General features: G+C 69.3%; 232 protein-coding genes, 1 tRNA gene and 7 pseudogenes (1 of these 240 cut by a window edge). 111 read left to right on the forward strand and 129 right to left on the reverse strand.

Translation table 11 applies throughout. From position 1 onward, the window contains the following. The first annotated feature begins 437 nt into the window (after positions 1-437). The 3 genes from ACFYMC_RS01435 (at position 438) to ACFYMC_RS01445 (ending at position 2,953) form a co-directional block, all read left to right on the forward strand. Positions 438-1,817 carry an MmgE/PrpD family protein gene (locus tag ACFYMC_RS01435; protein WP_388517082.1) on the forward strand — a complete coding sequence of 460 codons (1,380 nt, stop codon included), beginning with the start codon at positions 438-440 and terminating at the stop codon, positions 1,815-1,817. Beyond that, on the forward strand, positions 1,810-2,226 hold the full coding sequence (locus ACFYMC_RS01440; protein ID WP_388517085.1) for a nuclear transport factor 2 family protein: 417 nt from the start codon (positions 1,810-1,812) through the stop codon (positions 2,224-2,226). Before ACFYMC_RS01435 ends, ACFYMC_RS01440 begins: the two co-directional genes overlap by 8 nt. Before the next feature lie 475 nt (positions 2,227-2,701). Beyond that, positions 2,702-2,953, forward strand: a complete 252-nt coding sequence (locus ACFYMC_RS01445) for a hypothetical protein (RefSeq protein WP_388517088.1) — start codon at positions 2,702-2,704, stop codon at positions 2,951-2,953. A 9-nt stretch (positions 2,954-2,962) separates the two neighbouring features. On the opposite strand, the gene ACFYMC_RS01450 is transcribed toward ACFYMC_RS01445, so the two are convergent. After that, on the reverse strand, positions 2,963-3,610 hold the full coding sequence (locus ACFYMC_RS01450; protein ID WP_388517928.1) for an HAD family hydrolase: 648 nt from the start codon (positions 3,608-3,610) through the stop codon (positions 2,963-2,965). 85 nt (positions 3,611-3,695) lie between these two features. After that, complete coding sequence (locus ACFYMC_RS01455) at positions 3,696-4,802, reverse strand: HAAS signaling domain-containing protein (RefSeq protein WP_388517090.1); 1,107 nt, start codon at positions 4,800-4,802, stop codon at positions 3,696-3,698. Between the two features lie 186 nt (positions 4,803-4,988). Here ACFYMC_RS01455 and ACFYMC_RS01460 point away from each other — a divergent pair, with 186 nt between their 5' ends. Then, a complete protein-coding gene (locus ACFYMC_RS01460) occupies positions 4,989-7,580 on the forward strand; it encodes a helicase-associated domain-containing protein (protein ID WP_388517092.1) in 2,592 nt (863 codons plus the stop codon). An 11-nt stretch (positions 7,581-7,591) separates the two neighbouring features. On the opposite strand, the gene ACFYMC_RS01465 is transcribed toward ACFYMC_RS01460, so the two are convergent. Then, complete coding sequence (locus ACFYMC_RS01465; protein ID WP_388517095.1) at positions 7,592-8,392, reverse strand: VOC family protein; 801 nt, start codon at positions 8,390-8,392, stop codon at positions 7,592-7,594. Between the two features lie 449 nt (positions 8,393-8,841). Here ACFYMC_RS01465 and ACFYMC_RS01470 point away from each other — a divergent pair, with 449 nt between their 5' ends. Further along, positions 8,842-10,533 carry a DNA repair helicase XPB gene (locus ACFYMC_RS01470; RefSeq protein WP_388517098.1) on the forward strand — a complete coding sequence of 564 codons (1,692 nt, stop codon included), beginning with the start codon at positions 8,842-8,844 and terminating at the stop codon, positions 10,531-10,533. A 55-nt stretch (positions 10,534-10,588) separates the two neighbouring features. Here the strand turns inward: ACFYMC_RS01470 and ACFYMC_RS01475 are convergent, their stop codons facing one another. Beyond that, positions 10,589-10,774, reverse strand: a complete 186-nt coding sequence (locus ACFYMC_RS01475; protein ID WP_388517101.1) for a hypothetical protein — start codon at positions 10,772-10,774, stop codon at positions 10,589-10,591. A 608-nt stretch (positions 10,775-11,382) separates the two neighbouring features. Between ACFYMC_RS01475 and ACFYMC_RS01480 the strand changes: the two genes are divergently transcribed. After that, the gene (locus ACFYMC_RS01480; protein ID WP_388517931.1) at positions 11,383-13,362 is read left to right on the forward strand and encodes a HelD family protein; all 1,980 of its coding nucleotides are present in this window, start codon (positions 11,383-11,385) and stop codon (positions 13,360-13,362) included. 86 nt (positions 13,363-13,448) lie between these two features. On the opposite strand, the gene ACFYMC_RS01485 is transcribed toward ACFYMC_RS01480, so the two are convergent. Beyond that, positions 13,449-14,144 carry a copper homeostasis protein CutC gene (locus tag ACFYMC_RS01485; RefSeq protein WP_388517103.1) on the reverse strand — a complete coding sequence of 232 codons (696 nt, stop codon included), beginning with the start codon at positions 14,142-14,144 and terminating at the stop codon, positions 13,449-13,451. Between the two features lie 123 nt (positions 14,145-14,267). On the opposite strand from ACFYMC_RS01485, the gene ACFYMC_RS01490 reads away from it, so the two are divergent. Continuing rightward, positions 14,268-14,918 carry a hypothetical protein gene (locus tag ACFYMC_RS01490; RefSeq protein ID WP_388517106.1) on the forward strand — a complete coding sequence of 217 codons (651 nt, stop codon included), beginning with the start codon at positions 14,268-14,270 and terminating at the stop codon, positions 14,916-14,918. A 67-nt stretch (positions 14,919-14,985) separates the two neighbouring features. Here the strand turns inward: ACFYMC_RS01490 and ACFYMC_RS01495 are convergent, their stop codons facing one another. Together ACFYMC_RS01495 and ACFYMC_RS01500 are read right to left on the reverse strand one after the other, a co-directional pair. Next, on the reverse strand, positions 14,986-15,276 hold the full coding sequence (locus tag ACFYMC_RS01495) for a DUF4031 domain-containing protein (protein WP_388517109.1): 291 nt from the start codon (positions 15,274-15,276) through the stop codon (positions 14,986-14,988). Next, positions 15,273-15,667 (reverse strand): annotated as a pseudogene (locus ACFYMC_RS01500) (hypothetical protein). The gene ACFYMC_RS01495 and the pseudogene ACFYMC_RS01500 overlap by 4 nt, the downstream one beginning before the upstream one ends. Before the next feature lie 214 nt (positions 15,668-15,881). Here ACFYMC_RS01500 and murQ point away from each other — a divergent pair. Continuing rightward, a complete protein-coding gene (murQ, locus tag ACFYMC_RS01505) occupies positions 15,882-16,805 on the forward strand; it encodes an N-acetylmuramic acid 6-phosphate etherase (RefSeq protein WP_388517934.1) in 924 nt (307 codons plus the stop codon). Between the two features lie 77 nt (positions 16,806-16,882). Continuing rightward, on the forward strand, positions 16,883-18,358 hold the full coding sequence (locus ACFYMC_RS01510) for a PTS transporter subunit EIIC (RefSeq protein ID WP_388517112.1): 1,476 nt from the start codon (positions 16,883-16,885) through the stop codon (positions 18,356-18,358). Here ACFYMC_RS01510 and ACFYMC_RS01515 read toward each other — a convergent pair. Next, the gene (locus ACFYMC_RS01515; protein WP_388517115.1) at positions 18,342-18,773 is read right to left on the reverse strand and encodes a GNAT family N-acetyltransferase; all 432 of its coding nucleotides are present in this window, start codon (positions 18,771-18,773) and stop codon (positions 18,342-18,344) included. The genes ACFYMC_RS01510 and ACFYMC_RS01515 overlap by 17 nt on opposite strands. Positions 18,774-18,845: 72 nt before the next feature. Between ACFYMC_RS01515 and ACFYMC_RS01520 the strand changes: the two genes are divergently transcribed. After that, on the forward strand, positions 18,846-19,370 hold the full coding sequence (locus ACFYMC_RS01520) for a flavoprotein (protein ID WP_388517118.1): 525 nt from the start codon (positions 18,846-18,848) through the stop codon (positions 19,368-19,370). Positions 19,371-19,410: 40 nt separating this feature from the next. On the opposite strand, the gene ACFYMC_RS01525 is transcribed toward ACFYMC_RS01520, so the two are convergent. The 12 genes from ACFYMC_RS01525 to ACFYMC_RS01580 form a co-directional block, all read right to left on the reverse strand. Continuing rightward, the gene (locus ACFYMC_RS01525) at positions 19,411-19,719 is read right to left on the reverse strand and encodes an antibiotic biosynthesis monooxygenase family protein (RefSeq protein ID WP_388517937.1); all 309 of its coding nucleotides are present in this window, start codon (positions 19,717-19,719) and stop codon (positions 19,411-19,413) included. After that, positions 19,613-21,430, reverse strand: a complete 1,818-nt coding sequence (locus ACFYMC_RS01530; protein WP_388517121.1) for an FAD-dependent oxidoreductase — start codon at positions 21,428-21,430, stop codon at positions 19,613-19,615. The genes ACFYMC_RS01525 and ACFYMC_RS01530 overlap by 107 nt, the downstream gene beginning before the upstream one ends. A gap of 13 nt (positions 21,431-21,443) precedes the next feature. Beyond that, the gene (locus ACFYMC_RS01535; RefSeq protein WP_388517124.1) at positions 21,444-22,325 is read right to left on the reverse strand and encodes an NAD(P)-dependent oxidoreductase; all 882 of its coding nucleotides are present in this window, start codon (positions 22,323-22,325) and stop codon (positions 21,444-21,446) included. A gap of 90 nt (positions 22,326-22,415) precedes the next feature. Continuing rightward, positions 22,416-22,727, reverse strand: coding sequence for an antibiotic biosynthesis monooxygenase family protein (locus tag ACFYMC_RS01540; RefSeq protein ID WP_388517127.1), 312 nt, complete (start codon positions 22,725-22,727; stop codon positions 22,416-22,418). Next, complete coding sequence (locus ACFYMC_RS01545; RefSeq protein WP_388517129.1) at positions 22,717-23,049, reverse strand: antibiotic biosynthesis monooxygenase family protein; 333 nt, start codon at positions 23,047-23,049, stop codon at positions 22,717-22,719. Before ACFYMC_RS01545 ends, ACFYMC_RS01540 begins: the two co-directional genes overlap by 11 nt. Further along, on the reverse strand, positions 23,049-23,801 hold the full coding sequence (locus ACFYMC_RS01550; protein WP_388517132.1) for an SDR family NAD(P)-dependent oxidoreductase: 753 nt from the start codon (positions 23,799-23,801) through the stop codon (positions 23,049-23,051). The genes ACFYMC_RS01545 and ACFYMC_RS01550 overlap by 1 nt, the downstream gene beginning before the upstream one ends. A gap of 32 nt (positions 23,802-23,833) precedes the next feature. Further along, positions 23,834-24,295, reverse strand: coding sequence for an anthrone oxygenase family protein (locus ACFYMC_RS01555; RefSeq protein ID WP_388517135.1), 462 nt, complete (start codon positions 24,293-24,295; stop codon positions 23,834-23,836). 11 nt (positions 24,296-24,306) lie between these two features. Beyond that, the gene (locus ACFYMC_RS01560) at positions 24,307-24,771 is read right to left on the reverse strand and encodes an SRPBCC family protein (protein WP_388517137.1); all 465 of its coding nucleotides are present in this window, start codon (positions 24,769-24,771) and stop codon (positions 24,307-24,309) included. A 72-nt stretch (positions 24,772-24,843) separates the two neighbouring features. Next, positions 24,844-26,067, reverse strand: coding sequence for a ketosynthase chain-length factor (locus tag ACFYMC_RS01565; RefSeq protein ID WP_388517140.1), 1,224 nt, complete (start codon positions 26,065-26,067; stop codon positions 24,844-24,846). Continuing rightward, positions 26,067-27,353: a beta-ketoacyl-[acyl-carrier-protein] synthase family protein gene (locus tag ACFYMC_RS01570; protein ID WP_388517143.1), complete on the reverse strand. Its 1,287-nt coding sequence runs from the start codon at positions 27,351-27,353 to the stop codon at positions 26,067-26,069. Before ACFYMC_RS01570 ends, ACFYMC_RS01565 begins: the two co-directional genes overlap by 1 nt. After that, positions 27,350-27,784, reverse strand: a complete 435-nt coding sequence (locus tag ACFYMC_RS01575; RefSeq protein ID WP_388517146.1) for a cupin domain-containing protein — start codon at positions 27,782-27,784, stop codon at positions 27,350-27,352. Before ACFYMC_RS01575 ends, ACFYMC_RS01570 begins: the two co-directional genes overlap by 4 nt. Then, complete coding sequence (locus tag ACFYMC_RS01580) at positions 27,781-28,116, reverse strand: TcmI family type II polyketide cyclase (RefSeq protein ID WP_388517148.1); 336 nt, start codon at positions 28,114-28,116, stop codon at positions 27,781-27,783. The genes ACFYMC_RS01575 and ACFYMC_RS01580 overlap by 4 nt, the downstream gene beginning before the upstream one ends. 180 nt (positions 28,117-28,296) lie before the next feature. Between ACFYMC_RS01580 and ACFYMC_RS01585 the strand changes: the two genes are divergently transcribed. Next, the gene (locus tag ACFYMC_RS01585; RefSeq protein WP_388517151.1) at positions 28,297-28,671 is read left to right on the forward strand and encodes a SchA/CurD-like domain-containing protein; all 375 of its coding nucleotides are present in this window, start codon (positions 28,297-28,299) and stop codon (positions 28,669-28,671) included. 86 nt (positions 28,672-28,757) lie between these two features. Here ACFYMC_RS01585 and ACFYMC_RS01590 read toward each other — a convergent pair whose 3' ends face one another. The 9 genes from ACFYMC_RS01590 to ACFYMC_RS01630 form a co-directional block, all read right to left on the reverse strand. Then, positions 28,758-29,210, reverse strand: coding sequence for a DUF1772 domain-containing protein (locus ACFYMC_RS01590; RefSeq protein WP_388517154.1), 453 nt, complete (start codon positions 29,208-29,210; stop codon positions 28,758-28,760). After that, on the reverse strand, positions 29,210-29,596 hold the full coding sequence (locus tag ACFYMC_RS01595; RefSeq protein WP_388517157.1) for a SchA/CurD-like domain-containing protein: 387 nt from the start codon (positions 29,594-29,596) through the stop codon (positions 29,210-29,212). The genes ACFYMC_RS01590 and ACFYMC_RS01595 overlap by 1 nt, the downstream gene beginning before the upstream one ends. Then, the gene (locus ACFYMC_RS01600; RefSeq protein WP_388517160.1) at positions 29,596-30,327 is read right to left on the reverse strand and encodes an SDR family NAD(P)-dependent oxidoreductase; all 732 of its coding nucleotides are present in this window, start codon (positions 30,325-30,327) and stop codon (positions 29,596-29,598) included. Before ACFYMC_RS01600 ends, ACFYMC_RS01595 begins: the two co-directional genes overlap by 1 nt. Then, a complete protein-coding gene (locus tag ACFYMC_RS01605) occupies positions 30,324-30,593 on the reverse strand; it encodes an acyl carrier protein (protein WP_388517163.1) in 270 nt (89 codons plus the stop codon). Before ACFYMC_RS01605 ends, ACFYMC_RS01600 begins: the two co-directional genes overlap by 4 nt. A gap of 29 nt (positions 30,594-30,622) precedes the next feature. Further along, on the reverse strand, positions 30,623-31,477 hold the full coding sequence (locus ACFYMC_RS01610) for a BTAD domain-containing putative transcriptional regulator (protein ID WP_388517166.1): 855 nt from the start codon (positions 31,475-31,477) through the stop codon (positions 30,623-30,625). Positions 31,478-31,514: 37 nt separating this feature from the next. Then, positions 31,515-32,333 carry a thioesterase II family protein gene (locus ACFYMC_RS01615; protein ID WP_388517169.1) on the reverse strand — a complete coding sequence of 273 codons (819 nt, stop codon included), beginning with the start codon at positions 32,331-32,333 and terminating at the stop codon, positions 31,515-31,517. A gap of 89 nt (positions 32,334-32,422) precedes the next feature. After that, entirely contained in the window at positions 32,423-33,271 is an 849-nt protein-coding gene (locus ACFYMC_RS01620) for a 4'-phosphopantetheinyl transferase family protein (protein WP_388517171.1), read from the reverse strand. A 164-nt stretch (positions 33,272-33,435) separates the two neighbouring features. Beyond that, complete coding sequence (locus ACFYMC_RS01625; protein ID WP_388517941.1) at positions 33,436-35,181, reverse strand: acyl-CoA dehydrogenase; 1,746 nt, start codon at positions 35,179-35,181, stop codon at positions 33,436-33,438. 116 nt (positions 35,182-35,297) lie between these two features. Beyond that, complete coding sequence (locus ACFYMC_RS01630) at positions 35,298-35,546, reverse strand: hypothetical protein (protein WP_388517173.1); 249 nt, start codon at positions 35,544-35,546, stop codon at positions 35,298-35,300. A 204-nt stretch (positions 35,547-35,750) separates the two neighbouring features. Between ACFYMC_RS01630 and ACFYMC_RS01635 the strand changes: the two genes are divergently transcribed. The 4 genes from ACFYMC_RS01635 to ACFYMC_RS01650 all read left to right on the forward strand — a co-directional run bounded on the left by ACFYMC_RS01635 (position 35,751) and on the right by ACFYMC_RS01650 (position 39,861). After that, positions 35,751-36,317: a hypothetical protein gene (locus tag ACFYMC_RS01635; RefSeq protein WP_388517175.1), complete on the forward strand. Its 567-nt coding sequence runs from the start codon at positions 35,751-35,753 to the stop codon at positions 36,315-36,317. Positions 36,318-36,409: 92 nt separating this feature from the next. Beyond that, on the forward strand, positions 36,410-36,601 hold the full coding sequence (locus ACFYMC_RS01640; protein WP_388517942.1) for an acyl-CoA carboxylase subunit epsilon: 192 nt from the start codon (positions 36,410-36,412) through the stop codon (positions 36,599-36,601). Positions 36,602-36,774: 173 nt separating this feature from the next. Next, a complete protein-coding gene (locus ACFYMC_RS01645; RefSeq protein WP_388517177.1) occupies positions 36,775-38,574 on the forward strand; it encodes a fatty acyl-AMP ligase in 1,800 nt (599 codons plus the stop codon). 51 nt (positions 38,575-38,625) lie between these two features. Further along, positions 38,626-39,861, forward strand: a complete 1,236-nt coding sequence (locus ACFYMC_RS01650; protein WP_388517179.1) for an acyltransferase domain-containing protein — start codon at positions 38,626-38,628, stop codon at positions 39,859-39,861. 76 nt (positions 39,862-39,937) lie between these two features. Here the strand turns inward: ACFYMC_RS01650 and ACFYMC_RS01655 are convergent, their stop codons facing one another. The 4 genes from ACFYMC_RS01655 to ACFYMC_RS01670 form a co-directional block, all read right to left on the reverse strand. After that, positions 39,938-40,552: a DNA-binding response regulator gene (locus ACFYMC_RS01655; protein WP_388517181.1), complete on the reverse strand. Its 615-nt coding sequence runs from the start codon at positions 40,550-40,552 to the stop codon at positions 39,938-39,940. A gap of 26 nt (positions 40,553-40,578) precedes the next feature. Beyond that, on the reverse strand, positions 40,579-41,943 hold the full coding sequence (locus ACFYMC_RS01660) for a sensor histidine kinase (RefSeq protein ID WP_388517183.1): 1,365 nt from the start codon (positions 41,941-41,943) through the stop codon (positions 40,579-40,581). 665 nt (positions 41,944-42,608) lie between these two features. Then, entirely contained in the window at positions 42,609-44,852 is a 2,244-nt protein-coding gene (locus ACFYMC_RS01665; protein ID WP_388517185.1) for a TOMM precursor leader peptide-binding protein, read from the reverse strand. Then, positions 44,849-45,100 carry a hypothetical protein gene (locus tag ACFYMC_RS01670; RefSeq protein WP_388517187.1) on the reverse strand — a complete coding sequence of 84 codons (252 nt, stop codon included), beginning with the start codon at positions 45,098-45,100 and terminating at the stop codon, positions 44,849-44,851. Before ACFYMC_RS01670 ends, ACFYMC_RS01665 begins: the two co-directional genes overlap by 4 nt. Positions 45,101-45,352: 252 nt before the next feature. Here ACFYMC_RS01670 and ACFYMC_RS01675 point away from each other — a divergent pair, with 252 nt between their 5' ends. The 3 genes from ACFYMC_RS01675 (at position 45,353) to ACFYMC_RS01685 (ending at position 49,626) form a co-directional block, all read left to right on the forward strand. Next, complete coding sequence (locus ACFYMC_RS01675) at positions 45,353-46,159, forward strand: BTAD domain-containing putative transcriptional regulator (RefSeq protein ID WP_388517189.1); 807 nt, start codon at positions 45,353-45,355, stop codon at positions 46,157-46,159. A gap of 95 nt (positions 46,160-46,254) precedes the next feature. Further along, positions 46,255-47,847, forward strand: coding sequence for an acyl-CoA carboxylase subunit beta (locus ACFYMC_RS01680; protein ID WP_388517191.1), 1,593 nt, complete (start codon positions 46,255-46,257; stop codon positions 47,845-47,847). Between the two features lie 228 nt (positions 47,848-48,075). Next, a complete protein-coding gene (locus tag ACFYMC_RS01685) occupies positions 48,076-49,626 on the forward strand; it encodes a M28 family metallopeptidase (RefSeq protein ID WP_388517193.1) in 1,551 nt (516 codons plus the stop codon). Positions 49,627-49,761: 135 nt separating this feature from the next. Here ACFYMC_RS01685 and ACFYMC_RS01690 read toward each other — a convergent pair whose 3' ends face one another. Continuing rightward, positions 49,762-50,712 (reverse strand): SAM-dependent methyltransferase, encoded by a 951-nt coding sequence (locus ACFYMC_RS01690; protein ID WP_388517945.1) that lies wholly within the window; start codon positions 50,710-50,712, stop codon positions 49,762-49,764. 175 nt (positions 50,713-50,887) lie between these two features. Here ACFYMC_RS01690 and ACFYMC_RS01695 point away from each other — a divergent pair, with 175 nt between their 5' ends. Continuing rightward, positions 50,888-52,105, forward strand: a complete 1,218-nt coding sequence (locus ACFYMC_RS01695; RefSeq protein WP_388517195.1) for a sensor histidine kinase — start codon at positions 50,888-50,890, stop codon at positions 52,103-52,105. Positions 52,106-52,330: 225 nt separating this feature from the next. On the opposite strand, the gene ACFYMC_RS01700 is transcribed toward ACFYMC_RS01695, so the two are convergent. From ACFYMC_RS01700 to ACFYMC_RS01710, 3 genes are all read right to left on the reverse strand, one after another. Further along, entirely contained in the window at positions 52,331-53,365 is a 1,035-nt protein-coding gene (locus tag ACFYMC_RS01700; protein WP_388517198.1) for a 3-oxoacyl-ACP synthase III family protein, read from the reverse strand. After that, positions 53,362-55,230, reverse strand: a complete 1,869-nt coding sequence (locus ACFYMC_RS01705; RefSeq protein WP_388517201.1) for a ThiF family adenylyltransferase — start codon at positions 55,228-55,230, stop codon at positions 53,362-53,364. The genes ACFYMC_RS01700 and ACFYMC_RS01705 overlap by 4 nt, the downstream gene beginning before the upstream one ends. Positions 55,231-55,745: 515 nt before the next feature. Next, on the reverse strand, positions 55,746-56,717 hold the full coding sequence (locus tag ACFYMC_RS01710; protein ID WP_388517204.1) for a helix-turn-helix domain-containing protein: 972 nt from the start codon (positions 56,715-56,717) through the stop codon (positions 55,746-55,748). 96 nt (positions 56,718-56,813) lie between these two features. Here ACFYMC_RS01710 and ACFYMC_RS01715 point away from each other — a divergent pair, with 96 nt between their 5' ends. The 4 genes from ACFYMC_RS01715 to ACFYMC_RS01730 all read left to right on the forward strand — a co-directional run bounded on the left by ACFYMC_RS01715 (position 56,814) and on the right by ACFYMC_RS01730 (position 60,291). Beyond that, entirely contained in the window at positions 56,814-57,011 is a 198-nt protein-coding gene (locus ACFYMC_RS01715) for a hypothetical protein (RefSeq protein WP_388517207.1), read from the forward strand. Continuing rightward, complete coding sequence (locus ACFYMC_RS01720) at positions 57,011-57,208, forward strand: hypothetical protein (protein ID WP_388517209.1); 198 nt, start codon at positions 57,011-57,013, stop codon at positions 57,206-57,208. Before ACFYMC_RS01715 ends, ACFYMC_RS01720 begins: the two co-directional genes overlap by 1 nt. A 74-nt stretch (positions 57,209-57,282) precedes the next feature. Next, complete coding sequence (locus ACFYMC_RS01725) at positions 57,283-57,993, forward strand: response regulator (RefSeq protein ID WP_388517211.1); 711 nt, start codon at positions 57,283-57,285, stop codon at positions 57,991-57,993. A gap of 531 nt (positions 57,994-58,524) precedes the next feature. Further along, positions 58,525-60,291, forward strand: coding sequence for an ABC transporter substrate-binding protein (locus ACFYMC_RS01730; RefSeq protein ID WP_388517213.1), 1,767 nt, complete (start codon positions 58,525-58,527; stop codon positions 60,289-60,291). A 75-nt stretch (positions 60,292-60,366) separates the two neighbouring features. On the opposite strand, the gene ACFYMC_RS01735 is transcribed toward ACFYMC_RS01730, so the two are convergent. Next, positions 60,367-61,704: a PH domain-containing protein gene (locus ACFYMC_RS01735; protein WP_388517215.1), complete on the reverse strand. Its 1,338-nt coding sequence runs from the start codon at positions 61,702-61,704 to the stop codon at positions 60,367-60,369. Beyond that, positions 61,701-62,258: a PH domain-containing protein gene (locus ACFYMC_RS01740; protein WP_388517218.1), complete on the reverse strand. Its 558-nt coding sequence runs from the start codon at positions 62,256-62,258 to the stop codon at positions 61,701-61,703. The genes ACFYMC_RS01735 and ACFYMC_RS01740 overlap by 4 nt, the downstream gene beginning before the upstream one ends. Before the next feature lie 30 nt (positions 62,259-62,288). Here ACFYMC_RS01740 and ACFYMC_RS01745 point away from each other — a divergent pair, with 30 nt between their 5' ends. Beyond that, entirely contained in the window at positions 62,289-63,431 is a 1,143-nt protein-coding gene (locus tag ACFYMC_RS01745; RefSeq protein ID WP_388517220.1) for an NADH-quinone oxidoreductase subunit D, read from the forward strand. Positions 63,432-63,483: 52 nt separating this feature from the next. Here the strand turns inward: ACFYMC_RS01745 and ACFYMC_RS01750 are convergent, their stop codons facing one another. The 4 genes from ACFYMC_RS01750 to ACFYMC_RS01765 form a co-directional block, all read right to left on the reverse strand. Next, positions 63,484-64,440, reverse strand: coding sequence for a coiled-coil domain-containing protein (locus tag ACFYMC_RS01750; protein WP_388517222.1), 957 nt, complete (start codon positions 64,438-64,440; stop codon positions 63,484-63,486). A gap of 342 nt (positions 64,441-64,782) precedes the next feature. Further along, entirely contained in the window at positions 64,783-65,763 is a 981-nt protein-coding gene (locus tag ACFYMC_RS01755; RefSeq protein WP_388517224.1) for an ABC transporter substrate-binding protein, read from the reverse strand. Between the two features lie 114 nt (positions 65,764-65,877). Beyond that, a complete protein-coding gene (locus ACFYMC_RS01760; protein WP_388517226.1) occupies positions 65,878-66,561 on the reverse strand; it encodes an ABC transporter permease in 684 nt (227 codons plus the stop codon). Positions 66,562-66,565: 4 nt separating this feature from the next. Continuing rightward, on the reverse strand, positions 66,566-67,267 hold the full coding sequence (locus ACFYMC_RS01765) for an ABC transporter permease (RefSeq protein ID WP_388517228.1): 702 nt from the start codon (positions 67,265-67,267) through the stop codon (positions 66,566-66,568). A gap of 130 nt (positions 67,268-67,397) precedes the next feature. On the opposite strand from ACFYMC_RS01765, the gene ACFYMC_RS01770 reads away from it, so the two are divergent. Further along, complete coding sequence (locus ACFYMC_RS01770; RefSeq protein ID WP_388517230.1) at positions 67,398-68,435, forward strand: ABC transporter ATP-binding protein; 1,038 nt, start codon at positions 67,398-67,400, stop codon at positions 68,433-68,435. 71 nt (positions 68,436-68,506) lie between these two features. On the opposite strand, the gene ACFYMC_RS01775 is transcribed toward ACFYMC_RS01770, so the two are convergent. Further along, positions 68,507-69,616 (reverse strand): alpha/beta hydrolase, encoded by a 1,110-nt coding sequence (locus ACFYMC_RS01775; RefSeq protein ID WP_388517232.1) that lies wholly within the window; start codon positions 69,614-69,616, stop codon positions 68,507-68,509. Positions 69,617-69,772: 156 nt separating this feature from the next. Between ACFYMC_RS01775 and ACFYMC_RS01780 the strand changes: the two genes are divergently transcribed. Continuing rightward, positions 69,773-71,647: a phosphatidylglycerol lysyltransferase domain-containing protein gene (locus ACFYMC_RS01780; protein WP_388517234.1), complete on the forward strand. Its 1,875-nt coding sequence runs from the start codon at positions 69,773-69,775 to the stop codon at positions 71,645-71,647. Between the two features lie 53 nt (positions 71,648-71,700). Next, positions 71,701-72,564 carry a dihydropteroate synthase gene (folP, locus tag ACFYMC_RS01785; protein ID WP_388517236.1) on the forward strand — a complete coding sequence of 288 codons (864 nt, stop codon included), beginning with the start codon at positions 71,701-71,703 and terminating at the stop codon, positions 72,562-72,564. Positions 72,565-72,641: 77 nt separating this feature from the next. Here the strand turns inward: folP and ACFYMC_RS01790 are convergent. Further along, positions 72,642-72,944 (reverse strand): annotated as a pseudogene (locus ACFYMC_RS01790) (RNA-guided endonuclease TnpB family protein); the annotation flags it as partial. A 257-nt stretch (positions 72,945-73,201) separates the two neighbouring features. On the opposite strand from ACFYMC_RS01790, the gene ACFYMC_RS01795 reads away from it, so the two are divergent. The 5 genes from ACFYMC_RS01795 to ACFYMC_RS01815 all read left to right on the forward strand — a co-directional run bounded on the left by ACFYMC_RS01795 (position 73,202) and on the right by ACFYMC_RS01815 (position 75,581). Continuing rightward, positions 73,202-73,360 (forward strand): Arc family DNA-binding protein, encoded by a 159-nt coding sequence (locus ACFYMC_RS01795; protein WP_388517238.1) that lies wholly within the window; start codon positions 73,202-73,204, stop codon positions 73,358-73,360. Between the two features lie 84 nt (positions 73,361-73,444). Then, entirely contained in the window at positions 73,445-73,900 is a 456-nt protein-coding gene (locus ACFYMC_RS01800) for a nuclear transport factor 2 family protein (RefSeq protein ID WP_388517240.1), read from the forward strand. Between the two features lie 184 nt (positions 73,901-74,084). Beyond that, positions 74,085-74,444, forward strand: coding sequence for a dihydroneopterin aldolase (folB, locus tag ACFYMC_RS01805; protein ID WP_388517242.1), 360 nt, complete (start codon positions 74,085-74,087; stop codon positions 74,442-74,444). Further along, positions 74,441-75,061 (forward strand): 2-amino-4-hydroxy-6-hydroxymethyldihydropteridine diphosphokinase, encoded by a 621-nt coding sequence (folK, locus tag ACFYMC_RS01810; protein WP_388517244.1) that lies wholly within the window; start codon positions 74,441-74,443, stop codon positions 75,059-75,061. The genes folB and folK overlap by 4 nt, the downstream gene beginning before the upstream one ends. 40 nt (positions 75,062-75,101) lie before the next feature. Beyond that, positions 75,102-75,581: a DUF3180 domain-containing protein gene (locus ACFYMC_RS01815; protein WP_388517246.1), complete on the forward strand. Its 480-nt coding sequence runs from the start codon at positions 75,102-75,104 to the stop codon at positions 75,579-75,581. Between the two features lie 99 nt (positions 75,582-75,680). On the opposite strand, the gene folE is transcribed toward ACFYMC_RS01815, so the two are convergent. The 6 genes from folE to dacB all read right to left on the reverse strand — a co-directional run bounded on the left by folE (position 75,681) and on the right by dacB (position 83,240). Then, positions 75,681-76,289, reverse strand: coding sequence for a GTP cyclohydrolase I FolE (gene folE / locus ACFYMC_RS01820; protein WP_388517248.1), 609 nt, complete (start codon positions 76,287-76,289; stop codon positions 75,681-75,683). A gap of 112 nt (positions 76,290-76,401) precedes the next feature. Then, positions 76,402-78,432: an ATP-dependent zinc metalloprotease FtsH gene (ftsH, locus tag ACFYMC_RS01825; RefSeq protein ID WP_388517250.1), complete on the reverse strand. Its 2,031-nt coding sequence runs from the start codon at positions 78,430-78,432 to the stop codon at positions 76,402-76,404. Positions 78,433-78,648: 216 nt separating this feature from the next. Beyond that, positions 78,649-79,209 (reverse strand): hypoxanthine phosphoribosyltransferase, encoded by a 561-nt coding sequence (gene hpt / locus ACFYMC_RS01830; RefSeq protein WP_388517253.1) that lies wholly within the window; start codon positions 79,207-79,209, stop codon positions 78,649-78,651. Between the two features lie 63 nt (positions 79,210-79,272). Then, positions 79,273-80,328 carry a tRNA lysidine(34) synthetase TilS gene (tilS, locus tag ACFYMC_RS01835; RefSeq protein WP_388517254.1) on the reverse strand — a complete coding sequence of 352 codons (1,056 nt, stop codon included), beginning with the start codon at positions 80,326-80,328 and terminating at the stop codon, positions 79,273-79,275. A 234-nt stretch (positions 80,329-80,562) separates the two neighbouring features. Next, entirely contained in the window at positions 80,563-81,690 is a 1,128-nt protein-coding gene (locus ACFYMC_RS01840; RefSeq protein WP_388517256.1) for a zinc-dependent metalloprotease, read from the reverse strand. A gap of 113 nt (positions 81,691-81,803) precedes the next feature. Then, positions 81,804-83,240 carry a D-alanyl-D-alanine carboxypeptidase/D-alanyl-D-alanine-endopeptidase gene (gene dacB, locus ACFYMC_RS01845; RefSeq protein ID WP_388517258.1) on the reverse strand — a complete coding sequence of 479 codons (1,437 nt, stop codon included), beginning with the start codon at positions 83,238-83,240 and terminating at the stop codon, positions 81,804-81,806. Positions 83,241-83,402: 162 nt separating this feature from the next. Here dacB and ACFYMC_RS01850 point away from each other — a divergent pair, with 162 nt between their 5' ends. Together ACFYMC_RS01850 and ACFYMC_RS01855 are read left to right on the forward strand one after the other, a co-directional pair. Then, positions 83,403-83,897 carry an inorganic diphosphatase gene (locus tag ACFYMC_RS01850; RefSeq protein WP_388517946.1) on the forward strand — a complete coding sequence of 165 codons (495 nt, stop codon included), beginning with the start codon at positions 83,403-83,405 and terminating at the stop codon, positions 83,895-83,897. A gap of 368 nt (positions 83,898-84,265) precedes the next feature. Further along, positions 84,266-85,939 carry a threonine/serine exporter ThrE family protein gene (locus ACFYMC_RS01855; RefSeq protein WP_388517260.1) on the forward strand — a complete coding sequence of 558 codons (1,674 nt, stop codon included), beginning with the start codon at positions 84,266-84,268 and terminating at the stop codon, positions 85,937-85,939. A 115-nt stretch (positions 85,940-86,054) separates the two neighbouring features. Here ACFYMC_RS01855 and ACFYMC_RS01860 read toward each other — a convergent pair. Beyond that, positions 86,055-86,690, reverse strand: a pseudogene (locus ACFYMC_RS01860) (VTT domain-containing protein); the annotation flags it as partial. 145 nt (positions 86,691-86,835) lie between these two features. Next, positions 86,836-87,597, reverse strand: coding sequence for a MerR family transcriptional regulator (locus ACFYMC_RS01865; RefSeq protein WP_388517263.1), 762 nt, complete (start codon positions 87,595-87,597; stop codon positions 86,836-86,838). A gap of 132 nt (positions 87,598-87,729) precedes the next feature. Here ACFYMC_RS01865 and ACFYMC_RS01870 point away from each other — a divergent pair, with 132 nt between their 5' ends. Continuing rightward, positions 87,730-89,031 (forward strand): ion channel protein, encoded by a 1,302-nt coding sequence (locus tag ACFYMC_RS01870; protein WP_388517266.1) that lies wholly within the window; start codon positions 87,730-87,732, stop codon positions 89,029-89,031. A gap of 332 nt (positions 89,032-89,363) precedes the next feature. Here the strand turns inward: ACFYMC_RS01870 and ACFYMC_RS01875 are convergent, their stop codons facing one another. The 3 genes from ACFYMC_RS01875 to ACFYMC_RS01885 all read right to left on the reverse strand — a co-directional run bounded on the left by ACFYMC_RS01875 (position 89,364) and on the right by ACFYMC_RS01885 (position 92,472). Next, the gene (locus ACFYMC_RS01875) at positions 89,364-89,903 is read right to left on the reverse strand and encodes a DinB family protein (protein WP_388517269.1); all 540 of its coding nucleotides are present in this window, start codon (positions 89,901-89,903) and stop codon (positions 89,364-89,366) included. A gap of 106 nt (positions 89,904-90,009) precedes the next feature. After that, positions 90,010-91,467, reverse strand: coding sequence for an aldehyde dehydrogenase family protein (locus tag ACFYMC_RS01880; RefSeq protein ID WP_388517271.1), 1,458 nt, complete (start codon positions 91,465-91,467; stop codon positions 90,010-90,012). Between the two features lie 93 nt (positions 91,468-91,560). Beyond that, positions 91,561-92,472, reverse strand: coding sequence for a helix-turn-helix domain-containing protein (locus ACFYMC_RS01885; RefSeq protein ID WP_388517274.1), 912 nt, complete (start codon positions 92,470-92,472; stop codon positions 91,561-91,563). Between the two features lie 266 nt (positions 92,473-92,738). On the opposite strand from ACFYMC_RS01885, the gene ACFYMC_RS01890 reads away from it, so the two are divergent. Continuing rightward, entirely contained in the window at positions 92,739-93,254 is a 516-nt protein-coding gene (locus tag ACFYMC_RS01890; RefSeq protein ID WP_388517277.1) for an ATP-binding protein, read from the forward strand. Between the two features lie 144 nt (positions 93,255-93,398). Here ACFYMC_RS01890 and ACFYMC_RS01895 read toward each other — a convergent pair whose 3' ends face one another. Both ACFYMC_RS01895 and ACFYMC_RS01900 read right to left on the reverse strand, forming a co-directional pair. Beyond that, the gene (locus ACFYMC_RS01895) at positions 93,399-93,638 is read right to left on the reverse strand and encodes a DUF397 domain-containing protein (protein ID WP_388517280.1); all 240 of its coding nucleotides are present in this window, start codon (positions 93,636-93,638) and stop codon (positions 93,399-93,401) included. A gap of 316 nt (positions 93,639-93,954) precedes the next feature. Then, positions 93,955-95,220 (reverse strand): DUF2786 domain-containing protein, encoded by a 1,266-nt coding sequence (locus tag ACFYMC_RS01900; RefSeq protein ID WP_388517282.1) that lies wholly within the window; start codon positions 95,218-95,220, stop codon positions 93,955-93,957. A gap of 216 nt (positions 95,221-95,436) precedes the next feature. Here ACFYMC_RS01900 and ACFYMC_RS01905 point away from each other — a divergent pair, with 216 nt between their 5' ends. Then, positions 95,437-97,128, forward strand: coding sequence for a bifunctional 3'-5' exonuclease/DNA polymerase (locus tag ACFYMC_RS01905; RefSeq protein ID WP_388517285.1), 1,692 nt, complete (start codon positions 95,437-95,439; stop codon positions 97,126-97,128). A gap of 82 nt (positions 97,129-97,210) precedes the next feature. Here ACFYMC_RS01905 and ACFYMC_RS01910 read toward each other — a convergent pair whose 3' ends face one another. Then, a complete protein-coding gene (locus ACFYMC_RS01910) occupies positions 97,211-97,429 on the reverse strand; it encodes a hypothetical protein (RefSeq protein ID WP_388517969.1) in 219 nt (72 codons plus the stop codon). 259 nt (positions 97,430-97,688) lie between these two features. Here ACFYMC_RS01910 and ACFYMC_RS01915 point away from each other — a divergent pair, with 259 nt between their 5' ends. The 8 genes from ACFYMC_RS01915 (at position 97,689) to ACFYMC_RS01950 (ending at position 107,303) form a co-directional block, all read left to right on the forward strand. Next, positions 97,689-98,351, forward strand: coding sequence for a Crp/Fnr family transcriptional regulator (locus ACFYMC_RS01915; RefSeq protein ID WP_388517288.1), 663 nt, complete (start codon positions 97,689-97,691; stop codon positions 98,349-98,351). Between the two features lie 210 nt (positions 98,352-98,561). After that, complete coding sequence (locus ACFYMC_RS01920) at positions 98,562-99,710, forward strand: hypothetical protein (RefSeq protein WP_388517290.1); 1,149 nt, start codon at positions 98,562-98,564, stop codon at positions 99,708-99,710. Further along, positions 99,707-101,995: a hypothetical protein gene (locus ACFYMC_RS01925; protein WP_388517293.1), complete on the forward strand. Its 2,289-nt coding sequence runs from the start codon at positions 99,707-99,709 to the stop codon at positions 101,993-101,995. The genes ACFYMC_RS01920 and ACFYMC_RS01925 overlap by 4 nt, the downstream gene beginning before the upstream one ends. 340 nt (positions 101,996-102,335) lie before the next feature. Continuing rightward, positions 102,336-103,667 carry a radical SAM protein gene (locus ACFYMC_RS01930; RefSeq protein WP_388517296.1) on the forward strand — a complete coding sequence of 444 codons (1,332 nt, stop codon included), beginning with the start codon at positions 102,336-102,338 and terminating at the stop codon, positions 103,665-103,667. A 533-nt stretch (positions 103,668-104,200) separates the two neighbouring features. Then, on the forward strand, positions 104,201-104,707 hold the full coding sequence (locus ACFYMC_RS01935) for an XRE family transcriptional regulator (protein WP_388517299.1): 507 nt from the start codon (positions 104,201-104,203) through the stop codon (positions 104,705-104,707). A 139-nt stretch (positions 104,708-104,846) separates the two neighbouring features. Further along, positions 104,847-105,494 (forward strand): hypothetical protein, encoded by a 648-nt coding sequence (locus ACFYMC_RS01940; RefSeq protein ID WP_388517302.1) that lies wholly within the window; start codon positions 104,847-104,849, stop codon positions 105,492-105,494. Between the two features lie 10 nt (positions 105,495-105,504). Continuing rightward, entirely contained in the window at positions 105,505-106,701 is a 1,197-nt protein-coding gene (locus ACFYMC_RS01945) for an MAB_1171c family putative transporter (protein ID WP_388517305.1), read from the forward strand. Further along, entirely contained in the window at positions 106,698-107,303 is a 606-nt protein-coding gene (locus ACFYMC_RS01950; protein ID WP_388517307.1) for a hypothetical protein, read from the forward strand. The genes ACFYMC_RS01945 and ACFYMC_RS01950 overlap by 4 nt, the downstream gene beginning before the upstream one ends. A 237-nt stretch (positions 107,304-107,540) precedes the next feature. On the opposite strand, the gene ACFYMC_RS01955 is transcribed toward ACFYMC_RS01950, so the two are convergent. The 8 genes from ACFYMC_RS01955 to ACFYMC_RS01990 all read right to left on the reverse strand — a co-directional run bounded on the left by ACFYMC_RS01955 (position 107,541) and on the right by ACFYMC_RS01990 (position 113,453). Continuing rightward, a complete protein-coding gene (locus ACFYMC_RS01955) occupies positions 107,541-108,338 on the reverse strand; it encodes an ABC transporter permease subunit (protein WP_388517310.1) in 798 nt (265 codons plus the stop codon). A 2-nt stretch (positions 108,339-108,340) separates the two neighbouring features. Beyond that, positions 108,341-109,285, reverse strand: coding sequence for an ABC transporter ATP-binding protein (locus ACFYMC_RS01960; RefSeq protein ID WP_388517312.1), 945 nt, complete (start codon positions 109,283-109,285; stop codon positions 108,341-108,343). Continuing rightward, positions 109,282-109,899 carry an ABC transporter ATP-binding protein gene (locus tag ACFYMC_RS01965; protein ID WP_388517315.1) on the reverse strand — a complete coding sequence of 206 codons (618 nt, stop codon included), beginning with the start codon at positions 109,897-109,899 and terminating at the stop codon, positions 109,282-109,284. Before ACFYMC_RS01965 ends, ACFYMC_RS01960 begins: the two co-directional genes overlap by 4 nt. Then, complete coding sequence (locus ACFYMC_RS01970) at positions 109,896-111,500, reverse strand: hypothetical protein (RefSeq protein ID WP_388517318.1); 1,605 nt, start codon at positions 111,498-111,500, stop codon at positions 109,896-109,898. Before ACFYMC_RS01970 ends, ACFYMC_RS01965 begins: the two co-directional genes overlap by 4 nt. Positions 111,501-111,508: 8 nt before the next feature. Then, complete coding sequence (locus ACFYMC_RS01975) at positions 111,509-111,982, reverse strand: hypothetical protein (RefSeq protein ID WP_388517320.1); 474 nt, start codon at positions 111,980-111,982, stop codon at positions 111,509-111,511. Between the two features lie 25 nt (positions 111,983-112,007). Then, complete coding sequence (locus ACFYMC_RS01980; RefSeq protein WP_388517324.1) at positions 112,008-112,559, reverse strand: hypothetical protein; 552 nt, start codon at positions 112,557-112,559, stop codon at positions 112,008-112,010. Beyond that, complete coding sequence (locus ACFYMC_RS01985; protein ID WP_388517326.1) at positions 112,541-113,089, reverse strand: stage II sporulation protein M; 549 nt, start codon at positions 113,087-113,089, stop codon at positions 112,541-112,543. Before ACFYMC_RS01985 ends, ACFYMC_RS01980 begins: the two co-directional genes overlap by 19 nt. A gap of 85 nt (positions 113,090-113,174) precedes the next feature. Continuing rightward, entirely contained in the window at positions 113,175-113,453 is a 279-nt protein-coding gene (locus ACFYMC_RS01990; RefSeq protein WP_388517329.1) for a hypothetical protein, read from the reverse strand. Between the two features lie 335 nt (positions 113,454-113,788). Here ACFYMC_RS01990 and ACFYMC_RS01995 point away from each other — a divergent pair, with 335 nt between their 5' ends. From ACFYMC_RS01995 to ACFYMC_RS02015, 5 genes and pseudogenes are all read left to right on the forward strand, one after another. Beyond that, on the forward strand, positions 113,789-114,448 hold the full coding sequence (locus tag ACFYMC_RS01995; RefSeq protein WP_388517331.1) for a response regulator transcription factor: 660 nt from the start codon (positions 113,789-113,791) through the stop codon (positions 114,446-114,448). A gap of 214 nt (positions 114,449-114,662) precedes the next feature. Further along, positions 114,663-114,752, forward strand: a pseudogene (locus tag ACFYMC_RS02000) (N-acetylmuramoyl-L-alanine amidase); the annotation flags it as partial. Further along, positions 114,740-114,988 carry a hypothetical protein gene (locus tag ACFYMC_RS02005; protein ID WP_388517972.1) on the forward strand — a complete coding sequence of 83 codons (249 nt, stop codon included), beginning with the start codon at positions 114,740-114,742 and terminating at the stop codon, positions 114,986-114,988. The pseudogene ACFYMC_RS02000 and the gene ACFYMC_RS02005, both read left to right, overlap by 13 nt. Continuing rightward, positions 114,985-115,239 (forward strand): annotated as a pseudogene (locus tag ACFYMC_RS02010) (NUDIX domain-containing protein); the annotation flags it as partial. The gene ACFYMC_RS02005 and the pseudogene ACFYMC_RS02010, both read left to right, overlap by 4 nt. Before the next feature lies 1 nt (position 115,240). Beyond that, a pseudogene (locus ACFYMC_RS02015) lies at positions 115,241-115,552 on the forward strand (tyrosine-type recombinase/integrase); the annotation flags it as partial. A gap of 353 nt (positions 115,553-115,905) precedes the next feature. Here ACFYMC_RS02015 and ACFYMC_RS02020 read toward each other — a convergent pair. Together ACFYMC_RS02020 and ACFYMC_RS02025 are read right to left on the reverse strand one after the other, a co-directional pair. Then, positions 115,906-116,118, reverse strand: coding sequence for a hypothetical protein (locus ACFYMC_RS02020; protein ID WP_388517334.1), 213 nt, complete (start codon positions 116,116-116,118; stop codon positions 115,906-115,908). A 99-nt stretch (positions 116,119-116,217) separates the two neighbouring features. Then, the gene (locus tag ACFYMC_RS02025) at positions 116,218-116,721 is read right to left on the reverse strand and encodes a hypothetical protein (RefSeq protein ID WP_388517337.1); all 504 of its coding nucleotides are present in this window, start codon (positions 116,719-116,721) and stop codon (positions 116,218-116,220) included. Between the two features lie 169 nt (positions 116,722-116,890). Here ACFYMC_RS02025 and ACFYMC_RS02030 point away from each other — a divergent pair, with 169 nt between their 5' ends. The 7 genes from ACFYMC_RS02030 to ACFYMC_RS02060 all read left to right on the forward strand — a co-directional run bounded on the left by ACFYMC_RS02030 (position 116,891) and on the right by ACFYMC_RS02060 (position 120,538). Beyond that, positions 116,891-117,169: a hypothetical protein gene (locus ACFYMC_RS02030; RefSeq protein WP_388517339.1), complete on the forward strand. Its 279-nt coding sequence runs from the start codon at positions 116,891-116,893 to the stop codon at positions 117,167-117,169. A gap of 191 nt (positions 117,170-117,360) precedes the next feature. Next, the gene (locus ACFYMC_RS02035; RefSeq protein ID WP_388517342.1) at positions 117,361-118,176 is read left to right on the forward strand and encodes a hypothetical protein; all 816 of its coding nucleotides are present in this window, start codon (positions 117,361-117,363) and stop codon (positions 118,174-118,176) included. Beyond that, positions 118,173-118,994 carry a hypothetical protein gene (locus ACFYMC_RS02040; protein WP_388517344.1) on the forward strand — a complete coding sequence of 274 codons (822 nt, stop codon included), beginning with the start codon at positions 118,173-118,175 and terminating at the stop codon, positions 118,992-118,994. The genes ACFYMC_RS02035 and ACFYMC_RS02040 overlap by 4 nt, the downstream gene beginning before the upstream one ends. Then, the gene (locus ACFYMC_RS02045; RefSeq protein ID WP_388517347.1) at positions 118,991-119,236 is read left to right on the forward strand and encodes a hypothetical protein; all 246 of its coding nucleotides are present in this window, start codon (positions 118,991-118,993) and stop codon (positions 119,234-119,236) included. The genes ACFYMC_RS02040 and ACFYMC_RS02045 overlap by 4 nt, the downstream gene beginning before the upstream one ends. Beyond that, entirely contained in the window at positions 119,233-119,421 is a 189-nt protein-coding gene (locus ACFYMC_RS02050) for a hypothetical protein (RefSeq protein ID WP_388517350.1), read from the forward strand. The genes ACFYMC_RS02045 and ACFYMC_RS02050 overlap by 4 nt, the downstream gene beginning before the upstream one ends. Then, positions 119,418-119,759 (forward strand): hypothetical protein, encoded by a 342-nt coding sequence (locus ACFYMC_RS02055; RefSeq protein WP_388517353.1) that lies wholly within the window; start codon positions 119,418-119,420, stop codon positions 119,757-119,759. Before ACFYMC_RS02050 ends, ACFYMC_RS02055 begins: the two co-directional genes overlap by 4 nt. Further along, positions 119,756-120,538, forward strand: a complete 783-nt coding sequence (locus ACFYMC_RS02060; RefSeq protein WP_388517355.1) for a hypothetical protein — start codon at positions 119,756-119,758, stop codon at positions 120,536-120,538. Before ACFYMC_RS02055 ends, ACFYMC_RS02060 begins: the two co-directional genes overlap by 4 nt. A 61-nt stretch (positions 120,539-120,599) precedes the next feature. On the opposite strand, the gene ACFYMC_RS02065 is transcribed toward ACFYMC_RS02060, so the two are convergent. Next, entirely contained in the window at positions 120,600-121,511 is a 912-nt protein-coding gene (locus tag ACFYMC_RS02065) for a hypothetical protein (protein WP_388517358.1), read from the reverse strand. Positions 121,512-121,623: 112 nt separating this feature from the next. Between ACFYMC_RS02065 and ACFYMC_RS02070 the strand changes: the two genes are divergently transcribed. Further along, positions 121,624-122,796: an HNH endonuclease gene (locus ACFYMC_RS02070; RefSeq protein WP_388517361.1), complete on the forward strand. Its 1,173-nt coding sequence runs from the start codon at positions 121,624-121,626 to the stop codon at positions 122,794-122,796. A 148-nt stretch (positions 122,797-122,944) separates the two neighbouring features. Here the strand turns inward: ACFYMC_RS02070 and ACFYMC_RS02075 are convergent, their stop codons facing one another. Continuing rightward, positions 122,945-123,583 carry a hypothetical protein gene (locus ACFYMC_RS02075; protein WP_388517363.1) on the reverse strand — a complete coding sequence of 213 codons (639 nt, stop codon included), beginning with the start codon at positions 123,581-123,583 and terminating at the stop codon, positions 122,945-122,947. 67 nt (positions 123,584-123,650) lie between these two features. Between ACFYMC_RS02075 and ACFYMC_RS02080 the strand changes: the two genes are divergently transcribed. From ACFYMC_RS02080 to ACFYMC_RS02095, 4 genes are all read left to right on the forward strand, one after another. After that, positions 123,651-124,094 carry a helix-turn-helix domain-containing protein gene (locus ACFYMC_RS02080; RefSeq protein ID WP_388517366.1) on the forward strand — a complete coding sequence of 148 codons (444 nt, stop codon included), beginning with the start codon at positions 123,651-123,653 and terminating at the stop codon, positions 124,092-124,094. Further along, complete coding sequence (locus tag ACFYMC_RS02085) at positions 124,091-125,326, forward strand: PBSX family phage terminase large subunit (RefSeq protein ID WP_388517369.1); 1,236 nt, start codon at positions 124,091-124,093, stop codon at positions 125,324-125,326. The genes ACFYMC_RS02080 and ACFYMC_RS02085 overlap by 4 nt, the downstream gene beginning before the upstream one ends. Positions 125,327-125,397: 71 nt before the next feature. Beyond that, complete coding sequence (locus ACFYMC_RS02090; RefSeq protein WP_388517372.1) at positions 125,398-125,829, forward strand: HNH endonuclease signature motif containing protein; 432 nt, start codon at positions 125,398-125,400, stop codon at positions 125,827-125,829. Between the two features lie 49 nt (positions 125,830-125,878). Then, the gene (locus ACFYMC_RS02095) at positions 125,879-127,297 is read left to right on the forward strand and encodes a phage portal protein (RefSeq protein WP_388517947.1); all 1,419 of its coding nucleotides are present in this window, start codon (positions 125,879-125,881) and stop codon (positions 127,295-127,297) included. 11 nt (positions 127,298-127,308) lie between these two features. Here ACFYMC_RS02095 and ACFYMC_RS02100 read toward each other — a convergent pair whose 3' ends face one another. After that, positions 127,309-127,836: an HNH endonuclease signature motif containing protein gene (locus ACFYMC_RS02100; RefSeq protein ID WP_388517374.1), complete on the reverse strand. Its 528-nt coding sequence runs from the start codon at positions 127,834-127,836 to the stop codon at positions 127,309-127,311. A 36-nt stretch (positions 127,837-127,872) separates the two neighbouring features. On the opposite strand from ACFYMC_RS02100, the gene ACFYMC_RS02105 reads away from it, so the two are divergent. Continuing rightward, positions 127,873-130,164: a phage minor capsid protein gene (locus ACFYMC_RS02105; protein WP_388517377.1), complete on the forward strand. Its 2,292-nt coding sequence runs from the start codon at positions 127,873-127,875 to the stop codon at positions 130,162-130,164. 136 nt (positions 130,165-130,300) lie between these two features. Here ACFYMC_RS02105 and ACFYMC_RS02110 read toward each other — a convergent pair whose 3' ends face one another. Then, positions 130,301-130,747 (reverse strand): restriction endonuclease, encoded by a 447-nt coding sequence (locus ACFYMC_RS02110; RefSeq protein WP_388517380.1) that lies wholly within the window; start codon positions 130,745-130,747, stop codon positions 130,301-130,303. Between the two features lie 47 nt (positions 130,748-130,794). On the opposite strand from ACFYMC_RS02110, the gene ACFYMC_RS02115 reads away from it, so the two are divergent. From ACFYMC_RS02115 to ACFYMC_RS02200, 18 genes are all read left to right on the forward strand, one after another. Beyond that, the gene (locus ACFYMC_RS02115) at positions 130,795-131,493 is read left to right on the forward strand and encodes a hypothetical protein (RefSeq protein WP_388517382.1); all 699 of its coding nucleotides are present in this window, start codon (positions 130,795-130,797) and stop codon (positions 131,491-131,493) included. A gap of 18 nt (positions 131,494-131,511) precedes the next feature. Further along, positions 131,512-132,522 carry a major capsid protein gene (locus ACFYMC_RS02120; RefSeq protein WP_388517385.1) on the forward strand — a complete coding sequence of 337 codons (1,011 nt, stop codon included), beginning with the start codon at positions 131,512-131,514 and terminating at the stop codon, positions 132,520-132,522. 11 nt (positions 132,523-132,533) lie between these two features. After that, entirely contained in the window at positions 132,534-132,779 is a 246-nt protein-coding gene (locus ACFYMC_RS02125) for a hypothetical protein (protein WP_388517387.1), read from the forward strand. A 2-nt stretch (positions 132,780-132,781) separates the two neighbouring features. Continuing rightward, positions 132,782-133,180 (forward strand): hypothetical protein, encoded by a 399-nt coding sequence (locus ACFYMC_RS02130; RefSeq protein WP_381148980.1) that lies wholly within the window; start codon positions 132,782-132,784, stop codon positions 133,178-133,180. After that, positions 133,174-133,494 (forward strand): hypothetical protein, encoded by a 321-nt coding sequence (locus ACFYMC_RS02135; protein ID WP_381148979.1) that lies wholly within the window; start codon positions 133,174-133,176, stop codon positions 133,492-133,494. The genes ACFYMC_RS02130 and ACFYMC_RS02135 overlap by 7 nt, the downstream gene beginning before the upstream one ends. Then, complete coding sequence (locus ACFYMC_RS02140; protein ID WP_380833322.1) at positions 133,491-133,838, forward strand: hypothetical protein; 348 nt, start codon at positions 133,491-133,493, stop codon at positions 133,836-133,838. The genes ACFYMC_RS02135 and ACFYMC_RS02140 overlap by 4 nt, the downstream gene beginning before the upstream one ends. Then, on the forward strand, positions 133,835-134,266 hold the full coding sequence (locus ACFYMC_RS02145) for a minor capsid protein (protein ID WP_388517391.1): 432 nt from the start codon (positions 133,835-133,837) through the stop codon (positions 134,264-134,266). Before ACFYMC_RS02140 ends, ACFYMC_RS02145 begins: the two co-directional genes overlap by 4 nt. 9 nt (positions 134,267-134,275) lie before the next feature. Beyond that, positions 134,276-134,809 carry a phage tail tube protein gene (locus tag ACFYMC_RS02150; protein ID WP_388517393.1) on the forward strand — a complete coding sequence of 178 codons (534 nt, stop codon included), beginning with the start codon at positions 134,276-134,278 and terminating at the stop codon, positions 134,807-134,809. After that, on the forward strand, positions 134,809-135,294 hold the full coding sequence (locus tag ACFYMC_RS02155) for a hypothetical protein (RefSeq protein WP_279925856.1): 486 nt from the start codon (positions 134,809-134,811) through the stop codon (positions 135,292-135,294). Before ACFYMC_RS02150 ends, ACFYMC_RS02155 begins: the two co-directional genes overlap by 1 nt. Positions 135,295-135,518: 224 nt before the next feature. Continuing rightward, positions 135,519-137,936 (forward strand): phage tail tape measure protein, encoded by a 2,418-nt coding sequence (locus ACFYMC_RS02160; RefSeq protein WP_388517396.1) that lies wholly within the window; start codon positions 135,519-135,521, stop codon positions 137,934-137,936. Between the two features lie 6 nt (positions 137,937-137,942). Then, positions 137,943-138,848: a phage distal tail protein gene (locus tag ACFYMC_RS02165; RefSeq protein ID WP_388517399.1), complete on the forward strand. Its 906-nt coding sequence runs from the start codon at positions 137,943-137,945 to the stop codon at positions 138,846-138,848. A gap of 14 nt (positions 138,849-138,862) precedes the next feature. Next, complete coding sequence (locus tag ACFYMC_RS02170; RefSeq protein ID WP_388517402.1) at positions 138,863-139,846, forward strand: hypothetical protein; 984 nt, start codon at positions 138,863-138,865, stop codon at positions 139,844-139,846. Positions 139,847-139,921: 75 nt separating this feature from the next. Then, entirely contained in the window at positions 139,922-140,965 is a 1,044-nt protein-coding gene (locus ACFYMC_RS02175) for a hypothetical protein (RefSeq protein WP_388517950.1), read from the forward strand. Beyond that, positions 140,965-141,819: a hypothetical protein gene (locus tag ACFYMC_RS02180; protein WP_360455531.1), complete on the forward strand. Its 855-nt coding sequence runs from the start codon at positions 140,965-140,967 to the stop codon at positions 141,817-141,819. The genes ACFYMC_RS02175 and ACFYMC_RS02180 overlap by 1 nt, the downstream gene beginning before the upstream one ends. 37 nt (positions 141,820-141,856) lie before the next feature. Then, on the forward strand, positions 141,857-143,563 hold the full coding sequence (locus ACFYMC_RS02185; RefSeq protein ID WP_360455528.1) for a hypothetical protein: 1,707 nt from the start codon (positions 141,857-141,859) through the stop codon (positions 143,561-143,563). A 67-nt stretch (positions 143,564-143,630) separates the two neighbouring features. Further along, positions 143,631-144,521 carry a peptidoglycan-binding protein gene (locus ACFYMC_RS02190; protein ID WP_388517405.1) on the forward strand — a complete coding sequence of 297 codons (891 nt, stop codon included), beginning with the start codon at positions 143,631-143,633 and terminating at the stop codon, positions 144,519-144,521. Positions 144,522-144,596: 75 nt separating this feature from the next. Further along, a complete protein-coding gene (locus ACFYMC_RS02195) occupies positions 144,597-144,860 on the forward strand; it encodes a hypothetical protein (RefSeq protein WP_388517408.1) in 264 nt (87 codons plus the stop codon). Next, positions 144,857-145,111 carry a hypothetical protein gene (locus tag ACFYMC_RS02200; protein ID WP_388517410.1) on the forward strand — a complete coding sequence of 85 codons (255 nt, stop codon included), beginning with the start codon at positions 144,857-144,859 and terminating at the stop codon, positions 145,109-145,111. Before ACFYMC_RS02195 ends, ACFYMC_RS02200 begins: the two co-directional genes overlap by 4 nt. A 131-nt stretch (positions 145,112-145,242) precedes the next feature. Here the strand turns inward: ACFYMC_RS02200 and ACFYMC_RS02205 are convergent, their stop codons facing one another. Both ACFYMC_RS02205 and ACFYMC_RS02210 read right to left on the reverse strand, forming a co-directional pair. Further along, on the reverse strand, positions 145,243-145,566 hold the full coding sequence (locus tag ACFYMC_RS02205; RefSeq protein WP_388517413.1) for a hypothetical protein: 324 nt from the start codon (positions 145,564-145,566) through the stop codon (positions 145,243-145,245). Then, complete coding sequence (locus ACFYMC_RS02210; protein ID WP_388517415.1) at positions 145,563-146,018, reverse strand: ATP-binding protein; 456 nt, start codon at positions 146,016-146,018, stop codon at positions 145,563-145,565. The genes ACFYMC_RS02205 and ACFYMC_RS02210 overlap by 4 nt, the downstream gene beginning before the upstream one ends. 236 nt (positions 146,019-146,254) lie before the next feature. Between ACFYMC_RS02210 and ACFYMC_RS02215 the strand changes: the two genes are divergently transcribed. The 7 genes from ACFYMC_RS02215 (at position 146,255) to ACFYMC_RS02245 (ending at position 151,442) form a co-directional block, all read left to right on the forward strand. Continuing rightward, positions 146,255-147,109, forward strand: coding sequence for a helix-turn-helix domain-containing protein (locus ACFYMC_RS02215; protein ID WP_388517418.1), 855 nt, complete (start codon positions 146,255-146,257; stop codon positions 147,107-147,109). A 10-nt stretch (positions 147,110-147,119) separates the two neighbouring features. Further along, a complete protein-coding gene (locus ACFYMC_RS02220) occupies positions 147,120-147,320 on the forward strand; it encodes a DUF397 domain-containing protein (RefSeq protein ID WP_173264608.1) in 201 nt (66 codons plus the stop codon). Positions 147,321-147,608: 288 nt separating this feature from the next. Continuing rightward, on the forward strand, positions 147,609-148,049 hold the full coding sequence (locus tag ACFYMC_RS02225; protein ID WP_388517421.1) for a hypothetical protein: 441 nt from the start codon (positions 147,609-147,611) through the stop codon (positions 148,047-148,049). A gap of 4 nt (positions 148,050-148,053) precedes the next feature. After that, complete coding sequence (locus ACFYMC_RS02230) at positions 148,054-148,893, forward strand: hypothetical protein (protein ID WP_388517424.1); 840 nt, start codon at positions 148,054-148,056, stop codon at positions 148,891-148,893. Next, entirely contained in the window at positions 148,856-150,349 is a 1,494-nt protein-coding gene (locus ACFYMC_RS02235; RefSeq protein ID WP_388517426.1) for a B12-binding domain-containing radical SAM protein, read from the forward strand. Before ACFYMC_RS02230 ends, ACFYMC_RS02235 begins: the two co-directional genes overlap by 38 nt. Continuing rightward, positions 150,346-151,002: a dTMP kinase gene (gene tmk, locus ACFYMC_RS02240; protein WP_388517429.1), complete on the forward strand. Its 657-nt coding sequence runs from the start codon at positions 150,346-150,348 to the stop codon at positions 151,000-151,002. The genes ACFYMC_RS02235 and tmk (ACFYMC_RS02240) overlap by 4 nt, the downstream gene beginning before the upstream one ends. Continuing rightward, the gene (locus ACFYMC_RS02245; RefSeq protein WP_388517431.1) at positions 150,999-151,442 is read left to right on the forward strand and encodes an NUDIX domain-containing protein; all 444 of its coding nucleotides are present in this window, start codon (positions 150,999-151,001) and stop codon (positions 151,440-151,442) included. Before tmk (ACFYMC_RS02240) ends, ACFYMC_RS02245 begins: the two co-directional genes overlap by 4 nt. A 65-nt stretch (positions 151,443-151,507) precedes the next feature. On the opposite strand, the gene ACFYMC_RS02250 is transcribed toward ACFYMC_RS02245, so the two are convergent. Further along, on the reverse strand, positions 151,508-151,747 hold the full coding sequence (locus ACFYMC_RS02250; protein ID WP_388517434.1) for an integrase: 240 nt from the start codon (positions 151,745-151,747) through the stop codon (positions 151,508-151,510). A gap of 115 nt (positions 151,748-151,862) precedes the next feature. Between ACFYMC_RS02250 and ACFYMC_RS02255 the strand changes: the two genes are divergently transcribed. Further along, positions 151,863-152,579 carry a hypothetical protein gene (locus ACFYMC_RS02255; protein WP_360455490.1) on the forward strand — a complete coding sequence of 239 codons (717 nt, stop codon included), beginning with the start codon at positions 151,863-151,865 and terminating at the stop codon, positions 152,577-152,579. After that, positions 152,580-154,202 (forward strand): tyrosine-type recombinase/integrase, encoded by a 1,623-nt coding sequence (locus ACFYMC_RS02260; RefSeq protein WP_388517437.1) that lies wholly within the window; start codon positions 152,580-152,582, stop codon positions 154,200-154,202. 40 nt (positions 154,203-154,242) lie between these two features. Here the strand turns inward: ACFYMC_RS02260 and ACFYMC_RS02265 are convergent. The 11 genes from ACFYMC_RS02265 to bldG form a co-directional block, all read right to left on the reverse strand. Further along, positions 154,243-154,319, reverse strand: a tRNA-Thr gene (locus ACFYMC_RS02265). A gap of 177 nt (positions 154,320-154,496) precedes the next feature. Next, on the reverse strand, positions 154,497-156,092 hold the full coding sequence (locus ACFYMC_RS02270) for an alpha/beta hydrolase (RefSeq protein WP_388517440.1): 1,596 nt from the start codon (positions 156,090-156,092) through the stop codon (positions 154,497-154,499). 151 nt (positions 156,093-156,243) lie between these two features. Further along, the gene (locus ACFYMC_RS02275) at positions 156,244-157,455 is read right to left on the reverse strand and encodes a DNA polymerase III subunit delta' (protein ID WP_388517443.1); all 1,212 of its coding nucleotides are present in this window, start codon (positions 157,453-157,455) and stop codon (positions 156,244-156,246) included. A gap of 121 nt (positions 157,456-157,576) precedes the next feature. Beyond that, entirely contained in the window at positions 157,577-160,786 is a 3,210-nt protein-coding gene (gene tmk / locus ACFYMC_RS02280; RefSeq protein WP_388517447.1) for a dTMP kinase, read from the reverse strand. A gap of 125 nt (positions 160,787-160,911) precedes the next feature. After that, positions 160,912-163,755: a type I DNA topoisomerase gene (topA, locus tag ACFYMC_RS02285; RefSeq protein WP_388517449.1), complete on the reverse strand. Its 2,844-nt coding sequence runs from the start codon at positions 163,753-163,755 to the stop codon at positions 160,912-160,914. A gap of 218 nt (positions 163,756-163,973) precedes the next feature. Next, positions 163,974-164,171, reverse strand: coding sequence for a hypothetical protein (locus tag ACFYMC_RS02290; RefSeq protein WP_388517452.1), 198 nt, complete (start codon positions 164,169-164,171; stop codon positions 163,974-163,976). Positions 164,172-164,287: 116 nt separating this feature from the next. Continuing rightward, positions 164,288-165,796 carry a methyltransferase gene (locus tag ACFYMC_RS02295; RefSeq protein ID WP_388517455.1) on the reverse strand — a complete coding sequence of 503 codons (1,509 nt, stop codon included), beginning with the start codon at positions 165,794-165,796 and terminating at the stop codon, positions 164,288-164,290. An 88-nt stretch (positions 165,797-165,884) separates the two neighbouring features. Continuing rightward, positions 165,885-166,451 carry a small secreted protein gene (locus ACFYMC_RS02300; RefSeq protein WP_388517458.1) on the reverse strand — a complete coding sequence of 189 codons (567 nt, stop codon included), beginning with the start codon at positions 166,449-166,451 and terminating at the stop codon, positions 165,885-165,887. 305 nt (positions 166,452-166,756) lie between these two features. Further along, positions 166,757-169,162 (reverse strand): sodium-translocating pyrophosphatase, encoded by a 2,406-nt coding sequence (locus ACFYMC_RS02305; RefSeq protein WP_388517461.1) that lies wholly within the window; start codon positions 169,160-169,162, stop codon positions 166,757-166,759. Between the two features lie 318 nt (positions 169,163-169,480). Further along, positions 169,481-169,918, reverse strand: coding sequence for an ATP-binding protein (locus ACFYMC_RS02310; protein WP_388517464.1), 438 nt, complete (start codon positions 169,916-169,918; stop codon positions 169,481-169,483). Positions 169,919-170,001: 83 nt separating this feature from the next. Then, complete coding sequence (gene bldG, locus ACFYMC_RS02315; protein WP_388517467.1) at positions 170,002-170,343, reverse strand: anti-sigma factor antagonist BldG; 342 nt, start codon at positions 170,341-170,343, stop codon at positions 170,002-170,004. Positions 170,344-170,427: 84 nt separating this feature from the next. On the opposite strand from bldG, the gene ACFYMC_RS02320 reads away from it, so the two are divergent. Next, positions 170,428-172,881 carry a DEAD/DEAH box helicase gene (locus ACFYMC_RS02320; RefSeq protein WP_388517469.1) on the forward strand — a complete coding sequence of 818 codons (2,454 nt, stop codon included), beginning with the start codon at positions 170,428-170,430 and terminating at the stop codon, positions 172,879-172,881. Here ACFYMC_RS02320 and ACFYMC_RS02325 read toward each other — a convergent pair. The 6 genes and pseudogenes from ACFYMC_RS02325 to ACFYMC_RS02350 form a co-directional block, all read right to left on the reverse strand. Further along, the gene (locus ACFYMC_RS02325) at positions 172,821-173,381 is read right to left on the reverse strand and encodes an Rv3654c family TadE-like protein (RefSeq protein WP_388517472.1); all 561 of its coding nucleotides are present in this window, start codon (positions 173,379-173,381) and stop codon (positions 172,821-172,823) included. The two genes, ACFYMC_RS02320 and ACFYMC_RS02325, sit on opposite strands and share 61 nt — an antisense overlap. Next, entirely contained in the window at positions 173,270-173,647 is a 378-nt protein-coding gene (locus tag ACFYMC_RS02330) for a TadE family type IV pilus minor pilin (RefSeq protein WP_388517475.1), read from the reverse strand. Before ACFYMC_RS02330 ends, ACFYMC_RS02325 begins: the two co-directional genes overlap by 112 nt. Beyond that, the gene (locus ACFYMC_RS02335) at positions 173,634-173,828 is read right to left on the reverse strand and encodes a DUF4244 domain-containing protein (RefSeq protein WP_388517477.1); all 195 of its coding nucleotides are present in this window, start codon (positions 173,826-173,828) and stop codon (positions 173,634-173,636) included. Before ACFYMC_RS02335 ends, ACFYMC_RS02330 begins: the two co-directional genes overlap by 14 nt. Positions 173,829-173,888: 60 nt before the next feature. Next, positions 173,889-174,329 carry a type II secretion system F family protein gene (locus tag ACFYMC_RS02340; protein ID WP_388517480.1) on the reverse strand — a complete coding sequence of 147 codons (441 nt, stop codon included), beginning with the start codon at positions 174,327-174,329 and terminating at the stop codon, positions 173,889-173,891. 305 nt (positions 174,330-174,634) lie between these two features. Next, the gene (locus ACFYMC_RS02345) at positions 174,635-175,516 is read right to left on the reverse strand and encodes a type II secretion system F family protein (protein ID WP_388517482.1); all 882 of its coding nucleotides are present in this window, start codon (positions 175,514-175,516) and stop codon (positions 174,635-174,637) included. Then, positions 175,513-175,821, reverse strand: a pseudogene (locus tag ACFYMC_RS02350) (ATPase, T2SS/T4P/T4SS family); the annotation flags it as partial. The gene ACFYMC_RS02345 and the pseudogene ACFYMC_RS02350, both read right to left, overlap by 4 nt. Before the next feature lie 65 nt (positions 175,822-175,886). Here ACFYMC_RS02350 and ACFYMC_RS02355 point away from each other — a divergent pair. After that, on the forward strand, positions 175,887-177,440 hold the full coding sequence (locus ACFYMC_RS02355; RefSeq protein WP_388517485.1) for a recombinase family protein: 1,554 nt from the start codon (positions 175,887-175,889) through the stop codon (positions 177,438-177,440). Between the two features lie 787 nt (positions 177,441-178,227). After that, entirely contained in the window at positions 178,228-178,776 is a 549-nt protein-coding gene (locus ACFYMC_RS02360) for a hypothetical protein (protein ID WP_388517488.1), read from the forward strand. 64 nt (positions 178,777-178,840) lie between these two features. Here ACFYMC_RS02360 and ACFYMC_RS02365 read toward each other — a convergent pair whose 3' ends face one another. Continuing rightward, a complete protein-coding gene (locus tag ACFYMC_RS02365) occupies positions 178,841-179,158 on the reverse strand; it encodes a hypothetical protein (protein WP_388517491.1) in 318 nt (105 codons plus the stop codon). Between ACFYMC_RS02365 and ACFYMC_RS02370 the strand changes: the two genes are divergently transcribed. Together ACFYMC_RS02370 and ACFYMC_RS02375 are read left to right on the forward strand one after the other, a co-directional pair. Continuing rightward, the gene (locus ACFYMC_RS02370) at positions 179,158-180,030 is read left to right on the forward strand and encodes a P22 phage major capsid protein family protein (protein ID WP_388517494.1); all 873 of its coding nucleotides are present in this window, start codon (positions 179,158-179,160) and stop codon (positions 180,028-180,030) included. The genes ACFYMC_RS02365 and ACFYMC_RS02370 overlap by 1 nt on opposite strands. 12 nt (positions 180,031-180,042) lie before the next feature. Next, entirely contained in the window at positions 180,043-180,486 is a 444-nt protein-coding gene (locus ACFYMC_RS02375) for a hypothetical protein (RefSeq protein WP_388517497.1), read from the forward strand. Positions 180,487-180,874: 388 nt separating this feature from the next. On the opposite strand, the gene ACFYMC_RS02380 is transcribed toward ACFYMC_RS02375, so the two are convergent. Then, on the reverse strand, positions 180,875-182,215 hold the full coding sequence (locus tag ACFYMC_RS02380) for a tol-pal system YbgF family protein (RefSeq protein ID WP_388517500.1): 1,341 nt from the start codon (positions 182,213-182,215) through the stop codon (positions 180,875-180,877). Positions 182,216-182,346: 131 nt separating this feature from the next. Here ACFYMC_RS02380 and ACFYMC_RS02385 point away from each other — a divergent pair, with 131 nt between their 5' ends. From ACFYMC_RS02385 to ACFYMC_RS02395, 3 genes are read left to right on the forward strand one after another with little or no spacing between them, the layout of a single operon-like run. Then, positions 182,347-182,598: a hypothetical protein gene (locus ACFYMC_RS02385; protein ID WP_052030396.1), complete on the forward strand. Its 252-nt coding sequence runs from the start codon at positions 182,347-182,349 to the stop codon at positions 182,596-182,598. Next, positions 182,595-182,771: a hypothetical protein gene (locus ACFYMC_RS02390; protein WP_388517503.1), complete on the forward strand. Its 177-nt coding sequence runs from the start codon at positions 182,595-182,597 to the stop codon at positions 182,769-182,771. Before ACFYMC_RS02385 ends, ACFYMC_RS02390 begins: the two co-directional genes overlap by 4 nt. Further along, positions 182,768-183,211, forward strand: a complete 444-nt coding sequence (locus ACFYMC_RS02395) for a hypothetical protein (protein WP_388517506.1) — start codon at positions 182,768-182,770, stop codon at positions 183,209-183,211. Before ACFYMC_RS02390 ends, ACFYMC_RS02395 begins: the two co-directional genes overlap by 4 nt. A gap of 504 nt (positions 183,212-183,715) precedes the next feature. Here the strand turns inward: ACFYMC_RS02395 and ACFYMC_RS02400 are convergent. Further along, positions 183,716-185,068, reverse strand: coding sequence for a TadA family conjugal transfer-associated ATPase (locus tag ACFYMC_RS02400; RefSeq protein WP_388517509.1), 1,353 nt, complete (start codon positions 185,066-185,068; stop codon positions 183,716-183,718). Further along, entirely contained in the window at positions 185,065-186,234 is a 1,170-nt protein-coding gene (gene ssd / locus ACFYMC_RS02405) for a septum site-determining protein Ssd (RefSeq protein ID WP_388517952.1), read from the reverse strand. The genes ACFYMC_RS02400 and ssd overlap by 4 nt, the downstream gene beginning before the upstream one ends. Before the next feature lie 461 nt (positions 186,235-186,695). Here ssd and ACFYMC_RS02410 point away from each other — a divergent pair, with 461 nt between their 5' ends. Beyond that, positions 186,696-187,541 (forward strand): HAD family hydrolase, encoded by an 846-nt coding sequence (locus tag ACFYMC_RS02410; protein ID WP_388517511.1) that lies wholly within the window; start codon positions 186,696-186,698, stop codon positions 187,539-187,541. Between the two features lie 392 nt (positions 187,542-187,933). On the opposite strand, the gene ACFYMC_RS02415 is transcribed toward ACFYMC_RS02410, so the two are convergent. Next, positions 187,934-188,755 carry an oxidoreductase gene (locus ACFYMC_RS02415; protein WP_388517514.1) on the reverse strand — a complete coding sequence of 274 codons (822 nt, stop codon included), beginning with the start codon at positions 188,753-188,755 and terminating at the stop codon, positions 187,934-187,936. A gap of 102 nt (positions 188,756-188,857) precedes the next feature. Between ACFYMC_RS02415 and ACFYMC_RS02420 the strand changes: the two genes are divergently transcribed. Beyond that, positions 188,858-189,844: an ATP-binding protein gene (locus tag ACFYMC_RS02420; RefSeq protein ID WP_388517517.1), complete on the forward strand. Its 987-nt coding sequence runs from the start codon at positions 188,858-188,860 to the stop codon at positions 189,842-189,844. Positions 189,845-189,848: 4 nt separating this feature from the next. Here the strand turns inward: ACFYMC_RS02420 and ACFYMC_RS02425 are convergent, their stop codons facing one another. Further along, positions 189,849-191,195 carry a hypothetical protein gene (locus ACFYMC_RS02425; RefSeq protein WP_388517519.1) on the reverse strand — a complete coding sequence of 449 codons (1,347 nt, stop codon included), beginning with the start codon at positions 191,193-191,195 and terminating at the stop codon, positions 189,849-189,851. 223 nt (positions 191,196-191,418) lie between these two features. Here ACFYMC_RS02425 and ACFYMC_RS02430 point away from each other — a divergent pair, with 223 nt between their 5' ends. The 10 genes from ACFYMC_RS02430 (at position 191,419) to tgmC (ending at position 202,014) form a co-directional block, all read left to right on the forward strand. Continuing rightward, positions 191,419-193,824, forward strand: a complete 2,406-nt coding sequence (locus ACFYMC_RS02430; RefSeq protein WP_388517522.1) for a bifunctional SulP family inorganic anion transporter/carbonic anhydrase — start codon at positions 191,419-191,421, stop codon at positions 193,822-193,824. A gap of 193 nt (positions 193,825-194,017) precedes the next feature. Beyond that, entirely contained in the window at positions 194,018-196,027 is a 2,010-nt protein-coding gene (acs, locus tag ACFYMC_RS02435; protein ID WP_388517525.1) for an acetate--CoA ligase, read from the forward strand. 103 nt (positions 196,028-196,130) lie between these two features. Then, the gene (locus ACFYMC_RS02440; RefSeq protein ID WP_388517528.1) at positions 196,131-196,841 is read left to right on the forward strand and encodes a hypothetical protein; all 711 of its coding nucleotides are present in this window, start codon (positions 196,131-196,133) and stop codon (positions 196,839-196,841) included. A 243-nt stretch (positions 196,842-197,084) separates the two neighbouring features. Further along, a complete protein-coding gene (locus ACFYMC_RS02445; protein ID WP_388517531.1) occupies positions 197,085-197,372 on the forward strand; it encodes a hypothetical protein in 288 nt (95 codons plus the stop codon). 124 nt (positions 197,373-197,496) lie between these two features. Then, positions 197,497-198,732 (forward strand): helix-turn-helix domain-containing protein, encoded by a 1,236-nt coding sequence (locus tag ACFYMC_RS02450; RefSeq protein ID WP_388517534.1) that lies wholly within the window; start codon positions 197,497-197,499, stop codon positions 198,730-198,732. 25 nt (positions 198,733-198,757) lie between these two features. Next, positions 198,758-199,057, forward strand: coding sequence for a hypothetical protein (locus tag ACFYMC_RS02455; RefSeq protein WP_388517537.1), 300 nt, complete (start codon positions 198,758-198,760; stop codon positions 199,055-199,057). Beyond that, positions 199,054-199,287 carry a hypothetical protein gene (locus tag ACFYMC_RS02460; RefSeq protein ID WP_388517540.1) on the forward strand — a complete coding sequence of 78 codons (234 nt, stop codon included), beginning with the start codon at positions 199,054-199,056 and terminating at the stop codon, positions 199,285-199,287. The genes ACFYMC_RS02455 and ACFYMC_RS02460 overlap by 4 nt, the downstream gene beginning before the upstream one ends. Before the next feature lie 290 nt (positions 199,288-199,577). After that, the gene (gene tgmA, locus ACFYMC_RS02465) at positions 199,578-199,841 is read left to right on the forward strand and encodes a putative ATP-grasp-modified RiPP (protein WP_388517543.1); all 264 of its coding nucleotides are present in this window, start codon (positions 199,578-199,580) and stop codon (positions 199,839-199,841) included. A 5-nt stretch (positions 199,842-199,846) separates the two neighbouring features. Beyond that, on the forward strand, positions 199,847-200,803 hold the full coding sequence (tgmB, locus tag ACFYMC_RS02470) for an ATP-grasp ribosomal peptide maturase (RefSeq protein ID WP_388517546.1): 957 nt from the start codon (positions 199,847-199,849) through the stop codon (positions 200,801-200,803). Further along, on the forward strand, positions 200,800-202,014 hold the full coding sequence (gene tgmC / locus ACFYMC_RS02475) for an ATP-grasp peptide maturase system methyltransferase (RefSeq protein WP_388517549.1): 1,215 nt from the start codon (positions 200,800-200,802) through the stop codon (positions 202,012-202,014). The genes tgmB and tgmC overlap by 4 nt, the downstream gene beginning before the upstream one ends. Positions 202,015-202,067: 53 nt before the next feature. Here tgmC and nrdJ read toward each other — a convergent pair whose 3' ends face one another. The 20 genes from nrdJ to ACFYMC_RS02575 all read right to left on the reverse strand — a co-directional run bounded on the left by nrdJ (position 202,068) and on the right by ACFYMC_RS02575 (position 212,923). Then, positions 202,068-204,152 carry a ribonucleoside-triphosphate reductase, adenosylcobalamin-dependent gene (gene nrdJ, locus ACFYMC_RS02480; RefSeq protein ID WP_388517552.1) on the reverse strand — a complete coding sequence of 695 codons (2,085 nt, stop codon included), beginning with the start codon at positions 204,150-204,152 and terminating at the stop codon, positions 202,068-202,070. Positions 204,153-204,232: 80 nt separating this feature from the next. Continuing rightward, on the reverse strand, positions 204,233-204,619 hold the full coding sequence (locus tag ACFYMC_RS02485; RefSeq protein ID WP_388517555.1) for a hypothetical protein: 387 nt from the start codon (positions 204,617-204,619) through the stop codon (positions 204,233-204,235). Further along, positions 204,619-204,951 (reverse strand): hypothetical protein, encoded by a 333-nt coding sequence (locus tag ACFYMC_RS02490; RefSeq protein WP_388517558.1) that lies wholly within the window; start codon positions 204,949-204,951, stop codon positions 204,619-204,621. Before ACFYMC_RS02490 ends, ACFYMC_RS02485 begins: the two co-directional genes overlap by 1 nt. Next, entirely contained in the window at positions 204,948-206,135 is a 1,188-nt protein-coding gene (locus ACFYMC_RS02495) for a hypothetical protein (RefSeq protein ID WP_388517561.1), read from the reverse strand. The genes ACFYMC_RS02490 and ACFYMC_RS02495 overlap by 4 nt, the downstream gene beginning before the upstream one ends. Continuing rightward, positions 206,132-206,341, reverse strand: a complete 210-nt coding sequence (locus ACFYMC_RS02500; RefSeq protein WP_388517564.1) for a hypothetical protein — start codon at positions 206,339-206,341, stop codon at positions 206,132-206,134. Before ACFYMC_RS02500 ends, ACFYMC_RS02495 begins: the two co-directional genes overlap by 4 nt. Then, a complete protein-coding gene (locus ACFYMC_RS02505) occupies positions 206,341-206,541 on the reverse strand; it encodes a hypothetical protein (RefSeq protein WP_388517567.1) in 201 nt (66 codons plus the stop codon). Before ACFYMC_RS02505 ends, ACFYMC_RS02500 begins: the two co-directional genes overlap by 1 nt. Continuing rightward, complete coding sequence (locus tag ACFYMC_RS02510; protein ID WP_388517570.1) at positions 206,538-206,861, reverse strand: hypothetical protein; 324 nt, start codon at positions 206,859-206,861, stop codon at positions 206,538-206,540. Before ACFYMC_RS02510 ends, ACFYMC_RS02505 begins: the two co-directional genes overlap by 4 nt. Positions 206,862-206,863: 2 nt before the next feature. Then, positions 206,864-207,325, reverse strand: a complete 462-nt coding sequence (locus tag ACFYMC_RS02515) for a toprim domain-containing protein (protein WP_388517573.1) — start codon at positions 207,323-207,325, stop codon at positions 206,864-206,866. Positions 207,326-207,356: 31 nt separating this feature from the next. Further along, a complete protein-coding gene (locus ACFYMC_RS02520) occupies positions 207,357-207,773 on the reverse strand; it encodes a CHC2 zinc finger domain-containing protein (RefSeq protein WP_388517576.1) in 417 nt (138 codons plus the stop codon). Then, positions 207,770-207,931, reverse strand: coding sequence for a hypothetical protein (locus ACFYMC_RS02525; protein ID WP_388517579.1), 162 nt, complete (start codon positions 207,929-207,931; stop codon positions 207,770-207,772). Before ACFYMC_RS02525 ends, ACFYMC_RS02520 begins: the two co-directional genes overlap by 4 nt. After that, positions 207,928-208,299, reverse strand: coding sequence for a hypothetical protein (locus tag ACFYMC_RS02530; protein WP_388517582.1), 372 nt, complete (start codon positions 208,297-208,299; stop codon positions 207,928-207,930). The genes ACFYMC_RS02525 and ACFYMC_RS02530 overlap by 4 nt, the downstream gene beginning before the upstream one ends. A 16-nt stretch (positions 208,300-208,315) precedes the next feature. After that, positions 208,316-209,197 carry an AAA family ATPase gene (locus ACFYMC_RS02535; RefSeq protein WP_388517585.1) on the reverse strand — a complete coding sequence of 294 codons (882 nt, stop codon included), beginning with the start codon at positions 209,195-209,197 and terminating at the stop codon, positions 208,316-208,318. Continuing rightward, entirely contained in the window at positions 209,134-209,592 is a 459-nt protein-coding gene (locus tag ACFYMC_RS02540) for a deoxycytidylate deaminase (protein WP_388517588.1), read from the reverse strand. The genes ACFYMC_RS02535 and ACFYMC_RS02540 overlap by 64 nt, the downstream gene beginning before the upstream one ends. Positions 209,593-209,672: 80 nt before the next feature. Beyond that, entirely contained in the window at positions 209,673-210,110 is a 438-nt protein-coding gene (locus ACFYMC_RS02545) for a hypothetical protein (protein ID WP_388517591.1), read from the reverse strand. Between the two features lie 37 nt (positions 210,111-210,147). Continuing rightward, entirely contained in the window at positions 210,148-210,297 is a 150-nt protein-coding gene (locus tag ACFYMC_RS02550) for a hypothetical protein (protein WP_388517594.1), read from the reverse strand. Next, a complete protein-coding gene (locus tag ACFYMC_RS02555) occupies positions 210,294-210,494 on the reverse strand; it encodes a hypothetical protein (RefSeq protein ID WP_388517597.1) in 201 nt (66 codons plus the stop codon). Before ACFYMC_RS02555 ends, ACFYMC_RS02550 begins: the two co-directional genes overlap by 4 nt. After that, positions 210,491-210,964, reverse strand: coding sequence for a hypothetical protein (locus ACFYMC_RS02560; protein ID WP_388517600.1), 474 nt, complete (start codon positions 210,962-210,964; stop codon positions 210,491-210,493). The genes ACFYMC_RS02555 and ACFYMC_RS02560 overlap by 4 nt, the downstream gene beginning before the upstream one ends. Before the next feature lie 48 nt (positions 210,965-211,012). Next, a complete protein-coding gene (locus ACFYMC_RS02565) occupies positions 211,013-211,978 on the reverse strand; it encodes a hypothetical protein (RefSeq protein ID WP_388517602.1) in 966 nt (321 codons plus the stop codon). Beyond that, the gene (locus ACFYMC_RS02570) at positions 211,969-212,232 is read right to left on the reverse strand and encodes a hypothetical protein (RefSeq protein ID WP_388517604.1); all 264 of its coding nucleotides are present in this window, start codon (positions 212,230-212,232) and stop codon (positions 211,969-211,971) included. Before ACFYMC_RS02570 ends, ACFYMC_RS02565 begins: the two co-directional genes overlap by 10 nt. A gap of 229 nt (positions 212,233-212,461) precedes the next feature. Beyond that, positions 212,462-212,923, reverse strand: coding sequence for a hypothetical protein (locus ACFYMC_RS02575; RefSeq protein ID WP_388517606.1), 462 nt, complete (start codon positions 212,921-212,923; stop codon positions 212,462-212,464). Positions 212,924-213,064: 141 nt separating this feature from the next. Here ACFYMC_RS02575 and ACFYMC_RS02580 point away from each other — a divergent pair, with 141 nt between their 5' ends. After that, positions 213,065-213,394, forward strand: coding sequence for a hypothetical protein (locus ACFYMC_RS02580; RefSeq protein WP_388517609.1), 330 nt, complete (start codon positions 213,065-213,067; stop codon positions 213,392-213,394). Positions 213,395-213,443: 49 nt separating this feature from the next. Here the strand turns inward: ACFYMC_RS02580 and ACFYMC_RS02585 are convergent, their stop codons facing one another. The 10 genes from ACFYMC_RS02585 to ACFYMC_RS02630 all read right to left on the reverse strand — a co-directional run. Further along, a complete protein-coding gene (locus tag ACFYMC_RS02585) occupies positions 213,444-213,650 on the reverse strand; it encodes a hypothetical protein (RefSeq protein ID WP_388517612.1) in 207 nt (68 codons plus the stop codon). A gap of 4 nt (positions 213,651-213,654) precedes the next feature. Further along, a complete protein-coding gene (locus ACFYMC_RS02590) occupies positions 213,655-214,701 on the reverse strand; it encodes a peptidoglycan-binding protein (RefSeq protein ID WP_388517615.1) in 1,047 nt (348 codons plus the stop codon). A gap of 71 nt (positions 214,702-214,772) precedes the next feature. Further along, entirely contained in the window at positions 214,773-215,144 is a 372-nt protein-coding gene (locus ACFYMC_RS02595; RefSeq protein WP_388517618.1) for a DUF2746 domain-containing protein, read from the reverse strand. After that, on the reverse strand, positions 215,141-216,466 hold the full coding sequence (locus tag ACFYMC_RS02600) for a tail fiber domain-containing protein (RefSeq protein WP_388517620.1): 1,326 nt from the start codon (positions 216,464-216,466) through the stop codon (positions 215,141-215,143). Before ACFYMC_RS02600 ends, ACFYMC_RS02595 begins: the two co-directional genes overlap by 4 nt. 73 nt (positions 216,467-216,539) lie before the next feature. Further along, positions 216,540-218,183 carry a hypothetical protein gene (locus ACFYMC_RS02605; RefSeq protein ID WP_388517623.1) on the reverse strand — a complete coding sequence of 548 codons (1,644 nt, stop codon included), beginning with the start codon at positions 218,181-218,183 and terminating at the stop codon, positions 216,540-216,542. Further along, positions 218,184-218,486: a hypothetical protein gene (locus ACFYMC_RS02610; protein WP_388517626.1), complete on the reverse strand. Its 303-nt coding sequence runs from the start codon at positions 218,484-218,486 to the stop codon at positions 218,184-218,186. Positions 218,487-218,489: 3 nt separating this feature from the next. After that, positions 218,490-219,695, reverse strand: a complete 1,206-nt coding sequence (locus tag ACFYMC_RS02615; protein ID WP_388517628.1) for a siphovirus ReqiPepy6 Gp37-like family protein — start codon at positions 219,693-219,695, stop codon at positions 218,490-218,492. Then, complete coding sequence (locus ACFYMC_RS02620) at positions 219,696-220,550, reverse strand: phage distal tail protein (protein ID WP_388517631.1); 855 nt, start codon at positions 220,548-220,550, stop codon at positions 219,696-219,698. It abuts the gene before it with no gap. Positions 220,551-220,557: 7 nt separating this feature from the next. Then, a complete protein-coding gene (locus ACFYMC_RS02625; protein WP_388517634.1) occupies positions 220,558-224,358 on the reverse strand; it encodes a hypothetical protein in 3,801 nt (1,266 codons plus the stop codon). Between the two features lie 4 nt (positions 224,359-224,362). Further along, on the reverse strand, positions 224,363-224,410 hold the 3' end of the coding sequence (locus ACFYMC_RS02630; RefSeq protein WP_388517637.1) for a hypothetical protein. 273 nt of this gene lie beyond the right edge of the window; only the last 48 of its 321 coding nucleotides appear in the window; its start codon lies beyond the right edge, outside the window; the stop codon is at positions 224,363-224,365.

Raw genomic sequence — 224,410 nt, forward strand, 5'->3', positions numbered from 1 at the left:
CCGTCAAACGCAAGCTCAAGCAGATCCAGTACCGCCCACACCTGATCGACGGCTGCCTCGCCGGCACAGACCTGATCATGGACGGCTGACCGACATCACGAATTCAAGTTCAGTATCACGAGTTCAACCTCAGTGATTTCCGAGACAACCGCAGCTGGTTACGCATTTTCACATATGCCAGAGCCGTACACCCCGGAGCCGACCTGGAAACGATTATCCCGAAGCCAGCCCGCACCCCGCAGCGAAATGCGCAACGGAGTCCTCCACCAGTTCAAACACCTCGCTGTCCACCGAGAATGCCGCACCGAACTCCACGACGCCCTCACCTCCCTGGCCTGCAGCCTCATCCGCTGGAGACGCCTCCAGAAGCGTCGATCATGATCGCGTCACGAGCTCCAGAGGATGCGACATCGCTGCATGGATAGTAAACTTGCCTTATGTCTGAGTTGGAGGAAACGCTGGCAGCGTGGACCCAGGAACTTGCTGACAGACGCCTCGGAGAACGGGATCTCCACACGATCAAGCGAAGCGTCATCGACTCGTATGCGGGAATTTGCGCATCAATGGCCGATCGAGAACTTCTGGGCGAGTTTCGAAATCTGGTAACGGGTCCCGGAGCGGGGTCGGGCAGCCCCGTCTGGGGCGTTGGGCGCGAATCAAATATCACGGACGCGGTCTTCTTGAACTCCATCCTGGCGCGCCGCAGCGATCTACTTAATACGTACGTATCACCTCACGGAATGGGCGCGGTACACCCCTCGGACAATGTGGCACTGGCCTTGACTTTGGCTGACTGGCTAAACTGGAACGGAAGACAGTTCCTGGAGTCAGTGAATATCTTCTTTCACCTGGCCGCGAAGTTCGCCGACTACTACGACCCTGAGGGGGATGGGTTTGATCATGATGCCGCCTCGATCTTTTGGACAGCACTTTCAATCGGGCAGTCTCTCGGCCTTTCCGAGACCCATCTGGTCGAAGCTCAGCGGATCGCCGGCGGCTTCGGGTTCACCAGTAATCAGGCAGCCGTCGGAAATGTGACTGACTGGAAACACTGTACTTACGCATCCGGCGCCATGAGGGGCCTGCAGGCCGCCAAACTGGCGCGGGCCGGATTCACGGGACCGCGCCGCATCTATCAGGGGGAGTACGGCGCTGACCGCTTCTTCAGGCACTGCGAGACGTCGCTCGATATCGAGCCCGATCTCACGAGTATCATCTTCAAGAGGTGGCCGGCACTGTTCTTTTGCCAGACTCCGATCGACGTCGCGCAAGAATTGTCCTCAAGGATCGATCGGGTCGAGGATATTCTCACGGTCGCGGTCCAAAGCTACGGCCTTGCGATGCGGAACGGCCTGACGGCTTCGGCTTTCAACCCGACCAGCCGGGCGGCTCGTACGCATTCGCTGCCCTATTCTGTGGCTACGGCGCTTCTCAAGCCTGTCGAGTACAGCGACTTTGATGCCAAGCGCGCGGGAGACCCGCAGATTCGCTACCTGCTGGAGAAGATCGAGGTTACGGAGGATTCGACCCTAACGCAGAAGTACCCTTCGTCGACGCCGTGCCGAATCGCTGTGACACTCCGTTCCGGAGATGTCCTGCGGCACGAGCGCGACTTCTCCCGCGGTGACCCGCGCGACCCACTGTCTGATGACGATGTATCAGGGAAACTGATACAGAACCTCGCACCACTAGCGGATTCAGCAGACCACACTAGAATCCTGGCCAGCCTATGGAATCTAGAGAGGCTCGATGACCTTACAGAGCTGCTGAAGCCCCTGAAACGGGACCTGACGGTAACGGAGGTGGGAAATGATTAGCGCTAGCCAATTTGAAGACTACGCGGAAGAATTTAGCGCGGCAACCGACAAGTCGGATGTGTTCGATCGCTATTATTCACCTGATGCTACATTCGACCATCCCTACAAGGGGATTTTCCATGGGAAGGCGGAGATAGTTGGTTTCTGGAATTCGGGAGAAGGGGCAGGGCATGCTGGCGTCTTGGAGACCTTGCAGCTGAAGAATTTTATTACATCTGACGACAGAATAGCCGCAGAGTTCGAAATCGAGTGGCGCTGCACAGAGGATACGATCTACCTTGGACCGCGCAAGAAGGGTGAGGTCTTTCGGGGGAGATGTGCGGCCTTTTATTGGTGTGTGAATGGCAAGTTCAGTCACGTCACCGTCTATCTCAATCTTATTGACAAGGCTGATTCAAAGTCTGAGTGATCACGTCGCGTCGCAGGTCAGGTCAGGGCTTGGTCGAGTTCCGGGGTCGGGCGGTTGGTCGGGCCGTGACCGGTTGGGGTGCATAGCAGAACAGGCACGGGCTTCGTGATCATTGGGGTGTCGAAGCTCAACGATCATGGGGTGCCCCGTGCCTGCCGCTGCGCGCCAGTTCCGAGGGGCCGCCAAGGAGGGTTAGCAGCGTCACAGTGCGGTTGACCTGCATGTTTCCGCCCACCAGTACCGGGGGTGCGCAAGAGGGTTAGCAACAGCAAAGCTGGATCCTGTGCCCACCTGCGCTCAGCACACCTCACCTCGCGTGCGCAGGGGTCGAGCCGCCCGTGGACGGCGCCGTGGATCGGCTCCGGCAGCTGCACGGCGGAACATCCGTGACCCGCGTCCCACCAGGCCAGTGCCCCGAGGCCACTGGCAGGGCGTCCCCCGGTGCTTCCTCCGGCCGGGGAACTACCCTGGTCGGGTGACTGGTACTCCTGACTCCTCCGACACCCGTCCCGGTGACGGCCTGGTCCGCGCCGGCGGCATCGTCTTCGTCATCGGCGCCCTGGCCACCCTGGCCACCGTGGCGCCGCTGTTCCTGGCCACCGAACCGTTCCCCCCGGTCGCCTACGCCGTCTGCATGCTGATGGGCGTCGGCTTCGTGATCGCCGCAGCCGGCGTGCTGCGCTCGATCGCCGCCCAGCGCCGGGAGGCCCGGGCCGGCCAGGGCTGAGACCCGGCCTCATTCGCCGCCGCGCGCGTACGCCTCCAGCCACGCCGGCAGAGCGGTGAGATCCTCCAGCAGGACGTCCGCTCCCGCCTCGCGCAGCTCCGCCGCGTCACAGGGGCCGGTGGGAACCGCCACCGACAGGGCTCCGGCCGCCCGGGCTCCCCGCACGTCACCCACGTGGTCACCCACGTACACCGACGCACCGTGCTCGCGCAGCGCCGATGCCTTGGCCTCGGCCCACAGCCACCCGATGGTCCGGTCCGGCTTGATGCCGAGGTGCTCCAGGTGAAGCACGGCGTTCGGCTCGTGCTTGGCCGTCACCACGATCGCGGTGCCCCCCAGCGCGCGGACCGCCCCGATCGCCTCCCGGGCCCCCGGCATCGCCGGGGTGGGCTCGATCGCGAGCTGCGGGTAGAGGGCCCGGTAGCGGTCGCCCATCTCCGCGATCAGCTCCGGCGGGAACCAGTAGGCGAGTTCCTCGTCCAACGGTGGGCCGAGTCGGGTGATCGCCAACTCGGCATCGATGAAGGTGCCGGTCTCGGCTGACAGCGCTTCCCAGGCCGCCTTGATACCGGGGCGCGAGTCGATCAACGTCATATCCAGGTCGAAGCCGACGGTGAAAGGTCGCACGGCGGTACCCAAGGTGTCCATGGCCGCCATTGTGCCGATCCCGACCGCCCTCCGGGAAACGCTGGCCACCCGGCTCCTTGCCGGTGGGTTAAATCGACGGGACCGCCCCGGCCGCTCAGCGACGGCGGGCCCGCCACACCAGGTGGGCCGCGGAGGCAAGGGCGGCAAGCGGAACCAGCACCGGCCACAGCTCGCCGAAGGCCGCAGCCACGCCCCCGGTCGCCAACGGCTCCCCCCAACGCCCCTCGGCCCGCCCCCACAGCCACACCGCGGCGCCGAGGAGGACCACACCGGGCAGGCCCAGGGCCACCCACTTGCGTTCCGCGGGCGACAGGGTGCGGGAGCCGTACGCCATCAGCCAGCCGAGGGCCAGCAGCAGCAGGGACCGGGTCAGCGCGCCGACCACCAGCACCGCGGCGGCGAGCAGCAACAACACGTGCGGGCGCGGGCGCACAGCAGCGGGCGCTTCCTCCTCCACCGCCTCGTCCTCGGACTTCGCCGCGGCCCCGCGCCGCCGAAGCCGTGCCAGCACCCCGGAAGCGGACGGCGGCAGGCCCTCGTCTGGCTTCGACACGGCGGCCGACGGCTCCGAGTCGGCCTCCTCCGGCGGTCTCCAGGGCCCGGATCGCCGCGAACGCCCCAGCAGTTCGGGGTCCTCGATGCCGCCCACGAACCCGCCGATGTCGTCACCCGCGCCGAAGGGCGTGAACGAGGGCGCCGGCCCCATCCGCCACCAGTCGGGTTCGACACGTCCCGAACCGAGTTCGTCCTCACCGGCCAGATGCGGCGGTGTCGGCGCGGGACGGGACGGCGCTACGTCCACGGCCGGCACCTCCAGGTCCGACGGCACGGCCTGATCCGGGGGCCGGGCCTGCGCCGACCGGTCGGCGCCACCGGTCACGCCCTTGCGCCAGCGGCGCCGGTCCCGTTGGATCGGCACCACCACCGCGTCTCCCTGCGAACCCGACGTCCCGGGCCCCGACGGTCCGCCGCTCGCCGCGCTCCCCAGGACCGCCTCCGGCGTCCCCAACCGGTTGAGGATGCGCTGTACGGCCGCAGGCGTATCGGTGGCGTACCGAGCCCGTTGGCGGTCGATCTCCTCGCGCAGTTCGGCCACCAGCCGCATCCGGTCTGAGGAAGGCAGCTGACTGCGCTGCGCCAGATCCCCCACCCGGCTCAGATAGTCGAAGACCAGTCGATCGCTCTCGATGCCCACCCGCATCCCCTCCCGTGGCGCCGCCTGAAACGACGTTAGCGGCTGCGGCCGGGCCACCGCTCGCCGCGCCGCGCCGCCACCGCACCGGCCGCGGGCATCCGCTCATGCACGGGCGGCGGCTTGCCATCCCGATCGCCGGGTCGGGCACGGCGGGGCTCGGGCCGCTGACCGGCAGCGGCTACCGTGGGACGGATGGGGACCGGTCAACGCGGCCAGGAGGCGCACGTGCCCGACGGAAACAGCCCGCACCACGATGACGCCGTCGCGCCGACGGCAACCGCGCCGCGCTCCCTCGCGGAGACGCTGCGGGCCCGCGACGACGCCGCGCTCGCCGCCCTGTTGCGCAGCCGTCCCGACCTGCTCTCACCCGTCCCGGGCGACCTGACCCAGCTGGCGACCCGGGCCGGCACGCGTGCCTCGGTGGCCCGGGCGCTCGAACACCTCGACCGTTTCACCCTCCAGGTGGCCGAAACCCTCGCTGTCGCGCCCGACCCCTGTCCCTACGCCACCTTGCTGACGCTGATGACCGGCGACGAAGGCCCGCAGGAGCCACCCGCCGGCCAGTCAGGCACGACCGACGGCCCGGCCCGGCGCATCGCCGGAGCCCTCCCGGGGGCCGTGACGAGACTGCGCACGCAGGCACTCGTCTGGGGCGGCGAGGACCAGTTGCGCCTGGTACGCACCGCCCGGGAAGTCCTCACCCCGTCCGCCACCCACGCCTCACCGACGGGCCTCGGCCCGACCGTGGCCGAGGCCACCTCCGGGATGTCACCGGGCCGCATCCAGGAGATCGTCGCCGCCGCCGGTCTACCGGCCACCCACGACCCGGCCTCCGCGGTCACCGCCCTGACCGCGCTGTTCACCGACCGGGAACGGATGTCGGCCCTACTGGACCAGGCGCCCGCGGAAGCCCACCTGGTGCTGGGACGTCTGGTGTGGGGGCCGCCCTACGGCGAAGTGACCGCTAACCCGACGCCACCCGTGCGCTGGCTCCGCGACCGCGGCCTGCTGCTGCCCGCCTCGGCGCGCACCGTCGTCCTCCCCCGCGAGGTGGCGCTGCACCTGCGGGGCGGCAGGGCCCACCGGACGCCCGAGCCGGTGGCCCCCGAGGTGGGGGCCGCCCACACCCACCGTCCTCAGCTCGTGGACGCCAACGCCGCAGGCCAGGCCCTGGCCGCCCTGTCCACCATCGAGGACCTCCTGAAATCCTGGGACCCCGGCGGCCCGCAGGTCCTGAGGGCCGGGGGGCTGAGCGTGCGCGACCTGAAGAGGACCGCCACCGCCCTGGAGGTCTCCGAGCACGTCGCCGCCTTCTGGCTGGAACTCGCCTACGGTGCCGGACTGCTGGCCTCCGACGGCGAAGCCGACGAACGGTACGCCCCGACCCCGGTCTACGACGACTGGCTGGCGCTACCCGTCCACCTGCGCTGGGCCGCACTCGCCCGCGCCTGGCTGCCTGCGACCCGGACGCCGGGCGTGGTCGGCGGTCAGGACGCCAAGGGCCGGGCGCTCTCCGCGCTCGGCCCCGGACTGGACCGGTCCGCCGCCCCCGAAGTGCGCCACCGCGTCCTCGACCTGCTCGCAGCGCTCCCGCCGGGCGCCGCCGCCGAGCCTGAGGCGCTGCTGGCCCGCCTGGCCTGGGAACGCCCTGCCCGCAGCACCAGCGAGCTGCGTGCCCGGATCGCCCGGTGGACGCTGACCGAGGCCGAGCTGCTCGGCATCACCGGACGCGGGGCGCTGTCCGGTCACGGCCGAGCCCTGCTCAGCGCTCAGGCAGGACCACACCTGCCCGAGTCCGCCGAGCAGCCTCCTGCGCCGCAGACCACCGCGGCGTCCGCGCGGGCCGAGCGGGCCGCCGCCCTGCTCGCCCCGCTGCTGCCCGAGCCCGTCGACCACGTCCTGCTCCAGGCCGATCTCACCGCCGTGGCGCCGGGGCCGCTCGCCCGGCCCCTCACCGAGGTGCTCGCCGTGCTGGCCGATGTGGAGTCCAAGGGCGGGGCGACCGTCTACCGCTTCACGCCGGCCTCGGTACGCCGGGCCCTGGACACCGGGCGGACCGCCGCCGAACTTCGGGTCTTCCTCGCCGAGCACAGCCGTACCCCGCTGCCGCAACCCCTCGGGTACCTCATCGACGACGTGGCACGACGGCACGGGCACCTACGCGTGGGCTCCGCATCGGCGTACGTCCGCTGCGACGATGACGCGCTGCTCGGTGAGATCCTCGCCGACCGTCGGTCCCAGAGCCTGGGCCTACGGCGGCTGGCTCCGACCGTGCTGGCCTCGCAAGCCGAACCCGCCGCACTCCTCGAAGGCCTGCGGGCCCTGGGCTATGCCCCGGCCGCCGAATCGGCCACCGGTGACGTGTTGGTGGCCCGCGCGGCTTCCCGCCGGACTCCGCCCCGCTCGGCACCCGCACCGGTCCCGGACGGGCCGCCGGTACCCGACGGGACCCTGCTCGGGGCGGCTGTCCACGCCATCCGGGCCGGGGACAAGGCCGCGACCGCGGTGCGCAAGGACACCGCACCGGCGCCAGCGCCCCCCGGCGCCCTGCCGCGCACCACAGCCGCGGAGACCCTCGCCACGGTGCAGGCCGCAGCACTGACCGGCTCGGCCGTGTGGATCGGCTACGTCAACGCCGAAGGCTCCGCCAGTCAGCGGGTGATCGCGCCGGTGCGGGTGGAGGGCGGCTTCGTCACCGGCTACGACCACACCTCCGACGAGGTCCGCACCTACCCGCTGCACCGCATCACGGGTGTGGCCGAACTCGCCGACGACCAGGTCTGACCGGGGCGGGCTCAGGCCGCCCCGGCCCGCGGCGCGGGCTTGAGCACCGCGAACGGGGCACCGAAGGGGTCGGCGAGCCACGCCATCCGCCCCACGTCCGCCAGGTCCGTGGCCGGCACCAGTACCTCTCCACCCGCCGCCTCGGCCAGGGCCACCGACGCATCGGTCTCCGCCACCGCGAAGTAGGGGATCCAGCGCGGGTCCATCTCCTCCTGGAGCGGACCCGACGTGATCGGGGCGATTCCGCCGAAGCTGGCCTGCTGCTGGTCCCCTTCCGCGGTGGACAGGACGGTGTACGTCATGCCGGGCACCGGCATCTCTTCGGACCGCCAGCCGAACAGCTCGCGGTAGAAGGCGAGAGCCCGGGCGGTATCGCGCACGTGCAGTTCGGCCCACAGCAGGGTGTTGTCCTCGGAGGCGACCTCCAGCCCCTTCATCGAAGCCGGCTGCCAGACGGCGAATTCGGCGCCACCGGGGTCGGTGAGGCAGGCCATCCGCCCGGCGTCCATCACATCGAACGGCTGGACCCGGACCGTGCCGCCGTGCTCGGAGGTGGCGACGGTCGTGGCGTCGGCGTCCGGCGTGTGGAAGTAGACCGTCCAGGCCGAGGTGGCGCCCTCCTCGGTGAGCTTGCCGATGGCCCCGGTGGTCCTGCCGTCCTGTTTGAGAAGTCCGTAGCCTTCGGCATCAGGGCCCATCTCCTGGAAGTCCCAGCCGAAGACCACCTTGTAGAAGTCCGCCGCGCGCTGCGGGTCGGGGCTGCCAAGGTCGATCCAGTTGGGCGATCCGGTCACGAAGTCGGTGCCGAGCATGGGGGTCACCTGTCTCTCCGACGTACGGAATGTGGGGATTCATACCAGGCTAAGGGCTGTTCGTCACAGGTGGTGGATCAGCACGCCACCGCGAGTTCGGCACTCCGCCGGGGCGCCTGCCACGCTTCCCGGCGGGCTGGGGCGGCCGGGAAGCGGTCGACCTCACGGGCCCCGCCGTCGGGCCCCGCGCCTTGCGGTCCGGCCGGATGGCTTCCGCCAGTGCGCCGACGCTCAAGTCCCTGGCCTGGTGGAACGCCTCGTACACGGACCGCTGTCGCCCCGGCGAGGTAAACTCTCCTGTTTCGCGTGAAAGTCGTACGTAGATTGCAGCGCGCATTCCCGGCGCGCCGGCCGAGTCGCCTTGAGGCGTCTGGCACGGGGTGGAGCCCGAGCCATGGCGGCTGCGCCGTCTGTCACGGGACGATCCGATCCTATTTCCGGAGGTACGTGTGTCCTGCCTGATCGTCCAGAGCGATAAGACGCTCCTCCTTGAGGTGGACCACGAGCTCGCCGACGCCTGCCGCCGAGCCATCGCACCGTTCGCCGAGCTGGAACGGGCCCCCGAGCACATCCACACCTACCGGCTCACCCCGCTGGGACTGTGGAACGCACGGGCGGCCGGGCACGATGCCGAGCAGGTCGTGGACGCACTCGTCGAGTACTCCCGCTACCCGGTGCCGCACGCGCTCCTCGTCGACGTCGCCGAGACCATGGCCCGCTACGGCCGGCTGACCCTGTCCAAGCACCCCGTGCACGGGCTGGTGCTGACCTGCACCGACCGCCCGGTGCTGGAAGAGATCCTGCGCTCCAAGCGGATCGCACCGCTGGTGGGGGCCCGTATCGATGCGGACACCGTGGCCGTGCACCCCTCCGAGCGCGGACAGATCAAGCAGACGTTGCTCAAGCTGGGCTGGCCGGCGGAGGACCTCGCCGGGTACGTGGACGGCGAGGCTCACGCCATCGACCTGGACGAGAACGGCTGGGCGCTGCGCCCCTACCAGCGGCAGGCGGTGGAAGGTTTCTGGCACGGCGGCTCCGGAGTGGTCGTCTTGCCCTGCGGCGCGGGCAAGACCCTCGTCGGAGCGGGCGCGATGGCCAAGGCGAAGGCGACCACGCTGATCTTGGTGACCAACACCGTCTCCGCCCGGCAGTGGAAGCACGAGTTGGTGCGGCGCACGACCCTGACCGAGGAGGAGATCGGCGAGTACAGCGGCACCCGCAAGGAGATCCGCCCGGTCACCATCGCCACCTACCAGGTGCTGACCACCAAGCGGAAGGGCGTCTACCCGCACCTGGAACTCTTCGACTCCCGGGACTGGGGCCTGATCCTCTACGACGAGGTCCACCTGCTGCCGGCCCCCGTCTTCAAGTTCACGGCCGACCTGCAGGCGCGGCGGCGCCTGGGGCTGACGGCCACCTTGGTGCGAGAGGACGGCCGCGAGTCGGACGTGTTCTCGCTGATCGGCCCGAAGCGGTTCGACGCGCCGTGGAAGGAGATCGAGGCGCAGGGCTACATCGCCCCGGCCGACTGCGTGGAGGTCCGGGTGAACCTCACGGACAGCGAGCGGTTGGCCTACGCCACGGCGGAGACGGAGGAGAAGTACCGCTTCTGCGCCACCACCGCCACGAAACGGAAGGTCACCGAGGCTCTGGTGCGCAAGCACCGTGGCGAGCAGACCCTGGTGATCGGCCAGTACATCGACCAGCTCGACGAACTCGGTGAGCATCTGGACGCTCCGGTCATCAAGGGCGAGACCTCCAACGCGCAGCGGGAGAAGCTCTTCGACGCCTTCCGGGAGGGCGAGATCAGCGTGTTGGTGGTGTCGAAGGTCGCGAACTTCTCCATCGACCTGCCGGAGGCGACCGTGGCGATCCAGGTCTCCGGGACCTTCGGCTCCCGGCAGGAGGAGGCCCAGCGGTTGGGGCGGGTCCTGCGGCCGAAGGCCGACGGCCACGAGGCTCGGTTCTACTCGGTGGTGGCGCGGGACACCATCGACCAGGACTTCGCCGCGCACCGGCAGCGGTTCCTCGCCGAGCAGGGCTACGCCTATCGGATCGTGGACTCCGACGACCTGGTGGCGGGCGAACTCTCCGCCGGGGAGCTCGGCGAGGACCCGGCGGGGGATGTGGCCGAGGGCTGAGCCGGTGCCGTGACCGAGGGTCTGCGCGTGGGTACGGCGCCGGTGCAGCGGCGGGTCAGCGCTGGACCACGCCCGCGTCCTTGGCGTATTCGCCGAGGACGGCCACGCTGAAGGCGGCGCTGAGGAAGACCTTGGCCAGGCGCAGCGCATCGCCCGGACGGTAACGCCGCATGGTGGTGGTGAGGGCGGTGGCGCCGCTCGCGCGGCCACCCGGTACCGGGGTGAAGGTTGCGGTAGTCATGACTCCATGGTGGGCCGGCGAGCCCGCGATTCCATCGGCCCACAGGGGGAGCTCTCAGAGGGCGCGGGTCCTCCCGGGGACCCACCCCCGCCCCTCCTCAGGTCCGCGCTGTGTCGCACACCCACCGTCGCGCAACCCTGGTGGCACCCCCGAGAAGGCGCCCCTGACCTGTGAGGACGCTCGACCGGAACCCTGAAGGGGTGACCGGGCCGGCACGGGGCGGCAAGCGCCCCCCGACGGCTCCCGTTGTGGCCCCGGGCCTTGGTGGGGCCCGGGGCTCCGGCGCCGGTGGGCCGCCGCCCCCGGGCTTCTTCGGGGCCGGTGAGGGGTCGCGGATAACCCGTTCGCCCCAGTGCGGCGAGATGACTACAATTCCCGCTCTTGCCGCCTCCCTCCCCGGCCCCGCCGGTGACCACCCGTGGGGAGTGCCGCCGCCCGGACGGAAACCGGTCGGCGACCCCTTTTCCCATGCCCGTGAAGTCCACCGAAGAGCCGGAGGCATCGTCGTGCCCGCGCCCGTCCCCGATACCAAGGAACAGCATCCGCAGGAGGACCCCCTCTGCCGTGAGCGCGCTCACCTGGGCGCCTCACGCTCCGCCTTGCGCGCGATGCGCGAGCAGGTCGAGTCCCTCGACATCCGGGACGTCACCGCGAACTGGGTGAACTCCCTGGTCCTGACCGCCCAGATCGAGGACCGCATCAAGGCCCTCGCCGACCTTTCCCACACCCCGCTGTTCTTCGGTCGTCTGGACTACCGGCACGCGCCGGGCAGCGAGCTCGCCGAGGGAGCGCGGGGCGAGCAGTTCTACATCGGCCGCCGGCACGTGCACGACGCGGACGGGGACCCGATGGTGATCGACTGGCGGGCCCCGGTGTCCCAGCCGTTCTACCGGGCTTCGAAGAAGGATCCGCAGGACGTGGCGCTGCGTCGGCGCTTCGGCTACACGGGCGGTGAACTCACCGCGTACGAGGACGAGCACTTGTCGGATCCCGCGGAGGTGGATTCGGTCAGCCGCCTGCTGCAACAGGAGATCGAACGACCCAGGGTCGGGCCGATGCGCGACATCGTCGCGACCATTCAGCCGGAACAGGACGAGATCGTCCGTAGCGGACTGGGTGGGACAGTGTGCGTACAGGGCGGTCCCGGCACCGGGAAGACCGCCGTTGGCCTGCACCGGGTCGCCTATCTGCTCTATGCGCACCGCGAGCGGTTGGCGCGTACCGGCACCTTGGTGATCGGGCCGAACCGGTCCTTCCTCCAGTACATCGAGCAGGTGCTGCCCGCCCTCGGCGAGTTGGAGGTGCGGCAGTCGACGGTCGACGATCTGGTGGCGCACGTCGAGGTGCGGGGCGCGGACTCGGCCGGGGCAGCCGTGCTCAAGGGGGATGCCCGGCTGGCCGAGGTGTTGCGGCGCGCGGTGCGCGCGCACGTGAGCATGCCCACCGAGGCCCTGGTGGTGGTCCGTGGGTCTCGCCGCTGGCGGGTGCCCGCTCACGAGCTGGCCGAGATCGTGCGGGAACTACTGGACCGGGACATCCGCTACGGCGCGGCACGCGAGGCCCTGCCACAGCGGATCGCGCACACCGTGCTGGTGCGCATGGAGCAGGCCGGTGAGGCGCCGGACGACCGCGTGCAGGACGCGGTGGCGCGCAACCCCGCGGTGAAGGCGGCGGTCAAGGAGATCTGGCCGCCGGTGGATCCGGTGAAATTGGTGCTGCGGCTGCTCTCGGACGCGGAGTTCCTCTCGGCGCACGCGGACGGTCTGCTGAGCGTGGAGGAGCAGAACGTCCTGCGGTGGGAGCGGCCACCGCGCGGAGTGCGTTCGGCCAGGTGGTCTGCGGCGGATGCGGTACTCATCGACGAGGCCGCTGACCTGGTGGAACGCACGCACTCGCTGGGCCACGTGGTGCTCGACGAGGCCCAGGACCTCTCCCCGATGCAGTACCGCGCAGTGGGTCGCCGGTGCAGTACCGGGTCGGCGACGGTGCTGGGGGACCTGGCCCAGGGCACGACTGCTTGGGCTACTCGTAGTTGGGCGGAGGCCCTGTGCCACCTGGGCAAGTCGGATGCGGTGGTGGAGGAGCTCACGGCAGGCTTCCGGGTGCCTCGCGAGGTGATCGCCTACGCCTCCCGGTTGTTGCCGTCGATCTCCCCGGGCCTGGCTGCGGTCTCCTCGGTCCGGGAGGCCGCGGGTTCGCTCGTGGTCCGTGCGGTGGATTCACCCGACGAGCTGGCGCAGGCCGTGGTGGGGGCTTGTCTTCAGGCCCTGGAACACGAGGGGTCCATCGGGCTGATCGCGGCGGATGCGCGGATCGCGGTCCTCGCGCCGGTATTGGCGGCGGCTGGGCTGTCCTGTCTGTCTCCGGGTGAGGAGACCACGGCCGAGGCCCGCCTCACGCTGGTGCCGGCCTCGTTGGCGAAGGGCCTGGAGTACGACTACGTGGTGCTGGAAGAGCCCGCCGCCGTGGTGGCCGGGGAGCCCGACGAGCGGACCGGCCTGCGCAGGCTCTACGTCTGTCTCACCCGTGCGGTGTCCGGCCTGAGCGTGGTGCACGCGGCTCCGCTGCCCGACGCGCTCGGCGGGTGACCGGTCGTCCCCGCCAGCCCGGACGGGCGCGGCGGGGACGAGGGGCGTCAGTCGGAGTGCCGTTGCCGGGGCGTCGTTGGCGCCGCTCAGTCCAGGGCGGCCCGCCAGCGGGCGACCGCGGCGGCGTCGACCGGGTGGTCCCATCCGTCGGGCCGTGCGGCGCCGCCGATGTGGAAGGCGTCGATTCCGATGGCGCGCAGGGCCGGCAGGTGGTCCAGGCGGAGGCCGCCGCCCACGAGGATGCGGGCCTGGTAGCCGGGCTCCGTGGCGCGTGCGGCTTCCGCGGTCAGTACCGGCAGGCCCTGGTCGACCCCGGCGGCGGAGCCAGCGGTGAGGTAGGTGTCCAGGCCGGGCAGGTCGGCGAGTTGTTTGCGCAGGGTGTCGCGGTCGGCGGAGCGGTCGATGGCCCGGTGGAAGGTCCATTGGCAGCCGTCCAGCTCGCTGATGAGCCGTTCGATGGCGTCGAGGTCCGGGGTGCCGTGGGGGGTCAGGAATCCGAGGACGAACTCCTGTGCTCCGGCGGCGCGCAGGGCGCGGGTGCGGGCGGCGAGGGCCTCCACGGCGGCCTCACCACCGGACTCGAAGCCGTCGGTGGCTCTGAGCATGACGCGCAGCGGGATGTCGACGGCGGCGCGGATCGCCGCGAAGGTCTCCACGGGTGGGGTGAGCCCGTCCGCGGCCATGTCGGTCACCAGCTCCAGGCGGTCCGCACCCCCGGCCTGGGCCGCGATCGCGTCCTCGACGTTGAGGGCGATCACCTCCAGGACTGCACGGTTGCTCATGAGACCTCGTTCCTTCACAAGTAGGTCGGCGTGCGTCGGCGTGACGTCGACAGAACAAGAATAGGTCTAGTCCAATATTCAGAGTACGCGCCGACACAGCGACACCACCAGCACAATGACCACATGGCCACGGACACCACATCCCAAGAAGCCCGGCTATACGCCCACTGGGCGGCAACCGTCAGCACCGCCCGTGGCGGCCCAGGTCCGGACCCGACGCCGTACGCCCAACGCCTGCTGGCCGCCTGGGCGGAACCACAACGCCGCTACCACACCACCGAACACCTGATCGCCGTCCTCGACCACCTGGACGCCCTCGCCCCGCACGCGCAGGACCCCTCCGCAGTGGCACTCGCCGCCTGGTTCCACGACGCCGTCTACCGACCCGACCGCTCGGAGAACGAGGAGCGCAGCGCCGCCCTCGCCGAGCGGGCCCTACCCGAACTCGGCGTACCTTCCGCCCGCACCGCGGAGGTGGCCCGACTGGTGCGGCTCACCCTTACCCACGACCCCGCCCCCGGGGACAGCAACGGGGAGGCGCTGTGCGACGCCGACCTGGCGGTACTCGCCGGTACCCCGGCGCAGTACGCGGCCTACGCCACCGCCGTCCGACAGGAATACGCCTTCGTCCCGGCCGAGACGTTCCAGACGGGACGGGCCGCCGTATTGAGGCAGTTGCTCGACCTTCCGCGGCTCTTCCGAACGCCCTACGGCGCCACCCACTGGGAAGAGCCGGCCCGGCGCAACCTCGGGGAAGAACTCGCCACCCTCTGAGCCCGCCCGCCGTGCCCTGGCGCGCCGCCCGCGCGCCTCGCCACCGCCCGGCGCAGGCACCGGCCCCTCAGGCCCGGTGCACGCGGACCGACCGGACACCACGGCCCTTGGGCCGGCGCAGGCCGGCCGCGGTGAGCCGGCGGAGCAGCTCCTTGCTCCCGACCTGCACCGCGCCGGCCGCCACCGCGTCCGCGTACCGTACCGACGGCAGGTCGTAGTGATCCCCGTCGAAGGCCCGGGCCGGGCAGCCGATGGAGGCGGCGAACACGTGGAGCTCCTCGAAGGACACGTCGCTGACCAGGTGCGACCACATCCGGCCATGCCCCGGCCAGGTCGGCGGGTCGATGTAGAGCGTCACTCGCCGATCACCCCGCCGAGCGCGCCGACGGACGCCACCGTCCACCCGCCTTCTGACACACCCAGTGCGGATCGGGACCCAGCTCAGGCTCGACGTCCAGGGCGTGCGGATCACCCCCGGCGCACACCGGGCACAGCGGCCAGCGGCCGTACTTGTCCAACAGCGCGTCCTGGACGTCCTGGGCCACCAGCCCGGCCACGTAGGCGGTGCCCTCCGGCCACTGCTCGGCCCACCAGCGTCGGTGCACCACGGAGTCCTCGACCAGCGACACCACGTCCGCGTCGGAGACGTCGCCGGCGACGAGATCGGCGAGCACTCGGGCGCGGGCGGCGTGGAGCGCCTGCTCAAGACCGGAGGGGGCACCCGAGGGCGCGGGAGTCGGGAAGTCCATGCAGCCATTCTGACCCGCTGGGGCCGATGTGGCGAAGGCCCGTTCGGGCTGCGGAAGGTCTGCCGGGATCCAGGCCCCGGGCGCGCGAAGATACCTCAGGCGGCACGCGGTGCGGCGCCCCGCGGCCCGGGCCCCGGCAGGAGCGGCGCTCGGGGTGGGCGGCTGCCGCGCCACCCAGCGCCGCCACCCCGGCCCCGACCCTTCCTGGAGCCCCATGTACGCCGAACTCCGCTCCCAACTCGCCGGTCTCACCACCGAGGCCCACCGCCCCGAACTCCGCGAGATCGATCGCCAACCGACGCTCGACATCGTCCGGGCCATGAACGCCGAGGACACTGCGGTGCCGACCGCCGTGGCCGCCCGCCTTCCGCAGATCGCCGCCGCCATCGACGCGCTGGCCGAACGGATGGCCCGCGGCGGACGGCTGGTCTACGCGGGTGCGGGTACCGCCGGTCGGATGGGGGTGTTGGACGCCAGCGAGTGCCCGCCCACCTTCAACACCGACCCCGGGCAGGTCCTCGGGCTGATCGCGGGCGGACCATCGGCCATGGTCAAAGCGGTAGAGGGCGCCGAGGACTCGGCCGAACACGCCGCGGCCGACCTGGCCGACCTCGGTGTCGGCCCGCTCGACACGGTCGTCGGGATCTCCGCCTCGGGCCGCACCCCGTACGCCATCGGGGCCGTCCGAGCGGCCCGCGAACGCGGCGCGCTGACCATCGGCCTGTCCTGTAACGCCGGTTCCGTGCTGGCTGCGTCCGCGGAGCACGGCATCGAGATCGTCGTGGGGCCCGAGTTCCTGACCGGCTCCACCCGGCTGAAGGCGGGCACCGCCCAAAAACTCGTCCTCAACATGCTCACGACGGTCACGATGATCCGCCTCGGCAAGACCTACGGGAACCTGATGGTCGACCTCCGGGCGTCCAACGAGAAACTGCACGCCCGTTCCCGCCGCATCCTCTCCCTCGCCACCGGCGCCCGGGACGAGGAGATCGAGGCCGCGTTGACCGCCACCGGCGGGGAGGTCAAGCCCGCCGTCCTGATGCTGCTCGGCCGGGTCGACGCCGCCGGCGCGGTCCGCCTGCTCGACGGAGCGGGAGGGCACCTGCGCGAGGCCCTCGACCTCGCCCGCCGTTCTTGACCGCACCACGGCGCACCCGACACCCCAGAGCCCCCCCGCTCTCCCCAGCCCACCCGGATCACCGAGGAGACGACGTCATGTCGAGCGACCAGCACCGCGCCACCGCCGCCGCGATCCTGCCCCTGGTCGGCGGCGCCGCGAACATCGCTTCCGTCGCCCACTGCATGACCCGGCTCCGGCTCGAACTACGCACCCGCGCCGCAGTGGACGACGCGGCACTACGCGCCCTGCCCGCCGTCCTGGGCGTGGTCGAGGACGGGGACAGCTACCAGATCGTGCTGGGGCCGGGCACCGTCGCCCGCGTCACGCCGGAGTTGGAGTCGCTGCTCGCCGAGCACCGCGCCCACGTCCCTGTGACGGCCGAGGAGTTGGCCGCCCGGGGCACGGCCCTTCGCCAGGAACGGGGAAAACGCAACGCCACCCCGGTCAAGGCGTTGCTGCGCCGCGTCGCGAACATCTTCCTGCCGCTGATCCCGGCCCTGATCGGCTGCGGGGTCATCGCCGGCCTGAGCGGGCTGCTCGGGAACCTCGGGTGGGCCCCCGGGGCACGGCCGGCCCTGGCCGTTCTGGCCGGCGGCTTCATGTCGCTGATCGCCGTGTTCGTCGGCTACAACACGGCCAAGGAGTTCGGTGGCACTCCGGTCCTGGGTGGTGCGGTGGCCGCCGTCATCGTCTTCCCGGGTGTCGCCGACATGACCGCCTTCGGGGCCGCGCTCTCCCCCGGCCAGGGCGGTGTGCTCGGCGCCCTGGCAGCGGCGTCACTCGCGGTGTACGTCGAAAAGACCTGCCGACGGCTCGTCCCCGCCGCGCTGGACGTCCTGCTCACGCCCACGTTGACGGTGCTGATCGCCGGATCTGCCACCTTGTTCGGGCTGATGTTCGTGGCCGGCGAGGTGTCGGCGGCCATCGGATCCTTCGCCGGTTGGCTGCTCGCCACCGGCGGGGCCGTAGCCGGGCTGGTGTTGGGCGGACTCTTCCTGCCGCTGGTCATGCTGGGCCTGCACCAGGCCCTTATCCCGATCCACACCACTTTGATCGAACAGCAGGGACACACCGTGCTGCTGCCCATCTTGGCCATGGCGGGCGCCGGCCAGGTGGGCGCTGCCGCGGCGGTCTACCTGAGGCTGCCGCACAACCCCTCGATCCGAGGGACGGTGCGGTCCGCACTGCCTCCGGGGCTGCTGGGCGTCGGCGAACCGCTCATCTACGGCGTCTCGCTCCCGCTGGGCCGTCCCTTCGTCACCGCCTGCTTCGGCGGCGCGGCCGGCGGCGCCTTCGTGGGCCTGCTCAACCAGCTCGGCCACCCGTTCGGCGCCACCGCCATCGGCCCCTCCGGCTGGGCCCTCTTCCCCCTGCTCGACGGCGGCAAGAGCCTGCCGACCACCCTGGTGGTGTACGCGGGTGGTCTGTTCACGGGCTACGCGGTGGGCTTCCTGGCGACCTACTTCTTCGGTTTCACCCGGCCGATGCTGGACGCCCTGAACGCGCCCGGCGCGCCTGCCCGTGCCCCTGAACCCGAGGCCGGCCGGGCTGCGGTCACTCCAAGCGCTTGATGAAGTACACGTCCTCGTGGCCTCCCGGAACCCCGGGCACCCGACCCGTCTCCAAGAACCCGTGCTTGGGGTAGAAGGACGGCGCCTGGAACGAATACGTCGAGACGATCATCCGGTCGCAGCCGCGCCGCCGGGCCTCCTCCTGCGCGGCGCTCAGCAGCCGGCTGCCCCAGCCCTGGCGGCGGTGGTCTTCGGAAACCCACAGCAGCTCGATCCCGCCGAGACCGCCCCAGGTCCAACCAGTCAGGCCGGCGATGGTCTCGCCGTCCGGCCCGGTGACGCGGACGGAGAACTCGGTCCGCTTCCGCCTGCCGGTCACCTCATCGTTGAACTCCGTCAGCTCACGGTCCAACAGGTGCTCAAGCGCCTCGTCGGCACCAGCGACCCTCAGCTCCGCCCCAGCGTTTTCGTTCATGCGCGGAGTCTGCCCCAGTTCGATCCCCACCCACCATCGGATATCCCCCCATGATGTGATCAACTGAGCGCCATGACCCGGAACCTGTACTTGTTCTGTGCAGCCGCCGAGCCCGTTTTCGACATCGCCAGCGTGGTGGAGGAAGCACAGGCCCGGGGCTGGGACGTCTGCCTCGGTCTCACACCGACCGCAGCCGACTGGCTGGAAGGCAGCATCGAGGGACTGGCCGCACTCACCGGGCGCCCGGTGCGCAGCACCTACAAGCGTCCACAGGACCCGGACGTCTGGCCTCCGGCCCACGCCCTGCTCTTCGCCCCGGCCACGTTCAACACCGTAAATGCCTGGGCACTGGGCCTCACCGACCGATTCACCCTGGGAGTGGCGGCCGAGGCGCTTGGCCAGGGCACGCCGACGGTGGCGGCCCCCTGCCTGAACGCCCAGCTGGCCCGGCACCCGCAGTTCGAGCAGAGCGTGACCACCTTGCGCGGCGCCGGAGTGAGCGTGCTGTACGGCGAGGACGGCTACGTGCCCGGCCAGTCCGCGCCATTCCCCTGGCGGCTCGCCCTGGACACCGTGGACGCCCTCGCCGGCGCCTGAGCGGAAGGCGGGCCCGCGGCCAACCCCTGGTCTGCGGCGGTCAGCTCGCGGCGGCCACCCCCACCGGTCGGGCGGCCGGACGGACGTGCGTGACCACCTCGGTGACGTTCATCCCCCCGCCCTTGCGGAACGGCTTGAGACGCTGGCGGTGCACCACATGGCGCGCCGACAGTTCGAAGGCCCGGAAGCGGGGCTCGTCGACCCAGTCCGTCAGTACCCAGTACACCCCCACCTCCTCGGTGTCACGCACCAGCGTCTGGCCGAGGTTCGCTGGCTCGTAAGCGATGGACTGGGCGATCTCCCCCCAGGTCTGCTCGAAGTCCCCGGCCATCTCCGGGAAGATCTCCATGCGCAGGATCACTCGGTGGGTCATCGGTATCTCCTTCGTGAGGGCGGTGGTTGTCTCCGCGGTGGACCGGGGCGCGCCCCGTCAGGCGCTCCAGTGCGGACCGCAGGGTGTTGCGAGGGAACTCGGTGGGCTCGGCACAGCGCCAGGCGACCACCCCGTCCGGGCGCACCAGGACGGCGCCCGAGGAGGTCACTCCGTAGAGCTCCGGCCACCGGTCGTCGAGGTCCTTCAGCTCCACCCCGACCCCGTACACGCCCAGCGGGACCCCCAGTTCCCGGCCCACCACGCGCGCCACGGAGGTCCAGGGCTCGTTGTCCGGCCCGGTCAGCAGCACCGGACGGTCACGGAAGAGGTCCAGGGCGGAGATCTCTCGGCCTTCGTGGAGCAGCCTCAGGTGGGGTGCCCGGCAGCCGGGGCGGGCGTCGTCCGTCCCGGACCAGACCGCGTGGTCGGGTACCGCCTCCTGCGCGGTGGTCACCGCCCCGGAGCGGTACCGCCAGGACAGCCACACCAGCGAGTCCTCGACGAGACCGGGGTCGGGTGGCTGCGCCGCCCCACCGACCAGCCGGACCCGGTCCCGGGAGCGCAGGACCGCCTGCTCCACGGTGGCTGCGCAGACCGGGCGGCGCTCCTCGTCGTAGGAGCCGAGCAGAGCGGCGTCCGCCCAGCCGTCGAGGACCGCCGCCATCTTCCAGGCCAGGTTGTGGGCGTCCTGGATGCCGGTACTGGAACCGAAACCGCCGCTGGGCGGCATGACGTGGGCGGCGTCGCCGACCAGGAAGGTCCGCGAGGTGCCGAAGCGCTCCGCGGTGCGCGCCGCCCCCTGCCAGGGGGACACGGAAACGATCTCGGGTCGTAGGGCGGGCACTCCGCTCGCGGCCCTGACCAGATCGGCGCACCGCTGCCCGGTGAAGGAGGCGACGGGTTCACGCGCCGGGTCGTAGGCGGTGTGCAGCAGCCACTCGTGGCCGTCGTCGAGCGGCAACAGCGCGCCCCGCACGCCCTCGTTGGCGGTATAGCACATCAGGAAGCGGCGCCCGGCGAGCTGTTCGGTGAGGTCCGCCCGGAAGTGGACGTTCAGGTAGTGGCCGAGGACCTCTCCCTCGAAGGGGATGCCAAGAGCCTCGCGGACCCCGCTGCGCGCGCCGTCCGCACCGATCAGGTACCGGGCCGCCACGGTGTGCTCCGTCCCGGTGGAACGGTCGCGCACCCTTGCCGTGACGCCGCCGACGTCCCTCCCGCGCGATTGTTCGAAGTGCAGGAGCTCGGTGTGGAAGCACAGCCCCGCGCCGAGGTGCTCGGCGCGGGCGCGCAGCACCTCCTCCAGCTCGCCCTGGTGGCACAGGGCCCAGCGGGTGGGTGAGCGAAGCCCGATATCGACACCCACGTCCATGACGTACTTCTCGTCCAGGGTGGCGAGTTGGGGGCCGGCCAGGGCACGGGCGGCGATCACACCGGAGTGCTCGGCGAGCAGCCGGGCGGAAGGAGTGGCCCGGACCTCCCGCTCCACGCCGGCGGACCGCATCAGCTCCATGGCCCGCGGGTTCACGCCACGGGCCCGCGGCCGTCCACTGAGTCCCGGCCGTCTCTCGACCAGCAGGCAGTCCACGCCCTGCTGGGCGAGGAACACAGCGGCGGACAGACCGGCGAGCCCGCCGCCGACGATCAGGACGTCGGCGGCGCGGAACGGGTCGCGGCTGGTCCTGGGCACCTTCCGATCCTCCCTACCGTGCCACGCGCTCACGGGGCTGGTGCTCCACGAGGACGGAGGCGTCCTTGTCGCCGTCGCCGGCCGCGAGCACCTCCTGGTAGCGCTCGCGGACCGCGCCGAGCACCGGCATCGCCGTGCCGTGCGAAGCCGCCGCTTCCATCGCCAACCGGATGTCCTTCTCCATCAGTTCGGAGCGGAAGGAGGCGGGTTGGTACGCGCCCTTGAGCATCAGCTCGGCGCGGAAGCGCATCACCAGGGAGCTGAAGCCGCTGCCCGCGATCACTGAGATCAACTGGTCGCGGTCGAGTCCCGCGGCAACCCCGTAGGACACCGATTCGGCCAGGGCGGCTACCTGGGCGCCGAGTTGGAGGTTGAGGATCAGCTTCATGGTGGCCGCGTTCCCGGGGGCACCGACATGGGTGACCTCGCTGCCGATGGCCTCCAGCACCGGCCGTGCCTCGTGAAGATCGGCCGGATCGCCCGAGACGAAGACGCGGAGCTCGCCCTTGCGTGCTTGCAGGGGGTTGCCCACCACGCAGGCCTCGACCCGGCGCAGACCCGCGGCGGCCAGCCGGCTCGCGGCCTCCCGGGCGTAGCCGGGGGACACCGTGGAGGTGTCGATGACGACGGTGCCCGGCGCCAGCACCGGAACCATCCGGCCGAAGAGGACCTCCTCGACGGCCTTCTCGTCGCTGAGGCTCAGCATCACGAGGTGGTGGCCCGCCGCCGCCCGCTCGGGGGCGTCGGCCAGATGGGCTCCGGCGTCCACGAGGGGGGTGGCCTTGCTCGCGGTCCGGTTGAAGACGGTGAGGCGGTGACCGGTGTCCAAGAGTCGGCGGGCCATGCCGCCGCCCATGTTGCCGAGGCCGACGAATGCCAACTGGGTCTTGCTCATGAGGACTTTCCTCTCCAGGGGTGCGGTGGGCCGCCGCGCGGGCGGGTACCGGGCGCCCGGGCCCAGGGCAGGCGCGGGCCCGGGGCGCCCTCAGTACGCGGCTTCGACCTCGTACACGGCGAAGGGCGAACTGGTGCGGGTGTCGCGGTAGGGGCGGAGCGGCGCGGTGTCCTGGCGGTGGTCCGCGCCCGCCTCCCACGTGCGGAAGGCGGCCAGCGACTCCCAGCGGCTGACCACGGCGAGGGCGGTCGGATCGTGGGGGGAGCGCAGCAGTTCGTTTCCGAGCATGCCCGGTACCGCCGCGAGCCGCTTGCTGACCAGGTGGTACGCCTCCCGCACGGCGGTCAGTTGCTCCTCGTCGTACGCCGCCTGGTGGACGAGGACGAGGACCTCACCGGACACCGGCCGCCGCCTTGCCCTCGATGGAGGTCACCACGTTCATGACGTGGAAGGCGCCACCCTTGCGGAACGGGTGCAAGGTGGCCCGGTGTTCGAGGTGCGCCGGGCTGGTCTCGAACTCCAGGAAGCGCTCCTCGTCCGTCCAGTCGCTGATGATCACGTAGATGCTGGACTCACCGGCCGTACGGGGGTCCTCGCGGGAGAGCGACTGGCCCAGATTCGCCGGATGCCCCGTGACCGCCTCGGTTCCAGCGCGCCAGGCCTCCTCGAAATCGGCCTCTCGGCCCGAGACGACCTCCATGCGCAGCATCACCCGGTACGCCATTACGAAATGCCCCCGTCCACGCCGATGGTGTTGCCGGTGACGTACCGGGACAGGTCGCTGGCGAGCCACAGGATGGCGCCGGCCACCTCGTCCGGGGTACCGAGCCGACCCAGTGCGGTCTTCGCCCCGTACCGCTGCGCCATCAGCTCCTGCTGGTCGGCGGGCATGGCGTGGAAGTTCTCGGTCTCGATGACGCCGAGCGCGACCACGTTGAAGCGGATGCCCTGCGGCCCGAACTCCTTGGCCAGCGACCGGCTCAGGCCGACCAGGGCCGCCTTGGTCGCGGTGTAGTGAGCGCGCAGCGGGATGCCCGCCTCTACGGCGCGGGAGCCGATGGAGACCACCGAGGAGCCCTCGCCGAGCAGCGGCAGCGCGTGCTGGATCACCAGGTGGGCGCCGGTGACGTTGGTGGCGAAGATCCGCTCGAACTCCTCGACGGGCAGCTCCTTGTAGGGGACGTGGCTGATGGTGCCGGCGTTGTTCACCAGCAGGTCCAGCTTCCCGTACAGTTCGCGAGCCCTTTCCAGCAGCGCGGCGATGTCCTGCGGCTGCGACAGGTCGGCGCGCAACACGTGGTGGTCGCCGCCGATCTCCTTGAGTTCCCGCTCCAGGGAGGCGACGTACTCGCTCTCGCGCTGGTAACAGGTGATGACGTCGACGCCAGCCTTGGCGAGGGCGAGGACGACGCCCCGGCCCACCCCGCGGGTACCGCCGGTGACCAGGGCCTTCTTGCCCCGGATGCCGAGATCCATGACGTTCTCCTCCGAATTGGGGTGTGCGTGGGTCAGAGCAGGAAGCCGAGCGCGGTGCAGTTCACCCCGAGCGCGGCGATGGTCAGCCAACTACGGCGCCTGTTCCAGGCACCCCAGCTGGGGCGGGGGTCCCTGGCCGCGAAGTCGGCCGGTAGGTTCTCCGGGTCGAGGGTGCGCATCCACCGGTTGACCGGGACGTTCTTGGTGACCGAGATGACCGCCGTGATGGCCGCCAGGAGTGCGCCAGCGGCGAAGAGGGCGCGCGCCCCGGTGCTCGCCGTGGTGATCGCGAGGACCGCGTCCAGCAGAAGGGTGCCGACCAGGCAGATGGGCATGGCCGGGTCGTAGCGCGTACCGAAGAACGCGTGAGCGCTGACGTAGCGGTCGTGGGGCAAGGTGGCCAGGTAGGGGAAGCCGCCGAGTTGGGTTCCGAAGAGCACCCCGGCGGCCAGCCCGTTCATCAGCAGGAGCAGCGGGGCCAGGTAGGTCAGCACGCCTGGCTCCCTCAGCGCACGAGGGCGCGGGCCTCGGCCTCGACCCGGTCCTTAATGAGCGCCATCTGGATCTTGGTGTTGCGGTTGAGGTGCTCCGTCATGGCGGCGTCCGTCGCCGGCGCCTGGGGCAGCATGTGGAAGTCCTGGACCCAGCGCATCCGGACTCCGCCGGTGGGCTCTTCGAGGTACTCCCAGTAGATCTTCATGTACTCGAACGGTCCGGTCTCCACGCGCTCGGCGCGCACGGTGCGGGCGACTGGGTCGCCGGTGCGGCGCGAGACCCAGCTCCAGACGTTGCCCTCCTCGTCGGGGTGCATCGTGAGGCGGAAGACGACGCTCTCGCCGCTCTGCTCGATGACCTCGGCCGAGGCGTACTCGCTGAACAGGTTGGGCCAGTTGGGGACGTCGTTGGTGAGGTCCCACACGAGGTCCATGGGGGCGTCGATGACGATCGAGTTGTCGGTGTGTCCAGCCACGGCTGCGTACTCCTTGATGCGTGTCGGATACCTGCGTGCTCGGTGAACGGGTCGGCGGCGCCGATCCGCCGGTCAGCGGCCGAGGACCAGGGCGGAGGTGAATCCGCCGTGGCCGCGGGCGAGGACCAGCGCGTGGCGCAGCGCGGCCTCCCGGGGGGCACCGGTGACCAGGTCGATGGCGTAGTCATCGGCGGCCCGTGTGACGTGCGGGGTGTGTGGGATGACGCCCTCGCGCAGGGCCAGCAGCGCGGTCGCGACGTCCAGTGGCGCGCCACCGCCGTAGAGCCGCCCGGTGAGCGTCTTGGGTGCGGTGACGGGAACGCCCTGCGGCCCGAACAGGGAGACCAGGGCCTCGGCTTCGTCACGGTCGTCCTCGGGCAGCCCGGAGGCGTCCGCGAAGACCACGTCGATGTCCGAGGCGGCCAGTCCGGCGTCCTGGACGGCCTGTTGAGCGGTGCGCAGCAGGACCCGGGGGCGCCCCGACTCGGGGGCCGGATCAAAACCGGAGGCATGACCCAGGACCCGTCCGTAGCCCTCGGCGCCGCGTTCGGCGGCGGCCTGGGCGCTCTCCAGCACCAAGATGGCCCCGCCTTCGCCCGGCAGGTAGCCGCTGGCCTCGGCGGTGAAGGGGACGTAGGCACGCTCCGGATCGGGCACCGTGGACAGTTTGCGGGTGGACAGCTGGGCGGTCAGCCCGTACGGGCACAGGCTCGCGTCGGTGCCGCCGGTGACGACCAGCCGGGAACCCTTGCGGGTGAGGCGCCGGGCCTGCCCGATCGCGTCCAGTCCGCCGGCCTGCTCACCGGCGATCACCCCGCAGGGTCCACGCATCTTGTGCCGGATGGACAACTGACCGGTCGTGGCCGCGTAGAACCAGGCGATGGACTGATAGGCGCCGACCCAGCTCGGGTCGTTCTGGTAGAGCGCCGTCATCTCCTTCTGCCCGAACTCCGTGCCGCCCGAGGAGGAAGAGGTGACCACGGCCATCTCGTACTCGGGGATGGCCGTGAGGTCTGCTCCGCAGTCGGCGAGCGCGGCCTCACCGGCGGCGAGCGCCAGGTGGGTCCAGTGGTCGGTCTGCGAGATCAGCCGGCTGGGCACCTCCTCCCCCGCGGTGAAGCCCGGCACCTGCCCGGCGTAGCGCACCGGGTAGGTCGAGGGGTCGAAGCGGCCGATCCGCCCGATGCCGGACTTCCCAGCCAGTACCGAGGCCCAGTGGGCCTCGACGCCGATCCCGGTGGGCGCGAAGATCCCCAGTCCCGTGATGACCGGCGCCGCATGGGCGGTGGTCGTCATCACGCGCTCCTCCCTGCCGCTGCGGCGGCCGAACCCGGCCGGGCGAGCAGCATCGCGGTCTGGAATCCGCCGAACCCGCTGCCCACGCTCAGCACCACGTCCATGGCGTGGTCCCGGGCGGTGACCGGGACGTAGTCCAGGTCACAGAGCGGGTCCTTCGTCTTCAGGTTGGCTGTGGGCGGCACGACCTGCCGGTCCAGCGCCAGGGCGCAGGCCGCCACCTCGATGGAGCCGATCGCGCCCAGGGAGTGCCCGACCATCGATTTGATGGAGCTCACCGGGACCTCGTAGGCGTGATTGCCCAGGCTGCGTTTGAAGGCCGCGGTCTCGTGACGGTCGTTCTGCTTGGTCCCCGAGCCGTGCGCGTTGATGTAGCCCACCGCGGTCGGGTCGAGCTTCGCCTGGTCCAGGGCGACGGTGATGGCCTCGGCCATCTCGCGGCCGTCCGGCTTGAGACCGGTCATGTGGTACGCGTTGCTGCGTCCGGCGAAGCCGACGATCTCGGCGTAGACGCGGGCACCGCGGGCGAGGGCCGCCTCGCGTTCCTCGATGACCATCACCGCGCTGCCCTCGGCGAGTACGAACCCGTCCCGGTTCCCGTCGAAGGGGCGGGAGGCGTGGGAGGGGTCGTCGTTGTTGGGCGTGGTGGCCTTGATGGCGTCGAAGCAGGCGGAGGTGATCGGTGAGATCGGCGCGTCGGTGGCACCGGCGATCGCGATGTCCGCCGTGCCCTCCTCGATGAGTTGTACGGCGTGCCCGATGGAGTCCAGGCCCGAGGTGCAGCCGGTGGAGATCAGCGCCACCGGCCCCTCGGCGCCCACTTCCCAGGCGACCTCGGCTGCCAGGGTCGAGGGGATCATGTAGCCGTACAGGTGGGGGACGCCGTACTCGTGGTCGACGAGCCACTTGCGGCCGCCGTCGGAGAGGGTGACGTACTCCTCCTCCAGGCCCATGGTGTTGCCGACCGCGCTGCCGATGGAGACCGCGAGCCGCTCGGGGGCGATCGCGGACAGCTCGACTCCGCTGTCGAGGACCGCTTCCCGGGCGGAGACCACCGCGAACTGCGCGGCCCGGTCCATCCGGCGGACCTGCCGGGGGGTGAGGCCGGCGGCGGCCGGGTCGAAGTCGACCTCTGCAGCCACCTGCGAGCGGAAAGCGCTCGCATCGAACAACGAGATCCGCCGGGTGGCCGTGCGGCCCGCCGACAGGGTGTCCCAGAACGCCTCGCGGCCCACCCCGCCCGGCGCGACCGCACCGATACCGGTGATGACGGCGCGTCGGCTCACCGGGCACCGCCGACATCGGGATTGGACTGCTCGGGGCGCTGCGCCAGTTCGGTGTCCACGTGCCCGTACTCGGGCTTGGGGGCGAGCGGCGAGAGGTGGAAGGAGCAGCGCGCGGTGACCTCGCCGACGTTGACCAGGCGGTGGCGCACGCCGATCGGCACCAGGAGCGAGTCGCCGGCGTTCAGCACCACCTTCTGGCCGTCGAGGGTCATCTCCAGGGTTCCGTCGATGACGTGCAGGAACTCCTCCGAGTACGGGTGGTAGTGCTCGGTCACCCAGTCGGCCGGGTCCAGGGTCATCACTCCGCCGAAGCCGGAGGTGCAGCCCACGGTCTTGGGGCTGAGGGTGACACGGATGTCACCGCCGCGTTTGGTGTTGGCCTCGACCTCGTCGGCGGCCACCTTCACGGTGCGAGAAATGGCGGTGGTCACTTGACCCGCCCTCCGTCCTTGGTCCAGATGTAGAAGGGGTCAGCCATCGCGTCCTTCGGTTCCTTCCAGTCCGGGTCGTAGGGCTCCACGCACTGGGCGAGCTTGGTGTTGATGTCGTCGTAGAGCGGGTGGCTGCGGGCCCGGTAGAGATTCGCGTTGATGTCCTCGTCCGCCTCGACCAAGTGGAAGTACAGGCCGTGGAACTTGAAGAGGGTGCGGCGCGAAACGCCGATCATGTGCGGCAGGTCGGTTGCGTCTGACTCCCCGAAGATGTCGGCGATGTCGTCCGTCTTCCCCGGCCGCAACTTGGCGACGATCAGGGTGCGATGCACGGTGGTCCCTCCCGAGGGTTCGGCTGTCGGAACGGAAAGTCCCATCCCGTTCTGGAGAGTGGCTCGAAACCGCCTCCAGCGCCGCTGGCGTCGGCTCCTCAAGTGCTCCTTGAGCAGGCCGCGTTCCCGAGCGGGTCCCCTGGGCGCAGCCGCACGCCACCACCCCGGAGGGGACAAGACATGCCGTTCGCAGCGATCACCTACGACGTAGAGCCCGGCCATGAGAGCGAACTGACCGAGATCTTCCGCGGGTTCAAGCGGGTGAAGGGGAACCAGGTCAAGGACTCCTCCGGGGCACCGGCCGGCACCCTGCTGGCCACCGCGGTCTTCATCCGCGACGACACCCTGGTCCGGGTCATCGAGTACACCGGCGACCTGGACGCGGTGGCCCGCCACATGGCCGGCCAGCCGGGCGTCCTCGACTTCGAGGCCAAGATCAAGCCCTACCTGTCCCGTCCCCGCGACACCGACACCCCCGAGGGGTTCGTGGACACGTTCCGGCGCAGCCTGCTGAACACGGTGGTCCAGTTCTCCTCCCGTGACCTGCCTCGTTAGGCGCGGAGACTCCCGGGGCCTGCCCCGTACGAACGGAGGCCGGCCCCGCGGGAGTACGCGGGGCCGGCCTCCGGGTCGATCCGTTCTCAGAGCGCGGCCACACCTGCCGCCGTGCACAGCAGGGCGATGACCGAGAGAGCCGTGCGCAGGTAGTGGTACCTGCGCCACAGCGGCCGGGGGTCCTGCCAATCGGGCGGAATGACCTGGGGGTCACTGACCGCCTTCACCCGGCGGTTGATCGGGACGTTGCACAGGTGCGAAACCCCGGAGACGCCCAGCAGCAGCACCGCCGCCGCGATGAACAGCGGGCGGGCCGGGCCGTCGGTGACCACCGCGAGCACCGCGGTCACCACGGTGCTGCTCAGGACGATCACCGGCATGGTCGGGTCCCAGTTCCGCCCCAGCAGCTTGTGCGCGTAGACGTACGTACCCGTCTCCATGGCGAACAGTGCCGGCAGGACGCTCAGCGCGACGGCGAAGAGCACTCCCGCGGTGACGCCGCTGCCGAGCAGGGCAGCGACACCCAGGACCTCGTTCATCACGTCGTGGCCCCCACCGGGTGGGTGTCCACGGTGAGCTGCTGGACCCGACGCATCGTCGCGTTCTTGAAGTACTCGGCGAACGCCTGCGGTGACGTGGTGTCCCGCTCCTCGGCCAGGTACGGCGCCAGCTTGGCCTCCAGTACGTGGACGCCTTGCTGGGCCGCCATGTGCCGGCCCACGGCGGTGAAGTCACCCTCGTAGTGGATGACGCGCACGACGATGTCGTCCTTGACGAATACGGCGGTGCCCAGCAGCCGGCCGGCCCGCTCGCCGGAGTCTTTGGCGTAGTCGGGCCGGTCCACCCGCTGGAAGTCAGCGAAGATCTCCGCGATCTCCTCCTCGTGACCGGGCTTGACCCGGTAGGTGATGGCTGCGTAAGGCATCAGATTCCTCCGTCGACTTCGATGGTTGTGCCGGTGACGTAGGCCGCGGTGTCCCCCGCCAGGTAGAGCACGGCACCGGCGACGTCCTCGGGGGTGCCCAGCCGCCCCAGGGCGGTCAGACCGGCCAGTTTCTGCGCGAGTTGGGGAGGCAGGCCGGCGCCCGGCTCCGTCTCGGTCACCCCGGGGGCCACCAGGTTCACGCGGACTCCGCGCGGGCCCAGCTCCTTGGCCAGGGCCCGGGTGAAACCGACCAGGGCCGCCTTGGAGGTGCTGTAGTGGACGCCGTTCGGCCGCCCCCGCAGCGCCACCGAGGCACCGATGTTGACCACCGAGGAGCCCTCGCCCAGCAGCGGCAGTGCGCACTGGGTGACGAGGTAGGCCGAGGTGGCGTTGTGGTCGAGCAGCCGGTGCCACTCGGACTCCGGTAGCCGGTCGAAAGGGGCGTGTCCGTCCACGCCCAGGTTGTTGACGAGTACGTCGAGCCCGCCGAGCCGTTCGCGCGCCTCGGCGGCGAGCAGCTCGGCGCCCTCCCGGCACGTCAGGTCCGCCTGGACCAGTTCGAACCCGTCCCCGAGGGACTTCGCCTGCTCCGGGTCGCTCCGGAAGGAGACCAACACCCGGGCGCCGGCGCGGGCGAAGGACAGCGCCGTCGCCCGGCCGATGCCGCGGGTACCACCGGTGATCAGGACGCGGCGGCCCTCGAAGGTGCTCTGCGCGCTGCCGGTCGTCACCGCACGGCCCCCGCGCGCGGTGCCGTGCTGATCATCTGCAGCAGCATCCGCGGGGTCTCTGCCTCGGCCACCGCGTCGTCGCTGAGCACGATGCCGTGCTTGCGGTTGATCACACTGGTGACCTGGAGCAGGGCGAGGGAGTCGTAGCCGAACTCCAGGAACGGCGTGTCCAGTGCGTCTTCGCCCTCGAAGGCCATGCCTTCCTCCGGTGCTCCGACGCACTCAAGCAGCAGTTCGCCGAGTTCGGCCAGGTTGATGTCGCTCACGATGCTTCCTTTCGCAAGGATCTGGGGATTCAGTTCGCCCGGGCCAGGAGGGGACCGCCGACCGTGCGGCCGGACAGCAGCGCCGTCCCTTCCAGGTCGAGCTGCGGGGAGGAGTCGAGCACCGCCCGGTGGAGGTGCTCGATGTTGGGCGAGGGATCCAGTCCCAGGCTCTGGTTGAGGGATCCGCGCAGCTGGCGGTAGACGCCCAGGGCGTCGCTGCGCCGCCCCGCCCGGTACAGCGCGAGCATCAGCTGCTCGTGCACGGCTTCGTGCAGGGGGTGCCGGGCGGCCAGCCCGGAGAGTTCCCCGATGAGCTCATGGTGGCGGCCCAACCTCAGGTCCGCCTCGATTCGGCGGTGAAGGACGCTCATCTTCGACTCGTCCAGGCGGGTCGCCTCGACTTCCAGGAGCGGCCCGTGCTGCACGTCGGCGAGGGCTTTGCCATGCCACAGCGACAGCGCCCGCCCCAGGTAGGAGGACGCCTCGACCCAGTCGCCGTGCTCCAGCGCCCGGTGCCCGGCCGTGGACAGGGCGTCGTACTCCAGTACGTCGATCAGCCCGCCCTGACTGTCGAGACGGTACCCGCCCGGCTCGGTGACCAGCACGCTCTTGGCTCCGAGCGCGAGGCCGGCGGCGGTCAACGGGTCCTCCGCGAGGGCACCGGCGATCAGGTGGCGGATCTGGAGGATGTACGTCTGGAGCGTGGTCTGCACACTGCGCGGTGGGCTCTCTCCCCAGACTTCCTCCACGAGGGAGTCCACGGAGACGACCTGATCGGCCTGGAGGGCGAGCAGTGCGAACACCTTGCGCGGTTTGACCGCGGTCAGATGCAGCGGCACGCCGTTCTGGGTGGCTCGGAAGGGACCGAGCACGCTGATGTCCATGGGTGAACAGCTCCTTGTGGTGGTGTCTCGGTCGCCCTCAGCGGGCGGGACCGGCGGGCCCGGTGGGTCGTACGCCGTTGGCGGTGTCGGCTGGTTGGGCGGCGCACGCGCGGGCCAACGACCGGGTGAGCAGGTGGGGCAGATCGGTTCCACGCACGAACTGGTGTGTTCCGGGCACTGACCAGAAGCGGAAGGCCGCACTCGTGCACTGTGCCCAGGCCCTCACCTCTTCGGCGCGGACGAGCCGGTCCGCCGTGCCGGCGAAGGCCTCGACCGGGCAGGACAGCGGGACGACAGGACCGGTCCGCAGGCTGCGGGCCAGTCGCAGGTCATCGCGGAGAGTGGCCAGGACCAGAGCCAACCGGTCCGGCCGGTCGCGCAGTGCCGCCGGCATCGCCTCCTCGTCACCGAGCGCCGCCAACAGTTGCCCGTCGGGGAGTTCGGGGCGCAGTGCGCGATGCCCGTCGAGTACCGCCGACGCCAACTGCGGCGCCGGCGCCGCGCCCACCAGCAGCACCGCCGGACTCCGGCGTCCCCGGCTCTGGAGGTGCTCCGCGAACCGGTAGGCGACCAGGGCACCCAGGCTGTGCCCGTAGAAGGCGAAGGGCACGTCCTCTTCGAGGAGGGGAGCGAGGTCGGCGGTGAGCTCACCGAGCAGCTGATCGCCGTCGGTGATCCTGGGCTCCCTGAGCCGGGACTCCCGTCCGGGCAGCCGCACCGGCAGTACGGACACCGCCGGCCCGGTGCGCTGCTTCCATCCCGCGTAGGTCATGGCGCCCGCACCTGCGTGGTGGAAGCAGAACAGCCGCAGGCCGGCGGGTGCGACCGGGGGCCGGACCGCGAGATATCGATGCACCCCAAAATCCCCTTCCTGCCGGGCTCCGCTCAGGACCCTTGGCGGTCAGGTGCGGGTTCCGAATGTCGCCCCGCCTGCTCGGTGCCAGCTCAACTCGGACTGGAGCGGGGGTCGGCGAGCACCGGGAGGAGCGGTGGAACAGGGCTGGAGCCGCCCTGTTCCCGCGGCCTCTGGTGGAACCCGGGGTCGTAGACGGCGGCGCTGACGGTGTAGGAGTCCTCCAGCAGCCAGCTGTGGAAGGTCCACTCCCATCCGGTGCCGGGCGTCCCGTCGGGGCGCAGCATCCGCAGCCGCTGGTCCCTCGGGCCGAAACCGAACTCGGTGAAACGAAAGCGCAGTCCCTGCCCGATCGCTTTGCTGTAGGCCTCCTTGAGCGTCCACAACCGGACGAGCTCGCGGTTGCGCTGCTCTTCGGGGACTTCGGCGAGGGCGTCGAGTTCGTAGGGGGTGCAGGCTTGTCGTTCGGTGCCAAGGCCCAGCATCCGGCGGTCCACGTACTCGGTGTCCACACCGATCCGGCCGAACCTGGTGAGCCCCACCACGAGCAGTTGGTCGGTGTGGCTCAGGCTGACGTCCAGTTGGTCGATCCCGCGCAGATGGGGTCGCCCGCCGGGCTTGTGGGCCAGTTCGAGTTCCCGGGGCAGGGTGCCGAGGACCGCGCTGGCGGCGGACTTCAGGAAGAGCCTGGAGGCGACGTAACGGGAGCGGTTGGCCGGGTGGGCCATCCGTCGGACCCGGCGAAGCGCCTCCGGGCCCAGGTCGTCGGCCAGCTGGGAGGCGCCGTGCTCCGCTTCGAGTGCGGCGTCGAGGTCGCGTGGCAGCCAGTCCTCGGCTGCCGCGTAGACCACGCAGGTGCCGTGTGCGGCCACTTCCTCACGGATCGGCTGCCAGGAGTCGTCCGGGCCGCCGTTGCGCAGGGGACGCGTCGGTGGCCTCACCGGGGCTGCCCCCGCCGCCCGGGGGCCGGTGGACCGGGACTCCGGCCGCCAGGACCCTGTTCGGAGCGGGCGTCGAATGCCGCGGCGCTGGTCAAGGTGTACCTCCTGGAGGGGTGGTGGGGAACGCGGGCGGTAGGGGCTCACCGGCTCCGGACGCCGGACGCTCAGCTGCCGATCGCGGTCGAGTACAGGTCGTAGCTGCGGGCGTCGTCGAAGCGGTGCAGCACCTCGCCCAGCAGGTGCTCCGCGCCGGTGGCGGGCGTGGAGACCGCGCCTCGCTCCAACCGGGAGGCCACCCGGGCCAGCGCGGTCGCGACCCAGGCGGGGTCGGAGAGGAACTGGCCCAGCCCCCGGTGGTGGCGCCAGACGCCCAGACAGGCGGCGCCCGCGACGATCAGCGCGTACCGGTCGACCATGGCGTACGCGCGGGGGCTGACGGGACTGCCGGCGGGGCTCGCGGCGAGTTCCTCGCAGGAGCGCAGGAGCGAGCGCAACTGGTCGGTGAGTACCGCCGCGGCTGCGCCCAACGCCTCCCCGAACTCGCCGCCCACTGACGCCGCTTCACGAGCGGACTGCTCCAATGAGAACAGCAGCGAGTCACCGCCGGCCGGGAGTACGCTCGCCTGCGGCCGGTACGGGGGCAGGTCTGCCTCGAAGGGGCGAAAGAGCGCGGGGGGCGCTTCGGGGGCCGCGGTGGCCATCAACCGCGGCAGTCTCAGCAACTGGGCGACCAGTGTGGTCCTGCTGGCCGCCGAACCCGCCGCACCGAGGCCGATCATGGGCAGGTCCCGGGCGGCCTTTTGGAAGATGGCGTAGTTCCCGACCCGCGCGTAGGACTCGGCACCGAGCACGATGGACAGGTCGTACACCGTCTCGTGCAACAGGGTGGGCAGCAGGTACTTGGCGACCGCGCCCAGCGTACGGCTCTCCTGCGGCAGCAGGTGTACGGAGCGGGTGGCGACCAGCGAGAGGCAGTCGCTGATCAGGAGGTCGGTGAAGGCATCCACGAGCGCGGTGCGGGTGCGGGCGGTGTTCAGCGAGGCACGGCTGCGCGCACGGTGCGAGCGGGCGAAGGCCGTTGCCGTGCGCAGTGCGGTGTCCACACATCCGAGCGCCATGGAAAGTCCCGCCCCCCGGGTCAGCGGGAAGGCACGCTCGGCGAGTTGCGCGCCTTCCCCGACCTCGCCGAGCAACACCTCGGGCGCGAGGCGGTGGTGGTCGAACTCCAGACCTTGGATGACGCAGCCGCGGATGCCGACGGTGCGCCGGCGGGGCAGCAGCCCGAATCCGGGGGCTCTCGCTTCGGCGCCGGGCACCAGGAAGGCACTCAGCTCCCCCGGGGCCGCCGCCCCTGCGGTCTGCGGCCCGGTGTGCGCGAACAACACCAGGGACTGTGCACGCGCCGCGTTGTTCAGTGCCTCCTTGCGACCGTCGAGGAGGTAGCCGTGCCCGTCGGCTCGTGCCGAGAGCCGGTTGGCCAGGAAGTCGTTGCCCTGGGGTGGCTCGGGATAGGCGCAGGCCATCCGCCCGCCGCCGAGGAGCAACTCGGCGCTCTGGCGCCGTTGCCGCTCACTGCCGTCGGACCAGACGATGACCGCGGCCAGGTATGAGGTCAGGCCATAGCCCAGACCGAGTGCCGCGTCCCGTCGGAAGACGGCGCGCAGCACCCGGGCCAGGACGTCCAGCCGGTCCAGCCGGCCGCCGAGTTCGGTGGGCACGAACTCGGCGTTCAGTTTGAACTCGTCGAGCAGCCGCTCGGCGGCCGGCAGCAGCCGTTGGTGTTCGTCGGCGGCGAGGAACTGCCCGGCGCCCAGCGGATTGCCCGGGTCGTCGAGGTCCCCGAACCCCTGCTCCAGTCGGGCTATGCGTTCCTGTACGGCGGTCTCCGAGGAGTCCGCCCTGTTCGCCACCGTCGTCAAGGTTCTTCTCCGTTCCTTTCCGTCGGGCGGTCGACGGAGTGGCGAGCTGCCGTGTCCGTCCTCGGGCACCGGCCGGGGGTGACGGGAGTGCCCCTGACCGGCGGGAGTCAAGAGGCCCTCAAGGGCTTCCGTTCAGGCTGGCTCCTGCCACTGGCCACTGCGGTCGGCTCCCGTTGTGCGGCGGGCACCGTACCGTCGGCCGTGGGTGTTTCGTCGAAGGGCGGGAACTGGAGCCGGTACTGGTCGGCCGGCAGCCACATCCAGCCGTACGCCACCAGGGAGTTCCACACCGGTTTCAGCAGTCTCCGGTGGACGATTCGAGTGAAGCCGTGGGTGTGAGTTCGTGGTTCGGACATGGTCGTGACATCCCTTCTACCTCCGGGAACGCCACGGTCGACCCCGCCGCTCGGCGGCCGGTCAAGTAACTCTCGTGACCACGCACTCAAGTGGAAATCGAGCGAACTGTGGTGCCATGTGCCGACGCTGCGCATGCCGGGAAAGGGGTCTGGCCAATGTCCCACAGCGAGCGCGGTCGAAGGCTGACGGTTATGGAGAGGTTCGTGAACCAGTCCGACTCCGGCCCCTTCGAACGCGATCTGTTGGGCTACGCCCGCCACCGGGAGGACCTCAAGGGATTCGTCGCCCGGCTGACGGTGGCCCTCCTCGACCGTCCGGATCGCTACGTCCACCTCGACCAGTGGAGCACCCTGGACCGGCTGCTCCGGGTCGTGCACGAGAACACCGAGTCCCACGCCCTTCGGCGCGGCATCGGCCGCGGTCCGTCGACCAACTCCGAGCTCCTGGTCAGCGTGGGGCACATGCGGGGCCGGGCCGGACGCGCTGAAGCCGGCCACGTGCTCTTCGTCCACGCCAAGCTCCTCGGTGACCCCGAACGGTTCGAGCTGGACTTCGGTTCCCTCGTCGGGCAGTGCATCGCGGACCGCGATTTCGCCGGCAGTGACCTGCTGCGCTCCGTGGCGGACCCGGACGACTACACCGGGCTCCTGTGGTGGCGCGACGAGCCGGCCCGGGAACGGGTCAGTGACGCCACCGGCTTCCGCGCTCGCCTCGCCAAACTCGCCGCCAGTGCGCAGCTACGCCAGGAGCCCGGCCGGCTCTTGAGTTGACCGGTACGGCCCATGCGCCGCGAAGCAGCCCCGAGTAGCCTTCGAGCGCCCGGTCACAGCATCGCCTCATGAACGATTCCAGCGATACGCCGATGCGTTTGACGGTGTTGCGCGGCCAACCCGACGCAGTGGAACTAGCCGCGCTGACAGCCGTGTTGTGTGCGGCGCTGCGGTCCGCCCGCGAGGACGACGGGGCCACGAGCGGCCCAGCGCACCCGCCGGGCGCCCCTTGGGCGGGCCCTCGGCGGACCCGCCCAGGGGTCGGCTGGGCCGCCCGGCGGTAGCTCCCAAGGGCCGGCTCCCAACCCCAGCCGGATCAGGCGCGGCCTCGTCATCCGGGCGGGCCCTGAGCGCGGGTCAAGTGCGGTTCCAGCCGATGCGCCTACGTTCCTCGAACGGGTGGCACAGGTACGACGCCCACGTCGTGCCCGTGCCTACAGGACATGGGGGAATCAGAATGAGCAGTCACGAGAGCTTCACTGCACTGATCCTGGACAGAGCCGAGCTCCACCCGGAGCGCGAGGCGCTGCTCCTGCTGCCCGAGAGCGAGGACCGCGGGCACGCGGTCGCGGTCTCCTACCGGGCGCTCGACGCCGCTGCCCGTACCCTCGCAGGGTGGCTTCAGGCCCGAGGCGCGCCAGGTGAACGGGTCTTGCTACTGCACGCCTCACGCCGGCAGTTCGCGGTCTCCTTCCTCGCCTGTCTCTACGCGGGCGCGGTCGCCGTCCCGGTGCCGCCCTACGGGGGACGCAGCCATCACGAGGAGCGGGTCGCTGGCATCGTCCGGGAGACCGCGCCCTGCGCGGTGCTCACGGACGCCGCGCTCGCCCCCGACGTCTCCCGGCTGCTTGCCCGGCACGGCCACGGATCGCTGCCCTGTCTGGCCGCCGACGCCGCTCCCGGCCGCGCCCAGTGGCGGCGCCCGGAGCTCGACCCGGACACGGTGGCGTACCTCCAGTTCACCTCCGGGTCCACCGGAAGCCCGCACGGGGCGGTGGTCACCCACGGCGCACTTCTGGCCAATCTCGAAGCACTCGGGGACCTGCTCGGCGGCACCTCGGAGTCCAGGATCGGGGGCTGGCTCCCGCTCCACCATGACATGGGGCTGGTGGGTCAGCTGTTGTATCCGCTGTGGCTGGGCGGCACCTCCGTGCTGCTAACGCCGGAGGCGTTCGTCAAGCGTCCGGTGCGCTGGCTGGAGGCCGTCGGCCGGTACGGGATCGAGGTGACGGGGGCACCCGACTTCGCCTACGAACTGTGCTTGCGGCGCGTCACGGCGGAGCAGGAAGCCGGGTTGGACCTGTCGGGACTGCGGATGGCCGTGTCGGGCGGCGAACCGGTGGACTCCGGGACCCGCAATGCCTTCGCGGCGCGGTTCGCCGCCGTTGGTCTGCGCCCGCAGGCTCTGGTCGCCGGGTACGGACTGGCGGAGTCCACCTTGCTGGTCACCGGGGAACGGGACGGTGGTGCGGAGCGGACCGTGGACGCCGCCGCACTGGAGAAGCACCAGTTGGCCGAGCCGGTGGCGGACGGGCCGGTCCGTACCCTGCTGTCCTGTGGACGGCCCGGTCGCCACGCACGGCTCCGGATCGTCGACCCGGAGACCCGGCAGGATCTGCCCGAGGGCCGGATCGGGGAGATCTGGGTGTCCGGACCGAGCGTGGCCCGGGGGTACTGGCGTGACCGGGCGGCCACGGCGGAACGCTTCGATGCGCGGTTGGCCGCGGAGGACGGCGTGGACACCGGTGGGCCAGCGGCTGCGGAAGCCGGTTGGCTGCGCACCGGCGACTTGGGCACCTTGGATGACGGCCGGCTCTACGTCACGGGTCGACTGCGCGAGATGATCGTGGTCGCGGGCCGCAACCTCTATCCGCAGGACCTCGAACACACCGTGCAGCGGGTCAGCACGCTTTTCGGTACCGGCTCGGCGTTCGGGGTGGCGGCCAAGCGGGAACGCATCGTACTGGTACAGGAGTTGCGCACCCACAAGTGCTACGGCCTGGACTTGGAGGCGATCGCGAAGGACGTACAGCGTTGTCTGGCCGAGGAGTTCCAGATCGCGGTCGGTGGCGTGCTGTTGGTGCGGCCGGGCACGGTACGGCGCACCACCAGCGGCAAGGTGGAGCGGGCCGCGATGCGCCGGCTGTTCCTCAGCGGCGGGATCCGGCCGCTCTACCAACAGTTGGACAAGGACCTGCTGGACACGGCGGGCCGGGGAAAGACACTACTGGCACCGGCCGGTCACTCCTCGCGCTGAGACGCGAGGCGGGACAGGGGGACGGCCGCACGATACCGAAAGGAGCTGGAGTTGAACCCCAACGCACCGGGCGATCCCGATGAGCGGGTCTTCGCAGCCTGGCTCACGGAGCGGATCGGCGGATACGTACGACGGGAAGTCCGGGAGGACGAGCCGTTGGCAGAGTGGGGGCTGGATTCCATCGCCCTGCTCGGTCTCTACGGCGATATCGAGGAGCGGTTCGGCCCGCTCCTCGATCCCTCGGACATCTGGGCGCATCCGACCATCCGCGACCTGGCCCGCTTCTTGGCCATGAAGGAGGCGGCGGTTCGGCGCTCCGGTGAAGTGCGGGCGGCTTTCGTCTTCACCGGACAGGGCAGCCAACATCCGTACATGACCTCGGGGCTGCACCAGAACCTGTCCGGCTACCGCCATCACCTGGCGGAGGCCGATGCGGCCATCGCCCCTTATCTCGGCTTGTCCGTCAGTGAGCTGATCCTCAGCGGCGACCCCCGGGTGCACCAGACGGCGCTGACCCAGCCGGCGCTGTTCGCCGTCGGCTACGCGCTGGCGATGACCTTGCGGGAGGAGGAAGGAGTACGTCCGGTCGCCGTGCTGGGGCACGGCATCGGCGAGCTGGCGGCGGCGGTACTGGCCGGTGCCCTGCCGCTGGCGGAGGCGGCCCGGCTGGTCTGCTTCCGCGGCTCCTACATGCAGTACTTGCCCTCCGGCGGCGGGATGATGGCCACGTGTGCGGATCCGTTCGAGGCCACGGAGGCGTGCGCCACCGAGCCGGGAGTTTCGATCGGCGCCTTCAACGCGGCTCGGTCGACCGTCCTGTCCGGCGAGTTGGAGGCGCTGGAACGGGTCCGTGACCGTTTGGCCGCGGTGGGCATAGCCAGCACCTTCCTCAAGGTCACGCACGCCTTCCACTCCCCGATGATGGAGCCGGTCACGCCGCGCTTCGAAGCAGCGGCGAGGGGGCTGAGCGGCCCCTCGCCGAACCTCCCCTTCTATTCGACGGTGTACGGCAGGCGCATCCAACAACCGCTGGATGCGGGCTACTGGACCACCCAGATCACCTCTCCGGTGCGGTTCGCCGACGCGACCCGCCAGTTGTTGTCCCAGCATTCACCGAGTCACGTGGTGGAGATCGGACCGAAGGCCGTTCTGATGCCCTTCGTCCGGCGCATGGCGGGATCGCGCGGGCCTCAGTGCCTGGCGGTGTGCCGGAGCCCGCAGAGCAACGCGGTGTATCTCGCCGGGGTGCTTTCGGCGCTCAGCGCGGGGCCGCTGGCGGAGCGTTGAGAACAGCCGTCCCGTGCACGGACAGGGCGCCAGAGCCGCCATCCGACCTCCGGGGAGCCGGACCGACCCCGACCGATCAGGGAATCCAGCCCGCCTCCTCCGCGATGCGAATCGCGTCGATCCGGTTGCGCGCATGCAGTTTGTCCACGATGGCCGTCAGGTAGTTCCGCACCGTGCCCTGGGTGAGGAACAACTGCTCGGCGATCTCTGCGGCATCGGCCCCCCGGGCCGCGATCCGCAACACCTGCGTCTCGCGTGGGGAGAGCGGGTTGTCCGGCGCTTCCCAGGCGCTGAGGGCCAGTTCGGGGTCGATGACCCGCTGCCCGGCGGCCACCGCCCGCACCGCTTGCGCCAGTCGGGAGGGCGGTGAGTCCTTCAACAGGAATCCCGATACCCGTGCGGCCATCGCTCGGCGCAACGTGCCGGGGCGCCCCAGGCTGGTCAGGATCAGCGTGCGGCACTCGGGCAGTTGCCCGTGCAGTTCGGCCGCCGCGGTCAGCCCGTCCGTACCGGGCAGGTCGATGTCCACGATGGCTACGTCCGGCCGTGTCTCCAGGGCTGACGGGACGATGAGATCGCCCCGGTCCACCGAAGCGACCACCTCCAGATCCGGCTCCAATTCGAGTAGGGCCACCAGTGCCCCACGGACCATGTGTACGTCCTCCGCAAGAAGGATCTTCACAGACAACATTCGTTCCCCCGTTGTGTCCGTCCAGATCAGGCCGCGGGTCTCCCCGCATCGTCCGATCCGGCCGCCGTGCTCACGACGTCCTCACACCCCCGGCTGCCCGGGGGTCCTGCGCCTCTTCGCCCACCGGCTGCCTGCACGGGCCGCACGGGGGCCTCGGCCATCAGCCGGAACCGGCCGCCCGGGACCTCGCCGGCGGTCAGCGTGCCGCCGATGGCGGCCAGCCGGGTCGCGAGGTTCCCGAGCCCGCTCCCCCGCTCGGTGGCGCCCCGGGAGTCTTCCACGGTGGTGGCCGGGCGAGAGCCTTCCGGCCGGCGGGCGCCCGATCCGGACACACCGTCGTTGATCAGGACGAGCCGTGCGGTGTCCCCGGTGACGTCTGCTCTGATCGTGCAGGACTGCACCTTGCTGTGGCGCAGGATGTTGGTGACCCCCTCGCGCAGGGCGGTGGCGAGTACGGTGTCGACGATGGGGTGCAGTCGTCCGCAGGCGATGTCCACGTTCACCGACATGTCGGCCGCGGACATGACCTCGGCCACGGACTCGGCCTCGACTTCCAGTGACATGTCCCGGTACCCGCTGGCCACCAGCCGTACGTCGGCCAGTGCCTGGCGCGAGACGCTGAGCACCGAAGCCACCTCGTCGCGGGCCCGCTCGGGGTTGACGACGACGAGCCGGTGGATGAGCTCGCTCTTCAAGGTGATCGCCGAGAGGCTGTACCCGAGCAGGTCGTGGAGGTCGCGGGCGAATCTCAGCCGCTCCTGGGTGACGGCCATCCGGGCCATCTCGGCGCGTGCCTCGTGCACGTCGCGCACGAGGTCGGTGAGCCGGGTGAGGCCGTAGATGACCAGCCCGGTGAGGGCCGTGGAGATCACGTAGTAGGCGGCGTCGGGCACGGAGGCATGGTGCTGCACCTGCCAGACGAGCACCCAGGTCGGCAGGGCGGCGAAGCAGGGCCAGGCCACCTTGGTGGGCAGCAGCAGGAGGATGGTGGCGCAGAGCGGGCCGGCGAGGCTGCCCCAGACCACGTCGAGCCAGACCATCGGCACGAGGGTGACGAGGGTCTGGACGGCGAGTGCCGCAGCCCGGCACCACAGCGGCCAGGTGCGGGCGCCCGAGGTGGTGAGGGCGAGTTGGATCGCGAAGAGCACGGCGACCAGGCCGTAGCTGAGCAGTTGCGCGCCGGTGCGATCACGTAGCGCGTATTCCACGTTGAGCAGGGTGATGACGCCGTACCCGGTCAGCACCGAGGCCACGACGGCCCGGGCCAGCCGAGGCGCGAGGAACCCCCTGGTGCCCTCCGTCGCCTTCAGCGCAATATCCGGACCGCCCTCTTCCGCAGAACTGGCGTGGTGGGACTCGGTGTTGACCGCGGTCCGGATACGGCCTTTCATCGGAACTCCTTCGTGGATACCCCCGACCTCAGTCGGGGAGAAACGAAGCTCCTGCGGAGCGGGTTCGGAGGACGGATGTACGGCGGTTAGCGCTCCACTAGGAGGTTGCTGCACCAGGGAGCGTACAAGTTGCTTGAGCAGCACGTGAGACGCCGTGGTCATCCGCCGGACTGGGAGTCAGCGGCTCCATCGCCGTGCCCGCGCCGAACCGGTGAGGAAAACCCCGCACACCCCGACAAAACGAGTGCCAGGCGCATGCCCCGAGAGCCAGCACCGGCACGGGCGACGACGCACTGCGCCACCCAGCCGATCCGGCCCGTCCGGCTCCAGGCGCCGCGACCACACCTCACCGGAGCCCGGCCGTACCGGGCTCCGGCAGCCGAGCACGGTCGGCCTCGTGGTCAGGACGCGGTCAGGACGCGGAGCCAAGGCAGCTCCCGGACGGCGGGGGCGCGCAGTGGAACCGGTGCATGACCTCAAAGGGAAACTCCGGACGGGCGGTCGGCGACGTAGCTGGAGCCCCACGACGCCAGCGGTGGGCCCTTCCCCCCTCCCGGTGGAGGGTGAAGGTCGAACTGGTTCTCCTCACAAGGCGTCGGGAGCGTCAGGCTCGAACTATATGACGGTGCAACTCAGATGCGGTGCCAACCCCTTGTATACGTGATCTACACGGGCAGTGGCACCCGATTGAGGTCGCGATAGGCAAGCGGCCTGGTGCGCTGACCGAGAACCACCGGCACATCGAACAACCGCCCCGGCGCGAAACGGGCATAGAACGGACGCAGTCCCGGCACGAGCACCTTGACCACCGGAATCGCGACATCGGGCCGCGTCTGATCGAGGACGAGCAGTTCCATCCCGTGCGCCGCCACCAACTCCCTGATGAACTCGACGTCATCCAGGAGGTCCACACTGGACACCGGACGCACCCAGCACCGCGGAGTACGCGCGACCAGACCCGGATCCGCGACCAGTTGCGGCTGGTCCTGCTCCGAAAGCCCGGTGGCCGCGGAGGTCAGCAGCTGAGCCGCCTCAGTCAGCGCCCGACGCAGGGCGAGCCTCGGATCGAAGTGCGCCCCGAATCCCAGGACGTGGTCCGTGGCACCTCCCGCCGCCGCGGTGCGGCACACCACGGCAACCACCGGGACGCCCAGGTCGGTGGTCAGGTCCAGCGCCCACACCTGGCGGCCGGCCCTCTCAAGCGCCTCACGCATCCGCGCCAGCCAGGGCTCGTCGAAGGAATCGAGGTCCAGGGCGGGGCGGCGCAGACGGTTGTACCACCAGATGGCCACCGCATCCCGCTCGACCAGTTCCAGGAAACCCTGGACGATCGCATCCTCGATACTGCTGCCGGCGGCGTTGCCGTTGGAGTCCGCCCACAACCCGTCGGGCGATCCTCCGGGCGCGTTGTCGAAGTACAACGTCGATGTCGGCAAGAGGAGTTGGGCATTGCGGTTCAGAGACCACACGGGCGTCCACTCGGTCGGCAGCGCCGTGTCGAAGGGCTCGCTGACGTGGTGGAAGGGAACGTTCGTGGCGTTCCACCGCTGACGCTGGAGATACTGGCGCTCGGAGTACAACTGGTAGGCGTTCGGGTGCACGGCCGCCGTGCCCAGACCATCGAGCGAGTCCACGAAGGTGAGCTCGTCACCTTGACGAGCCGCCGAATACCGCTCGGCTGCCTCACCCAGGGCACTGGCCTTGGCTTCGACTGCCGTCACGCCCTTGCCGCCGCTGCGGGCCCGCAGCACCTGGCGCACCCCCTCCAACGAACGGCCGACCAGCGCCAGATTGTGACCGGAGTCGTAGGCGTGCAGCCCCTGCGGCAGTCCGGACAGCGGACGTAGCTCCGTCACGATGCCCGCCACCCGGCCCACCAGGTGGCGGTGGCGTTCCAGCATCTCCTCGGCTGACAGCGCCCGGTCGTTGCTGCCCGCGCCCCGTGCCTTCGGGGTCGGCGCCAGCGCGATGGGCCTGCGCGCCCGATCGGAGACCATCGTCGGGTCACCGCACTGCGGACACTGCGGCCGACGGAAGACCGGATGGTGAACGGTTCGCAGGGTGAGGCTGTCCAGAACGCGGACCGAGCGCTGCTCCGGTAGCCGGAGCCCGGCCAACCATTTCTGCATCTCCAGTACCGCGCTGTGCAGCCCCAGGGCCCTCACCGAGCCCAAGGTGGGCGCGGGCCGGGGCAGCGGGGCGTCGAGCCCCAGCGCCTGCTGGAGGGGCAGTTCGTTCCGTCGGTGCTGGGCGAGCCGGTGCGCGAGGCAGGACCAGCACGGACCGGCTGGCTCGGCATCGAAGAAGGGCCCCGTCCACGGATCGGCACCGAAGGGTGCGGCCAGAAGCCAGGGCTTGCCCTTGGCGCGCAGTCGCGCACCGACCGCACCCACCTCCGGGGCCAGGTAGTCCTCACAGACCACCAGGGCTACGGGCGCCTCGACATCGGCCGCCACCGGGTCCAGCCCGCAGGCCCGGCAGGCGTCGAAGACCGCGCCCAGGTCGACATCGCCCACCGGCACCACCGCCACCGGCGTGCGCAGTACCCGCTCCGCCGCGGCGCCGCCGTCCAGCCCGGCCCGGTCCCAGTAGGCCCGCGCCAGTCGGGCATCGGCCCCACAGGGCTCGGTGGCGTGCCGGTAACCGACCAGGTTTGCTTCCGCCAGGCGGCGCACGGCTCGGCCGGCCTCGGCGACGGGCATCATCGCCGAGGCATCCTTCAGCAACTGCGTGAGGGTGCGACTGCCGTCGAGCAGCGGCACCAGGTTCTCGACCCCTGACCCGCGCAGGACCGTCACGCCCTGGTCGGACAGTACGAACGCCGCGCCCTGTCCGGGCACGGTCTCGGCCCGGACGTGGCGCTTGAACGCCACGAACGGGTCCGCGGCCGGTCGTCGTATCCCGCTCACACGCCCACCTGCGACATGGCTGCCGCGGACATGCACGTGGAGCAGCGGGTCTGCTCGGCAAAGGCAGAAGGGTCCAGCGCCTCGATGGCGAAGGCGAACTCGGGCTCCGGGTCCGAGCCGTCGGCGCCCGAGCCGAACTCCAGTGATGCGGCGACGAACTCCGACCGCGAGGACTCCACGAGATCGGACTCCAGCCCGGACCGCGCCACGAGTTCGGCGAAACGGAACTGCTCCTCAGCAACGTTCATTACTTTCCCCCTGAGATGAACGAACCTGTTCTTCGGCCATTCGAGCCGGCCTTCGAGCCCAGAGTCTGGGGGCGGACCTCATGGGTTCGGGAGTGCCACGTTCACCGGCCACCCATGACATTTTCATACCCGCGGTCATGGGTGGGTCACTGGGCGCCTCCGGCCACAGATGCGAGTCTCGGTACCTGACTCCGAGAGGGCCGCCGCAGGGGGTGGCCGGCGGCCGTGGCCCGACAAGGGGGAGCACTCGTGATGGACATCAAGGTTCTAGGATCGCTCGCCGTACGCGAACAGGGTGTTTCAGTCGTACCGAGCGCCGCGAAGCCCCGCCAACTGCTGGCGCTGCTCGCACTCCACGCGGACCGGGTGGTGACGGTACCCACCCTGATGGAGGAAATCTGGGGAGAGAACATCCCCCGCAGCGCCTCCACCACCTTGCAGACCTACATCCTGCAACTCCGCCGCAAGATCGCCACCGCACTGGACGCAGACCCGCTGCGCGACGCCAAGGACGTACTGGTCACCCAGTTCGGCGGCTACCTGCTCCACGTGCGGCCCGGCCAGGTGGACGCGCACGAATTCGAGCGGATCGCTGACAGCGGTCGCGCCGCCTACGACGTGGGCGACTACCGCGCCGCCTCGGACCTGCTCGGCCGCGCGCTCGCGCTGTGGCAGGGCCCGGCACTCGTCGACGTGCGGGCCGGGCGAGTGCTGGAGCTGGAGGTGCTGCGCCTGAACGAGGAGCGGACCGCAGCCCTGGAACGACGCATCGAATCCGACTTGCGTCTGGGCCGGCACGCCGAAGTAGTGCCCGAACTGAGGGTCCTGACGGCCCGACACCCACTGCACGAGGGGTTCTGCGCGCAGCTGATGCGGGCCCTGCACCGGACCGGCGGGAGCTGGCGGGCACTGGAGGCCTACCAGCACCTCCGCACGGCGCTCGTGCGCGAACTGGGCCTGGAGCCCTCCCATGCACTCCAGCAGATGCACCAGGGGGTGCTCGCCGGCGACCTGGAACCGGCGCTGCACCCGGCGGGCGCGGTGGACGGCCGCGTTTAGCGCGGAGCGCACCGCGTGCGTTGGGCCCGGCCGGTTCGGCCGGGCCTCCCGCGCTTTTGAAGCGGTGTTTGAGGACCCGTTCCTACGGTGTGGCGATGACGACCTTCGATGAGCTCCTCACCACCCTCGCTCCCTCCCCCGACCTGCGTAGATCCACCTCAGAGCTGATCCGGCTCAAGGAGGAAGTCGGACGCGGCCCGGACCCCGAGGCCACCCGACGCCAGCACGACAAGGGCAAGCTGACGGCGTACGAACGGCTGGACCTGCTCTTCGACGAGGGCACTTTCACCGAGATAGAGCCACTGCGCCGGCACCGTGCGGTGGGTTTCGGGCTGGAACACCGCAAGCCGCACGGAGACGGGGTGGTCATCGGCTGGGGGTTGGTGCACGGACGGACCGTCTTCGCCTACGCGCATGACTTCCGCGTCTTCGGCGGCGCGTTGGGCGAAGCCCACGCCTCCAAGATCCACAAGGTGATGGACCTCGCGGAGTCCGCGGGCGCCCCGTTGGTCTCGCTCAACGACGGCGCCGGCGCCCGGATCCAGGAGGGCGTCTCGGCGCTCGCCGGCTACGGCGGCATCTTCCGCCGCAACACCAAGGCCTCCGGGGTGATCCCGCAGATCAGCGTGATGCTGGGCCCCTGCGCCGGCGGCGCCGCCTACTCCCCGGCCCTGACCGACTTCGTCTTCATGGTCCGCGAGACCTCGCAGATGTTCATCACCGGACCCGACGTGGTCCGCGCCGTCACCGGCGAGGAGATCACCCAGAACGGCCTCGGCGGCGCCGACGTCCACGCCGCGATCTCCGGGGTGGCCGGATTCGCGTACGACACGGAGGAGGAGTGCCTGGAGGAGGTTCGCTACCTCCTTTCCCTGCTGCCGCAGAACAATCGGGAGCTTCCCCCGCACGTGGACAGCGAGGACCCCGCCGACCGGCGCACCGACGCGCTGGCCACGCTGGTTCCCGCCGATCCCGGCCAGGCCTACGACATGCGCAAGGTGATCGCGGAAGTCGTCGACGACGGTGAGTTCTTCGAGGTTCAGGAGGCCTGGGCTCCGAACGTGGTGTGCGCGCTGGCGCGGCTCGACGGACACGTGGTGGGTCTCGTCGCCAACCAACCAGCCGCGTTGGCCGGGGTCTTGGACATCCACGGCTCGGAGAAGGCTGCCCGTTTCGTACAGACCTGCGACGCGTTCAACATTCCGCTGGTGACACTCGTGGACGTACCGGGCTTCCTCCCGGGGGTCGACCAGGAACACAACGGCATCATCCGTCACGGAGCCAAGCTTCTGTACGCCTACTGCAATGCGACGGTTCCGCGTCTATCCCTTGTCGTACGGAAAGCGTATGGCGGCGCGTACATCGTCATGGACTCTCGCTCGATCGGCGCCGATCTCTCCTTCGCCTGGCCGATCAACGAGATCGCCGTCATGGGGGCCGAAGGCGCCGCCAACGTCGTCTTCCGACGGGAGATCAACGCGGCGGACGATCCGGACGAGGCGCGCGAGAGGCTCATCAAGCAGTACAAGGCCGAGCTGATGCACCCTTACTACGCCGCAGAGCGGGGGCTCGTCGACGATGTGATCGACCCCGGGGAGACCAGGCAGGTGCTGATCCGCTCGCTGGCCATGCTGCGGGCCAAGCACGCGGCCCTACCGGAGCGCAAGCACGGCAATCCGCCGATGTGACCGGGAGCATCGGGCCCGGGTGTCGGATCCGGGGCCGGGCAGCGCAGACTCACCCGACACCCCGTTAATCGGACCTACGTATTCGTATGCCGGATGGTGGAACTCGTCCCCGAGTTCGATGCAGTGTCCTTGGCAGCGGGCCGCCGCAGAGTTAACGTGCCTGCACCCCACGACCCCCACCAAGCACGTTCTTCCGACGCTCAATCGACCTGTCGCGAAAGGACTTCCATGCCCGCACGCCGCATAGCGGCGGCGACGGCCTCCCTGGCCGCCGCCGCACTCGTCTCCCCCCTGCTCCTCGCCGGACCGGCCAGCGCAGGATCCGGCCACAGCTGGCCCCACAAGGGGGACTCACTGGCCAAGAGGCTGGTGAGGGAGTCCACGGCCAAGGACGCCTTGCGACACCTGAAAGTGCTTCAGGCAATCGCCGACGCCAACGACCACACCCGTGTGGCCGGCTCCCGGGGTCATAAGCAGTCCGCCCAGTACGTCGAAGTGCTGATGCGGCTCGCCGGGTACAAGGTCACCAAGCACGAGTTCGACTTCGTCTACACCGAGACGCTGGCCCAGACGCTCGAAGTCGTCAGCCCCGCACCCCGCGACGTGCCGATCCACCTCATGACGTACACCGCAAGCGGACCGGCGGGCGGCGTCAGCGCCGACCTCGCGGCGGCCCCGGTCGACGCCGACGGCACCAACGGCTGCGAGCCGGCCGACTTCAGCTCCGGCACCTTCACCGGGAAGATCGCGCTGATCAAGCGCGGTGGCTGCACCTTCGCCCTGAAGCAGGCCAACGCGCACGCAGCCGGTGCCGTGGGCGCCATCATCTACAACAACATCGAGGGCGACCTCAACGGCACCATAGGCGACCCGACCCTGGGCAAGATCCCCACGGGTGGGATCACCCTGGCCGAGGGCGAGGCGCTCGCCGCCGACATCGCCAAGGGGCCGGTCAAGGTCACCCTCGACATCCGTGAGCTGCGCGAGAACCGCACCACGTACAACGTCATCGCGGAGACCCGCGGCGGTGACGCCGACAACACCGTCTTCCTGGGCTCCCACCTCGACTCCGTCGCGGGCGGACCCGGCATCAACGACAACGGGTCCGGCTCAGCCGGCATCCTCCAAGTCGCTCTGGAACTCGCCAAGTCGCACGCCAAACCAAAGAACAAGGTGAAGTTCGGCTGGTGGTCGGCGGAGGAGTTCGGGCTGCTCGGCTCCGAGGCATACGTGGGCTCCCTCTCCGAGGAGCAGCGCAAGCAGATCAAGCTCTACCTGAACTTCGACATGATCGCCTCGCCGAACGCCGCCTACTTCGTCTACGACGGCGACGACTCCGACGGCGTCGGCGCCGGTCCCGGCCCGGAGGGCTCCGCCCAACTGGAGAGGGGAATACTGGACTTCCTCGACTCCAAGCAGATCCCGCACGAGGGCACCGACTTCACCGGCCGGTCCGACTACGGCCCGTTCATCGAGGTCGGCATCCCCTCAGGCGGCACCTTCACCGGCGCCGAGGGGCTCAAGACCGAAGCCCAGGCAGCCAAGTTCGGCGGTCAGGCAGGCATCGCCTACGACGTGAACTACCACGCGCCCGGCGATGACATCAAGAACATCAACATGAAGGCGTTCGACGTGAACATCGATGTGATCGCGGACGCCGTCGGGCACTACGCCTATGACCTGTCCCCGCTCAGCCGCCCCGTCACCTCCGCCCCGACCGGCGGCAGCGCCGGCAGCGGCGGCGGACTCCACGACGGCCACGGGCACGAAACGCGCTAGGGCCCTCCCCGTAGCCCGTGCTGGGGCGGCCCCGCCCCAGCACGGGCCAACGCGTGACCCGGCAACGGAGGCCGACACCCACCGCGGCCGGGCACCGACGGACACGGCCCCCGATCCCGCAGGACCCCATCAGAATCAGAGCACCGGCGGGATCCCCCTGGCGCACAGCAGCCAGCCGAAGTCCCCCAGCCCGCCCCGAGCCCTCAATTCGCCCACCTCGCCCGCTGCGGCCAGCGCCCGGACGTAGGCCGCCGGATCCTGCGAGGCCAGCGACAAGGGGGGCCGGGCGCCGACGAGCCCGAGTCCCTCCAACGCTTCCCGTTGGGAGAGCAACACCCCGCCGCCCGCCGCCTCGGCACAGGCGTCCAGAGCCACGTGCGCGGTCAGGTCACAGCTGCCGTCCGGCACCGGGGCCACCTGCCGACCACTCCGGAAACCGGTGAGGGTCCCGTACGGCGGCCGGGCCCACCGACCATGGGCGTAGTCCACCGCGACCGCCAGTCCCCGCTCCACCCGGCCGACCGCCGCCGCCCACGCCTCGTCCCGGCTCCGGCCGATCTCCGCCCGCTCGCCCTGCGGCCACCAACGGCTCAGCCACTCCTCATCGGCCGCCCCCAGCGCACCGCCCGGGCTCTGGGTTCCGTCCCGATCGACGAGGACCAGCTGCCAGCCCTCCGCTGCTTCGTCGCCGGTCCGCTGGGCGAGGTCCAGCGGAACGTTGTCCAGCCACTCGTTCGCGAACAGCAGCCCGCGCACGCCCGCCGGAACAGCGCCGCCCCAGCCGATCCCCGGGTCCAGGCCCGCGGGCCGCTCCGCTTTCTCCACCCCGAAGGGCCGCACCCGGGCGACGACCTCCGCCGGCAGCGCCGCCACCACCGCGGTGAGCAGTTCCCCGCGCCCCGCACCCACGTCCACGAAGGCCAGCTCAGCCGGTCGCCCCAGCGCCTCGTCCACCCGCAGCAACAAGGTCGCGACCGCTTCCGCGAACAGCGCCGAAGCATGGACCGACGTGCGGAAGTGGCCCGCCGGGCCGGGCCCGCCCGGCCGGACGTAGAAGCCCTCCGGTCCGTAAAGGGCGACCTCCATGGCCTCGCTCCACGGGACTGGCCAAGAACTCAAGCTTCACTCCTCCACCCTCGGCAGCACCCTGCCACCCAGACAAAGGTAGAGGTGCCATCCACCTTGGGGAGTACACGCCCGGTCACCGGATCGCTCCTCCGGTTGACCCCGCCGGGCACACCCTTTCCCTACGCTGGGTTACGTGCAACGGGTCTATGAGTTCCTCCGCAGACATCCCACGGGTGTCGACAGCTTCTGGGCTGTCGTCCTCCTCGGGTTCTGCTCCCTGTGGGTCGGCACCGGGACCGGGGAGGACTCCTCCGGGGTCTACGCGCTGATTCCGATCCTCGCCCTGTGCACGGTGGTGGCACTGCGCCGGCGCTACCCGCGCAAGATGCTCTGGTTGGCCATGGGGGCCGGCGCCTTCCAACTGATCGCCGACGTCCTTCCGAATCCGTCGAACGTGGCCATGTTGGCGATCGTCTACACCGTCGCCGCCCAGCCGCCCCAGGTCCTCGCCCCGTGGGTCCGCCGGGTCGCCCTCATCGCCGGCCTGTCCGCCGCCCCGCTCACCGCGCTCCGCTGGTTCGACACCGCCCCCGGCTCCCCGGACGGCATCGGCGTGCACATCTTCAACACGGTGGCGCTGGCCGTTCCCTTCGCCCTCTTCTGGGTGCTGGGGGATTCGGTGCGGACCCGCCGCGCCTACTTCGCCGAGCTGGAGGAACGCAATGCCCGCCTGGAGCGGGAGCGCGAGGACCAGGCCAAGATCGCGGTGCAGGCCGAGCGGGCCCGGATCGCCCGCGAACTGCACGACGTCGTCGCCCACAACGTCTCCGTGATGGTCGTCCAGGCAGACGGCGCCGCCTATGTCCTGACCCAGGACCCGAGCCTGGCCAAACAGGCGTTGGAGACGATCTCCGGAACCGGCCGTCAGGCACTGGCCGAGATGCGCCGACTGCTCGGTGTCCTGCGCACCGGCGAGCCCCAGGAGGCCGAGGACTACGTTCCCCAACCGGACGTCGAACAGATCGAGGTCCTGGTCGAGCAGGTCCGCACCTCCGGCCTCACCGTCGACTTCAAGGTCGAGGGAACTCCTCGCCCACTGCCCAGCGGCGTGGAGCTGACCGCGTACCGCATCGTCCAAGAGGCCCTCACCAACACCCGCAAGCACGGTGGCCCGGACGTCGGTGCAAGCGTGCGGCTCGTCTACTTCGACGACGGCCTTGGCCTGCTCGTCGAGGACGACGGACGCGGCGCGGCCCAGGAGATGTACCAGGACGGTGGCGCCGACGGCCGTGGCCACGGACTGATCGGAATGCGTGAACGCGTCGGCATGATGGGCGGCACCCTCGACGCGGGCCCCCGCCCGGGCGGCGGCTTCCGCATCAGCGCCCTGCTGCCGCTCAAGGCAGCCTGACCGGCTCAGGAGCCGGCTCTCACGAGGCTGCCGCCCACCCGGTCGGCGCCGGGCGGTCGGCAGCGGGGACCCGGCGTCTACGCGACCTCCGCCGCCGAGCGGAGCCTGGCGATGTGCCGCGTACCCGAGGATTGCGGCGTAGCGGATGGTGCGGCCAGAGGGTCTGGGCGCCGTCGTCTCCCCGCTCTGGAGGCGGGTCCAGGTCCGGCCGGGCGGGTACGGTCCTCAGGGCTGGCGCAGGCAGAGGGTGCCCCAGTGGAAGCCGGCGCCGATGGCACACAGAAGGTAGCTGTCCCCCGAGCGGAGGCTGCCCGTCGTGCTGGCGTGGTGGAGGGCCGTGAACATGCCTGCGGCGCCGGTGTTGCCGAGCCGGTCGAGGGTGACGGGGGCACGGTCTGCGGGAATGTCCAGTCGCCGGAGCGTCTCGCCGAGGATGTTGATGTTGGCCTGGTGGAAGAAGTAGTGGTCGATCCCGGCGGGGGTCAGGCCAGCTTGACGGGTGGCGTTGGCGATGCTCTCGGGAAGCCGGGTGGTCGCCGTCTCCCACACGGCGGGCCCGTCCATGGAAACGTAGTGGGCTCCGGCGGTGACGGTGTCGGCAGTGGTGGGCCGACGGGAGCCGCCAGCGGGGATCTGGACGGCGTAGGACAGCTGCGAGCCGATGTCGTACGAGAGCAGCCCGGTGCCCTCGGTCTGGGCGCGGGTGAGGACGGCGGCGGCGCTCGCGTCACCGAAGAAGACCCCGCCCGTGCGGTCGGTGGGGCTGATGACGCGGGAGGCACAGTCGGCGCCGATGACGAGGACCGTGCGGACGGAGGGGTTCTGTAGCAGGTGCGCGGCCAGGAGCACGGCGTGCACGCCGGAGGCACAGGCAGCGTGGGCTACGTCCAGGGCGAGCGCCCTGGTGGCGCCGAGCGCGTCCTTGACGATGACCGATGTCGAGGGCAAGGGCTGGTCGGGCGTGTAGCTGGCCACGATGAGCGCGTCCAGGTCCGCGGGCCGGAGCCGGGCGGCTTCGAGGGCGGGGCGGGCAGCTGCCACACACATGTCGGAGGTGGCCAGTTCGGCCGCCAGGCGGCGGCGCTCACGGATCCCGGTGCGGGAGGTGATCCAGTCCTCGGTCGTCCTCAGGTTCCGGGTGAGGTCCCCGTTGGTCACGACCGTCGGGGGCAGGTACAGACCGGTGCCGGTGACCGCGAACGGCACCGGCAGGCCGGCGCCGGTGTGGGTGTCGGCGTTCAACTCGTGGGTCACGGTCATGCGAGGGTGCTCCGGTCAGCAGAGGTGAGGAGTTCCAGGTCGGTGTAGAACCGTCCCGAGGGACGGGGCAGGCCCAGCAGGATGCGGCGGGCTGCCTCCGCGGTCAGTGCCCCGCCGAGCGCGACCCCGGAGGCGAGCTGGGGCCAACTGCTGAGCGTGCTGCCGATCTGCGGGATCGCGGCGGCCAGTTCCGGACTGATGCGCTCACGGTCGACCATGGTGAGGATGGCGTCGACGCTCTGCTGGAAGGTGAGGTCGGCCAGGTCACTGGCGGTGGTCGATCCGAGCAGGCCGTGGAGCAGGGGCCTCTCGGGCTCCAGGTCGAAGCGTTCGACGTCCAGCAGACCGCGGTCGTTGGCGTCCATCACCACCGGGATGCCCGCGGCACGGGCACGCTCGCGGGCAGCGATCTTCACGTACGGGGTGTCGCACTCCTCGACGAGGAGGTCGATGGGACCCGCGCCGCCGTGGAAGAACTCCTCCATCGTGGCCTCGGTCAGACCGCCGGGATAGACCTCGATGTCCAGCCAGGGATCGATCTCCAGCATCTGACGGGCCGCGATCACGCACTTGTTCACGCCCAGGTGGTGCACGCCCGCACGCAGCCGGTTCAGGTTGGAGACACTGAGCGTGTCGAAGTCGGCGAGCTTGAAGGCCCCTCCGATCCCCTCCATCGCGAACGTCAGGGCGGCACTGCTGCCGACCGACAGTCCGATGATGCCGACACGGCGTCCCAGCAGCCGGCGTTGGGCCGGACGCTCGATCCGGCCCCGATTGCGGTCGGTGCGGACCAGCCGGAACTCCTCACGCGGCAGCAGGTGCACCAGCCGACCCGACCACGGATACCAGACCCAGCTTCCGTACTCGTACGGATCGGTGCCGCCCAGTTGCTCCGCGACGGCACGCTCCACCGCCTCCGCCGAGGACCGCAGCACCGGCTCACGAGCGGTGACCAGTTCCTTCAGCTGTTCTTCGATGGTGTCCAGGACTTCACGGACCTCGCCCGAGTCGCGCAGCGCGTCGAAGCCTTCGCGGTCCCGCTCTCGCCTCAGGTCGTAGATCACCGGCCGCCGCCAGGTCCCGTCCCGTGCGCCACCGCGTTCGGCGTCCACGCCGGCGGGCGCCGGGCGTTGCGTTCCCGTACCTCGCCGCCGATCCACCTCACGGGACTCCTTGAGTCCGGCCCGCCGGGCGGGAACGGTGGCGGTGGGGAACTCCTCTTCCAGCCGCTCGATCAGGCTCGCGTACTCACCGCCCTGTTGCGCGGCCCGGTACAACATGATCACCACGTCCTCCGTGTACCGCTCGACGTAGCGACGTGTGCCCGCTACCGCGCGGAAACCGAACCGTTCGTGGAAACGGTCCTGCCCGTCGGCCGTACCCGACGTCCCGATCATCGCCTTCGCGCCCAGGCTCCGCGCCGCCGCGATGGCGAAGGCGTTCATGTACACGCCCAGGCCCAGCTTGCGCGCCCGGTGCTCGACCACCAACCGACTGTGCTCAAACGTTTCAGCTACACCCAGGCCGTGCTCTCGCAGCACCTCCTCGTAGCGCATCTGGCCAAGGTAGGCACGAGACTGGAACAACTCTCCCGTCTTTGGAGTCGAAAGCCGCACGTACCCCAGGGGCCGGCCACCTGCTTCCCGCCTCGCGACGAAATGCCAGGCACCGAAGTCCAACTCCTGGTCGTCGGCGTACCCGCCATCCGCCCTGCGGAAGTCCGGTCGACGCCCCCGGTCGAACAGGATCCTGGCCCGCAACTCCCGGACCTGCCCGGCCAGCTCGGCCGCGCCCGGCTCCTCGGCCCCTAAGCGGAACGCCGAGACATGCCACGGTGCAACCTCGGCCGTGAAGCCGTCTTTCATGAACAGTCACCCCAATCGAGCAGCGCATACCTTCCAGCTGCGCACCGGAGCGCACACCCGGCGCTCACCCGAAGACACAACGAGCGCCCCGCTGATCGGTTGCACCGAGCAGCGCGGGATCCACCAGAACCGACGGCCACCGCAGGTCCGCGCCCGGGGATGCGCAACTGCACCCGGTCTGCTCACCGGCGTCACGTGCCCAACAGGAACGGACTCGGAACCTCATGGCATGCCTACGCTGTTCGGGTTCTGTCGTCCATCACACGAACCCGGCACTCCGGCGTAGCTTCTGAGGCCCCACAGCGTGAAGCCCGTGTAGCGCCCCACACCGCCCCACCCGACGACGGACCGGACACGGCCCGGTCTCGCTACCACCCGTGCACAGGGGGTCGCACTGGCGGACCACCGGCCGTCATGGACGCCGACAAGCTCACCGCGACCAAGACACGCCGCCCCGACCGGGAACCGGAACGTGATGACAGGCATGCCCGTGCACGGATCTGGCAGTCGTTGACTCAGCGCGCCGCCAGTGCCCTCTTCAGCGCGTCGCGATGCTCCCAGGTCCATGGGGCATTCCGTAGTTCATCGGGCAGTCCCGCGAGTCCCGCCGCGATGTGGTCGGCGGCGTCCGCGTAGCGGGCAAGCCCCAGGTTCGCGAGGCCCATGTTCAGGCGGTTGAACTCGGGTGTGAGCCAGTAAGCCGTGTCCGGGGGTGGCAGTGCTGCGGCGGCGTCCGACAGTCTCTCCGCGTTCTCGACCAGGCGTAGGGCGTCGTCTCGCTCACCCAGCTCTGCCAAGCCAGCTGCCGCCTGGAGCATGTCACCAAGCCGCTGGGCAGGGTGGGCACCCGGTGTGAATGCTGCGGCTGCGTACCAGCGGGCGACACCTTCGGGCCTGCCTTGCTGACGGGCTAGGTAGCCCTTGAAGTTGAGGGCTTGAGCGGCAAGCGTTCCGTTCCTGATCTCGTCGGCCAACTCCACGCCATCATTGAGGAGCCGGACAGCTTTGGCGTCCTGTCGATCCTGGGCGAGCATCCACCCGCCGAACTGGATGAACTCTGACGCCACCTCCGCCAGTCGGTCACGGTGGGGGCCCCGCGCGCCCCTCAACATCCGGGTAACTTCCTTCATCTGGACGAGAGTTGCCGGGACGAGCGATGTGGGTTGCGCTGTGTCGTCAAGCCGTCGGTAGGCGGCGAGGACACCGGCCAGCGCATCCACGGTCCCGGCGTCCAGCCGTGAGGGGTTCTCGGCGCTGCGGGACACCCGGGAATCATCGTCAGGGTTCAGCAGCGTATCCGTCAGCGCTCCGCCGGTCCCCAAGAGGTCGTCCAGGGCTTTGGCCAGGGCGAACGACGGGCGCTGTTTCCCATTGAGCACGCGGGACAGAAAGGCGGGGTCGTAGTTGGTGGCACGTGCGGCGGCCTTCATCGAATAGCCGCCCTCGCGAAGGAGACGGCGGGCAACATCAGCGAAGTCGTCACGCATCGCGCCTCATCACACTGGGGTTGACCGATGGGCTTCCAGAGTAGTCAACGCCGGTCAACTCCCGCGTGAGCTGTCGGCGGACCAATCATGAACGTCATGACCGAACCAACGCGATACAGCGTGAACCCGCTGGAGTTGCCCTTACGTCGCTGGGAACCGGACCCCACCCCGGTGGAGGGGTGCACGGGGTGCGCCGAGTCGGCCAACGTGCGGACCCGTGCCCGTGCCGGGGGCGACATGGCCACGGTGTCCGACTGCAACGTCTACATGCGGCGCCACGCCGAGGGGCACTGATGGTCACCGCAGAGGACATCGGCCGACGCGTGGAAGACGGCGCCGGACGGGTGGGCATCCTGCGTGACGTGCTCTCGGACTACGAGGACCCGGCCGAGTCACCGGGGAAGCGCCAGAAGCACCCTGCGGCCTTCCTGCGGCCCGAGACCGGAGGCCGTGAGTGGCTCGTCCCGCCCCACAGCGTGAAGCGCGTGTAGCGCTCCACACCGCCCCACCCGGCGACGGCGAGCAGGACAGCCGGACACGGCCCTGATCTGCGTACCCTTGCCGCATGACGACCTCTGACGCGCCCACCTCGCCGACCCGCCCCGTACGCGTGATGCTGGTAGACGATCAGGTACTGCTGCGCACCGGCTTCCGGATGGTGCTCGCCGCGCAACCCGACATGGAGGTCGTCGCCGAGGCGGGCGACGGGCTGGAGGCCCTGGAGGTGCTGCGCGCCACTTCGGTGGACGTGGTCCTGATGGACGTGCGGATGCCACGGCTCGACGGGGTGGAGGCCACGCGTCGGATCTGTGAGCCCGAGGTGCACCCGAAGGTGATCATCCTGACCACCTTCGACCTGGACGAGTACGCCTTCTCCGGCCTCAAGGCGGGGGCCAGCGGTTTCATGCTCAAGGACGTGCCGCCCGCCGAGTTGCTGGCTGCGATCCGTTCGGTGCACAGCGGGGACGCCGTGGTGGCTCCGTCCACCACGCGCCGGCTGCTGGACCGCTTCGCCCCGATGCTGCCCACCTCCGGTCCGGGTCCCGAGCACAAGCAGCTCGACCGCCTCACCGAGCGGGAGCGGGAGGTCATGCTGCTGGTGGCGCAGGGTTTGTCGAACGGCGAGATCGCGGCCCGCCTGGTGCTGTCCGAGGCCACGGTCAAAACGCATGTGGGTCGCATCCTGACCAAGTTGGGCCTGCGCGACCGCGTTCAGGTGGTGGTGATGGCCTACGAGTCGGGGCTGGTGCGCGCTGGCGGCGGACCGCTCCGGTGAGCCCACCCGTCCAGGCGGGGCACCGGCCTGGACGGCGTTCGTCCCCCGGCCTTCGTCGCAGGGTGTCGGGGGAGCCTTCGGCGGCGAGCAGTCAGGGGAAGGTGACGTTCCGCCAGCCACCCGCCGTCTTCGCACGGCGTTCTTTCCTCCAGGGCCGCTCGGGCCTGCACTTTTCCGAACCATCAGGGGCCATCGGCGGGTTCCCCACCCCTTGACCGGCGCGCGCTCCGATTGGAAGAGTCGCGATCAGTCCGCGGCGCACTCTTTCAAGGCTTCAGGAACCACGAAAACGCGCTGCAGAAAAGGAAGTTGCGCCATTCAAGCCGGTGGGGGCCGGCGAGGGCGACAGCAACCGGGCGGACGGGTTGTGCGGGCTGGCGTGTGGGGCTCATCCACTCGCTGCTGCTCGCGCGGTGCGTGTCAGGAACGCGGGCCAACCCGTCCGGATGACAGAACCTTCACTTGACGCTGGGGAAGCGCCTGATGACTTATATAGCCGAAATATCCGGTATTTCACGAAGAAGAACGATAGTGGTTGCACTCGCTGCGGGATCACTGATCCTCACCGGCACCGCGGCGGGCACCTCCGCGAAGGCCGCGAGCACCGCTGCGGTCAGTGCCCAGGCCGCGCAGGCCGACTCCTCTCAGATCCCCTTCGCCGATGTTGCCGGCTCCACCGGACCCGCCCAGGAAGTACCGGGAGCCGTCAGCGGCGGCACCGTGAACATCCTGCAACGGGACACCTTCGGCCACCTCGACCCGGCCCAGGTCTACGTCAACAACCAGGCGCAGCTGGCCACCCTGCTGCACCGCGGTCTGACGACCTACAAGCTGGACAACACGGGTTCCTACTCCGTGGTGGGTGACCTCGCCACGGACAGCGGCCAGATCAGCGACGGCGGAAAGACCTGGACGTACACGCTCAAGGACGGGGTGAAGTGGGAGGACGGTACGCCGATCACCTCCACCGACATCCGCCATTCGATAGAGCGGCTGTTCGCCCCGTTCATCGACAGCGGTCCGACCTACCTCCAGCAGTGGCTGGCCGACACCCAGGGCACCGATTACCGCGAGCTGCTGCCCGGTGGCCCCTACCAGGGCAACCACCTGCCGGACTCCGTGCTGGCCACGCCGGACGCGAGGACGGTGGTCTTCCACTTCAAGAAGGCCCAGCCGGACCTGCCCTACGCCTTGGCCCTCGCCGGCTACGGGGCGGTCCCGCAGGCCAAGGACACCAAGGAGGCGTACGACCTGGCTCCAGTGGCCTCCGGCCCCTACAAGATCCTTGAGTTCAAGCCGGGCACCTCGATGACCCTGGTGCGCAACACGCACTGGAACCCGGCCACCGACGCGGCCCGGCACCAGTACCCGGACCGCTTCCAGATCTCCTTCGGCGTCTCACACGCGGACTCCACCCGCCGCATGATGGACGACACCGGCGAGGACAAGACCGCGACCACCTTCACCAACTCGGTGGAGCGGGCCAACATCGACGAGATCATGGCTGATCCCGCGATGGCCCAGCGCACCCTGGCCGGCCACCAGTCCTACGTGGCACAGGTCAACTTCAACACCCGTCGGATCACCGACCGCCACCTGCGCCTGGCGCTGGCCTACGCCATCCCGACGAAGGCGGTGTACGACGCCCAGGGCGGCAGCTACGGTGCGGAACTGGCCGGCAGCTTCATCAGCCCGACCCTGGCCGGCTACAAGAAGAGCGACCCGTTGGGCAAGGTGAAGCACCCCGAGGGGCAGCCGAACAAGGCCCGCAAGATCCTCAAGAGCCACCACAAGCTCGGCATGAAGATCCGCTACGCCTTCGTGGACACGGCCAGTGGCCAACAGTACTCGGCGGCCATCGAGACCGCGCTGGAGAAGGCCGGCTTCGACGTGGAACGCTTCCCGATCCCGGGCCGCAACTACTACGACGTGATCGGTAAGACCGACAACACCTACGACATGTACGCCTCGGCGTGGGGTGCGGACTGGCCCAGCGGGCTGACGGTCATCCCGCCGGTGTTCGACGGCCGGGGTGTCGCCGACGGTGCCTCCAACTACTCGCTGGTCAACGACCGCAAGGTCAACCGCCGCATCGACCGCATCCAGGCCATGACCAACCCGGAGCGGGCAGCCGCGGCGTGGATGAAGCTCAGCGACCACATCGCCAAGCACGTGGTCCCGGCCGTCCCCACGGTCTACTACAAGCAGATGCAGATGCACGGTTCACGCATCGGCGGGGCGACGTACCACAAGGTCTTCTCCAACATCGACGCCACACGGCTGTACGTGAAGCCCTAGCTACCCCGCGGGGCAGGCAGGCCGGTGGGCCGGGGTTCCCGTAGGAGCCCCGGCCCACCAGCCGGTCCGTGAAGGTCAATTCGTCATCCAGCGATCGGGGCGGGCGACGGCCCGCGACAGTCGGGAACGTTCCGCCTGCTCCCGTAGGAGCCCCGCGGCCTCCCGGACCTCACGCAACCGGGCTCGCACCGTGTGGTTGGCGCCCGTGTCCACACACACGTCGGCCACCCCGCGCCACCGCTCCCAAGGCCCCTGTGTCAGACGGACGCTCTGCACCTTCGCGTGCGGGACGATCTCGGTACGGCGGCACAGTCGCCCCCACCGGGCGGCGAAGACCAGCGGGTCGACAGCCAGGGCGTACCCCTTCCACCACACCGGGACCACCCAGCGCGCTGCGCGACCCACCGGCGCGTACTCCAGCCCCGACAGATCCACTCCGGGCAAGACCCGTGCCACCACCTCGTAGGCCACGGCCCTGGTCGCCACCGGCACCAACAGGTGGTTGTCCGAGCCTGCGACGTCGAGTTCGATACGGACCCAGTCGCGGCGGCGCCACAGCAGCGGCTCGACGATCCGCACGGTCTGCACCCGGCCCGGCGGCACCGTCTCATGCACCCGGTCCAACAGGCCGTGGTCGAGGCGCAGCCCGTCCGGCGAGTCAGCGACCGTCCAGTCGTACTCCGCGATGTACCTGCCCACCGTCGACGCCCACGCCGCACCCAGCATCGGCAGCAGGGCGAAGGCCATGGCGAACAGGTTGTCCATCAACCACCAGGCCAACAGCGGCGCCACCACCACGATGACCGCCCCGGCCCAGGACGCCCCGGTGAGCAGCAGCGAGAACGCCAACATCCGCGGATGCACCCGCAGCAGGTCGCGCACCGGTGCTTCACCGGCCTCCACCGCGTCCTTCGGAGCGAACCCGGCCGCCCGGGCCAGCAGTTCCGCCCGCAGCGCTCGTGCCTCCCGCTCACCGAGGTAGGCGAGCTCGTCCTTGGAATCCGCACCGATGACGTCCAGCTTGAGCTTGGCCACGCCGAGGAGCCTGGCCAGCAGCGGCTGCGTGATGTCCACTGCCTGCAAGCGGTCCAAACGGATGTGCGCGGTGCGCCTGAAGAGCAGACCGGTGCGGATGCGCAGCTCGGCATCGGTGACCGCGAAGTGGGTGACCCACCAGCTCAGGAACCCGTACAAGCCGGCGAGCGGCACCAACACCGCCAGGGCGAGCGATCCCGACCCGGCCGACACGTCACCGAACCAGTCCTGCGCCCGGTCCGCGTTGTGCATGATCACGCCGGCGACCACGGCGATCGGAGCCCAGGCGCGACGCAACGGGGTCACCGGATGCAGCCGTCGTTCCCCCCGGGCAGCCCGGTCACCGGCGGCTCCGCCGTCCCCCAGCACCTCGCTCACAGGCCCGCCGACCTTGCTTCGCCGAGCTCCGAGAGGCGGTCTCGCAGCCGCTCGGCCTCCATGGGCAGGAGGCCGGGGATCGTGGCGTCGGTAGCCGCGGCAGCGGTGTGCAGCTGGACCGTGGCGAGCCCGAACCGTCGCTCCACCGGACCGGAGGTCACCTCCACCAGCTGCATCCGCCCGTAGGGCACGACGGTCTCTTCCCGCCACATCACCCCGCGTCGGATCAGAAGGTCGTCGGAGCGCTCCGCGTATCCCCAAGAGCGCCAGTTCCGGGCCGCCAGCCCCCAGGCCCACGACGCGAACGCCAACGGGACGAGCGCCACCAACGCCCACCCGGGCCCGAGGAGGAAGCCCGACAGCATCCCGGTGAGCACGGTCAGTCCGCCCAACCAGATGACGATCAGCAGACGCCGCATCCTCAGCAGGCCCCCCTGCACCCCGCGCCACGAAGGCTCGCCCGGCCGCTCCGCTATCGGGCCCCCTTCCCCGCCGGGCCCGCCGGCGGACCCGTGCGGATCCCGCCCCATCTCAGCTGCTGTCCCCGTATCCATGCACCCAGCCTAGGCTGAGAGACTGTGCCCATGACGGAGACCACGGTCGGCATCGGAGGCGCGGCGGAGAGCACCGACATGGTGCTCAACATCGGGCCCCAGCACCCTTCGACCCACGGCGTGCTGCGCCTGCGCCTCGTCCTGGACGGCGAGCGGATCGTCAGCGCCGACCCCGTGGTCGGCTACATGCACCGCGGGGCGGAGAAACTCTTCGAGGCCCGCGACTACCGCCAGATCGTCATGCTCGCCAACCGCCACGACTGGCTGTCCGCCTTCTCCAACGAGCTGGGCGTGGTCATGGCGGTCGAGCGGATGCTCGGCATGGAGGTGCCGGTACGCGCGGTCTGGATGCGCACCCTCCTCGCCGAGCTCAACCGGGTCCTGAACCACCTGATGTTCCTGGGCTCCTACCCTCTGGAGCTCGGCGGCATCACCCCGGTCTTCCACGCCTTCCGCGAGCGTGAGGAACTCCAGGCGGTGATGGAGGAGGTCTCCGGCGGACGCATGCACTACATGTTCAACCGGGTCGGTGGGCTGAAGGAGGACCTCCCCCTCGGCTGGCACGACCGGGCCAGGGCGGCTATCGCCGACGTCCGCTCCCGCATGGACGTCTACGACCGCCTCGTCCTCGGGAACGAGATCTTCCGCGGTCGTACCCGGGGAGTGGGTGTGCTCTCCGCTGAGGCGGTCCACGCCTACGGCGTCTCCGGGCCGATCGCGCGCGCCTCCGGGGTCGACTTCGACCTGCGCCGGGACGAGCCCTACCTGGCGTACGGAGAGCTCCAGGACGTCCTGCGGGTCTCGGTCCGCGAAGAGGGCGACTGCCTGGCCCGCTTCGAGGTCCTGCTGGAGCAGACCCATCACGCACTCGACCTCGCCGACGCCTGCCTCGACCGGCTGGCCGAGCTCCCACCCGGCCCGGTCAACCAGCGGCTGCCGAAGGTCCTCAAGGCGCCCGAGGGCCACACCTACGCCTGGACTGAGAACCCGCTCGGGATCAACGGCTACTACCTGGTGTCCAAGGGCGAGAAGACGCCCTACCGGCTCAAGCTGCGCTCCGCCTCCTTCAACAACATCCAGGCGCTGGCGGAGCTCCTGCCCGGCACCCTGGTCTCGGACATGGTGGCGATCTTGGGCTCGTTGTTCTTCGTGGTCGGAGACATCGACAAATAGTGAGGACGGGGACTGGTGAGCCCCCGTCCTCACTCGTGAGTCCCGTTCGCCGTCAGGAAATCGCCGTGCGCAGCCGACCGACGTCGATGGGTTCGGTCTCGTCATGCTCCGTCAGGTCGACGACCTGACCAATGCTCCGGTGGTGCGCGGCCATCGCCTTGAACTCCGGTGCGCTGCTGTGCTCCTTGTGGACCGCGAGGGCCTCGACGCCGACGACATCGGCGAGGTCCTCGTTCTGCACCGACTCGATGGCCGCGGGCGAGCCGCCCGCCGACTTAGTGCCGAAGAAGTCGAAGCCGCCCATCACACGGGTGGTGCCCCGACCGCTCGGTGCCGGATACGGAACGATGGGCGCCGGGACCGCCGTCGCGGCCTGGCGAGGAACGTTGCGGGCCGCCGCCTGCCGGGCGAGGTTGTTCAACACCAGGTTGGCGCGGGCGTATCCGACCGCGGTGGGGGCGCCGCTGGGCGTGCGCTCCTCGGAGGGCGCCGGGAGCTCCCTGGGCGTGCGCGCCTCGGTGGCGGCGGTGAGCTCCTTGGGCGCGGATGCGATCGTCGCGGCCGTGGCCAGAAGCCGGCGCTTCTCAAGTGCGCTGGCGCGCTCGGTCTCGGCAGTGGCGTAGCGGCGGAGCAGGGCGGCGTGTTCGCCCCGCAGTCCGGCCAGTTCCACGCGCTTGGCGCGCAGTTTGGTCTCCAACTTGGCGCGCAGGTGGCGGGCCTCTTCGATCTCTGATTCCAACTCGGCTATTCGCTCTTCGTGCCGCCAGTCCTGACGCGCCCGCTCACGGGTCAGCTCGGCCACCCGTCGCCCGGCGGCCCGGTCCCAGCCGCGCATCACCACGGCGGCGGTCACCGCCCCTGCGGCGGAGAGCGCCACGAGCAGGCGCAGCGCCACCGGATCCGCCACCAGCCATGCGGCTGCGGCGGTGGCGAGCGTCGCGCCGGCGACCGTCGAAGGAGTGAGCAACCGGTGCAAAGGCTGGGAATGGCGGTGGCGTCCACGTGGCATGGCCAGAAATTTACCGTGCGCCGGACGCCTGTGGGGTACCCGCCCGACATTCTGTTTCCAGGCGGTTACCCGATACGCGAAACGCTCCTCGACGCCTTCTCGGGACGCTTCCTCCGGGGGGCGGCGAAGAGGCGCCTCCGCTCTTGGCTGCGGATCGCTAACGGGGCCGTCCTGGGCATGCAGCTGGTGGTGGAGGGGCGCCCACCGACGATTTTTGTGCGCCGCGATTCCCGGGCCGGCGCGGTGGCTGGCGCCGGGTGTCCGTCATGGCCCGGTAGGGCGCCCGCCCGGGCCCGTGAGCCCGAGGAAGCCTCCCCCCGGGCTCACGGGCATCTGGCCGGTTCAGCCCTCCAGCAGGCCCTTGTCCTTGAGGTACTCCTTGGCGACGTCCGCCGCCTTGGCCCGCTCCGCGTCGACCCTACGGTTGAGTTCGACCAGATCCGCGGTGGTCAACGCTTTGGTGACGCGTTCCAGGGCCGCCGCGATCTCGGGGCTCGCCGCGTCCTTGGCGTTCACCACGGGAAGGACGTTGTCGGCGTTCTGCAGCTTCTTGTCGTCCTCCAGCAGCACCAGCCCGAACTCCTGGAGCGTGGCGTCGGTGGTGGTGGTCAGCACGAGTTGGTCCACCCCGTCCTTGACGGCCTGCTTGGCCTGCGGGGTACCGACTCCCTTGGGATCAATACCGGAGACATCGATTCCGTATGTCTTCTTCAACCCCGGCGCGCAGAACGGACGGATCGCGCATTCGTCGCCAGCAGCGATCTTCACCTTCAGCTTCGCAGCTCCGAGGTCCGAAAGCGTTTTCAAGTTGTTCTTCGCGGCGAATTCCTTACTGACCGCAAACGCGTTCTGGTCGACCGCCTCGCCGGGCGGCAGGACCTTCAGACCGAGCGGCCCGGCGAGCTTCTCCAGACCCGCGACAGTGGCCGCGACATCGCTGGAAGCAACGGGCGCGTCCTGCGGAGCCTTGGGGCCGTGCACCTTCGCATTGAGGAACTCGGCGAGGGTCGCCGCGTACTCCGGAACGACGTCGATCTCGCCCTTCTCCAGAGCCGGCTCGTAAAGCTCCCGGTTGCTCACCGTCGTGATCGAGGTGCGGTAGCCGGCGTCCTTCAGCGTCTGCGCGTACAACTCGGCCAGCACGTTGGACTCCGTGAAGCCCGCCGCCCCGACGACCAGCGAGCCCTTCCCCGCCCCGCTCTCGGTGTTCCCGGCGACGGCCCCCTTGCTCTTCTCCAGGCTGTCGCCGCCGCAGGCGGCCAGGGAGCCGGTCAACGCCATGACCGCGAGGGCCGCTCCCGCCAGACGCGAGGTTCTGCTCATCTTCTCTTCCGCTCCGATCGGTTGATGCAGTGGTGTGGGTGCGTGCCCCTGACGCCCGTACCCATCGGCGCCGCGAAGACTCCCCGTGTTCCCGTTCTCCCGGGCGAGTACGCGTCAGGAAGGCGACCTCGACGGGCGGGGCCGACGAGGACCGAGCAGGCGGTCCACCAGCAACAGGGCCGCCTCGACCAAGAGGGCCAGGACGGCGACCAGCACGGCGCCCGCGACCACCTGCGGGGTGTCGTACGTGTTGAACCCGGCCGTGATGATCCGGCCCAAGCCCCCTTGGCCGACCATGGCGGCGATCGTCGCCGTCGCGATGACCTGTACCGAAGCGGCACGCAGCCCCGTCATCACCAACGGGTAGGCCAAGGGGAGTTCCACCCGGCCGAAGAGCTGACCGCCCGACATGCCCATCCCCCGGGCCGCCTCCACCACGGAGCGGTCCACCTCGCGCATCCCCACATAGGCGTTGGTCAGCAACGGCGGTACCGCGAAGAGCACCAGCGCCACGATCGTCGGCAGGTAGCCGGCACTGCGCAGCGGCGAAACCATGAACAGGGCCAGTACGGCGAAGACCGGGATCGCCCGACCCGCGTTGGAGACGTTGACCGCGAGGGCTCCGCCCTTACCGAGGTGGCCGAGCCACAGGCCCAGCGGCAGCGCGAGGCCAGCGGCGACGACGAGCGCGACCCCGCTCACGTACAGGTGCTCCCCCAGCCGCACCCACACCCCGTCCTGCCCAGACCAGTGGGAGGCGTCCGTCAGCCAACTCCACGCACCGACCATCACCTGCACGTCCTCACGCTCCCTTGTCCGCGCCGACCGCGCTCGACGCCCGCGTCCAAGGCGTCAACACCCGCTGGAGCCCCAGCAACAGCAGGTCGGCGACCAGGGCGAGTACGACGCACAGCACCGAGGCGGTGAGCACCTGCGCCTTGAAGGAGCTGCGCACGGCGGGCTCGATGAGATTGCCCAGGCCGCCCTGGCCGACGATCGCGCCGACCGTGGTCAGGGCGACCGTCGAAACGGTGGCGATCCGTACGCCCGCGAACAGGGCGGGGAGCGCCAGCGGCAACTCGACCTGCCACAGCAGCCTTGCGGGGCCATAGCCCATGCCGCGTGCCGCCTCCCGCACCTCCTCGGGCACGGCGTCGAGACCGGCGATCGTGTTGCGCACCAGGATCGTCAGCGAGTACAGGACCAGGCCGGTGATCACCAGCGCCATCGCGGCGGACAGTCCGAACAGCGGAAGCAGCAGCGAGAACATCGCCAGCGAGGGGATCGTGTAGAGCAGCGTGGTCAGACCGAGTACGGGCGCCGCGAAATGCCGGCCGCGGCGGGCGAGCAGCGCCAGCGGGAAGGCGAGCAGCACTCCTATCAACACGGCGGTCACCGTGATGACCACGTGCTGGAGAGTGGCGTCGGTGAGTTCCTGGCTGCGCGAGCGAACGTACTCCCAGCAGACCCAGTCGTTCGCCACCAGACAATTCCGCGCGGCCATCCGCGCCCCACCCCCGTCTCAGCAGTTCCAGCCGACCCTAACCCGCCCGGCCGACATCCACGCCCTTCGGTCGCCGGTGACGGCACCTGCCGCAGCACCTGGTCCGTCGGGTGCGGGACAATCGGGCCCCATGATCCGATTCGAGCACGTGACCAAGCGCTACGCCGACGGCACCACGGCCGTCCAGGACCTGTCCTTCGAGGTCGCTGCGGGCGAACTCGTCACCCTCGTCGGACCGTCCGGATGTGGCAAGACGACCACGATGAAGATGGTCAACCGACTCATCGAACCGACCGAGGGCCGGATCCTGCTGGACGGCGCGGACATCGGCGCAACGGATCCGGTCGAGCTGCGGCGCCGGATCGGCTACGTCATCCAGCAGGTGGGCCTCTTTCCGCACAAGACGGTGTTGGAGAACACCGCGACCGTGCCCCAGCTGCTCGGCACCCCCCGTGCACGGGCCCGCGAACGCGCCGGCGAACTACTCGCCCTGGTCGGACTCGACCCGTCCGTGTATGGCGACCGCTACCCCGAGCAGCTCTCCGGCGGCCAGCGCCAACGAGTCGGGGTGGCAAGGGCGCTGGCCGCGGATCCGCCGGTTCTGCTGATGGACGAGCCCTTCGGCGCCGTGGACCCGGTGGTGCGCGAACGGCTCCAGAACGAGTTCCTCGCACTCCAACGTTCGGTGCGCAAGACGATCCTGCTGGTCACCCATGACCTGGAGGAAGCGGTACGGCTGGGCGACCGGATCGCCGTGTACGGCCAGGGCACCATCGAGCAGTTCGCGCCGCCGACCGCCGTGTTGGCCGCGCCCGCCACCCCCTACGTGGCCTCCTTCGTCGGCGCTGACCGCGGGCTGAAGCGGCTGGCGGTGACACCGGTCGTGGCGCAGGACCTGGAGCCGCTGTCCGAGGCCGGTCCGCCGGAGGGGGCCGGTCAGCAGAGCCGTCCGGCCACCGACGCGCCAGGTACGGCGCTGCCGCTCGGATCCTCGCTGCGCGAGGCGCTGGCCCTGCTGCTCCAGGAGGACAGCGGACGGCTGCCGGTCACCGATCCCGCCGACGGCCGGCTGCTCGGCCACCTGACACCGGAATCGGTGCACCGGGCACTGCGCCGGGCCACCCCCGCGGGCACCGCCGCCGAGCCGGCCGTCCAGGAGCTGCCCTGAGGCTGGCGGGGTGCCAGGACCGCAGAGGTGATCGCTGAGCACATCCGTCCGCTCGGCGATCGGCCGTCTGTTCAGGCCTGCAAACGGCTGCCGAGCCAGACCAGAGCGGGCGGGATCTCCCGGCGCCAGGTGTTGAAGTTGTGACCGCCGCTGTCGAGGATGATCGAGGAGACCCTGGTGGGCGCCTTGGCCTTCGCGATGAACTTCAAGGTCGCGCCGTAGTTGCCCTCGCCGACCTTGCTGCTCGTCACCAGGAACGACGACGCCATCGGCGGGCGGCGTTCGAGGCTGTACAGCAGGTCGGCCCGCTTCTCCAGGACGGTGTCCCCGTGGAAGAGGTCACCGGTCGTGGGGTCCTTCGCCGCCTTGTAGTACGCCGACAGGCCCGCTGCGGCGGCGAAGGTGTCCGGATGGTGAAGGCCGATCTTCAGCGCGCAGTAGCCGCCGGTGGAGTTGCCGATGAGGCCCCAGTTCCGTGCCTCGGTGCCGACCCGGTAGGTCTGCGAGACCGCCTTGGGCAGATCGTGGGCGAAGAAGGTCTCGGTCTGGGGGCCGTCGGGCACGTCCACGCACTCGGTGTCCCGTGGCGGGGCCACCGTCGGACGGAGCATGATCAGGACCATCGGCTGCATCCGGCCGTCCTTGGCCTGCCGTTGGGCCGTCTGCGGGTAGCGGAGTCCCTTGATGAGGTTCTCCGCGGTGCCGGGGTAGCCGGTGAGCACCACGGCCGCGGGGAACTTCCGCCGCTCCTGGCCCGCTTGGAAGTACTCCGGCGGCAGGTACACGTAGGCAGGGCTGGTGATCTTGGAGTCCGCGCCGCTGATCGAGACCTTCTGGATCTGTCCGCCCTGAGAGGGCTTGTTTCCGCCGGGGACGTCCACCGGCTGGTTACCCAGGATCTCGATGTCCTTGCGGCCCGCCGAGTGGTCGACGACCACGCCCATCGAGGTCTCCTGGCCGAAGAGGTCCGACCAGGATCCGTAGAACAGGAACGTCCTGTTGGCCGCCAGACCGACGGCGCAGAAGAGAGCCAACTGGGTGGCCAGCAGTAGGCCGACCCGGCCAAGCACCGCCCGTCCGCTGCGCCCCGACATCCTGGGCCACCACCAGACGGTCGCCGCGAAGAGCAGCACCCCCACAAGGCCGGCCAACGTCAGAACCGTTTTGCTGGTGAGACCCATGAGCAGGCTGTGACTTTCTTGAGTGCGGGATGAGGTTTTCCCGAGAACCGATGAACCCGTGACCGGCGAGTTTCGTCCTAGCAGTCGTACATGTCCGGACAAGGCCGCCTGACCACGGCCCGCGGACTCAGGACCTCTCGCGGAGTTACGGAAGCAATGTCTGTCAGGATAGATGGGGATAAGTCCGGACTGGTTCCGAATCGGCTACGCCGCCTGCTGGACGGCCCACGCCCCGAATCGGTACCCGGCATCGTCGGCACCGCCTGCACCTTCGTCGGCTTGATCGACATCGCTGCCGGCGTCTTCCCGCGCTTCCGCCAGAGCCGCTTCCACGCGGTCGCCGAAGTCCTCCCAGGAGCTCTGGGACCCTTCGCCGCCGCCCTCTCCATCAGCGCCGGCGTACTGCTACTCCTACTCGCCCACGGCCTCAAGCGACACAAGCGGCGCGCCTGGCGCGCCGCTGTAGTGCTCCTGCCCGCCGGCGCCGTCGCCCAGTTCGCCTACCGGCACTCGTTCTTCGGCGTACTCATCGCCGCCGCGCTACTCGCCCTGCTCCTGCGCCACCGCGCCCAGTTCCGCGCCCTGCCCGATCCACGCAGCCGCTGGACCGCACTGGCCAACTTCGTGCTGATGAGCGCCGGTTCCATCGGCCTCGGCCTGGTCATCGTCAACTCCCACCCCGGCCGCGTGGTCGGCGAGCCCGGCCTGTACGAACAGCTCCAGCACGTGGTCTACGGCCTGCTCGGCGCCGAAGGCCCGGTCCACTACGCCGGACAGACCTCTTGGACCGTCGGCTACTCCCTCGGCGCGCTCGGCCTGCTCACCGCCCTCACCACCACCTACCTGGCGTTGCGCCCCGAACACCCGGCCGCCCGACTCCACTTCGAGGACGAGCAGCGGCTACGCGACCTCCTGGCCCGGCACGGCGCCCGCGACTCCCTCGGCCACTTCGCCCTCCGCCGGGACAAGGGCGTGGTCTTCTCCCCCAGCGGCAAGGCCGCGGTCACCTACCGGGTCGTCTCGGGCGTGATGCTCGCCAGCGGCGACCCCATCGGGGACGTCGAGGCCTGGCCCGGCGCCATCGAACGCTTCATGGCCGAAGCCAAGGCGCACTCCTGGACCCCTGCCGTCATGGGGTGCTCCGAGACCGGCGGTGAGGTCTGGACCCGGGAGACCGGGCTGGACGCCCTGGAACTCGGCGACGAAGCCATCGTCGACGTGCCCGACTTCTCCCTGTCCGGCCGCGCCATGCGCAACGTGCGCCAGATGGTCAAGCGGATCGAGCGCAACGGCTACGAAACCCGGGTCCGACGCGTCGGCGACCTCTCCGAAGAGGAACTGGACCGCGTTCGATCCGCCGCGGACGCCTGGCGGGGAACCGACAACGAACGCGGCTTCTCCATGGCTCTCGGCCGTATCGGCGACCCCGCGGACGCGAACTGCGTCATCGCGACCGCCCACCGCGCCGCAGGGGGCACGCAGGGCCCGTACGGGGACCTCAGCGCAGTCCTGCACTTCGTGCCCTGGGGTCCGGACGGCATGTCACTGGACCTGATGCGGCGCGACCGCGCCGCGGACCCGGGCATGAACGAGCTCCTGATCGTCGCCGCCCTGCACGCCGCGCCGACCCTCGGTGTGCGACGGGTCTCCTTGAACTTCGCCATGTTCCGCTCCGCGCTGGCCCGCGGCGAGAAGATCGGCGCCGGCCCCGTCCTGCGGACGTGGCGCGGCCTGCTGGTCTTCCTCTCACGCTGGTTCCAGATCGAGTCGCTGTACAAGTTCAACGCCAAGTTCCGACCGCGCTGGGAGCCCCGCTTCGTGGTCTTCCGCACCACCCGCGACCTGCCGCGCATCGGCTTCGCGGCGATGCAGGCGGAGGGCTTCGTGACGCTCGCGCTCCCGCGGCTGCTGCGCGGACGCCCCGCCCGCGTCCCCCGGCCCTGCCCGCATCACCACCTGGCCCCCGCGCCGACGAAGACGCCCGCCGCCGGGCCCCGGGCCTCGCAGGGCACCGGCGCCCAAGCCGCCTGAGCCCCCGACACCGCACCGCCGCACCCTCCGCCCACACGGCCTACGCTGTTGGCATGAACAGAGGTACCGGCAGGGGCCGGGTCCAAGGGCTGCCGGATTGGGACCGCTGCGCGGTGATGGGCGTGGTCAACGTCACTCCCGACTCGTTCTCCGACGGCGGTCGCTGGTTCGACACCACGGCCGCCATCAAGCGCGGACTCGACCTGATCGCCGAAGGCGCCGACCTCGTGGACGTCGGCGGCGAATCCACCCGCCCCGGCGCCAGCCGGGTCGACGCGGACGAGGAGCTGCGCCGCGTCGTTCCGGTGGTGCGCGGACTCGCAGCCGAAGGCGTCACCGTCTCCGTGGACACCATGCGCGCCAACGTCGCCGAACAAGCTGTCGCCGCCGGTGCGGCCCTGGTCAACGACGTCTCCGGTGGACTCGCCGATCCGGCGATGATCCCGGTTGTCGCCGAGGCATCGGTTCCCTTCGTGGTGATGCACTGGCGCGGTTTCAGCGCCGATATGAACAGCCGCGCCGTCTACACCGATGTGGTCGCCGAGGTCACCGCCGAGATCCGGACCCGGATGGACGCCGTGATCGCCGGCGGCGTGGCACCCGAGCGGCTGGTCATCGACCCCGGCCTCGGCTTCGCCAAGCAGGCCGAACACGACCTCGCCCTGGTCGCCCACCTCGCCGAGTTGCGCACCCTGGGCAGCCCGGTGCTGGTCGCCGCCTCCCGCAAGCGGTTCCTCGGCCGCGTCCTGGCCGCCGACGCCTCCGCGACCCCACCACCCGCCCGGGAACGCGACGCCGCCACCGCCGCTGTCTCCGCCATCGCCGCCCACGAGGGCGCCTGGGCCGTACGTGTCCACGAGGTTCGAGCAACCGCCGATGCGGTAAGAGTCGCCCGTGCGGTCGAGGGCGCCCGGTGAGCGCCCCCGTACCAGCCGCCGACGAGAGGGCCCGTTGACATCCTCCCGTCCCTGAAGGGAGGGGGCTCCCTGGCTCGGGCTGCCTCCGGGAGCAGCGCACTGGGAGGTCTTCCGCCATCGCCACGAGCCGGTTTGAGACCAGTGCGCAGGAGCATCACGCGGGCGGAGTCCTTGCCCCTGGGGGACACGACCGCGCACGCGGTGCAGGTGTAGGTACGTTCCGAAAGAGGAAGCGCGTGCTTGGTTCTCGCTCCGCACGACGCACAGTCCATGGGGTGTGCGCGTCGATGTACGAGGCGTACGTCGGGCCCGTGCTCGCGGCCGATCCCGATCAGGGGCGTCTTCTTGGCGCCGATCGCCGCGTCCGCGGCCTTGCGGGCCTGGATCAGCGCCGTGTCGAGCTGGGCCGGACCACGCGTCGCCTTCTGGGTAACCCACTGGTTCGCGGCGGGGACCTTGCGGGACATGGCCCCGCACTCGTTCCGCGCCCACCGACAGTGCGCCCGGCGGGCGATCGACGACGCGCGGAGCCGGTAGCCGCACCGGGCACGCCGAGCGTCCCCCGCAACCCTCTGCCGTGTCGGGATAGTGTCACGTTGCCACTCAAAGGACACTTTAAATCCACTACTCTAAGGTCATGGATGAAGAGAAGCGCATCACGCTCCGCCTGCCCGCCGACCTGCACGAGTGGCTGGTCACCCAGGCCAAGTCCGCCCGGAGGTCCCTCAACTCCGAGATCGTCTACCGGCTGGAGACCGAGCGCGACACCGCCGCGGCCCGCACCGAATCGCCCTGACCGCGATTCACCCCGCCCCGCCCCGCTCCACAGGAGTCCGATCCCTCCCCGACCTGAAGGCCGGGACGTCCTCGGAGGAGCCCAGTGAGCCAGAGCCGTACCGACATCGAAGCGGTCGAGGCCGCCAACACCGCCTTCTACGAGGCCATGGAGCACGGCGACTTCGACGAGCTGTCCGCCCTCTGGCTGGACGACGAGATCTCCTGCGTCCACCCCGGTTGGCCGGTGCTGGCCGGGCGGGGCGAGGTCCTTCGCTCCTACGCACTGATCATGGCCAACACGGAGTACATCCAGTTCTTCCTCACCGACACCAAGGTCACCGTGATCGGCGACACGGCCGTGGTCACCTGTACCGAGAACATCCTCAGCGGCGGACCCGCAGAGGAAGCAGGCGAGCTCGGCCCGCTGCTCGGCCAGCTCGTGGTGGCGACGAACGTGTTTCGCCGCACCCCCGAAGGCTGGCTGATCTGGTCCCACCACGGCTCTCCAGTGCTCACCGAGTCCGAAGAAGAAGCCGATAGGGACGGCTCCGGGGACTGAAACGCGCCGTCGTGGGCATACGCAGCCCATCGGTCCCCGAGCCCACTGCCCGACCCGCGCCCGGGCACCGTCCAGGCTCGCAGGTAGATTCGACGCAGGACGACGCCGACCGCACTCGGCACAGGCCTTTGGGCCCGGGGTGTCCCCGGGACCCGCAGTACCTACGAAAGCAGGAGTGATTCGCGTGGATCGTGTCGCGCTGCGCGGCCTGAAGGCTCGCGGGCACCACGGCGTCTTCCCCCGGGAGCGCGAGGAGGGCCAGACCTTCATCGTGGACCTGGTGCTCCACCTCGACACCCGGCCCGCCGCGGCCGATGACGACCTGGCGAAGACCGTCCACTACGGGGTCGTGGCCGAAGAGGTCGTGGACGTCGTGCAGGGCGAGCCGGTCGACCTCATCGAGACGCTCGCCGAGCGGATCGCCCAGCAGTGCCTCAAGCACGAGGGGGTCGCCGAGGTGGAGGTCGTTGTCCACAAGCCGGACGCGCCCATCACCGTCCCCTTCGACGATGTGACCATCACGATCACCCGGAGCCGAGCATGAACGCGGGAACCCACCCGGGCCAAGGCGCCCAGAGCGACCCGACCGTCCAGCCGGTACCCGCCTCCGTGGTGGAACAGGTCGACGCGGCCGACGTCACCCTCTCCAACCCCAAGGGGGCCGTCATCGCGCTCGGCGCGAACCTCGGCAACCGGCTGGAGAACATCCAGGGCGCCATCGACGCCCTCGGTGACACGCCCGGGCTCCGGGTCAAGGCGGTCTCGCCCGTCTACGAAACACAACCCTGGGGCGTCGCCGTAGACAGCCAACCCTCCTACCTCAACGCGGTCGTCCTGGTGAAGACCACCCTGCCGCCCGGTTCCCTGCTGGAGCGCGGACAGGCCATCGAGGAGGCTTTCGACCGAGTGCGCGAAGAGCGCTGGGGCCCACGGACCATGGACGTGGACATCGTCGCCTACGCGGACGTGGTCTCCGCCGACCCGACCCTGACCCTGCCGCACCCGCGGGCCCACGAGCGGGCCTTCGTGCTCGCCCCCTGGCACGACGTCGACCCGCAGGCACAACTACCGGGCCGCGGCTCCGTCGCCGAACTGCTCGGTGCTCTTGGCCGGGAAGGCATCACGCCGCGCGTCGACCTGGAACTACGCCTGCCCGAGTAGTCGTTAGCCTGGAGGCCGGCGACAGAGCGGGGACAGGGACGTGAAGCAACTAAGGCTCGGGGTCTTGGCGGGCCTCTTCATCGTGGCCGGGGTGCTCTCCTGGGCGGGCGCCCGGCTGTGGAACTCGGTGGGTACTCTGCCGGGAGTGCCGCTGGCCGCGCCGATCGTGCTGGGTGTGATCGCGGTGGTGCTGTTCGCGACCGCCCTGTCACTGCGCTCGCGCCTCAAGGCCCAGCGCGAGCGGCGCCCGGGCGCCAAGGGCGTGGAACCGTTGATGGCTGCCCGAGCGGTGGTCTTCGGCCAGGCCAGCGCCCTGGTGTCGGCACTGGTGTCCGGCGTGTACGGCGGAGTCGGCCTGTTCCTGTTGCTGAACGGCCTGGAAGTGCCGGCCCGCCGAGACCAGGCCCTCTACGCCGGCTGCTCCGTCCTCGCCGGGGCCGCTGTCATCGCCGCCGCGCTCTTCCTGGAGCGGGTCTGCAAGCTCCCCGAGGACGACGACGAGGCCACCGCCCGCGCCTGAGCTCGACCGCGCCCCTCGTGCCGGCCCCGCCCGGGGCGAAGGACGTACGCCGGGAACCCCGACCTCCGCCGCCCCGGGCGGGGCCGGCCACCGCCGCGCTCAGCGCGCGATTATCAGGCTCATGGCCTCGTTGCGGGTCGCCGAGTCCCGGAGCTGACCTCGCACCGCGGACGTGGTCGTCTTCGCTCCCGGCTTGCGGATGCCACGCACGGACATGCACATGTGCTCCGCCTCGACCACCACGATGGCGCCGCGCGCCTCCAGGATGCTCATCAGGGAGTCGGCGATCTGCGTGGTGAGACGCTCCTGGACCTGCGGACGCCGGGCGAAGACGTCCACCAGGCGGGCCAGCTTGGACAGACCGGTGATCTTGCCGTTCTCGGCCGGTATGTAGCCCACGTGCGCGACGCCGTGGAAGGGCAACAGGTGGTGCTCGCAGAGCGAGACGATCTCGATGTCCTTGACGAGCACCATCTCGTCATGACCCAGATCGAAGGTCGTGGTCAGGACGTCCTCCGGCTGCTGCCGCAGACCGGCCAGGATCTCCTTGTACGCCCGCGCCACCCGCGCCGGGGTGTCCTGGAGTCCTTCGCGGTCAGGGTCCTCCCCGACGGCGAAGAGGAGCTCGCGCACGGCGTTCTCAGCCCGCTTCTCGTCGAACTCGCCGATCGCGCCCTCGTCACCGTGGAGGGTCACTGGGTCGGTCATCTGTGCCTCGTTCCTCAGTTCTCATCGCGGGCTCACGCAAGCGCGCCGCGCCCCCCAGGCTAGAACCTGGGGGGCGCGGCATCCATTCCGGCCAGTTGGGCGGCCGACCTGGTCAGCTCTCGGTGCGCTCCTCGGGGACGACCTCGATGCCCTTCTTCTCGGTGGACACCGGGGCGGCCGACACACCGTTCGCCGTGGCGGCGGTGTTGGTCAAGGAGAGCTCCTTGGGCGAGAGCACCGGGGGCCGCGTGGACGGCGTACGGCGCGAGGAGCCGGTCCACGCGGGACGGGCCGGGCGGCGAACGATGGGGGTGAAGATCTCCGCGATCTCCTCCTTACCCAGCGTCTCCTTCTCCAGCAGCGCGAGGACCAGGTTGTCGAGGACATCCCGGTTCTCGACCAGGATCTCCCAGGCCTCGTTGTGCGCGGTCTCGATGAGCTTCTTGACCTCTTCGTCCACCAGCGCCGCGACCTCTTCCGAGTAGTCACGCTGGTGTGCCATCTCACGGCCGAGGAACGGCTCGGTGTTGTCCCCACCGAACTTGATCGCCCCCAGTCGCTCGGTCATGCCGTACTGGGTGACCATCGCGCGGGCCGTCGCCGTGGCCTTCTCGATGTCGTTGGCCGCACCGGTGGTCGGGTCGTGGAAGACCAGTTCCTCGGCTGCGCGGCCACCCAGCATGTAGGCGAGCTGGTCGAGCATCTCGTTGCGCGTGGTGGAGTACTTGTCCTCGTCCGGGAGCACCATCGTGTAACCGAGGGCCCGGCCCCGGGACAGGATCGTGATCTTGTGCACCGGGTCGGAGTTCGGGGAGGCCGCCGCGACCAGGGCGTGTCCACCCTCGTGATACGCGGTGATCTTCTTTTCCTTGTCCGACATGATCCGGGTCCGCTTCTGCGGGCCCGCCACGACGCGGTCGATCGCCTCGTCCAGCATGTGGTTGTCGATGAGCTTCTTGTCACTGCGCGCGGTGAGCAACGCTGCTTCGTTCAGCACGTTCGACAGGTCGGCACCGGTGAAGCCGGGGGTGCGGCGGGCGACGGCCGAGAGGTCGACGTCCGGGGCGACCGGCTTGCCCTTCTGGTGGACCTTGAGGATCTCCAGACGGCCCTGCATGTCCGGACGGTCGACGGCGATCTGCCGGTCGAACCGACCGGGACGCAGCAGCGCCGGGTCGAGGATGTCGGGCCGGTTGGTGGCGGCGATCAGGATGACGCCGCCCTTCACGTCGAAGCCGTCCATCTCGACGAGCAGCTGGTTAAGGGTCTGCTCGCGCTCGTCGTGCCCACCACCGAGGCCTGCGCCACGGTGCCGACCGACAGCGTCGATCTCGTCGACGAAGACGATCGCCGGAGCGTTCGCCTTGGCCTGCTCGAACAGGTCACGGACCCGGGAAGCACCGACGCCGACGAACATCTCCACGAAGTCGGAGCCGGAGATCGAGTAGAAGGGAACGCCCGCTTCACCGGCGACGGCGCGCGCGAGCAGGGTCTTGCCGGTACCGGGCGGGCCGTACAGCAGCACACCCTTGGGGATCTTGGCGCCGACTGCCTGGAACTTGGCCGGCTCCTGGAGGAACTCCTTGATCTCGTGGAGTTCCTCGACGGCCTCGTCCGATCCGGCGACGTCGGCGAAGGTCGTCTTCGGCGTGTCCTTGGTGATGAGCTTGGCCTTGGACTTCCCGAAGTTCATGACTCGGGAGCCGCCGCCCTGCATCTGGTTCATCAGGAACAGGAAGACCACGACGATGAGGACGAAGGGCAGCAGCGAGAGCAGCACGCCCAAGAACGGGTTCGTCTTGTCTGGGGAGACGGTGTACCCGTCCTTGATCCGGCCGTCGTTGACCCCCGCCTGGAGGTCTCTGGCCAGGTCAACGCCCTGCTCACCGATGTAGTTCGCCTGGATCTTGGAGCTGTCGTCGACCTTCTGGCCGTCCTTCAGCGTCACCTTGATCATTTGCGAGTCACCGGTGGTCAGCTTCGCCGACTCCACCTGGTTGTTACTGATCGCCTTGACGACATCGCTGGTGTCCACCGTCTTGTAGCCACCGGACGAGCCGACGACCTGCATCAACACGACCACGGCGAGGACGGCCAGCACGATCCACATGACCGGCCCACGGAAGTATCGCTTCACGTCCATCCATACGGGGCGGTGATCGCCCCGTCCCTCCTGCCCGTAGGTAAATGCTGCTGTGAGAAAAGACTGTTCTTCGGAAGGTACCCCAGCATTGCCATCCGTGGCCTCGTGGGCCGGCTGACAAACGCCTTCCCCTGCTCCAACGGCGGGCAAGCGGTGAGGGTTCCCCGGCGGCGCCACCCGATCCGCACCGCCGGGGCATTCGTGGCGCGCGGGGGCTCAGCCGCCGTACACGTGCGGGGCGAGCGTCCCGACGAAGGGCAGGTTGCGGTACTTCTCGGCGTAGTCGAGGCCGTATCCGACGACGAACTCGTTCGGGATGTCGAAACCGACCCACTTGACGTCGATGGCGACCTTGGCCGCGTCCGGCTTGCGCAGGAGGGTGACGACCTCCAGCGAGGCCGGCTCCCGCGAGCCGAGGTTCGACAACAGCCAGGACAGCGTCAGGCCGGAATCGATGATGTCCTCGACGATCAGGACGTGACGACCCTTGATGTCGGTGTCGAGGTCCTTGAGGATCCGGACGACGCCGGAGGACTGGGTGCCCGCTCCGTACGAGGAGACGGCCATCCAGTCCATGGTCAGCGGGGTGGACAAGGCGCGCGCCAGGTCCGCCATCACCATCACGGCACCCTTGAGGACACCGACGATGAGCAGGTCCTTGCCCGCGTACTCCGCATCGATCTTCGCTGCCAGCTCGGCCAGCTTGGCATCGATCTCTTCCTTGGTGATGAGCACCGACTGGAGGTCGCTGCCCATGTCCTTCTCGTCCACCCGCATCACTTTCGTTGGCGGCCAAACCTCGTGGGGAGCCCCCGGGAGGCGCGGCCGTGCTTTGGTGCTTCAGCCCTGCCGGATGACAAGTTTGCCACCCTGCCGCTGAGCCGCGACGCGGCCGGGCAAGTTGATGGCGCCCTGCCCACGCCATCCGGTGATCAACCGGTCGACCTCCTCGAGGTGGCGGGCGAAAAGGGACCCCGCCGGAGAACCGGCGGCGACCAGCGCCAGACGCAGCACCCTGCGACGCACCGCCGGGGGCAGGGCGTAGAGCTTCGCACACTCCAACTGGCCGGATTCGTCACGCACTGAGCGGTCGGCTTCGGCAGCCCAGGAGTCAAGGGCGTCGGCATCGTCGCGGGAGAGCTGCGCGGTTCGGGCCAGGGCCTCGACCACTCCCTTTCCTAGCGCCTTCTCCAGCGCCGGAAGCCCCTCGTGTCGCAGCCGTGAGCGGGTGTAGGCGGGGTCGGCGTTGTGCGGGTCGTCCCAGACCGGGAGGGACTGGACCATGCAGGCCTTGCGGGCGGTCTGGCGGTCGATGTGGAGGAAGGGGCGCCAGTAGCGGGCGGCCGGGCGCGGGACGGAGGCGGTCGCACCCGAACCGCGGGAGACGGTGGCCATGCCGGACAGGGAGCGGATGCCCGAGCCGCGGGCCAGCCCGAGCAGGACGGTCTCGGCCTGGTCGTCGCGCGTATGGCCGAGCAGGACGGCGGCGGCGCCGTGGCGGCGGGCGGCCTCGTCCAGGGCCGCGTAGCGGGCGTCACGGGCGGCGGCCTCGGGCCCGCCGACGCGACCCACGCGCACCGCGACGGCTTCCACCGGATCCAGGTCGAGCGCGCTCATGCGGGCGACGACCTCGGCCGCCCGCACCTCGGAGCCGGCCTGGAGGCCGTGGTCCACGGTGATGCCGCCGGCCCGGACGGAGAGTTTGCGGGCCTCGAAGGCGAGGGCGGAGGCGAGCGCCATCGAGTCGGCGCCACCGGAGCAGGCGACGAGGACGAGCGGCTGCGTGCCGGCTCCCGGAGGCTGGGGACCCTGGCCGTGCTGGTGTTCGGTGAGGACGTCGTGGAGTACGCGGCGGACCGCCAGGCGTATCGCCGCGACCGCAGGATGGGGACCCATGTCCGGTGCCCTTCGGTGGAGTTGGAGTGGCCTCAGGGGTGATGTCTCGTGGAGTCATCGAGGAGCTCCGGGTGCCTCGCCGGAGAGGCGGGGTCACTCAGAGTGCGTCGATGGTGACAGAGACGGGCCGTTCCCCGAGCATCGCACGCCTATCCACGGCTCACGGTCCCTCGGATGGGTGATTGGGGAGGCACCCTCCTGCCGTCATACGACCGCATACCCGCACACGGCCCCTCAGTCTGCTCTACGGTGCACTCGCGCGACCCACTCCGCGGGTTTGGCGATCTCCGACTTGGTGGGGAGGGTGTTCGGGGAAGTCCACACCCGGTTGAAGCCGTCGATGCCCACTTCGTCGACCACCGCCCGCACGAAACGTTCGCCGTCACGGTACTGGCGCAGCTTGGCATCCAGCCCGAGCAACCCGCGCAGCGCCGCGTCGAGGCGCCCGGCGCCACGGGCGCGGCGCTTTTGGAACTTCTCCCGGATCTCCGCGACGGAGGGGACCACCTCGGGCCCCACCCCGTCCATCACGAAGTCGGCCTGCCCCTCCAGCAACGACATGACGGCGGTGAGCCGGGCGAGGGTCTCCCGCTGGCCGGGGGTCTGGACCAGTTCCACCAGCGAACGTCCCCTCTCGCCGTCCTCGCCTTCGGGACGGGCTCCGGAGAGCGACTGGGCGGCCTCGCGCAGGCGTTCCAGGACGGTCATGGGATCCACGTCGGTTTGGCTGAGGAATGACTGGATCTCGCCCTCCAGGTGGTCCCGCAGCCAGGGGACGGCAGTGAACTGGGTGCGGTGGGTCTCCTCGTGCAGGCAGACCCACATCCGGAAGTCGTGGGGGTCCACATCGAGCTCCCGCTCCACGTGGACGATGTTCGGCGCCACCAGGAGCAGCCTTCCGCCTCCCGACGCGGAACCAGGCAGGTCACGGCTGGGCGGGGCGAAGGTCTCGTACTGGCCCAGCACCCGGGAGGCGAGGAAGGACAGCAGGAATCCCAGCTCGACCCCGGTGACCTTGCCGCCCACCGCGCCGAGGACCGCGCCGCCGGTGCCGGAGCCCCGGCGCTCGGCCATCTTGCCCAGCAAGGGCTGGAGCAGTTCCCTGAAGCCGGCCACGTTGGCCCTGACCCAGCCGGCCCGGTCCACGACCAGGACGGGGGTGTCCGGTGCGGACGCGTCCTCGGGCAGCATCCGGGTGAAGCCACGCACGTGCTCCTCCGCGGACCTGGCGTGCCGGCGTAGCTCCGCGACGACCTCGCGGGCCTGGTCCCGAGTGACCTCGGGGCCGGGCCGTACCAGTCGGGTCGCGGTCGTGACTGCGAGGTTCCAGTCGACCATCTCCGCACCACCGATGCTCGTCATGCGTCAACGGTACGTGTTCGAGTGCGCGCGCGGTGAGGGGTCGGGCGGCGGCGGACCGCTCGCGCGGGCTCCGCGGGGGCGTGCGGCCCCGGGTCGGCGCCGGCAGGGAGGTTTCAGCCAGCCTCGGACACGGCGGCGGCGAGCCGGTCCAGGGCCTTCTGGGCGGCGTTGCGGTCGGTGGTCCCGGAAGCCAGGAAGGCGAAGGTGAGCAGCCGGCCCCGGGCGTCGACCACGGTGCCTGCGAGCGTGTTCACCTTGCTGAGCGTGCCGGTCTTCGCCCGGACCAGGCCCGCGGCCGGGGAAGCCGCCTCGTAGCGACCGCTCAGGGTGCCGGTGAAGCCGGCGACCGGCAGCCCGGTCAGCACGGGGCGCAGCTGTGGCATGGCCGGGTCGGCGGCCTTGGCCAGGAGCTGGGTGAGCAGTCTGGCGGGCACCTGGTCGGCCCGGTCCAGGCCACTGCCGTCGGCGAAGCGGGCGCCGCGCGCGTCCAGCCCGAGGGCGGTGAGCTGGGCGGCGACGGCTCGCCCCCCGCCGGCGAAGCTGGCGGGCTGGCCGGAGGCGAGGGCGGTGGCCCGGGCCAGGGCTTCGGCTAGGTCGTTGTCGCTGTGGGTGAGCATCCGCTCGACGAGTGCGGCCAGGGGTGCGGAGCGGACTTCGGCGAGTCGCTCGGCCTTGGCCGCGGCACGACCCGCGGCGGGCGCCCCGATGACTTCGATGCCGTGTTCGCGCAGTTGCGCGGCGAAGACCCGGGCAGCCGCCGCGGCCGGGTCTTCATGGCGGGTGGCAGTGTCTCCGCTGGTGGAGTCGTCGGTCCGGGCCGCGTCGGCCATCAGGGCGCTGACCGGTGCGAGGTTCTCGTTCCGGCCGATCGGGTGGCGGACCGGTCCGGTGTAGAGGGAGGTGTCGTAGATCAGGGTGACGGAGTCGACGTGGCGTTCCGCGAGGGCCCGGGCGGTCCGGGTGGCGAGATCGAGCAGGCTGGCGTCCGTGGGGGCCGCGACGTCGGCGGGGCGCGCGGTCAGCGTCGGGTCTCCCCCTCCGAGGAGGACCACCCGCCGGTTCCCGGGGTCGGCGAGCGCCCTGGTTTCGAGACGGAAGTCGGGTCCGAGCGCGGAGAGCGCCGCCACGGCAGTGGCGATCTTGATCGTAGAGGCGGGGGTCATCGGCTGGGTCGCCCGGCTCTCGTACAGCACCTGTCCGCTGGTGGCGTCCAGCACGGAGGCGGCCTGGACCGTGCCGAGGGCGGAATCGGCCAGCAGTTTGGGCAGGACGGCCGTGAGCGGACGGGCAGCAGCCCCCCTCGCGGGGACGGTCAGGGCCGGCAGCACCCCCGGCGCGCTCGGCGCCGGAGCAGGAGAGTCCGGATCCGCTCGATCGGGCCGGGATTGGTGATGTACGCCACCCATGCGGCTCTGGGCCACGGCCCAGCGCCGTTCGGCCGTACGCTGGCCGGAGTCCCAGGGGCCCGCGGCGAAGGCCACGCCGGCGGCGAGGGCGAGGCCGGCTGCCACCGACCCCGCGGTGACCTGCCACGACTTCCCCACTGGCACCTCGGACCAGCCCCTTTCGCGATCACACGTCTGCGTGAGGGACACTTAATCACTGCGTCTTGCCGCGAGCATGGCACCCCGGCCGACACCTCGGCCGCGTCCCGGCCTCCCGGGCGGACGCGCTTTCACTCAGAGCAAGTGTTGATCATGGAGGAGCCACCCGTGGAGTTCGACGTCACCATCGAGATCCCGAAGGGTTCGCGGAACAAGTACGAGGTGGACCACGAGACCGGTCGGATCCGCCTGGACCGTCGACTCTTCACTTCCACCAGCTACCCCGCCGACTACGGTTTCGTCGAGAACACCCTCGGCGAGGACGGCGACCCGCTGGACGCCCTCGTGATCCTGGATGAGCCGACCTTCCCCGGCTGCCTGATCAAGTGCCGCGCCATCGGCATGTTCCGGATGACCGACGAGGCGGGCGGCGACGACAAGTTGCTGTGCGTCCCGGCTTCGGACCCGCGCGTGGAGCACCTGCGCGACATCCACCACGTGTCGGAGTTCGACCGCCTGGAGATCCAGCACTTCTTCGAGGTCTACAAGGACCTGGAGCCGGGCAAGTCGGTCGAGGGTGCCGACTGGGTCGGTCGCGCCGAGGCCGAGGCCGAGATCGAGGCCTCCTTCAAGCGCCTTGAGGCGCAGGGCGGCCACCACTGACGCAGGTCGCCGAACGGCACCGGCTGGACCGCGCTCACGTCTGACGCGGATGCGGCGGGGGGGGGGGGGGGGGGGGGGGGGGGGGGGGGGGGGGCGCCGCCCCCGGCGGGGGGGGGGGCGGGCGGGCGCCCCCCGCCCCGGGGGGCCCCCCCCCCCGCCGCCCCGGGGGGGGGGGGGGGGGCGCCCGGGGGGGGGGGGGGGCGCCCCCCCCGCCGCGCCTTTTTGTGCCCCTAGAGCTCCACCCAAGGGGACGCCGGCCGTCCGAGGCACCTCCCAGCGGTCCGTACCGAGTCCCCCCCTTTCGCCGGGGAAGCGTTGGTTCCGCATACTGATTCGACCGGGGTGGGCATCAAGAGGACGGAGCGCGCGTGGCGCCGGACGCTGAGGGGGCGGAGGACCGTAAACCGCGGTCGGACGAGGCGCGCAGCGCCTTCGCCGCACCGCCGGGAGTCGTACAGCCCGACACCTTCGAAGAGGACCAACCGACCTCGGAATTCGCCGTTCCAGAGGGCTTGGCCCCGGTGGAGGACTCCGAGCAGGAAGGCTCCGCGTTCGCCCCGCCGCACAGTGCGGCGGCCATCGCCGGGATCGGCAACCGAGGAGCGGCGTCCCACACCGGCAGCCACGCCCTCCCGCCGCTGCCCGGCATCGGGACCACCCAGGTCAAGGACTCCCCCTGGCAGGACCGGATGCGCACCATGCTGCGCATGCCAGTCGGAGAACGGCCGGTCGCCGAGGTGGTCCAGCGCCCCGACGAGAGCGGCCCGGCCGTGGGCCGCATCCTCGACCTCACCCTGCGCATCGGCGAGTTGCTACTGGCCGGCGGCGAAGGCTCGGAGGACGTAGAGGCGGCGATGTTCGCGGTCAGTCGGAGCTACGGCCTGGACCGCTGCGAGCCGACCGTCACCTTCACCCTGATCTCGATCACACATCAGCCCTCGCTGGTGGGCGACCCCGTATCGGCGAGTCGCACAGTACGCCGACGCGGCACCGACTACACCCGGCTGGCGGCCGTCTACCGGCTGGTGGCGGACATCAGCGCGCCGGAGGTCGAGGTCTCTCTGGAGGAGGCCTACGGGCGGATGGCGGAGATCCGCCGCAACCGCCACCCCTACCCGACCTGGGCCCTGACCGCCGCCGCCGGGCTGCTGGCCGGGGCGGCGTCCACCCTGGTGGGCGGTGGGGTACTGGTGTTCTTCGCGGCGGCCTTCGGAGCGATGCTCGGAGACCGACTGGCCTGGCTGGCCGCGGGCCGTGGGCTGCCGGAGTTCTACCAGTTCGTGGTCGCGGCGATGCCACCGGCTATGATCGGCGTCGCCCTCGCCTTCGCGGAGGTCAACGTGCGCGGCTCCGCGGTGATCACCGGCGGACTCTTCGCCCTGCTCCCCGGACGGGCGCTGGTGGCCGCCGTGCAGGACGGGCTCACCGGTTTCTACATCACCGCCGCAGCCCGCCTCCTGGAAGTCATGTACCTCTTCATCGGCGTGATCATCGGCGTGCTCGTGGTGATCTACCTGGGCCTGCAGATGGGAACCCAGCTCAAGCCCGAAGCGGTCCTCCAGATCACCGAGCGGCCGTTGATCCAGATCGCGGCCTCGATGGTGCTGGTGACCACGTTCGCGATCCTGCTCCAGCAGGAGCGCGCCACCGTGCTCTTCGTGACCCTCAACGGAGCGGTGGCCTGGGTGATCTTCGGCGCGATGCACTACGCGGGCGGGATCCCTCCGGTCCCCTCCACCGCCGTCGCAGCCGGGGTGGTGGGACTGTTCGGCCAGCTGCTCTCCCGCTACCGGGCCTCCTCGGCCCTCCCTTACGTCACGGCCGCGATCGGCCCACTGCTCCCCGGCTCAGCCACCTACTTCGGGCTCTTGTCCATCGCGGAGAACCAACTGGAGAACGGCCTGGCCTCGCTGACCAAGGCGGTGGCCCTCGCACTGGCGATCGCCATCGGCGTGAACCTCGGAGCCGAGATCTCCCGGCTGTTCATCAGCACGCCGGGCGCCGCCAAACGGAGCGCGGCCAAGCGCACCCGCGGGTACTGAGCGCCCGGAGGCGGCTGCCAACGCCGTGGCGTCGGCAGCCGCCTCCCGGTCAGCGCTTGGCGTGACGACCGCGCGCCGACGGCGCCCCGCCGTCCGCGACCGGTTCGCCTGCGAGGCCGAGCGCGAGCTCGCGCTTCTTCTCGCGGCGCGCCTTGAGTACCTCGAAGGCGATCGGGACCACCGAGATCAGCACGATCAGGACGAGGATGGGCTCCACGTTGTCCTTGATGAAGGCGATCTGGCCCAGGAAGTAGCCGGCCACCGTGACTCCCGCGCCCCAGCCGATGCCGCCGACCACGTTGTAGGCGAGGAAGGTCCGGTACTTCATGGAACCGGCGCCGGCGACGATCGGCGCGAAGGTCCGCACGATCGGCACGAACCGGGCCAGCACGATGGCCTTGGGCCCGTACTTCTCCACGAACTCGTGCGCCTTGTCCAGGTTCTCCTTCTTGAAGACCTTGGAGTTCGGCCGGCTGAACAGCTTGGGCCCGAAGAACTTCCCGATCATGTAGCCGACCTGGTCACCGACCACCGCCGCGGCCACGATCAGCGTGCACACCAGCCAGAGCGGCTGCTTGATGTAGTTCCCCTCCGCCGTCAGCAGACCCGCGGTGAAGAGCAGGGAGTCGCCGGGCAGGAAGGCGAAGAGTCCCGATTCAGCGAAGACGATGACCAAGATGCCGATCAGGCCGTAAGAGGAGATCAGGTGGTCCGGACTGAGCCACTGCGGGCCGAGCGCAATCACGTTCACGGGTTCCGGGCTCCTGAATCAGATGAGGGGGCAGGGCGTCGGGGCGGGGGTGCCCGTCCGGCGGTGCCCCCAATTATCAACGCATGCGCCACCCGTCCGGTTCCAGCACCGGACGGGCGCGACATGCGCCGACTTTACCTTCCCATTACTGATCGTGGCGCGCGGCGTTGGCGAAAATCGCATCCCTCAGGAACATCGCCAACCCCGGCCTGATCCGCTCGTAGACGGCCGTGAAGCGCGGATCCTGTACGTACATCTCGCCAAGGCCGCGGTGCATCTCGTACCCGCAGGCGTAGTGGTGCTCGCCGATCCACCCCCGGTGCTCCTCCGCCAGGTCCATCGCGGCCGTCTCGTCCGCGGTGGCACCCCGTTCCATCAGAGCGGCGAGGCGCTGGTTGATCCCCTCAGCCTCCGCCATGATCCGCTTCCAGTCCTCGCCGCTGTACGAAGCCGCGCGACGTGTGGACTCCCGATAGGCCTCGGTGTCACCCCAGCGTCCCTCCGCCTCCGCCGCGTACTGCTCTGGGTCGTGGTCCCCGAAGACCTCGAACCTCTCCTCGGGGCTCAGTTCAATGCCCATGCCGCGTGCCTCCATCGCGTGTTCCACGGCCGCGGCCATCTCCTGGAGCCGGGCGATCCGGTCCGACAGCAAGGCGTGCTGGCGGCGCAGGTGCTCCTGCGGATCGCTTCTCGGGTCGTCCAGCAGAGCCGCGACCTGGTCGAGCGGAAAGCCGAGCGCCCGGTAGAACAGGATCTGCTGCAGCCGGTCCAGGTCCGCCTCCGCGTAGCGGCGGTGACCCGCCCGGCTGCGCCCGCTCGGGGAGAGCAGGCCGATCTCGTCGTAGTGGTGCAAGGTGCGCACGGTGACCTTGGCGAAGCCGGCCACCTGTCCCACGGAGTAGCTCATCGCTCCCGCTCCTGTCATCGGTACGGGCTCCAGCCTGACCCCTCACGCCACGTGAGGTGCAAGCCCGACCGCCCCGAGACCCATTGGGGGTCATTTAGAACTTTTCACCCCCTGCCGCACTACCTTGATCCGGTGACCGCCCCCCACCCGGCCCCCACCGGACGACCCGCCGCTCCGGCGCGCGCCCTGCTGCCGCTGATCGCACCCGCCCTCGTGATCGGCGTGGGGGCCAGCCTGGTACTGATCGGCGTGAGCGAGGCGGCCGATCAGCTGGAGGGGGTCCTGTGGGGAACCCTTCCGGACGCGCTCGGCCTCGGGCCCTGGTCCGCCGCCTGGACCATCACCGTTCTGACGGCCACCGGGCTCGCCATCGGGCTCGTCGTGTGGAAGGTGCACGGGCATGCCGGCCCCGACCCGGCCACCACCGGGCTCGTCGACCCGCCGCTACCCCCGGGCGTGGTGCCGGGCCTCCTGCTGGCCACCGGACTCTCACTCGCCGGCGGGGTCAGCCTCGGCCCCGAGAACCCCATCACCGCGGCCAATATCGCGCTGGCCTGCTGGCTGGGCCGACACTTGGCCCCGAACAGCTCGGCCGACCTGTGGAGTTCCCTGGGCGCCGCGGGAACCATCGGGGCGCTCTTCGGCACCCCCGTCGCGGCGGCGCTGGTCCTCACCGAGACCATCGCCACCAGACCGCTGGCCCCCGGGCCCAAAGGGCGCACCCCGAGCTTGTGGGACCTCCTCTTCGCCCCGCTCATCGCCGCCAGTGCCGGCGGCCTGACCACCACCCTGATCGCCTCGCCCTCCTTCCAGGCGAGCCTGCCGGACTTCGGAGGCCTGGGCTGGGTGGACGTGGGCACCGCGCCGGCGGTCGCCGTGGTGGGCGCGCTGCTGGGTCTGGCAGCCATCTACGCCTTCCCCCACGTCCACCGCTGTTTCCAACTGCTGCGCCACCCCGTGCTAATGCTGACCGCCGGGGGCCTGCTGCTGGGGCTCCTCGGAGCACTGGGCGGCCACCTCACCCTCTTCAAGGGCCTGGCACAGCTGGGCGAGCTCAGTGCGGATGCCAGTGCCTACTCCGCGGGAGAGCTGGTGCTGATGACGGTGGTGAAGCTCGTCGCGGTGGTCATCGCCTGCACCGCGGGATTCCGCGGGGGACGAATCTTTCCCTCCGTCTTCGTGGGGGTGGCGCTCGGCCTCGCCGCGCACGCCTTGGTTCCGGCCGTCCACCCCACGCTCGGCGCGGTCTGCGGTGTCCTCGGGGTCCTGCTGGCCGTCACCCGTCAGGGGTGGCTCAGCTTGTTCACCGCGGCCATCCTCGCCCCCGACCCCGGTCTGGTGCCGCTGCTGTGCCTGGCTCTGCTGCCGGCCTGGCTCCTGGTGACGGGACGGCCGCAGATGCAACTGGACGAGGCGGGCAAGTCCCTTCGCTGAGAGGGAGGGACCATCCTGGCCGGCGTCGTGTGCCGGCGACCGCCGGTCCGTTCCTGCCCGGGGAGGGCGGCCAAGGGTGCCCGGACGCCGAGGCGGTGATCCCCTCCCACCCGCAGTCGTTGCCACACCGCCCCTGGACACTGGTCCCTCAAAGAGCTGAGGGAAGCAGATCACACTCCGCCATCGTGGACCGTACGAACAACGGGCCGGGTGCAGCGGTGCGCACTACCGCCGCCGTCCCGTCCACCTCACCCCCACGGGGGGAGGCAGAGACGGTGCTGGGCGTAGGCCGGGCGGTGGTCCGGGCACCGCCGCCCGGCACCGCTCACCCCCTACTGGCCGGTCTCCAGCCCCAGCAGATCGAAGGCGTTCTTGCCGTCGAGGGACTCGCGGACGATGTCCGCGTGTCCCGCATGCCGGGCAAACTCCTCCGTCAGGTGCAGTAGGAACCAACGCATCGATACCTGACCGTCCTTGGGGAACCAGGGTGCCGGCGGGAGCGGAAAGGTGGCGTCCATGCTGGGCACCGATCGGATGAACTCCTCGGTCTCCGCGCGCACCTGATCCCAGAAGTCCAGCACCGCGGGCACCGTCTCGCCGTCGACCAGCCGGAAGCCCTCGCTCCACGTCGACTCGTCACGTTCCCGTTCGTTCGGGCGCTGTTGGGCCAGCCGCAGCCAGGACAGTTCGACTTCCGCCACATGCTTGAGCAGCCCGGAGAGGGAGAGTTCGCTCGCGCTCGGGCGGCTCGCCGCCTGCTCCTCATCCAGGCCGCGGACCGAGCGTCGAAGCGCTCCACGCTGCGCTTCGACGAAGGCGAGGAGCGCGCCGCGCTCGTCGCCCGGAGCTTCCGCGGGAACGTGGGTGACCATGCCAATCGCCGCCTTCGGTATCGGGGTGCTCGTCGCCGCATGCGGCTGACGGGACCACCTTAGGAAGCGTGCTGACCGATCCGGTCGCCACGGCGCCGAGCCCGGGTCAGAAACTGAAGTCGCTACGTCCGTGCTGCACCGAGATCCACTTCTGCGTGGTGAACGCCTCCACTGTCGCCTGCCCGTTCAACCGCCCCAGCCCGGACATCCCCTCGCCCCCGAAGGGCACCAGCGGCTCGTCGTGGATGGTCGAGTCGTTGACGTGGATCATCCCGGTGCGAATGCGTGCGGCGAATCGGACCCCACGTTCCACATCGGCGGAGTGCACCGCTCCGCTGAGACCGTACGGACTGTCGTTGGCCAGTCGGACCGCCTCCTTCTCCCCGTCGAAGGGCACGATCAACACCACCGGGCCGAAGATCTCCTGCCTCAGCAACGAGGAACCCTCGGGCAGACCGGTCAGCACCGTCGGCTCCACCAGGTTGCCCCGGGTGCGCCCACGGACCAGTGCCGTCGCGCCTTCCTCGATGGCCTGGTCGACGAGGTTGGTGAGCGCCTCCGCCTGGAAGGCGTTGATCAGCGGGCCGATCTGGGTGTCCTCCTCGCGCGGGTCCCCGGTCTTCAGCGCACGGACCCGCTCGACGAACTTCGCGGTGAAGGAAGCTTCCACCGAGCGGTCCACGAGGATCCGGTTGGCAGCGACGCAGACCTGTCCCTGGTAGACGAACCGGCTGAAGACCGCCGCGTCCACGGCGTAGTCGAGGTCCGCGTCATCGAGCACGACCAGCGCGCTGTTGCCACTGAGCTCCAGGACGGTCCGCTTGAAGCGGCGTGCCGCGACCGAACCCACGTGTCGGCCGACCCGGTCGGAACCGGCGAAGGAGATCACCTTCGGCACGGGGTGTTCGATCAGCGCGTCACCGATCTCGGCGATGTCGGTGACAAGTACGTTGAGGAGGCCGGCTGGCAGCCCGGCGTCCTCGAAGATCTTGGCGATCAGTCCGCCACCGGTGACCGGGGAGTTCTGGTTGGGTTTGATCACCACCGCGTTGCCGAGGGCGAGCGCGGGCGCAGCCGATTTCAAGGTGAGCAGGAACGGGAAGTTGAAGGGACTGATGACGGCGACGACGCCCACGGGCAGCCGCTGCACCCGGTTCTCCCTGCCCGGAACGAGTGAGGGGAAGGTACTTCCTTCGCTCTGCACGGCCAACTGGGCGGCTTCGCGCATGAACTCCTTGGCCAGACGAACTTCGTGTGTCGCCTTCGAGCGGGTCCCGCCCAGCTCGTCGATCATCATGTCGATGATCTCCGGCTCGCGTTCCTCCACGATGCGAAGGGCCCGCTCAAAGACCGTTCGACGCGCGTAGGGGCTGGTCTCCGCCCAGGCGTGCTGGGCCGACTCCGCGACGCGGTAGGCCTCGTCGACCTCGGTCACAGTCGCCACCGTGATCGCGGCGAGCTTCTCTCCGTTGTAGGGGTTGACGTCGATGATGTCCCACGAGCCCGTGCCGGCCCGCCATTCGCCGCCTATGTACTGGTGAGCCAGCTCGGTGAATTTGGACATGCCATCCCTTACTGCGGAGGCGCGCGCCGGTGCGCACCGCGGGGGTACATCTTTGGCCTGATCTTACCGATTGCTTTTCATCGTACTTGCACATCAGGAGAGTTGGAGCAAACCGCGTAGAAGATCACGGGTGGCCCCCGGGTCCGGGCAGTCCCGTCGGAGCCTCTCCATCGCGCGTTCGTACTGTGCGACCTCCTCCGCCTTGTCGAGATACAGCGCACTGGTGAGCTGTTCCAGGTAGACGAGGTCCTGCAGGTCGGACTCAGGGAAGCGCAGCAGGGTGAAGGCCCCGCTCTCGCCGGCGTGGCCGCCGAAGCTGAAGGGCATGACCTGCAGGGTGACGTTCGGGCGCTCCGAGATCTCGATCAGGTGCTCCAACTGCCCGCGCATGACGGCACGGTCACCGTACGGACGGCGCAGCGCCGCCTCGTCCAGTACGGCGTGGAAGACCGGGGAGGTCTCCGAGACGAGGATCTTCTGACGCTCCAGGCGCAGGGCCACCCTCCGGTCGATCTCGGCTGCGGGCGCACCGGGCATGCCACGGGTGACCACCGCGTGGGCATAGGCCTCGGTCTGCAACAGGCCGTGCACGAACTGCACTTCGTAGATACGGATGAGGGAGGCCGCACCTTCCAACCCGATGTAGGTCTGAAACCAGCCGGGGAGCACATCGCCGAAGCTGTGCCACCAGCCCGCGACATTCGCCTCCCGCACCAGCGCGAGCAGCGAGGCGCGTTCGGCGCCGTCGGTCACGCCGTACAAGGTGAGCAGGTCCTCGACGTCTCTGGCCTTGAAGCTCACCCTGCCCAACTCCAAGCGGCTGATCTTCGATTCGGATGCGCGGATCGAGTAGCCGGCCGCCTCACGGGTGATTCCGCGGGATTCGCGCAGCCGTCTCAGCTGCGATCCCAGGAGGATACGCCGTACCACGGAGCCGCCCCCGTGGCCGTCGGCAAGGGGGGACCCCCAGGACTGTCCTGTGGTCACTTCTCCAACCCTCCCCATGGCGATGCTGTGTGGTGCCGGGCCCCCGAACCCAGATTCAGCAGTGTGCCACCAAAACGCACCCAGCCGTACTCGTTCAGTAACGGAATTGGCCTGGCCTTAAAAAGAAGTAGGGAAGTGGCCAGCGGAAGAAATGAGCAAGAACCGTCACGGTAAGGGACGGGTCGGGCACGTGCACGTGCATCTGCCCTTGCATCTGCCTGACGCATTCGGAAGCATGGGCCCGCGCGCGTACCGCTCCGTCCGCTGACCCGGGAGTGCCTCGCATGGGGACGAATGGATCGACCATGCTCGAGCCTTTACGGCAGGGGCTTCCCCCAATCGACCCCACAGCCGTTTCGGGCTCCGCCTCGTGTGCGTTGCCTGCGCGCTACGAAGCGGTAAGGGGGGCTCGCTCGTTCACCCGGGCGACCCTGCGCGACTGGGGGCTCGACGACCGCTTCGACGATGTCGCCCTGGTCGTCTCCGAACTCGTCACCAACGCACTGCGGCACGCCCTGCCCGCCGGCACCCCGCGCGGCGGCGACCAGGATCCGCCCGTGCGGCTGCACCTGATGCGCTGGAGCACCCGACTGGTGTGCGCCGTGCGCGACCCCAGCCAGGACAGCCCGGAGGGATCTCAGGAGGGGTTCGCCCCGGAGTTGACCGAGGAGAACAGTGACGCCGAGTCGGGGCGCGGGCTCTTCCTCGTCGATTCCTACAGCGACGGCTGGGGCTGGCACCCACTCACCGGGCAGCTGACGGGGAAGGTGGTGTGGGCGCTGTTCCGCCTGCACGACTGACGGCCGTCACAGGCGAAGACCACCACGACTGAAGGCCGGTACCGGACTCCGAGGGGGGTGCCCGGTGCCGGCCTTCCAGGTTTTCGGTGTGCCCCCGGCCGATGGACCGGTCGGCACGGCACCGCGTGCCGACCGGGGCGGCCCTCAGGGCGCGATCAAGTGGTCGAACTCCCCATCCTTGATGCCGAGCAGCATCGCCTCGATCTCGGCGGGGGTGTAGACGAGCGCTGGCCCCTCGGGGTGGCGCGAGTTGCGTACCGCCACGTTGCCACCGGGCAGCCTGGCGAACTCCACGCACGAACCCTGCGAGTTGCTGTGCCTGCTCTTCTGCCAGACCACCCCGTCGAGGTCCGTGGCGGCCATGCCGTTGTATGCGTGGTCCACAGGACGCTCCCGATCATGCAGATGTCAACTGCACGGGATCATAGCTCCGTTCATCTGCAACTGCATGGGCAGATGCACGTGCACGCGGGGTGTTTATCCAGTCACCCAAGTCGCTGAAACCAGCGGAATCCCTGGGAAGGAAGGGCCATTTCCTAGGCACACCGCAACCAGTGCCGCCCCCCTCGACCGCCGCACGGTGACCCGTGTCACTCGGTATCCCCAGCCTGCCAGACGAGGAAAAAGGCGCAATGGTTCCCGCACGGGCGGTCCGGACACCCGGCACGCACCCGACAGGGCGGAGCCCCTTGTCTCCGACTCAGCCGATCCGCCGACGCCCCGTGGCCATGTTCGCCCGGTCGGCCGCCGCGGTGCCATCCGTCCACCCGGCCCGATCGGTGGCCCCGCGCAGGCGCGTGGTGGTGGTCTGCGGGAACATCTCCTCGGCCCGGGCCGTCACGGCCAGATCGCGCGCCATCAAGACCGGGAGCAGCTGGCCGCCCGGCCCGCCGGCGCCCCCGGCGTCCGCCTCACGGGCGGTCCGCTCGGACACCGAGGACAACCGCTCTCCGAGCCGACTGGCGTAGGCGAGCAGGAAGGACTGACGGAAGGTCTTGGTCCGCTTGCGCCCGCCGGCCCGCTGCTCGGCCTCCGCGCGGGTCATCGCCGCAGCTCCCTGCACCAGCAGGGAGGTGTGGAGGAGTTCCACCGCGTCCAGGTCGCTCTCGAAACCGACGACCGTGGAGAACTCAAAGGTGGAGTTCCACACGGCCCGACAATGGTTCGCCGAGGCCACCGCGTCCAGCAGGACGGCCTTGGCCGTCTCGTAGGGAGCCTCCACCCCGATCCGGCAGGCCCCGGGGACTTCCTGCCCGGAGCGTTCGCCCCGGGCCACGAGCAAGGCCTCGTCGATGGTGTGGCGGGCCATCAACTCCTGCGCCTTGGCGCTCAACGCCTCGGCCTCCGGCGGATAGCTCGTCGCCTCGGCCTTGACGAGCAGCGCTCGGATGCGGGTGAGCATCCGAGGCTCGCCGTGCACGTGCAGTGGCATATGCAGCTGGCCGGTTTCAGGCAGAGGCCCAGCTGGCTCGATCGATGGCAGCCGAACCAACAGCCGCAGCACTTCCAACAGCGCGGTGGCCAAGGTGAAACGGTCCGCCGACTCGCGCCTGGCGATCGCCGCCGCGTACCTTGCGTCCTCCCCCCACCACACCTCCCGGTCCGCGCCGAGTTCCGCCAGTTGCCCCTGCCAACGAGGGGGCAGCCGGTCGTAGGATCGGACCTCCGCCGCCACCAGGTCCGCGAGCAGCCGCACATGCCGCCCTGCCGGACCGGAGGCTCCCCCGAGATCCCGCCGCACCAACCTCGCCAGGTCCGCCGGCTGCCATCCGCGCTCCCAAGCCCGACGCACCCAGGACCGTCCCCGACCAAGCACCTCACCACCGACGGCCGACCAGGCGCCGGCCTCGGCGGCGAGCAGCGAAGCACCGGAGTCCAGGCTTGAGTCGTCCTCGGAGTACAGGGCGGCGGCGAAGGCGCGCTCGACGCGGGCAGCCGCCGCATCGGCCTCGGAATGGGTGTCCATTTCTTCAGCCTCGCACGGAGTGCCGTGCGGTGGTCAACGCGGCCCGGGAACGAACAGGAAACGACTGTCCACAGGCTGTGGACGGAGAATCTCCCCGCACGGGCCGCCGTACACGACGGCACGCACCCATGCGTGGAACAGAACGCGAGCGCCGGCGCACCCCTACGCCGGCGCGCCCCAGAACCACTGTCAGACCCCCCTGTCAGACTCGTACTCATGAGCGAGCGCTGGGCCCTCGGAGAGGACGAGGGCACGGTCCACACCGTCCCCCTGGCCCCGGACGGCACCCCGATCGGCCCGGTCCTCACCCACCGGGACCTGGCCACCGCGGTCAGGGCCGCACCTGCGGCCACCCGCTGGGTGTGGCGCTCCACCCACGCCACCCACCCACAGCTGCTGACCGCCGGCGTCCGCGTCACCCGGTGCTACGACATCGAGGCCGCCGAACAACTCCTCCTCGGCCACGAGGGCCGCCTCGGCGAACCCCGCTCCGCCGCTGCCGCCTGGGCCCGCCTCCAAAACGCCCCCGTCCCGCCCGACCCGCCCCAGCGCGGCGCGGAGCCCGGCTCCCAGTCCCCCCTCTTCGAACCCCAGCCCACGCCGGTGCCCTTCGACGCCCTGATCCAGGTGTACGCCGAGCAGCAGCGCCGGCACGGTGGCGCCACACACCCGGACCGGATGCGGCTGCTCACCGCGGGCGAATCCGCCGGAATGCTGGTGGCCGCCGAGATGAACCGGACCGGACTGCCCTGGCGGGCGGACGTACACCGGGCGGTGCTCACGGAACTCCTCGGCGAGCGCTACCCGGGCGGCGGCGAGCCCCGACGGCTCGCCGAACTCACCGAGGAGATCTCCAGCGCCTTCGGCCGCCGGGTCCGCCCCGAACTGCCGGCGGACGTCCTCAAGGCCTTCGCCGAAGCGGGCATCAAGGTGCAGTCCACCCGGCGCTGGGAGCTCGACGGGATCGACCACCCGGCCGTCGCCCCACTGCTCGCCCACAAGAAGCTCTACCGCATCTACACCGCGCACGGCTGGGGCTGGCTGCAGGACTGGGTCCGCCACGGCCGCTTCCGCCCCGAGTACCTCCCCGGGGGCACGGTGACCGGTCGGTGGGTGACCAACGGCGGCGGGGCCCTGCAGATCCCCAAGGTCATCCGACGGGCCGTGATCGCCGACCCGGGCTGGCGACTGGTCGTGGCGGACGCCGCCCAGATGGAACCACGGGTCCTCGCGGCCATCTCCCGCGACCCGGCGCTGATGGAGGTCGCCGGCCAAGCCGGGGACCTCTACCAGGCGGTCTCCGACCGCGGTTTCCGCGGCGATCGCGCGATGGCGAAACTGGCGGTGCTGGGCGCTGTCTACGGGCAGACCTCCGGGGACGGCCTCAAGCATCTGGCCATGCTGCGCCGCAGGTTCCCGCGCGCCGTGGCCTACGTGGACGAGGCCGCTCAGGCGGGCGAACAGGGGCGGTTGGTGCGGACCTGGCTGGGCCGGACCTGTCCGCCCGCGGTGGGCTCCGCCCAGGAGCACGGCGAGGCAGGGCTTCCCCAGGAGGACGACGAACCCCGGCAGACCGGTGGCCCGGCCGGTTGGACACCGGGATACGCCTCCCCCAACAGCCGCGCCCGCGGCCGTTTCACCCGAAACTTCGTCGTCCAGGGAAGCGCCGCGGACTGGGCACTGCTGATGCTGGCCGCACTGCGCCAAGCCCTCTGGGACCTCCGCGCCGAGCTGGTCTTCTTCCAACACGACGAGGTCATCGTGCACTGCCCCGCCGAGGAGGCCACCGAGGTGACACAGGCGATCCAGTCCGCCGCCGAACTGGCCGGGCGGATCACCTTCGGCGAAACCCCGGTGCGCTTCCCCTTCACCACCGCGGTGGTGGAGTGCTACGCGGACGCCAAATGAGCGGGCCAACACCGGCCCGCTCGATTTACGCACCACCCGCCCCCGTGGCGAAGCGCCGGGGAAACCGACGGATGCGACGCCCTCAGACGGTCCACCGGTACTTGCCGCCGCCCAGCCACCGGACGAAAGCCGGATCGTCCAGGTCCACATGCTTGAACCCCGCCTGATCGGCGATGCGGATCACGTCCACCATGTCGTAGGCGACACCCACCGGGTCCCCATTGATCTGCACAATGCGGAACGGGGGGTCGCCCGGCATGACGCCGAAGACGATGACGGGAGCCACCACGGGTTCGCTCACCCCTCCATCCTCCCGCGCCGCCGTACGCCCCGCACGTCCACGCGGCGGCGGGCCCCACCCGGACACCCGAGGCGCCCGGCACGACCTCAGCCGCCACCGGCCGGCTCGGGCACACCGGCACCACCCGAACGAGCTTCCGGAGGACAGTCCCCTACTTTCAGCGGAAGCATTCCACGTTCGGAAGTTCGGGCCGATCCCCACCGGACGGCCTGATATCTCTGTTACGGACCGCTGGAAGGCACCGAAACTGGGGGTCGAGATGAAGCAACACCCCTTCGCGCCACGTGAGTTAGCAGCCATTCGGGCTGCCGGGCGGGCGCGGAGCTGGACGCCCGGGGAAACGCTGCTACCCGAGGGAGCCAGCCAGCAGGACGTCATCCTGATCGACTCCGGCCTGGTGAAGGTCGCCCGCCAGTCACCGAACGGCTACACCAGTGTGCTTGCCGTACGAGGCCCCGGCGAACTGCTGGGAGAACTGGCCTGCCTCGACGGCCGGCCCCGGTCGGCGACCGCCGTCGCCATGCGCGCGGTGGGCGGAGTATCCGTGCCGGCCGCCCGGTTCCTCAAGATGCTCGAACAGGACAGCACCCTCGCGCTCGCGGTGCTCCGCAGTCTCGCCACACGGCTGCGCGAGTCCGATCGGCTCCGCTCCGACCAAGGGGCCTACAGCTCGGGCATCCGCGTCGCCCGGATTCTGCTGGACATCTCGCTGTCCTACGGAACGCCCGCACCCGCGCCCGCACCCCGAGGCGCCGTCACCGTCACCGTCACCCAGCAGGAGCTCGCGGGCGCCGCCGGCACCTCGCGCGAGTCCGTCGTGCGCACCCTGCGGGTTCTCCACCAGGACGGACTCGTGGTAGCCACCCGCGGACGCCTGCTGGTCACCGACCCCGACCGCCTCGCGCAATGGAGCGCGGGCTGAGGAACGGACCCGCGCGGGCCCGAGAAACAAACCCATCAGGACGACCTCAGGCCGATAACAACCCTTCGCTGTGCGTCATCTGACGCTGCGACGGATCGGCTGAATCGATATCCAGATCCCATGTCACCGGCGGTCGGCGGGACCTGCACAGAGTGCACCCTGCGCAACGCCCCGAAGCGCTCGCAACCGGGGAGAAGAGGCTGAGAACAGATGCCGATCAAACCACAGTATTTCGTCATCCTCGTGGTGGACATCGAGAGTTTCGGCACCCGGCCGAACCCCGTCCAGTCCTTCCTGCGCAACCAACTGTACGAACTGATGGAAGGGGCCCTACAAGGAACCGGAATCGACGCAGCCGCCGGATCGGGCCCGGTGGACCGGGGTGACGGCATGTTCTGGCTACTGCCCGGGACAGTGCCCAAGACCGACTTGGCCGGCACCTTCGTCGACCGGCTCAGGACCGGCCTACGGGCGCACGCCCAGACCAGCAACCCCGCGGCGGCACTACGGCTGCGCGTGGTGCTCGCCTCGGGCGAAGTCGGCTGGGACGGACGCGGCTGGGTCGGGGAGGACCTCAACACCGCCTGTCGGATGGTCGACCACCAGCCCCTACGGAACACACTCGCCGCCGCACCCCAGGCCCAACTGGTTCTCGCGATCTCCGACGAGTGGCACCGCAGTGTCCTCCGCCACGACTACCCGGAACTGGAATCGGCTTCCTTCCACCCCGTGCGATTCGAGGCGAAGGAGATCAAAGACGCCACCGTCTGGGTGCGGGTGCCCGGATACCACACGCCACCCGGACTCGCCCCGTCCGACGAACCGGAACCCGCTCTGCTCGCCACCGGCGGTACTGCCGCCCACGGCGCCCCCCACGAAGGCGCCCCGCAGCGGACCGCCCCCGCCGGAGCACCCCGCACGAGCCAGACACAGCCGCGAGCCGCGCACGACACCAGGAGCACCGAGATGACGGGACAGCGCCCAGCGGACCACGACCGACCGCACGTCACCCAGACCGGAGGCACAGCGCAGATGTACGTCGGGCAGAACGACGGCGTGGTCAGCCAAGTGGTGAACGGCGATGCCCCGCTGCACGCCGACCCCGAACTCCTCCAGCACATCGCCGGGTTGCGCCAGGCGCTCCGCGAGGCCCGGGCGCACCGGGAGGTGGACGAGGAAACCTTCGAGGGAGCCTCCCAAGCCCTGGACGAGGCCACCCGCCAAGCAGGGGCCGGCCCGGCCGGGCGCTCCAGGTTCGTGCTCGCCCTGCGGAGCTTCAAGGGCCTGGTGGAGCCGATCAGCACACTCGCGGCGGCTGCCGCCGCCGTCATAGCCGCAGTAAGGGCCAACGGATCATGAACAGAACCCCGAACCACACCGACCACCCGAGCAACGGCGGCATCAACCAGAACGCCGGCAGCGACTCCCAGGTGGGCGGCCAACTCGCCGTCAACGTCAATCACGGCAATGTCACGCAGTACGTGGTCGGCCCCGACGCCACCCCCAAAGAGCTTTACCAAAAGGGGTGCTGGCTCCTCGAAGCAGGACTGCGAGGTCGCGCCGAGGAACTCATCTACCAGGCGATCCACCGACGTTTCTGCGAACCGGAAGTCCTCTACCACTGGGGTCTGGCGATCGTCAGCCGCCGAGCGGTGGAGGACCTCACTCCCGCAGACATGGACAAGCTGCACGCCCTGGGATCCATGCTGGACTCTGCCCCCGACTCCACGCACACGAGTGCCGCCCGAGCACTGCTGCAACTGGTCGACGAGGCCCTCGCGGTCCCGCACGCCACGGGCGCCGACGAACTGGCCGCGCGCCGCGGCCACGGATCCCGCGCGATCAACTCACTGCCCCCCGAGCAGCGGGCCGAACTCCAGGACCACCTGCGCCACTACCTCTCCGAAATCACCCGGGAGCAGCTCGACGGCGCCGAGGAACAAGACATCCGGGCGCACCGCACCGACCGCCGGCGGGAGGAACGGGTACCACTCTTCTTCGAGCCGGACCCGCTCGCGCCGGTCAAAGTGCCGGTGCTCGAACTGCCGCTGAAGCTCTGGTACAAGGTCCTCTCCTGTTCGGGTGCCCTGCTGGTACTGGCCTCCCTGTACTTCGGGGTGCCACCGGCGTTCCACGGCTCGGCCCCCCAGACGGTGATCGGACTGCTGCTGAGCGTCGGCGGTGGCGCCGCCGCCGTCCGCTTCGGGATGGACCGCAGATGGCTGCGCGCACGGATCGAACAGGAGGACCAGTGGTTTGAACGAGGAGGCCCACAGACCCGCAAGTACAACAACGCACTGCCCAGCCATCTCGTACCGGAACCGAGCCCCAACCAACACGACTTCGCCCAAACCATCGGCAAACTGATCAACTCGCACTTCAGGGCCCAGCCCCGACAGGGCGAAGACCGCGACGCCTGGTGGGCCGCCACGCGGATTGCCAGGCAGAACCTGAGAGTCGAGCTGGCCGACCTCTACGGGGAGGACGCCGACCCGTACAGCCTCGACTGGCTGGTACGACTGCACGCGCAGACCACGGCAGACCGCTGGCGCGACGGCCAGCTGGGGGCCCAGCGCACCCGGCGACGGGTCCCCTGGCTGACGAACCTCGGATACTGGGGCGGACTGGCGCTCCTCCTGATCGGCCTCGTCCAACTGGGCTCCGCCGCCACCGTGCAGGAGATCGGTCCCGTCTCCCTCGCGACCATCCTGTTGGGCCTCGGCGCCCTCTGCGGACTACGCGGCGGCTACCCGCTCTACGCCGACTTCCTACGGACGACGCTCGACCACGAGGAGTTCGACGCCCGGCTACGGGAAGAACAACGCGCCTTCGAACAATGGCAGGCCTTCCTCCAGGCCAACCGACCCAGCGACTGGGAGATGGGCCGCTGGCTCAACTACGACACCCGGTTCCTGCGCCGGGACGCGCTCAAGAGCTACGACCTGCGGCACCACGAAGTGGTCTACGACTTCTTCGTCCTGGAAGCGGGCGAAAAGGCCCAGCGCGCCCGGGTACGCAACGGACCGGTGCGCTACTCGATCTACCGGATCAGGCTGTACGTGATGACCGAAGGCGGCATCCGCCAGGCGACCTGGACGATGCAGTTCAACACGGCCACGCACAGCGGCCGGTCGGACAGTTCCTTCCGCTACGACTCCATCTCCTCGATCAACGTGGAACGGGCGAGCGTACAGCGGTCGGACCGGGTGACCGGCGAAACCCAAGCCGTCACCGTGCAATCCGACGGATCCATCCGCGGCAACCACACAGGCGGCGACGAACTCATGCTCAGCGAAGACCTCGTGATCGAGCGTGACAGCAGCCACCTCACCCGGCTGCGGGTCGAGAACTTCACCTCGCTCCGGGGGAGCAACAGCGAGGACCTCGAAAGCCTGCTGCAACTCTCCCAGGAGGCCTCCGGCATCTCGACGGCCTCCCGCATCCTGGTGGCGGTGTCCGCCGAAGGCAAACAGTGGTTCGAAACCCAACGGCGTCGGCAGAGCATGCGGTTCGCCGAGTCCAGCAAACGTGCGACCGGCAGGCACGATCCCAAGCCGAGGAACATCTCGCCCATCACCCCACCCCCTCCGGACAACGGCCCCCACCCCCTCGAAGCCCCCTACGACGACGCCGAAGGAGCCTGAGACGGGGGGCGTCGTGGCTGAGGGCTGTCCCGCCGCCCCGGCCGAGTGATGCACGGCGTCACCTGTGGTGCACCGCATGACGGAGGGCCGCCCTCGAACGGGGCGCGTTCGAGCGGGCCGGCGCCGCGCCGCGGCGCCGGGGGTGTCGGCGTGTACCCGCCGGAGGCTACGGGGGTGCCCGCGGTGCCCCGTTCGCCTGGAGCGAGCGGGGCCCGGCACGCTCCGGCCGGGCCCCGTTAGGCTCGTCCGCATGCCACTGCGTTGGCTACCTTTCTGAGGGCTTTCGTGGTGCGCCGGTCCTGCCGGGTGAGCTCGCGCTGTTTCCAAGGGAGAGTGGTCCGTGGAGTTTCGTACCGAACTCGTCGAGGGTTTGATGGGCCGATTCCCAAACGTGCCGGCGGAGGCCGTCTTCAAGGAAGATCTGCTGCGCGGCGGAATCGCGTTCGACGCCGCAGCCCTCAGCGGAAACGAGGAGGGTGATGTCAAGCCGAAGTCGTACTTCATCTTCTCCTTCGACCACCGCACTCTGCCTGAGCTGGGAGAAGCGGCGCTGCGTCGCCCTCCGGAGGAGATCGTCCTCACCGGTGGGCCCTATGGACTGCGTCGAACCGTGGTCTCAGTACGTGTCAACCCGCAGTCCCCGTACCGGGTGAGCGCCGATGAGTCCGGTTCTCTGGGTCTTTGTCTGGACGGGGTTCGGATCGCGGACGTTGGGCTGCCGCCGATGCCGGAGTACTACCGGCACACGTTGACGAACGGCAAGTCGGTGATGGAAGTCGCGCCCACCATCCAGTGGGGCTATCTCGTCTACCTCACGGTCTTCCGGGTCTGTCAGTACTTCGGCGCCAAGGAGGAGTGCCAGTACTGCGACATCAACCACAACTGGCGCCAGCACAAGGCGGCGGGGCGTCCCTACACCGGGGTGAAGCCGGTGGAGGAGGTCCTCGAAGCGCTGGAGATCATCGACCGGTACGACACCGCGCGGGTATCGACCGCCTACACCCTCACCGGGGGTGCCATCACCTCAAAGGTCGGCGGGCGGGACGAGGCGGATTTCTACGGGCAGTACGCACAGGCCATCGAGGAGCGTTTCCCCGGTCGCTGGATCGGGAAGGTCGTGGCCCAGGCGCTCCCGAGAGCGGACGTGCAGCGTTTTCGTGACTACGGCGTTCAGATCTACCACCCCAACTACGAGGTCTGGGACCGTCGACTCTTCGAGCTGTACTGCCCGGGCAAGGAACGGTACGTCGGTCGCGACGAATGGCATCGCAGAATCCTTGATTCGGCCGATGTCTTCGGCGCTCGCAATGTGATCCCCAATTTCGTGGCCGGCGTGGAGATGTCCCAGCCCTTCGGTTTCTCCACCGTCAAGGAGGCGATCGAGTCCACGGCCGAAGGGCTGCGGTTCTTCATGTCGCACGGGATCACCCCACGCTTCACCACCTGGTGTCCGGAGCCGACCACTCCGCTGGGTAGGGCGAATCCGGAGGGCGCACCGCTGGAGTACCACATCAGACTTCTTGAGGTCTATCGGGCGACGTTGGAGGAATTCGGGTTGAGCTCTCCGCCCGGGTACGGCCCGCCCGGGCCTGGAAGGGCCGTGTTCTCCGTGAGTTCCTTCATGGACAGCCTCCCTTCCCAGGAGGACTCCGGGCTCGTACCCGACGCCTGAGGAGTGCGGTCGCAGTTGCGGTGACCGGTGGGCCGGACGCTCGTGGAGCCGGGCCTGGGGCGGGGACGTTCATGTTCGGGCGCTGGCCGAGCAGGTGGGCGAGCGCCGTCCGGACGGCAGGCAGGCAGGCAGGCAGATCGTGGCGCCGGTCAGGTTCGAGCCTGTTCGGCCTCTCCTCCTGAAGGGAGCGGATCGTCGCCTTCCGCGCCCCTGCGGCGGAGGGCCCCGGAGAGGCGATGCGCGCCGCATCGGGTCGGAAGCGCTCTCGCCCCCGACCCGATCCAGCACCTTGCCCGTTCCCCCGTTGCCGACGGACGGCATGCGTTCCCCCGTACACCGCACACCGCGCCGTCTATTCCGTTTTACGGGCTCCTTCAGAATGCAGAGGCACCCGCCCTCTTGTCAATCAGACTTTACGCATCCACGCTGACTCCCTCGTCCGTAGACTTCGATGCACAGTGAAGGCACACAGCGAGAGCACCGCCGCCGGAAGCGACGGGCGAGCGGCCACACGGGCAGCGAGGGGGGATCGGATGGAGAGCCGGAAACCGGCAGGCGGGCGGACCATCGCCCAGAAGCTCGACCACTTGATCGGCACCGTCCACCCCGCCGGTCGGGGTCCACTCAGCTACATGGAGATCGCCGAGGGGATCCGGGCGAAGGCGGGGCCCGACGGACCGACGGTGTCGCACGCCACGGTCCAGAAGATCCGCAAGGGTGAGATCACCGACCCGAAGGTCAGCACCCTCACCGTGATCGCAGGCTTCTTCGGTGTCCCGGTGACCTACTTCTTCGACGACTCGGTGGCCGCGCGGGTCGACGCCAAGCTCGCACGGATCAAGGAACGAGTCGAATTGACCCGGGCCCAGCGGGAGCTGGTGAAGATCCTGGAGGACAGTGACGTGCGGGACGTCGCAGTGCGCATGAACGGCCTGTCGGCCGGAAGCATCCAGGCCATCCGCGGCGTGATCGACCAGGCGCGCAGGCTGGAAGGACTACCGGAGCCGCCGTCCGACCGCACCGGAGGAGCTGAGTCCTAAAAGACGGCAGCTGTGGCCGGATTACATCGGCATATGGCCCGGCTGACTCGAAGGGCACTTGAGTACCAACAGGGCAACACCTACGCTCAGCCAAAAATCTGTTCGCCCCGTTCAGCGGAAAGCGCTCCGGCGGAGCGCCATGGAGCACCCGGACCTTCCGGCGAGCCCGGCCTGCCCAGCCAGCGAGGACCGCATGTACTTCACGCGCCGCCGCGCCCGCTGCGAGGCAGCCGCCGATCTGGTCGCCATCCCGCGCCCTTTCGACCTCACCTCCTTGTGCGAGTCCATCGCCGCGCAACGGGACCGCCCCCTACGTCTCGTCGAACTTGCGGGCGCCCCCCACAGCAGCATGCCCTGCGGGGTCCTGGTGGCCACCGAGACCGCGGACCTGATCTTCTACGAACCCGCGACCAGCGCCCTGCACAGACTCCAGATCGTCCTGCACGAGCTCGCCCATCTGCTCCTCGGGCACGGATCCCAGGACGACGACAGACCGGCCTACGCCACCAGGCTGCTGCCCGCCCCCGGGCGCGTCGGAGGCGAAGGACCCGAGAACGCCGAAGACGAAGACGACCTCGGGATCGACCTCGACCAAGTGCTGCACATCCTCGGGCGCACCAGCTACAGCGACAACCAGGAGAAGGACGCCGAACTGCTGGCCACGATCCTCAGCCACCGCATCCTCGACCGCGAGGCCGCTGCGAACCCCGTACTGGAACGGCTGGGCGACGCACTCGGCCATCCCCTGCGGACCTCCACCGACATCCCCCGAGAACGCAGATCGTGAGGGCACGCTCATGACCACCGTGGTTCTGGTCCTGCTGTGGACGGTCGCCCTCTGGCGCGCCCCCTCGGCCGTAAGGTCATCGAAGCAGCGCACCCTGTGGGTCGCCTTCGCCGCGCTGACACTCGCCATGACCCTGCGACACCCCACCGTCATGCACACCATCGACAACGGCACCGGGGTCAACAACCTGTCGACCCTGCTCAAGCAGTACCTCGGCATCATGGCGGCGGCAGCCGTGCTGGAGTTCGTCTACGTCATCGCCCGACCCCACCAACGCGCCGGCTTCCGACTGCGGATGGCCGCCGTGGGGACGACCATGACCGCGCTGACCGTGCTCTTCGCCTTCGTGCCTCGCCAGACCGAAACCACGGACTTCTTCGACAGCAGCGCCGGGTCCGCCACCGCCACCGCCTACCTGCTGGTCTGGCTCGCCTACCTGGCCACCGCGATGGCCGTGGCCACCTGGCTCTTCTGGGGCTCCAGTCGCCAGGCGGGCGCCGGCTGGCTGCGCGCCGGCCTGCGGCTTCTCGGCGCGGGCACCGCCGTCGGCGTGATGTACGCCCTGTCCCGCGCCGGCTACCTGGTACTGCGGCTGACCGGAGCCGTGACACCTCACAGCGACGCGGTCACGAGCACCGTGACCGACACGATGAAACATGCCTCGATCGGTCTCATCCTCATCGGCAGTTCGGTCCCCGCCCTCGGAGTGGCCTGGCGGGCAGCCCGACACTGGTGGTACCTGCGCGCGCTACGTCCCCTGTGGCACGACCTGACCGGGGCCGTTCCCGAGGTCGTGCTGGGCGAGGAGTTGAGCCGCCGGGAACTACGGATGAGGCTGCACCGCCGCGTGGTGGAGATCCGCGACGCGATCCTGGCCCTCCAGCCGTACGTCTCAGTGGCACAGCGGGACGCCGCAGACGCCGCCGCCCCGGCCGCCCGGCCGGACCTCGCACACGCATGTTGGATCGAGACCGCCCGCCACGCCAAGCTCACGGGCCATGGCCCTGACGACGCCGTCCAACGCCGGGACTTCGACTCCGCCGGTGACGACGCCGCCCTCGACCTCGAAGCGGAGGCCCAGTGGCTGCGCCGGATCGAAGTCGCCCGCGCCAGCGACACCGTACGGAACTTCGTCCACGACCAGTACCAGCCGAATCAACGCACGCATGACGGCCACCGCTCCGCCCAGTCGAAAGCCCGCCAGTGACCAGTACCGAGATCGATTCCACCACCACGCCGGAGAACCGCGCCGCCCGCCTCGTCACCGACCATTTCGAGCCGAAGAACTGGATCATCGCCGTAACCCTGCTCGTCGGCTGGCACGTCGACGGGCCCTCCGGCGTCGGCTGGGGACTCCTCGGGGCGCTGTTCGCCGCCGTCCTCCCGGTTGCTTTCATCAAGCTCGGTATCCGGCGGGGCACTTGGGCCGACCGCCACCTCGGCGTGCGGCAGCAACGGCTCCTGGTCATGGTGTTCATCATCTGCTCGGTGGCCACCGGCACACTGTTGATGCGACTGCTGGGCGCCCCCGCAGCCATGGTCGCCCTCATCGCGGCCATGGTCACCACGTTGGTCATCCTGATGGCCGTCACGACCCTGTGGAAGATCTCGGTCCACACCGCCGTCTCCTCCGGCAGCATCGCCATCCTCGCCCTCGAATACGGCCCCTGGATGCTGGCCGCCTACCCCCTGACCGCTCTGATCGGCTGGTCCCGCATCGCACTTCGCGACCACACCCCGGCCCAGGTCGTGATGGGATCCGTGCTGGGCGCCGTGGTAGCCGCCGCCACCTACGAACTGCTGCGCTGATGCCTCAACGTTGCCCCGTTTCTACGGCCGCCGGCACGCCCCCTCCGAAAAGGACCGGCAGGTGTGTTGCCCCGGGCACTTCGAGGACGGCGGGGGTCGCGCGGATCAGGGGGCGTACCGCAGTCCCGTGGTGACGCCCCGCCCGCAACCCACGGCCGCTCTCGCCGAAACCTGCGCGAAAACGTGATCCGCACCCGAGCACGAGGCTCCGTTCACGCGCTCAACCGACGCACCCGATCAGCGGGCGTCCCGACTGCGCAACGCGACGACCCCGCCCACCAGCGCGGCGGCGGTCCACAACACCAGAACGCCCAGGCCGCTCCATGGCCCGAGAGCGCCGGGCAGTTCCTCGACCTGGGCGATCCGCATACCCGCCGCGTCGGGAAGGTACTGTGCGACCGCCTTGGTCTTCGGCAGCGACCCCAGGAGAGGCGAAACGAGGAAGAAGAACGGCATCAGCAGTCCCAGCGCGAGCAGCGAGCTGCGCAGCACAGTCGCCGCGCCCATCGCGAACACCGCGAGGAGCGCCATGTACAGTCCCGCACCGAACACGGCACGCAGTACACCCGGCTCCGCGAGTGACGTGCCGTGCGGGCCGAGGGCCGCCTGCCCCACCGCGTACGAGGTGAACGACGTGACCAGCCCGGTGACCAGCGCGGCCCCACCCACTACGGCCGCCTTGCAGCCGAGCAGCAGCCCACGTCGCGGCACGGCCTGCAGCGACGTGCTGATCAAGCCACTGCTGTACTCGCCGGACACCGCCAGCACCCCGAACACGATCATCGCGAGCTGTCCCAGAACCATCCCCGCAAAGCTGGTGAACACCGGGTCTTCGGCGATGCCCGCGCTCTCCTGCGAGGCGAGCTGCCCGGTGGCGTACCTGGACAGCAGCGAGAAGCAGAGAGCGAGCAGCACGGTGACCGCACACGCGGTGAACAGGGTCCACGCAGTCGAGCGGACGGTGCGGAGCTTGGTGAATTCGCAGAGCAGCACCGCCGTGCACTTTCCCCGATCGAGCGTTGTCCTCGTTGCCATGGTCAGGCTCCGCCCCCGGTTGGCTGGGCACCAGCGCCGGTGCGGAACTCGGTGGAGTCCGCGGTCAGCGTCAGGTAGGCGTCCTCAAGCGACGCCCGCTGGGTGAACAGTTGGTGCAGTGGCACCCCGGCTGTGGCCGCCAGGTCACCGACCGTCGCCGCCCCGGCATCACGTACCTCGAACACACCTTGGTCCGGGGCGGATTCCACCACCTCGTACGCCAGATCCGCGCGCTCCAGCAGCGCATGCAGCTCCGCGGGACGCGGCGTCGCCACGTGAACCGCCTGCCGGGAGTGCCGTTCCACGAACTCCGCCATCGGCATGTCAGCGAGCAGCCGCCCTTTGCCTATGACGACGAGGTGATCGGCGGAGAGGGCCATTTCGCTCATCAGATGGCTGGAGACCAGGACCGTACGCCCCTCCTGCGCCAAGCCTCGCAGCAGCTGCCTGATCCAGTGGATGCCCTCTGGGTCGAGGCCGTTGACGGGCTCGTCGAGGATCAACACCGGCGGATCGCCCAGCAGTGCGGCGGCGATGCCCAGACGCTGCCGCATGCCCAGCGAGAAACCCTTGACGCGGTGTTTTGCGGCGCCAGCGAGGCCGACGAGAGAGAGCACCTCCTCGACCCGGGCGGCGGGAACCCTGTTGCCCTGCGCGAGTTGGAGCAGGTGATTGCGGGCAGTGCGACCACCGTGGATCGCGCCAGCGTCGAGAAGCGCGCCCACCTCGCGCAGGGGGTCGGGGAAGTCAGCGCATCGCCGACCCGCCACGGTGGCGGTGCCGCGGGTCGGTCGGTCCAGCCCCAGGATCATGCGCATGGTGGTGGACTTGCCGGCACCGTTGGGTCCCAGGAAGCCGGTCACTTTACCCGGCCGCACCGTGAAGGTGAGGTCGAAGACCGCGGTGCGACTTCCGTAGTGCTTGGTGAGGCCTGCGACCTCGATCACGAGTTACTCCGGTTTTCCAGATGAACATGACGGTCCAGCAGCTGCTCGACGTACTGCGGCTCGTGGGCGGTCATCAAGACGGTGCGCCCCTCATCACGGGCTTCCTTGAGCAAGCGTGCGAGTTCACCACAGGAGTCGGCGTCCAGACCGTTGAACGGCTCGTCCAGGAGCAGCAGTCGGGGGCGGTGGGCGAGCGCCGCCGCCAGCCCGACCTTCTTGCGGGTGCCCAGGGAGAGGTCCCGGACGAGTGTGCCCGACCAGTTTCGGGCACCGAAGCGGGCGAGCAGTTCGAGACCGTCCTCGACGGGTACGCCCCACAGCCGCGCGGCGAACGCCAGGTGTTCATGGGACGTCAGGTACTCGTACAACGGCGGGTCGTCCTGGACGAAACCACGCAACGCCCGCACCGTGGCGGAATCCGGCGCCTGCCCGGCGATCTCCGCGCCACCCGAAGACGGCTCCAGGAGCCCGGCGAGAACCCGCAGGAGGGTGGACTTGCCGGAGCCGTTGGGCCCAGCCAGCAAGACCACCTCGCCCTCGTCCACATGAAGGTCGACCCGGTCAACGGCGGTCTTCTCCCCGAACCGCACGGTCAGGTCTTTGGTACGTATCACGCGTGCTTCCTCCATGGCCTCCGTGGAAGCCGGTCCTGACCTGCCAGCCACCGGATGGCGGCGACAAGGCCAACGAACGTGACGGCGAGCGGGACGGCAGCGATGACCGAGGACTTCCCGAGCAGGGAGGTGGTCAGCAGCGCAGGTGCCATCAACGCCGCGGTCAGCAGCGGCTGGAGCAGATCCGCGGTCCCGGACCTGTTGATCCGGGTCTGCGCGGCGCTCTCGGTGGCCGGTACGGCGAGCGCCGTCACCACCGCGGCGACTCCGCTCGCCGCACACGCGGCGAGCCATCCGGTGACCAACGGCAGCACCGGGTCGCGGAACAGCAACAGCCACCCGGCGACCGCGGGGCCGGTCAGTACGGCCACCACCCCGGCGAACGCGATGACCTTTCCCGCGAGCAGCGTCCCGTACGGAAGCGGGGACTGCCGCAGCAGATCGGTGCAGCCGCGCTCCGCCTCCAGGCCCGAGGTCTGAACCGCCTCGTCCGAGGCCAACGCAGCCATGCCGACCACGGCGCCCACCGCTCCGGTGAACGGCAGCCCAGGCAAGCCGCCCCCGCCCAGGAGCAGATGCCCCAGCCCGACGCCCAGGAGCAGGACCGCGCCGAAGGCGACCCGTCGCAGTCCTGCGGTGAGCGTGTGCGCACCCCTCAGGATGCTCCGGAGCTCCTTGGCAGCGATCAGCGCCGCGGGCGAGCGGCCCGCCCGGAAGCTCTCGGGACGCCCGCGCACCCGCGCCCCGCTCGGGTCCTCCTCACGCAGAACCCGCCCGTGCCCCACCCGTACGAACCCGAGGGTGGCGAAGGCTCCGAGGGCGGCGGCTGGCAGCCACATCACCACGAGGACCGGGACGGCTCCGCCCTCGTGCAGGGTGTCCCACCATTCGGGGCGCAGACCGGCGAGCGTTTCCACAGCGAGCCGGGTGAGCACGGTCGCCGTGTCCTCCTTGCCGCCCGCGGGCAGGAACAGTCCGGCGAGCGGGACGGTGGCAGCCCCGAGCACGATCCCCGCGACCGCGCAGAGCGCGAGCGTACGGAGCTGCGCGGCCCGTACGGGGACCAGCAGGTACCCGACGGTGACGACCAGTTGCGCCGCACCGCCCAGAGCGACCGTGCCCCACACGAGGGCGACCGCGAGCTGCGCAGGCGGCCCTTCCAGCCAGAACGTCAGGAGCACGGTCCCGGCCACGCCCAGGCCGGCCACGGACAGCAGGGCGGGCCCTACGAGCCGTACGAGCAGCAACTGCCCGGCGCTCACCGGCAGAGTGCGCAGCACGTGGAAGTCGCTCGGGAACATCACCTGCCGCACCTGGCCGAGCCGCACCGAAGCCGCCAGAGCCACGAGTGCGCCGACCACGGGCACCCACGAGTTCCGCGTGACGCGCGCTGCGTCCACCTCCTGCGCGGGCAGGAGGTGCCCTGCCAACACGCCGGCCCCGGCAGCCGCCACCAGGGCGGCCAGCGCGCCGAGCCCGTAGCAGCCGGCGACCGCGAGGAGCGCCCACCGGGGCGTGGGGCGTCCCTGGAGCAGGTTTAGGGAACGGCGCTGGTCGGTGACGGCCAGGTGGAACGACCCCCGCAGGAAGGAAGACGTCATCGGGGAGTTCAGGTCCTTCCGGGCAGCAGCGCAGCGCATACGGTCGCGATGGTCCCGACGAAGAACGCTCCGGCGAGGGCGGCCAGCGCGCCCGTGGACGGGAGCAGCACCCCGGCCATGGCGAGGAACGAACCGACAGAGCCACTGATCGCGACCAGCAGAGCTTGCCCCGTCTTGAGAACGGCGGCGATGAACGCGACCAGGACCAGCACGAGAGGGAACCCGATCCACGCGTACTGCATGGCGTCCTGGACCTGCATGACGGTCGTCCGCGCGGACTCGGTCACCCGCGACGACCCGTGCACGGCGGCGACGACATCGTCACGGCTGGACGCGTAGACGGCTGCCCGTGCCCAGGCGGTGACGGCCGTGAACGCGGCGGCGGCAGGCAGCACACGCCGACTCCACACCAGGGGGCCGCCCGGCTCCGCTGTCTGTCGCCCGTCCGGTCGCACTGCCTGCTTCTCCTCGTGTTCTGTCATGGGCACAGGGTCTCCTGGTGGGCGTCTAGAGCACGATCTGGCCCAGCGCCAGCAACAGCGCGGGGGCAGCGGCGCAAGCCGCGGTCCGCGACGCACCGAAGTCGGGAGCGGCCTTCCGTAGCGCCCAGCCGGTGGCGAGGGTGAGGAGAACCAGCCCGGGGTCGGGGCGGGTCAGCCAGTTCATCAGGCCCGTACTCGGCACCGGAGCGAAGGTCAGCGCGAGGAACACGGCCGTACGCACCAGCAGGTACAGCGCGAACACCCCACCGACGAGGTGCCGCAGGCTCCGGAAGTCCACGTCGCACCCCAGCCCCCGGCACAGCCCGGCCGTGGCAGCTGCGACCAGCAGGACCCCGGCCGTGTACACGAGCACGTTGAGCACCGAGCCGGTGGCGACCGCGGCCCAGGTACCCAGGCTGACCTCCTGCTGGGTCGCCTCCGGCAACGCTGCGGCGACCTCGTCCTGAAACACATCGCGCAGCCGGAACATCAACAGCGCCAACAGCGGGGCGAGGACGAGAAGCGACAGCGCCTGTATCCGGCGGGGGGCGATGGCGTTCACAGGGTACTCACCCATGTTTCTATGGTTGCGGCTACGAGGAGCAGGGCCAGGCAGATGACCAGCAGCCCGGTGGAGTCGGTCAGTACGTCCCTGACTCGGGGACGCTGCACCCGGTCCCCGGTGAGGTACCGGACCAGTGCCAACAGCGGGGTGATGCCCGCGCCTATCGCGACGGCGACGGCCGGTAGCTCGATGACGGCGTGCGGCAGTACGTGCGCGGCCATCACGGACGGACCTGCCACGGCGTACGCCTTGCCGAGTCCGAATCCGGTCAGGGCACCGGAGACCAGGGTGAACAGCAGGGTGGAGATACCGAGCGTGATCACGCCGCCGAACGCGAGCAGCGCCACGGAGGCGTTGGCGCTGAAGATGTGCCACCAGGTGGTCAGGCCGGGCTGAGCCGGGTTCATCTCCACTCCGGAGCCCTCACCGACGCCGACTGCCGCACCGGCAGCCATGGCACCGAACCAGAGGAGGGCCCCTGACAGCAGCGCGAGGCGCTGTCGGCGTACCAGGCGGATCGCCCAGCTGCCAAAGGCAGGCATGTCCCCACCACTTCCTGTCGTCGTTTCCGTGCGGATCATCCGGGTGCCGACAACTGCGGGCCAACACCCGGATGGCCCAGCGGTGTTACTTGACGACGGCCTTCTTGCCGGCGGCGCTGATGGCCTGTCGCAGCAGGAACATGGCCCAACCGCCGGCCGCGGTGACGCCGCCGAAGACGGAGAGCGCGGCGGCAATGCTCATGCCGCTCATGATCGCGCCGTAGGCGGCGCCGGCGTTGGCGGTGTTGAAGCCGAAGTAGCCGACCAGAACAGCCGGGGCCACGACGCCCAGCATCAGCAGCGCGCTGCCGGCGACGGCGACGCCGACACCGGCCACGGCGGCACGGCCGTAGGACTTCTTCATGACTTTCCTCCAAGGGACGTAAGCTCGGCTTCCCCATGCCGCCATGGGCTGCCCCCGCCCCGATTCCCGCGGGGCGGGGGCGTGATTGGCGGATTCTCGTCCGAGCCGTTGGCTACCGTGCCAGCGGCCAAAGCCCGCGCCAACCCCGCTCTTTGGCCCCCTCCGGGTCGCCCCGTCGATCGGAGGGGGATGCACAAGTGGGGACAGAAGTTGACATTCCCCATCACTGATTGAACACTGACGGCGCGCCTCGGAGCGCCACTCATACCTGTGCCTGACCAGCACACATGGCGCGGCGACTCGCCAACCGGGGGCGGCTCTTGAGGGGGAGAAACATGGCGGACGTCATGGGCGTTGTGATCGTGGACGACGACAAGTGGGCGCGCGACAAGGCGGAGTCACTGCTCACGAACGCGGCGGAAACGGAAGTTCGTGCCGCCCTGTGCGGCGCGAACGCACCCGGCGCGATCGCCAGAGCCGAAGCGGACCTCGTGCTGATTGGCAAGATCGGCATGGACCCCGAACTCGAAGCAGTCTTCACCGCGGCCCTCGCCCGCCCCAAGCCACCAGCTCTCGCAGGTTACGGCGGGTTCGACACCGAACGGTCCAGTGCCACGCACCTGAACGGCGTCCTACCACCCTCGCTGGCCGGCCAGGACTTCGTGCACGCGGTCCGGCTACTGGCGGGCGGACTGCGGGTGTGGGCGACGCGATCGGGCCATACGGCGCGACTCGCCCGGCTCACCCCGCGCGAACAGGACGTGCTGACGCTGCTGAGCGACGGGCTGAGCAACGACCAGGTCGCGCACCGGCTGGGTCTGCACGTGGGAACGGTGAAGGACCACATCCGGGCGGTCTACGCCAAGTGCGGGGTAACCAACCGGGTCGAGGCAGCGCTCTTCGCGCACGGTATCGACACCACCAGTCCGCCGTCCCGCAAGACCCGGGGCTTGAACGGTCACTGGCGCCAGCAGGTGCACAAACGCAGCGCCTGAGAGCAGCCCCGGATCCGCACGTCCCCAAGCTCATCGAGGTGCCCACCAGGGTACGGAGGAACGCGCTCAGCTCGACGGCCACCGACGCGCCGCCTCGTGAGAAGGAAGGGAGCCTCGGGGCGCGATGCCCACTCCAGCGGCTGGCAGCCGACTTCATCGACGACGACTCCGGGGCGGGGACGAAGTGCGAAGCTTGCCGCGGAGCCGTCCAGCTGGCTCGGCGGGCGCGTCCGACGGAAACGCGCACTTCTACGGGTTCGAATGCGTCAACCTCGGCGACGGTCGCGTCCCGTGGCCCGCCTCGCCGAGCGCGGGAAGCGCCACCGCTTCCATGACGACTCCGACGGACCCGCCCGCGAGGTCGCGCTCTACCGCGAGGCCGCACAGACCTTGATGCCCCTCGGCGTCGAGGTGCTCGTGCTCGACTCCACCGACGCCACCCCTACGGATGTAGCGAAGCGAATCGCCGACGCGCTGCCCCCATCCGGGGGTAGCGTCGACAACCCCACCGACCCCGACGACCGCACGGTGAACTCATGAACGCAGCACTCGCAACCCCCGTGATCGACACGCACGTGATTCTGCGTGATGGCGACAAGGTGCTGTTGTCGCAGCGCGGGGGGCCGTACGGCTACGGCCGGTGGCACGCCCCCTCGGGCAAGCTCGACGCAGGCGAGCCGCTCACCGCGGGTGCCGCGCGCGAGCTGCTCGAAGAGACCGGCGTCGAGGTCGACCCCGAGCACCTGCGGCTCGTGCACGTCGTGCACCACAAGCAGGACGCCGACACCGAGCCTTCGCCACGTCGCCGCCTCGCTCATGCTCGCCGCCGGCGTCGACGTCAAGATCGTGTCCGAGACCCTCGGCCACAGTGACAGCCGCATCACGCGAGACATTTACCAATCCGTCATGCCCAAGGCTGCGCGAGACGCCGCCGAGGCCACCGCCGCCATGGTCCCGAGGCGTACGACGCGCCCGGTGCAGGCGGCGCCCGAGCCCGTCGAGCCCGAGGTCGAGCAGGTGCAGGGGCAAACGGATGGGCACGCAATGGGCACGCAGGAGGGCGCGAAGATCATCGCGTTCCGCCCCCGACTGGTCCGGGCATAAGAAAAAGCCCTGGTCAGCGGGTATCTGACCAGGACTTCTCTGGAGCCGCCTTCGGGATTCGAACCCGAGACCTACGCATTACGAGCTCAAGATCAATCGTGATGATGGGTTCCAGTCGGTACCGGCAAGTGACAGAACATGCAGGTCAGGGCGTTTCGCAAGACCCGTTGATGTCAACCGGTGCCGACCACTCCAGAGCCGTCCGGCCTCACCACGGCCTCACAATGGCCGCATCGGAGCAGGCTCCGAGCCTCGCCTCGGGGAAGCAAGGTACCGCGCCCGAGCGGCCTACGTGAGGCCACGGGAACGACGAAGGGGGCCGCACGGTGATCCGTGCAGCCCCCTTCTCCGACTCATCCCGCCTCCGCGCTCGGCCCGTCCTTCTGCTGCGGCTCGTTCGTTCTGTCGCCCGATGTGGGGGGAAGGGCGTTCAAGACGAGTTCGAGAGCGAGGGCGCCGGTATCCGTGATGTGCCGATCGTCGATCAGGATGTGTCGATCGGCAGCATCGGCGGCGCCGGCTGCTGGTGCTGTGGTGTCGAGTCGGGTACGGCGGACGCGGTACAAGATGCCCCCCCTTGTGGCATGGCGGAGCCCTGCACTCGAACATATGCACGAGGCAAAGGCTCACTCACACTACCGCCACAAACACCGCAGGTCACGCGACTAGGACACGGCGTCACCGCCGCCATCAGGCAGGATGCGCAGGTTCCCGAGGCCGAGTTCCTTTAGCTTCTGCTGAAGAACGGGCAGATCCTGCGGATCAGTTCCTTCCGCGTAGGCGACGACGACCGTCGCCCCCGGCTTGCTCGTGCGCAGCTTGGCCACGTCGAGGCCGGTCCACTCGGCGGACGCAGCGGCCTGCACTGTTTCGAGGGGTAGGCCGGTCGCTGCCGCGACGGCGCCGATGATCCATCGCTCGCGCCGGTACCCCTCGCCACTGGCGATCTTCGGCAGCGTGTTGTGCGCGATCTTCTGTCCGGTCTCCGGGTCGACGGCTCGGGCTGACAGGCTGCGCAGGTTCTCGCCCGGCTTGTCGATCGCCGCGCGGACGATGTCACGCAGCAGGGTCGCGGGCCGCTCGGCCTCGCCCGCATCGGGGCGTATGGGGGTGTCGTTCTCCGACACGGTCTCATCTCCGTTCTTGTCGCAGAACGCGAACAACCTCATCTAACCAGCGATCTAGGGCGGTTGCACACCTCGGAACTGCGTTGACGTTGGGTTTCTGCCATGCGTACGTTGTTCTTGTTCGTGAACACGAACAGATATTCGACCCCTCTGGGGGTCTCTTCCATGCCGTCTGTTCGAGTTCGTCAACAAAGGTCAGATGGGGGATCTAGTGACCGTCAAGTTCATCGCGGGGCCGCCGCCCGCACGGCAGAAGAACACCCGGCACGCGCTGCTCGTCGCGCAGCTCAAGGCGCACCCGAACCAGTGGGCCGAGATCCAGGAAAAGGCGACGGGCGCCCGAGCGGCTGCTGCGGCTCAAGCCATCCGGTCGGGACAGCTCACGTCGTACGCGCCGGCCGGCGCCTTCCAAGCCATCGCGCGGACCGTCGTCGAGAACGACGTCGCTCGGCACGTGGTCTACGCGCGGTACGTCGGCGCCGGTCAGTGACCGGGCGCCGCACCGCCACCGCGAGCACTGCATGATCTGCGATTTCTGGGACGGCGCGGCCGGCGCCTACTGCCGCGCGATCGGCACCCGTCGCTACATCGTCGGGCATCGCTGCCCCAAGCACACACCCGCCGCCCTCGCCGGATGTCCCGAACCGCCTGGCGACCCGACTCCCGTAAGGAGACGCACCGTTGAGCCTCGCCGCGACGGATTGGGTATGGGCCCGGTCCGAAAGCCGAGGCGCCGCTCGTCTGGTTCTGCTCGCTATCGCTGATCGGGCCGGCGTCGACGGCGTCGCCTACGCCGGTACCGCCTCGCTCATCCGGCGCACCCGCGCCGCGCGTTCCACTGTCCGTACCGCCGTCGACGCCCTGCTCGCCTCGGGCGAGCTCGACATCGTCGAGGGTCGTACCGGGCCCGGTGGCGAGACCGTCTATCGTCTGCCGCTCCTCGACCACGAGGGGGCCGAGGATCGCCCCGGGCCGGACATCGACCCGGGCCGGACAGTGGCCCCCGGGGGACCGGTGAGCGGCCCCGGGGAGGGCCGGACGTCGGCCCCGGGGGGAGCGGACACCGGCCCTGGGGAGGGCCGAGGATCGGCCCCCGGGGGGCCGGTGAACGGCCCCCAGAACGTACCTACCTACTCACCACCACAACAGCAGCAGCCGCGCGCGAGCTCGGCCGCGCTGATTCCCGAACTGCGCCCGCTCGACGACGCCCTCGCCGCGGCCTCGATCACCGTCCGGTGGTCGCTCGGCCTCGGAGAGCAGCGCGACGTCTACCGGCTGACGCAGCGGCACGGCGTCGAGACGCTCGTCGACCTCGCCGCCCGTCGCACCACACCGGGTGAGGCCCCGAAAGCGGCCCGCTACTGGCTCAAGGTCTGGTCCGACCTCGACCGCCCGTCGAGCGCGTCGCCGCGACCGAGGCCATCGACCGCCGCCTACGCCGACAACTTGGCCGCCGGCCTCGCCCTGCTCAACGCACAGAAGGAGAGCACCCCATGAACGAGCAGCAGATCGCCGCCCTGTTGGCGTTCGCCGGAACGCTCGACTCGCGGGTGCGCCGCGCGCTCGCCGACCCCCAGCAGTCCGCCCGCACCATCTCGGAGTGGACGGCCGCCGTCGCCGACGTGCCGGCCACCATGCCCGATGTCGGATGGGACGCCGCCCGCGCGACCCGCCGCTACTACGAACAGCGCGCCGGCGACCGCTCGGCGCAGTTCCGGCCGATCGAGCCGCACGACCTGCTCGCCGCATGGGGCCCGTACCGGACCGAGCTCATGAACCGTCACACCGACCCGGTGCCCAACGTCGACCCCGACAACGTCGCCGCATGGCGGGCTGAACTGCTCGGCACCCGGGCGGCAGTCGCGACCGGGCACGCCGCGCCGGCGCAGTACCGCGCGGAGATCGACCACGGCGGGCAGAAACGTCTCGCCGCGCTCATGTCCGGTGTCGGCACCGGCCCGCGCCGGTACATGCCCGCGCACGTCGCGGCCGAGCTCGCGCGCTTCCGCCCGGCTCGTGCGCACCGCGAGCAGCTCGTCGCCGAGGGCATCCCCGACCCGTTGTCGGTGCGCTGCCCGTACTGCCTCGCCGAGGTCGACGAGCGGTGCCGGTCGAGTTTCCGCAACCGGGGCAAGGGGCGCCGACCGCTCTCGGGCGTCCACCCGTCGCGCGTCGAGGCCCTGCTCGCCGAGGCCGGCGACAACGGCCAGGCCGAGGCCGAGCAGATCAGGCTCGCCCGGATCATGTGCCAACCGCCCGCACCGCGGCGAGACGCCCGAGCCCGGCACACCACCGGCGGGGGCGAGGCCCGATGATCCCGCCCGCTGCTCGCGCCGTGATCGCTGCCCACCTGACCGACGAGCTCGACGTGCACCCGCACCTCGCGACCGTCGTCGTCGCCTCGCTCGCCGACCGCCTCGCCATCGAGGGATGGCACATGACGACGAACTACCCCGCGCGACCGGTCGCGCCTCGCGCGCGGGAGGCCCCGCGCGCTCGGCGCTCCCTCGCCCGGCTGCTGCGCCGTGCCCGAACGAACGGAGAGACCGCCCCGTGAGCCCTGCTCTGCTCGCCCTCGCCGTCGTGCTCGCCCCCGCCCTCGGCGCGGCCCTGGCCTACTCGGTCCGGATCGACGACCGCCTCGACCGCGAGTTGCGTCGCCTCGGCCGCCACACCCGCTCAACCACTTGCACCGCCTGCTCGACGACGCGCCGGGCCGAGAACGGAGAGACGAACCGATGAACACCCACGCCCGGACACGATCGCGGCGCGGCCGGACCCTCGCCCGCGAGGCAGCGCGCGAGGACCGACGCACGGCCCTGCGGCTGCTGCTCGCCCGCGCCGACCGAGGCGCACTCACCCGCGAGGACGCCGCGCACCTGCGGACTCTGGCCGAGGCCGAGATCGCCGAGTGCGACACCTTCCGCCGGTCCGCCGGCGGACAGCAGTCGGCCGCGCTCCGACTGAACCGCCGTATCGACGCCGCCGAGCAGGCCATGCGCGAGATCGAGGTCGAGCGCGACGAGTACGCCGCCGAGGCCGAGGCCCTGCGCGCGGCAGCAGGCAAGGGGGAACAGTGAGTTACACACAGGCTGTGCGCGAGACCGTGCGCGCCCTGCGCACGATCCGGGGGCAGTGGGCGGCGCTGCTGCTCGCGATCGAGACGCCGCCGGCGGATCACTGGCCACCGAGGCAACTCGCGCACACCATGCGCGAGGGCGACGACGAGCTGCTCGTCGAGGACCGGGCGCCGCTCGTGCTGCGCGAGCACCCCGCCCCGCTCAACCTCGGCGCCCTCGACACCGGGCGCGCGGTCGAGCGGCTGATCTTCGGTCTCGCCGACACCCTCGCCGCCGCCGTGCAGCGGACCGAGCAGGGCGACCCCCGGGCATGGGAGAGCGCCAACCCGAGCGCGCCGGACAGTAGGCGCGCGGCCGGATCGCGGGCGCACGGGCTGCACTGGGCGTGCGTGTGGATCGAGGGGCGCGTGCAGGATGAGGACACCGCCCCCGAGCACGAGCTCGACGGCGCCCTCGCTGCCCCGCCGTTCGAGGTGCTGCCGCTGTATCTGCTGCACGAAGCGCGGCGCACGGCACGGATCGCCGAGGCCCGGGTGCTGCGCGCCCTCGACCTCGACCGGCGCGAGACACCCCTGCCCGAGCCGTGCCCGTGGTGCGCCGGCGAGCTCACCCTGCACAGTGCCCCCGACGGGCCGCCGAGCGTCACCTGCTCGGGCGGGCGAGGCTGCTCGGCGCCCGTCCCTCTCGATGGCTGGGAGCGCGCGCGGGTGTGGGAGTGGGACGACCTCCCCGAGCTGATCGCCGCGCTCGGCGTGGACATCAGCATCGTTACAGCATGAGCAGCGACCGGCGTCGGGCCCGAGCCAAATCGGGCCAACGCCGGTCGTCGGTGCCACCGGGTCACGCCGTGTTGAAGTCCCCTTCAGCGGCGCGCTGAATCGTGATGGTGATGCCCTGCACAACCTTCGCAATCGGCGGGTCGAGCTCGGCACCTGTGTATGCCGCCCACCGCTCTAGCCATGCCGTCAGTAGGGCTTTCGTGAACCACAGCAGGTACAGCACAGACCCGCCGTCCGGCGGGGTCTCCCTGCCGGTCCGGAGTAGCCACGGTCGGCTGTGCGCGCCGCCCGACAACAGGTTGTAGGGATCGTGCGCGTCGTGGCCGAGGAACGCGCGGGCCGCCTTGCCGATCGCCATGTCGCCGCTCGTCTTGTGGCCGTCGAGCTCGGTCTCGCTGAGCTGCCCTCGTTTGTTCCTCCGGTGTGTGACCCCGGCCGCCTGAAACAGGGCGAGCAGTTCCTGCTCGGTCTCCTGCATGGCGGCTACGAGATCGGGGCGCTCGGTGTGAGATTCGGCGAACCGCAGGGCCGTATCGACGTCCGCCATCTGGATACCCGCGACCCGGGCGATGAGCTCCCGCACGTCGACGTCGCGATCGGTGAGGTAGGCGAACATCCCGCCGGCCTCCATGGCCACCCGGGCGAGGGTCAGGTGCGAGAACGTCGGCCGCGGGTCGCGTGTGAGGTCGGCAGGCAGTGCCCGGAGGTGATCGAGGGCGCTGCTCTGTGCGAGCTCGGCGGTCTCGTGCAGCAGCTCGTACAGGCGCAGCCGCGCGTCTCGTGTCGGCCCGCTCGCGCCGTCCTTGATCGCGGCTATGTCCTGCTCCTTGCCGCGACCGTCGAGGCCGCGACCGAGCAGCTTGTCGGCGTGGTCCAAAGCGAGGCCGATCGAGTGCGCCGCACGTTCGAGGAGTCGGGGGGTGAGCTGCACATCCGATGCCTTGGGCAGCGGGGGCTGCGGAGGGAACGTCATGCGGAAACGGTACGGTCGCGTCGGTGACCGCGCCGCCTGTTTACGCCCGTCGCCATGCCCTGTCAGTCCTGTTGTCTACGCTCAACTCGACACGGACGACTGAGGGGTGCCAGTGAAGATCCAAGACTTGACGGATGCCGAGGCCGTGAAGGCGGCCCTTGCCGAGTTTGACGACCTCGGCGGGATCGCGTTCCGGAAGCGGTACAACTTCGGCGCCTCGACCCGCTATTACGTCAGCCACGCCGGTCGGCTCTACGACGCAAAAGCCATCGCAGGTGTGGCCCACGGGCATCAACACCCAGACGCCGGCGCACTCGCAAACGATCAGTTTGACGGCGGAGAGGCAGCGACCAACAAGGTACTGCGCAGCCTGGGGTTCACGGTGCTGGATAGCCACTCTCAGACCGTGGAGCAGGAACGTGCTTGGCGACTCGCCGTGTGGGCGAACCTCATGGACCGACGAGACGAGACCGGACTGCTTACTGCCGATGCCGTTCGGGATGTCGGCGCATACGGCAACTTCCGAGGCATCTGGGCGGACCTGTCGCGCACGAAGAAGGTGCATCCCGACGGCGTGACCATGGGGCTCAAGCACACGGGCCAGCACTATCCCGATGACCTCAGCGAGACCGGAGTGCTCTACCACTACCCGGTAACAAAGGCCCGAGGGCGTGACCTCGCCGAGGTCAACGCCACAAAGGCCGCGGCCGAACTCAAGCTTCCTGTGTTCGTGATCGCCGAAGTGGGCGAGCATCGCACCGTTCAACTTGCCTGGGTTGAAGGTTGGGAGGACGAGAGCAGCCTGTTCCTCGTCGAGTTTGGCGACAAGGCCCCCGAGCGCATCATCGACAGGGACCGCTCAGACGAAGAACCGTTCTCGCTGGAGGGCAACCGCAGCCGCAAGCGCACTTCCTCCGTGACCGTCCGCCCCGATCAGGCTCGGTTCAAGCTTGAAGTGTTCCGCCGCTATGGGCCTCGCTGCCCCCTCTCCGGCATCGCGGTTCCGCAGATGATAGAAGCTGCCCATCTGCGCGGCGACGCGGACGGTGGTAGCTCCGATGCCCGCAACGGTCTACCGATGAACGCCGCCCTTCACCGAGCCTTCGATGCTCATCTCTTCGCGATTCACCCCGACACGCTCACCGTAGAAGTCCGCGCAGAGGGACCGAGCCTCGATGAGCTCGGCATCATTCACCCACGGCTTGACCTCCCCCGTGCGCCGCACCGGGACGCACTTGCTTGGCGCTACAAGGAGTGGCTGAACCGCACCGGCCGCTCGGCGTGAAGCTGGCGAACCCGAGAACACCCTTGCGCCGTTACCGTTCCGTGACCTAATGTTGGTGGCGCCTTCGGCGTGCCCGGAAACCTTGCCCCTCAATCGTGTCCGCCCCGCCCCTCCTGAGGACGGGGCGAGCGCATGTCACACGAACTGTCTAAGGCAGTTCGTCGAGTTCCCGAGCGAGGACCAAACAGCTATCGACGAAGTCGAGCGCGGCGGTAGGCGTAACCGCCTCCATCCCGTGAACCGCCGTATTGCGCAGCTTGCGCAAGCGATCAAAAACGTCCACGGCACGTTCGGACATCCCTACCTTGGCCAGCGCCCGACCTACTTCGTGTCCAGGTGCGGGCATACCCGGACGGAAGAACGCCGGCATGGCATCGGGGTGCCGTTGCAGCACATCCATGGACAAGCGTTGCAGTGTGTTCCAGGCACCGATGACGGCGCCTACTGGCGACGCCTCGACCATGTGCCGCGCCTCCCGAAACTCTTCGAAACCTGATGGTCCGTACGAGATACGGCTCGCTTCTTCGGGCTCAGGAGCCGTCGCCTCGGGCCCGGGCTCCGCCCCTGACTCTCGACGCTCCGCAGTAGCAGCAGCTAGTTCCTCCGCCTCGTCCCGAACTTCCCGTGCACCCATCGCGAACTCGATGGACCCCGCCGGGGTCTCAAGACGGGTCATCCGCCCAATAGCCCCGCCAATGTGGCGGCGCAGGCCCCAAATCAGGCCGATCGTCACCAGGGGCCAAACCAGTGCTTCTACGTACTTCAGAACGAGTTCCGCTATCTCCACCCATCCATGCTGTCTTCGATGCGCCGAGCTCTCGTGATCCACCGTGAATCTGTAACGGAGGTGAGACATGAGCTCACAGATCACTGACTGGGACCGCAAGCAGGTCCGCCGGTTGCACGCCGAGGGCAAGTCCCGTAACCAGATCGCCCGCGAGCTCGGCCGCGGCGCCGCCACGGTCTCTAAGATCGCCGCCGCCGAGGGGCTCGCGTTCTCTGGCGGGGCGCGGGTCGCCGCCGCGACCGAGGCGCGCACGGCGGACGCCGCCGCCCGCCGCGAGCAGCTCGCCGACGACGCCCTCGACGGCGCCCTCGCGCAGGTTGAGCGGGTCGGCGTCGCCGACTCTGCCCGCGATGCCCGCGACTACGCCACCGCCGCCCGCGCGCTCACCGAAGTGCACGCCAAGGTCGCCGAGCTCGCCCGTAACACCAAGACCAGCAGCGCCGGCGGAATGCTCGACCGCCTCGCCGACGCCCTGCTCGGCCCGCAGGACGGTGCACCGGACGGGGGGTGATTCCCGCGGCGGGACACCTCTCCGACAAGCAACTGCGCTCGATCCGCGAGGCCACGGCCCGTATCAACTTGTGGCACGGCAGCGTGCGCAGCGGTAAGACGATCTCCAGTCTGTTGCGCTTCCTGCTCGCCGTACGGCGGGCGCCCGCCTCGGGGCTCATCCTGATTGTGGGACGGTCGCTCGCCACGATCGAGCGGAATGTGATCGAGCCGCTTCAAGACCCCGAGTTGTTCTCGGACACCGCGGCCGAGGTCCATCACACCCGCGGCGCCACAACGGCCGTGATCCTCGGACGAGTTGTCCACCTGATCGGCGCGAGTGACTCCCGGTCCGAGGGCCGGCTGCGAGGGCTGACCGCATCCGTCGCGTACGCCGACGAGGTCACGTTGCTGCCGGAAGCGTTCTTCACTCAGCTACTCGCCCGACTGAGCGTCGCCCGCGCCATCCTGATCGGCACCACCAACCCCGACGGCCCTCGGCACTGGCTCAAAGCGAAGTACCTCGACCGGCAGCACGAGCTCGACCTCGCTTCCTGGCACTTCAAACTCGCCGACAATCCCGCCCTGTCACCGGCCTACGTCAAGGCACTGTCCGCGGAGTACACCGGACTGTGGCGGCGCCGGATGATCCTCGGCGAGTGGGTCGTCGCCGAGGGCGCGATCTACGACATGTACGACGAGCAGCGGCACGTCGTCGATGAACTGCCCGAGATCCATCGCTATTGGGTCGGCGTGGACTACGGGACGAGCAACCCGTTCTCGGCGATCCTGCTCGGCCTCGGCACTGACGGCCGGCTGTACGCGGTGAGCGAGTGGCGACACGACGCCCGAGCCACCCGTCGGCAGATGACCGACGCGCAGTACAGCCGCGCCGTCCGCAAGTGGATCGCCGAGCAGGGCGTGCGGCCCGAGTGGACGTTCATAGACCCGAGCGCGGCGAGCTACTCCACGCAGCTATGGGCCGACGGGTACCCGAACGTCGCCCGTGCCAATAACAGCGTGCTCGACGGCATCCGCAGCGTGGCGAACGCCCTCGACGCCGGCGCGCTCCTGGTGCACCGCTCGTGCGAGGGACTGCTCGCCGAGTTCCCCACGTACGTATGGGATGACGCCGCCGCGGCCCGCGGCGAGGACCGCCCCGTCAAGCAGGACGATCACTCGCTCGACGCGCTGCGCTACGCGGTGCACAGCACCGTGCACGAGTGGCGCGGACTGCTGACGACCGCTGCCTGATCACTCCCCCATCACCCCGCCCGGGGCGCCTCGCCGCGCCCCGGGCCCGAGCACACCGAGGGGGTGATCGCGTGCCCCCTTCCCTGACCGACCGGTTCCTCGACAAGGTCGCCCCCGGCCCGCTCGGGTGCTGGGACTGGACGGCTCACGTCAAGCCCAACGGGTACGGGCAGTTCAAGGTCGCCGGCCGCCCGCAGTACGCGCACCGTGTCGCCTATGAGCTCGCACGGGGGCCGATTCCCCGCGGGCTCGTGATCGACCACCTGTGCCGCCGGCGCCACTGCGTCAACCCTGATCACCTCGAAGTGGTCACCACCCGGACCAACATCCGGCGAGGGATCAGCCCCGCCGCGCGTCGGGCGCGTCAGACGCACTGCGCCCGCGGGCACCGGTTCAACCACGCGAACACCTACCGCGCCCCGAACGGCACCCGGCACTGCCGGCCGTGCGCGGCACGGCGGGCCCGAGACCGACGTCGGGGGGTGAGCTGTGCCCCTGCCTGACAACGGCGCACCGTGGCCGCCGCCGGCCCTCGCTCGGCACTACGCCGAAGTGCGGGTCGATGATGCTTGGTACTCCGGCGACCGCGACAAGCTCGCCACCGTCTACCGCGACGCCCCGCGGCGCCGCGACGGCCGGCGCCGCTTGTGGGGACGCGACCGGGCCGAGCAGCCCGGGGTCCCCGATCACCGGCTGCACATCCCCTTGCCCGGCGACATCGCCACCGCGAGCGCCGATCTGCTGTTCAGCGAGCCGCCCGAGTTCACCGTCGAGGACACCGCCACGCAAGACAGGCTCGACGAGCTCGCCGCGGCCGACGGCATCGCGAACACCCTGCTTGAAGCGGCCGAGGTCGCCGCCGCGCTCGGCGGCGTGTACCTGCGCGTCACGTGGGATCGCTCGCTCGCCGGCCGGCCGCTGCTCACGACCGTGCACCCCGACGCCGCGGTGCCCGAATGGCGCTGGGGGCACCTCGCCGCCGTGACCTTCTGGCGCGAGCTCGCCGCAGACTCGGTCACGGTGTGGCGCCACCTCGAACGGCACTCCCCGGGCCGGATCGAGCACGGGCTCTATCAGGGGTCGGCCGACAGCCTCGGCGTGCGCGTGCCGATCACCGAACACCCCGAGGTCGCCGCCCTCGCCGACTCGCTCGGCCCGGACGGCGACGCGATCGAGACCGGTATCGACCTGCTGACCGCCGCCTACTGCCCCAACATCCGCCCCCACCGCAAGCACCGCGGCTCGCCATTCGGGCGCAGCGACTACAGCGCTCCCCTGTATGACTTGTTCGACGCGCTCGATTCGACATGGACGTCATGGATTCGCGACCTGCGGCTCGCCCGCGCACGGCTGCTCGTCCCCGACGGGTACCTGCGCGACCACGGGCCCGGCCGCGGAGCGAGCTTTGACGACGACCGGGAAATCTGGACCCTTCTCAACATCCCGCCGACCGAGCAGGGCGGCGCCGGAATCACCCTGAACCAATTCGAGATCCGAGTCGACGAGCACGAGCGCACCTCGACCGCGATCACCCGGCAAGCCGTGATGAGCGCCGGATACTCCGCGGCGACGTTCGGGCTCGGCGACCAGGGCGCCGCGCTCACTGCGACCGAGATCAAGGCACGCGAGCGGAAGAGCCTGATCACCCGGGGAAAGAAGGTCAGGTACTGGTCGCCACCTGTCGCCGACATGCTGTACGTGCTGCTGCTCCTTGACAGCGCACTGTTCACCCCGCGGATCGTGCCCGAGCGGCCCCGCGTCGCCTTCGGCGACTCGATCACCGAGGACGCATCCTCGCTCGCGCAGACCTTGACGCTCCTCCAGCAGGCGCAAACGGTTTCGACCGAAACCCGCGTGCGGATGCTGCACCCCGAATGGGACGCGGCCGACGTGCAGGCCGAGGTCGACCGCATCCTGACCGAGACGGGCGCCGCCGTACCCGACCCCATGCAGCGCGGCGCTCTCGCGTAGGACGAGCCCGCCTACTCAATCGGGTGCGCGTCCCGCAGCCGACGAACTAGATCGCGGCCATCCGCCGTGAAACGAAAGGTCACGTCACCAGCAACAATCCCTCTGCCGCAGTCATCGCCGTGCTTCATCACCGGCTCAATCATCCGGTCGTGAATTAGGCACCAGAGATCCAGCTCACGACCTCGGGGCAGGACGAAGTACGGTCCATCAGTGAAGCTGTCGATATCCCCCTGCTGAACCCCGAACACCGTCAGCACCCTTCGCTCGTAATCCCCATAGCGAGAGCTCAAAAGCCCAAGGTTCGCCTTGTACTGCCTGAGTGACTTCCTGTCGATCTGGCCTGCTTTCTCAAGGTCATGGCAGTAGCCGCACAGAGGAACGAGGTTATGGAACTCGTGTACCCGGACCTTTGCCCATGGCTCGATATGAGCGATCTGCACCGGACTGCGACGACATGTAGGGATTGCGCAGCGATGCCCCGCTTCGACTAGGACTTCTCGCTTCAGCGGCTCCGGAATCGCCGGACGACCTTCAGGCATAGCAGCCAACTCTAGCCGCTGAACGGGAGGTTCGCCTTGCCGATCCACCCTGCCATGGCCGAGGACCTCTCGGCCGCCGTCCGTGACCTGTACGCGGACGCCGAGCAGCGACTGCTCGGCATCGTCGCCCGCCAACTCGCAGACGGGTACGACGCCCCCGGTTGGGCCGTGGCCAAGCTGCGGGACATCCAGCCGCTACGCCGCGCGGCGCAGGGCGTCGTCGACGCGCTCGGGACCTCCCTCGACCTTGAGGTGTTCTCGGCCGTGACCGAGGCGTACGACCTCGGCGCGCGGGCCGGCCTCGCCGAGCTCGGCGCCCTGTCGGATGACGACGCCCGGCGGATCGCCGACGCCACCCCCAACATCCGGGCCGTTGACCGGCTCGCCGCCGAGACCGTCGAGCTCGTCACCGAGACACACCGCGGGATTCTGCGCGGCGTCGAGGACGGTTACCGGCAGATCATCAGCGAAGTGTCGGCGACACCGATCCTCGGCATCGACTCACGTCGGCAGGCCACGCAGCGCGCCCTCGAACGGTTCGCCGACCGGGGCTTGCGCACGTTCGTCGACAAGGGCGGGCGCGCGTGGCAGATGACGTCATACGCCGAGATGGCCGTGCGGACCGCCGTCGGGCGGGCCGCGGTCGAGGCGCACGGCGACAAGCTGCGCGCCGCCGGTGTCGGTCTGGTCATCGTCTCCAACACCCCGCACGAGTGCCCCCTCTGCGCGCGGTTCGAGGGTGAGGTGCTCAGCCTCGACGGACCGGGCGGCGCCCGGACGATCGAGGCCGAGCACGCCATCGAGGACGGGCGCACCGTGCGGGTGCACGTCGCCGGCTCCCTCGACGAAGCACGTCGGCAGGGGTTGCAGCATCCCAACTGCCGCCACTCGACAAGCGCTTACCTGCCCGGGGTCACCCGGGCCCCGGTCGAGCACTCCGAGGACCCGAACGGGTACGAAGCCTCACAGCGGCAGCGTGCGATCGAGCGCGCTATCAGGAAGTGGAAGAACCGCGCCGCCGTCGCCACCACGCCCGAGGCCAAGCGCGCGGCCGAGGCGCGGGTGCGGCAGTGGCAGGGCCGGATGCGCGAGCACCTCGCCGCGCATCCCGAGCTCATCCGTCGCCGCGAGCGCGAGCAGCTCGGCGCGGGCAACCTGCCGCCGGCGGGGGGCACCGCCGGCCGCCCGGGGGCGCCGAGCGGCCCGGGGTCGGACACGTTCGAGGCCGCGCGGGTACGGGCCGGCGACGAGCGCACCCTGCCCGAGCTCACCGACGAGCAGCTCGGCGCCGCGATACGGCCCGGAGTGCTCGACGAGCGCAACCTCGGCCGTATCGGGGCCGAGGCCGAACGGCGCGACGAGCAGGCCCTGCTCGACCGCATCCGCCCCGGCGGGCGGATGGTCGACAGCCTCGCCGAGTTCAGCGACGACGAGCTCGCTCGCGTCGCGCTGCTGCTCGACGACGACGGGCTGCTGCGCGTCATGGCCGAGGCCGACCGGCGCGACATCGACGCCGCCATGCCCGGCGTGCGCGGCGATCTTGTCGGCATGTCCGAGCAGGCCCTCGCCACCCGCGCACGGCACGTGCCCGAGGACCGGCCGGCGATCGGCGCCGAGATTCACCGCCGCCGTCTGCTCGACGCGCTGTTTCCCGGCGGGCGCCTCGCCGGGGACCTGGCCGAGCTCGGCGACGATCTGCTCGTGTGGGGCATCCGCTACGCGCGCCCCGAGGAGGCCGAGCGGATCGCGGCCGAGATCGACCGCCGGCACCCGCCCGCCCCGCCGCCGCCCGCGCCGCCCGCGGCGGGCGCGACGGTCGCCGACACGCTCGCCGCCCGCGAGGCCCTCGACGACGCCATGCACCCGATCCGCCTCGACGACCCGCCGCCGGCCGACCCCGACGAGTGGGGGCCCCACGGCGCAGACATCGAGCGCGGCCCAGACGGCACAGAGCACATGTCCGCCACCGAACGTTGGGTGTACGAGCGCGAGCTCGAAGCACGGGCCGCACGCGACGCCTACAGCCGCGACGAGATACGCGAGATGTACGAGGAACACATCTACGTGCAGTGGCTCGCCGCCGAGGACTACAGCAACGGCTATCTACTCAACCGAAAGGCACGAGCCGCCGGCGTCGACCCGCGAACGCTGTTCAAGGGCCCGGCGCACGTCGCGTACGCCCGCGCGAGCGAGGAACTGATCAGGTTTTGGGAAGAGGTCTCCCCCCGGGTCACCCTCGCCGAGTTCACCGAGCAGGTAACCGGCGTGCGGACCGGGGCCGGCGAGACCGCCCGCAGCGCTCGCGAGAACCAGCGGCGCAAGTTCTAGGGGGTGATCCGTTGGGATTCCGCGAGGCCGCGCTGCGCGCCCGCCGGGACGGCGCCGACACCGCACGAGCAGGCCGGCCGCCGACCGACGCCCCCGGGTACAACGACCCGCGGCTGATTGCCGCTTGGGTCCGCGGCTACGCCGTAGGTTCCCAAAATTCGCCGTCGAGGATCTCTTCGTAGTGCCGCTCCCTCGCCGCAGGGCGAAAGTATCCGTAAGCGTTGATTCTCGGATGGGTGGTGCTCTCCATCCGGCGAACTGCCCCATCGGTGTAACCGCTGGACGAGAACAACACTCCCTTGTCTGCTGCGACGTCCAGCAACTTGCCGAGGAACGCCTCGACCTCGGCGACCCCGACAGGGCGCCCGTGGTCCTTGCACTCGACCACGATCAGGATCTCCTCGCCCGCGACTTTGCCACGCGCCAGGACATCAATCTGGCGCAGCTTCCCGCTGCGCCCTCGCAACCGTTGGTCATGCTCGACGGTCGCGAGCGGATCGCTCCGGCGGACGACCTCGGCGACGAGCAACTCGAACTCTCGCCATGAGGCTTCTGAACTCCCACGCGCAGCCAACTCAGTCACAAACCCCGACCGTACTTTGCCCCGCTGACACTTTGGAGGGCGTATCCATGCCCGAGCACATCCCCGACGCCCCTCTGCCGGTCCACCCGCGCACGGGTGAGGCCGCCCTCGGCTTCCGCCGCGACGGTCGCCCGATCTGGCCCATCAAGGGCGGCTCGGGCGATGGCGGCGACCCTGCCGGCCCGCCCGCCCCGCCGGCCGGAGACCCGAACCCTGCACCGCCCGCCCCGCCGGCCCCGAACCCCGCCGGCGAGCAGCAGCTCGCCGACGCGACCGCGCGCGCCGAGCAGGCCGCGGCCGAGCGCGACGAGCTGCGCGCCGCGCTGGACGCCGTGACGCGCGCGCTCAACCCCAACGGTGGCGAGGCCGAGCAGAACCCCGCCGCCCTCGCCGCCGCGGTCGCCGAGCGCGACCGGCTGCTCTCCGAGAACGGGGCCGCGCTCCGCTCGGCCCGCGTCGAGCTCGCCGTCGCCCGCGTCGCCGCCGATCAGGGCGCCCGCGGCGACCGCCTGCTCAACTCCCGTTCGTTCCTCGCCTCGGTCGCCGAGCTCGACCCCGCCGACAGCGGGTTCGGCGACGCGCTCACCGCGGCGATCACAGCCGCAGTCGAGGCCGACCCCGAGCTCTACCGCGCCACGCCGGCCGGACCGCCGCGCGGGGGCGGCGAGTTCAACGGCCCGCCCGCAGGCGACCGCCGCGCTACCTCCCTGCACGACGCCGTCGCCGCCCGGATGAGCGGCGCCTGAACCACCTAGGAGAACCCTTTGCCTACCTCCCTTACCGAGGCACGGAACAACGCGCAGGACGACGTCGACGTGCAGGTGATCGACGAGTTCCGCAAGTCGAGCGACATCCTCGACCGCCTGACGTTCGACAACGTCGTAAGCCCGACCGGCGGCGACACCCTCACCTACGGATACCGCCGGCTGATCACGCAGCGCTCGGCCGACTTCCGCCCGCTGAACACCGAGTACACGCCCGCCGAGGTCTCGACGCAGCGGTACACCGTCGATCTCGTGCCGCTCGGCGGGTCCTTCCAGATCGACCGGGTGATCGCCCGTATCGGCCCCTCGGCCTCGGGCGCCGTCACCCTGAACATGCAGCAGCTCATCAAGGCGAGCCGTGCGAAGTTCGCCGATGCCGTGATCAACGGCGACAAGGCAGTCGAGACCAACGGGTTCGACGGTCTGTCGAAGATCCTCACGGGGTCGAGCACCGAGTATCTGCCGCTGAACAACGGCGTCGCCGAGGGATACGTCGACTGGACGGCGATCAACGACAAGGCGAGCGCGCTCGCCGCGCAGCGCCACGTCGACGACTGGCTCGCCACCATGGATGACGCCCCGGATGTCATCTACGGCAACCGCAAGACCCTGTCTCTGTTCAAGACCATCGCGGCGTGGACCGACCAGCTCGACAAGGGCACGGACGCTTTCGGGCGCCCGGTCAACGCGTACAACGGGATTCAGCTCGTCGACCTCAAGAGCAGGGCCGGCTCGAACACGGACGTGATCGGGCTCGTGACCCGCGACCCGGACGGCGCCGGCGCCGGCGGGAACGTCTCGGGCCTCGGCGACCTGTACGCCGTGCGCTACGGGCTCGACGGGTTCCATGGGGCCTCGGTCGGGGGCGGCTCGCCGCTGGTGAACACGTGGCTTCCCGAGTTCGACCGGTCCGGCGCCGTCAAGACGGGCGAGGTCGAGATGGGTCCGGTCGCCCCGGTCCTCAAGGCCACCCGCGCGGCTGCTGTGTTCCGCAACATCAAGAGCGCGTGAGGGGGCCGGACATGACCACCATGCGCATTACCGCCCCGGTCGACGACTTCACCGGCGAGGGCCCCGGCGGTGTGCCGTTCGTCGACGGCACGGCCACCACCAGTGACCCGGCAGTGATCGGGTACTGCCAGGGGGCCGGATACGACGTGCAGCCCCTCGACCACGATCCGCCGGACGCCGAGCAGCCCACCGGACCGGACGGCCCGCCGAACGACAAGTCGGCGGGCCGTTCTGCTGCCCGAGCCAAGAGGGGGTGATCGTGGCCCGACAGCCGTACACCACACCCGAGCAGCTCGCCGCCTGGCTCGGGACCGCGGCGCCCCCGGACGCCGAGCGGCTGATCGCGCGGGCCGGCGAGGACATCGACAGTGCGCTGCTGACCGCGATCTACCCCGTCGACGACGACGGCGACCCGCTCGACCCCGAGATCGCCGCCGCGCTCGGCTCGGCGACGTGCGCGCAGGTCGAGTATTGGCTCGCCGCCGGCGACGACGGCACGGGCGCCGCGGGCAAGTGGGACTCAGTCTCGATCGGGCCCGTCAGCCTCTCTGGCCGTGCCGCCTCGGCCGCGGGCGCGTCCGGCGTCGAGCTCGCTCCGCGCGCGGCTCGCACGCTGCGCCGCGCCGGCCTCGAACCGGGGCGGGTGATGGCATGGTGACCCGCGTCCCGCCCTCCCTGCTCCGCCATCGGATCGGCGTCGAGCCCTACCTCGGCGACGGCGCGTACGGACCGACGTACGGGCCACCCGCCGAGCACTCCGCACTCGTCGGCGAGGCCGTGCGCATGGTGCGCGCCCCCGACGGCCGCGAGGTCACCAGTACCGCGCAGATCATCGCCGCCCCCGATCTGGACTGTCCGCCGGGGTCGCGCGTGACGCTGCCGCGCGGCCGGATCACGACCGCGATCAGTACCGCAGTGCATACCGCCCCGGGCCTCCCGGTGCCCGCGTCAACGGAGGTGATGTGCGAATGAGCCGCACCCGTCTGCGCTGGAACGGCGACGCCGCCACGGGCGCGATCCGCGAGGCCGCGGCCCGGGGTCTGCTGCTCGGCGCCGAGCACGTGCTCGCCGCGAGCAGGCAGCGCGTGCCGATCAACGAGGGCACCCTCGAACGCTCCGGCGCGACCTCGGTCGACGAGTCGACCATGACGGCCGCCGTCAGCTATGACACCCCGTACGCCCGCCGCGTGCACGAGGACTTGAACGCCCGGCACGCGCCCGGACGGACCGCGAAGTACCTCGAAAGCGTTCTGCCCGAGACCTCGGCCGAGGTGCAGGCCCTGATCGCCGCGCAGATCCGGCGCGCGCTGCGATGACCTACACCGTCGACCTGCTCGACGGTCTCGCCCGCCTGCTGCACGACGCCGGCCTCGGCACCTACCGCACCGACGGCCCGTACGCGGCGGGCGAGACCGCGATCACGGTTTCCGCGCTTCCCCCCGCTCCCGACCGGTGCATCTGCCTGTCCGCATATCCGGTCACCGACTCCCCGGTGCTGACCGACACGACCACCGGGATTCAGGTGCGCACCCGCGCGGGCGCCGACCCGCGCGAGGTCGACGCCCTCGACGACCAGGTGCACGAGCTGCTGCACGCGTCCGGACCGCACCGGTTCGGTGCCGTCCCCGTGCAGCTCGTCTATCGCGTCTCGGCCGCCCCGATCGGCGCCGACTCCTCGGGCCGCTGGGAGCGGACCGCCAACTACTACGCCCGCGCGCACCGCGCGCACCCCAACCTCGAATAGGAGGCGCCGTTGAGTACGCCGACGCCCCCGGCCGAGACCGTAACCGCGCTCGCCCGCAGGTACCGCCTTGAGCTGGACATGGGCACCGCGCCCGAAACCCCGGTGTGGACGCTGGTCCCCGGGGTCACCGAGTTCACTCCGAAGATCGACCCGACGCAGCAGGAGGTGACCACCTACGACGCCGAGGGGTGGAGCGAGCAGGCCGTGACCATGCTCGCGTGGTCGATCGAGACCACCATCGCGCACCGCGCGCACCCGACGACCGGCGTGTTCAACGCCGCGCAGGAAGCACTCAGGAAGGCGGCCCGATCCTTCGGGGCGGCGTCGTACGTGCGGGTCCGCTACTACGACCGCACCGGCGCCGCAGACGCGCAGGAAGGCACGGCCCTGGTGACGTGGGAACCCGACGGGGGCGGCCCGGACGCGGTCGACACGATCAAGGTCACGCTTACCGGTTCCGGCCCACTCACCGAGATCACGAACCCGGTCGCCGGCGCCGGCCTGCTCGCCGTCGAGACCAAGACGCTCGGGGGTGATGCGTAGTGGCGTTCGAGGCCCTCGACGAGCTGCTCGACGAACGGCTCGAACTCCCCATCGGCGGGCGCCTCTACACCGTCGACGCCCCGTCAGCCGAGATCGGTCTGCGCACGCAGGCCCTGATCAACGCCGCCGCCGTCGCGGCCGACGGCGGACGCGCCGACGAGCAGGTGCTCGGCGACGCCGCCGAGCGCGACCTCTACCGCGAGGTGCTCGGCGCTGCCCACGATCAGATGGTCGCCGACGGCGTGAAGTGGCCCGCGCTCAAGCACGCGGCGATCACCGCCATGGTGTGGATCGCGCAGGACAAGAACGCGGCCGAACGGTACTGGAACGCGGCCGGCGACCCTTCTCGTCTGGCCCCGAACAGGGCGGCTCGCCGGAACCGATCGGGTGCGGCGAGCTCGACCCCGTCTCGGGGCTCTACGAGTGGTACGAGTACCCGCCCGGCACGGCCCCGAGGAAACAGCAAGGGCCGCAAGCGTCGCTGACGTGGGCGCAGATCCTCGCCGAGTGGCCGCTCGTCGAGGCCGATCTGCACGAGGTCTACGGCGTCGACCTAGGCACCCCGGGCCTGCTGCGCGCCCGGTCGTGGCGATGGCTGCGGGTGCGCGTGCTCGCCCTGCTCTCCGCCGAGTCCCGCCTCGCGCGGGTCCTCACTCCTCCGCCTGACCCCTCCCCGTCGGGAGGCCGACCCAACGGGAGGTGAGGCCCCATGGCGCTCATGGTGGGCGAGCTCGCCGCCACGGTCACGATCGACGACTCGGGCGCCGTCTCCGGGATGAACCGCGCCCGCGCTGCGGTGCAGTCGGGCGGCGACCGGATCGCCGCCGACGCCGAACGCAGCGGTGACCGCGCGGGCGAGGGGCTCGGCGACGGTCTCGCCGACGGCGCGGCCGACGGCGCCGACCGTGCGTCGTCCGGCATCGAGACCGCCATGAAGGGGATCGCCGCCGCCGCGATCGGCGCGGCGATCGGCGGCGCGCTCATGGCCGGGATCGACAAGGCCCTCGACCAAAGCAAGATCCCCGGAACGTTGCAGGCGCAGCTCGGCGCGACCGGGCCGGTCGCCAAGACCTACGGCCAGGCCGCGGGCGACCTGTACGCGGGGGCGATCGTCGACTCGGTCGAGGACGGCGCCGAGATCATCAAGGGCATCGCCCGAAACGGTCTGCTGCCGCCCGAGGCGACCCGAGGCCAGGTCAAGACGCTTGCGACGCAGGTCGCGAGCGCTGCCTCGGTCATGGGCGAGGACGTGTCCAAGGTGTCTCGTGCCGTGGGCACGATGATGAAAAACGGGCTCGCCAAGAACGCGCAGGAAGCGCTCGACGTGCTCGTGCGCGGCTCGCAGAACGGCGTCGACGTCGCCGAGGATCTCCTCGACACGTTCGCCGAGTATCCGACGGAATTCCGGCAGCTTGGCCTCGATTCTCAGACGTCCATGGGGCTTTTGCAGCAGGGGCTCAAGGGCGGCGCTCGTGACGCCGACTCGGTCGCCGACAGCTTGAAGGAATTCACCCTTCAAGCGCAGGGGATGAGCGACGCGACGGCGACCGCCTTTACGGATCTCGGATTTTCTGCCGACAAGATGCAGAAGGTTTTCCAAGAGGGCGGGCCGGAAGCCGCAAAGGCGCTTGATCAAGTCCTCGATAAACTGCGCGGCGTCAAGGACCCCGCAAAGCAGAGCGAGATCGCGCTCGGACTCTTCGGAACCAAGTCCGAGGACATGCAGCGCGCGCTCTACTCGCTCGATCCGTCCAGCGCGGTAAAGGCACTCGGCGACGTCAAGGGCGCCACCGACGCCGCCGGCGACGCCATGCACGACAATGCGGCGACCAAACTCGAAGCGTTCAAGCGCGGCATAGAGCAAAAGCTCGTCGGCGTGCTCGGGACCTATCTCGTTCCGGCGCTTGAGACCGCCGCCGACTGGATCGGCGACGGGGGGCTCGGCGGCGCGCTGCGCGCGTCCGTCGGGTGGATCTCCGAGCACTCGACGGCGCTCTCGGTCGCCGCCGGCGTGATCACGGTCCTGATGCTGCCGACGCTCGTCGCGCTCGCCACGACCGCAGCGACGACGACCGTCGCGGTTGTGACCGGATGGGCCACGCAGACCGCCGCCGGCGTGACCGCCGCCGCCCGGTTCGTGCTGCTCAACGCGACGATGCTCGCGGGTTGGGTGGCGCAGGGCGCGGGGGCCGCCGCGGCTGCGGTGCGGGTGGTCGCGTCGTGGGTGCTGATGGGGACGCAGTCCCTGATACAGGGCGCCCGGATGGCTGCGGCATGGCTGCTCGCCATGGGCCCGATCGCGCTCGTGATCGCTGCCGTGGTCGGCATCGTCGCCCTGATCGTGGCCAACTGGGACACGATCGTTTCCGCCACAAAGGCCGCTTGGGATTGGGTCTGGGGAAAGCTGCAATGGGTCGGTCAGAAGATCCTCGACTTCTTCCTCAACTGGACTTTGGTCGGTCTGATCATCAAGCATTGGGACTCGATCAATTCGGGCACAGTCCGCATTTGGAATGCCACGGTCGATTGGGTCAAGGGCATTCCGGGCCGGATCGTTAATTTCTTCCTCAACTGGACTTTGGTCGGTCTCATCATCAAGCATTGGGACTCGATCAAGTCGGGCACGGTCCGCAAAGCCGGGGAAATGCTTTCGTGGGTGCGCGGACTCCCGGGGAGGATCGCCGGTTACTTCGGCAACTTCGGCTCGATGCTCTACGACAAGGGCCGCGATCTGATCACGGGCCTTTGGAACGGCATCAAGGGCATGGGCTCTTGGCTGCGTTCGACCCTGATGTCATGGGCCAAGAATCTGATTCCGGGCCCGATCGCAAAGGCGCTGGGAATTCATTCCCCGTCGCGTCTCATGCGCGACAAGATCGGCAAGTTCATTCCTGCGGGAATCGTCGAGGGCATCAAGGCGGGCGCACCGGCCGTCGACCGCACGATGCGCAATCTCGTCTCGGTTCCCGCCGCGCCGCAGTTCGCCACCGCCGGGGCACCCGCCAACGGCGGTGCAGCGTCCGGCGGTTGGGGCGCAACCGTGCACATCGAGAACTGGCACGCCGGCGAGGCGACCGCCGATCAAACGGCGGTCGCCCTCGCATGGCACGCCAAGGGCAGGGGGTGACCGGACATGGCGCCCGGTGATCTGGTCACCCTCCCCGGGCACGTACAAGTCGGCGAGCTGCTGCTCGGGCCCCGGACCGCCTACGGGTGGCAGTCGCTGACCGGGTGGGAGGACACTCCCGGATACGACTCGGGCACGGTCAACCGGTCGGATGCGCACGGCGCCTACCTCGGCCGGCTGCTCGCGCAGCCGCGCACGATCACTCTCGACGGCGTCGTGATCCGCACCGAGCCCGGTCGCATGGGGGGCGCCGTGCGTGCCCTGTCCGCAGCGACCGCGCTACGGGACGACGAGCAGCCGCTCGTGATCCGCCTCGACGACTCCCCGCCGCTGCTGTCTTGGGTGCGGTGCATCCGCCGCGCCGTGCCGGTCGGCACGGGCGGGTACGCGGTCGGCGTCGTCACCGGGGCCGCGATGCAGTTCGAGGCCACCGACCCGCGCCGGTACGGCGTCGTCGAGCAGCAGGCCACCGCGCACCTGCCCGCGCCCGAGGCCGGTCTCGACTGGCACCTCGACCCCGGGCCCGAACACCTCGCCTACCCGATGATGTTCGGCACCCCGGGCAGCACCGGGGCCCTGCTCGCGCTCAACACGGGCGACGCGCCGAGCCATCCGGTCGTGACGATCCGGGGGCCGGTCTCCCTGCCGTCCGTGACCAACCTCGCGACCGGCGAGACGATCGAGTACGACCTTGACCTCGCCGCCGACGACGAGCTGCTCGTCGACACCCGCGAGGGCACGGTCACGCTCAACGGCACCGCCTCGCGTCTGTATACGGCCACCGCCCGCAGCGCACCCGAGCAGCTATTCGCCCTCGCCCCGGGCGCGTCCTCGCTCGTCTTCCGAGCCGCGCCCGGCTCCACCGATCCCCGCGCCTCGGTCTCGCTCCGGTGGCGCTCCGCCTACTGGTAAGGAGGTACCCCGACGTGACCGTGCGCGCCGGATGGCTGCTGCCCAACGGCCAGACCAGAGAAGACACCCGACTCGTGCCGCTCGGCGCCATGGCGCCCGAGTCCGAGACCCTCACGCGCGACGGCGTGATCGCCGGCGGCGACCCGCTCGCCGCGACCGGCACGGGTGCCATGCAGGTACAGATCGGCGTCGGCCGCGCCGTGGTGCAGGGCGCTGCCGCGCAGGGCGCGTATCCGGTTGCCGTGACCTCCCCCGAGACGCTCACGATCGGCGACGGACACGCGCAGTACACCCGCATCGACTCGGTCATTCTGAAGATCCGCGACGGGTTGTACGACACGAGCGAGCAGACCGAGGTCACCGTCGAGGTGCTGCAAGGCGAGGCGACGGCGACGCCGACGGCGCCGACCCTGATCACGCCCGCGCTGCGGCTGTGGGATGTCACCGTTCCGGCCGGTACCTCGGCCGGTACCGGCGGCATCGCATGGCAGAGCGCGCTCGCCGACCGCCGCCGCTACACCTCGGCGTACGGGGGCATCATCCCGCGCGGGTGGGGCCTGTCCTTCCCCGGCGGGTACCCGGGCCAGTACCGCGACAACGGGACTGGCCTCGACCGGTGGGACGGCGCGGCGTGGCAGACCCTCGACCCCGTGATCGGGTGGACAACGCCGGCCCTCGCCTCCGGATACACCAACGGGGGCAACTATCAGGGCACGATCAGGTACCGCCGGATCATGCTCGGCGGGATTCCCCACATGCAGTGGCGCGGCGGAGTGTCCTGGACGACGAAGGGGGTTCCGCCGAACAGCGGGAAGCCGCTCGCGTCCCCGCTCCCCTCGGCCCTGCGGCCCGCGCTGCACACCTCGGCGTCGATCGCCGCCGGCGGCGTCCCCATCAAGGTCGACTGTCAGACCGACGGAACTCTGCACTTCATCGGCAACTCGGACTTGACCACGTGGGCGGCCCTGTCGGGCCTGATCTACCCGCTCGACGCATGAGGGGGTGCCGTACTGATCTCCCCCACGTACCGAGTCATCCTGTGTGACCTGCGCACCGATCAGGTGCTCGACGTCCTGCCGGTGACCGACGTCCAGTTCGACGACTACATCGGCAAGACGGGCTCGGCCTCAGCCACCGTCCCTCTGCCGAACCGATCCGTCGCCGCCCGTGCGCGCGCCGCCATCGAACCCGGGCGTACGGCCCTGTGGATCGAGCGCGGCCCCGAAATCTGGTGGGGCGGCGTGTTGTGGACCGCGAACCTGACCAGCAACGAACGGGGGTTTCTCGGCCTACAGGTACAGGCCGGCGGGTGGGCGTCGTACCTCGATCACCGCGCGATTCTGCACACGCAGGAGGCCGTACAGGTCGACCAGTACGACATCGTGCGGGGGCTGCTCGACTACGCCGCGAGCCTGCCCGGCGGCGACATCGGGATCGAGTACGACGCCGAGCAGCTCTCGGGCGTCAAGCGTGACCGCACGTACCGCCGCTATGACGTGCCGCGTATCCGCGAGGTGATCGACCAACTCGCCGCCGTCGAGGGCGGGTTCGAGTGGAGGATCGCGAGCTTTCGCGATCCGGGCAGCGGCCGGCGCGTCAAGCGGCTGCAACTCGGTTCCCCGGTCATCCGGACCGGGGCGAGCGATGTTGTCCTCGACCACCCGGGCCCGGTCATGTCCTACGCGTGGCCCGTCGACGCGACCGTGCGGGCGAACGCGTGGCAGGCCCGGGGCGCGTCCGACAACAAGAACCAGACCAAGGAATCGCTACCCCTGATGTCCGAGCTGCTCGACGACGACGAGCAGCTCGGCATCGGGTGGCCGCGGCTGGACGGAACCTCGGACTACTCCACCGTGACCGAGCAGGCCACCCTCGACGCGCACGCGCGCGCCGACCTGGCCGCCGCGCTGCACCCGCAGACGATCCCCGAGGTGACCGTCGCGCTCGACCGCACGCCCCTGTCGCCCTCGCTGCTGGGCGCCACCGTTCGCGTGCGCATCCGTGATCTGTGGTGGGCCGAGGGGCTCGACCGCCGGTACCGGGTGGTCGGCCTCGCGATCTCCCCGCCGCTGCGCGGCCGACCCGAAACCGCAAAACTCAGCTTGGAGGCCGCCTAGTGGCAGCGATCCCGCTCGACATCCTCGACCGCATCCGCGCGCTTGAGCGCGAGGTGCGCACCCTCACGGGCCGCGCGAACATCCGGCCCGCGCTCGACGAGATCACCGCCGGCCCGGTCCGGATCGGCGAGGGCGGCTCACTGGAGGTGTCCGCCCCGGACGGCACCGGCATTTTCGGTGTCGGTGCTCTGTGGGATGGCGCCTACGGCGTCAAGATCCAGCGCAGCGACGGCACCCTCGCGTTCAACGTGGGCGGCTCGGGCGAGGGCTCCAACATGATCCGGCAGTTCTCCCGCGAGGGCGACGTGATCCTGATGGATGACTACTACACCCGCCGCTTTCTCGGCCGCCCCTGGATGCCCGTCCCGCTGTATCCGACCAAGCAGCAGGGCAGCACCTCGACGACGTATCAGCCTGCTTGGGCAGGGGGCGCCCCCGCGCACAACGCCGTGATGGTCCTCTACATGTCGAGCATCGCGAGCACCGGGGGCGGGCAGGTGCGGATCACGATGGACCCGCCCGACGGCGATCCGGTCGTGATGACCGAGTACGACATCCCCGCAAACACGTGGGTGAACAAGACGCACACGTGGCCGCTGCACGGCGTCGAACACCTCGGATACGTGCACTGGCTCATCGAGCACCGGGCCAAGACCAGCGGCGGCGCGATCGAGACCCGGATTTTCAGCAGCTACACCCGCAACACGTTCACGGCCGACGAAGCGCCGGACCCGCCGGCGACCGCCACCGCCGCAGCGTCGGCGGATCTCGGCGCACCGCTGCTCTCCGAACCGCCCGCCCCCAAGACCGACCCCGGGGCGCCCGCACCGGGGATGCGCACCATCGACGACTAGGGAGGGCCCCGCACTGCTGCCCCCGTCCATACCCACTGTGACCGTGCGCGGTCGCTTCCTCGCCCCGAACGGCGTCCCGCTGTCCGGGGCGATCGTCTTCCGCGCGCCCGCACAACTCACCTTCCCGCAAGCCGACGTGATCCTCGGCGGCCCCGTGACCGTGCAGCTCGACGCGCAGGGCGCGGTCGAGGTCACCCTGCCGGCCACCGACGCGCCCGACATGGACCCGTCCGGATGGGCGTACGTCGTGACCGAGCAGCTCTCGGGTATCCCCGTGGGCCGCTCGTACAACATCGTGCTACCGGCCGTGTACCCCGACGTCGATCTGTCCGACATCGCTCCGACCGACCCCTCGAAACCGAACTACGTCGGCGTGCCCGGACCGCAGGGCCCCGACGGCACCCCGGGCAGCAGGATCTACAGCGGCACCGCCGCACCCGATCCCGCCCTCGGCGTCGACGGCGACCTCTACGTGCGGTACGAGTCGGGCGAGTTCCTCGGCGTCACCTCGACGACCGTCTCGACGTGGCAGAAGACCGCCGGCGCGTGGACGCAGCTCGGCGGCGACGTGCGCGGCGCCGCTTGGTACGTCAACGACGCCTCGACGTCGAGCGCCAGCACGCGACCGGGCGACATGCTGCTGCGCACCGATACCGGCGACATCTGGCAGCGCGGCCCGTCCGGGTGGGGCGCCTCGATCGGCAATCTCAAGGGCCCCCAGGGTGTCCCGGGCGTCAAGGGTGACCAGGGCGACACCGGTCCCGCCGGGGCGCCCGGTGCCCCGGGCGTCGTCCAGTCCGTCAACGGCGTGAGCGCGGCCGACGTCGTGCTGAGCGCCGCCGACGTCGGCGCCCTGCCCGCCACGGCCGCCGGCGCCGCCGGGGGCGTGGCGCAGCTCGACGCGACCGGCAAGGTTCCGGCCGAGCAGCTTCCCGACACCTCGGGCGCCGGCGCGGTCGAGTCCGTCAACGGGCAGACCGGCGTCGTCGTCCTGGCCGCGGCCGATGTCGGCGCCGCGGCGACGAGTCATACGCACACCGCCGCGCAAGTCGGCGCCATCGCGACCACCGCGCGGGGCGCGGCGTCCGGCGTCGCCTCGCTCGACTCGTCCGGCCGGCTCCCGGTCGAACAGCTCCCCTCCACCTCCACGCGCAACACATGGACGCCGGCCGCGCTCGGGTTTCAGGCGTGGTCGTGCGACCCCGCGCACGTCTCGAACCCGACCACGATCAAGGCCGCCGTACTCAAGCGGCTCTATCTGAGCGGCATCTACATTTCCGAGCCGACCCCGGTCAACGCCGTCGCGATCTTCGCGCGCGGATGGGCGGGCAGCAGCGCGGTACCGGCCGCGCGGTTCTATGCCGGGATCTACAACGAGTCGGGGGCGCGCGTGGCGACCTCGGGGCAGGTGTCGAGCCTGCCCTCGGCCGGACAGATCACCGGTACCGCCCCGGGCGCCAAGAGCAACCACATCGGCGCCGTGCCCGTGCCCTTGTCCGGCACGGTCACCCTGCAACCGGGCCGGTACTGGAGTGCCTTCCTGCTCTCCGCCGGCAGCGCGACGGATTTCTACTACATGCACATACAGAACGAGAGCCCGAGCGCACCGGCCAACTTCTTCTTGGGCAGCGCGTTTCAGCGCGCATGGTGCCTCGACGCGCAGACGTCGCTACCGAGCACCGTCAACCAGAGCTCGGGCGAGGTAGGGCTCGACCCCGCGATCATGGCGCTCGCTCTCGTCTGACCACCCCACCGACCGCACGCCCCGGCACCCCGCCGAGGGCGTTTTTTCATGTCTGGAGACACCCACCATGGCAACCCCGTTCACGCCCGATCGGCTCGTCGCGATCCTGCGCGCCGAGGGCGTTCGCGTCGTCGAGGTCGACTCGTGGCGCACCCACAACCGCAACCACAAGGGCTCGTTTGGGCCGATCAACGGTGTGATGATCCACCACACCGTGAGCGAGGGCACCGAGCACTCGGTGCGGCTCTGCTACGACGGATACGCCGCGCTCCCGGGGCCGCTGTGCCATGGCGTGATCGCGAAGAACGGCACGGTCTACCTGATCAGCGCGGGACGTGCGAACCACGCCGGGGGCGGCGACCCGGGCGTGCTCGCCGCAGTGGTCGCCGAGCGGTCGCTGCCGGCGACCCACCGACATGAGGGCTCGGCCGGCGCGACCGACGGAAACGCGCACTTCTACGGGTTCGAGTGCGTCAACCTCGGCGACGGCCGCGACCCGTGGCCCGACGCGCAGCTCGACGCGATCGAGCGCGTCTCGGCCGCGATCTGCCGCGCCTACGGCTGGACCGGCGCGAGCGTCATCGGCCACAAGGAGTGGAGCGACTGGAAGTCGGACCCGCGCGGGTTCTCCATGACCACCATGCGCGAGCGCATCGACCGCCGCCTCGCCACCAAGCCCGAGCAGCCCAAGCCCAAGCCGTCGGCGCCGAGGTTCGAGCCGTACCCGGGCGTCGCGTTCTTCAAGCGGCACCCGCACTCGCCGATCATCACCGCCATGGGCCGGCGGCTCGTCGCCGAGGGCTGCTCGGCCTACCGCCGAGGACCGGGGCCGCAGTGGACCGAGGTCGACCGCCAGAGCTACGCACGGTGGCAGCGACACCTCGGCTACCGGGGCGACGACGCCGACGGGTGGCCCGGCCGCGCGTCCTGGAACGCGCTCAAGGTCCCCAAGATCTGACCCGCCCCGCATCACATGGGCCGCCCGCACACGGCGGGCGGCCCGTTCCCCCATCACGAACAGAGAGGTACACCCATGACCGACGCCTCGCGTCGCACCCTCCGCACCATCGTGCAGACCGCCCTCGCCCTGGCCGCAGGTATGCCCCTGATCATCGACGCCGCCGGCATCCCGCAGACCGCCGCCGGCGTCGGCCTGGCCCTCGCCATCGCGGGTGCCATCACGCGCGTGATGGCACTCCCGGTCGTCGACAACCTGCTGCCGCAGTGGCTGCGCGCCGCCCCGCACCCCGACGACGAGCTGCTCGCCCTCGACCGCGACCACAGCGGGCGCCAGTGACCGACCCGACCCCGGGCGACGTCGCGCTCGAACTTGAGCGGCTGCGCGGCGTCGTCGAGGCAGGGTTCGCCCGCACCGACGGCTCGCTCGCCCTGCTCGTGCAGCGCAGCGACCAGACCGACAACCGCCTCGCCGACCACGAACAGCGACTCGACGCCCTCGAAAAAACCCGGTGGCCCCTCCCGAGCGTCCTCGCTCTGGTCGCCGTAATCGGCCTCGCTCTCACCCTGTGGCAGACCGCCACTCACTGAACGCTCACGCCCCCCCGCACCCGGGTCTGTCCGGTTGCGGGGGGCGCCTTTGTCGTTGTGAGGGCAGGCGAATGGGCCCTCGACGGTGCACTCGTCGAGGGCCCACTGCTCGGGGTCACCGTGCGCGCGACCTATCCGGTCGCGAGCACGGGAGGTGCGCCCCTTCCGCCGCCGCCCGCTCCCGCGTGGGAGACATGGGTTTTCGAGCGGGCGGCGTGGCGTGCGTGCCTCGCGCGGGCAGGCGCTCGGCCCTTGCTGGGGCCGACCACGACCCGCACGGGGATCGGGTCGCGCCAGCAGTAGCAGGTGTAGGTCTGTCCCTCGGTGTCGGGCGGCGGCGTCTCGGCGTGGAGGGGGCCGGGAATCGAGGCGTAGATCGCCACGAGTACGAGCACACCGAGGCTCGCGAAGATGATCACTAGGCCGAGCAGGGCTCGGTCGGCATAGGTGGTCACGCTGCACACCTCGCCGTCGAGCTGTCACTGAGCATGAACCACACGGTCTTTGATGACTCGTCGGACACCGCCGACCACATGTCGGCGTAGGCGGATACGAGCCCGAGGCCGCGCCCGGTCGGCGAGAGCGAGCTCGGGTCTGCCCACGTGGGCCGTACCTGCGGTTTACGTCCCGGGGCGCCGTCGTGCACGCAGACGGTTACGCCCTCGGTCGAGAGCGACACCTCTACCGTCATCAGGGGCGAGGCAGTGTGCAGGTACGCGTTCGTGGCCACCTCGGACGTGCAGAGTTCGGCACGCTCGGCGAGGTGCGCGCGCCCGCCGAAACGCAGCAGGTCGGCGACCCAGTGCCGGGCGAGAGCGGGCGTGCTCGGCAATCGGGGCGCGGTGAACCTGTAGCTCGCGTTCTGCTCGGGTGGTTGTGCGGGAGGTGCTAAGGCTGCGGTCGTCATTTCGTCGTCTCCCAACGCTGTCTGAGCTCGCGCTCGCCATGCGTGGCTTGGCCGTCCCCGGGGCGCGCAAAAGCGTGCGCAACGGCTGCACTTCGGGCTTACTGGCGTGGCGCGGTGCTGCCAGGACCATAAGGGAAAAGGTTGGACCGGTACAACCCTGTACCCCCGACAAGTTGCGCGGGTGGACCCATGCCGCCGCAACCGGCAAACTCTGGTAGGACAAGGGGAAGGGACACATGCCGCCGAGGGATAATCCGACCGCCCGACAGGTTCGCTTGGGCGCCGAGCTGCGGAAGCTACGCGAGCGCGCCGGCATGACCGCACGAGATGCTGCGGGCTTGCTCTCTACCGATGCGGCCAGGATCAGCAACATCGAGGCCGGCCGACTCGGGATCAGCGACGAGCGAATCCGCAGGTTGTTCACGTTCTACCAGTGCGACGACGACGCCCTGCTCGCCGCGCTGTGCGTCATCTCTGCCGAGCGGCGAGGCACGCACTGGTGGGACGACTATCGCGGCATCCTCGCCCCGGGCTTTCTCGACATCGCCGAACTCGAACATCACGCGACCGGCCTTCAATGCCTCCAGCCCATGACGTTCCCCGGTGTCTTGCAGACCGAGGACTACGCACGAGCGCTGTTCGCAGGTGTCATCCCGCAGGTACCGGGGGAAGAAGTCGACGCCCGAGTCGAACACCGCATGAAGCGCCGAGCGATCTTCGACCGCGACACTCCGCCACGATTCGAGGCGATCGTGCACGAGGCTGCACTGCGCATGCGAGTCGGAGGTCGGAAGGTGGCCCGAGCACAGCTCGAACACCTTCTACAGGCATCCGAGCAGGATTGGATCACGCTCCGGGTGATCCCCTTCGCGGCCGACGACTTCATCGAGGTCACACAGACCGTGATGTATGCGACCGGTGCGGTCCCGCAACTGGACACCGTCCACATCGACACGCCTTTCGGCGGTCGCTTCCTGGACACCGCCGCGAACCTCGACCGGTACAGAGCCCTGCTCAAGTTCGCCGAGCAGACCTCACTCGACCCCGACGAGTCGCGAAGTTTCATTCACCACATCGCAAGAGAACTGTGAGAAATCAGGGATGAACAGCGAATTCAACTGGCAGAAGTCGAGCTTCTCTGGGGGCGGCGGCGAGCAGTGCCTGCACGTCGCCAAGCACGAAGGCGTGATCCTGCTGTGCGAGAGCGACGACCCGGCGAGCATCATCACCACGTCGCCCGAGAAGCTCGAAGCGTTCATCAAGGGCGTCAAGGCCGGCGAGTTCGACCACTTCGTCAACTAACCAGCCGCTACCCCCCGACGCCGCAAAACCTCACACCCCCCGCCTGACCAGGGTCGGGGGGTTCTTGCATATGCCAGTCTGCATGGTTGTACCGGTACACCCTTGCAACCGCATTATGCGTGGCGCTACGGTCACTCTGCGACGCAGCGACGCCGCACCTTTATACGCTGAAAGCTCCCTATTCGCACGCCCGTTAGGGAGAACCCCCGAGGGTCCACCCTGGCCGGCGCACTTACGCCTCACTGCCGGACAGGGGCAACCATGTAACCGCGTCCGGAGGGTGAGGGAATGAGCGCGCCAGCCGGTGTGATCACCGTCAACGGGGCAAGGTTGTCCAGCCACCCCCAGCAGGCCAAGGCACTCGTCGAACACGGGTTTCTGTTCGAGGTGCTGCGGTACGACTCGCAGTACGCGCGCAGGGCCTCGCCGCTCGATCAGCCGCGCGTGTTTCCGACGCCGCGTGCCGCCATACGCGCGTTGCGCGTTCAGGTGCGCACGGCTCACATGCTCGGGATGACCCCGCGCGAGGTCGAACGGGCGGTCGAGTGGGCCGAGTCGGGATGGCTGCACGCCCTCGCTCTGCTCAACTCGGGCACGCGCTGCGGGTTCACCGTGGTAGTGGGAAGTGGGGCGGTCGTCGAGTGGACGATTACCCCCGTGCGCTTCCTCGAACTGCGCACGCACGCCGCCATCGCGCCCCCTAACCCGCGCCCCCTCGACCGGAATTGAGCCCATGAGCACGAAGATCATCACTGAACACCCCGCATGGCAGACGACCGCCAAGAAGGAACGCGCCCGTCTCGTCGAGCATGGGGGCGCCGCATGGCTCGCCGTCTGGAACCACCGGAGCGAACACCTCGCCCTGTGGCCCGTTACGGGCGGCCCCGCCGCCGAGCAGCCGCCCGTCGCCTACACATCACCGATCGAGCTACCCGCCGCACCCGAGCAAGCCGTGCCACTGCTCGACGAGTTGGTGCGCCTCGGCACGGTCGCCCGTCTCACCAACCCGTCGTTGTGGGATGCGATCGCGACCGCCATTCTCCGCCAGGTCGTGACTGCAAAGCAGGCCGCGCGCAAGCACCGGGCGTTCTACACCGCCTACGGGCGCACCTTCACCACGGCGGCCGGCGAGTTCGCAACCGTGCCAACTCCCGAGACCGTGCTCGGGATCTCCGACGACGGATTCGGCGCCGTCGGGGCGAAGTTCAACCGCAACGCGCTGCGCGCCGCCGCCGAGGCGTACCTCGACCGGGGCGAGCACTGGGCCACGCTCGACCCCGAAAGCCTGATCAAAGAGCTCGTCGAGGTGCGCCGCATCGGGCCATGGACCGCAGCAGCCGCCGCGGCCGACTTCACCGGCGACTTTTCGATCTACCCGCACGGCGACCTCGCCGTGCGCACGTGGGCCCGGAAAGCGGCCCCCGCACTCGATTTCCCGAGCTCTGACAGTGAGTTCGAGGCCCTGTGGCGCCGATGGGCGCCCGCACGCACGCAACTGCACGCCCTGACCCTTTTCACTCTCACGTGGGGGAGCAATGACCTTAACGGCCACGGAGGACCGAGCAGCCTCTGACCTGATCGCCGGCGCCGACCCGAACCGGGTGCTCGACGCCTTGTTCGTGAATGCGCCGCTCCGCGACTACGCCCTGCGGCCCCGAACGAACGACTACACCCTGCCCGTGCTCGGGATGGCGTACATCGCCACCTACGCGCAGCAGGCCGGTTTCAACGTGGGTGTACTGGACGCCGAGGCGCAGGGGCTCGGCGTCGACGAAGCCGCCCGCCTGATCAACGGCGTCCGGCCCCGTTGGGTGGGGATGAACCTGCTCGCCCCCACGTACGAGATGTCGGCACGGATCGCCGCCGGGCTCGACCCCGGTATCTCGCTCATGGTCGGTGGGCACCACGCCCGCGCGATGCCCGCCCGCATCCTCGACGATCCGCGCATGGGCAACCTGCGCGCCCTGGTGATCGGAGAGGGCGAGCCCCGAGTCGCCGCGCTGCTGGCCGACGAGCGTCGCCGCGCCGAGTTGCCCGGGGTGATGTGGCGCGACCGGCTGCTCGGCACACACGCCGCCGGCATCGCCCGCGATCGGGCCGCCGACTGGCTGAGCCCGGACATCGACGCGCTACCGCTCGTGAACCGCGCGTTCCTGCCGCAAGACCCATACACCGCCGACGACGGCCGGACCGAGGCGAACATCGTCGGATCGCGCGGGTGCCCGTACGACTGCGGGTTCTGCGGTGCCGCCGTATCGGCGAACCCCGACGTCAAGATCCGCCCCCGGTCGCCCGAGGGCATCGTCGACGAGCTCGACCACCTGCACGAGACCTACGGCACCACCGCGTACCGGTTCGTCGACGATCTGTTCCTCGGCGCGAAGCGGGTGATCGTGCCACAGATGGAAGCCTTCACCCGCCACAGGATCGGCGACCGGTACGTGTGGGACGCCACCGGACGGATCAACGTGTTCGACCGCCTCGACGACGCCATGCTCGACACACTCAAGGCGAACGGACTACGCGAGGTCGCCCTCGGCATCGAGTCGGGCAGCGACCGCGTGCTCGCCGGCATGGACAAGCGGATTACCGCCAAGATGACCGAGCAGGTCGCCGCCCGGCTGCTCGCGCGCGGCATCGGTGTGAAGGGGTATTTCATCCTCGGGTACCCCGGGGAGGAGCAGGAAGACCTCGACGCCACGGTGCGTCACATCCACAACCTGTGGGCCATCGCCGACCGGTACGGAGCGGGCCGCTTTCGGGCGAGCGTGTTCGAGTTCCGGCCCTACCCCGGTACGCCGATCTGGAAGACGCTCACCGACGCCGGACACGAGCCCGACACACTGCTCGCGTACTCCGACGTCGACCTGACCGCCGACGGCGCCGACGAGTCGATGCGCGCCCGCGACGAGTTCAATTTCTCGGTCGGCGTCCAGTTCGGGACCGTCCCTCTCCCGAAGCTCCGCGCGACGCTCGCCGAGCTCACCCGCGAGCAGCACGACCGCAACCGTCTGGGGGTCGCCGCGTGACCGTCCACCCCGGCGTGTTCGTCACGGTCGACGGCCCGAGCGCGGTCGGGAAGTCGACCACGGTCGCCGAGCTCGGCCGCCTGCTCGTCGACCGCAGAAGACACGTCCACACGACGACGGAGCCCTCGACGAGCGAGCTCGGCGAGTTCACCCGGGCCAAGGCGAACCACATTCACGGCCGCGCCCTCGCCTGTCTCGTCGCCGCCAACCGGTACGAGCACATCGAGGTCGAGCTCGATCCGCTGCTCAAGGCCGGCGAGACCGTGATCTGTGACCGCTACCTCGCGTCGAATCTCGTTCTCCAGCAGCTCGACGGCGTACCCGAGCCGTTCGTGCTCGCCTTGAACCGGCACATCCTGCTGCCCGACCTGGCCGTGATCCTCACTGCGGACCCGGCAAGCATCGCGGCCCGTCTCGCTGAGCGCGGGAAGCGCCACCGCTTCCATGACGACCCCGACGGGCCCGCCCGCGAGGTCGCGCTCTACCGCGAGGCCGCACAGACTTTGATGACCCTCGGCGTCGAGGTGCTCGTGCTCGACTCGACCGACGCCACCCCTACGGATGTAGCGAAGCGAATCGCCGACGCGCTGCCCCCGTCCGGGGGTAGCGTCGACAACCCCACCGACCCCGACGACCGCACGGTGAACTCATGAACGCAGCACTCGCAACCCCCGTGATCGACACGCACGTGATTCTGCGTGATGGCGACAAGGTGCTGTTGTCGCAGCGCGGGGGGCCGTACGGCTACGGTCGGTGGCACGCCCCCTCGGGCAAGCTCGACGCCGGCGAGCCGCTCACCATGGGTGCCGCGCGTGAGCTGCTCGAAGAGACCGGCGTCGAGGTCGACCCCGAGCACCTGCGGCTCGTGCACGTCGTGCACCACAAGCAGGACGCCGACACCGAGCGAATCGGTCTGTTCTTCCTGGCCACCACGTGGACGGGCGAGCCGGTGAACCGCGAGCCCGAGAAGTGCCTCGACCTGCGATGGTGGTCCGTGCACGAGCTGCCCGAGGACATCATCGAGTACCCCGCCGCCGGGCTGCTCGGCTATCTCAAGGACGCCGAGCCGCTCACCGAGCACGGTTGGTCGTAGACCACGGTCAACCCCATGTCTCCGCCCGTCGCGCCCTCAAGGCCCGGCGGGCGGGGCGTTCCTGCCTAGGCTCCCCCGTCCGCCGGTGCGTCCGCATCGACGCCGAGGTGCCGGTGCAGGTCATAGCGCGACACCTTGTACGCCCGTCCGTGTCGCAGGACCCGCACGGGGTACCGGCCGGTCCGGGCGAGGTGATACCCGGTCGTGCGGCCGAGGTGCAGCGCACGGTTTGCGGTCTCCAGCGGGACGGCGACGGGTAGGTGCATCAGCTCGTCGTGTGTCATCCCCTGCTCTGTAGTCGTCATGGTCTACCCCCTGTGACATCGGTGTGCACTGCGGACCGATGGTGTCGAGCAGTGCCAGACCAGAAACGTACGATTCCGACTGGATCTTTGCAAGCAACATAGCTAGCTTTGCAATATGCACAGTCACCAGACAGCGGGCGACGTCGTCGCCGCACAGATCCGCCGGCACCGCGAACGCCTCGGCATGAACCGAAACGACCTCGCCGCCGAGTGCGCCCGCCTCGGGCGCCCCGACATCACGTACGCCGTGATCGTCAGCATCGAGACCGGCCGATCAGGCGCCGAGGGCAAGAAACGCCGTCCGGTGACCGTCGACGACCTGCTCGTGCTCGGCCTGGCCCTCGCCACTCCCCCTCTGCTCTTGTTGCTCCCCCTCGGGAGCGAGGAGACCGTGCCTACCGTTCCGGCCGCCGATCCGCGCGACCCCTACACGGTGTGGCAGTGGATGACCGGCGAGACGACACCGAAGCTCGACGGGCCCCTCGACGGGCGGTACGTCACCGACTCCCGGCGGATCGCCGGAACGGGCCAGACATGGGCCGCAGCGTGGGCTACAGCGGCATATCCGGCCTCGCTGTACCCCGAGTTCGAGCGGCGCCTCGCGATCGTCCGCAGGGCCTATCTCCGCACCGAGGCCAACCAAGCGAGGGGAGGTGATCCCGACGCCGAGACCGACTTTGTGCACCGCCTCGAAGAACTCGCCCGCCACATCGACGACATGGTGCGCGCAGGGCTCAAGGTCCCCGCCCTACCGCACCACCTGATCGAGGACATGCAGGGGCTCGACATGCTCGACGCCCCCAACTCAGTCACACCCGAGGAGACCGACTAGATGAACGGAACGATCACCAAGCGCTGCGGATGCCGCGACCCGCAGACCGACAAGCAGCTCGGCGCAGCGTGCAAGAAGCTGACCCAGCGAACACACGGCGTGTGGAGCCTGGTTCAGGAACTGCCGCCCCGCGAGGACGGCACCCGGCGCCGCTTCCGGCGCAGCGGGTACAAGACCAAGACGGACGCGCAGACCGACATCACCGCGCTTGCCGCGCTGCTCGACATCGCCGACAAGAAGTCGGACCCCGACGGCCGCCGCCGCCTCGCCGACTTGCTCGAAACCGTGTCCGCGAGCGGCGAGGACATCCCCGATTACGACGAGACGAAGCGCCGTTTCGCGACCGGGCAGTCTCTGACTCAGCACATGACGGTCGCCGAGTGGCTCGACGTGTGGCTCGCCGGAAAGAAGGCACTCCGCAAGAGCGGAGAAACCCGGTACGAGGTCGACATCAGGTGCCACCTGAAACCCCGGATCGGGCACATCCGCCTCGACCGCCTCACGGTGCAGCACCTCGACGAGATGTTCGCCGGCATCGCCGAGACCAACGCCGACATTCACGAAGCGAACATGCAGCGCCGCGCCGCGCTCGACGAGCTGAAAACGATCCCGTGGAAGGGGATCGAGAACCGAGGCCGAAGGAAGTTCCTCAAGGACGCCATAGACGCGATGCCGCCGTTCCGCCGCATCACCGGACCGTCGACTCAGAAGCACGTCCGCGACACGCTGCGGGCCGCGCTGAACACCGCCATCGCGCGCGGGGCGATCACCTTCAACCCCGCCTCATACGTCGAGCTCACTCCGGCCAAGCGACCCAAAGCGATGGTCTGGACGCCCGAGCGGGTCGAGGCATGGGTGCGGACCGGCGAGCGGCCCTCGGCGGTCATGGTGTGGACCCCCGAGCAGGCCGGGCAGTTCCTCGACTACCTCGCCGAGACGAAACACCGACTGCTGCCGCTTTTCCACCTGATCACGTTCCGGGGTCTGCGCCGCGGCGAGGCGTGCGGCGTCCGGTGGGCCGACTACTCGGCACCGAGTCGCACGATGACCGTTGCCACTCAACTCGTACAGGATGGATGGGAGGTGATAGAGAGCCTGCCCAAGACCGACAGCGGCGAGCGCGTGTTCTCGATCGACGAGTACACCGCCGAGGTGCTCGACGCGCACCGGACCAAGCAGGCCGCCGAGCGTTGCCAGTGGGGGCGCGCGTGGATCGAGTCGGGCCGGATGTTCACCCAAGAGGACGGCGACCGGATTCACCCCGGGTGGCTGACCGATCAGTTCGAGCGGCTCGTCGACCTCTCCGGACTGCCGCCGATCCGGCTGCACGACCTGCGGCACGTCGCCGCCTCGCTCATGCTCGCCGCCGGCGTCGACGTCAAGATCGTGTCCGAGACCCTCGGCCACAATGACAGCCGGATCACGCGAGACATCTATCAGTCGGTCATGCCCAAGGCCGCCGCCGAGGCCGCCGAGGCAACCGCCGCCATGGTCCCGCGCGGAAGCGCTCGCCTGCCCCAGCAGCGGGCGGTCGAGCAGGCGAACAAGCAGGATGGCCTCACGTCGGCCTCACATGAGGGCGCGAAGATCATCGCGTTCCGACCCCGCACAGCCAGTGCATAAGAAAAAGCCCTGGTCACGGGCTAGGTGACCAGGACTTCTCTGGAGCCGCCTTCGGGATTCGAACCCGAGACCTACGCATTACGAGTGCGTTGCTCTGGCCAACTGAGCTAAGGCGGCATGCCACATCGAACGGATCATCCGCAGGGAAGATTCGCTGGAGCAGCGGCGCCAAGTCTACAGGGTGTTCTGGGGTGCCCCGGACCTGGTGAAGCAGGGTGCCGGGGCAGGTGGCGTCGAGTCAGCGGCTTCAGTGGTGGCTTCACTGGCGGGTCAGCCGGGTCAAGTGGACCGGCTCTAGGACGGGGAACCCGTGGGCTTGCAGGTGGTGCCCCCGGCGGGCGGGGTCCCGTCCAGCAGGTAGCGGTTGATGGCGGTGTCGATGCAGTCGCTCCCGCGACCGTACGCCGTGTGTCCATCACCCTGATAGGTGAGCAGGACGCCGGAATCGAGTTGGCTGGCCAACGCCTGTGCCCAGGCGTAGGGCGTGGCCGGGTCGCGGGTGGTGCCCACGACGAGGATGGGCGCCGCGCCCTTGGCCACCAGGGGGTGAGCGCGCCCGGTGGCCCTGACCGGCCAGTATGTGCAGTTCAGGGAGGCCCAGGCGAGGCCGGCGCCGAAGACGGGAGATGCCTTCTCGAAGGAGGGCAGGGCGGCTTCGACACCCTCGGGGCCGGTGAAGGCGGCGGGCAGATCGAGGCAGTTGACCGCGGCGTTGGCGGACATCAGGTTGGCGTACTCGCCGTCGGGCTCCCGCTCGTAGTAGCTGTCGGCGAGGGCCAGCAAGCCGCCACCGTCGCCGTTCATCGCCTGTGCGATGGCTTCCCGGAGCTGCGGCCAGGCGGATTCGTCGTACATGGCGGCCATCACGCCGGTGGTGGCGAGTGCCTCTCCCAGCGGCCGGGTGTCTCCGGTGGGTACGGGCTGGGCGTCGACCTTGCGGAAGAAGTCCTTCAGGCGGCGGGTGGCCTCGCCGGTGCCGCTGTTTCCGAGAGGGCAGTCGGGTTGGGTCACGCAGTCCTTAGCGAAGGACTGGAAGGCGGTTTCGAAGCCTGCGGTCTGGTCTCGGTTGAGGTCGACCGCCGGTCGGGAGGGGTCCATCGCCCCGTCGAGGACCAGACGGCCGACGCGGCCGGGAAAGAGGTCCGCATAGGTCGCGCCGAGGAAGGTGCCGTAGGAGGCTCCGACGTAGCCGAGCTTCTCGTCTCCCAGCACGGCCCGCAGCACATCCATGTCCTTGGCGGCTTCTACGGTGGAGACGTGCGGCAGGACCTTGCCGGAACGTTCCTGGCATGCCTGCGCGAACTCCTTGAAGGCATCGACCAGTGCGCTGCGCTCCGCGGCGTTGTCCGGGGTGGGGTCGATCTGCGTGTACGCGTCCATGCGCGGCCCGCTCAGGCATTCCACGGGCGCGCTACGGGCCACTCCGCGCGGGTCGATCGCCACCATGTCGTACCGGGCGCGGACCGGTGCGGGGTAGCCGATACCGGCGTACGCCTGGAGGTATCCGATGGCGGATCCACCCGGCCCGCCCGGGTTGACCAGGAGGGAGCCGAGGCGTTCGCCAGGCCCGGTCGCCTTCTTCCGGGCGACCGCGAGGTCGATGTCACCGGCGCCTGGCCGGTCGTAGTCCAGTGGGGCCTTCATCGTCGCGCACTGGAAGTCGGGGACTCCGCAGTCGCGCCATCTGAGCTGTTGGGCGTAGTACGACTTGAGGGCCACCGGCACTTCGGCGGGGCGGGCTCGGCTCCCGGAGGGGCCGGCCTCGCGCTCGGAGCCGGAGGGGGACGCCGAGGCGCTCGGGCCGGAACTGCCGCTGGTGCAGCCGGAGAGGAGCAGACCGGCGGCGGCGATGACGGTCCCGGTGGTGCGCAACAGACGCCTGGTGTCCATCCTGGGAGCCTAGCTCGCTCCCGCGGCGCGCAGCGCGGGGCAGGCCAGCCCTTGCCCGTACGAGTGAGCCGGTCAATGCCGGGGGCGCCTTTGCGTTGCCTGGGGAACGTCGGCGCGGGGGGCGCGGTCCCCGAACTGGCTGGTCCGGCTCTCAACCCGCTCGCAGGGCCATGGTCATGGCTTCGACGGCGAGCAGCGGGGCGACGTTGCGGTCGAGGGCGGTGCGACAGGCGAGGATGGCCTCGACTCTGCGCAGGGTGCGTTCCGGCGTCGAGGAACGGGCGACGCGATCGAGGTCGTCCCGGATCTGTGCATTGGCCAGTGCCACGTCGGAGCCGAGTTGGAGGGCCAGCACATCGCGGTAGAAACCGGTGAGGTCGGTCAGGGCCAGGTCAAGGCTGTCGCGCTGGGTGCGGGTGCGACGCCGCTTCTGTCGGTCTTCCAGGTCCTTCATCACCCCGGCGGTGCCCCGTGGCATGCGCCCTCCGGTGCCGGCGGAAGCGCCGAGCGCGGCGCGCAGTTCCTCGGTTTCCTTGGTGTCCACCTCCTCTGCCACCTGCTTGGCGTCCTCGCTGGCGGCGTCGATCAGTTCCTGCGCGGCCTTGAGACAACCCCCGATGTCGTCCACGCGCAGGGGCAGTCTCAGCACGGCGGCACGGCGCTGGCGAGCGCGCTCGTCGGTGGCGAGCCGCCGGGCGCGGCCGATGTGCCCCTGGGTGGCTGCGGCTGCGGTTGCGGCCACGGATGGTTCGATGCCGTCCCTCTGGACGAGTACGTCCGCGACGGCCTCGACGGAAGGGGTCTGCAGCGTCAGGTGGCGGCAGCGGGACCTGATCGTGGGCAGGACGTCTTCCAGCGAGGGCGCGCAGAGCAACCACACGGTGCGCGGGGCGGGCTCTTCCACTGCCTTGAGCAGGACGTTTCCAGCCCCTTCGGTCAAGCGGTCGGCGTCCTCCAGCACGATGACCTGCCAGCGGCCCACCGCTGGGGAGAGCTGGGCGCGCCGGACCAGGTCGCGGGTCTCCTTCACTCCGATGGAGAGCAGGTCGGTGCGGATGATCTCCACGTCCGCGTGGGTGCCTACGAGGGTCGTGTGGCAGCCGTCGCAGAACCCGCAACCGGGGGAACCCCCGAGTGCCCGGTCCGGGCTGGTGCACTGCAGGGCGGCGGCGAAGGCACGGGCCGCGGTGGCCCGCCCGGCGCCGGGCGGGCCGGTGAAGAGCCAGGCGTGGGTCATCTTCGAGGCCGGCGGCGGGGGTGCGCCGGCGGCGTCGGCGGTGACCAGCGCGTCGGCGTCCCTCGCAGCGCCGGCGAGCTGCCCTTGTACGCGCTGCTGCCCCACGAGGTCGTCCCATACGGCCATCGGCCCGTGCTCCCTTGCGTTCCTTCGTGGCGGCCCCTGTTAGCAGGACCCATTGTGGACCGGCCCGCTGACAGTCGAGGGCCTCCGTCGGCAGCGGAGCGGCCCCGGTGGGGAGCCTTGGTCAGTCGCGCTGAGCGCCGCGACCGTCCTCCTCCTCGTTGCGCGGTCCGAGGAGTTCGTCGGCGAGGGTCGGGAGGTCGTCCAGCGGCGTCTCCTCCGCCCAGTCGGAGCGACGGCGCGGGCGCCCCTGCGCGTCGAGCGCCGGAATCTCGTGGGTGCGGTCCTCCGCGCCCGCCCCGGCCGAGTTCCGTGAGCCGGGATCGGCGGCTGACGGGCGGGAGGTCGGCTCGTCCCTGAAGTAACCCCGGGGCAGTCGGTCCGCCGGCGCATCCGGACGCACCGGCGGCAACACGGCCGTCTCCTCCACACCCCGCTCATCACGCACCGGCGGCAGCACGGCCGTCTCCTCCACACCCCGCGGGTCGAACCGCGGGGTGGGGACGGTCTGCGTCACCTCGTCGGGATCGGAGCCGAACAGTGGCGTCTCGACGGTGGCCGCCTCCGCCTCTGGGTCCGGGGCGGTGCGCGGGTCGGCCGCCGGCTTGGTCAGGTCATGGCGACGAGTAGGCGCTGCGGGGGGTGCGGTCGTGGGGGTCGCTGCGGCAGCGGCACTGGCCTCAGCGAGCCGACGGGCTTCCTCAGCCCTCAGGAGTGCCTGCTCGGCCCTGCGCTGCTTCTCTCGGCGGCGTTCCTCGACTTCGGCCCGCAGCCGGGCCTCGTCCTGCGCCTGCCGACGCAGCCGCTCCTGTTCCGCCGCACGGGCCTTCTCCTCGGCCTGCCGGCGTGCTTCTTCCTCAGCGGCCCGGCGTTCGGCCTCGGCCTTGCGCTCCGCCTCCAGGCGGGCCTCCTCGGCGGCCCGGCGTTCGACCTCGGCCCTCTTCTCGGCCTCCCGACGAGCCTTCTCCTCGGCCTCGGCGGCCAGCCGTGCGCGCTCCTGGGCCGCCAGCCGTTCCCGTTCCGCCGCGGCCCGGCGTTCGGCCTCGGCTTTCTCCTCGGCTTCCCGACGGAGCTTCTCCTCGGCGGCCTTGCGTTCGGCCTCGGCCTTGCGCTCCGCCTCCAGTCGGGCCTCCTCGACCTTGCGTCGGGCCTCTTCCTCCGCGGCGCGGAGGGCGGCCTCGCGGGCTTCCCGTTCGGCGTCGGAGAGCGGGAGCATGCGGTCCAGTCGGTGCCGTACGACTGTGGTGACGGCAGCCGGCTCCTGTCCGGCGTCGACCACCAGGTAGCGGGCCGGGTCGGCCGCCGCCAGCGTGAGGAAGCCGGCTCGTACCCTTCGGTGGAACTCGGCGGGCTCGGATTCCAGACGGTCCGGGGCTTCCGTGAAACGCTCGCGCGCCGTCTCCGGGGAGACGTCCAGGAGAACCGTCAGGTTCGGTACGAGGCCGTCGGTGGCCCAGCGCGAGATGCGGGCGATCTCGGTGGGCGAGAGGTCCCGCCCGGCGCCCTGGTAGGCCACCGAAGAGTCGATGTAGCGGTCGGAGATGACCACTGCGCCGCGTGCCAGCGCCGGGCGCACCACGGTGTCGACGTGCTCCGCCCGGTCCGCCGCGTACAGCAGGGCCTCCGCACGGTTGGACAGGCCGGCGGAGGACACGTCGAGCAGGATCGACCTCAGTCGCTTGCCCACGGGGGTCGCGCCGGGCTCCCTGGTGACGACCACTTCGTGTCCCTTGTCCCGGATCCACGAGGCGAGGGCCTGGACCTGTGTGGACTTGCCCGCACCGTCACCGCCCTCCAGGGCGATGAAGAAACCGGTGCCGGCGGGGGCCTGGGGCGGCTGTCCGCCGCGCAGCGCCTCGCGCAGGTCGCGGCGCAGCGGTACGCCCTGCCGGTCGTCGGCCTTGGCCAGCACGATCACCGACACGGGCAGGAGCAGCGCACCGACGAGCATCAGGGTGAAGCCGGCCCCGCCGTGCGCGAAGACCAGGTCGGCGCCCGCCAGTCGGTGCGGGCCGATGAGTGCGGCAAGGAGGGGGGCGAGGACTGCTCCGGTGGCGACGGCCACGCCCACCGTCGCCTGAAGGTGTTCGGTGACCCTGGGCCGGCGTGCTTCTTCGGTCTCCTGGTCGATCAGAGTGTGCCCGACCCGGGCGGCGATGCCTGCGCTGGTTCCGGCAAGCGCGGACAGCACAACGACCGTGGTGGTGTCGGCGACCAGGCCCATCAGGAGCAGGATGGTTCCGGTGCCGGCCAGGGTCAGGGCCAGCAGTCGGCGCCGGGAGAGGGTGGGGAGCACGCTCGTGGCGTTCTTGACGCCCAGCGCGATGCCCCCGGTCAGCCCGAGGACGATCAGCCCGTAGGCCACCGGCCCGGCGGCCAGGTCGGCGGCCTGCAGGACGGCCACGGCCACGGCGCAGGAGATCGCTCCGGCGAGTGCGGCGCAGGCCAGTACGAGCAGTGGAATCGCTCCGGTGCGCCCCTTCTCCGGTTCGCTGCCCCAGCGGGGCGGGCGCAGCCCCTCCAGCGGCGAGCGCGGGCGGGGTGTCCTGGTGTCGGGCAGGACCAGCGGGAAGAGGACCGATACGGAGGCGGCGAACAGCCCTGCGGCGACGTAACTGCCCATGGCCGCGTCATGGGTGTCGAACCAGTCGATGCCGAGCCCCAGCAGTTTGCCGACCAGGCTGGCGACCACCAAGGTGAGCGCGGCGGTGGGAACTGCCAGGTAGGAGGTGCGCAGGGTCAGCCGGCGCAGTGTGTCGAGGTGGTCCGGGAGCGGGCGGACCACCTCGCCCTCGGCGGGCGGGGCGGGCAGCAGAGCGGGGGCGGTGCTCTCCCGGGCCACCGTCCACACCCGTTCGGCGAAGCCGGCGACGAAGGCGGTGACGAGCAGCATGGTGAGGGCGTGTTCGGGGAGCAGGTCGAGCCAGAGCGGCGCGACCACGAACAGGCCGATCCGTAGTGTGTCGGCGCCCATCATCGTCCAGCGCCGGTCGACGGGACCGCCGGGGCCGAGCAGCTTGGTCAGCGGCCCCAGGAGGACGGCTCCGCCGAGCAGGGTGGACAACACCCGGGCGCCGAACACGGCGGCCACGGCCAGTGCGGCGCCGCGGTAGCCGATGCCGAAGGTACCTTCGGCGAGAGCTGCCTCGAAGGCGAACCAGGCGAGCGCCAGAAGTGCCAGGGCATCGCCGATGCCCCCCACCAGCTGCGCGCTCCAGATCCTGCGCAGCGGGGGGAAGCGCAGCAGGGCGCGCACCGCTCGCTCGCGTGAGTCGGCGGCTAGGGCTTCGTCGTAGGTGGGGTTCACGACCGTTGGCTGCTCGGCTCGCGTCATCCGACCAGCCTATCCGCTGTGCGAGGCCCTCGCGGGAGACGGCGGGGAGCCGCCGGCCCTTGGCTGGGCGGGCGGCTCCCCGGGGGTGTTGTCCGTGTTATCCGCGAGTTCTACGGCTTCGGTGACTATTCCTGCGAAGCCGTGGTGCTCTTGGCGGTGACCGTCTTCTTTGCGGCGGTCGTGGTCTTCTTCGCCGCGGTCTTCTTGGCCGTGGTGGTCTTGGTGGCGGTCTTCTTGGCCGCTGCCGTCTTGGTGGCGGTGGCCTTCTTCGCCGGGGCCTTCTTCGCCGGGGCCTTCTTGGCCGCCTTCTTCGCCGGCCCCTTCGCCCGCTTCTCCGCGAGCAGCTCGTAGCCCCGCTCCGGAGTGATCGTTTCTACTTCGTCCTCACGCCGCAGTGTGGCATTCGTCTCACCATCGGTCACGTAGGGGCCGAAGCGGCCGTCCTTGACGACGACCGGACGTTCGCTGACCGGGTCGGTGCCCAGCTCCTTCAGCGGCGGCTTGGCTGCCGCACGTCCCCGCTGCTTGGGCTGGGCGTAGATGGCCAGGGCTTCGTCCAGCGTGATGGAGAAGAGTTGGTCCTCGGTCTCCAGGGAGCGCGAGTCCGTGCCCTTCTTCAGGTACGGGCCGTAGCGGCCGTTCTGCGCGGTGATCTCCACGCCCTCGGCGTCGGCGCCGACCACGCGCGGCAGGGACATCAGCCGCAGTGCGTCGTCCAGCGTGACGGTGTCCAGGGACATGTTCTTGAAGAGCGAGGCGGTACGCGGCTTGACTGCGTTCTTGCCGGTCTTCGGCGTGCCTTCGGGGAGGATCTCCGTCACGTACGGACCGTAGCGGCCGTCCTTGGCGACGATCTGGTTTCCGCTGACAGGGTCCTTACCGAGTTCGAACTCGCCGCTCGGCTTTGCGAAGAGCTCTTCGGCGTAGGCGACGGTGAGCTCGTCGGGGGCGAGGTCATCAGGGACGTCAGCGCGCTGGTGGCCTTCGGCGTCCTTCTCGCCGCGCTCGACGTAGGGACCGTAGCGGCCCACCCGCAGGACGACACCCTCGCCGACCGGGAAGGAGGAGATCTCGCGGGCGTCGATCGCACCGAGGTCGGTGACGAGCTCCTTGAGACCGCCGAGGTGGTCGCCGTCGCCGTTGCCGGCCGCTGCCGCGGCGCCGGCCGCCTCGCCGCCCTCACCGAAGTAGAAGCGCTTGAGCCACGGGACGGCCTGGGCCTCGCCACGGGCGATGCGGTCGAGGTCGTCCTCCATCTTCGCCGTGAAGTCGTAGTCGACGAGTCGACCGAAGTGCTTCTCCAGCAGGTTGACCACGGCGAAGGAGAGGAACGAGGGGACGAGCGCCGTCCCCTTCTTGAAGACGTAGCCCCGGTCGAGGATGGTGCCGATGATCGAGGCGTACGTCGAGGGACGCCCGATCTCGCGCTCTTCGAGCTCCTTGACCAGTGAGGCCTCGGTGTAGCGGGCCGGCGGCTTGGTCGCGTGCCCGTCGGCGGTGATCTTCTCGGCTGAGAGCGCGTCGCCCTCGGCTACCTGGGGGAGCCGCTTCTCCCGGTCGTCGAGCTCGGCGTTCGGGTCGTCGGCGCCTTCGACGTAGGCCTTCATGAAGCCGTGGAAAGTGATCGTCTTTCCGGAGGCGGAGAACTCGGCGTCGCGTCCGTCGGAGGCCCGGCCACCGATCTTGACGGTCACCGAGTTGCCGACGGCGTCCTTCATCTGGGAGGCAACGGTCCGCTTCCAGATCAGTTCGTACAGGCGGAACTGGTCTCCGCTGAGCCCCGTCTCGGCGGGCGTGCGGAAACGATCGCCCGAAGGCCGGATCGCCTCGTGGGCCTCCTGCGCGTTCTTGACCTTGCCGGCGTAGACCCGCGGCTTGTCCGGCAGGTAGTCGGCGCCGTAGAGCTGCGTGACCTGCGCACGGGCGGCCGATACGGCGGTCTCCGAGAGGATCGTGGAGTCCGTACGCATGTAGGTGATGAAGCCGTTCTCGTACAGCTTCTGGGCCACCTGCATGGTCGCCTTGGCACCGAGGCCGAGCTTGCGCGAGGCCTCCTGCTGCAGCGTGGTGGTGCGGAAGGGGGCGTACGGGGAGCGCCGGTACGGCTTGGACTCCACCGAGCGTACGGCGAAGGCGGTCTCGGCGAGCGCCGCGGCCAGGGCTCGGGCGCTCGACTCGTCGAGGTGCAGCACATCGCTCTTGAGCTGCCCGTTCGAGCCGAAGTCACGCCCCTGCGCGATACGGCGTCCGTCCACCGAGTTCAGCCGGGCGACCAGTGAGGACGGGTCGCTGGCGTCACCGGCACGGCCCGTGGCGAAGGTGCCCGTCAGGTCCCAGTACTCGGCGGAGCGGAAGGCGATGCGCTCGCGCTCGCGCTCGACGACGAGTCGGGTGGCAACGGACTGGACCCGCCCGGCCGACAGCCTCGGCATGACCTTCTTCCACAGGACCGGCGAGACCTCGTAGCCGTAGAGGCGGTCGAGGATGCGGCGGGTCTCCTGGGCGTCGACCATGCGCTTGTTGAGCTCGCGCGGGTTGGCCACGGCGTCCTGGATCGCGTCCTTGGTGATCTCGTGGAAGACCATCCGGTGGACCGGGACCTTGGGCTTGAGGACTTCCTGAAGGTGCCAGGCGATGGCTTCGCCCTCGCGGTCCTCATCGGTGGCGAGGAAGAGCTCGTCCGATTCGGCCAGCAGCTCCTTGAGCTTCCTGACCTGCGCCTTCTTGTCGGCGTTGACGACGTAGATCGGCTGGAAGTCGTGTTCGACGTCGACACCGAGGCGGCGCACCTCGCCCGTGTACTTCTCGGGCACCTCCGCGGCACCGTTCGGAAGGTCACGGATGTGCCCGACGCTCGCCTCGACGACGTATCCCGGGCCGAGGTAGCCCTTGATGGTCTTCGCCTTGGCAGGAGACTCGACGATGACGAGTCGGCGGCCGCCCTTTGCGGTCTCGCTTGTCGGGGACAACTTGGCTCTTCTCTCCGGTGGGCACTGGTCGCAGTACGGCGACGCTGCGGAGTGTGACGGTACAACCCGCCCCCGTGTCAAACGGCAGAAGCCCGCAACGGCCACTCGAACGGTAACCCGACTAGTGCCGTTTCTGCCGCCTGGATCTCCTCGCGACCCCCCGGGCGGCCCTGCTCGGACACCCGTAAGTGATCTTGTCGTGCCTCCGGCGTGTCGATTCACAGATGCCCGAGGCACCACACTCCGAGGACCAGCGAAAGGCTCCCTGCCAGGGCCGTCAGCACGACTGCCGGCACGGAACGCACTCCGTGTGCGACCGGCAGGCGGTGCACCGTGCGGGCCCCCGTCCACAGCAACAGCCCGCCACCGAACAAAGTGAAAGTCACACCGGCGAAGATCGCAGGACCCTGTTCCATGACGGACACCCTTCCCCCCGAGAACCCGGCGGAACACCGGATACGGCTCAGCGTGCCAAGGCCCGGCGTCCACAGCGCGAACCCCAGGTGAACGGGTGCGCCTTACCGGCCCACCGCTATCCCTCGGGCGCTTCAGCCGGTTCCAGGAAGCCCTGACCGACCAGCATCCGGATCGCCTCAGGGGTGCGGTCGCGCAACACCACCGGATCCTCGTCCACCAGCTGGGCGATCGCGTCCAGGATGCGGCCGGCCGACAGGGTGCCATCACAGACCCCGGCGAAACCCGCCCCCACGGTGTCCACCTTGGTCGCCCTGCACATCCCGCGGCTCTGCCGCAGCACCACGTGCTCCGGATCCTCCGCGCCGGGGAGGCCCACCTGCTCCTGCACGACCCCGTCCGCCAGCCGGAAGCGGTCGGCGAGCAACGCGGCGTCATCATGGTCGCGCAGGTAGTCCTGACGGGCGAAGTGACCGAGCACGGTCTCACCGAGCGGCTGTTCCACCGGGTGCGGCCACTCCTCGACGACCACCGAAGGCTGCTCCGAGGACGACTTGCGCAGGGTGATCCAGCCGAAGCCGACCGCCGTGGTCCGCCGGTCCTCGAACTCCTGGAGCCAGGAGTCGTAGAGCCGGGCGTAAGCGTCGGGGTCGGTACGGTGATCACCGGCGTCCCGCAGCCAGAGCTCGGCGTACTGAGTGACGTCCTGGACCTCGCGCTGCACGATCCAGGCATCACAGTCGCGGGGCACCCAGGAACGCAGCCGGTCCCGCCAGTCCTCGTCCGCCACGTGCTGCCAGTTGGCCAGGAACTGCGCGTATCCGCCCTCGGCCAGTCGGGCTCCCGCCTGCTGCACCAGAGTGCGGCACAGGTCGTCGCCCCCCATCCCGCCGTCGCGGTAGGTCAGCCGGGCAGCGGGCGAGATCACGAACGGCGGATTCGAGACGATCAGGTCGTAGCTCTCCTCGCCGACTGGTTCGAAGAGGGAACCGGCCACCAGCTCGGCCTCCGGGACCCCCGACAGGGCCAGCGTCAGCCGGGTGAAGGACAGCGCCCGAGGGTTGACGTCGGTGGCCGTGACCGAAGTCGCGTGCTGCGAAGCGTGCAGGGCCTGGATCCCCGATCCGGTACCCAGGTCCAGGGCCTTGCCGACGGGGGTACGGACCGTGATGCCGGCCAGGGTCGTGGAAGCCCCACCGACGCCGAGGACCACGCCCTCCTCCCGGCTTCCGATACCGCCCGCTCCGCCGACCGCGCAGCCCAGATCGGAGACGATGAACCAGTCCTGGCCGTCCGGCCCGCCGTACGGTCGGACGTCGACCCGCGCCCGCACCTCGTCGCCGACCTGCTGCAACCAGCCGTCGGCCAGGGCTTCGCGCACGGGCAACGCCGCCGCCGCGCGCTCCTGGGTGACCGAGCGCCGGAGCAGGAAGAGCCGGACCAGGGTCTCCAGCGGTGTGGTCCCCCGGGTGGCGCGCAAGGCGGGCACTGTCTCACTGCGGGCGAGCGCGGCGTAGGCCGGCGCGCCGAGCAGGTCGAGCAGGCCGTCCGCGGTGAACCCCGCGGTGAGCAGGGCCTCGCGCAGGGAGGCGGAACGGTCGGGCGAGGGAAGGCCGGTGGTACTCACCCGCCCATTGTGTCGGGTGGCGCCGACAACTGTGTTGCGCCGCCCCCGCGGCTGGCGGTCCCGTCGTCGAGGTGGCGCCGGACGGGCCTCAGCGCTGGGCGCCCGCCGGAGCAGGGGTGCGCTGGCAGCTCTTCTGCTTCTTCATGGCAGCGCCCACCTCTCCGGACTGGAGCTTGGTGAGCGCGTCGTTGCCGCTCTTGCCCAGCTTGTCGAGCTCGTCGGCGATGCCCTTGAGGCCGTCGGCGAACTTGGCCTGGTCGTTGGCGTCCAGTGCATCCACCTTGGCCTTGAGCCCGGCGTAGGACTGGGAGATCGCTTCCAGCTCCTTGACCGCGTCGCGCTGGGTGGTCTGGCTGTCCTTCACGGGCGGCGCTCCGGCGGTCTGCACAGCGGCACCCATGGCCTGGTAGGCCTCGGCCATGGACTGGAAGGCAGCCGCGTCCGTCTGCTTGACGGCACCGGCGGCACTGTTGTCCGTGGTCTCCTTCTGGATCGCGAAGTTGGCGGCCTCGATCTTCTTGACCTGCGGCTGCACCCCGTCGCAGACCTGCTTGGCCCAGGCGTTGACCTTCTTCTCGCTGTCGTCGCCGCAGCCGGACAGCACCAGCACCATGACCGCGCTGCCGGACAGCGCGGCTGCAAGCTTCTTGTTCACCGGATGGGTCCCTTCCAAGGCTTCTCGGCCCCGGAACATACACGCCGAGCCGACGACACCCGCGAGGCTCATGCCGGATACATACCTATTTACACCCTTTTGACCCAGGCGATTAAGGGCGCATGTCATAGCGAGCGCAGCCCACCGGGCCCCTCACACGCCCCGAATCGACCACCACAAAAGATCTCAATGCCTCCGACATCAGACGGGTGGGCAGCATGCTCACCGCATGCTGCCCACCCGTCCTGGGGCGCCGCCCCCGCCGGCCCGCGCGCCCGGCGCCCTCCGGGCCGGTGCCGGGCGCCTCAGGCGACCGCGGCGGGGTCGGAAGGCTTCGCCACACGCTCCGCCGTTCCCTCTTCGCCCTCCTCATCGACCGCGACGCCACGGCGCTTGGAGATGTAGACCGCGGTGACGATGACCGCCAGCGAAAGCACAGCGATCACCGCCCGGACCCCGGCATTGGCATCGTCCCCGTAGCTGAACTGCACCACGGCCGGTGCGATCAACAGCGCGACCAGGTTCATCACCTTCAGCAGTGGGTTGATCGCCGGTCCGGCCGTGTCCTTGAACGGGTCGCCCACCGTGTCACCGATCACGGTCGCGGCATGGGCCTCGCTGCCCTTGCCGCCGTAGTGTCCGTCCTCCACCAGCTTCTTGGCATTGTCCCAGGCACCACCGGAGTTGGCCAGGAAGACAGCCATCAGGGTGCCGGTACCAATGGCCCCGGCGAGGTACGAACCGAGCGCGCCCACCCCGAGAGTGAACCCGACCGCGATGGGTGCCATCACGGCGAGCAGACCGGGCGTGGCGAGCTCCCGCAGCGCGTCCTTGGTGCAGATGTCCACGACACGGCCGTACTCCGGCTTCTCCGAGTAGTCCATGATCCCCGGGCGCTCACGGAACTGCCGGCGCACCTCGTAGACCACGGCGCCGGCGGAACGCGAGACCGCGTTGATCGCGAGCCCCGAGAAGAGGAAGACGACGGAGGCGCCCAGGATGAGGCCCACCAGGTTGTTGGGCTGGGCGATGTCCAGACTGAGGTTCATCTCCCCCGCCTTGGCCCCGACTTCCCTGACCGCGGTGGCGATGGCCTCGTTGTAGGAGCCGAACAGCGCCGCCGCGGCGAGCACCGCCGTGGCGATGGCAATGCCCTTGGTGATGGCCTTGGTGGTGTTGCCGACGGCATCGAGGTCCGTCAGGACCTGGGCGCCCGCGCCCACGACGTCGCCGGACATCTCCGCGATGCCCTGCGCGTTGTCGGAGACCGGCCCGAAGGTGTCCATCGCGACGATCACGCCGACCGTGGTGAGAAGACCCGTGCCGGCCAGCGCCACCGCGAAGAGCGCCAGCATCAGCGAAGCGCCGCCGAGCAGGAAGGCCCCGTAGACGCCCAAGCCGATCAACAGGGCGGTGTAGACGGCCGACTCCAGGCCGACGGAGATGCCCGCGAGCACGACGGTGGCGGGTCCAGTGAGCGAGGACTTGCCGATATCCCGCACCGGACGGCGATTGGTCTCGGTGAAGTAGCCGGTCAGTTGCTGGATGAGCGCCGCCAGCACGATGCCGATCGCCACGGCGACGAGCGCCAAGACACGCGGGTCGCCGCCGTGGTTTTGGATCTCGCTCTCAGTGACACCAGCCAACTCACGGTAGGTGCCCGGCAGATAGGCGTAGACGGCGATGGCGACCAGCACCAGTGAGATCACCGCGGAGATGAAGAATCCGCGGTTGATGGCGCTCATCCCACTGCGGTCGGAACGGCGTGGGGAAACAGCGGCGACGCCGATCATTGCGGTGATGACACCGATCGCGGGGACGATCAGCGGGAAGGCCAGCCCCGCGTCACCAAAGGCGGCCTTGCCGAGGATCAGCGCGGCCACCAGGGTCACCGCGTACGACTCGAACAGGTCGGCTGCCATCCCGGCACAGTCGCCGACGTTGTCGCCCACGTTGTCGGCGATGGTCGCAGCATTGCGCGGATCGTCCTCCGGAATGCCCTGTTCGACCTTGCCGACCAGGTCGGCGCCGACGTCGGCGGCCTTGGTGAAGATGCCGCCTCCGACCCGCATGAACATCGCGATGAGCGCGGCTCCGAGACCGAAGCCCTCCAGCACCTTGGGGGCGTCCGCCGCGTAGACGAGCACCACACAGGAGGCTCCGAGCAAGCCGAGTCCGACGGTGAACATTCCGACCACGCCACCGGTGCGGAAGGCGATCTTCATCGCCTTGTGTGAGACGTCGGTCAGATCCTTCGGTTCTTCGCCCTCCGCCGGGGTCGCCTCTCTGGCAGCCGCAGCCACGCGCACATTGGCACGGACGGCCAACCGCATTCCGATGTACCCGGTCGCGGCCGAGAAGATCGCACCGACGAGGAAGAAGGCGGAACGGCCGGCGCGCAGCGACCAGTTGTCCGCGGGCAGCAAGAACAACAGGAAGAACACCACGACGGCGAATACGCCAAGGGTGCGCAACTGCCGGCCCAGATAGGCATTGGCTCCTTCCTGCACGGCGGCAGCAATGCGCTTCATACTGTCGGTCCCCTCGCCGGCTGCCAGTACCTGACGCACCAGGATCTGGGCCACGACGAGTGCGGCGAGAGCCACTGCCGCAATGACGATCACGATGAGCCGGTTGTCATCCGTGAGTACTGCTGCGGCCAGGTCGACGGTACGGCCGCCTGGCTGAAGGGGGGTGAAGAGCCCCGTCATTCGTCCTCCTTGACGTGATGAGCTCAAGATGTGGACGGATTGTAGGGAGCTGTCGCCGATCAAAACAGTGGGCCGCTAACGGAATTGACCTTCTCCGCCTCCCCAGCAATTGATCGGGTTTCGCCACTCCCCTCAAAAGAAGTAACGGGGCAAAGGCATTGACGGACCGATAAAAGATCTACCACCGATACGAACGCTGATCACAAAAACAAAAAAGGCCCTGCTCAGCAGGGCCCTTCGTAGGATCCACCTCGGTGCGTCAGCCCATGGGTGGAGGGGACGAGCAGTCGCCGCGGCACGGGGCGAGGGGAACCGTGGTCACGCCGGCTCAGCATGTGGGGCGATCGGCCAACTCATCCGGATCACCCCTCCGTAGGAGTCGGAGGTGACTTCCACATCGTCGACCAGCCCGCTGATGACCGCCAAACCCATCTCGTCCTCCTCCTCGTCGAGATCGGCCGGAACGGATCGCTGCGCTCCGTCTTCGGCGGCACCAGCCCCGAGCCCGGGCACCCCGTCACCGACCTCGATGGAGAAGACCTTCTCCTCCTCGGTGAGCATCACCCGCACCGGGGCGGTCACACCGGCCCCACGATGCAGGCCCACCGCGCGCGAGCAGGCCTCGCCGACGGCGAGGCGCACCTCGTCCAGTACGGCCTCCTCCACCCCGGCCCGGCGCGCGACGGCAGCCGCCACCAGGCGGGCTGTCCTGACATGCTCAGGCTGGGCGCTGAAACGGAGTTCGACGGTGGCCATATGCTCCCCCTCGGCTTGCGGGCGTGCCCGACAGAGGCCCGGGCCGCTAAGCCCGGTACCCCTGGTCCTTCCTGCGGAGAACGTCAGTCAGTGGCGCTGACTGCGTCTTCCACAGACGTGTGGATCGGGAACACCTTGGTCAGACCGGTGATACGGAAGATCTTGAGAATACGCTCCTGGTTGCAGACCAGGCGCAGCGAGCCCTCGTGCGCCCGGACCCGCTTGAGGCCGCCCACAAGAACTCCCAGGCCGGTCGAGTCAAGGAAGTCAACCGACTCCATGTCGACAACCAAGTGGTAGCTGCCGTCGTTCACCAGCTCCACAAGCTGCTCACGCAGCTTGGGGGCCGTATACACATCAATCTCGCCACCGACCCGGACGACCGTACGGTCGCCAACGGTTTCAGTCGACAGGGACAGGTCCACGGATCCTCCAGCACCTTGCTATCGAGCGGCGCCCCCGCCCAGGGGGTTCCCCACCCGAAGGTAGGGGATGGACTGGCAGCCGCGATGGCATTCAATCACTTACCAGCAGACGTACACGACGCCTTAGGACCATTGTCCTTCACTCCGGTGACACACTCGGTGTCGATGGCCAACACGCACCGTCCCGGTCGGCCCACGGCAGCCGCGGACTCACGCCCCGCCCCCCGTACCGTCCTGGACCGGCTCACGAGGGGGCCGGACCGGTCTGCGCGCATCACCCATACGGAGCATCTGCCCCCTCGAGAGGGTCGGCATGCGGTCTGGCCCGATCGCATCCGCCCGGAAGTGATCGCCGCCCTCGGGGCGCACGGATTCGCGCACCCCTGGTCCCATCAGGCGGCGGTGACCGAGCACGCCCTCGACGGCCGGTCCGTGGTCGTCGCGACCGGTACCGCGTCGGGCAAGTCGCTCGCCTACCTCGTGCCGGTGCTGTCCACCCTGCTCGACGGTTCGAACGCCCCCAACGGACGTGGCACCACGGCGCTCTACCTCGCGCCGACCAAGGCCCTGGCCGCCGACCAACGCCGCGCGGTACGGGAGCTCGCCGCCCCTCTCGGCAACGCCGTGCGACCCGCCGTCTACGACGGCGACACTCCCGTCGAGGGGCGGGAATGGATCCGCCAGTACGCGAACTACGTCCTGACCAACCCCGACATGCTCCACCGTGCAATCCTGCCCGCACACCCCCGGTGGTCCTCCTTCCTGCGCTCGTTGCGCTACGTGGTCATCGACGAGTGCCACACCTACCGGGGCGTGTTCGGTTCACACGTGGCCCAGGTCATCCGACGGCTGCGTCGGCTGTGCGCCCGCTACGGCGCGGACCCCGTCTTCCTCCTCGCCTCGGCCACCGCCAGTGACCCCGCGATTGCCGCGGGCCGACTGACGGGTGTGCCGGTGGTGGAGGTGGCTGAAGACGGAAGCCCCCGCGGCGAGGTCGTTTTCGCACTCTGGGAACCCCCACTTACCGAACTGGTGGGCGAAAATGGGGCCCCTGTGCGACGCACGGCCACCGCGGAGACCGCCGAGCTCCTCACCGACCTGGCCGTACAGGGCGTCCGCACGGTGGCCTTCGTACGCTCCCGGCGCGGCGCCGAACTGATCGCCCTGATCGCCCAGGAGAGGCTGGCCTCCGTCGATGCCTCGCTGCCCGGGCGTGTCGCCGCCTACCGCGGTGGCTACCTCCCCGAGGAACGGCGCGCCCTGGAGCGGGCACTGCACTCTGGGGAGCTACTCGGCCTTGCGGCCACCACCGCACTGGAGCTCGGCGTGGACGTATCCGGGCTCGATGCGGTACTGATCACCGGCTATCCGGGCACCAGGGCCTCCCTGTGGCAGCAGGCCGGTAGGGCAGGCCGCTCGGGACACGGCGCCCTGGCCGTGCTGGTCGCCCGCGACGATCCGCTGGACACGTTCCTGGTCCACCACCCCGAAGCCCTGTTCCAGCGACCGGTGGAAGCCACCGTGCTGGACCCGGACAACCCGTACGTTCTTGCCCCGCACCTGTGCGCGGCAGCAGCCGAGCTGCCGCTGACCGAGCCCGACCTGGCACTGTTCGGACCGGCGACGGAGGGCCTGCTGCCCCAACTGGAGGAAGCCCAGCTATTGCGCAGGCGGGCCACGGCCTGGCACTGGACCCGTCGTGAACGTGCCGCCGACCTGGCTGACATCCGCGGCGGAGGCGGGCGGCCCGTGCAGATCGTGGAGGCCTCCACCGGCCGACTGCTCGGCACCGTGGACGAGTCGGCAGCCCACACCACCGTCCACGACGGAGCGGTCCACCTCCACCAGGGCCGCAGTTACCTGGTGCGCCACCTCGATCTGGAGGACGCGGCGGCGCTGGTCGAAGAGGCGAACCCGCCCTACTCCACTACGGCCAGGGACACCACCGCCATCTCTCTCCTCGACACCGAGCTGGAAGTGGCCTGGGGGGCGGGCCGCCTCCACTACGGGTCGGTGGAGGTCACCAACCAGGTCGTCTCCTTCCTCCGACGCAAACTGATCACCGGTGAGGTGCTGGGCGAGACCAAGTTGGACCTGCCGCCCCGGACCCTGCGCACCCGCGCCGTGTGGTGGACGGTCACCGAGGACCAGTTGGACGACGCCCGGATCAGCCCGGAGATCCTCGGAGGAGCCCTACACGCCGCCGAACACGCCTCCATCGGGCTCCTGCCCCTCTTCGCTACCTGTGACCGCTGGGACATCGGAGGCGTCTCCGTGCCGCTCCACCCCGACACCCTCCTTCCCACGGTCTTCGTCTACGACGGGCAACCCGGTGGTGCGGGATTCGCAGAACGCGGCTTCCACACCGCCCACGACTGGCTGACCGCAACCCTCGAGGCCATTTCCGCCTGTGAATGCGAGGCCGGATGCCCCTCCTGCATCCAGTCCCCCAAATGTGGCAACGGCAACGAGCCGCTTCACAAGCGGGGAGCCATTCGTCTTCTGACCACCCTCCTGTCCGCCACGCCCCCACCTTGACCGGGCAGTACAGCCAGGCCCCAAGACCGGACCGCGCCCGAAGCAGTGGGCCGGGAGGAGCTGGCCCGTGGAGGTCCGGCGCGCGAACGTGCCCGAAGAACGAAGGGACCGAAGGAAACCGTCGCGGTGACCTCCGCGACCTCCCCGGCAGCCGCACACCGCGCCAGCACGGCTCCCTGGGCACCGGCCACCCGAGCGGCCTGCCTGCAGGCCGCTTGCTCCCCCTGCCGCCACTGGCTCGCTGCCGCCAGGACGGCCAGATCAGCCGCAGCGGCAGCCCGGTGACGAACCACCAGCACCTGCCCAAAGGCGAGCACGCCGCCGAACAAGGCGCCCAGCGCACAGATCACGCCTACGGCCCACACGGTCGCCGACCCCTGATCGCGACTCACGGGGCGAACTCCGACCAGGTGTCCTCCGCGAGAGCAACGGCCTGTGCTCGTAGCCGTAACGGCACTGCCGTGGGCCCGGGGGCCTGCGCCTCCACACGCACGCGCCACAGGTCGGCTTCCCGGGCCAATGCGACAGCCGCGCCTTCAGGCGCAGCGGCCCGCGCCACAGCCAGCACAGTTCCCCGCGGCTCGGAACGAGCGGCAGCACGGGCTCCCGCCCGGGCCGCGTCCACGCACTGGAGCTGCGTGGCAGCTGCAGCCAAACCCCACAACAGCGCCAACCCGAGGAGCACCACGGTCGGGATCACCATCGCCGCTTCGGCCGTGACGAAGCCCCGGTCAGCCCTGACGCCCTCGCGGTCACTGGGAGGCATCGAGAGCCCGGCCGATCGTCGATTGCAGCGCCGCCAGGACAGCGTCACTGGTGACGACCTTGTACAGAACCATCGCGAAAGCACAGGCGGCGATGGTCCCCATCGCGTACTCCGAGGTGGTCATCCCCGCGTCGCGGCCCAGCTCCCGCACCGCCATCCGAACCCGCTTCCAGACCCACATGCCTCTTCCACCTTCCGTCACAGTTCATCGGTCTCATTCAGATGGAGCACTCGGTGCCCCTCAGCCCCGAGGGCCCAGAATCGAGGAGGTCAGTCCCAGCACCACCGGAGCCACTCCAAGTGCCAAGAAGGCAGGGAGGAAGCACAGGCCGACAGGTGCGGTGATCAACACCGCCGCGCGCTGCGCCCGCCGCACGGCCGAGCTGGCCTGGGACTCGCGCAGATCGCGCGCCAACCTCTCGACCGGCGCTGCCGCCGGTGCACCCGTGCGGTCAGCGCGGTTCAAACAGGAAGCCAGTGACCGGGCCCCGGCCAGCCCCGCCAACTTCCCCCATGCCTCATCCGGTTCCCCGCCCAGCCTCAGCTCGGCACCAATCTGTGCCAGCAGTTCTCCGAGCGACCCTCCGACGGCCTCGCCCACCACCGCAACTGCTTCTCTCGGACCAGCACCGGCTGCCAGGGCTGCCGCCAGCAGGTCTGCGATGAAGGGGAGTTGGGCCACACCATCACCCTTGGCGGCAGGATCAAGCCGGTGCCTGTAGGGCCACCGCCGCCCGGGGGATGCCGAACAGGCGCCACGGGCGGTGGCCGGCGGGGAGCGCCACCGGCATGGCCGCAGAGCCACAGCGGGACCCAGGGCAGCCCCTCCAGCCGGGCGCCGGCCCCGGCCGCTTCGGGCCGATGTCCGCGCTGGCGCCAACAGCCCCGACGCTCTGCGCCGCACGGACCGCGCCCTCAGATCCATGGCCAGCAGGCCGATCAGCCCTAATGCGACCAAGGCTGCGAGGAGTTGGAGAAGGGCGCCCGTCATGACCGCCCCCGGGGACGGATGATGCGCCGCACCCAGTACAGCCCGACCGTCTCAAGCAAGACGCCGGTCAGCAAGCACCCCGCACCGGCAGTCGTGTGCAGGAGCACCCTCAGGGGGTCCGCGCCCATCACCGTACCGATGGCCAGCCCCGCCGCGGGCAACACGGCCAACACCACTGCTGTCGACCGCGCTCCGGCGACCTGGGCGCGCAGGGACTCCTGTTGGCTGCACTCCGCGCGCAGAGACCGCTCCAACCGGTCCAGTCCGTCCGCAAGCCCGGCGCCACCGTCCACCGACACCTGCCAGCAGGCCGCCAGCCCCGCCAGACCTGCCGCGCCCGGCGCTGAAGCCGCCTCGCGCAGCGCCTGGGGAACATCGCCGCCGAAGGTTGCCGCCGCCACGACCGTCGACTCGGCGACGCCCAGGCCCTGTGCTCCTGGCCCGAGCTCACGCACCGCTGCGAGCAAGGCCTGAACGGGCTGGAGACCGGCGCGCAGCTCCGCAGCGATCGCCCCGCACAGGGCCGCCACGCGCACGGCCCGCATGCGTTTCGCCCGTTCACTTGCCCGTAGTCGCAGCAGCCGGCGGATCAGTGGCACTCCCAGCAGCCCTGCGACCAGGGGGGCTACGGACTCACCGAGGACGGCGAGCGCCACTCCTACGAGGGCACTGGACCACTCCGGACCGATCTGGGCGCGCCAGCCAGTCAGCAGTCGAGACAAGATCCTCTGCAACGGGCGGGGACGGTCGGTCGAAGCATGCGCTCCCACCAGCACCAGCCGGGAACGACACAGCCCAGTGTCAGGCCCGTTGAGGAGCCTGGCGGCCAGGGCCGCGCAGAGCGCCGCCGACCACAAGACGGCCTGCCCCTGACTCATCGCGCACCCCCTAGCATGGCCCGCAGCCGCCCCCAGCCCCGCTCACGGACGAACCCCTGCGCGTCCCAACGCAGCGCCGGAACGGTGAACACCAAACCTGTCGGGTCCCGCTCCAAAACGTGCATCTCAGCGATCCGCCGCTGGCCCGAGGAGTCACGCACCAGGTGGAGCACCACCGACAGGGCTGCAGCCAGTTGGCTGTGGAGGGCCGCGCGGTCCAGCCCCGCGGCAGTACCCAGGGCCTCAAGCCGGGCCGGGACATGCGCAGCGGCGTTCGCATGGACGGTGCAACAACCCCCCGAGTGCCTGACCTAACCGTCCATAGCGATTCGCAACGGTTCGGTCTTCACAGACTCACTCGGAGTTCTGCATGAGCCCCAAAACCGTGGTCATCTACGACCGACTGTCTCGCCTGTTCGCCGAGGAAGCACCCGACCACCGCATTGCCGCTTGCAAGGCATACGCCGCACAGCGCGGGTGGAAGGTCGTGCACGTCGCCACCGACACCAACGTCAGCGGGGCAAGCAAGCTGGAAGACCGCCCCGGTATGCGGGAGGTTCTGGCGTGGATGCCCCGCACTGACTACGTGCTGGCCGCCAAGCTCGACCGCTACGCCCGCAGCGTCCACGAATTCTCACGCCTGATTGAGGCCGCTGGGTCAACCAGGGCAACGGTCGTCACAGCGGACGGGATGGTGTCCCCCGAAAACGGATCGTTCCTCGCCAACCTGCTTGCCGCGTTTGCCCAGTACGAGCGCGACATGATCACGTCTCGCATCACGGCCAGCAAGGAACACTTCCGCTCGCGTGGCAACCACCTTGGCGGACTCGCCCCGTACGGCTACGTGTCCACGGGCCCGGTCAATGACAAGCGCTGGGCAATCGACGAGACGGCCGCCGCCATCATCCGCGAGTGCGCCGACAAGATCCTTCACCACGGCACATCCGTCGCGGGGCTTGCACGGGAACTCACCGCGCGCGGCATCCCTTCCCCGGCAGACCATGCCCGGCAGCGCGACGGCCGCAAGGTACGCGGAACCAAGTGGCACACGACGACGCTGCGGGATGTGCTCTACACCCCCGCTCTTCGCGGGTGGCTTGTACAGGCCAAGCCGGGGAGCAAGCGGGGAGCACTGACCCACCAAGCCGTACTCGACGCGGAAGGGCGTCACGTCTCCGCCGGGCCCGCCATCCTCGACGCACAGACGTGGACCAACGTCCGCGCGGCACTCGACAGCAAGGCCAAGGGTCGGGGCGTGGACCGACCGAATCGGGGCAAGGCTCTGCTCCTCCACATCGCGCGCTGTGCCGTGTGCAGCGGGCCCATGTACAAGCAGCGCCGTTCCGTCAACGGGAAGGACTACAGCACCTACGTATGCCCGAAGGGCGTCGGCAAGGCAGGCATCCATCGACCGAACGTCGTACTCGCGTCAGCCGTGGACGAGCTTGTCACCCGCCGCTACCTGACCGTATTCGGTGGTTCCTACCTCAAGCGTTGGGCCGAGCCGGACGGCAGCGCTGTGCTCCAGCTCTCCGAGGTTCGGACGCAGATTGACCGCTTGGCAGGAAGCCTTGCCCAGTTGGACCCGAGCGGCCGAGCGGGTCAGCTCGTGATTCAGCAGATCACCGCCCTTGAACAGCGCGAGATCGAGTTGCGTAAGGAAGCCGACCACGCCGAGGGGCGATGGGTGGACGCAGGGGGCCCGGTCTCCGCCGAGTGGGAGCGGCGCGACGACGAGGGGCGGCGGGCACTGCTCGCGGACATGGGAACCCATGCCGAGATCCGACCGGCCACGCCCGGCGCACCGAAGCGATTCGACGCATCACGGGTGGCCCTGCGCTTCGACGGACCGGCGTGGGTCCGGGAAACCGACGCGGCTACCGCTGAACTGCTCGCCATAGCAATGGATGAGGTGGAAGCGTAAGACGGCAGCGCACACGGGCCCCGTTCCTGAATCACCAGGGAGCGGGGCCTTTTGCCATCCCACAGGAGGTCACACGGCAGCTCTTTACCCGCACGCTCTCTACAACACAAACGACCGGTCGGAGCCGACCGGCTTTTTCTTGCCTGTGTTTCGCCGGATACGCCGCACGCCTACGACGGGTTGCGCCAGATATGCCGACGAGAACGAGCGACCGAGACAGGCATACGCCAGATACACGGACCCAATCAAGCGGGTTGCGCCGGATACACGGAGACAGGATTCATGGAAATACCAAAGTTCACTGAATTGCTGGAAGCCCTACGCGCAGCCGAGATGGAAGGGAGCTTCGGGCTAGGCCCGGACAGCAGGCGCACCCCCACAAGGTCCCTCGCCCTTGCGCACCATCATGTAACGCTCGCCTTGGCCATTGTGGAATCCGTGCTCACGGGGCAGGAATGCGCACTGCCTGGGTGCCTAAATCCCGTCGAGCATAAGGGCACTGGCCGACCAGCCGAGTACTGCGGGCGGAGTTGCCGGGACCGGGCCGCCTACCGAAAGAAGCGGGAAAAGGAACAGCGGGGCGAGGATTGATTTCTCTCTTTGTGTTGAGTGTTGATTCTCAACACAAAAGTCAAGAGCCATAAGAGAACTCTAGGGGCTCGGTGAAACGCTCTCCACAATCGACACTCAGCACGCCACCCTTAAACGTTGAAGGGTGGTACATATATTCGAATTCTCTAACCCCCAGCCAGCTGGAATCTGGGGTTTTCTCATTTGGGGGTTTCTTTTGTCTTTCCATGGTGCCCACGATTGGGCTGCCGCCGCTTCGCTGCTGGGCATCGAATACGACCCATCCGCCACGTCTGCGCGTTCCGCCATGGAGGAAGCCGGGTTCATCACCCGCGACCTGATCGCCGAGGCCGAGGGAGAGTTGCACCGTGCGCGGGGCCGTGAGGGCGACATCCCGCAGCCTTACCCCGAGGTCGCTGTACGGGCCACTGACGCGCGTTCGCTGCGTGACGCGATGGATGACCCTTGGCGGCCCCTGTGGGAGCTTCACACGCCCGCTGAGCGGATTCTGAGGCTCGCTGTCCGGCAGCGCTCACAGACGCTGTCCGTGTCCAAGTCTTGGGCGACCGCCGCCGGTTGGGTGGACATGAGCCACGGGGAGAAGCGCTTTACGGGCAACTGCCTTGAATGCGAGCGGGATTTCAGCGTGACCCGCCCCGCTGTCTCGTCTCGCCGCTGGCCGCAGATATGTGACGGCTGCAAGGTCGAGCGGGAACGTGCCCGTAAACGCGAGTGGGCGCGACGCAACCGCGCCAAGGCCGCGTAGACGCCTACTTATGAATATGGGCCGGTGATCGTTCGCCGGTCCATCCCCATTAGAAATAGCGCGGTTAGTTGGTGCGCCCCTTGGCGGTCATTGCGACTGCTGGGGGGCGCTTCTTTTTTGATTGGAATTCTCTATGTCCGCTGATCTCCTGAAGGCCGATGCACGGCACGCCTTCAACCTGTACCGCACGGATGTCGTATCCGACCCGTACGCCGTTCTTGATACTCACCGCCTTTTCGCGGTCGAGCTGCTTTGCGATGACCTTGTGACGGCCGACGACGTACGCGAGTCCGTTCACGGCCTTATCGCTGTACTCAATATCGTTACCGATTACCGCAAGACTCGCCCGACCAACACCGTTCTTTCTGAGGAAGTCTAACAATGGCCAACATCTTTGCCGTCAGCAACGTCGTTGCCAAGAACGCTGCTTCGCTACTCAAGGCCGAGCTAGTTCTAGGTCGTCTCGTGTTCCGCGAGGCCGAGTCTGATTTCATCGGCGGGCGGGGTGACACGGTCCGTGTCCGCATTCCGCGCATTCTTCAGGCATCCAAGTTCACCGGTTCCACCTCTGCTATCAGCACGCCGCTAAATGAGCAGACCGTTTCCGTCAAGCTCAACACTCACGCAATGCAGCCGCTAGAGCTGACTGCTAAGGACATGACGCTTGAGGTTGAGAACTTCAGCGCACAGGTCCTCATGCCGCAGGTTGCCGGTGTCGCCGAGATGATTGAGGAAGAGATTGCCACCGTGATGCAGCCGGTAATCACCGCTGCCACGCTGACGATTGATCCGGCCAACCCCCGTGACGCGATTACCGAGGCTGGCGAAATTCTCGACACTCGCAAGGTCGGCGCTAAGTCTCGCGTCCTGGTCGTGAGCCCGAACGTTAAGCGCGCTCTCCTTATGGACCCGAACCTTTCGCAGGTCGATTCGGCCGGTTCTCCGTCCGCCCTGCGTGACGCGATTGTGGGCCGCCTGCATGGCTTCGATGTGTACATGTCTCCATTCATCGAGGATGGCGCTGTTGCCATGACCACGGAGGCTTTCGCTGCCGCTATCAAGGCACCAGCTAAGCCCGGGTCTGTTTCCGGTGCGTCGGCAACCGACGACGATAAGCAGGGCTACGCGATGACTTGGTTTGTTTCCTTCAATGGCGAGACCCGAACGGAAATGAGCGTCGTTGAAGCATTCGTGGGCGCTACCGTTCTTGACGTTAATCGTGCGGTCGGTCTCAAGTTCGTTCCGGCAGCGTAAGGAGGGGTGATCGTGGCTGGAGTCGAGAACATGCCTGAGGCACCGCAGGGAGCCGCTGTAAGCCCTACTGAGGCGACGGAGGTGGAATTGGCTCCCGAGGCTACCCCCACCCCGGATACGGGCGCTGATCGGCTTTTGGGGCTCACGGCAGAGCTTGAGGCTTCCCGCGCGGAGACCGACGAAATGCGCACTGCGCTGACCGAGGCGGCATCCCGGGCTAAGGCGGCCGAGGTGGCTCTAGAACGTGAGCGCGCTGCCCGCCGTAATGGATTGCCGGATGAGCTGGTTTCGTTTCTCCGGGGTGAGACTGCCGAGGAGCTAGCGGCCGAAGCTGCAACGCTGGCTAAGTACGCATCGGCGGGCATCTCTGGAATCGGTACGGGTGGCCTTGACCCGACCGACAAGGGAGACGGCGGGATCGTTGCCCGTATCGTCCGAAAGTCCCGTGAACTCTAATGTCCGGTGAGCGCGATGCGCATTGCCGATACTGCGGAGTACAGGATCTTAATCCGGGATGCCCTTTGCGAGGCGTGCGAGAGGGAGCTTGCCGCATGGTGACGACGATGCCTTGGGACGATTACCAGCGGTGGAAGGTGGAGCAGAGGGCAAGCCGCGCCAAGTGACTCCGCTCCTGTTTACCCATGGAATCCAAGGTAAGGGGTGGGGAGGGGGCCCGAAATGGCTTCCTTTTGGACCGTACCGTAATAGCAGACCTCCGCCGGTACGGGTTTTGGAGTCGCCCAAGCCCCCAGCACCTTCGATCAAAAGGCCGGACTCTCGCCGGCTGCGGGGTCCAGGGTGCCGCTCGCCCAGTCTCCCCAAGGGCTTGCCGCGCCTTCGATTCCTAGGTGGGAAGCAGGTTCGGGGGCGTCACCAGTCGGGCGCGTTCGTAGAGGTCCCGCGCTGTGTGGTTCTTCAAGTACGGGCGAATGCGGCTGTGCATCGCGGTGATGCTGCGGTCGCACTGGCCGGACTGGACGAGAGGGTATATCTCCAGCACGCTCCCCCACGTCTCGCACGCTGCCTCTAGGTGGCCGACCTCTAGTTGCCGTTCGGCCAGCATGGACAGATAGCGGATACTCGTCCGCCGGAACGTGCTAGGGCGGAGTCGGTTCGATTCCTTGAGAGATTCGATAGAGCCCGCCAAGTCCCCAAGCCCGTAACGCACTTGGCCCACGTGGTACGCCAGCGAGGAAGGGTTGTAGGACCCGAAAGTCTTGGACTGTGACTCGGCCTTTTCCATGGCGGTCTCGGCTTCCCGGACGCGCTGTAGGGCCATGCGCCCGTTGCCCTCTTGTGCGGCTGCGTGCGCCTGCTGTCCGGCGAGGAATGCACGCATTCGTGGACCGGCCTGCGGGGAAGCGGCGGCGGCAGCGTCAGCGAGGCGCAATGCCTCGGGGCCGTGTCCGAGGTCTACGGCCTGAACGCTCATCCCTCGGAGCGTGGTGCAGAACGTGAGGTGATCCTCGGATGCCCCGGCGAGTTCAAGCGCTTTCAGGTAGTAGCGCTGTGCCATCCCGTGAACGCCCTCGTCCACGGCCATGTATCCCGTGAGGTAAGACAGATCCGACGCAGCGGCCATCATCGCTTTGCGGACGTTGTCCGGAGCATCAGCGCGGAGATACGGGGCAACGGTGTTGACCAAATAGGCGGCTGCCATCGGCCGCGCTGTCCGTCCGCCGAATTGGTCGTCAATGTCTGAGAGACGTTCGGTCATGGCGATAACCGATTGAACGTCGGACATTCCGATGCGCTGCGTCTCGCCTCGTTGAGTGGCTTCCATACGACCGACGACGTCCGGCCAATTGGGCACGGTGAGGGCGACAGAGAACAGACCTACTCCGAGCACGCTCCGGCGCGATGGGTCCATGTCTGCCCTCCCCAGGTCTAGCAGTCCTTCCACGGTACTGGGGAGCGCGCCGGACTCTTCGGCGGGAGGGGGCGGGAATCCCGCTTCGCTGTGCGTGATGGGGCGTCCGAGTTTCCGGGCCAGCGCTTCCAAGATCAGCGGGCGGACGGCCTCTTTCGGCATGTGCCCGTTGAGCCACTGGTGCACGGAAGGCTCTCGGTATTTGAGGGGCGTTCCCCGCTCGGTCCCCAGCTTGTTGACCTCTTGGGCGAACTGGCGGAGCGTCCACCCGGTTTCCCGGCGCAGTCGGGCAAGTGCCTCGTTGGGGCTGGTCACCGGTCATCAACTCCCCGCGTCTTCAAGCCGCTTAAAGCTCTTAAGTCCTGGCGCTGTTGCAACGGTACCTCTCGGCTGTGGTTACGCGGTTGCCTTCTGTGAGCAGCCGAACGAACACGAGAGGTGCAGCCATGAGCAGCCCTGAGAGCGCACGTGAGCACCCCCGGGACTGGGAGGCGGGGGAAACGGCGCTGGACGTCTCCACGGGCCGAGTGGGCCGCGTCATGGGGCACGTCGGACCCCGCTACCAGCTCCGGCCCTTGAACGGTGGGCGGGAGTGGGAAGCGGACCCGTCGAGCCTTCGGCCCGCGTACCAGTCCGACGCGCTCAGTACCGCTGTGGTCACCGCGAACACGAGCCAGCGGATAAGGGAGCGGATGTGAGAGGGGTTCCCAGGTTCACCCCGGAACAGCGCGCGGAGATCGACGCCGGTTTGGTGCGCATCCTCGCGGAGCGGGAGGCCCGGGAGTGGGAGGCCGCCATACGGCGTGCGGCCCCTGTCCTCGTTCGGCGCGCTGCGGAACAGCTCATCCACCACAAGGAGGAACAGCCATGACGGCAACCGCGAACGACCTTCGGACCGGCCGCGCGCTGGTCAGCTCGGACCTGTTCGACAGCATCGCTGAGTTCACCGTGACCCACTTCGGCTACGACCTGGAGAAGGCGGAGCGGGCCACGGATCAGGCCCTCGCGTTCCTCGCCACGGTCGGTACCGCCACGGTCAAGATGGTCCCGAGTGACGACGTGGACGGCGCGCTGCACAGCTTCATCCTGCACACCGCCGACTACCGCGAGTTCTGCGAGACGTACGCGGGCCGGTTCCTGGAGCACAACCCGCGCCCCGGTGGCGGCGGCCGGGTCCTGGAGGAGGTGCAGGCGACGGCGCACGCGATCAAGGCCAACGGGTTCATGGTGGTGGACTCGCTGTGGACCGTGAACGGCGAGAACGCGGCGCAGTGCGACTCTGACTGCGGGCGCGACTACCGGGCCATCTGACCGCCAGCCGTTCCGTACAGGTGAGCGTGGGGCCGGTTCTCAACTACGGGGACCGGTCTCACTGTTGGAAGGTGAAGCATGATTTTTGATGGCCCGTACAGCCCGCCGGACGGTGCGCTACAACTCCTCAATCCTGGCCCCGCCGAACTGGTGCTCAACCGGCGCGGGTCGTCCGTGTGGAAGGTCAAGACCGAGGCCGGTTCCTACGCGGTGAAAGTCGGCTACCCAAGTCGGACTCACGCATGGACCGCGCTTGCACCTGCCCGTGAAGCCGCCGTTCTGCGACAGCTCACCCATGAGCGGATCTTCAGCGGGGAGTGGGAGCACGGCACGTGGGGCGCCCAGCCGTGGCGGCGTGGTGAGAGCCTCCATGACCGCTGGGCACCCTGCCGAGATGAGGCGGCCGAGCCGAACATCGGAGAGGCCCTGTCGTGCGCTGTGGCCCTGTCGGGACTGCACGGGATGGGATGGGTGCACGGGGACGTGCAGCCCGCGCATTTCCTCTTAGGGGAGTCGGGAGGGGCGTTCCTGATCGACCTGGCGCTGTCCCATGGCGGTCGGGTGCCCCGCGCCTATGACTTCCCGTACCGGGGTTGTCTCGTCCACTACGAAGCGCCGGAGATCTCGGCCAGCGTGTTGGGGTCGGGCCTGGCTACGCCGACGCAGGAAGCGGACGTTTACGCGCTGGGGGCGGCACTCTTCATCAGCGCGACGGGCTGGCGGCACGTGGCCTACCCGGACGACGCTCCCCGGGAGGTTCAGCGGCAAGCCATCGTGGCGGGCCCTCACCGCCCCGTGGACATGCCCGGAGTGCTGGGGGGTCTCATCCCCCACATGCTCGATCGTTCGCCCGCTGACCGGCCTACCAGCGCCGAGGTCTGCGAGAGGCTGAGTGCGGCCCTGTAGGGCTCCGCCGGGCCTCGCTCGTGCGCTTCCCCCACCGTGGCGCACGAGCGGGGTTGCTCTGTGTTCGCTGCCCAGCTCTATGTATGGTTTGGGCAGGCACTCACCCTCGTGGCCCGTGTTCAACGCCGCGAGCAGATCGGCCACCTCGGCCCCTCGGACTTCCCCCACGACCAGCCGGTCCGGTCGCATCCGCAGCGCCTGACGGACCAGGTCGGCGAGGGTCACCGCGCCCGCACCCTCCTGATTCGCCGGCCGGGTCTCCAGGCGGACCACGTGCGGATGGTCCGGGCGTAACTCCCCGGAGTCCTCAGCGAGCACGATCCGTTCCCCGGGGCCCACCAGGCCCAACAGGGAGCTCAGCAGCGTGGTCTTGCCCGTCCCCGTCCCGCCACTGATCAAGAACGAGAGCCTGGATCGGAGCAGCGCCAGCAGAACCTGCTGCCCGCCGGGTGGCAATGTGCCGGCCGCAGCCAGTTCGTCGAGGCTGAATGCCCTCGGCCGCACCACCCGCAGCGAAAGGCAGGCCGAGCCGACCGCCACTGGGGGCAATACCGCGTGCAGCCGGGTACCGTCGGGCAGTCGGGCGTCCACCCAGGGCCGGGCATCGTCAAGGCGTCTTCCCGCCGCGGCAGCCAGCCGGGTCGCCAGTCGGCGTACGGCCGTCGGGCCTTCGAACACCACGGTGGTCAACTCCAGGCCCTGGCCGCGGTCGACCCACACTCGGTCGGGCGCGGCGACCAGGACGTCCGTCACTGCGGGATCCATGAGGAGCGGCTGCAAGGGGCCGGCCCCCACCAGTTCCGATCGCAGTTCCTGGGCCGCTCCCAGGACCTCCGTATGCCCCAGCAGACGCCGCTGAGCACGCAAGGCCTCAGCGACCCGTGCGGGGGTCGGTTCGGCTCCGCTCTCGGCCAGTCGGCGCCGGACTGCTTCCAGCAGGGGCGTGCTCATGTCCGGCCGCCGATCCGTTCGCTTGAAGTGAGTGCGGGCAGGGTGTCCTCGCAGAGCACCTGATCCCAGAACCGACCGCAAAAGCGCGCCAGGGGACCCCGCTCGACGGACCCGGGCGGCTGACCGCCCGCCGCGGCCACCGCCGACCCGGGCTCGGTTGGCACCTCCCCGACCAGACGCAGGCCGAGCAACTCGGCCATGCACGGGGGGCCCAGCCCTGCCGCGTAGGGCGCTCGTGTCACCAAGCGCAGGTCCCGTACCAGCAGCCCGGCTGCCGCGGCCACTCGGCTGGCCGCGGCTACGGCACGCACTTCCCCGGGTACCACCAACAGGGCAAGATCGAGTTGGAGATATGCGTCGGCCACCTCCTCGTCCACCCGGCGGGGTAGGTCCACGACCACGACTCCGCCTCCCCGCCGCGCCGCGGCCAACACGGAACGCACCGCCTCCGCCGGAACCTGGAGCCGGTCGCCGCGATCCCAGCTGAGCACCCGCAGCGCTCGCAGTTCAGGTAGGGCCTCCTCCAGGGCCCCTCCTGCGACCCGACCGCGCGACTCCGCGAAGTCGGGCCAACGCAGGCCCTCCACTGCTTCACCACCGAGGAGTACGTCGAGCCCCCCGCCCAGGGGATCGGCGTCGATCAGTACGGTGCGTTCGCCACGGCGGGCGGCTGCGATGGCCAGTGCACAAGCCAGCGTGGAGGCGCCGGCTCCACCGCGTCCGCCGACCAGTCCGATCGTGGTCGCGGGGCTGTTCGTGCCCTCCACCGCATCGGCGATCCGATCGACCAACCAGGCTTCGGCCTCGGGTAGACAGACCACCTGCTCTGCCCCGAGTTGCACGCCACGCCGCCAGATTCCGCCGTCCTCGGCGTCGCGCCCCACTAACAGGACACCATCACGGCGTGCCGTGCCCGTGCGCACCCGCCGCGCGGCATCGTCCCCGACGAGGACCAGCGGGGCGTCTCGCCAGTCGGACGCGAGCTCTCCCCCCTCCGCCTGGACACCACCAGGCTCCGGGACGGAGTGTCTGACCTCGGGTTCCGCTCCGGCGGCGGCACACAGGCGCAGGAGATCATCCAGCAGCACCGGGTCCTCGGTGACGATCACCGGCGCGCTGGGGCGGGCCCCCGTCGCTCGTGGTGCTCCCCGCAACTTCCGTGCCATCGATCCAGCCACGATCTCGGCCCCTCTCACGCTGATTCCCTGCAGCCGCGGACTTCGCGATGGGAATCACCGTGCAGGCTTCCGGGAAATAAAGTGGACCTTGCCTAAAAACTGTGGATTCGAGCGGGCCTGTGAATAACTCGCTCACCCGTCCCAGTGACTTCCGGAGAGCACCGGAACTATCACGCAACGTGACGAGTCTGAGTCCATGAGAGGGCCGCGGGCGAAGGCCGGTGAAGCGGAATAGCAGATGCCGGTGGCCGGAAGCAGCCGAGTGAGGAGGCGAAAATGCGTCCGGACATGCGACGACCCCCGCCGGGGGGGAGAGCGGGGGTCGTCCCCACGGCCGACTCGGGGGGGGAGGAGCCGGACCGGGTTAGCACGGTCGCGAACGATCCGTGACTTCCATGGTGTACCCGAGAGCCTTCTCAAGCAAACCCACGCGCCACACCTTACGCCGAATGGTGGGCGCATATGCTCATGGCGTGGAAAACCACTCCTTGCCCCGCACAGCCGCCTTCTTCGACCTGGACAAGACGGTCATTGCGAAGTCGAGCACGCTGACCTTCAGCAAGTCCTTCTACCAAGGCGGACTGATCAACCGCCGCGCTGTACTACGCACCGCGTACGCCCAGTTCGTCTTTCTCGCGGGCGGCGCGGACCACGACCAGATGGAGCGGATGCGGGAGTACCTCTCCGCGCTCTGCAAAGGCTGGAACGTGCAGCAGGTCAAGGAGATCGTCGCGGAGACGTTGCACGATCTCATCGATCCGATCATCTACGACGAAGCCGCCTCGTTGATCGAGGACCACCACACCGCCGGGCGCGACGTGGTGATCGTGTCCACCTCCGGTGCGGAGGTGGTGGAGCCCATCGGAGAGCTGCTCGGAGCCGACCGGGTGGTTGCCACCCGGATGGTGATGGGCGAGGACGGCTGCTTCACCGGCGAGGTGGAGTACTACGCCTACGGGCCGACCAAGGCGGAGGCCGTTCGCCAGTTGGCCGAGTCAGAGGGCTATGACCTCTCTCGCTGCTACGCCTACAGCGACTCCGTCACCGATATTCCGATGCTGGAAGCGGTGGGCCATCCGCACGCGGTCAACCCGGACCGATCCCTGCGCCGGGAAGCATTGGCCAGGGGCTGGCCGGTCCTGGGGTTCAGCCGCCCCGTGCGCCTCAAGCAGCGACTCCCGGAGTTCTCCATTCCGGCTCGACCGGCCCTGGTGGCCGCGGCAGCGGTGGGAGCAGCCGCCGCGACCGCGGGACTGGTCTGGTACGCGAGCCGACGCCGCGGGGCCCTGGCCTGAGCCCTGGGCCACCGGTGGGCCCAGGTGCGAGACCCTCCGCGACAAGCCCGTCCGTTTCGCCACCCTTCGCCACTAAAAGTAAAGAAGTGCAGCCAGGGGTTCCGCTCGCTTCGGGATGGAGGTACAAATGAGGCAACGGCCCGCGAGACCAAGGACATCCGAGAGGATCATCTTTAGAACCGCAAAATGGCCCCACGGACCGAAGCACGAACGCCGAGCACCCACGCGACGTCGACCCGTCGATTACGGGCCAGCCGCACCAGGCAACGGGCAGAAGTTCCCGGCCTGATGGGCACACTTCGAGGACGCTTGGTAACTGGGCGCAAGTGCCAGCGGCGACACCATAAGCTCAAACGGTGTCGCCGCAACCCTGTGCGCCCCCGACCGCGAGCTCAGGCGGCGCCCCGCTGAAGCGCCTCACAGACCGCAGTGGACTCCCGCGCCCCTAGCTCCACAGCCCGCCCGCAGTGGGCGATCCACGCGGCCACGCCTTGAGGTGTCCCGGACGCATACCCGGCCAGAGCCTCCTGGTAGGCAGCCCGACCCAGTTCGGCGTGACCGACCTCAGCCGGGCACACTGACTTCGGATCGAGCCCGCTACCGACGAGCACGACCCGCGCCGCGGCCCGCGCCACCAGCCCGTTGCACGAGCCGAAGGGGCGCAGCGTGAGCAGTTCGCCGTGCACCACGGCGGCGGACACCAACGCGGGCGCCGAGCTTCCGGAGATGATCAGTCCGGCCAGTCCGTCGAGCCTGCCCGCCATCTCTTCGGCTGCCGGAAGGGGCAGATCCACCAACGGCTCGTCCACCGGCTCGGCGGCCTTCCGGGGGCGCCCGACGGCTTCACCGGGTACAGCGCCACCGGCCGCCACCAGATGCAGGCGGGCCAGCACCCGCAGCGGCGACTGCCTCCAGATACTGAGCAGTTGGCCGGCCTCCGCAGTCAACCGCAGGGCGGCTCCCACGGTCAGCGCCTGCGCCTCGGCTCCGAAATCGGTCCGCCTCCGCACTTCCTCCAGCTCCCAGTCCGCGCCCGAGAGGGCCGCGCTGCCGCGAGCGCCCCGCAGGGCGGCCTCGGAGGTGATCTCGTTGCTCCGGCGACGCATGATCCGGTGCCCATAGACGCGGTCCACCGCCTTGCGCACGGAGTCCACGGACTCGGCGACGCCGGGCAGGGCGGCCAGCGGGGCGAGGGGATCGACTGACGTACTCATAAGTAGGGAGCCTACGCACCCCTGGTCCCGACGCCCTGTCGGAGTGGCCATCTTCACTCAATCACGCCACTCAAAGCTACTGAGCCGCTACTCTTGGTGAACATGAAGATCGCTTTCGTGGGGAAGGGCGGCAGCGGCAAGACCACGCTGTCCTCGCTCTTCATTCGCCACCTCGCCGCCAACAAGGCCGCCGTCGTCGCAGTGGACGCCGACATCAACCAGCACCTCGGTGCCGCACTCGGGCTGAACGAGAACGAGAGCGCACAACTACCCGCGATGGGCGCACAGCTGCCCCTGATCAAGGACTACCTCCGCGGCTCCAATCCCCGGATCACCTCCGCCGATTCGATGATCAAGACCACACCGCCGGGGACCGGCTCCCGCTTGCTGAGGGTCCGCGAGGACAATCCGGTCTACGAGGCCTGCGCTCGCCCGATCACGCTCGACGGCACCGAGGTCCGTCTGATGGCCACCGGGCCCTTCGCGGAGTCGGACCTGGGCGTGGCCTGCTACCACTCCAAGGTCGGAGCCGTGGAACTCTGCCTGAACCACCTGGTGGACGGCCAGGACGAATACGTGGTGGTCGACATGACGGCCGGATCCGACTCCTTCGCCTCCGGCATGTTCACCCGGTTCGACATGACCTTCCTGGTCGCAGAGCCCACCCTCAAGGGCGTATCCGTCTACCGCCAGTACCGGGACTACGCGAAGGACTTCGGGGTGGCCCTGAAGGTGGTGGGGAACAAGGTGCAGGGGCGAGAGGACGTCGAGTTCCTCCGCGACCAGGTCAGGGAGGACCTGCTGGTCACCGTCGGGCACTCGGACTGGGTGCGGTCCATGGAGAAGGGGCGGCCGGCGCGGTTCGAACTGCTTGAGGCACACAACCGCGTGTCGCTGCAGCGCCTCCAGGACGCGGCCGATGACGCCTATGCCCTGCGGGACTGGGCCCGGTACACCGAGCAGATGGTGCACTTCCACCGCAAGAACGCAGAGAGTTGGGGCAATGCGAAGGCCGGGGTCGACCTGGCAGCCCAGGTCGACCCCGACTTCGTCCTTCATGAACGACTGGCTACCCCGCAACCCGCGTAAGGGCCTACTCGACCGCCTTGGGGGCGTTCGCGGGGCGCGGCGGGCCGGCCGGCGCCAGCGCCGATCCTGCTGCCCCGGCCCTCGGCGGGGCAGGCGCGGGCTGGGGCGGCGCCAAGTACGCCTTCCAGCCCTCTTCCGGCGACTCGCCGACGTCGAGGTCGCGCAGCTTGGTGAGCACCTCGGGGTCCTGCACGTCGAGCCAGTCGGCGAGTTCCCGGAACGTCACGCAGCGGACGTCCTGCTGGGTGCAGACACCCGCGATGGTCTCCTCGACGGCGCGCATGTACGTACCGCCGTTCCAGGACTCGAAGTGGTTACCGATGATCAACGGGGCGCGGTTTCCCTGGTAGACGCGGTCAAAGGCCTTGAGCAGCCCGTCGCGCATCTGGTCACCCCAGTAGTCGTGCATGTTCGGGTCGCCCTGTGAAGTGGTTCCCGACTGGTTGACCATGTAGTTGTAGTCCATCGAGAGGGTCTCGAAGCTGCGCCCCGGCATGGGCACCAGTTGGAGCGGGATGTCCCAGAGGCCGTGGCTCCGCTTTGGCCAGATCTGCTTGCTGATGCCGCTGGAGTCATAGCGGAAGCCCATGTCCTTGGCCGCCAGCATGAAGTTCAGCTGGCCTTCGAGGCAGGGCGTGCGGGCGCCGATGAGTTCCTTGTCGTAGTCGAAGGGCAGGGCCTTGACGTCCTTGAGGCCGGAGTTGCCCTTCCAGTTCTTCACGAAGGACTTGGCCTGGTTGATCTCGCTCTTCCACTCGTCGACGGTCCAGGTGCCGACACCGCCTTCGGGTCCACAGAAGTGTCCGTTGAAGTGGGTGCCGATCTCATTGCCCTCCAACCATGCGCCGCGCAGCTGTTCGGCCGTGGCACGGATGCCCTTGAGGTCGCCGAAACCGATGTCGGAGCGGCCGGCGGAATGCCGGGGCGGGTCATAGAGGTCCGCCTTCTCCTCGGGGAGCATGTACAGCCCGCTGAGGAAGTAGGTCATCTTGGCGTTGTACTTCTTACCCACCTTGCGGAAGTGGGAGAAGAGCTGCTGGCTGTCCTCGCCGGCGCCGTCCCAGGAGAAGACCACGAACTGCGGAGGCTTCTGACCTGGCTTCAACTTCTGCGGCACGGCCACGTTCGGCTGCCGGCCCGTGTACGAGGTGGAACCGTCGCCGATCAGTCGGCTGACGCTGCCGGGTGCGGCCTCGGGGGCCGCCGTGCCCTCGCCCGGAGGTGCGTGTGCGGGGCGTTTGGCCGGTTGCGCTCCGGTGCAGCCCGCCAGCCCCAGCGCCAGCGCCGCAACGGCCACGCCACCCGCGATCGTCTTCGAGGCGGCCCTGGGGACGGTCTTCGAGGCGGCCATCATCCGCCCACCCTCTTCCTGTGCGTCTGCGGGTTCTCCGGTGCAAGCTCACACGAGGGCAGCTTGTCGCATTATTCGACAAGCCGAAAAAAAGTCTTAATCACCCATGAGATGGATTAATTACTCCAATTGCCCAACAATCCACCCAGGAGACTTTACTCTGCATTACGATCCATTTACTTAGAGTTGAGACTCTGATCCAGAGAATCCCCCGCCGCACCCGATGCCCCGGAGGAGAACCGAAAGCATGCACGTATCTCGTCGCGACCTGTCCGCCTCGATCACGGTCTTCCTTATCGCGCTGCCGCTGTCCCTCGGCATCGCGCTCGCCACCGGCGCTCCACTCCAGGCCGGGCTCGTCGCCGCAGCTGTCGGCGGCCTGGTGGCGGGGCGCCTGGGAGGAGCGCCGCTCCAGGTCAGCGGCCCGGCAGCTGGACTGACGGTCGTCACAGCAGAGTTGATTCAGCGTTACGGATGGCGCACCACCTGCGCCATCACCGTCTTGGCCGGAGTCGCCCAGGTAGGCCTGGCCCTGTTGCGGACCGCGCGGTCGGCACTTGTCGTCAGCCCCGCCATCGTGCACGGCATGCTCGCCGGCATCGGTGTGACGATCGCACTGGCCCAACTGCACATCGTGCTCGGTGGCACCCCGCAGAGCTCGACGATCGCCAATGTGCGAGGGCTCCCCTCACAGTTGGCCGACCTCCACCCGGCGGATCTCGGCATCAGCGCCCTGACCTTGGCCATCTTGATCGTCTGGCCCCGTCTGCCCGGGCGGAGCGGGCGGATCCTGCGCATCATGCCCGCCGCACTGGCCGCTGTTGCCGGGGCGACCGCTCTCGCCACACTGTCCGGATTGCACCTGCCCCGCGTGGACCTCCCCTCCTGGCGCAGCCATGCGCTTCCGCAGCTACCCGAAGGACCCGTCCTCGGCATCCTCGCCGCCGTCTTGACCATCACCCTGGTCGGGAGCGTGTCCTCGCTGCTGTCCGCCGTAGCCACCGAGAAGCTGGTGGCCGCCCGCAGCAACGCCGACGGGAGCGCGGCAGACGGGACCCGGCCGCCGCGCACCGACCTCGACCGGGAGCTGCAGGGCCAGGGCGTGGCCAACATCGTCTCCGGCGCGCTCGGCGGCCTTCCAATCGCCGGAGTGGCAGTGCGAAGCGTGGCCAACGTCCGCGCAGGGGCCACCAGTCGGAACTCGACGCTGCTTCACGGACTGTGGGTGCTCCTCGCAGCGCTCCTGCTGGTTCCGGTGCTCGAACTGATCCCGTTGGCCGTGTTGGCCGCCCTCGTCATGTTCGTCGGGGTGCAGATGGTCAACATCACGCACATGCGCAGCATCGGGCGGCACCGCGAGGTACCGGCCTACGTCGCCACGACCGTGGTCGTGGTGCTCGGGGGGGTGCTGGAGGGAGTGGCGGTCGGTGTCGCTGTCGCAGTGACGATGGCCATGACCAGACTGGCCCGCACCAAGATCACCCTAGAGCTCGACGGTGCGGTGCACCGGGTCCGGGCCCGCGGTCAGCTGACCTTCCTGGCGGTACCCCGCCTCAGTCGCGTGCTGAGTCAGGTCCCACCACGCGCTCAAGTGGTGGTGGAGCTGGACGGTTCCTTTATGGACCACGCTGCTTTCGAAGCACTCCAGGACTGGCACGACTCGCATGTGGCCCACGGCGGGCAGGTGAAGATCTCGGACCGCTCAGGCACACCGATCGCCACCTCGGGGCGTGGTCAGGGCCATCACTGCTGTCGCCCCTGGACCCCCTGGCGCAACCACTGTGACCACCGCCAGCAGGAGCCCGCCACCGCCCCGGTTCGGCCCAGCCGCGGCGTGGGTCAACTGGTCAGTGGGATCGGCGCCTTCCAGCGCGACACCGCGCCACTGGTCCGCAGTGAGCTGGCCAGGTTGGCCCGTGAAGGGCAGCAACCCTCCCAGTTGTTCATCACCTGTGCGGATTCCCGGCTGGTCACAAGCATGATCACCTCAAGTGGTCCGGGAGATCTGTTCACGGTGCGCAACGTCGGCAACCTCGTGCCTCCACCAGGGAAGGAGTCCCGGGACGACTCTGTCGCAGCAGCGATCGAGTACGCCGTGGACGTGCTCCAGGTGGACAGCATCACGGTCTGTGGGCATTCGGGTTGCGGCGCGATGCAAGCGCTCCTCAACACCCGCCCCGACGCTCAACCGAGCCCGTTGCAGAGGTGGCTGCGCCACGGAATGCCGAGCCTGCAGCGGATGGGCAGCCGCCACCACTCGTGGGCGAGGATCTCGGGCCGGCTTCCGGCAGACGCGGTCGAGCAGCTGTGTCTGACCAACGTGGTGCAGCAACTGGATCACCTGCGCGCTCACGGGTCGGTGGCCCGACGACTGGCGGAGGGCACTTTGGAGCTGCACGGGATGTACTTCCACGTTGGCGAGGCACAGGCCTACCTACTCACCGAGGGGGCTGGGCAGGACTGGTACGACCACCATGTGTTCGACAGTGTCACGCCGAGCCAGGGCCCCGAGCAGGCGTGGGAGTTCGAGGCGGAAGGTGCGCCCATTTCCTTCCTCGACTCCAAGGCGCGGGCGGACGGGCCGCTGTCGGCCGGGACCTCCCCGAGCCGAGACAGGGCACCCGCCTGAACCACGACCGTCCGTGATCCGTGAGACCGTCTGGCCTCTTCCCGTGGTCACCGCCGAGCGATCGGCTGCGCGAAGAGGTCGCAGCGGCTGCTGCCTCGTTGTGACACGTCGATTCCTCCTCAACCGACGGCACGGCGACCTAGAGGTCTAAACCAACTTTCGGCAAGCTCTTGTCACGTGCCCGTCGCGCCTGATGAGCTATGCCCTTGCGGACACAACGGACACCCTTGGAAAGGGAGATGTCGTGAGTAACGAAAGCCTGGCCAACCTGCTCAAGGAGGAGCGGCGGTTTGCACCGCCCGCCTCGCTGGCCGCCACCGCCAATGTCACGGCGGAGGCGTACGAACGGGCTGAGGAGGACAGGCTGGGCTTCTGGGCCGAGCAGGCCCGCCGCCTCAGCTGGCAGAGCGAACCAACCGAGACACTCGACTGGAGCAACCCGCCCTTCGCCAAGTGGTTCGCGGACGGCAAGCTCAACGTGGCGTACAACTGCGTTGACCGGCACGTCGAGGCGGGCAACGGGGACCGGGTCGCCATCTACTTCGAGGGCGAGCCGGGTGACAGCCGCGTGCTGACCTACGCGGACCTGAAGGACGAGGTCTCCAGGGCCGCCAACGCCCTGATCGAGCTCGGCGTCCGGGCCTGTGACCGCGTCGCCATCTACCTCCCGATGATCCCCGAGGCCGTCATCTCCATGCTGGCGTGCGCCCGCGTCGGCGCCGCGCACTCGGTGGTCTTCGGTGGGTTCTCCGCGGACGCCGTCGCCTCACGCATCCAGGACGCCGACGCCAAGCTCGTCATCACGGCGGACGGCGGCTACCGCCGTGGCAAGCCGTCCGCCCTCAAGCCCGCGATCGACGAGGCCGCGACCAAGTGCCCGCAGGTGGAACACGTTCTCGTGGTCCGCCGTACCGGCCAGGAGACCACGTTCACCGAGGGACGTGACGTCTGGTGGCACGAGGTGGTGGGCCGGCAGTCCGCCGAGCACACCCCGGAGGCCTTCGAGGCGGAACACCCGCTCTTCATCCTCTACACCTCGGGCACCACGGGTAAGCCCAAGGGCATCCTGCACACCTCGGGTGGCTACCTCACCCAGGCCGCCTACACCCACCACGCCGTCTTCGACCTGAAGCCCGAGAGCGACGTCTACTGGTGCACGGCGGACATCGGCTGGGTGACGGGACACTCGTACATCACCTACGGTCCGCTGGCCAACGGCGCCACCCAGGTGATGTACGAGGGGACTCCGGACACTCCCCACCAGGGCCGCTTCTGGGAGATCGTGCAGAAGTACCGCGTCACGATCCTGTACACGGCGCCAACGGCGATCCGTACGTTCATGAAGTGGGGGGACGACATCCCCGCCAAGTTCGACCTGTCGAGCCTGCGGGTTCTCGGCTCGGTCGGCGAACCGATCAACCCCGAGGCCTGGGTCTGGTACCGCGAGCACATCGGCGGGGGCCGCTGCCCGATCGTCGACACCTGGTGGCAGACCGAGACCGGCGCCATGATGATTTCGCCCCTGCCAGGTGTGACCGAGACCAAGCCGGGTTCTGCCCAGCGTGCGCTGCCCGGTATCAGCGCGACCGTGGTGGACGACGAAGCCAACGAGGTTCCCAACGGCGGAGGCGGCTACCTGGTCCTCACCGAGCCGTGGCCGTCGATGCTCCGCACCATCTGGGGTGACGACCAGCGGTTCATCGACACCTACTGGTCTCGATTCGAGGGCAAGTACTTCGCCGGCGACGGGGCGAAGAAGGATGACGACGGCGACATCTGGCTGCTGGGCCGGGTCGACGACGTGATGCTGGTGTCCGGTCACAACATCTCCACCACCGAGGTGGAGTCCGCCCTGGTCTCGCACCCGGCGGTAGCCGAGGCAGCCGTGGTAGGCGCCGCGGACGCGACCACGGGGCAGGCGATCGTCGCCTTCGTCATTCTCCGGGGCAGCGCCCACGAGGACGAGGGCTTGGTGGCCGAGCTGCGCAACCACGTCGGAGCCACTCTTGGCCCCATTGCCAAGCCCAAGCGGATCCTGCCGGTCCAGGAGCTGCCGAAGACGCGGTCCGGCAAGATCATGCGCCGGCTGTTGCGCGATGTCGCAGAGAACCGGGAGCTGGGCGACGTCACCACCCTTACGGATGCAGATAGCGTACGTCGCATCGCTGACGGTATGAAGGGACGCCAGTCCGACGAGGACTGACCAAGATCACTGCCCGTGAGCGCGGGCGAAGCCTGGGGTGGGATCGCCACCCCAGGCTTCCTTTCTCCGGTCGGACCGGAGCCAACGCCCGTATGCTCAACCCATGGACCGAGACGGGCAAGTAGCGATCTTCACCCCGGACAACGAGCCCTACCTCGGGCTGCCTTGGGTCCATGAACTTGACCTGCTGATCTCTTCCTCGGCGGAGTTGTCGCGTCAGGTTGGCTCTTGGACTCGCACAGCAAGCCTCACGGACCTTCAACGATCTGTCGCCGAGATCGCCCCATCAGCCTTCTCGATCGCCCTCAGCATCCGCGAGATGGTCCGCCAGGGCTACCTTCTTTCCGGCTACGTGCTGTTGCGTCCCCTGATGGAGCGGGCTGCAACCATCTGCCACCTCGTGCAACACCCAGAAGACGTGCCGCTGTGGGAGTCGGGCTGGGCATACGGAGGCCGACCGACGCTTCAGGATCGGCTGCGTTCCCTCGCTTCGACTCCAGGCGGCCAAGTGGTCGACGGGATGCTCGATGTCTTCAAGCAGGTTGTCAAGACATACAACGGCCTGATACATGGAGACCCTGTGTCGGCATCGTTCTCCCTGAGCGCCGACACAGGCGGACCGATCTTTCTTGCTTCGAAAGACCTCGCAAGCCCCGAGCGAGCCGACACCTTGTGCTTCGATACCCACCTGTTCCTGCTGCTCATGAGGGGCCGCATAGGAATCTTGTTCCCTGAGCCAGCCCGCAACGCCGAGCGCATCCGTCCCTATAACCCGAGGACGACCGAGGTTCGGCCCACGCCGAGTGATCCGTAGTCCTCCACCCAAGCCGATGGATAGAGCCTGACGGGAGGCCGACAGGTCTCACGGATGCAGATAGCGTACGTCGCATCGCTGACGGCATGAAGCAGCGGGCGACGGGCGCGAGCGACGAGGAGTAGGGGATTCCCGAAGATCCTTGAAAGCACGCCCAGCTTGCACCGTCTGACACGTACGGGTCATACAGTGCGGGCTGGGCGTTGAGGTCAAGGGCTCCAGTGGCGCTCTAGTCTGGTCCGCATGACTCGCACCCACAGCCAGGCCACGGCCGTCACCGAAACGGGCGAAGCGCCTGTCGTCGTCGACCTCCGCCAGGAACGAATCGGGCTTCATACATCCGAGAGCGGCACCGTCGCCATCGAGGACACGGCCGTATGGCGGGCGATCGCCAACACAGGGCATGTGCGGCTCCGACTCCCGGACGGCAGGGAGGGAGCCTTCCAGGCACCGCACGGAGCGGGAGCCCCTCCCACCCCTGGGAATCCCGCAAGGTTTCGCGTCGAACGCTCCGACGGCGAGACCTTCTGACTTGGTGGAGGAGCCCCGCCGGGCGTGCGGCAGGGCTCCGTCACGACCATCCGAAGGTCCGGTAAGTCCCCCAGGGGACTTCGGTATTTACCGGAAGGGAATACTCTGGGCGAGAGGTGATTCGATGTCGTCGCTCAGTGAGAACGTCCGTAAGCACCGCCGCCGGGCTGGCATGAGCCAAGAGCAGCTTGCCGAGGCGGCCCGCCTGTCTTTAGGGCTGGTACGCAAGGCTGAGCAGGGCGGGAACCTCTCCGTTGAAAGCATCCATGCCCTCGCTCGCGCCCTAGGGACGACCACAAGCGAACTCTTCGCCACCGAGGCACCGGCCCCCGTCCGTGTCAACGAGGGTGATGGTCCGAAGCTCTCCGAACTGCGTCGAGCGCTAATGCCACCGATCGGGCTCCGAGACGTCCTGGTGCAGGCGAACAAAGCCCCGTCGTTGGAGTCCGTGCGCCGGGAGATCGACGACAGCCACGCCCTTTACCATGCGGACCACTACGACAGCGTCGCCAAGAAGCTCCCCGGCATCCTCCGTGACGCCGAGGCCGCTGTGACTGTCGCCGAAGAAGGCGAAGCTCGCAACGAGGCCATCGCTATTCGAGGTAGCGCCCTCCTGCTCGCCGGCAAGTACCTCACACAGATTCGACGCGACGACATGGCCTATCACGCGATCTCGCTGGGAATCAGGGACGCACGCGAGGTCGGCAACAGGAGCATCGCCGCGACCGGCGTTGTCGGGATGGCCTGGCTGCTCCTGCGGCAGGATCGCTTCGACGAGGCTGAGCACCTCGCTGCCGTGACGGCCGATGAGATCGAGCCGCGAATGTCCACGGCGACACCTGGGGAACTCGCCCTTTGGGGTGAGCTGCTCCTGCGAGTGGCAGCCGCCGCGATCAGGAACAACCGTCCTGACACCGCCAAGCAGGCCCGCAAGATGACCGCCACAGCTGCCAGTGCACTGAGTCGCGAGCACGTTGACTTCCGGCAGCACTGGACCACCTTCGGCCCGGTCACGGCCGAAGCGAAGGCGATCGAAGACCTTTCCCTGATCGGTGACTTCCGGGGGGTGCTCGACAGGGCGGACGCTGGCCCGGTAAGTGCCAAGGCGCTCAGGAAGCTGGGCCAACCAAGCACGAACAGTTGGGACCGGCACCGGTTGGATGTGGCCCGCGCCCATACGAAACTGGGTTCGCACCAAGATGCCATGGATGAACTCGGTGCTCTCAAGGAGTCGTCTCCCGAGTGGCTGAAGCATCAGCCGATGGCTCGATACATCATGGAGGACCTCCTGAAGTCCCGTAAGCGGACTCTCACTGAGGAGATGCGCGGGATGGCCCTTCACCTGGGCATCACGGGTTAACTACTACGCTCCATAGCGGCTTTTGATGGCCAGTCAGCAAATAACCACGGCCCGTGCGTGGTTCGTGCACGTCACTGCTCGTAACTTCGTGGTCATGGCGAGCGACCAGGAAACCAGACCGGGTATCGGCGAGGTGGCCAAGGACTTGGGCACCGGCAAGATCGGCTTCGTGATGGGGGAGGTCGGCGGCAAGGTTCAACTCCGCCCCCTCAACGGAGGCAAGGAGTGGGACGCCGAGCCAAGCACCGTCCGGCCCGCCCCCGCCCGCGAGGAGTTGAGTGCCCGCCTGGCCGCCACCAACAACCAATCAAGGTGGGGCCGGTGACTCGCTCGGTGCTCGCCTTCAAGAGCTGGACCATCACGCCCGACCGGGAGTCCGGCTCGGAGCCGGTGACCCACGCCATGCAGTGCAGGGAGTGCGAGGAGAAGTCCGACGACAGCGGGAGCTGGGAGGCTCCCCAGACTTGGGCGCTGGAGCACTCCGGACGGAATCCGTCCCACACCTCCTACCGCGAGGTCATCACGCGGCCGTATCGAACGGCCATGAAGTCGTGATCCGCGCCATCGGCCGGTACGCCGGCGTCCTGCTCATCGTCGTGATCAGCGCTTCGTGCGGCCTGGTCCTCGGCGTCGCCCTGGTGAGCGCCCCTTGAGCTGGCCCGCCCTGAGCTGAATACCCCGTGCAGACGGTTTCCCCACCGCTGTTTGCGCTCAGGGCGGGTCCCCAACTACCGCCCAGCCGCCAGCCCAGATGCGGCCATCGGCTGAGGCGGTCGGCACATGTCCGTAGCGGCCCATAGGGGCGGCCTCGGCAGAGACCGCCCTTCAGACCCAGAGGAGCACTTATGACTGCCTCCGCAAACCTGACCGCCGTTCGCCCGTGGGGCGTCGGCCGACTTGCGCCGTACCCCACCACCATCCCCCGCCCCCACGCATCGATCTCCATCGATCCCGACACGCAGCTCGGCGTTTTCCGCGACCACGCCGGCCGCGTCATCGAGATGGGCAAGCACGGCACGGGCACCGGCACCGAGACGAAGACCTCCACCAGTTCGGACGGTCAGTCGGGCAACGACCAGGGCAGCGACCAGGGCAGCGACACGGACTGATGCCCGTGACCGAGGAGAGGCCGGTTCTCGTGGCCACCGAAGCGGATGACGTCACTGCCGACATGGTGATCGCGGAACTCAACCGGCTCGATGTGCCGGTCGTCAGATTCAACCCGGCTGACATCGGGGCAGACCTGATGGTCTCGGCTCGGTTCGGTACGTGCCCGGCCCCTGTGGCCGGGCACGTGCGTACCCCGTCGAGAACCGCCGACCTCGCCCGCGTCCGCGCGGTGTACTGGCGTCGCCCCATCTGGCCGACGTTTTCCGGCCTGGACCAGGATGACTCTCAGTTCGCCTCGGCGCAGGTCCGGTACGGGCTTGGTGGTGCCCTCTACGCCATGGAGGGCCCCCTTTGGGTGAACCATCCCCTCCGAGTGGCGGCGGCCGACTACAAGCCTGCACAGCTCGCCCCGGCTCAACGTCTCGGCCTCACGGTACCGCCGACGCTGGTGACCAACGACCCCGACGAGGCACGAGAGTTCATCTCAGCGCACGATCGGGTGATCTACAAAACGCTGCGCTGGACGCCCTACCAGCGAGACGGCGTTGCCGTGACCGGGTGGGCCGACCCCGTCACCGCCTCGGAGATCGACGAGAGCCTGCGGGTGACGCCCCACCTGTTTCAGGCCGTCGTGGACAAGGTGGCCGATCTACGGGTCTTGGTCGTAGGGCAGCAAGTGTTCGCCGTGCGGATCACGTCCGGCCTGCTGGACTGGCGCAAGGACTACTCGGCCCTGTCGTACAGCGTGGTAGACCTGCCCGCAGCAGTAGAGAAGGCGCTCCTCGCCTATCTGGATCACTACGGGCTGGTCTCCGGCAGCTTCGACTTCGCCGTGGACCAGGCGGGCGGCCTGTGGTGGCTGGAGCTGAACCCGAACGGTCAGTGGGGCTGGCTGGAGCCGCACACCGGATTACAGATGTCCGCCGCCTTCGCGGCCCTACTAGCAGGAGTGACCACATGAGCGACGGCGCTACCGAGAGGCGAGTCCTTGCTGGCCGACTGGTGCAGGAAGGCGCCCTCACGACGCCGGCCTGGCAAGCAGCCGTAGAGTCGGTGCCGCGCGAGCTGTTCCTCAACCCCGGGGTATTCCTGTACGAGGGTGGTCGGTGGCGGCCCGTGACGGCTGTCGGGTCTGACCCCGACGAGTGGGTACGCATCGCGTACGCCCCCGACACGCTGACCACGCAGCTCGACGGGCACCTCACTGCGGACCAGGTGAGCGAGCCCGTTGCGGGCCTGCCCACCTCCTCCTCGACGACCCCGGCGCTCGTGGTCAGCATGATCGAAAGCCTGGACGTGCAGGACGGGCACCAGGTCCTGGAGATCGGCACCGGCACCGGCTACTCCGCTGCCCTGATGTGTCACCGCCTCGGCGAGGACAACGTGACGACCGTGGAGGTCGATCCCGAAGTCGCTTCGCGCGCGGATGCCGCGCTGGAAGCCGCAGGCTTCTCTACGTGGACCGTGACCGGCGACGGCCTCCTTGGCCACCCGCGTCGTGCGCCCTACGACCGGGTCATCGCCACCTGTGCAGTCCGCCGTATCCCCTACGCCTGGGTTCGACAGACCAAGCCCGGTGGGATCATCCTGGCTACGGTCGGCTCGTGGGCAAACGGTGCCGGCCTCGCCAAGGTGATTGTCAACGAAGACGGGACGGCCGAAGGCCGGATCATCGGGCGGGCCTCGTTCATGCAGGCTCGATCGCAGGCGGCGGCTCCGGTTGCTGGCGATCTCTCTGCGCGCACGGCCTATGCCGACAGCGAGCGGCAGACGAAGGTGTCGCCGCTCATGCTGGACGAGTGGATGCCTGCCTTCCTCGCCCAAGTCGCGGCCCCCGGCGCTCAGCTCGTCCGCGCGACCACGAACGAGGGTACGCAGCTCCTCTATCTCTTCGACCCTGAACGCGAGTCGTTCGCCGAGTTCACCCCCGATGGCGACGGCTGGCGAGTCCGTCAGGGTGGACCCGTCACCATCTGGGATGACGTCGAGGAAGCCATCATGGCCTGGCAGGGAGCCGGCGGTCCGGACATCACCGCTGTTCGGCTCCACATCACCGACCGGTGTCACACGTACTGGATCGGCGGTCAGCAGATCGCCACTCGCACGTCGTCGCACTGGATCGGCGACGAGCCGGCGCTGCGTTGGCAGCACCGGCTGACCAACCGGCCGTAGCCAGTCGAGACGCGTAGGCCCCGACCCTTCGCTGGGTCGGGGGCCTCAGTGTCTTACCGGACCGGGCACACTCCAGTCGCACAGTCCTCGTCCGTGGAGTCCTCGATCGAGGTCACTTCGTACTGGGCGAACTCCTCCTCGGTGATCCGCTCGTACGGGGACTGGGGACGGGTGTTGTCCGGCATCAGGGTGGTGCCCTTCAGCTCGGGCAGCCACGCCCGGATGATCTCCATCGCTTCGGCGACCTCGTACTTGCCCTCGGGGAAGTTCACCGTGAACGAGACCGCGTTGTCGGCGAAGCACTCCTGGTACATCGCCTGGAAGGCGAGCATCTGATGGAGGTCGATCTCGTCGGCGGCCTCGACGACCGCCGGGTCCAGGCCGAGAGCCTCAACCTCCGCGACGAGCTTCTCCTTCGTCGGATAGGCGACCACCATGGTGTTGCCGGACTGGTCGTAGACACATTTCTCGACCAGGTGGCCGGCGAGCATGGCGTCGTTCACCGTCTTGGCCTGCGCCGGGTCCGGCATCGAGAACCGCACGCGTCGGATGAAGTGCCTGGCGTAGATCGGGTGGATGCCTTCGGTCACGCCGGGGAGCTTGGCGATCGAGCCGGTCGGCGCGACCGTGGTGACCTTCACGGGCTCGGGGATGCGCAGCTCGAAGGTGTACTTGCGGGCCGTCTCGCGGGCCGTGTCGTACAGGTCCATGAGTCGGGCCCGGAACGCCTCGTTGTAGGGGGCCTTCGAGTAGCGGATGCCCTGCTTGGCGAGGAAGCCCTGCACTCCGAGGTGCCCGACGCCGATCCGGCGGTTGCGGGCCAGGAGGCCGGACTGCTGGTCGTCGTTCACGTCGCCATAGGTGGCGCGGATCAGGAAGCGGGTCATCAGCTCGTGGGCCCGGTGCAGGCCGCGGAGGTCGATCCTGGCGCCGCTCGCCATGGGGGCGAAGTAGTCCAGGTTCACATGCCCGAGGTTGCAGTTCTCGGCGGGCTCCAGCGCGATCTCGCCGCACGGGTTGGTCGCGATGACCGTGCCCGTCTCGCCGGCGTTCGAGGCGGAGCTGTTCCAGTAGCCGGGCTCCCCGTTGAGGAGCATCCCTTTCACGACCTGCTCGTGCACGAACGAGGCGTTGGCGTGCTGGACGTGCTGCGGGTTGTTCAGCGCGGCGAGGAACTCGTCGTCGATCTCGACCGAGACGTTCGTCGTCCAGTGCTTGGAGCCGTCCGCCTTGCACTCCAGGAAGTCGTCGATCGCGTCGTCGTCCCAGTGGCAGATCGCCATGCGGGCCGAGCGGCGGACGCCGCCCGAGACGACGCACTCGGCGATGGCGTGGGCTATCTCCATCGCGTCGACCGGGGAGAGGTGCGAGCCGAAGCCGAAGAAGTACGGGTCGACGGCCCGGTTCATGACGGCCGCGATCTCCAGCATCATGCGGGCGAACGGGCCGGGGCCGGACGCGGTGCCGCCGAAGGTCTTCAGCCGGCTGCCCTTGCAGCGGACTCGGCTCACGTCGTACACGCGGTCGGCGTGCTTGACCTCGCGGTCGTCCATGAAGGTGTCGAGGAGGTCGACCATGGCGTCGGACCAGCCCTCGCGGGAGTCCTCGACCTCGAAGGCGCCGGCCCAGTCGGAGTTGTACTCCTCGGACAGGACGCCCGCAGCCTTCATCTCCTCGTAGTCCTGGTGCATCGGGTCGCACACGATGTGGACCTTCAGCTCTCGGCGCGGTGCACCGTAGGGGGCGAGGAAGCGCGAGCTGTAGTTCGCGCCGACGCCGCCGCCCTCCATCAGGCGCATGAACTGGAACTCGAAGTGCCGGGACAGCTTGTCGCCCCACGGTGCGACGTGGCAGTTGAAGAGGTACTGCCTGCCCTTCACTCCCGTCGCCCACAGGTGGCGCCCTGCGGGGATGATGGCGAACCGGTCCATGTGGGAGACCAGCTCGTTGTATTCGGCCTTCACGTCCACGCTCCAGGCCGTCTCGTCGGCTCCGTGGACGAGGGCGAGGTTGCCCTTGGCGACGCGGCGGACGGTGTCCGGCCACTGCTCCTTCGAGCCATCGGCCAGGGTCCGGCTGTACGTGCGCTCGTAGACGGTCTTGCCGGTCGGGCCGAACGGAACGTCGAAGTCAGTCACTGAGTAGAACTCCCTTGTCTCTCTAACACACTTGGGTCAGCGAGGGGGCGGGCCATCGAGACCCGCCCCAGTCCTCGCTCTTACGCGGCGGCCAGCTCAGGCAGTGAGTCGTAGCCGTCCACGTAGGTCTCGCCGTTCAGCCAAGCCGTCAGCTTCCCGACGCCTCGCTCGTGCCGTCGCATCGCGGTTGACGGCTCCACGCTCTGGAAGGCGGCGATCACCTTCAGCTCGACGTCCAGGACGTGCCGCATCAGGACCGCCTGCCGCTCGACGAGCGTGAGGGGCGTGTCCCGCCAAGCCCGCCGCACGTCGGACAGCGCGGCGAAGATGCTGTTGCCGTGGCTAGGGTCCGAGTAGCCCTTGGGCATCCCGTCCTCGACGTACACCTCGGACTTGATCCCGTACGCCGCTTCCGCGTCGAACAGGTACGGCAGGACGTGCTCGACGTCCGCGCGCTGGTACCCCATCAGGCCGCGCCCGTGAGTACGTCGTACGAGGCATGTCCGGCACGGTGGCCGGCCTCGGTCAGGAACCTGTCCCGGAGCCTCTGGTGCAGCCAGCGGTGCAGCACGCCGGGCCCCTGCGCGAGCGCTGCCCGCGCCTTGCGGGACTGAGTGGCGAGGATGATCTGCGCCTCTTGGTAGGCGTCCTCCGCCTCCAGGGTCAGGCCGTAGTCGCGGCCGAAGGACCGGGCGACTGCCTGGACGATGCCCTTCACGCCCTCTTCGGCGAACAGGGTCCAGTCCGCGTACGCCTCTTCGGCGCTGTCGTAGGCGTTGGTGATCTCGATGACCTTCAACTGTTCACTACCTCCTTCACGGGCACGCGCCCGTCCTTGGTCACTGCGACGATCAGTCCGGGTGCTCCGGTCGTCCCCTTGGCGTGCCGCCACCAGGTGGACTCGCTCTCCATGGCTGGCGGCTGGAGGAACGTGCGCGGCCCGTCCGTGTCGACGTGCTCGTGGTGCAGGTGGCCGGCGAGCAGGAGGTCCGCCTGGTGCATCGCGGACTCGCGGTTGAACGCCTGGCCCTTCCACCACTCGAAGTGCTTGCCGGGCCTCCACTGGTGCCCGTGGGCGTGGGCCACGACGGTGCCCGAGCAGTCGACGACGACGGTCAGCTCGTCCGTGTCCGGGACGAAGAACTCGACGTGACCGAAGAGGCCGGGGTTCAGGTCGGCCGCGTCCTTCACCGCGATCAGGGACTCGGTGTCGTGCGAGTCGTCGTACCGCGTCACGCCCTTGCCGCTGATCCTGACGGCCTCGCCGTGGTTGCCGGGGACGGCGGCCATCGTGACCCGGTTGACCATCGGCGCGAAGGTGAGCATCGCGTGGAGCATCACGCGCCGGGTGAGGCGGATCTGCTCGTTCAGCGTGAGCTGTGTGCGCCAGGTGTTCGCCCCACCCTGGGAGACGAACCCTTCGATGTGGTCGCCGAGCCAGGCGATGTGGACGTGCTCGATCGCGAACCGCTCGCGGTACCAGCTCAGCCGGTCGGCCGCCGCGTTCAGGCACTCGACCGTCCGGGCCAGCGTCCCCTCGACGCCGTCACCGTCGATCTTGCCGAACTGCATGTCACCCAGCGACACGATGAACGTATGGTCGCCCTCGGTGTCCGCGATGGTCGGGGTCAGCGCGGCCCGCTCGATCACCTCCAGGAGGTCGTCGATCGGGTACGTCTGCTCGACCAGGCCCTGGCGGGCGAAGGTGAAGCGGGTCGACACGCCCGTGTCCCCGTTCGCCATCGTCCACTCCGAGGAGCGAAAGCCGGTGGCCCGCCACTCCGCGGGGTCCAGGCCCTGGGTGCGCAGGTAGGCGGTCGCGGCGTCCTCGTCGACCCCGTCAGCCGGCCCCCGCACGGTCACGGCCGCCTGGTCGCCGGTCACCTCGATCTGCTTGGTGAAGTCGCGGTCCGGGTCCGTCGTCCTGGCGGGGACGCTCGGGCCGATCGGCTTCGCGAGAAGCTCGTCCTTCAGTGTGGTCACTCTCGTACTCCCTCTGGCGCGAGGGAGCGCCGATAGGTTCGGATCGTCGTGGCGGACACGTCATGTCCGTGCTTGCGCAGGGTGGTGGCCAGCCAGTCGGCCGACGTGCCCCCGAAGAGGTGGTCGAAGAACAGGTCCCGCTCGCGCTCTCCGAGGGAGGCCCAGATCCGATCGAGCGAGGGACCGGGGATGCCGGGGAGGGGCACTAGATCACCCCCATCTCGGAGACCCAGTACGCCTGGACCAGGTCGAAGGTCTCCTCGCGGGTGAAGCCCTCCTCGCGCAGCGCCTTACGCAGGTCGCCGACGATGGTGGCGGCACGCTTGACGGCTGCGTAGTGGTCGATGACCGGCAGCTCGATGCCTTCGGCGTCGGGCAGCTCGGGCCCGAACTCTTCCTCGTTCATCGGCCGGCCTTGTCGATGCGCTCGACCTCCGCCAGGGCTGCGGCGGCAAGCTGAACGAGGGAGTAGCGCACCTCCAGCGCCGTGCTCGCGCCGACCTCGAAGGCAAGGGACAGGAGCAGAGCGTCGAGGCTGCCCGTCTTGGCGTACTCGCGGCCCCAGGCGGCTGCTCTGCCGTCGTGGGACTGGCGCCGGAAGGCAGGCGTCGTGGTGGTGGTGCCGACCCTGCCCATCTCGGCCTTCACCTCGTTGAGGAGCTTGGCCAGGGGGTCGACCTTGCGGGGGGCGCGCTTCGGCTTTGCTGTCGTAGTCGCCTGTTCCACTATCACACCTCGTCGTCGATAAGAGACAGGACCGCGTCCGCGCCCCCTGCCAGGTACGCGTCGGTTACGTCGCCGGACCGCAGCCGCACGGCCTTCGCCGTGCGGAGCTGGCGGCAGATCTTCGCGGAGAACTCCGCGCCGGCCTCGTCCGGATCTCCCCAGACCCAGACCCGAGAGAAGCCGGCCAGCATCCGGCGGTGTCGGGGCTGCCACATGTTCGCGCCGGGAGCGCCGACCGCGTACAGCCCGAGCTTGCGCAGGACCGCCCGGTCCAGCTCGCCCTCGGTGATGTGGATCGTGTCGCCGGCCTCATGGATGGAGTCGATCCCGTACATGCGCGGGACGTCGTCCTTGATGGTGTTGTACTTCCCGTGGAAGTAGTCCCGGTGGTTGTGCTCCTGGAGGCACCGGAAGCGGATCGTCAGCGGCTTGCCGTTGCGGTCCAGGTAGGGGATGGCCAGCATCCCCCGGTACTTCGCATGGCCGGGGAAGGGGTCAGCGACGACGCCAAGTCGGGCGGAAGTTGCTTCCTCCCTTCCCAGCCCCCTTGCGTGAAGCCACTGTGCGGCCTCCGCCGTAAGCGCTCCTTCGTACGCCCGCGTCGCTTCCTCCAGCATCTCCCGCTGGGAGGCCGAGAGTGGCCGCAAGGGCTCGTGCTCCTCGGAAATCGGTCTCCTCCTTCAACATGATCATCGTGTAGCTGTCGCCGCCCTCACCGCAGGAGTGGCACTTCCAGAGCCCGGCGTCGAGCTTGTAGCTCATCGACGGGGTGTTGTCGTCGTGGAGTGGGCACTTGCCCATCCCTGTGTTCCGCTCCGAGTTGAAGTCAACCTCGAAGTGCTCCATCACGGCTTCGAGGCTGGGCTTGTTCTCGTCGTCATGGTCGACCTCGCCGACCCTGCGGTACCTCACGCCACCCCCTGAAGGTCCACCCCGTACGTCTCCTCGATCGCGAGGGTGGTGGTCAGGTCGGAGTCCGGGTCCTCGATGTAGGCGAAGAACGCCTCCGTCTGGTCCCACAGCTCGTTGCGCTCGTCCTGGGTCATGTCCGAGCCGATGAAGCCGATCACTTCGGGTCCAGCCCGAGGTAGTTCTCCAACGTGGTGAGCACGTACGCCTGACGCCAGCTCTTGCCCCTGGCCTTCACGACGGCGATCGAGGAGACCGCCTGCTCGTCGAGGCCGCGGTGCTTGGCGAAGTTCAGGCGCTCAACGCTGGCCTCCCGGACGAACGTCGCCGGTTCGAGCTTGGCGTTCTTGGCCTCGATCACGAGGAACTCGCCGCCGAGCCGGACGACCATGTCGCCCTCGTCCTCCTTGCCGGCCAGGCGCAGGGACTCGACATCGAACCCCTCGCCCCGCAGGCCGTCCCGCAGGTCGCTCTCCCACTGGGAGCCCTTGCGCTTGTTGCGCTTGTTGCGTGCTGACGTGTCCGTCACTTTATCACATCCTGTCCTAGGAACCGAGGAGCACCTTCGTGGGGCTCCACTCCTCTTGCGCGGCTGGCTGCTTCGCGGCCTGGATGATCTGCCTGGGCTCCGCCCGGCGGAAGCGCGTGAACTCGGGCTCGCAGATCATCGTGGTGTAGCGCTGTGCGGTCGGGTCGCACGGGCCCATGCGCTGCTTGACGCACGCGACGTGGTACGCCAGCGAGGTCGGGTCCAGCGCCACCGACAGGGACAGCTCGGGCTTCTCGGAGAGTCCGCCCTTGATCTGGTCCCGGCTCGGCGGGTTCCAGGGCGACGTCTTCGCCTCCCACGCCTTGTCACTGGCGTGGTGCAGCAGGATGACCGTGGCGCCCGTGTCGCGGGCCAGCTCGGTTGCGCCCTGCATCACCGCCATCTGCTCGGTGTAGTCCGACTCCGCGTTCTCGAAGTCCATGAGGTTGTCGAACACGATGACCTGCGGATACGCGTCCCACAGCTCGATGTACGCCTCGATCTCCTCGTCGATCTGCCGCCAGGTGATGGGTGAGCCGAAGGAGAAGGTGATCTGCGAGTCGGCCAGCGCGTCGAGGTACGCCTGGCGGTACTTCCCGCCCTCCGCCATGCCGGCCTCGACCATCTCGGTCGTGTCCCTGGTCGCCATCGACGCCAGCCGCGAGGACGCCGTGAAGGCGCTCATATCGGCCGAGAAGTAGAGGGTGGGCAAGTTCATCTGCGCCACCCAGAAGAGGGCGAACCCACTTTTCTGCGTGCCCGACCGACCGGCGATCATCACGACCTCGCCGTGACGGGGCCGCACACCAGCGGCGTACAGATCGGCGAACGCCTCTATTCGAGGGAGTTCACGGCCCGACTCCGCATGGAGCGAAAGAGACCTACCAGGGGTGAGCACGTACCGGACTCCTCTCCGAGAACGACGACCCGCTGGACGCCAGCGGAAGCGATGAGGGTGGCGCAGGCCGGGCACGGTCGGCGCGTCACGTACAAGGTGGCGCCGGGCAACTCGTGCGGGTCTGCGTGGTAGATGGCGTTCGCCTCGGCGTGGACCGCCGGGCAGTTCGAGTAGTCAGAGTTCGGCTCGCACTCCTCCGCGGAGAGCCGGCCTCGCGGGCAGTTGCCTGCGCTCGCACAGCCAGGGAGCTCGGCCGGAAGGCCGTTGTAACCAACGCTCAGCACGCGACGACGGCGACTGAGCAGCACCGCCCCGACCTGGGCGCGGGTGCAGTCTGCGCGGGTTGCGACCGCCTCGGCGATCGACAGTGCCCACTGGTCCCAGCTTGGACGCACTCGGGACCTCCTTTCAGCGGGGCTTCCGCCCGCCATCTCCCTCCTTCCTGGTCTCGTTCCGGACGTTTATCACACTAGGATCAGTCGAAGTCGGGGGCGTCGTCCACGGCCGCCTCCGCCTTGGCCTCGCGGGCGTTGGCGTACGCGATGACCTTGGTGCGGGCGTCGGCGTCGTTGAGCGGACGCCACACCCACGCGGGGCGCTGGCCCGGCTTCTTCGGAGGGATCTGGTCGAGCGTCACGATGGTGGCGCCGCCGACGATGGTCTCCAGGTCGCGGGCGAGGATGGTCTGCTCGATGCGCGTCCCCTTCGTCACCTCCGGGGTGCCGGCCGCAAGCTGGCCCTGGTCCTTGAAGACGGTGACGTCCGCCAGGACGCTGTCCTTCGGCCCGTTCGGGGTCGGGCGCTGGCGCTCGAAGGAGTGGACCTCCAGGAGGATGGCGACGGCGCTCTGAACGTCAGCGGGCTTGAACCAGCCGCCGGCCTGCACGGGGATGTCGAGAAGGTTGAGAGCCACTGGGCGTATCTCCTTGTGTTCGGTGAACGGTGTTCGGTTACTTGGTGAGGCAACGGGCCGGCATGTCGCCGACCTTGCTGAAGGTCCAGAGCCCGCACGGCGCGGACGTCCAGAGCCAGATGCTCGCGATGATGCCGAGCGCGAGGGTGACGATGACAGCGACTTCCTCGCCCTTGGTGGGCTTCACCAGGGTCGGGCGGGGATGACGACGGTGGACGCCTGGGCGTCGATCACCTTCTGTCCAGTGGGCGCGCTGTCCCGAAGGGCCTGCACGGCATCCTTCGAGTGCTGCGCGGCGAAGACCTTCTCGTCGATCAGGAACCCGAGGGGGAGATCGACTTCGAGGGCGTAGGTCACGGTGGAAACGATGGTCACCTTGCTCACGCGGGCAGCGCCTTCCCCTTGGCCTTGTATGCCTCCATGACGGCCGGGTCAGCGAAGAACGACTGGTTCGCGGCCCAGAGCTTCTTCAGCTCGACGCGGTTCTTCTGCTTCTCGATCTCACCGAGAATCCAGGCGTTCTTGTCCTGCTCGGGGGCCGCGGGCGTGGCCGCCTGCTGCAAGCCGCCGACGCTGGCCCACGGGTCACCCGCCGGCTTGACCGGCGCCGGCTCCTCGGAGATGACCGTCGCACCGAGCTGGGTGGCGATCAGGCCCTTGCCGTGGGCGATGTTCGTGGCGTTGGTGACGACGTCTGAAAGCGTCAGCCCTGTCAGACTATCACGTTCCATCCCGAAGAAGTCGATGACGTCCTCGCGGACTTCCCCCGGTCGGCCCTTGAAGACCGCCCAGGAGTCGTCATACCCCTTGCCGTACTTGATGGTGACGGTGATGCTCCGACCCGATTCACTCACTCGCCGTTGCTCCTCTCTCGCGGTTGACTTAGTCACTCTATCACACTCTCAGCCGGTCGAAGGAACTTGCTTCTCTGTGGCCTGCCTTGCGAACGGCATCATCGCCTTGCGCGACTTCGACCGCATCCCCCGGATCGTCAGCGCCAACTTCGCCGCCTCCCAACCGAGGTTCAGGTCCACCCAGTACAGGGTGCACTCCGCCTTGCCTGCCGGCAGGTGGATGATGATGCCCCAGTCCTGGTTGACCGGCGGCAGAGGCTTGTAGGCCCCCGCTGCGTCGTGTATTTCTATCACACGCTTCTTGAAAGAAGCAAGCTCGGCCTTGTTGTCGACGTCCACCGGGAAGCGCGTGTGGTCGTACAGCACGCCACGCGAGTAGCACGCGAGCTGTGCCGCCATCTTCAGACCGCCGTACTCGACGGAGCCCGTCTTCAGGTCACAGATGAAGTCCCCCGACAGCGGCTCGCCGTCCGGTCCCGGACCGTCGTACTCGGCCATGCGGTCAAAGGTGCCGGCGACTCCCAACTCGTCAACCACGACGAACTGCTCGACGGCCTTGACCGTGAGCACGGACGTCTCCATGAGGTATGCCCCCATGTCCTCGACATCCTGCGGCGAAGCCGTCGCAGGGAGCGGCTGGCCCGCATCGACCAACTCGGAGAGGTTGTGCAGGTGCGTACCCCGCTCCCTCTTCTCGTTCGCGCCCGAAGCGTCGGTCGCCTGCTTCGACAGGAAGTTGAGCGTCTTCTTGTCTGCCGAGTCCTCAGGGTTCAGGCCGCGGGCCGAGTCAACCAGGTCCGCCCGCTTGGCGGCACCGACCAGGACCATACGCTTGCCCCAGTCGATCAGGGCACCCTTGTCCTCGATGCAGTCGATGAACGTCGTCGTCCGCGCGTAGCCTTTCGGCTTCCCGCCAGCCCTCGGGACAACAAGGGGGCGACCCCAACCATCTCGGGGAACCGAGTGGTTGGGGTGTGCCGATCGCGGTGAAACCTCGATCAGGTTCAGAGCCACTCTGCCACCAGGGGCTCGCGCTCACACAGGTACGTAATGATGTTGTCCTCCGTGTCGAACTCTTCGTCGTACTCGGCCTGGTTGACCATCTCAAGCCCCAGCGCCTTAAGGAACTTGAGCAGGTCCTTCATGATCGCGCTGTCGTGCTCGTGCGGATTTGTGATCATCCGGAAGTCCTCCGACTCGGCACCGATGTAGACGCGGATGCGTCCACCGTCAGCAACCAGGTCGGCCCTCTCCAGGACTCGAAGCACTATGCATTCCCCCCATGTGTTAGTGAGACAAGGCGTTCGCGAATCTTGGCATCTCCCCAGGTCAGCCGTCAAGTCCCGCCTTGCTCGAACGTTGATTCGAATCTAACCCCTAAACATGTAGCGTTCAAGTGAGTAGCAACCCTCCGTTCCCAACGCATCACGTTCAGTGCATGACAAATAGGCCCCTCGGCCAGGCTCGACCGGGGGCCTTGCTGCGTGGTGCGAAGGGTTAACTGTCGCGCTCGTCAGCGTTGCGACGCTTGGTCGTCTTCTCCCTGGGCGCACGGATGAACTCGCCGTCGCCTTCCTCACGCGGAACGTAGTAGAACCCGTCGAGCCTCGGCTCGTAGTGGACCACGACGTTCTCCCTCTTAAGCATCGCCTTCCAGGACTCCAAGCGCTTCGCCTTGTCCTCGTCTACCTCAAGGCCGGCCTGCCTTCGAGCTTCGGCACGAAGCATGATCACCGGATACTGCTGGCGGTGCTCCTCTTTCATGGCCCACGGAATCAGATCGTCGTCACGCGCGATGCGCCGATCGAGGCCCTTCCTGTACCGAAAGTTCCCCCAGGCCGAGGGGGACATCTCGATGTTGTACTTCCGCATGTACTCAGCCGTCATCCATGCGTAACTCCTGCCCTCCTCGAACCACTTGATGACCTCCTGATCGTCCTGGATCTTCTTCTTCGCCACGGGTCTGCCTGTTCTCGACGACTGCTGCAACCACTTATGCGCTTGACATGTTGGTCCGACTTTCCCATGTCGGCTGAACCCTTGTCAACTTTGCCCATCGGGTAGTGTGCGAGTAGGGCATAAGGAGCAACAAGGAGTGGGATGAAGATCCAGGTCACCGCCTGTGACATCGACCGAGGCACCCCCGCGACCACATTCGAGATCACCACGGGCGACGAGACGGTTGAGATGGACTTGTGTGCGGAGCACGCCCGCCCGATCTACGACCTGATCGAGCACGTCCGAGGCAGGTCGGGCGAGGCTCCTGCTCCTCGGGGCGCACAGTCAGACGAACCCAAGCCAACGGCACCGGCCCCCAAGGCTCGCAAGACGGCCACGAAGCCGTCGGCCAGGAAGTCCGACGGACGCTCGAAAGCCAAAGTCACGACGATGGAGGAGATCGAAGCCCGGCTCCGGGAGCAGGAAGGCTGAGACGACGAGAGCGTCCCCACCGACCAAGCTGGTCGATGGGGACGCTGTGCTAATCGGACTCTCCGTTGGGCTGGACGTACACACCCAGCGCCGTCAGGACGTGAACGGCGACCGCGACCTTCGGCTCGTCGGCGAGGTAGAGGGAGGCCAGGCCAGCGAGCGTGCCGATCGTCGCGACGGCCGCCTTCGCGTACGGTTGTACCTTCTTCGGCAGGAGCGGAAGGATCAGAGCCACAGGCTTACCGCGCTTGGCCATCGGCTCACACCTCCGGAACGCGGAGCATGTCCCAGGACGCCTTGCCCGGCCAGCCATCCGCCGCGCTCCCTGTGTACCCGAGCTTGCGCTGCCACTTCTGGTACGAGCGCCGGTCGGCCTCGGTCCACTGGGCACCCGGGCCTGAGGAGTAGGCGGAGCACCCCTCTGCGACCAGGCGCTTACCCATCGCGGTGACGATGGCCGACTTGGGCCGGCCCTTGAAGTAGGCCCCGCCCGGGAACGGCTCGTAGCGCACAGGCTTGGCCACGGAGGGCAGGGAGCCCATGAGCCTGATCAGGCTCGACTCGCCGGGGACTCCGTCCGCGTCATTCCCGTAGAAGCCGAGACTGCGCTGGAAGTCGGCGTAGTTCTTGGTGTCTGCGTCCGTCCAGCGGGGGCCGGGGCCCTGCGCGTAGTGCTTGCCGAAGCCCTTGGCGACCAGGGCCTGGCCGACCTTGGTGACGTGGGCGCCTGTCGCGCCGTAGCCGTACTTCAGCCCGTTGATCGTCACCTGGTAGCGGGCGACGGCCGGGGCCGGGGTCGGGGCGTCGGGGGCGGGCTCGTAGTCGCCGGCCACCATGCCCGCGTGGACCCAGGCGTACAGGTCGGGGCCGGGGCACGCGGTGGCGTAGCCGTCCTTGTGGCCCTTCTTCGCGAGGATGCGACCGGTCCGGCGGCACGCCTCGTCATAGAGCGCACGCACGGCCGCCAGCGCCTTCGCGGAGGGCTTCTGACCGGTGCCTATGGACACCTGGATGCCGAAGCCCGAGCGGTTGTGACCGGGGCAGTGGGCGCCCTGGAGCGACCATCCGCGGCCCTCGTAGATGGTGCCGGCCTGGTCGACAACGAAGGAGTAGCCGACGCCTGCCCAGCCCTGACCGATGTGGATCTTCTCGATCTCGCGCGGGACGCGGACGCCCTCGCTGTACGGGGGCGGGCCGCCGTGCCAGTGGGCGAAGAACTCGGTGCGCTCGCTCAGGGAGACGGTGTCAGGGGTGCCGTCCCAGGGCTGGGCGCCCCACTCGGAACGGCTGACGATCGTGACGGACAAGGGGTGTACCTCCAGGGGAGCAGGAAGGCCCCGCCTCATGTCGAGACGGGGCCGTACGTGGGTGGGGTGGGTCAGGCGGACGTGGCCGCCATGTGGTCGTCGAGCCGCTCGGACACGGCCAGGCGCTCGCGGCGCTCGTGGGCGATATCGGAGCGGAGGCCGGCGATGTCCTCGGCCTGCGCACGGAGGGCCTCGTCGTGGCGCTCCTGGCCAGCGAGGACGCGGTCGATCCGGTACATCACCGAGTCGAGGTCGTCGCGCAGGTTCGTCGAGTGGGTGTTGGACACCTGGTCGCGGGCTTCCTGGGTGTGCTCGCGCACCTCGTTCAGGGCTCGGGTCTGGCGGCGCAGGAACTCGGCGGCGATGCCGAGCAGGGTCACTAGCACGGTGCCGCCGGCCGTGATGAGGGAGACCTGCACAGTGGGTTCGACAGCGAGGGTCACGCCGTCGCCTCCAGTGCGGCCAGGCGCTCGGACAGGTCCGCGATCTGCGCGGCCTGGCGCTGGACGACCGGCACCAGGGCGACGCCGATCAGGTCGTAGCGGAGGCCGTCGACTTCGCCGTCCATGTAGTTCACCAGCCAGTCGAGACCCGCGGCCTCGACCTCCTCGGCGATGAGGCCGACCTCGTCCTTGCGGCCTTCCTTGACGGTGCCGTCGTCGCCGACCTGCGTCTTGCGGTCGTAGATGACCGGGCGCAGAGCGAGGACGTCGTCAGGGTTGACCGCGTAGTCGCGGACGTTCTCCTTGAACTTGATCGAGGAGGTGTTGCGGCAGAACGTTCCGTCGCCCTCGACCCAGACTGCGTACCAAGTGCCGGACCCGGAGGCCGAGTTTGCGTGGGGCTTCTTCGAGCCGTTGGCCCAGGCGATCGTCGACCCCGACGTCAGGTAGCCCGAGTGGGAGTGGGACGAGGGCGTGAACGTGCTCGGCTTCGAGGTGATCGAGGACCACGAGTGCGAGTGGGACGACGGGGGGTACGTGCTGGGCTTGCCGGTGAGGCTGTCGAAGTCGTGGCTGTGCCCACTCGGCGGGTACGTGGACGGCCGACCCGTGACCTGCGCCCAGTCGTGGGTGTGGGCGCTCGGGTTGAACGCGGTCGGCTTGTTGTTGAGGTCGGTCCAGTCGTGCGAGTGCGAGACGGGAGTGAACTCGTTCGGCCGGCCTGAGATCGAGGACCAGCTGACGGTCGGCGCGAGGTCGGCCCAGATCGTTCCGTTCCAGAACTCCCATGTCTTGGTCGAGACGTTGAAGCCCAGCCGGCCGACACGCGGGCTCTGCGGCCTGGTCGCGGTGGTCCAGCCGCCTACGGTGTTGCCGGTGAACCGGCGGTCGTCTATGACGGCGGAGGCCGTGATCGTCGCCGCCCCGATGCCGACGTTGACCTGAGCCAGGGGGAACTCGTAGACGCCCGTGTCGGTCTGCGTCAGCGCCGGCACCCCACCGCCGGGCGTGCCCTCGACGACGGCGAGCGAGATGGTGTTCGCGGTCGGGTCCAGCCGTAGGACCACACGGTCCACGCGGACGCTCGTTGAGGCCGCGCCGATCGCGACGATCTCGGTGTCCGTGGACTGCACGGCGTGGCCGCGGATGACTGCGAAGCCGGACGAGACCTTGACCTGCATCCCGGAGCTGTCGCCGAAGACGGAGAAGCCGGGGCCGCCAACCGTGTCGGCGACGCCCGTGGACTGAAGTTCGCGGAAGAGGTACGAGAACTCCCCTTCACTGACCGGCTGCTCGTCGAAGGGGTAGGAGGTGATGGCCACTCGGGGGTCCTTCCAGTGGAAACGAAAAACCCCCGAGAGCGATGTCTCGGGGGTTTGTGGTGTGGGGTGGGCATCAGGCGAGGGCCAGGATGATCGGGTCGTGGTCGAGCTTCATGCTCGACGGCGTGATCGAGGCCGGGAGCGTCGACTGCGAGGCCAGGTAGCCGGCTCGCATGAACGCAGTGCCGAGCAGGTGGAAGTTCGCCGGGTTCGACGGGGCTTCGTTCTGGACGTGGAAGTAGTAGAAGTCCGTCGATGCGCCAGCGGTCATCAGGAACGCAGCCCAGTACCGACCCGGCTGCAACGTCGTCGTGGCAGTGAGGTTCAGGGGGACCGCGCCGATATGGTTGTTCTTCGCGTCAGTCGGTGTGCCTGCCTGCTGGCCCGCTGCGGGCACGTTGGACAGCGGGGTGCCGCCGGTCCATGCCACTCGCGCGCCCGCCTCGCTGTAGACGGCGCCCATGAACCGGGCGGCCGGAATCAGCGTGGAGCCGCCCCACCCTCGGGCGAAGACGACGACCTTACTGATCGGCGTCGGCTCGGTGATGTTGATGCCGGCGAAGTACAGGCGCTGGATCACTGCGGCCTTCAGCGTGGTCGGGTTGGCCACTGCGGCAGGGTCCACGGACCATGCTTGGAAGCCGAGAGCCTGCGGGGTCCAGGCGTTCCTGGCGCCGTCCCCGACCGTCACGATCCGGCCGTCTGTCTGCCGGACCTTCATCACGCCACCCTCGGAGTAGGCGACGACTCCGTTCGTCGGGTTGGTGGTCGGGACGGTCGCGGCGTTCTTCATGCCCAGGACGAACGTCCCACCACCGAAGTGCGTCGTGGTGTCGCCGACGCCCACGTTGTACGCGGTGTTGTCGAGGGCGTTGCTGTACCAGCCTCCGGACGACTTGACGGCGAACCGCTGGTCGTCGACCTTGTTGCCGTAGAAGGTGACCGGGCCGCTCGTGCCGTTGCCCTTCAGGCTCACCACTACGTCCTCGGCGGTGCCCGTCGTCGGCAGTGCGCCAAGGTCGGCCGCGACAAGGGTGATGTCCGGGCCGATTTTGCCGTTCACGGTGTTGACGTTGCCGTCGCCGGGGTCACCCTTCTGGCCCTGCGGACCGGCTGGACCCTGCGGCCCCATGATGTTGCCGACCGTGTCCCAGTCGGTGCCCTCGTTGTACGTATAGATGTTGCCGGTGTCCGTACGGACCGCGAAGTCTCCAACCGTGCCCACGCCGTTCGAGGACGCCGCGTCAGGGAAGGTGTAGATCCGCGAGCCCGGCGTTCCCGCGTCGCCCTTCGGGCCCTTCAGGTTGCCGATCGAGGCACCCCAGCCCGATGCGCCGCGCTGCCAGATGTCGCCCGTGTCGGTACGCAGGAGCATGTCGCCGGGCTTGGTGTCGCTGCTCGACGTCGAGGTGTTGTTGGTGTACCACTTCGAGCCGCCGACCGTGCCGACCTGGGCCCACGCCCCGGCCGTCTTCTTCCAGTGCGTCAGGGTCGTGCTCGTGACCCCCAGGTACGTACGGGTGTCGTCCTGGATGTAGAGGTCACCGTCGACTCCGTCCGTTGAGGTCGGGGCGGCCGTGCCGGTCAGTACCTGGCTGCCGGCCTTGCCGGTCGAGCCGGTCGCTCCGGTGTCACCCTTCGGGCCCTGCGGACCAGTGGCGCCAGTAGGGCCGACGACGCCGGAATCCTCTGGCGCCGGAAAGACGCTCAGTCCCACTTACACAACCTCCACTCCGCTGATGTGGGTCGCCGCCGCGTAGGCGTTGCCCTGCACTTCGATCGTTTCGCCGGCCTGGAGCACCTGGTTCATCTCGACGGTGAGCACACCCTTGGAGGCGATGCCCACGTTGGCGAGGATGGGGAAGCCGTCGAACCAGACGGCGAGGCTCGCGGCCGATGCGTGGTCGTTCGTCGAGACGATGTTCGTCACGATGGCCTGCTGGCCTTCAGGGACGGTGTAGACGACCGTCCGCTCGGGGGGAACGTGGCCCCGATAGAAGTTCATCGGCGTTGCCGCCATGCGTCACCACACTCCCATGATCGCCATGATGTCTTCGCCGCCCGAGCTGGCGTCCGCGCGCTCCAGTTGGGAGACACGCTTCTCGGCACGGGCCAGGCGCTTGTTCAGTGCGACGTCGAGGTTGAACCCGGTCGCATCCCCGAGGACCGCGCCGACCAGGAAGCCGCTGGAGCCGGCCTTCAAGGCGAGGCCGGTCACGTTGGACTTCAGCTCCTGGCCGTCGACCACGACCGCGACCCGGTCACCCAGGCCCCAGTCCTTGCCGAACGCCATCGTCGAGTCCTCCATGGGAACGAGCTGCACATCGACGGCCGTGAAGCCCTCGTCCGCGATGGCCTCGTCTCCGGACTGCTGGAGCTGCGCCCAGTCGTCGGTGTTGCGCTGGTCGATCCATCGCTCGATCCGCCGGCCCCAGTCGGCTTCGGCTTCGAGGCTCGTCGGCGAGTCGATCTGGAGGAGCTGGCGCTTGGTCAGCTCGCCCTGCCCGGCGACGATGGCGCGCGTGATGCCGGGAGCCGAGATCGTCGCGCGCTGCCCGCTGAGCGTGCCGTTGAGCACGTCGAGACGGATGAAGTCGGTCCTGTCCAACACCTCGTAGGTCTCGAAGACGAGCCGGTCACCACGCTGTATGACACGGAAACCGAGGTTGGCCAACAGCGCTATCTCGGTAAGCAGGTTCCCCAGCACAGGGAAGCGCGCCGACTTCACGACCTGCGGCCCGCGGCCATAGTCGGCACCCATGGTGAGCCCTGTCTTACGCCGTGGCGTAGGGGCTCCGGTGCCGACGTTGGCGCGCACGAACGAGTGCATGACGGACTCCGCTGGACCCTGTCTTACGTCGTGCGCGAGGCTCTGCGTCGCGCCGTCAGGGTTGGTCGGGTCGGGGAACGCGAGCATGTCCCGCAAGACGATGTCGTCGGACACCCCCTCGAAGACCACGCTGCCGCCGGGGTCTTCCGGCGTGGCAGCGTGCTCGAACTTGGTGGTCGGTCCGGACATCAGAGTGTCGCTCGGGCCCGTGATGATCAGGCCCGAGCCGGGGGTCCGCAGGTGCGGGGTCAGCGGGTGCTCCGAGGCGAGGGTGAGCTTCCAGGACCCGACGTTGTTGAAGGTGTCCTGCATCTCGAAGCTCAGCTCCTCGGGGCGGACCAGGCCGACGCGGGTCAGCGTCTTGTCCCGCACCTCGACGGTGATGTCACGGAGCTGCACTCACACCACCATCCACTTCCGGGGTTGCCACGAGCACACGATGCGCGAACCGCTCACGACGTCGAGCAGGGATGCCTCGGCCGTAGAGAGGCCGGGCTTGACCGTCCAGAAGCGGGGCGCGGCGTCGAGCTGGTTGTAGCGGTTGGCGCCGGTCTGGTCGGTGACCGTGCCCCGCTTGGTGTCGATGGTCAGGACGTCGCCGGCCGCGAGCGTGCCGTTCCACTTCAGCCGCTCCCCCGAAGGCGAGACGGCGGTGAACGTACTGCCGGGGCCGTAGATCTTCCAGATCGGGTACGCCTCGGCGTCGCCCGAGTTGTTGAGCTGGATCTCGCCGATCGCCTGCGAGGCGGCGACGTTCAGGTTGGACAGACTCGACAGGAACGGGGCAGAGGTAGCTCCGGTGATCTGCCGGGTCTCGATGACCGAACTGGTCCAGTACGGGTCCGGCGCGCGGAAGGTGACGACCGTCTCGAACTCGCGCTCGCCGGTCGTCTCGATGCCGTACGTGAAGTCGCCTCCGCCTGTGCGGTAGACCTCGGTCTGCCAGCGGGTGCCGTCGTCGTTCTGGAGGATGAGGGTGCACCTCCCGGCCAGCGCGAGGGCCAGTCGGGAGATGCGGGTCTGGAGGTCGCGGCGGTTGCGCGCCAGGATCTCCAGCGGGACGTCGATGTCCCTGGGTAGGACTCGCCTACGTCGGTACACAGCGCCGTCGCCCGCACCTTCGAGCCACTGGACGGAGACGGGGGGCAGGCCGAAGCCTGTCGCCCCCGTCTTGGCCTGGAAACCCAGGCCCTTGTCCGCGATCTCGTTCAGGTCGAGCGTGTCCGCGCCGCTGCTCAGGAGCAGCTTGGGCACTAGTGGATCACCATCCCATCCGTGCTCGGTTGGCAGCGGCGAACAGATCCTCTTCGGCGTCGATAGAGAAGCCCGGTGCTGCGTAGTAGTTGAGGACCCGCGTGGTGCCGGCGCCGTCGCGGCCGGCGAGGGCGGCCGTCACTGCGGAGGTGACTCCGCGGGCCGTACCCATGGACTTGATCTCGGGGGCGTCGAACGCGGTATCGGCCACGTCCTGGGTCAGGCCCTGGAGCGACTTCTTCACCGCGCCGTAGCGAGACTCCAGGCCCTTGATGAAGCCGTTGATCACGAGCTGGCCGGCGTTCACCAGCAGCACGCGGTCGAGGCTTTCGGGGCCCTTCCAGCTCGTCAGCTTGTCCGTGAGGTTGCCGAGCGCGTCCTTGACGCCGCCGAACATCGAGGTGATGCCCTTGACGAAGCCCTTGATCAGCTTCACGCCCGCGTCCTTCAGCGTTCCGCCGAGATCCTTCAGGGCGTCCTTGGCCTTGGTCGGCAGTTCCTTGACGAACTTGATGGCGTTCTTCACGCCGTCCTGGATCGCCTTCCAGAGGGACTTCGCGCCGTCCTCGGCCTTCGACTTGATCGACACCCAGGCGTCCGTGAAGAACTGCTTGACGTTGTTCCACCCGGTGCGCCACAGGTTCTGGACGAACCGCAGGCCGTCGTCGATCAGGCCCCGGATGCCGGTCCACGCCAGAGACAGGTAGCTCTGGATCTTGGACCACAGGCCAGGGAAGAAGTCCTTGACCGCGTTCCAACCCGTCGTCCACAGGCTCTTGATGAGGGCGAGGCCCTTCTTCAGGAACCCGAAGATGCCGAAGTTGATGACGAACTCGAAAATGCCGACGATGATGTCCCAGATCCCGCCGAAGATCTGCTTGATGCCATCCCAGGCACGGGACCAGTCACCGGTGAAGAGGCCGGCGAACAGGTTCCAGGCGCCCATGATGATGTCGAGGACACCGGTGAACACCTTCACGATGCCGTCCAGCGCCATCGCCAGGGAGCCCACGATCAGGTCGATCAGGAACTCCAGCGCCGGTACGAGGATCGGCATCAGGAAGTTCACGACCTGGATCAGCGCCTGGAGGAAGGGCTGGAGCGCCTCGGAGACGCGGTTGAACGCGTCCACCAGGGGCGGCATGACCGCGTTGACGATGTACTCGAACAGCGGGATCAGCGGGGTGATGACCGCGCTGAACAGCTGCATGAGCAGGTCGGCCACGGGGGTCACGGCCGTGATGATCTGACCGAACGCCTCGGCGACAACCGGGAGGATCGGGGCGAGGCCGGCGATCAGCGACTCGACCAGCGGGACGACCGCCGTCATGATCGTCATGAACAGCTCGGAGATGGGCGGCAGGATGGCCGCCAGCACGCCGAACGCGGCGCCGAGCATCTCTCCCACGACGGGGACGAGCTGCGCGATGATCGGCGAGAGCTGCTGGAAGATGCCCGTCAGGGTTCCGCCGAGCAGTTCGACGATCGGGAGGATCGCCGGGGTCAGCGCGGTGAACGCCTCCGCGAGCGGGGTCAGCGCGGCTGCAACGAGCGGGCCGAGCTGGGCAGCGAGCGCGCCCATGATCGTCATGACCGCACCGAGTGCCGCACCCAGGGGGGCGAGCACAGGCAGGACGCCGTTAACGCCCTTCTCCAGGCCGTCGAACAGGGCGTACACCCCGGCGAAGACAGCGTCCTGGTTCAGGGCCGCGGCGATGCCACCCATGGCCGTACCGAGGATCGTTCCGACCTGCGGGAGGAGCTGAGTCAGCAGCCCGACGAACTGCCCGAAGAACGCCTTGATCTCTTCGCCGCCGGCCTTCGCCATGTTGGACATCGCGTCGTGCGCGGCGGTGAACAGGCCGACCATCTTGGACTGGACGGCGCTGGAGTCGATCGCCTCATGGACGCCCGCCAGGGTCTCGCGGACCATGCCGAGCGTCGATCCGCCGGCCTCGGTTGCTGCGCGGGAGATGCCGGCGAAGATGCCGCCCATCTCGTACAGGACCCCGCCGAGATCCTTCAGGGCCTTGATGCCCTGGTCGATCTCCTCGCGAAGGCCGGACTCGCCCTTCTGATTCAGCCACTCCGACGCCTTGGTGGAGACGTCTACGAACCACTGCGCGAGCTGCGGCAGGTACCCGGCGCCAACTTCGCCGAGCACCTTGATGATGTTGGCGAAGGCTCCGGTGCCGGTGGTGGCGATGTCGATCGACTTCGAGAGGTCGTCGAACATGCCGCCCAGGGCGGGGGCAAGGGAGGACTTCAGGGAGTCGGCGAACCCGCCGAAGAACTGGCCGAGCTGCGTGCTGGTCTTCTCGAAGCCGGCCGTCAGCTCAGGAAGCAGGGTGTCGATCAGCTCGCGGATCGGGGTCTTGGCCTCGGCCCAGAAGTTCTCGCTGATCAGGTCCTGGAGCTGGGAGAGCTGGCCCTTGACCTGGGGTAGAACCTTGTTGAAGTCCTTGAAGGCGGCGATCGTGGCACCGATGCCGATCGCCATGCCGCCGAGAATTCCCGGCAGAGCGAGGGACGTTGCGCCGATCTGCGCCAGCGACGCGGACAAGGCGAACAGGTTGCTCGCGCCCGCGATGGCCCACGCGGCGAGGCCGGCGATGGCGGAGGCCAGCGTGCCGACGATCGGGACGTTCTTGTCCAGGTTCTTCAGGACGTTGCCGAGCTTGGTGAAGATGTTGCTCAGCACGCGGGCACCAGCCAGCGCCTTGATCATCGCGGTGGCTGTGGCGTAGGCCGACAGGCTCACCTTCGGGATGATGTTGACGATGCGGTTGCGCGCGAGCTTGGCCATCTCAGCCATGACCAGGGCGACTGCGCCCTTGGACGTCTCGGGCTCGATCTCGGCCTTCAGGCCGTCGATCTTGTCCTTGAGGTCGTCGATCTCCCGCTCGACCTTCGCCTTCGCGATGGCATCCATCTCCGGGGTGATCTTCGCCTTCAACTCCTCCATCCGCATGAACGCGGCTTCGAGCTGGCGCTTCACCTTGGCGACGTCGGCATCGTCGAGCTTCGGGTTGATCTTGATGTTGTTGAGCGAGTCCTGGATCAGGTTGTACGCCCGCTGGGCCGCGGCCTTGTCCGCCTCGACCTGGATCTGGATACGCTCGTTGAGCGTGTCCTGGAGGTCGGCGCGGGCCTGGCGCAGGGACGCCTCGTCGAGGCCGACTTGCAGCTCGACCTCTGCGAGCTTGTTCAGCTCGGCGTCGATGCGGGCGATGGCCTGCTGGATCGAGGTGTCGTCGTCCCAGTTGATCGACAGGTCGAGCGCGAGCTTCCCGGACAGGATGTCGCGCATGGCGAGCAGCTCGTCCTCGTCGACCTTGACGTCGATCTCGATCTCGCGGAGCTTGCCCAGCTCGGCGTCGATCTTGGCGATGGCGGCCTGAATGGATGACTGGCTCGACTCGTCGATGCGCAGCTTGATGGACTGGATCTCGGCCAGCCGCTCGCGCAGCATGTCGAGGCCGGCGCCCAGGTCGCCTTCGTTGAGGCCGATGTTGATGTCAACGGCGTCGAGCTTGTTCAACTCGGCCTGGATGCGGGCGATGCCCGCGCGCAGGGACTCCTCGTTGTCGAGGTTGACCTTGAGGTTGATGTCCTTCAGGGCCTGCTGAGCAGTGGCCTGGATCTGCTTGGCCTGCTCCTTGATGTGCTCACCGTCGAGGACGACCTTGGCTTTGACCTCAAGGCCGCGCTCGGCCTTCTTCAGCTCGGCCTCGGCGTCCTGCTTGAACGTGCTGGTATCCGGCAGAATCTTGACCGCAACGCGGCCGACGACCTGCGCATCTGACATGGGCCTACCTCCGGGCAGTGAACTGCTTGTAGATCTCCGCCACAGAGAGGCG

The organism is Streptomyces sp. NPDC006879 (genome assembly GCF_042869595.1).
Taxonomy (GTDB): Bacteria; Actinomycetota; Actinomycetes; order Streptomycetales; family Streptomycetaceae; genus Streptomyces.

Bases quoted from the DNA above. Each gene is read 5' to 3' on its own strand.
- ACFYMC_RS01660 (WP_388517183.1), bottom strand. From the start codon at position 41,943: ATGAAAGGCCGTATCCGGACCGCGGTCAACACCGAGTCCCACCACGCC.
- ACFYMC_RS01535 (WP_388517124.1), bottom strand. From the start codon at position 22,325: ATGAGCAAGACCCAGTTGGCATTCGTCGGCCTCGGCAACATGGGCGGC.
- ACFYMC_RS01455 (WP_388517090.1), bottom strand. From the start codon at position 4,802: ATGCGGGTGGGCATCGAGAGCGATCGACTGGTCTTCGACTATCTGAGC.
- murQ (WP_388517934.1), top strand. From the start codon at position 15,882: ATGTACGCCGAACTCCGCTCCCAACTCGCCGGTCTCACCACCGAGGCC.
- ACFYMC_RS02425 (WP_388517519.1), bottom strand. From the start codon at position 191,195: ATGGCCGCCTCGAAGACCGTCCCCAGGGCCGCCTCGAAGACGATCGCG.
- ACFYMC_RS01655 (WP_388517181.1), bottom strand. From the start codon at position 40,552: ATGTTGTCTGTGAAGATCCTTCTTGCGGAGGACGTACACATGGTCCGT.
- ACFYMC_RS01550 (WP_388517132.1), bottom strand. From the start codon at position 23,801: ATGGATCTCGGCATCCGGGGCAAGAAGGCCCTGGTCACCGGCGGTACC.
- ACFYMC_RS02025 (WP_388517337.1), bottom strand. From the start codon at position 116,721: ATGAGGTTGTTCGCGTTCTGCGACAAGAACGGAGATGAGACCGTGTCG.
- ACFYMC_RS01890 (WP_388517277.1), top strand. From the start codon at position 92,739: ATGGGGACGAATGGATCGACCATGCTCGAGCCTTTACGGCAGGGGCTT.
- ACFYMC_RS02410 (WP_388517511.1), top strand. From the start codon at position 186,696: ATGGTGGGCGCATATGCTCATGGCGTGGAAAACCACTCCTTGCCCCGC.
- ACFYMC_RS02215 (WP_388517418.1), top strand. From the start codon at position 146,255: ATGCCGCCGAGGGATAATCCGACCGCCCGACAGGTTCGCTTGGGCGCC.
- ACFYMC_RS02065 (WP_388517358.1), bottom strand. From the start codon at position 121,511: ATGACGTTCCCTCCGCAGCCCCCGCTGCCCAAGGCATCGGATGTGCAG.
- ACFYMC_RS02395 (WP_388517506.1), top strand. From the start codon at position 182,768: ATGACGGCAACCGCGAACGACCTTCGGACCGGCCGCGCGCTGGTCAGC.
- tmk (WP_388517447.1), bottom strand. From the start codon at position 160,786: ATGACGCGAGCCGAGCAGCCAACGGTCGTGAACCCCACCTACGACGAA.
- ACFYMC_RS02115 (WP_388517382.1), top strand. From the start codon at position 130,795: ATGCCCGAGCACATCCCCGACGCCCCTCTGCCGGTCCACCCGCGCACG.
- ACFYMC_RS01480 (WP_388517931.1), top strand. From the start codon at position 11,383: ATGCGCGAGCAGGTCGAGTCCCTCGACATCCGGGACGTCACCGCGAAC.
- ACFYMC_RS01440 (WP_388517085.1), top strand. From the start codon at position 1,810: ATGATTAGCGCTAGCCAATTTGAAGACTACGCGGAAGAATTTAGCGCG.
- ACFYMC_RS02320 (WP_388517469.1), top strand. From the start codon at position 170,428: ATGGCATTCAATCACTTACCAGCAGACGTACACGACGCCTTAGGACCA.
- ACFYMC_RS01905 (WP_388517285.1), top strand. From the start codon at position 95,437: ATGAGCGAGCGCTGGGCCCTCGGAGAGGACGAGGGCACGGTCCACACC.
- ACFYMC_RS01545 (WP_388517129.1), bottom strand. From the start codon at position 23,049: ATGGCGTACCGGGTGATGCTGCGCATGGAGGTCGTCTCGGGCCGAGAG.
- ACFYMC_RS02440 (WP_388517528.1), top strand. From the start codon at position 196,131: ATGGACCGAGACGGGCAAGTAGCGATCTTCACCCCGGACAACGAGCCC.
- ACFYMC_RS02415 (WP_388517514.1), bottom strand. From the start codon at position 188,755: ATGAGTACGTCAGTCGATCCCCTCGCCCCGCTGGCCGCCCTGCCCGGC.
- ftsH (WP_388517250.1), bottom strand. From the start codon at position 78,432: ATGGACGTGAAGCGATACTTCCGTGGGCCGGTCATGTGGATCGTGCTG.
- ACFYMC_RS02160 (WP_388517396.1), top strand. From the start codon at position 135,519: ATGGCGCTCATGGTGGGCGAGCTCGCCGCCACGGTCACGATCGACGAC.
- ACFYMC_RS02335 (WP_388517477.1), bottom strand. From the start codon at position 173,828: ATGTGGGTCTGGAAGCGGGTTCGGATGGCGGTGCGGGAGCTGGGCCGC.
- ACFYMC_RS02455 (WP_388517537.1), top strand. From the start codon at position 198,758: ATGGCCAGTCAGCAAATAACCACGGCCCGTGCGTGGTTCGTGCACGTC.
- ACFYMC_RS02275 (WP_388517443.1), bottom strand. From the start codon at position 157,455: ATGGCCGTATGGGACGACCTCGTGGGGCAGCAGCGCGTACAAGGGCAG.
- ACFYMC_RS01995 (WP_388517331.1), top strand. From the start codon at position 113,789: ATGGCGGACGTCATGGGCGTTGTGATCGTGGACGACGACAAGTGGGCG.
- ACFYMC_RS01865 (WP_388517263.1), bottom strand. From the start codon at position 87,597: ATGAGCTACTCCGTGGGACAGGTGGCCGGCTTCGCCAAGGTCACCGTG.
- ACFYMC_RS01645 (WP_388517177.1), top strand. From the start codon at position 36,775: ATGAGCAGTCACGAGAGCTTCACTGCACTGATCCTGGACAGAGCCGAG.
- ACFYMC_RS01710 (WP_388517204.1), bottom strand. From the start codon at position 56,717: ATGCGTGACGACTTCGCTGATGTTGCCCGCCGTCTCCTTCGCGAGGGC.
- ACFYMC_RS01715 (WP_388517207.1), top strand. From the start codon at position 56,814: ATGACCGAACCAACGCGATACAGCGTGAACCCGCTGGAGTTGCCCTTA.
- ACFYMC_RS02220 (WP_173264608.1), top strand. From the start codon at position 147,120: ATGAACAGCGAATTCAACTGGCAGAAGTCGAGCTTCTCTGGGGGCGGC.
- ACFYMC_RS01725 (WP_388517211.1), top strand. From the start codon at position 57,283: ATGACGACCTCTGACGCGCCCACCTCGCCGACCCGCCCCGTACGCGTG.
- ACFYMC_RS01590 (WP_388517154.1), bottom strand. From the start codon at position 29,210: ATGAACGAGGTCCTGGGTGTCGCTGCCCTGCTCGGCAGCGGCGTCACC.
- ACFYMC_RS01775 (WP_388517232.1), bottom strand. From the start codon at position 69,616: ATGGGTCTCACCAGCAAAACGGTTCTGACGTTGGCCGGCCTTGTGGGG.
- folE (WP_388517248.1), bottom strand. From the start codon at position 76,289: ATGACCGACCCAGTGACCCTCCACGGTGACGAGGGCGCGATCGGCGAG.
- ACFYMC_RS01885 (WP_388517274.1), bottom strand. From the start codon at position 92,472: ATGGGGAGGGTTGGAGAAGTGACCACAGGACAGTCCTGGGGGTCCCCC.
- ACFYMC_RS01795 (WP_388517238.1), top strand. From the start codon at position 73,202: ATGGATGAAGAGAAGCGCATCACGCTCCGCCTGCCCGCCGACCTGCAC.
- ACFYMC_RS01770 (WP_388517230.1), top strand. From the start codon at position 67,398: ATGATCCGATTCGAGCACGTGACCAAGCGCTACGCCGACGGCACCACG.
- ACFYMC_RS01675 (WP_388517189.1), top strand. From the start codon at position 45,353: ATGGACATCAAGGTTCTAGGATCGCTCGCCGTACGCGAACAGGGTGTT.
- ACFYMC_RS02270 (WP_388517440.1), bottom strand. From the start codon at position 156,092: ATGGACACCAGGCGTCTGTTGCGCACCACCGGGACCGTCATCGCCGCC.
- ACFYMC_RS01745 (WP_388517220.1), top strand. From the start codon at position 62,289: ATGACGGAGACCACGGTCGGCATCGGAGGCGCGGCGGAGAGCACCGAC.
- ACFYMC_RS02585 (WP_388517612.1), bottom strand. From the start codon at position 213,650: ATGGCCAAGCGCGGTAAGCCTGTGGCTCTGATCCTTCCGCTCCTGCCG.
- ACFYMC_RS01875 (WP_388517269.1), bottom strand. From the start codon at position 89,903: ATGGTCACCCACGTTCCCGCGGAAGCTCCGGGCGACGAGCGCGGCGCG.
- ACFYMC_RS01780 (WP_388517234.1), top strand. From the start codon at position 69,773: ATGTCTGTCAGGATAGATGGGGATAAGTCCGGACTGGTTCCGAATCGG.
- ACFYMC_RS01970 (WP_388517318.1), bottom strand. From the start codon at position 111,500: ATGACGTCTTCCTTCCTGCGGGGGTCGTTCCACCTGGCCGTCACCGAC.
- ACFYMC_RS01900 (WP_388517282.1), bottom strand. From the start codon at position 95,220: ATGGACACCCATTCCGAGGCCGATGCGGCGGCTGCCCGCGTCGAGCGC.
- ACFYMC_RS02580 (WP_388517609.1), top strand. From the start codon at position 213,065: ATGAAGATCCAGGTCACCGCCTGTGACATCGACCGAGGCACCCCCGCG.
- ACFYMC_RS01740 (WP_388517218.1), bottom strand. From the start codon at position 62,258: ATGGATACGGGGACAGCAGCTGAGATGGGGCGGGATCCGCACGGGTCC.
- ACFYMC_RS01840 (WP_388517256.1), bottom strand. From the start codon at position 81,690: ATGACGAGCATCGGTGGTGCGGAGATGGTCGACTGGAACCTCGCAGTC.
- ssd (WP_388517952.1), bottom strand. From the start codon at position 186,234: ATGGCACGGAAGTTGCGGGGAGCACCACGAGCGACGGGGGCCCGCCCC.
- ACFYMC_RS02310 (WP_388517464.1), bottom strand. From the start codon at position 169,918: ATGGCCACCGTCGAACTCCGTTTCAGCGCCCAGCCTGAGCATGTCAGG.
- ACFYMC_RS01595 (WP_388517157.1), bottom strand. From the start codon at position 29,596: ATGCCTTACGCAGCCATCACCTACCGGGTCAAGCCCGGTCACGAGGAG.
- ACFYMC_RS02055 (WP_388517353.1), top strand. From the start codon at position 119,418: ATGAACACCCACGCCCGGACACGATCGCGGCGCGGCCGGACCCTCGCC.
- folK (WP_388517244.1), top strand. From the start codon at position 74,441: ATGAACGCGGGAACCCACCCGGGCCAAGGCGCCCAGAGCGACCCGACC.
- ACFYMC_RS01485 (WP_388517103.1), bottom strand. From the start codon at position 14,144: ATGAGCAACCGTGCAGTCCTGGAGGTGATCGCCCTCAACGTCGAGGAC.
- ACFYMC_RS01515 (WP_388517115.1), bottom strand. From the start codon at position 18,773: ATGAACGAAAACGCTGGGGCGGAGCTGAGGGTCGCTGGTGCCGACGAG.
- ACFYMC_RS02305 (WP_388517461.1), bottom strand. From the start codon at position 169,162: ATGACGGGGCTCTTCACCCCCCTTCAGCCAGGCGGCCGTACCGTCGAC.
- ACFYMC_RS01755 (WP_388517224.1), bottom strand. From the start codon at position 65,763: ATGAGCAGAACCTCGCGTCTGGCGGGAGCGGCCCTCGCGGTCATGGCG.
- ACFYMC_RS02260 (WP_388517437.1), top strand. From the start codon at position 152,580: ATGAACGGAACGATCACCAAGCGCTGCGGATGCCGCGACCCGCAGACC.
- ACFYMC_RS02290 (WP_388517452.1), bottom strand. From the start codon at position 164,171: ATGGAACAGGGTCCTGCGATCTTCGCCGGTGTGACTTTCACTTTGTTC.
- ACFYMC_RS01585 (WP_388517151.1), top strand. From the start codon at position 28,297: ATGCCGTTCGCAGCGATCACCTACGACGTAGAGCCCGGCCATGAGAGC.
- ACFYMC_RS02195 (WP_388517408.1), top strand. From the start codon at position 144,597: ATGACCGACGCCTCGCGTCGCACCCTCCGCACCATCGTGCAGACCGCC.
- ACFYMC_RS01990 (WP_388517329.1), bottom strand. From the start codon at position 113,453: ATGAAGAAGTCCTACGGCCGTGCCGCCGTGGCCGGTGTCGGCGTCGCC.
- ACFYMC_RS02385 (WP_052030396.1), top strand. From the start codon at position 182,347: ATGAGCAGCCCTGAGAGCGCACGTGAGCACCCCCGGGACTGGGAGGCG.
- ACFYMC_RS02400 (WP_388517509.1), bottom strand. From the start codon at position 185,068: ATGAGCACGCCCCTGCTGGAAGCAGTCCGGCGCCGACTGGCCGAGAGC.
- ACFYMC_RS02165 (WP_388517399.1), top strand. From the start codon at position 137,943: ATGGCGCCCGGTGATCTGGTCACCCTCCCCGGGCACGTACAAGTCGGC.
- ACFYMC_RS01750 (WP_388517222.1), bottom strand. From the start codon at position 64,440: ATGCCACGTGGACGCCACCGCCATTCCCAGCCTTTGCACCGGTTGCTC.
- ACFYMC_RS01460 (WP_388517092.1), top strand. From the start codon at position 4,989: ATGGGGACCGGTCAACGCGGCCAGGAGGCGCACGTGCCCGACGGAAAC.
- folP (WP_388517236.1), top strand. From the start codon at position 71,701: ATGAACAGAGGTACCGGCAGGGGCCGGGTCCAAGGGCTGCCGGATTGG.
- ACFYMC_RS01945 (WP_388517305.1), top strand. From the start codon at position 105,505: ATGACCACCGTGGTTCTGGTCCTGCTGTGGACGGTCGCCCTCTGGCGC.
- ACFYMC_RS02100 (WP_388517374.1), bottom strand. From the start codon at position 127,836: ATGCCTGAAGGTCGTCCGGCGATTCCGGAGCCGCTGAAGCGAGAAGTC.
- ACFYMC_RS02610 (WP_388517626.1), bottom strand. From the start codon at position 218,486: ATGGCGGCAACGCCGATGAACTTCTATCGGGGCCACGTTCCCCCCGAG.
- ACFYMC_RS02485 (WP_388517555.1), bottom strand. From the start codon at position 204,619: ATGGGGTACCAGCGCGCGGACGTCGAGCACGTCCTGCCGTACCTGTTC.
- ACFYMC_RS02515 (WP_388517573.1), bottom strand. From the start codon at position 207,325: ATGCTGGCCATCCCCTACCTGGACCGCAACGGCAAGCCGCTGACGATC.
- ACFYMC_RS01640 (WP_388517942.1), top strand. From the start codon at position 36,410: ATGCGTTTGACGGTGTTGCGCGGCCAACCCGACGCAGTGGAACTAGCC.
- ACFYMC_RS01980 (WP_388517324.1), bottom strand. From the start codon at position 112,559: ATGGGTGAGTACCCTGTGAACGCCATCGCCCCCCGCCGGATACAGGCG.
- ACFYMC_RS02145 (WP_388517391.1), top strand. From the start codon at position 133,835: ATGACCTACACCGTCGACCTGCTCGACGGTCTCGCCCGCCTGCTGCAC.
- ACFYMC_RS01510 (WP_388517112.1), top strand. From the start codon at position 16,883: ATGTCGAGCGACCAGCACCGCGCCACCGCCGCCGCGATCCTGCCCCTG.
- ACFYMC_RS01765 (WP_388517228.1), bottom strand. From the start codon at position 67,267: ATGGCCGCGCGGAATTGTCTGGTGGCGAACGACTGGGTCTGCTGGGAG.
- ACFYMC_RS02190 (WP_388517405.1), top strand. From the start codon at position 143,631: ATGGCAACCCCGTTCACGCCCGATCGGCTCGTCGCGATCCTGCGCGCC.
- ACFYMC_RS02080 (WP_388517366.1), top strand. From the start codon at position 123,651: ATGAGCTCACAGATCACTGACTGGGACCGCAAGCAGGTCCGCCGGTTG.
- acs (WP_388517525.1), top strand. From the start codon at position 194,018: ATGAGCTATGCCCTTGCGGACACAACGGACACCCTTGGAAAGGGAGAT.
- ACFYMC_RS01610 (WP_388517166.1), bottom strand. From the start codon at position 31,477: ATGGACATCAGCGTGCTCGGTCCCTTCCGAGCCACCCAGAACGGCGTG.
- ACFYMC_RS02230 (WP_388517424.1), top strand. From the start codon at position 148,054: ATGAGCACGAAGATCATCACTGAACACCCCGCATGGCAGACGACCGCC.
- ACFYMC_RS02140 (WP_380833322.1), top strand. From the start codon at position 133,491: ATGAGCCGCACCCGTCTGCGCTGGAACGGCGACGCCGCCACGGGCGCG.
- ACFYMC_RS01525 (WP_388517937.1), bottom strand. From the start codon at position 19,719: ATGGAGATCTTCCCGGAGATGGCCGGGGACTTCGAGCAGACCTGGGGG.
- ACFYMC_RS01935 (WP_388517299.1), top strand. From the start codon at position 104,201: ATGGAGAGCCGGAAACCGGCAGGCGGGCGGACCATCGCCCAGAAGCTC.
- ACFYMC_RS02245 (WP_388517431.1), top strand. From the start codon at position 150,999: ATGAACGCAGCACTCGCAACCCCCGTGATCGACACGCACGTGATTCTG.
- ACFYMC_RS02345 (WP_388517482.1), bottom strand. From the start codon at position 175,516: ATGAGTCAGGGGCAGGCCGTCTTGTGGTCGGCGGCGCTCTGCGCGGCC.
- ACFYMC_RS01565 (WP_388517140.1), bottom strand. From the start codon at position 26,067: ATGACGACCACCGCCCATGCGGCGCCGGTCATCACGGGACTGGGGATC.
- ACFYMC_RS01685 (WP_388517193.1), top strand. From the start codon at position 48,076: ATGCCCGCACGCCGCATAGCGGCGGCGACGGCCTCCCTGGCCGCCGCC.
- ACFYMC_RS01475 (WP_388517101.1), bottom strand. From the start codon at position 10,774: ATGACTACCGCAACCTTCACCCCGGTACCGGGTGGCCGCGCGAGCGGC.
- ACFYMC_RS02330 (WP_388517475.1), bottom strand. From the start codon at position 173,647: ATGCCTCCCAGTGACCGCGAGGGCGTCAGGGCTGACCGGGGCTTCGTC.
- ACFYMC_RS02235 (WP_388517426.1), top strand. From the start codon at position 148,856: ATGACCTTAACGGCCACGGAGGACCGAGCAGCCTCTGACCTGATCGCC.
- ACFYMC_RS01975 (WP_388517320.1), bottom strand. From the start codon at position 111,982: ATGACAGAACACGAGGAGAAGCAGGCAGTGCGACCGGACGGGCGACAG.
- ACFYMC_RS02135 (WP_381148979.1), top strand. From the start codon at position 133,174: ATGGTGACCCGCGTCCCGCCCTCCCTGCTCCGCCATCGGATCGGCGTC.
- ACFYMC_RS01520 (WP_388517118.1), top strand. From the start codon at position 18,846: ATGACCCGGAACCTGTACTTGTTCTGTGCAGCCGCCGAGCCCGTTTTC.
- hpt (WP_388517253.1), bottom strand. From the start codon at position 79,209: ATGCGGGTGGACGAGAAGGACATGGGCAGCGACCTCCAGTCGGTGCTC.
- ACFYMC_RS02250 (WP_388517434.1), bottom strand. From the start codon at position 151,747: ATGACGACTACAGAGCAGGGGATGACACACGACGAGCTGATGCACCTA.
- ACFYMC_RS01690 (WP_388517945.1), bottom strand. From the start codon at position 50,712: ATGGAGGTCGCCCTTTACGGACCGGAGGGCTTCTACGTCCGGCCGGGC.
- ACFYMC_RS02255 (WP_360455490.1), top strand. From the start codon at position 151,863: ATGCACAGTCACCAGACAGCGGGCGACGTCGTCGCCGCACAGATCCGC.
- ACFYMC_RS01985 (WP_388517326.1), bottom strand. From the start codon at position 113,089: ATGCCTGCCTTTGGCAGCTGGGCGATCCGCCTGGTACGCCGACAGCGC.
- ACFYMC_RS01925 (WP_388517293.1), top strand. From the start codon at position 99,707: ATGAACAGAACCCCGAACCACACCGACCACCCGAGCAACGGCGGCATC.
- ACFYMC_RS01490 (WP_388517106.1), top strand. From the start codon at position 14,268: ATGGCCACGGACACCACATCCCAAGAAGCCCGGCTATACGCCCACTGG.
- ACFYMC_RS01630 (WP_388517173.1), bottom strand. From the start codon at position 35,546: ATGTCCGAACCACGAACTCACACCCACGGCTTCACTCGAATCGTCCAC.
- ACFYMC_RS01450 (WP_388517928.1), bottom strand. From the start codon at position 3,610: ATGGCGGCCATGGACACCTTGGGTACCGCCGTGCGACCTTTCACCGTC.
- ACFYMC_RS02505 (WP_388517567.1), bottom strand. From the start codon at position 206,541: ATGAACGAGGAAGAGTTCGGGCCCGAGCTGCCCGACGCCGAAGGCATC.
- tilS (WP_388517254.1), bottom strand. From the start codon at position 80,328: ATGGGTCCCCATCCTGCGGTCGCGGCGATACGCCTGGCGGTCCGCCGC.
- ACFYMC_RS01670 (WP_388517187.1), bottom strand. From the start codon at position 45,100: ATGAACGTTGCTGAGGAGCAGTTCCGTTTCGCCGAACTCGTGGCGCGG.
- ACFYMC_RS01955 (WP_388517310.1), bottom strand. From the start codon at position 108,338: ATGGCAACGAGGACAACGCTCGATCGGGGAAAGTGCACGGCGGTGCTG.
- ACFYMC_RS01720 (WP_388517209.1), top strand. From the start codon at position 57,011: ATGGTCACCGCAGAGGACATCGGCCGACGCGTGGAAGACGGCGCCGGA.
- ACFYMC_RS01880 (WP_388517271.1), bottom strand. From the start codon at position 91,467: ATGTCCAAATTCACCGAGCTGGCTCACCAGTACATAGGCGGCGAATGG.
- ACFYMC_RS02445 (WP_388517531.1), top strand. From the start codon at position 197,085: ATGACTCGCACCCACAGCCAGGCCACGGCCGTCACCGAAACGGGCGAA.
- ACFYMC_RS01915 (WP_388517288.1), top strand. From the start codon at position 97,689: ATGAAGCAACACCCCTTCGCGCCACGTGAGTTAGCAGCCATTCGGGCT.
- ACFYMC_RS01700 (WP_388517198.1), bottom strand. From the start codon at position 53,365: ATGACCGTGACCCACGAGTTGAACGCCGACACCCACACCGGCGCCGGC.
- tgmC (WP_388517549.1), top strand. From the start codon at position 200,800: ATGAGCGACGGCGCTACCGAGAGGCGAGTCCTTGCTGGCCGACTGGTG.
- tgmA (WP_388517543.1), top strand. From the start codon at position 199,578: ATGACTGCCTCCGCAAACCTGACCGCCGTTCGCCCGTGGGGCGTCGGC.
- ACFYMC_RS02210 (WP_388517415.1), bottom strand. From the start codon at position 146,018: ATGACGACCGCAGCCTTAGCACCTCCCGCACAACCACCCGAGCAGAAC.
- ACFYMC_RS01465 (WP_388517095.1), bottom strand. From the start codon at position 8,392: ATGCTCGGCACCGACTTCGTGACCGGATCGCCCAACTGGATCGACCTT.
- ACFYMC_RS02430 (WP_388517522.1), top strand. From the start codon at position 191,419: ATGCCCCGGAGGAGAACCGAAAGCATGCACGTATCTCGTCGCGACCTG.
- ACFYMC_RS01680 (WP_388517191.1), top strand. From the start codon at position 46,255: ATGACGACCTTCGATGAGCTCCTCACCACCCTCGCTCCCTCCCCCGAC.
- ACFYMC_RS02125 (WP_388517387.1), top strand. From the start codon at position 132,534: ATGACCACCATGCGCATTACCGCCCCGGTCGACGACTTCACCGGCGAG.
- ACFYMC_RS02040 (WP_388517344.1), top strand. From the start codon at position 118,173: ATGAACGAGCAGCAGATCGCCGCCCTGTTGGCGTTCGCCGGAACGCTC.
- ACFYMC_RS01705 (WP_388517201.1), bottom strand. From the start codon at position 55,230: ATGAAAGACGGCTTCACGGCCGAGGTTGCACCGTGGCATGTCTCGGCG.
- ACFYMC_RS01920 (WP_388517290.1), top strand. From the start codon at position 98,562: ATGCCGATCAAACCACAGTATTTCGTCATCCTCGTGGTGGACATCGAG.
- ACFYMC_RS01940 (WP_388517302.1), top strand. From the start codon at position 104,847: ATGGAGCACCCGGACCTTCCGGCGAGCCCGGCCTGCCCAGCCAGCGAG.
- ACFYMC_RS02370 (WP_388517494.1), top strand. From the start codon at position 179,158: ATGGCCAACATCTTTGCCGTCAGCAACGTCGTTGCCAAGAACGCTGCT.
- ACFYMC_RS02625 (WP_388517634.1), bottom strand. From the start codon at position 224,358: ATGTCAGATGCGCAGGTCGTCGGCCGCGTTGCGGTCAAGATTCTGCCG.
- ACFYMC_RS02355 (WP_388517485.1), top strand. From the start codon at position 175,887: ATGAGCCCCAAAACCGTGGTCATCTACGACCGACTGTCTCGCCTGTTC.
- ACFYMC_RS02225 (WP_388517421.1), top strand. From the start codon at position 147,609: ATGAGCGCGCCAGCCGGTGTGATCACCGTCAACGGGGCAAGGTTGTCC.
- ACFYMC_RS02420 (WP_388517517.1), top strand. From the start codon at position 188,858: ATGAAGATCGCTTTCGTGGGGAAGGGCGGCAGCGGCAAGACCACGCTG.
- ACFYMC_RS02450 (WP_388517534.1), top strand. From the start codon at position 197,497: ATGTCGTCGCTCAGTGAGAACGTCCGTAAGCACCGCCGCCGGGCTGGC.
- ACFYMC_RS01435 (WP_388517082.1), top strand. From the start codon at position 438: ATGTCTGAGTTGGAGGAAACGCTGGCAGCGTGGACCCAGGAACTTGCT.
- ACFYMC_RS02045 (WP_388517347.1), top strand. From the start codon at position 118,991: ATGATCCCGCCCGCTGCTCGCGCCGTGATCGCTGCCCACCTGACCGAC.